Genomic DNA, 227796 nt, shown 5'->3' with positions numbered 1-227796 from the left:
TTCGAGGTCGACGTCATCGTCCAGATGGGCTTCCCCGGCTATTTCCTGATCGTCGGCGACTTCATCAAATGGGCGAAGGATCACGACATTCCCGTGGGGCCGGGGCGTGGTTCGGGCGCCGGTTCGGTGGTCGCCTGGGCGCTGACCATCACCGATCTCGATCCGATGAAGCTCGGTCTGCTGTTCGAACGCTTCCTCAACCCGGAACGCGTCTCGATGCCCGACTTCGACATCGATTTCTGCGAAACCCGGCGTGGCGAGGTCATCCGCTACGTGCAGGAGAAATACGGCCGCGATCAGGTCGCGCAGATCATCACCTTCGGTAAATTGAAGGCGCGCGCGGTGCTCAAGGACACCGGGCGCGTGCTCCAGATGAGCTATGGCCAGGTCGATCGCCTTGCCAAGCTGGTCCCCAACCATCCGACCGATCCGTGGGACCTCAAGCGCGCGCTCAACGGCGTGCCCGAGTTGGCGAAGGAATATGCCAACGACAATCAGGTCCGCCGCCTGCTCGACCTCGCCACCAAGCTTGAGGGGTTGCCGCGCCATTCCTCGACGCACGCCGCCGGCGTGGTGATCGGCGACCGGCCGCTCGCGCAGCTCGTGCCGCTCTACCGCGACCCGCGGTCGGACATGCCCGTCACCCAGTTCGACATGAAGTATGTCGAGGGCGCGGGGCTGGTGAAGTTCGACTTCCTCGGCCTCAAGACCTTGTCGGTGCTCAAGAAGGCGGTGCAGCTGCTCGCCAAGCGTGGTATCACCGTCGATCTCGACGCCTTGCTGTGGGACGACGATGCGGTCTACAAACTGCTCCAGAAGGGCGACACGGTCGGCGTGTTCCAGCTCGAATCGGAGGGCATGCGCCGCACGCTGAGCGCGGTGCGCCCGACCAATTTCGGCGACATCATCGCGCTCGTCTCGCTCTACCGCCCCGGCCCGATGGACAATATCCCGAGCTTCGGCCGCCGCAAGCAGGGCACCGAGCCGATCGTCTATCCGCACGACCTGCTCGAACCGATCCTGTCCGAGACCTACGGCATCTTCGTCTACCAGGAACAGGTGATGCAGGCGGCGCAGATCCTCGCCGGCTTCTCGCTCGGCGGCGCCGATCTGCTGCGCCGCGCGATGGGCAAGAAGATCAAGGCGGAGATGGACGCGCAGCGCGCGATCTTCGTCGAGGGCTGCGCCAAGGTGAACGGCATCCCCAAGGCCAAGGCGAACGAACTGTTCGACTTGATCGACAAGTTCGCCGGCTATGGCTTCAACAAGAGCCACGCCGCCGCCTATGCGCTGCTCGCCTATCAGACGGCGTGGCTGAAGGCGCATCACCCGGAGGAATTCTACGCCGCGTCGATGTGCTACGACATGGCGCAGACCGACAAGCTCTGCATCTTCGTCGACGACATGCGCCGGTTGGGCGTGACGATCTGCGGCCCCGACATCAACAAGAGCGACGCCGAATTCGACGTCGAGGTGACCGAGGACGGCGGCCTCGCCGTCCGCTACGCGCTCGCCGCGCTGAAGTCGGTGGGCGAGGGGGCGATGGAGAAGCTCGTCGTCGAGCGCAGCACCAACGGCCCGTTCAAGAGCATCGACGATCTCGCCACCCGCGTCGATCCGCGCCTCATCAACAAGCGGCAGCTCGAAACGCTGGCGGCGAGCGGCACGTTCGACAGTTTCGATCCCAATCGCGCTGGCATCCACGCCGTCGCCGAGACGATCCTCGCCGTCGCCGCGCGGACGCACGAGGGCAAGACCAGCGGCCAGCACGGCCTGTTCGGTGCCGAGGATGTCGCCGGCGACGCGATCAAGCTGCCCGTAGGCGTGCGCTGGTCGATGGCCGAGGCGATGGAGCAGGAGAAGGAGGCGTTCGGCTTCTATTTCTCGGCGCATCCCGTCGATCGCCACACGCACCTCGCCAAGATGCATGGCGCCCGCCAATATGTCGCGCTGACCGAACTCAACATCCCCGAGGACGGCACCCGCGCCGGCGCGACGATGGCGGTGCTGGTCGAGGATGCGCGCTGGCGCACCTCGGCGCGCGGCAAGCGCTATATGATGGCGACGCTGTCCGATGCGAGCGGCCAGTTCGTCGCCACCTGTTTCGACGATTCGGTCGCCGCCGAGCTGGAGGACGCCGCGCGCTGCGGCGGCTGCGGGCTGATCACCGTCGAGCTCGACCGCCGCCCCGGCGAGGAGACGCCGCGCGTCTCGGTCAAGCGCATCCAGCCGTTCGAGGGGCTCGCCTCGATCGCGCGTTTCACGATCGAGGCGAAGGTCGCGCACGCTACCGCGTTCGAGGCGCTGTCGACCTTGCTCGCCCACCATCGCGGCGCCCGCGGTGAGGTGCGCGCCCGTATCCCGGTGGAGGAGGGCGAGGCGACGGTGCTGCTGGGGCGCGACTTCCTGCTCGACATGGAGCTGGTCGAGACGATCCAGGCGATCCCCGGAATCAGCGATGTCGCGCTCGATCGCGTCGCCTCGCAACTGCGCTCGGTGGGCTGAGCCATGCCGATCGACACCAGCCTCACCTTCCGCCCGGTCCACATCGCGGTGCTGACCGTCTCCGACACGCGCGGGCTGGCCGAGGACCGCTCGGGCGACACGCTCGTCGCGCGGCTGACGGCGGCGGGCCATGTGCTCGCCGACCGCGTCATCCTGCGCGACGATATCGAGGCGATCGTCGCGCAGCTCCACCGCTGGATCGACGACGAGGGGGTCGATTGCGTCGTCACCACCGGCGGCACCGGCGTTACCGGGCGTGACGTCACCCCGGAGGCGGTCGAGCGCGTCGCCACCAAGATGATCCCCGGCTTCGGCGAGCTGTTCCGCTACCTCAGCTATGCCAAGATCGGGACCAGCACCGTCCAGTCACGCGCCTGCGCCTGTGTCGCGCGCGGCACCTATATCTTCGCGCTGCCCGGCTCGACCGGCGCGGTGAAGGACGGCTGGGACGGTATCCTGCAGGACCAGCTCGACAGCCGCCACCGGCCCTGCAATTTCGTTGAGCTGATGCCGCGGCTGATGGAGCGGTGATCGCTCCGCGACCGTAAGCGCAAGTCGGGGGGGTGCCGACGTCACTCCAAACTACCCGTCACCCCGGACGTGTTCCGGGGTCCACCGGTCCGCAAGCTCAACGCCTTTTGCTCCTGCGGACCGGTGGATACCGGAACGAGTCCGGCATGACGGACGCGTGGCTCAGCCGGTCCGTGAAAAACGGGCCTAACCCGCGTCGACCTGCATCACCGCCAGCTCATGGCCATCCGGATCGGCGAAGTGGAACCGCCGCCCGCCGGGAAAGGCGAACACCGGCATCGTCACCCGCCCGCCCGCGGCCTCGACCGCGGCGAGCGCCGCGTCGATATCCGCCACCTCGATCACCGGCAGCGCCGCCGCGGTCCGCTGCGCCGGATCGGACTGGAAGCCGATATCGGTATCGCCACTGGTCGTCGCCGCATAGCTCGGCCCGAAATCGCTGAACGCCCAGCCGAACGCCGACCCATAAAATGTCTTGGCCCGCTCCGTATCCGCCACCGGCAGTTCGAGATAGTTCAACCGCGCCATTGCCTCTCTCCCATCATGTTCTTGCTATGTTCTAATCCGCGGCCTACCATCGCGCAATGGCCAAGCCGCTCGTCAAACGCGCCGTCCGCGGCGCCACGGTCAATACCGAAAGCCGCCGCTTCAACCTGCCGCAGGTCGAGGCGGATGGCGACTGGCTCGACGCGCGCGACGATATCGACGGCAGCCCCGCACCGCTGCGCACCAGCGTCACGATCGAACAGCCGCGCACGATCATCAGCCGCAACAGCTCGCCCGACGTATTCTTCGATCGCTCGATCAACCCGTATCGCGGCTGCGAGCACGGCTGCATCTATTGTTTCGCACGGCCGACCCACGCCTATCACGACCTGTCGCCCGGTCTCGATTTCGAGTCGCGCCTGTTCGCCAAGCCGCAGGCCGCGGACCTGCTCCGCGCCGAATTGCGCAAGCCCGGCTATGTCGTCGCGCCGATCGCGCTCGGCACCAATACCGATCCCTATCAGCCGATCGAGCGCGACTGGCGGATCACCCGCGGCATCATCGAGGTGCTGGCGGAGACCCGCCACCCGCTGACCATCACCACCAAGTCCGACCGGGTGACACGCGATATCGATTTGCTCGGGGCGATGGCGGCGGAGGGGCTCGCCGGCGTCGCCATGTCGATCACCTCGCTCGATCCCAGGATCGCTGCAACGATTGAACCGCGTGCGCCGCATCCCGAACGCCGCCTGCGCGCGGTCCGCGCGCTCGCCGACGCGGGGGTGCCCGTCTATGTCTCGATCGCGCCGGTGATCCCCTCGATCACCGATCACGAACTCGAACATCTCGTCGAGCGCGCCGCCGAGGCGGGGGCGCGATCCTGCTTCTTCATCCCCGTCCGCCTGCCGCACGAGGTCGCGCCGTTGTTCCGGGCGTGGCTCGACGAGCATTTCCCCGACCGCGCCGGCAAGGTGATGAGCATCATCCAGTCGCTGCGCGGCGGGCGCGACAATGATCCCGACTTCTTCACCCGAATGCAGGGTGCCGGCCCCTGGGCCGAACTGATGCGCACCCGCTTCCGCATCGCCTGTCGAAAGCACGGCCTTGGCCATCGCGGTGCGCCGCTGCGCACCGATCTGTTCCGCCCGCCCGCCGGGCCGCAGGGCGAGCTGTTCTGATCGCGTTAGCGCGCCGCTAACCAACTTGCTGCCATGGCGGTGCTGCATGACGCAGCGCCTGACCTGGCTGATCCTGATCCTCGCGGCGGTGGCGCTGCGGCTGCCCGATGTCGGCAATCCGCTCCTCGATATCGACGAGCAGATGTACCTGCTGGTCGGCCAGCGGATGTGGGACGGGGCGATCCCCTATGTCGATATCTGGGACCGCAAGCCGATCGGCCTGTTCCTGATCGCGGCGGCCGTGCGCGGTCTGCCCGGCAACCCCCTCGTGGCCTATCATCTGCTCGCGCTGGCCGCCGCCGCGGCGACCGCCGGACTGATCGCGACCGCCGCGCGCCGCGTCGCGCGCCCTGGCGGCGCGCTCGCCGCCGGCCTGCTCTATCTCGTCTGGCTCGACCTGCTCGGTGGGCGAGGCGGACAGTCGCCGGTCTTCTACAATCTGGCGATCGTCGGCGCGGCGCTGCTCGCATGGGACACGCTCGCTGGCCGCCGTCGCGCCGCGATCCCCGCGATGCTGCTCGTCGGCATCGCGTTGCAGATCAAGCCAACCGCGGTCTTCGAAGGCGCCTTCCTCGGCATCGCGTTGCTCGTCGCGAGCTGGCAGCGCTCGCGCAGCCCCGCGCGGCTGGCGGGCGAGGCGATGCTGCTTGCGGTGGCCGCATCGCTGCCGACGATTTTTGCCGCCGCGGGCTATGCCGCGATCGGCCATGGCGACGCCTGGTGGTTCGCCAATGTCGAATCGATCTTCCTGCGCCGGATCAACCCCGGGGAGCCGATCGCCGCGCGGCTCGCCGGCCAGAGCGTCGTGCTGCTCGTCCCTATGGGGCTCGCGATCCGCGGCCTCGTCCGGCGCCCCGACGGATTCCTGATCGGCTGGCTGGCAGCCGCGGTGGCGGGCTGGGCGCTCGTGCCCCCCTATTTCAACCATTATACGCTGCCGCTGCTCGTGCCGATCGCGGTGGCGGCGGCGGTCGCGCTCGACCGCTGGCCGCCGCGGTGGCTCGCCGCCATCGCCGGCACCACGCTGTTGCTGATGAGCGGCTATCCGCACGGCGGCGAGACGACCGGCGCCCGCGCTCGGGTCGCCGCACTGGCGCAGCGGATCGATCATGCGCGGGGGCAGGGGTGCCTGTTCGTCTTTCAGGCCTCGCCGTTGCTCTACAATGCGACGCGCTCCTGCCTGCCGACGCGCTACCCATTTCCCGCCCATCTCGCCGAGGTGAGCGAGGCAGGTGCGATCGGCATCGACCCGGTCGCCGAGACCGCGCGCATCCTCGCCGCACGCCCGGCGGTCATCGCCGTCGGCGTCGATCCGCGCACGGTCGACCGGCCGGCGGCCGTCCTCGTCCGCCGCGCGCTCGCCCGCCAGTATCGCGCGGTCGCCCACGATCTCGGCATCACCGTCTACCGCCGGATCAACTAACTCAGATCAGGACGTTTTATCGCATCCCTGCGGCGTGCGGGCCGTTGAACGGCCAACCCCCGCAGGAGACATGATCATGGCCACCACCGCCCCCACCCAGGATATCGCGCAGGAACTGTTCGTCACCGGGCTCAAGAACGCGCATGGCGTCGAGCATCAGGCGCTCGCGCTGATCGACCGCCAGCTCGACCATCTGGAGAATTATCCCGAGGTCGCCGAGATGCTGCGCCTCCACCGCGGAGAAACGGAGCAGCAGATCAGCCGCATCGACGAGATCCTCGCCGGTTTCGACGCGCGGCCGTCGGCGATCAAGGACCTTGGTCTCAGCATCACCGGCAATATGGCGGCGATCGCGCACGTCTTCGCGCCGGACGAGATCCTCAAGAACAGCTTCGCCAATTACGCGTTCGAGAATTTCGAGATCGCCAGCTACACCGGCCTGCTGACGCTGGCCGAACTCGGCAATTTCACCAGCCAGCAAGGCTTGCTGCGCGAGTCGCTGTCGGAAGAGCAGCGGATGGCGACCTGGGTGCTGGAAAGCCTGCCTGGCATAACACGCAAATACGCTGGCCTGCGTGCCGCCGGCGAGACGGCGAGCCACTGAGGGAACGACCGGGGCCAGCCGTCGGTTGGCCCCGTACCCGTGTTGCAGAAGGACAGACGATGACCGATCCCAACCGCCCCGACGATCAGGCCGAGAACGACCACACGATCGACCCGCTTGCGCCGACCGAGAATGCCGATACCGAGGAATCGGGCGCCGGTTACGGCAACCACGGCGAAGGCCAGGGTAGCGTCAACGACAACGCGTGATCCTCGTCATCAGATGATCCATATCATCCCGGCGGACGCCGGGATGATGAACCTGTCATGCCGCGATGGTGCGCCCGCGCGCATCCGCCGCCAGCCGGTCGCGGCTCGACAGGAACGGCCCCTCCGGCTGTCGCGGCGGGGCGAAGGCGCCGAGGCCGATCGGCGTATCGATACCGACATAGATCGCCTCGACGCCGCCGCGTGCGCTATAGGCTTCGTGCCAGAAGCCGCAGCCGTGCCGGTCGGCGAGGAAATCGCGCCACCAGCCGCTATGCGGCGCCGAGTGGGTGAACCGGCCGAGGCTGTCGAGATCGCGCCAATATTGCCGCATGCCGACGTGGTTCCAGCCAAGCAGCATCTGTTCGTGCCGCAACAGCCCCTCGGGAGGGTGCCGCGCCACCTCGCCGAGCCCGCGCCCGATCCGGAGCAGCGCCGGTATGCCGCGCAGGCTGCCGACCCGAAAGCCGAGCAAGACCATCACCAGATCGGGATAGCCGGAGAGATCCACCGTCGCGCGTACGCTGTTCCCGTTGCCTGCCATTTGCATCGTCCGGCCTCCATGTTTACAGTGTAAGCTACCATGACGTGCTTACACTGTAAACAGCGATGACCGCACCGGTTGCGCTCCGCCGATCGCTTATCGATCATGCGATGCGGCTGCTCGACTCCGGCGATCACGATCCGTCGCTTCGCGCCGTTGCGCGCGCGGCCGGCGTGTCCGCGATGGCGCCCTATCGCCACTTTCCGGACAAGGCGGCGCTGCTCGGTGCGGTCGCTGCCGAGGGCTTCGCGCTGCTGCGGGAGGCGTTGGTCGCTGCCGACGCGAACGGCCTCGCCGGCGGGCCGGCGCAGGCGCTGGTCGAACAGGGGCTGGCGTATATCGCCTTCGCGCAGGCGCATCCCGGTCTGTTCCGGCTGATGTTCACCGATACGATCGCCGCTCGCGCCATGGTGAGCCCGGATGCTGCCGCCGACGGCGATGCTTATGCCGTGCTCGCCGCGCGGGTGGCGACGCTCTGTCCCGCCACCGCCGCGACCGCGACGATGGCCGCCTGGGCCTTGGTCCATGGCTTCGCGATGCTGGTACTCGACCGCCGCCTGCCACCCGAGGCCGAGGCGGCGCGCGCCGCGCTCGCGCTGTTCGTCGCCGGCCTTACGAAAAAGGGCCCGGACGCCTGAGCGTCCGAGCCCCCGATCGGCTCAGGCGAGGGGGATCAGCCCCAGTTCGCCATCTTCTGCTCGAGGTTGGCGCGGACCGCCTCGAAGAACTGCTCGGTGGTCATCCACGGCTGGTCCGGACCGATGAGGATCGCGAGATCCTTGGTCATCTGGCCGTTCTCGACGCACTCGATGCAGCACCGCTCCAGCGTTTCGGCGAACTTGGTCACCTCGGGCGTGTCGTCGAACTTGCCGCGATACTTGAGGCCGCCGGTCCAGGCGAAGATCGACGCGATCGGGTTGGTGCTGGTCGCCTTGCCCTGCTCGTGCTGGCGATAGTGGCGCGTGACGGTGCCGTGCGCCGCCTCCGCCTCGACCGTCTTGCCGTCCGGCGTCAGCAGCACCGAGGTCATCAGGCCGAGCGAGCCGAAGCCCTGCGCCACCTGGTCCGACTGGACGTCGCCGTCATAGTTCTTGCAGGCCCAGACGAACTCACCGTTCCACTTGAGCGCCGAGGCGACCATGTCGTCGATCAGGCGGTGCTCGTAGACGATGCCCGCTTCCTTGAACTTGTCCTTGAACTCGGCCTCGAACACCTCGGCGAACAGGTCCTTGAAGCGGCCGTCATAGGCCTTGAGGATCGTGTTCTTGGTCGACAGGTACACCGGCCACTTGAGGTTGAGGCCGTAGTGCATCGACGCGCGCGCGAAATCGCGGATCGAATCGTCGAGATTGTACATGCCCATCGCGACGCCGGACGAGGGGAATTGGAACACCTCCTCGTCGATCAGCGTGCCGTCCTCGCCCTCGAAGACGAGGCGCAGCTTGCCCGGACCCGGAACGCGGAAATCGGTCGCCTTATACTGGTCGCCGAAGGCGTGACGGCCGACGACGATCGGGTGCGTCCAGCCCGGGATCAGGCGGGGCACGTTCTTGATCACGATCGGCTCGCGGAAGACGACGCCGCCGAGGATGTTGCGGATCGTGCCGTTCGGCGACTTCCACATCTTCTTGAGGCCGAATTCCTCGACGCGCTGCTCGTCGGGGGTGATCGTCGCGCACTTGACCGCAACGCCGTGGCGCTGCGTCGCCTTGGCGGCGTCGACGGTGACCTTGTCCTCGGTCGCGTCGCGGTTTTCGATGCCGAGATCGTAATAGTCGAGTTCGATGTCGAGATAGGGCTTGATCAGGCGTTCGCGGATCCATTCCCAGATGATCCGCGTCATCTCGTCGCCGTCGATCTCGACGATCGGGTTCTTCACCTGAATCTTGGCCATATGCGCTTCCTGCCGGAGGGAGATTTGCCCCGCCGTCTAGGCACAAGCGGGCAGGGGATCAACCGTCTCGGGCGGATTGGCGGGACGCGCGAAGCCGCGAGCCGGATCATCGCGACGGCAAAACATTGTGTTGCATGAACGACACGGTTACACCCCGTGGTTATGCCATCGCTCGAAAAGCCCCCGACCAGCCCGCTGCCGACGACCACGGTGAAGTGGCGCTTTCCCTCGGTCCATCCCGAAGGCCATAAATACGCCGCCATCGCGCTCGGCATCACATTGCTCGCGACGATCGTCACCAAGGTGCTGTTCTGGCCATTGCTCGGCGTCGTCGTCTGGGTGCTGACCTTCTTCCGCGATCCGATCCGCACCACGCCGGTCGGCGACGGCCTCATCATCGCGCCGGCCGACGGGCTCGTCACGATGATCCAGAAGGTCGCGGTGCCGCGCGAGCTGGTCGGCGAACTCGGCGAGGCGCCGCTGACCCGCGTGTCGATCTTCATGTCGGTGTTCGACGTCCATATCAACCGCACCCCGATCGCCGGCACGATCCGCCAGGTCGTCTATATCAGCGGCAAGTTTCTCAACGCCGACCTCGACAAGGCGTCGGACGAGAATGAGCGGCAGCATATCGTCGTCGAGGGGCGGGACGGGCGCCGCATCGGCTTCACCCAGATCGCCGGGCTGGTCGCGCGCCGCATCGTCCCCTTCGTCAAGCCGGGCGACATGGTCGCGACCGGCCAGCGCATCGGCCTGATCCGCTTCGGCAGCCGGGTCGACGTCTTCCTGCCCGACGACATCATCCCGCAGGTGACGCTCGGCCAGCGCTCGATCGCCGGCGAGACGGTGATCGGCCGCGTCGGCGGCGTGCCTGTCACCGGCATCGCCCAGTAATGGAACCGCGCGACTCCACCCCCGATCCCGCCCGCCGCCTGCCGCGTCGTCTGCCCCGCCGCCCGCGTGGCCTGCCGCTGCGCGCGGTCGCCCCCAATGCCGTCACCGCGCTCGCGCTGTGCTCGGGCCTCAGCGGCGTGCGCTTCGCGATCGGCGGGGAATGGCAGAGCGCGGTGACGATGATCATGATCGCCGGCGTGCTCGACGGGCTCGACGGCCGCATCGCGCGCATGTTGCACGGCGAGAGCCGCTTCGGCGCCGAGCTCGATTCGCTGTCCGACGCGATCTCGTTCGGCGTCGCGCCCGCGCTCATCATGTACCTCTGGTCGCTTGCGGCGCTGCCGCGGCTCGGCTGGATCAGCGCGCTGATCCTCGCAGTGTTCTGCGCATTGCGCCTCGCGCGCTTCAATGCCGCGATCGACGCCGACGACCAGCCGCACAAATCGGCGGGCTTCCTCACCGGAGTCCCCGCGCCGGCCGGGGCGGGCCTTGCGATGCTGCCGCTCTATTTCTGGTTCTGGACCGATCAGCCGGCCTTCGCCAACCCGTATCTGGTGGCGATCTGGGTCGCGTTCATCGCGCTGCTGATGGTGTCGAGCGTCGCCACCTTCTCCTGGGGCTCGCTGCGCCTGCGCCGGACGATCCGGTTCGAGGCGATCGCCGGCGTCGTGCTGCTCGGCGCGGCGCTGGTGTCGGCGCCGTGGCATACGCTGAGCGCGATCTGTGTCGGTTACCTGATCACGATCCCGTTCAGCGTCGCCAGTTATGCAAAGGTCAGGCGGCAGCGCGCAGGCGGCGAACGCCAGCGGGAACCGGAGCCGACGCCCAGCGCCTGACGGCGATGCGGCGCTCGGCCGAGGCGAGCTGCGACAGCGGCGCGAAGGCGGGCTCGACATGGCCGGAGGCAAGGCGGACGATCCGCTGCCATTGCGGTGCGACCGTCGCGGCGATGACGCCGGCGGCGACCGCGAACGCACCGGCAAAAACGAGAACACTGACGACTGCAACCATCGAACCGACTCCCTCGCAGGTGCGCGAGCAACCTGTGGATAACTCGCTTAACCATTGTTTAATCAGTGAGTTCCGCGCTGTGTCCATATTCGCCGATTTCGCTTTGCCGCAGCGCCGCTAAACTGGGTTAGACTCACCGTGTCCACTGTCTGGACGCCTTATGTTCCACCTGTGTTCCACTTGTCAACCGTGGCGGAACATCTTGCGTTCCGCGCCGGCGCCGGCTAAGGGCGCAACCCTCAAAACCCCGCATGGGAAGCATCATAGCCCGGTGCGTGTGGCCGCAAGGTCCGCGTCATCCGCTTCCCAGAGGCATTAACCGGAAGGACTTATCCTATGGCGGCTCCCGTCGTCACCATGCAGCAGCTTATCGAGACCGGCGCGCACTTCGGCCACCAGACCCACCGCTGGAACCCGAAGATGAAGCCCTACATCTTCGGCGACCGTAACGGCGTCCATATCCTCGACCTGTCGCAGACCGTTCCCCTCTTCGCCCGCGCGCTCGAGTTCGTCTCGTCGTCGGTCGCCAGCGGCGGCAAGGTGCTGTTCGTCGGCACCAAGCGCCAGGCGCAGGACGCCGTCGCCGATGCGGCGCGCCGTTCGGGCCAGCATTTCGTCAACCACCGCTGGCTGGGCGGCATGCTCACCAACTGGAAGACGATCAGCAACTCGATCAAGCGCCTCAAGAGCCTCGAAGAGCAGCTCTCGGGCGACACGCACGGCCTGACCAAGAAGGAAGTGCTCCAGCTCACCCGTGAGAAGGACAAGCTCGAGCTCAGCCTCGGCGGCATCCGCGACATGGGCGGCGTGCCCGACGTCATGTTCGTGATCGACGCGAACAAGGAAGAGCTGGCGATCAAGGAAGCCAACACGCTCGGCATCCCCGTCGTCGCGATCCTCGATTCGAACGTCTCGCCCGACGGCATCGCCTTCCCGGTGCCGGCGAACGACGACGCCAGCCGCGCCATCCGCCTGTATTGCGAGGCGATCGCCATCGCGGCGACGCGCGGCAACCAGGAGCAGCAGTCGCGCCGCGGCGTCGACCTCGGCGCGCAGGACGTTGCCCCGGTCGAGGAAGCGCTGACCGTTCCGACCCCCGAGCCCGAGCAGCAGGCTGCCGGCACGGTCGAGGGTGCGGGCGCCGAGGCAGAGCGCCAGATCGACGCGTAACGCGCGTCGTCGAACCGTCATGCGGGCGGGGTAGGGCGCGGGACACCCGGCGCCCTGCCTCGCCCGTAACCACATTCAGAACAAGGATTATGCAACATGGCTGAAATCACCGCAGCGATGGTCAAGGACCTGCGCGAGAAGAGCGGCGCGGGCATGATGGATTGCAAGAAGGCGCTCAACGAGACGTCGGGCGACATGGACGGCGCGCTGGACTGGCTGCGCACCAAGGGCCTGGCCGCCGCGCAGAAGAAGTCGAGCCGCACCGCCGCCGAGGGCCTCGTCGGCGTCGCCACCGCCGGCACCAAGGGCGCCGCGGTCGAGGTGAACTCGGAAACCGACTTCGTCGCCAAGAACGACCAGTTCCAGCAGTTCGTCCGCGAAGTGACCCAGATCGCGCTCGCCACCAGCGACGATATCGAAGCGATCAAGGCCGAAGCGATGCCGTCGGGCACGACGGTCGCCGAGGTGCTGACCAACAACATCGCCACGATCGGCGAGAACCAGTCGCTGCGCCGCGCGCGCCGCCTCGAAGTGTCGAAGGGGGCGGTCGTCTCCTACGTCCACAACCAGGCGTCGCCGGGCCTCGGCAAGATCGGCGTGCTCGTCGCGCTCGAATCGGACGCGTCGGACGAGGTGCTCCAGGGTCTCGGCAAGCAGCTCGCGATGCACATCGCCGCCGCTTTCCCGAAGGCGCTGAACGAGGAAGACCTCGACGAGGCTGAGATCGAGCGCGAGCGCGCGATCGCGACCGAGAAGGCTGCGGAATCGGGCAAGCCGGCCGACATCATCGCCAAGATGGTCGAGGGCAGCATCGCCAAGTTCCGCAAGGAGCATGCGCTGGTCAGCCAGCTGTTCGTCATGGACGGCAAGACCAAGATCAGTGACGTCGTCGCCAAGGCGGCCAAGGACGCCGGTGCGTCGATCGTGCTGAAGGACTATGTCCGCTTCCAGCTCGGCGAGGGCATCGAGAAGGAAACGTCCGACTTCGCCGCCGAAGTCGCCGCCGCCTCGGGCGTCGCGCAGAAGGGCTGATCCGGCCCGCACGGATCGTGCGGTTCGATACGACGGGGCGTCGCGCTTTCGAGCGCGGCGCCCTTTTCGTTGGCGGGCTTTCAACGCGGGTCTGGCCGCCGCACCCGGGGCTGCGTCGCCATTCCGGATGGTCGAGCGCCCCCACTCGTACACCGCTGCGCCGTGTCGCCCGTTCAGCCGCTCACCCACGCGATCGTCAGCCGGATCCCGACGACCAACGCGTCGGGGATCGTGGGGTCGCCGGAGGGGTGCGCGACATATTGCACGTCGGGCTGCAACGACACGCCATGACGCAGCTCGTCGCTGTACGTCACTTCATAGATCGTCTCGACCTTGCCCAGCGGCATCGGTCCGTCGGGCTGGCCCTGCCGATAGCTCTGCGACAGCACGCCGCTGCCCGCGCCGATGGAGAGCGCGCTGGCGCGTCGCGACGCGACCGGGCGCAGCAACAGCAGCCCGCCCTGCCAGCCGCCGCGGAACGGCGTCGTCCGCCCCTCCGACAGGCCGAGCCGGAGAAAGCCGATCAGGTGGTGCGGACCGTCCGCGGTGCCGATCAGATCGTGCTCGCCGAGCAGATAGACGCCGCGCGATACATGCGTGTCCGGCGCGATGGTGATATCCGGCGACAGCACCGCCGGCTGCCGGCGGGTATAGCGCCACGCGCCGATCGCCACGCGGCCGCTGCCGGTCCAGCCTGCCTCGGCGATGAGCAACGCGCCGTCGCGCCCGGTCAGGTCGACGCCGCCGTCGTCGCCGAGCGTTCCGGCATGCGCGTTGACGACGGCGAATGCGCCATAGGCATGCGCGGTGGTTACCCGGAAGCGCAGGGCGAGCGCCGTCGAGGGGAAGATCGCCGGCCCGTTGACGCCGGTCGCCGCCAGTTCCGATCCGACGCCGAACATTGGTGAGATCAGCAGGCCGGCGGCCTCGTTCTGGTAGAACTCGCTGTTGACGTCGTAGAGGCCGGCGCGCAGCGTCGCGTCCGTGCCGATCCCCTGTTGCAGCCATGCCTCGTAGAGCTTGAGCCGGCGGTCGGCGACCTCGATATTGTTGATGCCCTGGATCGATCCGGCGAGCGCATCCGGCTTGCCGCCGAGATTGTTGAGTATCGAGGCGTGCGCCCGCGCGCGCTTCCAGCCGACCGCGGCGTCCAGATCGACGCTGCCGGTGACGTAGATGTCGTCGAGCCAGCGCAGGCCGCGATCCATGCCGCCATCGGCGACGCCGGCAACATCGGCCTTGTAGGTTGCCGCCAGCGTCCACGCGGGCGGCGCGGCGTCCTGCGCGCGCGCCTCCAGCGGCCCGATGACGGCGATTGCGATCACCGCTGCCGCCCCTCCCGCGACGGTGCGCGCCTTCCCCCACATGACCGTACCGATGCCCCCGATGCCCCAGTCGCGGCCTTGGACCAACTGCCCTTCCATCGCGTTGCCTTTGCTGGCTAACGGCGGCTTAACCGCAGATCTTAGCGCAATCGAAATTTCCGGCCGGGCGACGCGGGCAGGGAATTGTCAGATGATACAAACGCTTGGCTGAAAACGGCAGGCCAGCGGGCGCGGGATCGCACGCGCACAATTCTGCGGTAGCGGGCCGGCGGTGTCGCGAGCAGGCGTCCGCGGCCCGGTGCAGTGGCCGGCGGCCGACACGATCGGCTGCGGTGGCGGACGTGTCAAAGCGGTCCTGCATGCGATCAGCCGAAGGTTGCCCCCGCGCGCGCGCGGGCCTAAGGTCGGTTCCGCTTTCTCCCACCAGCGATAGGAACTTATGACGTTCGCGCCGCGCTTCAAACGCATCTTGTTGAAACTGTCCGGCGAAGTGCTGATGGGCGAGGGCAGTGGCCTGTCCATCGACCCCGCCGTGACCGCGCGCGTCGCCGAGGAGATCGCCGACGTGAAGGCGCAGGGCTATGAGCTGTGCATCGTCGTCGGCGGTGGCAACATCTTCCGCGGCATCTCCGGCGCCGCCCGCGGCATGGAGCGCGCGACCGGCGATTATATGGGCATGCTCGCCACCGTCATGAACGCGCTGGCGGTGCAGAATGCGCTCGAGCAGATCGGCGTCGAAACGCGCGTCCAGTCGGCGATCCCGATGGCGTCGGTATGCGAACCGTTCATCCGCCGTCGTGCCGAGCGTCACCTGGAGAAGGGCCGCGTGGTGATCTTCGCCGCCGGTGTCGGCAGCCCGTTCTTCACCACCGATTCCGGTGCCGCGCTGCGCGCCGCCGAGATGAAGTGCGACGCGCTGTTCAAGGGCACCTCCGTGGACGGCGTCTACGATGCCGATCCCAAGAAGGTGCCGACCGCGACGCGCTACCAGACGGTCAGCTATTCGAAGGTCTTGTCCGACGACCTCAAGGTCATGGACGCCAGCGCGATCGCGCTGTGCCGCGACAACAACATCCCGATCGTCGTCTTCAACATTCGTGAGCACGGCAATTTTGCCGCGGTCCTCAACGGTGATGGCGTCTCGACGGTCGTCCAGAACGAACAGGAGTAGACCATGGCAGCCTATGACAAGGCCGATCTCGAGCGCCGGATGGCCGGCGCCGTCGAAGCGCTCAAGCACGACCTCAACGGTCTGCGGACCGGCCGCGCGTCGACCGCGCTGCTCGATCCGGTGACGGTCGAGGTATACGGCAGCCATATGCCGCTGGTGCAGGTCGCCACCGTATCGGTGCCCGAGCCGCGCATGCTGTCGGTGCAGGTGTGGGACAAGTCGAACGTCAGTTCGGTCGAGAAGGCGATCCGGTCGGCCGGCCTCGGCCTCAACCCGATCAACGACGGCCAGACGCTGCGCCTGCCGATCCCCGACCTGACCGAGGAGCGCCGCAAGGAACTCGCCAAGCTCGCCGGCAAATATGCCGAGGGTGCGCGGATCGCGGTTCGCAACGTGCGTCGCGACGGCATGGACAATCTGAAGACCGACGAGAAGAAGGGCGTCATCAGCGAGGACGAGCGCAAGCGCCACGAGACCGAGGTGCAGAAGCTCACCGATGCGACGATCGCCGAGCTCGATGCGGCCGCGGCAGCGAAGGAAAAGGAAATCCTCGGAAAGTGAGTCCGACGGCGGCCTCGGTGGCGACGCTGGCGGCGGTTCCGGATACGGGGCCGGTGCCGCGCCATGTCGCGATCATCATGGATGGTAACGGCCGCTGGGCGAAGGCGCGCCATCTGCCCCGCGTCGCCGGTCACAAGGCCGGCGTCGAGGCGGTGCGCCGCGTCACCCGTGCCGCGCGGGCGATCGGCGTCGAGGCGCTGACCCTCTACGCCTTCTCCAGCGAGAACTGGCGCCGACCGGAGGACGAGGTCGGCGCGTTGATGGGGCTGCTGCGGCTGTTCATCCGCAGCGACCTTGCCGAACTCGTCGCCGAGAACGTGCGGCTGCGCATCATCGGCGACTATCGCCGCTTCGCGCCCGATCTCGTCGCGCTGGTCGACGATGCGATGGCCAAGACCGCAGCCAACACCGGGCCGATCCTGGTGATCGCGCTCAACTACGGATCGCAGGCTGAACTGGTCGCTGCCACCCGCCGGCTCGCCGCGCGCGCCGCGGCTGGCGAGATCGATCCGATGGCGATCACCGCCGACCATATCGAGGCGGAACTCGATACCGCCGACCTGCCGCCGCTCGACCTCGTCATCCGCTCGTCGGGCGAGCAGCGGCTGTCGAATTTCCTGCTGTGGCAGGCGGCCTATGCCGAGCTGCTGTTCGTCGACACGCTCTGGCCCGATTTCACCGGCGACACGCTCGCCGATGCGATCGCCGCCTTCGGCCAGCGCCAGCGGCGCTACGGCGGCCTGTGAGCGACGCGCCCACCGGCAAGCGCCCCTCGGAGCTTGCGACGCGCACGCTGACCGGCCTCGGGCTGGTGGCGCTTGCGCTGGTCGCGCTGGCACTGGGCGGCTTCGTCTTTTGGCTGCTCGTCGTCACGGTCGGCGTGTTCATGATGGCGGAGTGGAGCGACCTCCACGCCGCCGATTCCAAGACCAAACGGCTCGGCCAATATGTCCTGTCGGTGCCGCTGGCGATCATGTGCCCGCTCGCCGCGGGGCCCGATTTCTTCGCGCTCGGCCTGCTCGCCGGTGCCTTCTTTTTCCTGACGATCATCACCCGCCGGCCGCAGCTCGGCGCGGGCGTGCTCTATTGCGGCCTGCCGATCTACGCGCTGCTGCTGATCCGGCACGAGCCCGACGGCCTGCGTAACGCGCTCTGGGCGCTCAGCCTCGTCTGGGCGACCGATATCGGCGCCTATTTCGCCGGGCGCAGCATCGGCGGCCCCAAGCTGGCGCCGCGGATCAGCCCGAACAAGACCTGGGCCGGCCTGATCGGCGGCATCGTGCTCGCGACGATCGTCGCCGCGGTGATGAGCCGGGTGTATCTCCTCCCGTTGCGCTTCGTGATCGCGACGCCGCTGCTCGCGATCCTCGCGCAGGCCGGCGACCTCTACGAAAGCCACCTCAAGCGCCGTGCCGGCGTCAAGGATTCGGGCAGCGTGATCCCCGGCCATGGCGGCTTCCTCGACCGTCTCGACGGCGTCGTTCCGGTGATGCCGGTCGCGGCGCTGCTCGTCGTCGTGCCGCTCGCCTTCTGACATGAAAACCGTCTCCATCCTCGGTGCGACCGGCTCGGTCGGCACCTCCACGCTCGATCTCGTCGAACGCGAGCCCGACCGCTTCAAGGTGCGCGCGCTCACCGCCAACGGCGACGTCGGCAAGCTGGCCGCCGCCGCCCGCCGCACCAAAGCGGAGCTGGCGGTCGTCGCCGACGAATCCTGCCTGCCCGCGCTGCGCGATGCGCTCGCCGGTACGGGCACGCAGGTCGCCGGGGGCCGCCAGGCGATCTGCGACGCGGCCGCGGGCGCCGACTGGACGATGGGCGCCATCGTCGGCTGCGCGGGCCTCGAGCCGGTTATGGCCGCGATCCGCCACGGCGGCACGGTGGTGCTCGCCAACAAGGAACCGCTCGTCTCCGCCGGCGAGGTGATCCTCGCCGCTGCCGCCGCCTCGGGCGCGACGCTGCTGCCTGCGGACAGCGAGCATAACGCCATCTATCAGTGTTTCGATTTCTCCCGGCCGGAGGGCGTGCGTCGCATCATCCTCACGGCGAGCGGCGGTCCGTTCCGCGACTGGACGCTGGAGGAGATGGCAAGCGTCACCGTCGAACAGGCGGTCGCCCACCCCAATTGGTCGATGGGCGCCAAGATCAGCATCGACAGCGCGACGATGATGAACAAGGGCCTCGAACTGATCGAGGCGGCGCGCCTGTTCCCGGTGCCGCACGCGCGAATCGAGGTGGTGATGCACCGCCAGTCGGTGATCCATTCGATGGTGGACTATGTCGACGGATCGATGCTGGCGCAGCTCGGGCCGTCCGACATGCGCGTGCCGATCGCGCATACGCTCGCCTGGCCGGCGCGGATGGCGACGCCGATGGCGCCGCTCGACCTCGTCGCGATCGGCCGGCTCGATTTCGAGGCCTGCGATCCGGTCCGCTTCCCGGCGCTCACGCTCGCCCGCGACGCGCTCGAGGCGGGCGGCGCGCGTCCCGCGATCCTGAACGCCGCCAACGAGATCGCCGTGGCCGCCTTCCTCGATGGGCGCATCGGCTTCCTCGAAATTGCCGCAATCGTCGCCGATACGCTGGATCATTATGATCCGCCGGCGCCCGACACGCTGGAGGCGGTTCTCGCCATCGATGGTGAGGCGCGACAAAAGGCGGACGAACGTATACGGGAAGCGGCTAAGGGGCGTGTAAAGGTTCGCGCGTGAAGGATTGCCCAGCTTGATCCAGTCCCCCGGCGTTCTGATGGCCGTGCTCGCATTCCTGTGCGCGATCGGTCCGCTCGTCTTCATCCATGAAATGGGCCATTATCTCGCCGGCCGTCTGTTCGGCGTGAAGGCAGAGGCGTTCTCGATCGGCTTCGGCCGCGAGATTGCCGGCTTCACCGATTCGCGCGGCACGCGCTGGAAGTTCGGCTGGCTGCCGCTCGGCGGCTATGTCCGCTTCGCCGGCGACATGAATCCGGCCAGCCAGCCCGACGCCGACTGGCTGGCGCTGCCCGCGGCCGAGCGCGCCCAGACCTTCCAGGCCCAGCCCTTGTGGCAGCGCGCGATCATCGTCGCCGCCGGACCGGCGATCAACCTGATCCTCGCGGTGCTGATCCTCGCCGGCTTCGCGTACCATTATGGCGTCGACCGCACCCCCGCCGTGGTCGGGACGGTGCTCGCCGGCGCGCCCGCCGCCAAGGCCGGCCTGCAACCCGGCGACCGCATCCTGTCGATCGACGGTCGCCCGATCGAGACGTTCACCGACATCGCCCGCTATGCGCTGATCCGCCCCGGCGAGCAGGTCACGCTGCGCATCGCGCGCGGGGATGCGACGATCGCCACGCCGCTGGCGATCGGCGTCGTCCACCAGCGCGACCGCTTCGGCAACGAATATCGCATCGGCCGGATCGGCATCGGCGGCGGCACCCCGGTGCTCGCGCCGGTCAGCCTTGCCGAGGCACCGGCGGCCGGCGTGCGGATGACGGTCAGCATCATCTCCGGCACGCTGGAGACACTGGGGCAGATCATCAGCGGCCGCCGCTCGATCGACGAACTCGGCGGGCCGATCCGCATCGCCAAGATCTCGGGCGAGCAGATGGCGCTCGGTCTGCCCGCCTTCGTGTGGCTGGTGGCGATGCTGTCGATCAATCTGGGGTTCATCAATCTGCTGCCAGTACCGATGCTCGATGGCGGTCACCTCTTCTTCTATGCGATCGAGGCGATCCGCCGCCGGCCCCTCGAACCCAGGGTGCAGGAATGGGCATTCCGCGGCGGACTTGCTGCGGTTCTGGCGCTGATGCTGATCGTGACCTTCAACGATTTGAGTGCAGTCGGTCTGTGGCAGCGGCTGGCCGGCTTGATCGGCTGACCGGCTTGGGGCAGGGCAGGGTCCTGCGTCCCGGCGGATATTGGTATCCTGACGTATTTGGGGTGGGTTGAGTGACAGCGATGAAGAGTACCAAGTTCGCGCCGGTGAGCGCCGCGTTGCTGGCCGGCACGATGCTGTCGGGCATGCCGGCGATGGCGCAGACCGCGCCCGAGCCGGCTGCGCAGCAGCCCGCGGCCGACGCCCCCGCCGCGACTCCGACGCCGGCTCCTGCTCCGGCCGCCACGCGCGCGCCCGCGCGGGCTGCCCGTACCCCCGCGACGCCGGCTGCCCCCGCCGCGGCGCAGGCGGCGACGCCGGCACCGGTGCGCACGATCAAGACGCTGCGCGTCGAGGGGTCGCAGCGCATCGAGCCGGAGACGGTGCTGTCCTACACCAAGCTGCGCGTCGGCATCCCCTACACGGCCGAGACGCTCGATCAGGCGCTGAAAGACCTGCAGGCGTCGGACCTGTTCGTCGACTTCTCGATCTCCGGTGTCGAGACCGGCGACATCGTGCTGCGCATCCGCGAGAATCCGATCATCAACCGCGTGATCCTCGAGGGCAACAAGGCGCTCAAGAGCGACAAGATCACCAAGGAGATCAAGCTCGCGCCGCGGCAGATCTTCACCCGCACCGCGGTCCGCCAGGACGTGTCGCGGATCATCGAACTCTATCGCCGCCAGGGTCGCTTCGCCGCGGTGATCAGCCCGAAGATGGTCAGCCTCGACCAGAACCGCGTCGACGTGGTGTTCGAGATCACCGAGGGGCCGAAGTCCAAGGTCCGCCAGATCAACATCATCGGCAACGAGGTGTTCAACGACGGCAAGCTGCGCGGCGAGATGGTCACCAAGGAATCGCGCTGGTTCCGCTTGCTCTCGTCCAACACCTCCTACGATCAGGATCGCCTGAACTACGACCAGCAGAAGCTGCGCCAGTTCTACTTGACGCAGGGCTATGCCGATTTCCGCGTCACCTCCGCGGTCGCCGAGCTGACGCCGGACAAGCGCGACTTCATCATCACCTATGTCGTCGAAGAGGGTAAGCGCTACAAGTTCGGCGACGTCACCGTCGACAGCGAGATCCGCGACTTCGACAACAAGAAGCTCGCCGCGTCGCTGCCGATCAAGAAGGGCGACTGGTACAACGCGAAGCTCGTCGAAAATTCGGTCGATCAGCTGAGCGAGGCCGCCGGCCTGTTCGGCTATGCGTTCACCGACGTCGCGCCCGACTTCCAGCGCGATCCCGAGACGCTGACGATGGGGATGAACTTCCACATCGCGCAGGCGCAGCGCACCTATGTCGAGCGGATCGACATCAACGGCAATACGCAGACGCAGGACAAGGTCATCCGTCGCGAGATCCGTCTCGCCGAAGGCGACGCGTTCAACAGCTTCCAGGTCAAGCGTTCGCAGGATCGCATCAACTCGCTGGGCTTCTTCCAGGACAAGATGGAGATCAAGCAGAACCCCGGTTCGGCGCCCGATCGCATCATCCTCGAAACCAATCTCGAAGAGAAGAGCACCGGTGAGCTGCAGCTCTCGGTCGGCTATTCCAGCCTCGAACGCTTCATCATCCAGGCCAACATCACGCAGAACAATTTCCGCGGCAAGGGCCAGGTGCTGCGTGCCGGCGTCAATTACTCGACCTATTCCAAGTCGATCGAACTGGGCTTCACCGAGCCCTATCTGTTCGACAAGAACGTCGCGATCGGCGTCGACGTGTTCCGCCGCGATTACAACTCGTTCAACTATATCGGCACGCAGCGCCAGACCACCTATTCGCAGGTGTCGACCGGCTTCCAGGTGCGCATGGGCGTGCCGCTCACCGAATATTGGTCGCTCGCCGGCCGCTACGGCCTGTCGTACGACGAGGTCGGGCTCGATCAGGCAAGCTATTTCACCGACGGGGCCTGCGACCCGCTCAAGGCCGGCCGCTATCTCTGCGAGGCGATCGGCAATCGCTGGACCTCGTCGGTCGGCTATTCGCTGATCTACGACAGCCTCAACAGCCGTCTGCGCCCGACCGCGGGCCAGCGCCTCAGCTTCAGCCAGGATTTCGCGGGCCTCGGCGGCGACGTGAAATATATCCGTACCCGGCTCGAAGGCTCGAAGTTCGTCAACGTCGGCTCGGGCTTCATCGGCTCGCTGGTCGGCGAGGCCGGTTACATCAAGTCGCTGGAAGGCAGCCGCGGCCCCGGTGTCGACCGCATCCGTATCACCGACCGCTTCTACCTTGGCGAGCCGCAGTTCCGCGGCTTCGACATCCGCGGTGTCGGTCCGCGCGTGCAGCGTCAGCAATATACCGTCGACACCACCACGGGTAAGCAGATCCTCGTCACCGACCGCGACCAGCTCGTCGACGACGCGCTCGGCGGCCGGGCCTATTACCTTGCCCGCGCCGAGCTGGAGATCCCGTTGGGTGCCGGTGCGCGCGAACTCGGCCTGCGGCCGTCGATCTACGTCCAGGCGGGCAGCCTGTTCGGCCTGACCCGGCCGCTGCCGACCGCCAACTTCCCGACGATCACCGATGCGGCGGGCAACGTCACCGTGCTGCCGATCCAGCGCCTGCTGCTCGATTCGTCGGGTCGCCAGCTCTATCAGGTGCCGACCGGTGCAGCGACTGGCTCGGGAGGGTTCACCACCTGCGCGATCGGCTTTTCAGCGACGCTGGGCGGCCCGTGCGCGGGCAGCTCGACCAATGCGATCGCCTATCAGAGCCCGATTCCGGCGTTCAAGGAGACCTATTACGCCAGCAATGCGACGCCGCGGGTCAGCGTCGGCATCGGCGTCAACTGGACTTCGCCGTTCGGTCCACTACGGATCGACCTTGCCAAGGCGCTCGTCACGCAGAAGGGTGACGATCCCAAGCTTATTACCTTCAACGTGGGGACTCAGTTCTAATGAAGACGATCACCAAGACCTCGCTGGCGGCCCTCGCCGGTGCCTCGCTCGCGCTGGCGGCCGGTGCCGCGACCGCGCAGACCGCCGGGATCGCCACGGCGCAGGCCGATGCGGCGATCTTCAGCGCCAAGGCGTTCGACGCTGCCAACCAGCAGATCTCGACGACCTTCAAGACGCAGCTCGATCAGGCTGCCGCGGCGCAGACCGCGCTGAACACGCAGCTGCGCACGCTGCTCGACACCAACAAGGACGGCCAGGTCAGCCAGGCCGAGGCCGCCGCCGCCGAAGCGCCCAACAGCGCGATCGGCAACCAGGTGCGCGCCGCGCAGCAGAAGGCGCAGCCCGGCATCGAAGCGGCGCAGGGCCCCGCGATCAAGGCGCAGGCCTATGCGCTCGAACAGGTCATCGCAAAGTATGACCCGGCACTGCGCGCCGTCGTCGCCGCCAAGAAGATCAACGTCGTGCTCGCGCCGAACGCGATCCAGTACGCGCCGCCGTCGACCGACGTGACCCGCGACATCATCGCGGAGATCGATCGCACCACGCCGACCGTCTCGATCACCCCGCCGGCGAACTGGCAGCCGCAGCAGCAGACGGTCGAGCTGCTCCAGCAATACCGCCAGCTCGTCTATGCGAACGCCGCCCGTCGTCAGCAGGCCGGCGCACCCGCTTCCGCCGCCGGCACCCCGGCTCCGGCCGCCGGCACGCCCGCGCCTGCCGCCGGCGCCAAGCCGCGCGCCACGCCGCAGGGCCGCTAAGGCCGCACGGGTGAGCGACGACGCAACCCAGGAGCAGGGCAAGACCATGGGGCCGCTCGATATCGGGCGGGTCATGGCGGCCCTGCCGCATCGCTACCCGATGCTGCTGGTCGACCGGGTCGAGGAGATCATCCTCGACCGGTCGATCGCGGCGATCAAGGCGGTGACGATCAACGAAGGCTTCTTCCAGGGGCATTTCCCCGGCCGCCCGATCATGCCGGGCGTGCTGATCGTCGAGGCGCTGGCGCAGGCCGCCGGTATCCTCGCGGTCGAGAGCCTGGGCCTCGCCGGCTCGGGCAAGCTGGTCTATTTCATGGCGATCGACGGCGCGAAGTTCCGCAAGCCGGTCGAGCCCGGCGTGCTGCTCCGCCTGGAGGCGAGCTTCGTCCAGAAGCGCGCCAGCGTGTGCAAGTTCGCCGGCATCGCCCGCATCGACGGTCAGATGGTGGCGGAAGCCAATTTCACCGCGATGATCGCCGACCCTCCGAAGGCATGATATCCTCGCTCCGCACGCCGGAGCGGGGACGCCACCTTTTGACAATTCCGCGCCGCTCCTCTACGGGCGCCGCTTCCCTTTCAGGCTGGTCGGAACCAGCCGCATCCGGAGCATCGTGACGTGAAGAAAGACACCCACCCCGACTACCACATGATCAAGGTCCAGATGACCGACGGTACCGTGTTCGAGACCCGCTCCACCTGGGGCAAGGAAGGCGACACGATGCAGCTCGACATCGATCCGCTGGCGCACCCGGCGTGGACCGGTGGTCGCGGCACGATGCTCGACGCCGGCGGCCAGGTCGCCCGCTTCAACAAGCGCTTCGGCGGCGGGCTCACCCTCCGCAAGGGCTGATCGGCTCGTTTACGCGAACATAACCATGGTCTGGCTAGATCGTGGTCATGTTCGCGGCAGAGTTCGAACCTGCATTGACGTATGGCCGGCGCCGCGTTCCGCGTGCGCCGGCTTCGTTATTTGGGGCGATCGACAAGGCGCAGCGGACCTTGTGCAAGGTGGTCGACATCTCGATCCACGGTGCCCGTCTGCAAACCTATGACCCGCTGACCCGCCACAGCCTGATCTGGCTGACGCTGCCCGCGGCGGGCTCGATCGCCGCCGAGGTGCGCTGGGCGGAGGATTTCATCGCCGGCTGTCGCTTCCGGCAGGCGCTCGACCCCGACGTGTTCGAGATGCTCGTCACCCTCAACCGCGCAGGTCGTTGATCCAACTCACCCCTTGATCCCGCGCCCGGACGTCGCCATAGGCTTGCGCGGGAGTCGGGCGGACGTGGTCGTCGCCAACCCGGTCAGGTCCGGAAGGAAGCAGCCGCAACGATTTCGCCGCGGGTCGTCCCGGCTCCCACCTTAGCTTAGCGTCGTCAGGATGCCCGCTTGAGCCAGGAGCGCTCGCGGAACCATTTGGTGACGATATACTTGGTCCCATCCACCACCGCCGTCCCTTCGTGCAGCGTCGCCGTGTTGGGCGTGCCGTCCGGGTTCATGTTGTTCCAGGCGAGCAACAGCCCGCGTCGCGGTGCGATCTTGAAGCCGGCCTGCGGAAACCACGTCGCGCCGCCCTCGGCGACGTCGTTCAGGTAGATCATCGTCGTCCACGTCCGCTGGCCGCCCGACGCCTGCATCTGCGCCCAATAGCTCTCGGTCTCGTGGAAATAATCGTGATGCGCGCGAAAATGCTGCCCCGGTGCGTAACGCTGGCCCTGCAACGTCTCCCCATGATCGGCGGGCAGGCCGAGCAGCGCGGCGATCGCCTCGTCGATCGGCTGCACCTCGGGCGCATAGCGGTTCATGTCGCAGCTTTCGCTGGTGCGGAAGCCCGGGTCGGCGCGATCGGACAGCAGCGATGAGGGGCGGCGGTTGGCATCGATCATCGCGATCAGCGTCTCGCATTGCGCGGCGTCGAGGAAGTCGAGATGATAATAGATCTGGATCGCCGGAACCTCGGCGCGCGTCACCCCCGGATTGGCGTCGAGCCGTTGCGCGACGAGGGTGCCGGCCTGCTGGCGTAGCGGAGAGGGGGCGGGCGCTTTGCGACGGGCGAACATGGCCTGAGAAATGCCGTCGCCGCGCCGCAAAGACAACCGTCAAAGCGGGAAGGGGACGCCCCCTCCCGATCAGTAGAAGATGCCGTAGACCGTATCGATCACCAGCCCGCTGCGCAGATCGACGAGCAGCGCATCGTCGTAATAGCGGACCCAGCGATACGGGCCGTACGCCTCGGGCAGGCGATAGGTATAGGGATCGCGGATCCAATAGGTCCGGCTGAACAGCACCGGCGACAGCGGCACGCCCACCCCGAAGCGGCTATAGCCGCGCCCCCAGCCCGACGGCGCGTAATAATGCGGCAGGCGATAGGCGCCCCGGTTCATCGCGCGATAGCGGTTCCAGTCGTAGCGGTCGTCGTCGCGCCAGCCCCGGTCCCAGCCGCCGCGGGGCCCGCCGCGCCAGTCGCGCACTGCCGGTCCGCGGTCGTCGAACCGCCGTTCGTCCCAGCCGCGGCCGTCATCGGCGCGTCCGACATTCCCGCGGCCGACATTGCCCCAGCCGACGTCGGGGCGCCGGTCATCGGGGCGCCGGTCGTCAGGGCGGGGACCGTCGCGATCCGGGCGCGGCCCGCGGTCGGGTCCGGGGCGATCGTCGCGGAAGCGGGGCCCGTCGTCGGGACCGGGGCGCTCGCGCGGCGGCGGCGGCGGCCCGCGATCGGAACCGAAGTCGCCCGGCTGCGGCCGCTCCGCGCGATGCTGCACCTGCCAGCCGAGATCGCCAGACGGCGCCGGCCCGCGGTCCGGTCCCCGGTCGGGTCCAGGCCCGCGGTCTGGCCCGGGGCCCGGCTCGGGCCGTGGCCCCGATCCAGGACCGCGCTGGTTCCAGCCGCCCGGTCCGTCCTGCGCCTGAGCAGCGGCTGGCATCAGCATGGATGCCGCCAGCAACGCCTTGATCACGGTCTTCATCCCTGTTCGTCCTCAACCCGCCGGCGCACGAGCCGGCTCCGATGATGACTCCGTTCTAGACCGATCGGGATGTGGCCAAGCTGAATTGGATCGTCAGCGTTCCGACAGCTTGTCGCGCCCGGCGTCCGCCGCCGGCGGCACCAGCGCCGGCACGACCCGCGCCGCGTCGGCGGGATCGATGCCGGGCCGCGCGCCGGCGGGGATGGTCTCCTCGCCGCGGGTGGCGCGGCCGGCGCGCTGGATCGCCTCGACCAGCCGCGGATAGACGCCGCAGCGGCACAGGTTGCGGATCGCGCTGCGGATGTCCGCTTCGCTCGGGTCGGGGCTGTGCTTGAGCAGCACGGCGGCGGCCATGATGATGCCGGGGATGCAGAAGCCGCATTGCGGCACGTTGGCGGCGATGAAGGCGAGTTGCAGCGGGTGGTTGCGCTCGTGCGACAGCCCCTCGATCGTCGTGACGAAGCTGCCCTCGACCGATCCGATCGCGACCTGGCACGACAGCATCGCACGCCCGTCGATATCGACCGTACAGGCGCCGCAATGACCGGTGCCGCAGCCATATTTGGTGCCGGTCAGGTTCGACGCGTCGCGCAACGCCCACAGCAATGGCGTGGCAGGATCGAGCCGGTATTCGACCGGCTGGTTGTTGACCGTGAGGCGCGACATGGCGCCTCTTAGGCGAAACGCGCCGTTTCGATCCAGACGATTGCGGCGCACGCGGCGGATCGCGACCTTGCCGGCATGACGCTTCCGACGCTGTTCGTGCCGCATGGCGGCGGCCCGTGTTTCTTCATGGACCCGCATGGTGGGCCACCCGACCCGATGTGGCGGCCGATGCAGGCCTATCTCGCCGGGCTGATCGCCACGCTCCCCGAGCGGCCGCGCGCGATCCTGATGATCTCCGGCCATTGGGAGACGCCGGAGCTCACCGTCCATGTCGGCACCCGGCCGGCGCTGCTGTTCGACTATCACAACTTTCCCGAGCATACCTATCGCCTGCGCTGGGATGCGCCGGGTGCGCCCGATGTCGCGCGCCGCGCCGCCGCCTTGCTGCGTGCAGCGGGGCATCCGGTCGGCGAGGAGGCGGCGCGGGGCTGGGACCATGGCGTGTTCATTCCGATGATGGTCGCCGATCCCGCCGCGGCGATCCCGCTGGCGCAACTGTCGCTACGCGCCGATCTCGACCCGGCCGCGCATGTCGCGATCGGCCGGGCGTTGGCACCGTTGCGCGACGAAGGCGTATTGATCGTCGGATCGGGGATGAGCTTCCACAATCTGCGCGCCCGCGGGCCGCAGGTGACGCCGGTCGCCGCCGCCTGGGATGCGGCGCTCACCGCTGCGGTCACCGACCCCGATCCGGCCCGCCGTGCCGCGCGGGTGATCGACTGGCCGGCGCTGCCGCACGCCCGCTTCGCGCACCCCGCTGCCGAACATCTGCTGCCGTTGATGGTGGCGCTCGGCGCCGGCGGCGAGGATGTCGCGACCTGCGACTATCGCGACGTGGTGATCGGCTGGGCGGTGTCGGCCTATCGGTTCGGCTGAGCGGTCTCGGCATCGTCGCCCGATCCGAGTCGCGGCGCCGGGCGACCGGTGGCGAGGTCGGCATCGGAGAAGCGGATCGGCGTACGCAGTCCGCGGATCGGTGCGTGATCGAGCACCATGCCGCGCGCCAGCACCTGCGGATCGGTCAGCGCCTGTTCGACCGTGTTGATCGGCCCTGCCGGCACGCCTGCCGCATCGAGCCGCGCGAGCAGGTCGTCGCGGGCGAAGGCCCGCGTCGCGGCGGTGATCGTGGCGAACAGCGGCGCCTTGTGCTCGAGCCGCAGCGCGTTGCTCGCGTAGCGCGGATCGTCGCCATCCATCCCGACCACCGCGCAGAAGCGGCGGAACTGGCCGTCGTTGCCGACCGCGAGGATGAACCAGCCGTCCGCCGTCTCGAACACCGCATAGGGGCAGACGTTGAGATGTGCATTGCCGACCCGTGCCGGCGAGACGCCGCTGGCGAAATAATTCGCCGCCTGATTGGCGAGCACGCCGGTCATCGTGTCGAGCAGCGCCATGTCGATCCACTGGCCGCGGCCGGTCCGCTCGCGCATCGCCAGCGCCGCCTGGATCGCGATCACCGCATACAGGCCGGTGGTGATGTCCGCCATCGCCACGCCGATCTTCTGCGGCGCGCCATCGGGGTCGCCGGTCAGGTCCATCATCCCGCTCATGCCCTGGACGATGAAGTCATAGCCCGCCCGCGGCGCATAGGGTCCGTCCTGGCCGAAGCCGGTGATCGAACAATAGACGAGGCGCGGGTTGAGCGCGGAGAGGCTGGCGTAATCGAGCCCGTATTTGGCGAGGCCGCCGACCTTGAAATTCTCGATCAGCACGTCGGCCTCGGCGGCGAGGTCGCGGACGCGCTGCTGTCCCTCCGTGGTGGTGAAGTCGATGACGTGGCTGGTCTTGCCACGGTTGCAGGCGTGGAAATAGGCGGCGTCGCGCGTGCCGTCGCCATAATCGACGAACGGCGGGCCCCATGTTCGCGTGTCGTCGCCGGCGGGGCTCTCGACCTTGATCACCTCGGCGCCGAGGTCGGCGAGCACCTGTCCCGCCCACGGCCCGGCGAGGATGCGGGCGAGTTCGAGCACCTTGAGCCCGGCGAGGGGAGACGGCTTGAGCCCTTCCCCTGAGGGGGAGGGGTTTGCGCTGCTCAAAACGCCGCGATCCCCGTGATCGCCCGGCCGAGGATCAGCGCGTGGACGTCATGCGCACCCTCATAGGTGTTCACCGTCTCGAGGTTCATCATGTGGCGCATCACCTGATATTCGCCGGAGATGCCGTTGCCGCCGTGCATGTCGCGGCTCATCCGCGCGATCTCCAGCGCCTTGCCGACGTTGTTGCGCTTGACGAGGCTGACCATCTCAGGCGCGAACCGTCCCTCGTCCATCAGCCGGCCGACGCGCAGCGACGCCTGCAAACCGAGCGCGATCTCGGTTTCCATGTCCGCCAGCTTCTTCTGATAGAGCTGCCGCCCGGCGAGCGGGGTGCCGAACTGCTTGCGGTCGAGGCCATAGGCCCGCGCGGCGTGGAAGCAGAATTCGGCCGCGCCCAGCGCGCCCCAGCTGATGCCGTAGCGCGCGCGGTTGAGGCAGCCGAACGGCCCCTTGAGCCCCTCGACGTTCGGCAACAGCGCCTCCTCGCCGACCTCGACATCCTCCATCACGATCCCGCCGGTGATCGAGGCGCGCAGGCTGAGCTTGCCCTCGATCTTGGGCGCGGACAGGCCCTTCATGCCCTTGGTCAGCACGAAGCCGCGGATCGCGCCCTGGTGCGCGTCGGACCTCGCCCAGACGACGAAGACATCGGCGATCGGCGCGTTCGAGATCCAGGTCTTGGTGCCCGACAGGACGTACCCGCCGTCGACCTTGCGCGCGCGCGTCGTCATGCCGCCGGGGTCGGAGCCGGCATCGGGCTCGGTCAGGCCGAAGCAGCCGATATAGTCGCCGCTCGCGAGCTTGGGCAGGAACGCCTGCTTCTGCGCCTCCGACCCGTAGGCGAAGATCGGATACATCACGAGGCTCGACTGCACGCTCATCATCGAGCGATAGCCCGAATCGACCCGCTCGACTTCGCGTGCGACCAGCCCATAAGCGACGTATCCCGCACCGACGCCGCCATATTCCTCGGGCAGCGTCGGCCCGAGCAGGCCGAGTTCGCCCATTTCGCGGAAGATCGCGGGGTCGGTGTGCTCGTGCTGGAACGCCTCGACGATCCGCGGTGCAAGGCGATCCTGCGCATAGCCGCGCGCGGTGTCGCGGATCATCCGCTCGTCCTCGCTCAACTGATCGTCGAGCAGGAAGGGGTCGGCCCAGTCGAACTTGCCCATGCCCGCCATCATCTTCTCCTTTTGAAGATGCGGTACGGGGGATGCGGGAGGAGGGCAAGACCCGAGAAAATCCTCCCCCGCCAGCGGGAGGGGGACCGTTCGGCGTCAGCCGAATAGTGGAGGGGGAGGCAGGGGTGGGAGCTTCGTGACTAGGCTCGCACCCCTGCCTCCCCCTCCGTCAGCGCTTCGCGCTGCCACCTCCCCCTGGCGGGGGAGGAGTACAAAGGCCTTACAGCCCGAAGCGCAGCGTCACGCGGATGTCGCGCCCGGCGAGCGGTGCGAAATCCTTGAGGAAGCTCGAATGCCGACGGGCGAGCACGTCGAACAGATTGTTCGCCGAGAGCAGCAGGCTGGTCTTGCTGTCCTTGCCGAACGGGCTGATCGAGGCGGTGGCATTGACCATCGTATAGTCGTTGGTCGGCGTCTCGAACGCGGCGATGCGGTTCTGCTCGAAGACATGCTCGACCTCGACGCGACCGCCGAGCCGCTCGCCCTGCGCTTCGATGCCGCCGAGCACCCGCGCTGGCGGGATGCGCGGCGCCGGGCCGAAGTCGACGATGTTGGCATGGACGTAATCGCCGAGCAGATCGGCATTGATCGCATAGCCGCCGATCTGCGCCAGCCGCACCGAGGCATCCGCCTCGAACCCGTAATAGCGCGCCTTGCCCTGCTGATACTGATAGATCGGCAGGCCGTTGATATTATCGCCGGTCGCGTTCTCCGAAATATAGTTGGAGAACCAGTTGTAATAGGCCGAAGCGTCGAAGCTGTAGCCGTCGCCATGCGCGTGCAGCGTCGCTTCCAGGCCCCAGGACTTTTCGAGCCGGAAATCGGCATTGCCGATCTCATAGGCCTGCGTGCCGGCATGCGGCCCGTTGGCGAGCAGTTCCTCCGCCGACGGCGCGCGCTCGGTGCGCGAGCCGTTGAGGCCGATGCGGATGCCGTCGCTGAGCGCATAGGAGGCGCCGATCGAGCCGGACAGCGCCTCGAAATGGCGGTTGCCGCCGAAGAACTGCTTCTCGCCGAACGGCACCCGGCCGGCGACGTCGGTCAGTTCGTAGCGCACGCCACCCTCGGCGCGGAACGGCCCGGCGCTATATTGTTGCAGCGTGAAGAAGCCGGTCTGGTTCGTCTCGTTCTTCGGCAGGAAGGCCTCGTCGCCGACCACGTTGAAGATGCGGTTGAAGAACTGGACGCCGCTCGCGCCCTGCCAGCCGCCGCGGTTCGCCTGGACGACCTCGAGCCGCCCTTCGAGGCCCTTGTTGTAGAAGGCGGTGCCGACGCTGCCGTCCTCTTCCAGCTCGAAGTGGCGATAGCTCGCCTGGCCGGCGCGGATGCGGATGCGGTCGATGATGTCGCCGCCGGTCTGCACCTCGCCGCGCAGGTCGACGCGGTTCTGCACCACCGACAGCCGCGGCGCCTCCTGCTCCTGGCCCACCGCGGTCGCATAGCGGATCGGCACGCCGTAGAGGCTGTCGTAATGGCTGTACGATACGCCGAGAGTGCCGGTGTCGGTAATGATCGACGCGCCCGCGCCCGCGGTCCAGGTCTCCGCCGCCGAATTGGGCAGGCGGTTGCGCAGCCCCGCGGAGGCGGCGAAGTCGATCGGCTCCTCGGCGTCGGGCTGTGGCTGTCCGACCTGGCTCAGCGCCGCAGCGCGCGCGGTCGGCGACAGCAGATAGCCGCGGCCGGTGCGCAGGTCGTTCGCCTTCAGATACGAGCCGTCGGCATGCAGCACGAGATGCTCGCCGATCGCCACGTCACCCGCCGCGCCGCCGGAGCGTTCGTCGGCAGCCGAGCCGTAATTGGCGATGCCGTTCAGCCGATAGCCGTTCTCCGGCACCGTCCGCGGGATGCGCGTGTCGATGACGTTCACGACGCCGCCGACCGCCGACGAGCCGAACAGCAGCGCGGAGGGGCCGCGCAGCACCTCGATCCGCTCGGCAAGCAGCGGATCGATGATGACGGCATGGTCGACGCTGGTGTTCGACACGTCGATCGAGCCGATGCCGTCGGTCAGCACGCGGATGCGGTCGCCCTGGAAGCCGCGCAGGATCGGCCGCGACGCGCTCGGGCCGAACGAGGTCGCGGACACGCCGGGCTGGCGCGCCAGCGTCTCACCGATCGTCGGGCGCAGATTGCGGGTCAACTCCTCGCCGGCGAGGACCGACGTGCCCTGCAGCACGTCGCGCTCGCTCTGCGGCAGCGCCGCGGTCACGATGATGTCGCGGCCCTGCGGGGTCGCGGACGAGGCGGTCGTCGCCGGAACGCTGGCGTCGGTCTGGGCAAGGGCAGGGCTGGCGATCAGGGCGGCGCCGGCCAGCAGGGAAAACTTGAGCATCGATACTCCGCGGTGCACGAAAGAGGACCCGCGATTGTGCAGGTGCGAAGCATCTAAGCGTGATGTTACATTATATCCAAATCATTTCGCTTTCGTTTCGTCGCATGTCTGCCACGTTTCGCCGCCTCACAAGCTGGTGCGAACATCGAGCAATTCAGGAAAGAAGCGCTGTTCCACGACCTTGGCAAGATACGGCACGCCGGCGGTGCCGCCCGTCCCGGTCTTGAAGCCGATCACCCGCTCGACCGTCTTGAGATGGCCGAACCGCCACAATTGCACGTGATATTCCAGGTCGACGAGCTTTTCGGCGAGTTCGTACAGGTCCCAATAGCGGCTCGGCTCGCCATAGATGGTGGCCCAGCACGCCTCGACCGCGCGCGACGGCGGCGCGACCTGCGTGAAGTCGCGCGCGAGCCGCTCGGCCGGCACCGGCAGGCCGCGGCGGGCGAGCAGGCGCAACGCCTCGTCGTACAGGCTGGGCACGGCGAGTTCCGCAGCCAGCCGGTCGCGCACCGCCACCTCGTCGAACAGCGCGAGCATCGCCGGATTGCGATTGCCCATGATGAATTCCAGGCAGCGGTACTGGTCGGACTGGAATCCCGAACTCTGCCCCAGGCTGCCGCGCATCGCCGCATAGTCGGCGGGGGTCATCGTCGCCAGCACCTCCCACGACTGGATCAGCTGCGTCTGGATGCGGCTGACCCGCGCCATCATCTTGAGCGCCGGCGGCAGATCGTCCGCCGCGATCCGCCGCCGCGCCTCGCCGAGCTCGTGCAGGCACAGCTTCATCCACAATTCCGACGCCTGATGGATCGTCACGAACAACAGTTCGTCATGCACGTCGCTCAGCGGCGATTGCAGATCGAGCAATTCGGGCAGGCGCAGATAACTGCGATAGGTCATCGTCATGGCCGCAGCCTAACCGAACGGGCGTCAGCTCTCCAGCAGCAGCACGGCGAGCGTCGCGCGCGCCGCTGACGCGTGCGTCACCACCAGATCGGCGACCAGCCGGCCGGGCACGGGCAGATCCTCCTCGGGCAGCGCGGCCAGCCAGTCGGCCGGGTCGCCGCCGGCGATCGCCACGTCGAGCGTCAGCCGGCACCCGGTGAAGGTCGCGCTCGACCACGGCCGCTCGTGCGTCGTGAGCATGCGGACCGTCAGCCCGTGACAGGCGGCACTCGCGACGAGCGCACGATGCAGCCGGTGCTGCGGATCGGGCCGGTGGATCATGCCTCCCGCCCTTCCATGAAGCGGGTGATCCTCGCCTCGACCGCCGGGCCGATCACACGGCCGCGAATCATGTCGGTGATCAGCCGCGGATCGTTGACCGCCAGCCGGCCGAACTGCGTCCGCGACATCTTGGTACGCCGTAGATAGCGGTCGATCCTGATCAGCAATGACATCCTTCCCTCCCGAGTCCCTGGGTGATGTTCCTGATCTGTTCCGCTCGATCCAACTTGTCTAGGAAAATTTCCTGCGCTACGCCCGGCATCATGGAACAGGGCGAGGCGCGGCTGCGACTGAAGGACTTGGCGGCGGCGCGGGGCAACAGCCTCGCCGCGCTGTCGGCGATGCTCGGACGCAACGCGGCCTATCTCCAGCAGTTCGTCGCCCGCGGTTCGCCGCGTCGTCTGGCGCCGGAGGACCGCCGCCGGCTCGCCGACTATTTCGGGGTCGATGAGGTCGAACTGGGCGCCGACGCCGGGCGACAGCCGTTCACGCTGCCGCGGCTCGACATCGCCGCATCCGCCGGTCCGGGCGCGTTCGTCGATGCCGAGATCGCGCTCGGTGCCGCGGCGATCGATCCGGCGCTCGCGGCGAGACTAGGCCTGCGCGAGGGCATGGCGGCGATCGTCCGGGTGCGCGGCGATTCGATGGAGCCGGGGCTCGTCGACGGCGACCTGATCGTCGTCGACCAGGCGCGCCGCACGCCCGATTCGCAGGGGCGGGTGTTCGTGATCCGGATCGACGACGCGGTGATGGTCAAGCGCGTCGCCCGCCGCGGCGGCGCGCTGGCGATCGTCAGCGACAATCCCGCTGCGCCGCCGGTGCCGGACGGCATGGTGGAGGTGATCGGCCGGGTCGTGTGGCTAATGCGCGAACCGCGCTGATCAGCGGCGGCTGTCGCGCAGCCAGACCGCGACCGCGCCCGCCGCGCCGATCGCCAGCCCGGCGAGGAAGCCGATCGTCACCTGACCCTGGATCAGGCCGACCACCGCACCCCCGATCGAGCAGATCGCGACGAGGATGCCGCCGGCGGCGGAAGGAGGAGTGTCGGCCATGCCCGCGTTCCTGCCACGTCCCGCCGCCGGACGCCAGCATCGCCGCCCTTCGCGAACCCCCGAACGGCAGGAGGGGGGCGCTTCAAATCCCTGTATTCACTTGAAACCGGCGGTGCTGCGGTCCGGCGAACCGCGGCATCCGCGTCGCCTCACCCTTGCCCGCGTCCGGTTGCGGTCCAGTAGATGCCGCCGAGCAGATGCTGGAGATAACGCTCGTCGCGATACATCTCGACGTTATGGCCGAGCAGCGTGACGAACACGCGCCCTTTCTCATAGCCATGGTACCAGGCTTCGGGATGGTCCTTGCCCATCCGGTGGCCGACCTGCCCGGGCCAGATCCGCGTCGGATCGTAGCTCGTCTCGTCCGCATTCAGCACCGGGTGGATCGTCACCTTATAGGGGTTGGACGTGACGTAATATTCGTCGCTCCAGATCCAGCGGTCGGGCAGGCCGAAGGTCGCGGGGAAGCGCCTGTCGGTCACCGTCACCACGCCGGTCTGCAGCATCGGATGGTTGACGAAGGACCGGCCGACCAGCCGCTCGTACCACGGCCACGCCGCCGGCGGGATGATCGCCGCACGGTGCACGACCATCGCGTTGCCGCCGCCGCGCATATAGGCCTCGAACCGCCGCCGCCGCGGCTCGCTCAGCGTCTCGGCGGGCGTGTTGAGGAACATCACCGCGGCATATTGGCTGAGGTCGCCGTCGAACGCGGCACCATCGCTCGTCCACGTCACCGCAAAGGCGTGCAGCCGCGCCAGCCGCTCCAGGTTCTCGCGCGCAACCGGAATATATTCGTAGTGATAGGTGCTCGGCGCGGCGATCACGAGCAGCTTGAACTGGTCCTCGGCGGTCGCCGCATCCGGGGCGAGCGACAGCATCAGCGCGGCGAGCAGGGGGAGGGCCTTCATGCCGTTCCTTTTCATGAGCGAACACCCGCTCGCATGCCCACAGCCGGCGCCGGGACGCAACCGCAACCTTGGTCGGGGTCGTCCCGCGCGGCGTGGCGCGGTGCCCCCGCGTCCGATCGGGCGATATGCGCGGTCGATCGAGCGGAGACGGGTCGGATATGGGACTGTTGTACGCCAGCGACGCGCGCTAGGACGGCGCCATGCTGTTGCGTTTGGGGTGGTTCGGGCTTGGCGCGACTGCCGTGCTCCTTCTTCCCGGACCGGCCGCGGCGCAGACGATGCCCGCGGAGACGACGCCGCTCGACCCCAATGCCCCGCTCGCGCCCTTGCCCGATATTGGCGTCGCCTGGCCCGAACTCGGCAGCGATCCCGCCGGCGCCGCCGCGGCGGCGGCGACCGACGTCGCCGCCGAGCGGCGCTACGACTGGCGGATCGACGGTATCGACACCAGCGCGACGCCGCTGCTGCGCAAGCGCTTCGAGGAGCTGTCGACGCTCAACGCCAATGACGGCACCGTCGCCAATGCCGCGCAGCTCGACCGTCGCGCGCGCGAGGATGCCGACCTGCTCCAGACGCTGCTGCGCGGCGAGGGCTATTACGATGCGCGGGTGACGACGCGGGTCGAGCCCGGCCCCAAGCCGCTCGTCGTCCTCGCCGCCGAGCCGGGTACGCTCTACCGCCTCAAGGACGTGACGCTCGGCGGTATCGCCGCGGCGGGCGACAAGGCGCCGCCGCTGCGCGAGGCGTTCGGGGTGAAGCCGCAGGACCCGGTCAACGCCGACGCGATCGTCGCCGGCACCGCGCGGCTGACCGCGAAGATCGGCCAGTCGGGATTCCCCTTCGCCGACGTCGGCGAGCCGCAGGTCGTCGTCGACCACGCCACGAAGAGCGCGACGCTCGACCTCAAGGTGGCGCCTGGCGCGGAAAGCCGCTTCGGCAAGTTCGTCGCGCTGCCCGGCAACCGCGTCTTCGATGCGGAGCATGTGCAGGAGATTTCGCGGCTCGCCCCCGGCGATACATTCGATGCCACCACGCTCGACGATCTGCGCCGCGCGCTGGTGCAGACCGGGCTCGTCTCCGCGGTCGAGGTCAAGCCGATCCCCGGCGATGCGCCCAATACGGTCGACATCGGCGTGAAGCTCGCCGCCGCGCCGCCGCACACCATCGCCGGCGAGCTCGGCTACGGCACCGGCGAGGGCGCGCGCGCCGAACTCAGCTGGACGCACCGCAACCTGTTCCCGCCCGAAGGCGCGCTGACGCTGCGCAGCGTGCTCGGCACGCGCGAACAGCTCGGCAGCGTCGTCTTCCGCCGCAACAATTTCGGCGATCGCGATCGCGTGTTCACGGCGCAGATCTCCGCCAGCCACGTCCAGCGCGACGCCTATGAGGCCAAGACCTATACGGTCGCCACCAATCTCGAACGGCAGACGACGATCTTCTTCCAGAAGGCATGGACCTGGTCGATCGGCGGCGAGGTGCTCAGTTCCGACGAGCGCGACGTCATCGCCGCCACCGGCGAGCCGCGCCGCCGCACCTTCTATATCGCCGCGGCGCCGACCAGCCTCAATTACGACGGCTCCGACGACCTGCTCAACCCGAGCCGCGGCTTCCGCCTCGGCGGCCGGTTCAGCCCCGAATTCTCGCTGGAGAACGACGCCTTCGGCTATGCCCGGCTCCAGGTCGACGCGAGCGCCTATCAGCCGGTGCGGCGTGGCATCGTGCTCGCCGAGCGCATCCGGCTCGGCTCGATCCTGGGCGCATCGCGCGACAGTATCGCGCCGTCGCGGCGCTTCTATGCCGGCGGCGGCGCATCGGTGCGCGGCTATGGCTATCAGGCGATCGGCCCGCGCGACGTCAACAACGATCCCATCGGCGGGCGCAGCCTCGCCGAATTCTCGATCGAGGCGCGCGTCAAGACGTTCGGCAATTTCGGCATCGTCCCCTTCCTCGACGGCGGCACGATCTACACCAGCGCGGTCCCGAAGCTCGGCGACTTCCAATATGGCGCTGGCGTCGGCGTGCGCTATTACTCCAATTTCGGCCCGATCCGGTTCGACGTCGGCACACCGCTCAACCCGCAGCCGGGCGACAGTCGCATCGCCGTCTATGTCTCGCTGGGGCAGGCGTTTTGAAGCGCTGGCTGCGACGCCTTGCGACGGCGGTGATCGCGCTCGCCGGCATCGCCGCGTTGGCGCTGCTCGTCGTCGACACCGATGTCGGCCACCGCTGGGTCGCGCAGCGGATCGGCGCGATCCGTACCGCCAACGGCCTGCGCTTCACCGTCGGGCGGATCGACGGCTCGCTCTACGGCCGCGCACGGCTGAGGGACGTGCGCGTCTATGATCTCGACGGCCTGCTCGTCCAGGCGCCGGCGGTGTCGCTCGACTGGGCGCCGTGGCGCTGGCTGCGTCATCAGCTGATCATCCGGCAACTGGCCGTCCCGCAGGCGACGCTGTTCCACGCCCCCCACACCCGGCCCTCGGCCCGCTCCGGCCCGATCCTTCCCGATTTCGATATCCGGATCAGCGCGCTGAGCATCGACCGGCTGGTGATCGCCCGCCGCGTGCTCGGCAGCGAGCGGATCGGTCGCGTCGCCGGCCGCGCCGACATCCGCCACGGTCGCGCGCTGGTGCGGCTCGCCGCGCGCGTCCCCGGCTCCGACCGGCTCACGCTGCGCCTCGACGCCGAGCCCGACCGCGACCGGTTCGACCTCGACCTGAACGCCGCCGGCGCCGCGGACGGCGTGCTGGCGCGCAGCCTCGGGCTGCGCCGCGCCGTCTCGCTCGACATCGACGGCGACGGGCGCTGGTCGCGCTGGCGGGGCAGGGCGATCGGCCGCGTCGGCACCGCCCGCACGCTCGACCTCACGCTGGCGGCGAGCGACGGCCGCTATACGCTATCGGGGGATATCGTGCCGACCGGCGTGCTGAGCGGTGCGGCGCTGCGCCTCGCCAGCCCGCGCCTGCGCGTGCAGGGCGGCGCCACCTTCGCCGATCGCCGCCTCGACGGGCAGATCGGCATACGCAGCCCGTCGCTGGCGCTCGACGCCACCGGGCTGGTCGATCTGGGGGCCAATGCCTGGCGCAACCTGCGGCTGCGCGCGCGGCTGCTCCGGCCCGGCGCGATCATCCCGGCGATGACCGGCAGCGGCGTCGAATTGCGCGCGGTGCTCGACGGCGGCTTCCGCACCGCACGCTTCGACTATCGGCTGAAGGCGGACCGGCTGGCGATCGACCGCACCGGGCTGGACGTCGTCCGCCTCGCCGGCAGCGGCCGGCTGGGGCAGCGCAGGCTGACGCTGCCGACCCGCTTCACCGCGGCGCAGGTCACCGGCGTCGGCACCGTCGCGGGCGGCATCCTGCGCAACTTCAGCCTCGACGGGCCGCTCGTGCTCAACGGCGCGCTGCTCACCGGCGATGCGCTGCGGCTGCGCTCCGACAAGCTGGCCGGGCGGCTGATGGTCGCGCTCGACCTTGCCACCGGCCGCTACGAGGTCGGGCTCAACGGCACGCTCAACCGGCTGTTCATCAAGGGGTTGGGCATCGTCGACCTGCGGTCCGACCTGCGTGTCGTGCCGGGGCCGGGCGGCAGGGGCACGCGCATCGTCGGCCGCGGCACCGCGCAGGTCGTGCGGCTCGACAATGGGTTCCTGCGCGGCCTGACCGGCGGCTTGCCACGGATCGCGGCCAATCTCGAACGCAGCCCCGACGGACTGCTCCATTTCTCGAACATGGTGCTGACCTCGCCGCTGCTCAGCCTGCGCGGCAACGGATATCGCCGCCGCGACGACACCTTCCATATCGAGGCAACCGGCCGCCACGGCACCTATGGCCCGGTCGTGCTGCGCCTCGACGGCAAGATCGACCGCCCGACGCTCGACCTCCAGTTCGCCAGCCCCAATGCGGCGCTCGGCCTGTCGCAGGTACGCGCGCATCTCGACCCGACGCCCACCGGCTTCACCTATCGCGGTGAGGGCGGTTCGCGGCTCGGGCCGTTCAGCGCGGCGGGCTCGATCCTGCTGCTGCCGCCCGGCGTCGACGACATCCTCGTCGTCGATCGGCTCGCGGTCAGTGGCACGACCGCTACGGGTCGGCTGGCGATGGGTCACGGCGGCTTCACCGGCCGGCTCGCGGTCACCGGCGGCGGGCTGGCGGGCGAACTGCTGTTCCGCCCGGTCGGCACGGTGCAGCGGATCGAGACGCACCTCGATGCGACCAACGCCCGCCTCGGCGCGGCGACGCTGCGTCGCGGCCATGTCGATGCGGCACTGCTGCTCGATCCCGCCGGCACCGCGCTCGATCTCACCACGACCGGTGCCGGCGTCCGCCAGGGCCGGCTCAGCCTCGCGCGGTTCGCGGCGAATGCGAAGCTGCGCGGCGGCGTCGGCGAGGTGCGCGCCTCGATCGCCGGCTCGCGCGGCCGCGCCTTCGACATCCAGACGGTGACGCAGGTCGCGCCCGACCGCTTCTCGATCGCCGCGCAGGGCACACTCGACCGCCGTCCGCTGCGCCTGCTCTCCCCCGCCGAGATCACCCGCGACGGCGATGGCTGGCGGCTCGCGCCGACGCGGCTGAGCTTTGCCGGCGGCGAGGCGCAGGTCGGCGGCCGGTTCAGCGACGCCGCCATCGCCGTCGACGCCTCGCTCACCCGCATGCCACTCGCCATCCTCGACATCGGCTATCCGCGTCTCGGCCTCAGCGGCACCGCCTCGGGGACGGTCAGCTATGCCACGGGTGCCGACGCCGCCCCGACCGGCAAGGCCAACCTCACCGTCCGCGGACTCAGCCGTGCCGGGCTGGTGCTGTCGTCGCGGCCGATCGACCTCGGCCTCGCCGGCGTGCTGTCTGCCGACCGGCTCGGCGTGCGGGCGGTGATGGCGTCGGGCGGGCGCACGATCGGCCGGGCGCAGGCGCTCCTGCGCCCGCTCGGGTCGGGCGATCTCGCCAGCCGTATCGCCGCCGCCCCGCTGTTCGCGCAGGTCCGCTATCAGGGCCCGGCGGACACCGTCTGGCGCTTGACCGGGCTCGAGCTGTTCGACCTCTCCGGCCCGGTCGCGATCGGCGCCGACATCAGCGGGCGGATCGACGCGCCGGTGATCCGCGGCGTGCTCCAGGCCAATGGTGCGCGTATCGAGAGCGCCAACACCGGCACCGTGCTCACCAACGTCCAGGCGACCGGCCGCTTCGGCGGCTCGCGTCTGCAGATCGACCGGTTCGCCGCCGACGCGGGCAAGGGCGGGCGCGTCACCGGCAGCGGCGGCTTCGACTTCGCCGCGCCGCGCGGCATCGGCCTCGACCTCAAGCTCCAGGCCGATCACGCGGTGATGATCAACCGCGACGATATCGGCGCGACCGTCACCGGGCCGCTCACCTTCACCTCCGACGGGGCCGGCGGTACGATCGCCGGCGACGTCGTGCTCAACCGCAGCCGCTACCGGCTCGGCCAGGCCAGCGCCGCGAGCGCGCTGCCGCGGCTCAACGTCCGCGAGATCAACCTGCCGGAAGGCAGCGAGGAGGATGAGGCGCCGCCCACCCCCTGGACGCTGGCGATCAAGGCGCGCGCGCCCGACAAGGTGATCGTCAGCGGCCTCGGCCTGTCGAGCGAATGGTCCGCCGACCTCGCCATCGCCGGCCAGCCGGGCAATCCCGCGATCAGCGGCCAGGCGAACATGATCCGCGGCGATTATGAATTCGCCGGCCGCAAGTTCGAGCTGTCGCGCGGCGTCATCCGTTTCGCGGGCGAGGTGCCGGCCAATCCGGTGCTCGATATCGAGGCGAACGCCGACACCACCGGGCTCAACGCGACGATCCGCGTCACCGGCACCGCGCTGAAGCCCGAGATCGGCTTCACCAGCACGCCCGCGCTGCCCGAGGACGAATTGCTGTCGCGCCTGCTGTTCGGCACCTCGATCACCAAATTGTCCGCGCCCGAGGCGTTGCAGCTCGCCGCGGCGGTGGCGGCGTTGCAGAGCGGCGGCAACGGCCTCAATCCGATCAACGCTGTGCGCCGCGCCGCCGGGCTGGATCGGCTCCGCATCCTCCCCGCCGATCCGCAGACCGGGCAGGGCACCTCGATCGCCGCCGGCAAATATGTGACCCGCCGCCTCTATGCGGAGATCGTCACCGACGGGCAGGGCTATTCCGCGACGCAGGTCGAGTTCCAGGTGACGCGCTGGCTCTCACTGCTGTCGAGCATCTCGACATTGGGGCGGCAGAGCGCGAACGTTCGGGTATCGAAGGATTATTGAGCGGGACACAGCCGTACACGGCGGCACCCTCTGCAACCGACCACGACCGTTCGCCCTGCGCGTGTCGAAGGGCATGTGAGATCGACGGCGTGAGGGGGGAGAGGGGAGCAGGGCGCGAGTCAAAGAAAAAGGGGCCGGCTGTTCCCAGCCGACCCCCTGATCGATCCGATCGCCGGAACGACTTATTTCTTGCCGGCGCGCTGCTTGCGGGCGGCGTAGCGGGCGTCGCGCGCCGCCTTCATTTCGGCCTCGGTCGGCATCTTGGGCTTGGCCTTGGCGGCAGCCTCGGCCGCAGCGAGCGCGGCGGCTTCGGCGGCGGCCTTCTTCTCGGCGATCGCCTGTTCGCGGGCGGCCTGCTTCTCGGCGCGGGCCTGGGCAAGCGCGGCTTCCTTGGCTTCGGCGGCGGCGACGCGCGCGGCCACCACGGCCGGGTCGAGCGGCGGCTTGTTGCGCAGCTTCTCGAGTGCCGCCTGCTTGGCTTGGGCGGACAGCGCGGCGCGCTCCTGGAACGTCTGGGGCTTGTAGGCTGACATGTGGGGCGTGATGATCCTGTCGATTCGATTGGACGGCGCGCAGCAGGCACGGCGTCTCGGCGGTGGCCGTTAAAGCAAAACGCCCGATTCTGCAAAAACGGCCATCGCGGCGGCGTCCGTGTCGCTATAGAGGCGCGCTTTCGGCACAGCAGGAGCGAGCCGGCATGACGCCACGCGAATTGATCGACACCGCCGCAGTCCCCGGCGGCGAGCCGCTCCGTCTGTTCCGCCGCGGCGACGATTACATGATCGTGCTCGAGCGCAACGAGCTGATGAACAGCCGGATGAGCGGGTCGGAAGAGGCGCTGGCGACGATGACGATCGATCGGCTCGCCGGTCGCGCTGCGCCGCATCTGCTCGTCGGCGGCTATGGCATGGGCTTCACGCTGCGCGCCGCGCTCGCCAGGCTCGGGCCGCAGGCGCGCGTCACCGTCGCCGAGCTGGTGCCGCAGATCGTCGATTGGGCGCGCGGACCGATGGCGGCGCTGACCGCCGGCTGCCTCGATGATCCCCGCGTCACCGTCACCTTCGGCGATGTCGCCGAGGTGATCTCGGCCGGTCCGCGGTGGTACGATGCGATCCTGCTCGACGTGGACAACGGTCCCGACGGACTGGTCCGCGCCGCCAACGACCGGCTCTATGCGGCGCGTGGCCTCGCCGCGGCGCGCGCGGCACTGACCCCCGGCGGCGTGCTCGCCGTCTGGTCGGCGGCCAAGGACGCCGCCTTTGCCCGCCGCCTGCGCGAGGGCGGCTTCACCGTCGACGAGGTCACCGTCCGCGCGCGCAGCAACGGCAAGGGCGCGATGCACACCATCTGGTTCGCCGTCCCGCGCTGAGATGCAACCGCAACCCGGCCGGACGGTTCGGACCCGCAACCCAAGGAGGATGAGATGAGCGAACGCGTGGCACGCATCACCCGCACCGGCGGACCCGAGGTGATCGACTGGGTCGACGTCGATCTGCCGCCGCCCGGCCCCGGCGAGGTGCGGATGCGTCATCACGCCGTCGGTCTCAACTATATCGATACCTATCACCGCAGTGGCGTCTATCCGATCGACCTGCCCGGCGGCCTTGGCAGTGAGGCCGCCGGCGTGGTCGAGGCGGTCGGCGACGGCGTCGAAGGCTTCGCGGTCGGCGACCGGGTCGGCACCTTCGGCCCGGCGCGTGGCGCCTATGCCACCGCGCGCAACGTGGCCGCCCAGCAGCTCCTCCACCTGCCCGACGATGTCGATGACGCGACCGCGGCGGCGTTGCTGCTCAAGGGCTGCACCGCCGAGGCGCTGGTCGATCGCTGTGCGAAGGTGCAGGCCGGGCAGACCGTGCTGGTCTGGGCCGCGGCGGGCGGCGTCGGCCAGTTGCTGGTCGGCTGGCTGAAGGCGATCGGCGCGACGGTGATCGGCACCGCCGGCACCGCCGCCAAGGCCGACCATGCCCGCGCGGCGGGTGCCGATCGCGTCCTGCTCCACCGTGACGAGGATGTCGCTGCGCGGGTGCGCGAGATCACCGGCGGCGCCGGCGTCGCGGTCGTGTTCGACGGCGTCGGCAAGGCGACATGGGAGGCGACGCTCGCCGCAACCGCACGGCGCGGGCTGATCGTCAGTTACGGCAACGCCGGCGGTCCGGTCACCGATGTCGCGCTCGGTACGCTGGCTGCCAGGGGCTCGCTGTTCGTCACCCGCCCGACGCTCTTCGATTATTACGTCACGTCCGAGGAGCGGCGCGCGGGCGTCGACCGCGTGTTCGCGATGCTGCGCCGGGGCGCGATCCGCCCGCAGATTGGCCAGCGCTTCCCGCTCGAACAGGCCGCCGAGGCGCACCGCGCGCTCGAAGCCGGCGAGACCCATGGCAGCACGGTGATGGTCGTTAACGCACGATAGAAGATTTTGCCCGTATTGCCCCGAACCCGGCCGGCTGGAATAAGCTGGATGACGGCATCATGCCGGCCGGGGCAGGGGGATGACAGGTGGCTGAGCGAGACCAGGCCGTAACCCGATGCGGTTACGCTACTTTCGGGTTCCGGCGCGCGGCACGGCTTTTGCCGGCGCGATCGTGCCACCCCGGCCACCCGGATTCGGCCAGAACGAGCTTCGGGATCCTGCGCAGCCTCCCTGGCGTCTGCGGGCGCCTCCGGCATCCCCGCGCGTCCGGCGCGCCGGCAGGCCCCGCGTGCCCGCAGCGGCATGGTGCATGCCGGCCGCCCGCGCCGGATGACGGTTTTGTCACCGGCCTGACGGCCGCACGCCATCCGCCACGACGCACAGCAGTTCTCCCGGAGTCTTGATCGTCCATGTCTCAACATCCCGTGTTCTACGACGCCAGCGGGCGGCGCAAACGGCGCTTCACGCTCGGCGTCGTCGCGTTCGTCGCACTCGTCGTGCTGGCGGTCGCGGTGTTCGCGGTGTCGATCGGGGCGGTGCCGGTAGCGCCTTTGCTGCCCGTGGATGTCGAGCGCCCGGTGCTGCGCAGCCTCGCGCCGCCGCATGGCGTGATCCGCCGGGCCAAGCGCGGGATCAAATATTATGCCGGTGAGCTGATCGGCACCGGCCGCGGCAAGGACGCGGCGGCCAATCCCAATCTCGCCATCGCCTTCCATACGCCGTGGGACCCGGCGAGCGCCGCCAGCCTCGAACGGCACGTCGAACAGCTCGACTGGGTCATTCCCGGCTGGGTCTCCGTCACCGGTCCCGATCATCATCTCACCGTCTTCCGCGATACCGCCGGCCGCGCCATCCTCAACCGCGCGGCACGCCGCCCGGTGCTGATCCCGATGATCCAGAACGCGAGCAACGGCACTTGGGACGGGGCGGGCACCGCCGCGCTGCTCGCCGATCCACGCGCGCGCTCCGCCTTCCTCGACCGGCTGATCCCGTGGCTGGCGCGCAACGCCGCCGGCGGCGCCTTCTTCGATTTCGAGGATCTGCCGCTTGCCGCGCAGGCCGATTACCGCACGTTCCTGGGCGAGGCGCAGCGCCGCTTCGCGCCGCGCGGCTGGAGCGTGTCGATCGCCGCGCCGGTCGCCAATCCCGATTGGGACCTGCCCGCTTATGCCAAGGTCACCGACAAGATCTTCCTGATGGCCTATGACGAGCATGAGACGAGCGGCCCCGCCGGTCCGATCGCCTCGCAGCATTGGTTCGCCGAGACGGTCGCCAATGCCGCCCGCGGCATTCCCGCCGCCAAGCTCGTCGTCGCGGTCGGCTCCTACGCCTATGACTGGCACGACGGCGGCGGCGATCCGCTCGGCGTCGAGGAAGCGTGGCAGGCGGCGCGCGATTCGGGGGCGATGCCGGCCTTCGACCGTGCCAGCGGCAACAGCAGCTTCGCCTATAGCGAGGGGGACAGCCGCCACGTCGTCTGGCTGCTCGACGCGGCCTCTGCCTATAACCAGATCGCCATGCTGCATCGCGCCGGGGTCGGCAGCATCGCGCTGTGGCGGCTGGGGTCGGAGGATCCGGGCCTGTGGTCGCTGTTCGGCCGCGATCACCGCACGCTGCCGCCGGCCTCGGCGATCAACGCGATTCCCGCCGGCAACAACGTCGACATCCAGGGTGCGGGCGAGATCCTCAAGATCGCCGCCACGCCGGTGCCCGGTGCGCGCCGCGCGGTGGCAGGGGCGGGGGGCACGATCACCGACGTCCACTTCGACCGCCTGCCCAAGGCCTATGAGGTCGACCGCACCGGCTATCGCAAGAACCAGCTCGCGCTGACCTTCGACGATGGTCCCGACCGCACCTGGACGCCGCAGATCCTCGACGTGCTCAAGCAGAAGCATGCCGCGGCGACCTTCTTCATCGTCGGCGAGAATGCGCTGACCGAACGCGCGCTGCTCCAGCGCATGGTCGCCGAGGGGCATGAGATCGGCAGCCATACCTATACCCATCCCAATCTCGCCACCGTGTCGCCGGGGCAGGTGTGGTTCGAGCTCAACGCGACGCAGCGGCTGTTCCAGGCGTTCACCGGCCACTCGCTGCGCTTCTTCCGCGCGCCCTATTTCGGCGACGCGGAGCCCTCGACCGCCGACGAGATCGAGCCGGCGCTGCTCGCCCAGCAGCGCGGCTATGTCTCGGTCGGGCTGCACGTCGACCCCGGCGACTGGAAACGGCCCGGCGTCCAGCAGATCATCGACGCGACGATCGAGCGCGTGACCGGCGGGCCCGATCATTGCGACCAGGATTCGGATGCGGATTGCAGCCGCAACGTCATCCTGCTCCACGACGCCGGCGGCAACCGCGCCGAGACGGTCGCGGCGCTGCCGGTGATCATCGACCGGCTGCGGGCGATGGGCTATCAGTTCGTGCCGGTATCGACGCTCGCCGGCCTGTCGCGGCACGATTCGATGCCGCCGATCAGTGCCAGCGACCAGCTCGCGGCCAACGTCGATCTCGCGCTGTTCAGCGCATTGGGCGCGATGTCGGTCGGCTTGCGCTGGCTGTTCGCCATCGCCATCGCCATCGGCATCCTGCGCGCGCTGGCGCTGTCGGCGCTGGCGCTGATCCAGGCGCGGCGCGAGGGGCGCACCGTCTTCCCGCGCATCGACCCGAGCCGCTTCGTCACCGTGCTGATCCCCGCGTTCAACGAGGAACGGGTGATCGAGCGCGCGGTGCGCGGCGTGCTCGCCTCGACCGACGTCCGGATCGAGGTGATCGTGATCGACGACGGCTCGAAGGATGCGACCTCGGCGATCGTTGCCGCCGCCTTCGGCGACGATCCGCGCGTCCGGCTGTTGACGCTCGAGAACGGCGGCAAGGCGCGCGCGCTCAACACCGGCCTCGAACTGGCGAAGGGCGAGATCGTCATCGCGCTCGACGCCGATACCCAGTTCGAGCCGACGACGATCGCCCGCCTCGCCCGCTGGTTCGACGATCCCAGGCTCGGCGCCGTCGCCGGCAACGCCAAGGTCGGCAACCGCGTCAACCTCGTCACCAAATGGCAGGCGCTCGAATATATCACCGCGCAGAACCTCGAACGGCGCGCGTTCGCGCGGCTCGACGCGATCACCGTCGTCCCCGGCGCGGTCGGTGCGTGGCGGCTGGCGGCGATCCGCCAGGTCGGCGGCTATCCGCATGACACGCTCGCCGAGGACCAGGATCTCACCATCGCCATCCAGCGCGCCGGCTGGCGGGTGCAATATGATCAATATGCCATCGCCTGGACCGAGGCGCCCGAGACGTTCCGCGCGCTCGCCAAGCAGCGGTTCCGCTGGGCGTTCGGCACGCTGCAATGCCTGTGGAAGCACCGCTCGGCGATCGGCCGCAGTGCCCCGCGCGGGCTCGGCTGGGTCGGCCTGCCGCAGGCGATCGTCTTCCAGATCTTCCTCGCCGCGATCAGCCCGATCATCGATCTGGCGCTGCTGGTCAGCTTCTTCGTCACCTATCTGGACATCCAGGCGCACGGCTGGGCGCAGACCAGCCGCGACGTCTATACGATGCTCGGCTTCTGGGTGGTGTTCACCACGATCGACCTGCTCGCCGCGACGATCGCCTTCGCGCTGGAACGCCGCGAACGCTGGAGCCTGCTGTGGCTGCTGATTCCGCAGCGGATCGGCTATCGCCAGATCATGTATTACGTCGTGCTGAAGGCGATCGCCCAGGCGCTGCGCGGCCCGATGGTCGGCTGGGGCAAGCTGCAACGCACCGGCCGGGTCAATGCCACGTAGCGCCCCCTCGCGCCCGCGGGAGGGGAAGCCCCTCTAGGCCGGATCGACATTCACGCTGCGGAGAAAACGCCTCCCCTCTAGGGGGGAGGACTATCGCCTATGGCTCCGGTGATGAGGTTCGTGTCCGCGTCCTCCTTGCATCCGTCACCCCGGACTCGTTCCGGGGTCCACCGGGCCACAAGAGGACGGTGTCCGATCACGCCTTTCTCCTCGCCGCAGAGTGGACCCCGGAACACGTCCGGGGTGACGGGACGGGATGACAAGGCGGCGGACTCACGCGAACGTCCACACGATAGGCTTGCCCTCCCGGGGCCGGCGTTATCTCCAAAGCTTGCATGTCGATCCCGCCTAAAAACCACGGTCGCGCACCGCCGCGCCCTCGTCTACGACGGCGCTTTATTCGACCGAAGGTGCCGTCATGATCCGTTTCCTGCTGCTGGTGCTCGGCCTGTCGCTCACGGCGCCCGTCGCGGCGCAGCGCAAGCCGCCGCTGGTGCTCGCCGCCGCCAGCCTGCAGGAATCGATGAACGCCGCCGCCGACGCCTGGGCGAAACAGGGCCATGTGCGCCCCGTCGTGTCCTTCGCCGCCTCCTCCGCGCTCGCCCGACAGGTCGAGTCCGGCGGGGCGGCCGACCTGTTCGTCTCCGCCGATCAGGAGTGGATGGATGCGCTCGCCGCCAAGCGGCTGATCGTCGCCAGCAGCCGCGTCACCTTCCTCGGCAACCGCCTCGTCGTCGTCGCGGCCAGGGGCAATCCGGTGCGCATTCCGGTCCGCCCGGCCGCCGCGCTGGCGCGCGTGCTCACCGCCGGACCGCTGGCGATGGCCGACACGCCGGTCCCCGCCGGCCGCTATGGCGAGGCGGCGTTGCGCAGCCTCGGCGTGTGGCGCGCGGTCGCGCCCAAGGTCGTGCGCGGCGACAGCGTCCGCGCGGCGCTGACGCTGGTCGAGCGCGGCGCCGCGCCGCTCGGCATCGTCTATGCCACCGATGCAAAGGCGTCCGCGGCGGTGCGCATCGCCGGTGTCTTCCCGGCGCGCAGCCATCCGCCGATCACCTATCCGGTGGCGCGCCTCGCGGCGTCGAGGAACCCGGAAAGCGAGGGCTTCCGCCGCTTCCTCATCAGCCACGCCGGCAAGGCGATCTTCGCGCGCTACGGATTCACCCCGCGCTGATGCTGTCGCCCGAGGAATGGACGATCGTCGCGCTGTCGCTCAGGGTCGGGGGCGTGGCGATGGCGGCGGTGCTGCCGCTCGCCTTCGCGCTCGCCTGGCTGCTCGCGCGCGGGCGCTTTCCCGGCAAGCTGCTGCTCGACGCGCTCGTCCATCTGCCGCTGGTGGTGCCGCCGGTGGTGACCGGCTGGCTGCTGCTGCTCGCCTTCGGCCCCAATGGCCCGGTCGGTGGGCTGCTCGAACGCTGGTTCGGGATCAGCGTGCTGTTCCGCTGGACCGGCGCGGCGATCGCGGCGGCGGTCATGGCGCTGCCGCTGATGGTGCGCGCGATGCGCCTGTCGATCGAGGCGGTCGACCGCCGTCTCGAAAGCGCCGCGCGCACGCTCGGCGCAGGGCCGTGGCGGGTGTTCTGGACGCTGACGCTGCCGCTCAGCCTGCCCGGCATCCTCGCCGGCGCGGTGCTCGGCTTCGCGCGGTCGATCGGCGAGTTCGGCGCGACGATCACCTTCGTCTCCAACGTGCCGGGCGAGACGCAGACGCTGCCGCTCGCCATCTATTCCGCGCTCCAGCAGCCCGGTGCCGAGGCGACCGTGTGGCGCCTGTCGGCCATGTCGGTCGCGCTCAGCCTCGCCGCGCTGCTCGTCTCCGAACTGCTCACCCGTCGCGTCCGCCGGGGGCTGCATGTCCTTTGAGATCAATGTCGCCAAGCGGCTCGGCGAGGCATCGGTCGCGCTCGACCTGACCGCGGGCGAGGGGCTCACCGTGCTGTTCGGCCCGTCGGGGATCGGCAAAACCAGCGTCCTCAACATGGTCGCCGGCCTGCTCCGCCCCGATGCGGGGCGGATCGTCGTCGCCGGTCGCATCCTGTTCGATTCGGCCGCGGGGATCGACGTCGCGCCGCAGCACCGCCGCGCCGGCTATGTCTTCCAGGACCCGCGGCTGTTCCCGCATCGCCGCGTCCGCGCCAACCTCCTCTATGGCGCCGCGGACGATAGCGGCCTTGCCGCAACCGTCGCGATGCTCGGCATCGGCCATCTGCTCGATCGCTGGCCGCGAACGCTGTCCGGCGGCGAGGCGCGCCGCGTCGCGATCGGTCGCGCGCTGCTCAGCGACCCCGCCTTCCTGCTGCTCGACGAGCCGCTGTCCTCGCTCGACCGGGCGCGGCGCGGCGAGATCATGGATGCGCTGCTGCGGGTCCGCGACGGGGCGGGCCTACCGATCCTGATGGTCACCCACGACCCCGAAGAGGCCGAACGACTCGGCACCCGCATCGTCGCGGTATGATCCCCTCTTTGCCGCAAAACCGTAACATGCCATGCGTAGGCGATAAGCTGCGGGACGGGATGACTTCATGCGCTTGAAACTCGACGCGCGCACGCGGCGCCTTTTGCGCCGCCTGCCCGTCGTGAATGTGTATTCGCTGGCCGAGCTGATCCTGATCGCAGGGCTGGCGACGCAGAGCGCGCGGCTGGTCTGGACGCTGGTGACGCCGGTGTCGCCGCTCGGCGACTGGCGCCCGGCCGCGGTCACCGTGCCGGGCCGCCCCTATGACGTGCTCGCCGGCTTCGATCCCTTCTTCCGCCTCGGCGGGCCGCAGCAGGGGCCGGCGACGGTCACCTCGCTCCAGCTGACCTTGTTCGGCATCCGCGTCGACGAGGCGTCGGGCCGCGGCTCGGCGATCGTCGCCGGTCCCGACAACGTCCAGAAGAGCGTCGCGGTCGGTGAGGAGATCCAGCCCGGCGTGCGGCTGAAGGCGGTCGCCTTTGACCATATCACCATTGACCGGGGCGGCACCGCGGAGGATCTGTTCCTGGTCCAGTCCGACGCGCCGGCCGCGGCCCCGGGCGCCCCGGCTGCGCCCGGCGCGCCGCCCGCGCCGGGCGGCGTCCAGCCCGCCGCGATCCGCGCCAACCAGATCCGTGACGAGATCGGCTTCATCCCGCGCATCGATTCGGGCCGCATCTCGGGCCTCGTCGTCCGTCCGCAGGGGTCGGGCACGCTGTTCCGCACCGCCGGCCTGCGCGACGGCGACGTCGTCACCGCGATCGGCGGCCGGCCGGTCAGCGGCCCGCAGGATCTCGACCGCGTCACCGCCGACTTCGCCGGCGGCGGCAACATCCCCATCACCGTAGAACGTGGGTCGCAGACGCTTGCGCTCGCCATCACGATCGCGCCCAATTGATGAAGACGGCCCCCATGAAGACGCTCGCCTCCGCCCTGCTGCTCTCCACCGCCGCGCTCGCGCTGCCGACGCAGGCGCTGGCGCAGACCACGCTCAACGTCCGCGATGCCGACATCCGCGCCTTCATCGCCGATGCCGCGAAGGTGACGGGGCGCACCTTCATCATCGACGCGCGCGTCAACGGCAAGGTGACGGTGGTCACCGACCGCCCGCTCAGCCGCTCCGAATATTTCGAGACCTTCCTGTCGACGCTGCGCGCCAACGGCCTCGTCGCGGTGCCGACCGGCAATGGCGCGTTCCGCATCCAGCCGATCGACAATGCCGCCTCGCAGCCGAGCCGCATCGGCTCCGCCGGCGCCAACCGCAACAGCTTCGTCACCGAGATCGTCCGCCTCCGCTCGATCGACGCGACCCAGGCGATCGAGACGGTGCGCCCGCTGGTCAGCGCGCAGGGGTCGGTCAGCGCCAATCGCGGCTCGAACAGCCTCGTCGTCGTCGATTTCGGCGACAATATCCGCCGCATCCGCGAAGTGCTGCGCCGCGTCGACGCCGACAATGCCTCGACTCGCGTCGTCGCGCTCAAGAACGCCTCGGCCAAGGAGATCGCCGCCGCGTTGCAGGGCCTCGCCACCGGCGCGCCGGGCGGGCAGGGTGGCGCGCAGGGCGGCGTCGGCACCAGCGTCACCGCGGTCGACAGCAGCAATTCGGTCATCATCCGCGGCGACGCCAACAGCGTCGCGCGCCTCGTGCAGGTCGCGCAGGACCTCGACCAGAAGGCGAAGAACGGCACCGAGATCCGCGTCGTCTTCCTCGAAAACGCCGATGCCGCGCAGCTCCTGCCCGTCCTCCAGCAGCTCGTCGGCCAGACCCCCGATGCGGTGCAGGAGCCGCAGCTCTCGCGCACCCAGACCGGCTTCGGCAGCAGCACCGGCGGCGGCGCCCAGGGCAATCAGCCGCGCCAGTTCAACCAGACCCCGACGCAGCAGCCGAGCGGCGGCGGCGGCAGCGCCAGCGGACCCGGCCAGCCCGCGATCACCACCCAGGGCGGCCGCACCGCCGCGGTCGTCACCCGCTTCCAGGGCGCGAACGCGATCGTCATTGCCGCGCCCGCCGATATCCAGCGCCAGCTCTCCGACGTCGTCCGCCAGCTCGACACCCGCCGCGAACAGGTGCTGATCGAGGGCATCGTCGCCGAGGTGTCGGACGCGACGGTCAACCGGCTCGGTGCGCAGTTCGTCCTCGCCAACCCCTCGGGCGGCGCCTTCGCCGCCTCGACCTTCTCGAACAGCGCGCCCAACATCCTCCAGATCGCCGGCGCCATCGGCGCGCAGTCGCTGGGGTCGAGCCGCACCGTCACCACCGCCCCCGACGGCACCCGCACCGAAACGATCACCAACAATTCCGCGTCGGATTCGCTCACCCAGTCGGCGCTCAATTCGATCCTCAGCTCGACCGGCGGCTTCGGCGGCTTCGGCGGCAAAATCGGCGACGTGCTGTTCGGTGCGATCATCAACGCGGTGAAGAGCGACACCACATCCAACCTGCTCCAGGTCCCGCATCTGGTGACGGTCGACAATCAGGAAGCGCACAGCCTCGTCGGCCAGGAGATCCCGATCACCACCGGCCAGGCGCTGTCGAACAATTTCGACAACACCTTCCGCACCACGCAGCGCGAGAATGTCGGCATCGAGCTGACTGCGCGGCCGCAGGTCAATTCATCCGGCACGGTCAAGCTCAACCTGCGCCTCGAAGTCAGCTCGATCGCCGGCCCGGTGTCGAGCGACAACAGCGACCTCATCCTCAACAAGCGCGAGATCGAGACGACGCTGACCGTCGACGAGGGCCAGATCGCGGTGATGGGCGGCCTGCTCAGCGACGAGGAGCGCCGCACGATCGAGAAGATTCCGCTGCTCGGCGACATTCCGGTGCTCGGCAACCTGTTCAAGTCGAAGGCCAAGTCGCGCAACAAGACCAATTTGATGATCTTCATCCGCCCGACGATCCTGCGCAACGCCGCCGACAGCCGCAAGGTCGCCGAGCAGCGCTACGGCTACATCCGCCTGCAACAGGGCCTGCAATCGCCGGGCGAGGAGCCGTCGATCGACGAACTGGTCCGCGACTATATGGGCGCCGCCCCGCCGATCCCCTCGGCGCCGATCCCCGGCAATATCGAGGACCCGCGCATCGCCGTGCCGATCCAGCACAACACCACCAAGATCATCCGCCCGAGGGATCGATGAAGGGCGTGCTTGCCGACCGTGCCCCCTCGCGCGCGTCATCCCGGCGAAAGCCGGGACCGGCGGACGCGGTACGGCCGGCGTCGGCACGCACCATCGGCACCCCGCACCCATGGCTCCCGGCCTCCGCCGGGATGACGAAGGGGGAGGATACCTCTCTCATCCCCCACACCGTCATCCCCGCGCAGGCGGGGATCCATACCCGCGGACCGCGCGGCTCCATCGCGACCCTTGCGCGTATGGATCCCCGCCTGCGCGGGGATGACGAAAGGGGTGAGGGGGGCGTCACTACCATCGGCACCGCCGCAGGACCATTGGGGATTGGGCCGTCTGTCCGTCACTCCACCACGCCATCGTCATCCCGGCGAAAGCCGGGACCCACGGACACGGCGCAACCGGCGTCGGCGCGCGCCATCGGCGCCCCGCACCCATGGCTCCCGGCTTCCGCCGGGATGACGAAGGAGGGGGATTCCTCCCTCATCCCCCACCACACCGTCATCCCCGCGGAGGCGGGGATCCATACCCGCGGACCGCGCGGCTCCATCGCGACACCTGCGCCTATGGATCCCCGCCTCCGCGGGGATGACGAAGGGGGTGGGGGGCCCTTCACGACCATCGGCACTGCCACAGGGCCATCGGGCGTTGCGTCTGTCCGTCACTCCCCCCCTCCATCGTCATCCCGGCGAAAGCCGGGACCCACGGACACGGCGCAACCGGCGTCGGCACGCGCCATCGGCGTCCCGCACCCATGGCTCCCGGCTTCCGCCGGGATGACGAAGGGGGAGGGCGATTGCCCATCCCCCAAAAGGTCCTCCCCGCGCAGACGGGGATCCAGACGCGCGGATGTCGCGATGGAGCCGCGCGGTCCGCGGCTATGGATCCCCGCCTGCGCGGGGATGACGAACCTCGGGGGAACCAACCTATGATCATCCGCACCGGCGACGCGCTCGACGCCCCGCTCGACACCGCCCCCGAAACGCTCCTCGTGCCAGAGCCGCCCGCCCCGTCGGAGCCGCTGCCGATGCTCGTCATACCCTATGCCTTCGCGCGCAAGCATGGCGTCGTCGTCACCCACACCGACACCAACACGCATCTCACCGTCGCGTTGCGCGCCGGCGCCAACCCCAAGACGTTGCTCGAGATCCGCCGCTACCTCGCCCGTCCGTTCGACGTCACCATCGTCGAGGCGCCGCAGTTCGACCGCCTGCTCTCCGACAATTACGCGATGGACGGCCAGGCCAATGCGCTCGCCGCGGTCGGCATGGGCGACGAACTCGACAGCCTCGCCGAGGGCCTGCCGACCGCGGAAGACCTGCTCGACACCGCCGACGACGCCCCCGCGATCCGCCTCATCAACGGCATCATCGCCGACGCCGCGCGCAACGGCGTCTCCGACATCCATATCGAGCCGTATGAGACCGGCCTGATCGTCCGCATGCGCATCGACGGCGTGCTGCGCGAGACGCTCCGCATGCCGCCGCACGTCGCCCCCGTCGTGGTGAGCCGCATCAAGGTCATGGCCCGGCTCGACATCGCCGAGCGGCGCGTGCCGCAGGACGGCCGCATGGGCCTCACCCTCGGCGGCAAGTTGCTCGACGTCCGCGTCTCGACGCTGCCGAGTCGCGCCGGCGAGCGCGTCGTGCTGCGTATCCTCGACAAGGACAATGCCGGCATCGATCTCGACGCGCTCGGCATGGACGAGCGGATGTACGCGCTGCTGCGCGGCGCGCTCGCCGAGCCCAATGGCATCATCCTCGTCACCGGCCCGACGGGTTCGGGCAAGACCACCTCGCTCTACGGCGCGCTGCGCCTGCTCAACGACGGCAGCCGCAACATCCTCACCGTCGAGGATCCGGTCGAATATGCCGTCGAGGGCGTCGGCCAGACGCAGGTCAATCCCAAGGTCGGCCTGACCTTCGCCGCGGGGCTGCGCGCGATCCTGCGCCAGGACCCCGATGTCGTCATGGTCGGCGAAATCCGCGATCGCGAGACTGCCGAGATCGCGGTGCAAGCGTCGCTGACCGGCCATCTCGTGCTCTCGACCGTCCACACCAACGACGCGATTGGCGCGATTACCCGCATGCGCGACATGAAGGTCGAACCGTTCCTGCTCGCCTCGACGCTGCGCGCGGTGATCGCGCAGCGGCTGGTGCGCCGGCTCTGCCCGGTCTGCCGCCGCGCCGTGCCGGGGTCGAGCGGCGTCGCCGGCCTGCTCGGCATCGAGCCCGAGGCGATCGTCTACGAATCGGTCGGCTGCCCCGAGTGCAACCACACCGGCTTCAAGGGCCGGATCGGCGTGTTCGAGGCGGTGCGGGTCGACGACACGATCCGCCGCTTCATCAACGACGGCGCCGACGAGACCGCGATCGCCGCCCACGCCTTCGCCCGCACGCCCAATCTCGCGCAGGCCGCCGAGGCGCTGGTCCGCCGCGGCCTGACGACGCCGGAGGAGGCGGTGCGCGTGTCGCGCCGGGATGCGACCGATGTCGTGGTCGACGATGCGTAGCCAGGCGCGAATCCTCTCCGGCAGGGCTGGGGCGTCGGCTATGACGGCGCCCATGAGGCCCGATCGCCTCGCCCACAATATCCCGTCACCCCGGACGTGTTCCGGGGTCCACTCCGCGGCGAGGAGAAGGGCTGGAGAGGCAGGACGTACCGCTGCGGCCCGGTGGACCCCGGAACAAGTCCGGGGTGACGGTGTGGCTGGGGACATGTCCCGCGCGGACACCCACCTTAAGCCATCGCCCACCCCATACCGGCGCCCATCGCATGGCTGACTTCGACTATCTCGCCATCGACACGCGCGGGCAGGAGCAGCGCGGCCATGTCGCCGCGCCGTCGCTCGACGCCGCGCGGGCGCAGCTCGACCGCCGCAAGCTCTACGTCGTCCGCCTCGAACCGGGCGCGCCGCTGGCGGCGACCAGCCGCCCGCTGTTCGGCATCCGGCTCGGCGCGAAGAAGATGAGCGTCAAGCAACTCACCCTCTTCACCCGCCAGCTCGCGACGCTCAACCGCGTCTCGCCGCTCGAGGAATCGCTCCGCACCATCACCCGCCAGACCGAGCAGGACAGCGTCCGCACCATCGTCTCCCACGTCCACGCCGGCGTCGTCGAGGGCCGCCGCCTTGCCGATTCGATGGCGCGCGAGGGCAAGAGCTTCCCGCCGCTCTATCGCGCGATGGTCTCGGCCGGCGAAAGCTCGGGCAGCCTGCCGACGATCCTCGACCGGCTCGCCGCGCTGCTCGAACGCCAGGCGGAGATTCGCGGCAAGCTCATCACCGCGCTCGCCTATCCGACCATCCTCGCGGTCGTCGCGATGGGCGTCGTCACCGCGCTGATGATGTTCGTCGTTCCGCAAGTTGTCGAGCAATTCGATACGGTTGGACAGGAATTGCCGCTGCTCACCCGGATCGTCATCGGCCTGTCCGACGTCCTCGTCGGCTATTGGTGGCTGATCGCGCTATGCGTGGCGTTAGTGGCGTTAGCCACCTGGTACGCGCTGCGCGATCCGGCGCTGCGCCTCGCCTTCGACACCGCCTTGCTGCGCCTGCCGCTGCTCGGCCGGCTGTTCCGCGACCTCCACGCCGCGCGCATGTCGCGCACGCTCAGCACGATGATCGCCAGCCGCCTGCCGCTGCTCGAAGGGCTCGCGCTCACCGCCTCGACGATCCACAACCGCCGCCTGCGCGCCGCCTCGGACGAGATCGTCGACGCGATCCGCGGCGGCGGCAGCCTGTCCGCCGCGATGCGCCGCGCCAACGTCTTCCCGCCGCTGCTCACCTATCTCGCGGCGTCAGGCGAGGCGGCGGGGCGGCTTGACGAGATGCTGGAGCGCGCCGCCGACTATCTCGAGCGCGAGTTCGACCGCTTCACCGCCACCGCGCTGTCGCTGCTCGAACCCGCGATCATCGTCGTGATGGGCGGCGTCGTCGCGACGATCGTGCTATCCATCCTGCTGCCCATCCTCCAGCTCAACACGCTGGCCGGCCAATGAGGACCCACATGCGTACCGAACCCAAGAAGCGCCATCGCAACGACGAAGGCTTTACCCTCGTCGAGCTGATGGTGGTCATCGTCATCATCGGCCTGCTCGCCGCGATCGTGACGTTCAACGTCCTGCCTGCCGGCGACAAGGGCAAGATCACCAAGGCGAAGTCGGACATCAGCACGATCGAGGGCGCGCTGGAGATGTACCGGCTCCAGATGAACAGCTATCCGACCACGTCGCAGGGCCTGCAGGCGCTCGTCACCGCCCCCGCCGGCGTCAACGCCGCCGAATATCAGCGCGGCGGCTATATCAAGAAGCTGCCGCCCGATCCCTGGGGCCGCCCCTACCTCTACGCCTCGCCCGGCCAGCACGGCGAGGCCGACGTCTGGAGCCTCGGCGCCGACGGCAAGGAAGGCGGCGAGGGCGTCAACGCCGACATCACCAGCTGGCAGTAACCATGGCCCCGTGCCGCAACGGCTCTGGTCCGCGCTGGCGTGACGCCCAACAGGGCTTTACGCTTGTAGAGCTGATGGTGGTGGTGACCATCATCGGCCTAGCGGCGGCCGTGGCGGTGTGGAACATGCCCGATCCCCGCGGCCGGCTGGCGGACGAGGCGGCGCGGTTCGCCCTGCGCGCCCGCGCCGCGCACGATGCCGCGATCGTCGATGCCCGGCCGGTCAGCATCTGGGTCACCGCCGGCGGCTATGGCTTCGACCGGCGCGGCGCCGGCCAGTGGATTGCGATGGCGGAGAAGCCGCTGCGCGTCGAACGCTGGACCGAGGGCACCGTCGCCGCCACCGGCGAGGCGAGCGGCCGGTTGCGCATCGTCTTCGATCCCACCGGCCTCGCCGACCGCCCGGCGCAGATCACGCTGACCCGCAGCGGCGCGCGCGCGGTGATCGACATGGCCGCCGACGGATCGGTCCGGGTGGCGAGCTGATGCGGACGCGCCGCCATCCTGCTCCTGTGAAAGCGGGGGCCCGAAGTCTCACGCACCGTCTTGTGTCGCGCTGCCGGATTCCGCGCTCCTGCGTCCTAGGGAGCGGGGGGCAAGACCGCGGCTTCACGCTTATCGAGATCATGGTCGCGCTCGCGGTGTTCAGCCTCGCGGTGCTCGCGCTGCTGCGGCTCGAGACCGCGACCATCCGCGGCGCCCGCACGCTCGACGAGAGCCTCGTCGCCGGCCTCGTCGCGCGCAACGTCGCCAACGATGCGGTCACCGAAGCGCAGCCGCCCGTCGCCGGCCGCACCACTGGCAGCGAGGTCAACGGCGGCCGCACCTGGACCTGGGTGCGGCAGGTACGCGGCACCGGCAATGCCGCGATCGTCCGCATCGACGTCGCAGTGACCAACCGCGCCGGACAGATCGTCGGCCGCACCACCGCGATCCGCCCGCCGGACCAGCCATCGTGACGGCCACCCGCTCACCCCGCCCACACCGTCACCCCGGACTCGTTCCGGGGTCGACCGTGCCGCAAGCCCAGCGGCTTAACGGTGCGAGGCCCCGTGGACCCCGGAACGAGTCCGGGGTGACGGGAAAGGCGGGGCAGGCGTCACGACGGCTCGCGACCGAAACCGGCTTCACCCTCGTCGAGGTGATGATCGCGCTCATGATCTTCGGCATGCTCGCCGCGGCGGGCGTGGCGATCCTGACCTTCAGCGTCCGCGCGCAGACCGCCACCGGCAAGCGCTTCGACGACATCGCCGCACTCAACCGCACCGCCTCGCTGCTCGCCGGTGACCTCGGCCAGGCGATCGACCGGCCGGCGCGCGACGAGGGCGGCGTCATGCTCCCGGCCTTCACCGGCGAGAGCGATGGCCGCATGCGCTTCGTCCGCACCGGCTGGGCGAACGTCGATGCCGCGCCCCGCGCCAGCGCGCAGAAGGTCGCCTATCAGATCGACGGCAACACGCTGCTGCGCGTCGCCTATCCGATGATCGACGGCGCCGCGCCGCTCCCGGCGGTGACGCTGCTCGACAAGGTCGCCGGCGTCGGCGCGCGGTATCGCTACAAGGGCGCATGGAGCGACCGCTGGGACGGCAGGCAGGGCGCGCCGCTGCCGCAGGCAGCCGAGATCGTCGTGCGCCGCACCAACGGCACTGCCTTCCGCCTGATGCTGCTGGTCGGGTCGGGCAGCAGCGCCGCAGCGGTGCCCAATCCGCAATCCTCGCCCACCCCCGGCGCCACCGGCACGCCCCCCGGACAACGCAATGCCCGCTGACCGCGAGCGCGGCGCCGCGCTGCTCACCGTGCTGCTGCTCGTCGCGATGATCGCGGTGCTTGCCGGCACCGCGCTCGAACGGCTGCGGCTGACGACGCGGCTCGCCGGCAACGTGCTCGCCGGCGAACAGGCGCGCGGCTACGCCCGTGCCGCAGAGGCGCTTGCCACCACCAAGGTCACCGACATGCTCGGCACCAGCCGTGACCGCGTCACGCTCGCCGGCGGCTGGAGCAACCGCCCGTTCGGCCTGCCGCTGCCCGGCGGCGGTCTGGCGGTGGCGCGGGTGCGCGACGGTGGCAATTGCTTCAATCTGAACGGTCTCGTCACCGCTGCGGCGCCCGGTGTCTACATCTCGACACAGGCGATCCCGCAGCGCCTCCAGTTCGTCCGGCTGATGCGCCTGCTCAACGTGCCCGCCCAGTCCGCCGAGCGGATCGCCGCCGCCACCGCCGACTGGATCGACACCGATCAGGACCAGCAGGGCAATGGCGCCGAGGACCCCGTCTATCTCGCCCGCGCGACGCCGTACCGCACCGGCGGCACGCTGATGGCCGATCCCAGCGAATTGCGCGCCGTCGACGGCGTCACGCCCGAAATCTACGCACAGCTCCGCCCATGGATCTGTACATTGCCCGACCCCAAACCCACGGCGATCAACATCAACACGCTCACTCCCGAGCAGGCGCCGCTGGTCGCGATGCTCTTCCCCGGCACTCTGTCGGCCGATGCGATCCGTGGCATGCTCCTGCGCCGCCCGCCGCAGGGCTTCAAGGACGCCAGCACCTTCCTCAACCTTGCCGGCAACGGCGCGTCGCCCGATAACGGACCGGGCAGCCTTGCCGTCACCTCGACCTGGTTCGCGCTCGCCATCGACGTCAGCACCGGCGGCGTGCAATTGCAGGAAAGGGCGCTGATCGACGCAAGCCGGCTTCCCGCGCGGCTCGTTGCGCGGCAATGGGGCGACGAATCATGACGACGCTCCTGTTCCTTCCTTCCGGTGACCGCGGCTATCGCTGGCTCCGCCTCGCCGACGGCATCATCCGCGAAGGCGAGGGCGTCCCCGATGCTGCCGATGCGCCCGTCATCGCTATCGCGCCGGCGGAGGCGATCGCGCTGCACTGGGCCGAGCTGCCCAGCCGATCGCCCGCGCAGGCGGTTGCCGCCGCGCGCCTGCTCGTCGCCGAGGCGAGCGCCACCCCGCTCGCCGAACTTCATGTCGCGGTTGGCGACGAGGGCGAGGGCGAGCGCCCGATCGCGGTCGTCGCAATGGCGCAGATGGCGCAATGGCTCACCGACCTCACCGCGCACGGCATCGACCCGCTCGCGATCGTGCCCGCGCCGCTGCTGCTGCCGCGCCCCGAGGAAGGCTATGTCCGCGCGACGATCGCCGGCGCGGCGCTGGTGCGCAGCCGCACCACCGGCTTCGCCGACGAGGCGCCGCTCACCGACCTCGTCATCGGCGACACGCCGCAGCAGACGCTCGACCGCGTCGCGATCGACGCCGCGCTCGCCGCGACGGTGGAGGCGCCGGTGCTCGATCTGCGTCAGGGGCCGTTCGCCCGGCGGCGCCGCATCGGCATCGACTGGGGCTTGGTCCGCCGGCTTGCGCTGCTCGGCGCCGCCATCCTGCTCGTGACGCTCGGCATCGATTTGGTCCGGATCGCAAAATACAGTTTCGGCGCCGACGCGCTGGAGAGCCGCGCCGAGGCGCTCGGCCGCACCGGCCTCGCCCGTGGCGAGACGGTGACCGATGTCGACCGCCAGCTCGCCGAACGGCTGGCGGCGGTGCGTGGTCCCGGCCTCGGCTTCACCACGACGGTCGCGGCGATCTACGACGCCATCCGCGCGACGCCGGGTACCGAGCTGACCTCGCTCGATTTCCAGTCGAACGGCAGCGTCCGCATCGGCGTCGGCGCGGCGCGCGAATCGCTGCCGACTGATCTCAAGCGGACGCTGGAGAGGGCGGGCTTCACCGTCGAGGCCGGCACGTTCCAATCCGCCAACGGAAGGGTGACGGGCGAGATGACGGTGAGCCGGCGATGAGTTCCTTGCGCACCTGGTTCGCCGGACGATCGCTGCGTGAGCGGCGAATGATCCTCGTCATGCTCGCGCTGCTCGCGGTGACGATCGTGTGGGGCGGGATCATCCTGCCCGTCCGCGATGGCCTGTCGAGTGCGCGTGAGCGCTATGCCGATGCGGTCGTCCGCTTCGCCGCGACGCAGGACGAGGTCGACCTGCTCCGCTCCGCCGGCCGGCGCGTGCCGCTCAACGGCTCGCTCGCCGACACGCTACGGCTGCGCGCCGACGCGGCCGGACTCGCGCTCGCCACCGTCGACGAATCGGGCAGCGGCCGGGTCCATGCGACGATCCAGGCGGCCAAGCCCGCCGCGCTCGGCCGCTGGCTTGGCGGGCTTGAGGCGAGCGGCATCTTGGTCGAATCAGCGACGTGGCGCGACAATCAGGACGGCAGCGTCGCCGCCGACCTCGTCGTGCGGGCGCGCGCGGCATGAGGCGCATCCGCCTCCGCACCGGCCCGGTTGCGCTGTTCGGCGGCCTGATGCTGCTCGCGCTCATCGCCTTCCTGCCGCTGCGGCTGGTGCTCGGCGTGGTCGGCCTCGGCGAACAGGGCTTTTCGGCGCGTACCGTTACCGGCACCGTCTGGGACGGTCGCCTCAACGAGGCGCGCTTCGGCGACCTTGCGCTCGGCTCGCTCGACGCCAGCCTGTCGCCGTTCGCGCTGCTGCTCGGCCGCGCCCGCGTCGCCGTCGATGGCGATCCCGGCCTCGTCCATGGCGCGATCACGCTGAGCCGCCACGGCCAGGGCATCGACGACATGACCGCGACGCTGCCGACCGGTGGCGCCTTTGCGCCGCTGCCGGTCAACCAATTGTCGCTGGAGGGTGTCACCGTCCATTTCACCGACACCGTTTGCGACAAGGCGGAGGGGCGCGTCCGCGCGCGGCTGATCGGCGAGGCGGCCGGCGTACCGCTGCCCGCCGAACTGTCCGGCGCCGTCCGCTGTGACGGCGGCGCCTTGCTGCTGCCGCTGGTCAGCCAGGCCGGGACCGAGGGAATCGAGCTGCGCATCACCGGCAACGGCCGCTACACCGCGGCGCTGCGTATCGCGCCCGGCGATCCCGCCGCTGCGCAGCGTCTTGCCGCCGCCGGATTCGTCGGCGGGCAGGGCGGTTATCGACTTTCCGTCGAAGGACGCTTCTGATGGCCTTGACGACAGGCGCCTGCCCCCGCTAGGGGCGCAGCCTTCGCGGCGACCGTAGTTCAATTGGTTAGAGCGCCGGCTTGTGATGCCGGAAGTTGCGGGTTCAAGTCCCGTCGGTCGCCCCATTCTCCGCCTTCCCGCCGCCTCGACCCAAATCCGGGCTAGCCAAAGGTGTTGAGAAATAATATTACGACGGTTCGTAATTTTCTGGCAGCGGAGTGGGCTATGACGTCGGTGTGGGATCTTCCCGATTTCGATTCGCATGAGGGTGTTCACACCTTCACGGATCGCGCCTCCGGTCTCCGCGCCATCATCGCGGTTCATTCGACTCACCTCGGGCCGGCCGCAGGCGGCGCGCGCTTCTGGCATTATGCCTCGGGCGACCAGGCGGTGACCGACGCGCTGCGCCTGTCGCGCGGCATGAGCTTCAAGAACGCCATGGCCGGCCTCGCGCTTGGCGGCGGCAAGGGCGTCATCCTCGCCGATGCGCCCGGTGCGGTGATCAGCGAGGAGCGCCTCAAGGCGTTCGGCCGTGCGGTCGAATCGCTCGGCGGCACCTATGTCACCGCGGAAGACGTCGGCATGTCCGAGTCGCGGATGAAGGTCATCGCCGGCGAGACCAAGTTCGTCAGCGGCCTGCCGGTGGCGAGCGGCGCGGCGGGCGGCGACCCCGGCCCGTACACCGCGCATGGCGTCTATCTCGGCGTCAAGGCGGCGGCCAAGCGCGGCCTCGGCACCGACGACATGCAGGGCGTGCATGTCGCGATCCAGGGCGTAGGATCGGTCGGCGGCGGGCTCGCCAAGTTGCTTGCCAAGGACGGTGCGCGCCTGACGCTCGCCGACGTCCACGCTGAGCGCGCCAAAGCGCTTGCGGCCGAGCTCGGCGCCGAGACGGTGGCGGCGGGGGCGATCCTCGGCGTCGAGGCGGACATTTTCAGCCCGAACGCGCTCGGCGCGATCCTCACCGAAGCGACGATCCCGACCTTGGTCGCCAAGGTCGTCGCCGGCGGCGCCAACAACCAGCTCGCGACGCGCGAGGATTACGACCGCCTTCACGACCGCGGCATCCTCTACGCGCCCGATTACGTCATCAATGCCGGTGGCATCATCAACGTCGGCCTCGAATATCTCGGCCAGGGCGACGAGGCCGAGGTGATGGCCCGCATCGCCAAGATCCCCGCCCGCCTCAACGAGGTCTGGGACGAGAGCGAGCGCACCGGCCGCCCCGCCGCGGAAGTGGCCGACACGATCGCGCAGCGGCTGATCGGGCGGGGGTAAGCGGCCCATACGGCGGCGGGGGGCTGCGGTGGAGCGTGGCGGGATGCGTCTCCGCAATCGCCGGGCTTGTTGTGTATTCCCCCCGTCACTGCCCCGCAGCAACCTCCCGAGCGTTGTAGGGCTATCGCTATGACTAAGGTGGTGAGGCTCGATCCACTCCTCACCAGATTCGTCACCCCGGACTCGTTCCGGGGTCCACGGGGCCGCGAGGGCACGGTGTCGGATCGAGCCTTTCTCCTCGCCGCAGAGTGGACCCCGGAACAAGTCCGGGGTGACGGCGTGGGCTTGGGACACGGCGGACTTATAAAGACGCTCCCATTGCCCAGCCTCCGCTGGGAGGAACTGGACAAACCAGCCAAATACCCGACCCTCATTCCTCCCTCGCGCAGCGGGGGAGGGGGACCGCCCGGCGCAGCCGGGTGGTGGAGGGGGCGTCTCCGCAGGCGCCGACCTCACCGGATAGGCATGTCCGTCGCGCTTTCAATTCGAAGCAGGGGCGATGACGCCGCCTCCACACCACCGCAACGCACCGAAGCAAGCACCCTCCCCGTCCGACACCCCTCGTTCCGCTAGCCCCGCCCAAGCTCCTTCTCATCGCGCCAATCATCACAATTTCCGAAACGATACGGCTCGATCGTTTCCGTTAAGGTGTCCTTATCGTCCAAGTCGTCCAACACGCGACGGTAACGGGTGACGGCGCCCGCAAAGCTTTCTATGGCTGGTGTAGCCGTGCCGACCCTCCATGCCCTTGCCAATCCTGCGCGTTTCCTCGCTCTTGCGCGTCCGGCGACGCCGGTGCTGCTGTGGGCGGGACTCGTGCTGCTGGCGGTCGGCTGCTGGGCGGGACTGACGCAGACGCCGCCCGACTATCTGCAAGGCGACAGCGTCCGCATCCTCTACATCCACGTGCCCGCCGCCTGGCTCGGCATGGGCGGCTGGAGCGGGCTGGCGATCAGCAGCATCGCCTTCCTCGTCTGGCGGCATCCGCTCGCCGATGTCGCGGCGCGCGCGATCGCGCTGCCCGGCGCGGTGTTCGCCGCGGTCTGCCTCGTCACCGGATCGATCTGGGGGCGGCCGACCTGGGGGACGTGGTGGCAGTGGGACGGGCGGCTGACCTCGATGCTGCTGCTGTTCTTCGTCTATTGCGGCTATATGGCGCTCGCCCGCGCCGATGCCGAGCGCGGCGGCGACGGCCGCATCCCCGCGCTCTACGGCATCGCCGGGACCGTCTTGCTGCCGATCATCCGCTATTCGGTGGTGTGGTGGAACACGCTCCACCAGGGGCCGTCGATCGGCCTGACCCGGTCGAGCATCGCCGGCAGCATCCTCTGGCCGCTCGGCTTCACCATGGCGGGCTTCACCTTGCTGTTCGCGGGGATCGTGCTGATGCGGATGCGCGCCACGCTCGCGCGGCTGAAGGCGGAAGCGCGGATGCGGCGGATGGCGCGGCCATGAACGCCTGGCCGTTCGTCATCGCGGCCTATGCGATCGCGCTCGGTGCTGCCGTGGCGCTGCTGCTGGCGAGCTGGCTGGCGATGAAGCGCGCCGAGAAATGAAGGCCAAGCATCAACGCCTGACGCTGGTGCTGCTGGCGCTGGCGGCGGTGGTCGCCGCGGCGCTGCTCGCCATGTCGGCGCTCAAGGATCAGGCGTCCTTCTTCTACGCCCCCTCCGACGTGGCGCGGCAGGGCCTGCCGCTCGGTCGCGCGGTGCGCCTCGGCGGCATGGTGCAAGCGGGGTCGATCAAGCGCGCGCCTGACGGCGTCACCGTCCATTTTGTCGTCGGCGACGGCATCGCCACCACGCCCGTCACCTTCGCCGGTATCACCCCGGACCTGTTCCGCGAGCGTTCCGGCGTCGTCGCCGAGGGGCATTTCAACCCCGACGGCAGCTTCACCGCCACCAACCTGCTGGCCAAGCACGACGAAAAATACATGCCGCCCGAACTCGCCGGCAAGATGCACGAAACCCGGACGCTCGAGCCATGATGGCGGAGGCGGGGCTCGCCGCGCTCTGGCTGGCGGCGGCGCTGGCGGCATTGCAACTGGCGATGGCGACGCTTGGGCTGACGCGCGCGCAGCCGGCGCCGGTCGCGGCGGTGCGGCCGATCGCGATCGTTCAGGGGGCGCTTGCGGCACTGGCGATGGTGGCGCTGGTCGCCGTTTTCCTCGCCTCCGACATGTCGGTGAAGCTGGTCGTCGAGAACAGCCATTCCGCCAAGCCGTGGATTTACAAATTCGCCGGCGCCTGGGGCAATCACGAAGGGTCGATGCTGTTGTGGGTGACGATCCTCGGCCTCGCCGGCGGCGCGGTGGCGTTTCTCGAGCGGCGACTGCCCGAGCGTACGCTGATCGCGACGCTGGGCGCGCAGGCGGCGATCGCGCTCGGCTTCTACGCCTTCCTGCTCTTCGCCTCCAACCCCTTCGCACGGATCAGCCCGGCGGCGAGCGACGGCCTCGGCCTCAACCCGCTGTTGCAGGACCCCGGTCTGGCCTTCCACCCGCCGACGCTCTACATCGGCTATGTCGGCATATCCGTCGCCTTCTCCTTCGCGGTCGGGGCGCTCGTCACGCGCGATGTCGGCCCGGTGTTCGCCAAGGCGATGCGGCCCTGGGTGCTCGGCGCCTGGATCTTCCTGACGCTCGGCATCACCGCGGGCAGCTATTGGGCCTATTACGAACTCGGCTGGGGCGGCTGGTGGTTCTGGGACCCGGTCGAGAATGCGTCGCTGATGCCGTGGCTCGCGGCGACCGCCTTGCTCCATTCGGTGACCGTGCTCGCCACCCGCGACGGCCTGCGCGCCTGGACGGTGATGCTCGCCGTCGTCGCCTTTTCGATGTCGATGATCGGCACCTTCCTTGTCCGCTCGGGCATCCTGACCAGCGTCCACGCCTTTGCCGTCGATCCCGAGCGCGGCGCGTTCATCCTCGTGCTGCTCGCGCTCTATATCGGCGGTGCGCTGGCGCTGTTCGCGGCGCGGATCGGGACGGTGCGCGCCGGCACCACGTTCGAATTCGTCAGCCGCGAGGGCGGGCTGGTGATCAACAACCTGCTGCTGTCGGTAATTCTCGGCGTCGTGCTGATCGGCACGCTCTACCCGCTCGTCGCGGCGGGCTTCGGCGTCCAGCTCTCGGTCGGCCCGCCGTTCTTCAACGCCGCGGCGGGGCCGATCGCGCTCGCGCTGGTCGTGGTGATGGCGGTCGGGCCGCTGCTGCGCTGGCGTCGCGACGAGGCAAGCGCGCTGCTCGACCGGCTGATCTGGCCGATCGCCGCGGCGGGGTTCACCGGCGCCGGGCTGGTCGCGCTGGCGCCGCCGGGCGTCATGCCGCTGCTCGGCCTGTCGCTCGCCGCCGGGCTGGCGGTGGCGAGCGTGCTGCCGCTGATCGGCCGCAATCCGTGGCGGACGCCGCTGTTCACCTGGGGCATGGTCGTCGCGCATCTCGGCATCGCCGTCAGCCTCGCCGGCATGGCGTGCGACAGCGCCTATACTGCCGAGACGCTGGTCGCCGCGCGGGTCGGCCAGCCGGTGCGCGTCGGCCCCTATGTCGTGCGGCTCGACGGCATCAAGCCGGTGGTGGGCGTCAATTGGTCGGCGCTCGAGGCGCGGCTCAGCGCCACGCGCGACGGTGAGCGGCTTGTGCTCCGACCGCAGTCGCGTTTCTTCTCCGACCCGGTCACCACGACCAGCGAAAGCGCAATCGCCACCGAATGGGATGGCCAGCTCTACACCGTGCTGGGTCAGCCCGACGGGCAGGGACGCTGGCAGCTGCGCCTGTGGTGGAAGCCGTTCGTGACGCTGATCTGGTTCGGCGGCGCGCTGATCGCGCTCGGCGGGCTGCTGTCGCTGGTCGGACGCTGGCGGCGCGAGCGACGCGCCGCGGCACGGGAGGCGTTCGCATGAGGCGCGTGCTGCTCTGGACGCCGCTGGTCGCCTTCGCCGTGCTGCTCGTGGTGGTGGCGAGCGGCTTGTTCCGCCCCGCCGACCGTACGGTGCACTCGGCGCTGATCGGCAAGCCGCTCCCCGACTTCACGCTGCCGCCGATCGCGCCGGGCAAGCCCGGCCTGTCCAGCACCGCGTTCCGGCAGGGCCGGCCGCGCTTGCTCAACATCTTCGCGAGCTGGTGCATTCCCTGCGCCGCCGAATCACCGCAGCTGCTGCGTCTGAAGGCGATGGGCGTGCCGATCGACGCAATCGCGATCCGCGACACCGCGCCCGCGCTGCGCGACTTCCTGAGCCGCTATGGCGATCCCTACGACCGGGTCGGCGGCGATGCGCAGAGCGCGGTGCAACTCGCGCTCGGCTCGTCGGGCGTGCCGGAGAGCTTCGTGATCGACGGCACGGGTCGCATCGTGCTCCAGCATATCGGCGATATCCGCGCCGATGAGGTCGACGCCATCGCCGCCGCCGTGCGGAACGCGCGATGAGACACTGGCTGCTGCTCGCCGCGCTGATCGCCGCCCCGGCGTCGGCCGACCCGTCGACGCCGCCCGCCGCGCTCGCCAATACGCAGCTGCGCGACCCGGCGCAGGAAGCGCAGGCGCGCGCGCTGATGGCGACGCTGCGCTGCCTCGTCTGCCAGGGCCAGTCGATCGCGGACAGCGACGCGAGCATGGCGGGCGACATGCGCGCCCTGGTGCGCAGCCGCATCGCGGCCGGCGAAAAGCCCGATGCGATCCGGACGTGGCTGATCGAGCGTTACGGCGATTACGTCAGCTACGATCCGCCGCTCGGTGCGGCGACCTGGCCGCTGTGGCTGGCGCCGATCGCGCTGCTTGCCTTGGGCGTGGCGATCGCCCGCTCCAGTTTCAGGCGGCGTCGGCGCTGATGGGCTGGCTGGCGCTCATCCTGATCGCGGCGGCGGCGATGGCGGCGCTGATCCTGCTGCGCGTCGACCGGCTGCTCTGGTCGATGATCGGTGCGGCGCTGATGCTCGGTGCGGCGGGCTATGCATGGCAGGGCTCGCCGACGCTGCCGGCCAGTCCGGCGCGGCCGGAGGCGCTGCGAGTCGCCGACGATCCCTCGCTGGTCGATCTGCGCGAGCGGATGCTCGGCCGCTTCACCGCCGATGCGGCCTATCTGATCGCATCGGATGCGATGGCGCGCTCGGGTGACCGGCGGTCGGCGGTGCGGGCGATCCTCGGCGGTCTCAACCGCTATCCGCAGAGCCTGATGCTATGGACGGGGCTCGGCACCGCGCTGGCGACGCATGACGGCAACGTCGTGTCGCCACCCGCCTTGTTCGCCTTCCGCCAAGCGATCCGGATCGCACCGGAGCATCCCGCACCGCTGTTCTTCCTTGGCCTCGCCTATATCCGTGCCAATGATTATCCGGCGGCGCGGCAGGCGTGGGCAAAGGCGCTGGCGCTCTGCCCGGAGCGGGCGTCCTATCGGCGCGATATCGCGGTGCGGCTGGCCTTGCTGGACCGGTTGCTGGCGAGCCAGCCGCAGCGGCAGCCCCAGCGTTAGTCGTCCAGCGGCGGCGCCGCGCGATGAACAATATGGACACCTAACCGAAACGATCTTCTCTTGTAGTTTCGGATTTTGCACTGATCCATCGTGGGAAGAGCGCCCGTAAACCGGCTTCGGCCGAGCTCCCGCCCCGCGGTTGACCGGCTCACGAAAAACGGGACCCGAAGTCAGGCGGAACGAATGTCCGTGCCTGACTTCGAAGTCCCGTCTTCAGCGACTCATATCAGGGGTGCTTATTGCCCCCGACCGGTCTTGCCCTGCAGTTCGTCGATCCGCTTCGACGCTTCCGCCTTGGTCAGCGTGTCGTCGAACGTCTCGCTGGCTTCTTCCGACAGCGTCTTGAGATAGCTCGCCTGCGCGCCGGTCATCGTCTCATCGCCCGTGGTCCAGTCGTCCGGATCCTTTTCGGCGTTCGACGTCGGGTGGGTCTTGGGGTTTTCGGTCTCGGACATGGTTGAAGCCTCTCTTGGTATCGGAGGCTTCAACCACCCTGTTCCGCGTTCGTTCCGCCTCAGCCGTTCCATGCCTCGAACGGCAGGTCGAGCGCCTCGGCGACCGCCTGATGGCGAATCTTGCCGCCGGAGACGTTGAGACCATTGGCGAGATGAGGATCGGCCGCCATCGCCGCCTCGGCGCCGAGATTGGCGAGCTTGAGCGCGAACGGCAGCGTCGCATTGTTGAGCGCGAACGCCGAGGTGCGCGCGACCGCGCCCGGCATGTTGGCGACGCAATAATGGGTGACGCCGTCGACCTCGAACACCGGGTCCTCGTGCGTCGTCGCATGGCTGGTCTCGAAACAGCCGCCTTGGTCGATCGCGATATCGACCATCACCGCGCCGCGTTTCATCGTCTTGACCATCTCGCGCGTCACCAGCTTGGGCGCGGCCGCGCCCGGCACCAGCACCGCGCCGATGACGAGATGCGCGCTCTTCACCGCCGCGGCGATCGCCGCCTTGCTGGCATAAGCGGTCTTGATCTGGCTGGAGAAGAACATGTCGAGCTCGGCGAGGCGATCGTTCGAGATGTCGTAGATCGTCACGTCGGCGCGCATGCCGACCGCCATCTGCGCCGCGTTGACGCCGGAGACGCCGCCGCCGAGGATCGCGACCTTGGCCGGCACCACGCCTGGCACGCCGCCGAGCAGCACGCCGCGGCCGCCCTGTTCCTTTTCGAGATAATGCGCGCCGACCTGCACCGACATGCGGCCTGCGACCTCGCTCATCGGCTTGAGCAGCGGCAGGCCGCCGCGCGCCGCGGTCACCGTCTCATAGGCGATGCAGGTCGCGCCCGACTTGATCAGCCCCTCGGCCTGCGGCTTGTCGGCGGCGAGGTGGAGATAGGTGAACAGCAGGTGGCGCGGTTCGAGCAGCGCGATCTCGCTCGCCTGCGGCTCCTTGACCTTCACGATCATGTCGGCGGCGGCGAACACCGCGGCGGGATCGGCCAGGATCGTCGCGCCGGCGTCGATATAATCCTGATCCTCGAAGTCGATGCCGGCGCCTGCCCTGGTCTCGACGACGACCTCATGGCCGGCGGCAACCAGCTCGGCGACCGACGGAGGGGTCAGGCCGACGCGATATTCGTGGTTCTTGATTTCCTTGGGGACGCCGATGCGCATCTGTGTTCTCCTCTTCTGCTCCACCCATAGCCGCGACCGTGCGGGAGAAGGTCGCATTGTTTTGCGACCTGCCCGTGACGCACGGGATGTCATTGCGCGACACGCGGGTATAGCGGGAGGATCATGCTCGATGCCCTCGACCGTAAAATCCTGTCCCAGCTGGTCGCCAACTCGGACCTGACCAGCGCTGAACTCGGCGAGGCCGTCGGCCTGTCGCCGAGCGCGGCGCATCGCCGGGTCGGCTCGCTACGGGAGCGCGGCTATATCGCCGGATTCCGCGCGGTGTTGAGCAAGGCGGCGCGCGGTAACCCCAGCGTCGTGCTGGTCAACGTCACGTTGCGCGACCAGCGCGAGGAGACTATGGCGGCGTTCGAACGCGAGATCGGCGAAGTGCCCGAAATCCGAGACTGTTTCCTGATGAGCGGCGAGGCGGATTATATGCTGCACGTCGAGGTGCGCCGCGACGACACGTTCGAACGTATCCACCGCGAGACACTGGCGCGATTGCCGGGCGTCACCCGGCTCGCCTCGCATTTCGTGATCCGGGAGGTGTTTAGGCGTCCCTGATCGGCACCGGGCGAAAGCGACGGCGTTGCCCGCATCGTTCAGCCCATGCTAAGGCGCCATGTTATGGAACAGGTTGGGAACAGCGCCGGTCTCCGCAGCGCGTCGGATCGGTCGTACCGCTCGTGAGTGGGCCCGTACCGGCCGCCGTCCCCAGTGCGCGGGACGATTCGAACGATCATGGTCATCACGACGGCCTGCTCAAGCTGGCGGTCGGGGCGATCGGCATCGTGTTCGGCGATATCGGCACCAGCCCGCTCTACGCCTTTCGCGAGACCTTCGCTGGCCATCACCAGCTGACGCTCGATCCGCTGCACATCATGGGCGTGCTCAGCCTGATGTTCTGGTCGATGATGATCGTGGTGACGATCAAATATGTCGCGATCATCATGCGCGCCGACAACAAGGGGGAGGGCGGCAGCCTCGCGCTGCTCGCGCTCGTCTCGGGGCGGACCAAGAGCCGGCGCTGGTCGGCGGGGATCATCCTGCTCGGCGTCTTCGCGACGTCGCTGTTTTACGGCGATTCGATGATCACCCCGGCGGTGACCGTGCTCGGCGCGGTCGAGGGGCTCGCCATCGCCGCGCCCGCATTCGGTGGACTGGTGCTGCCGATCGTCATCGCGATCCTGATCGCGCTGTTCTGGGTGCAGAAGAGCGGCACCGCGCGGATCGGCCTCGTCTTCGGGCCGATCATGCTGGTCTATTTCGCGGTGATCGCGGTGCTCGGCCTGATCAGCGTCGCGCAGACGCCGGAGGTGCTCTGGGCCTTCTCGCCGCACCATGCGGTGCATTTCTTCCTCGCCGATCCGGTGCGCGCCTTCCTGGCGCTGGGCTCGGTGGTGCTCGCGGTGACCGGCGCCGAGGCGCTCTATGCCGACATGGGGCATTTCGGCCGCAAGCCGATCGGCCTGTCGTGGCTGGTGTTCGTGTTGCCCGCGCTAATGTGCAATTATCTGGGCCAGGGCGCCTTGCTGTTCCGCGACGGGCAGGAGGCGCTGAAGAGCCCGTTCTACATGCTCGCCCCCGACAGCCTGCAGCTGCCGCTGGTGATCCTGGCGACGATGGCGGCGATCATCGCCAGCCAGGCGGTGATCTCCGGCGCCTTCTCGGTGACGCAGCAGGCGATCCAGCTGGGCTTCATGCCGCGGCTGCGCATCGAACATACCAGCGCCTCCACCGCGGGGCAGATCTACATCCCGATCGTCAACTGGATGCTGATGGTCATGGTGATCCTGCTGGTGCTGTTCTTCCGCACCTCGTCCAACCTCACCTCGGCCTATGGCATCGCGGTGACGGGGGCGATGTTCATCGATTCGTGCCTGCTCGGCGTTGCGCTGACCCGGCTGTGGAACTGGCCGATCTATGCCGCCGCGCCGCTGCTCGGCCTCTTCTTCCTCGTCGATGGGGCGTATTTCTCGGCGAACCTCACCAAGGTGCCCGATGGCGGCTGGTTCCCGCTGATGGTCGGCTTCATCGTCTTCACCTTCCTGACCACCTGGTCGAAGGGACGGCAGCTGATGATGGACCGCCTCCGCGAGGCGGCGATGCCGATCAAGGTGTTCATCACCTCCGCCGCCAGCTCGGCGAGCCGGGTGCCCGGGACGGCGGTGTTCATGACCTCGTCGTCTGACGGCGTGCCGCACGCGCTGCTCCACAACCTCAAGCACAACAAGGTGCTGCACGAGCGCGTGATCCTGCTGACCGTCAAGATCGTCCAGCAGCCCTATTGGCCCGAGGCCGAGCGCGCGATCAACGAGGAGATGGGGGAGGGCTTCTACCGGCTGATCCTGCGTTATGGCTTTATGGAGGAGGTCGACGTGCCGGCAGCGCTCAAGCGCGTGCATAGCTGCGGCGCCGACTTCAAGATGATGGACACCAGCTTCTTCCTGTCGCGCCAGACCCTGCTGCCCTCCGAGCGGCCGGGGATGATGCTGTGGCGCGAGAAGCTGTTCGCCTGGATGCTGCGCAACGCGGAGAGCGCGATGGAATTCTTCCGCCTGCCGACCAACCGCGTCGTCGAGCTCGGCAGCCAGGTGGAGATTTGAGCGCGCCGTCATCCGCCCCGGTCGCCGGCCCCGCACCGATCATCGTGACCGCCCTGTTCGGGCGGCAGGATCAGGGCTGGTTCGACGCGCAACGCGACGCGCATTTCCCGCCCGAACGCAACCAGCTCTCGGCGCATCTGACTATGTTCCACCATCTGCCGCCATCGGCGGAGGCTGAGCTGAAGCATCGGCTCGCCGGGATGACGCGGGGCGTGGCGGCACCCGTGGCGCGGGTCGGCGGGCTGATCTCGCTCGGGCGCGGCGTGGCCTATCGGATCGAATCGCCCGAACTGGTCGCGATCCGGCACGACCTGGCCGATGCCTTCTCCGGGCTGCTGACGCCGCAGGACGCCGGCGGCTGGCGGCCGCACGTCACGATCCAGAACAAGGTGCAGCCCAATATCGCCAAGCTGCTGCTGACCGCGCTCAGCCGCGATTTCCGTCCGCGCGAGGTCGAGATCGCGGGGCTGGCGACCTGGTGGTATCGCGGCGGACCATGGGAAGCACTTTCCCGTCATATGTTCGCTTGACGGCTGCGCCATCACGCACTTATAGGCGCCACCTCACACGGCGGGGCGGAGTAGCTCAGCTGGTTAGAGCACGGGAATCATAATCCTGGGGTCGGGGGTTCAAGTCCCTCCTCCGCTACCATTTCGGTAGCGCCCGCCGGTGTGAGTCAGTCTGACAGTATTGTATCTACGCCGTCTGCGAGGTTCCTCGCAGCGTGTCGTCACGCGAACAGCGACCACGGATCGTTGAGCACCAGCATCGCGTCGGCGCGTGCCAGTGCGACCAGCGTGAGGCCGTGGGCGCGGGCGTGATCAATGCCGAGGCTGGTCGGGGCGGAGATGCCGGCGAGCAGCGGCGTGCCTGCGACCAGCGCCTTGTCGACCATCTCGAAGCTGATCCGTGAGGTGACGAGCGTGAACGCCGCATCGGCCGTCTGGCGGCCGATCAGCTTGTCGAGCGCATTGTGGCGGCCGACGTCCTCGCACAGCGCCAGGATGGCGCCGTCTGGGCCGCAGGCGGCGGCGGCGTGGACCGCGCCGGTGTCGCGGTTGAGATGCTGGTGGTCGCGGACCCGGTCGAGCGCGGCGAACAGCGCGGCGGGCGCCAGCGCCGGCCGATCCGGGCGGCGGGCGACGGGGCGGGCGAGCTGTTCGAGGCTGGCGATGCCGCAGAGGCCGCAGCTGGTGTCGCTGGTACGGTGGCGAATGCGGTCGTGGATTCTGCCGCGGCAACGGTCGGCGAGCGCGATGCGCACGATCCAGCCGGCGGGCGCGTGGAAGGCGTCGATGTCGAGGATGTCGGCCGGCGTGTCGGCGAGCCGTTCGGTCAGCATGAAGCCGGTGGCGAACGCCTCCAGATCGTGCGGCGTCATCATCATCACCGCATAGCCGAGGCCGTCGACCTCGATCGCGACCGGCGTCTCGACCGCGATCGCGCGGCTGCCCGGGGTGACGCTGCCGTCGCGGCGGAGGATGAGCGTCGGCTCGGGCCGCGACGGGCTCATAGCGCGAGCAGGTCGGCGGGCGTGTTGATGTTGGCGAGCGGTTCGGGGCTGGCGACGGGGATGGCGCCGATCGCACGCGCCCAGCCCTGCACCGAGCGGCGGTCCGAGGCGGCGATATGGGCAAGCAGGTCGGCGGCGAGCGCGGCGGGCCAGTGGCCGATGACGGGCGCGTCGCTGCAATAGCTCGGCGCGCGGCGGAGCAAGGCGTCGAGCAGCGCGCCGGGCAGGCGGGGCATGTCGCAGGGCAGCGTCAGTACCGAATCGAAGCCGTGCGCGGCGGCGTGGCCGAGCGCGCCGGCGATGCCGCCGAGCGGGCCGAAGTCGGGGCCGGGCAGGTCCGGCACGCCCCCGGCGCGCCCGACGACGACAACCGCGTCGGCCCGAACCTCACAAAGGTCACGCATATGCGCGAGCAGCGGCCGCCCCTCGAACAGGACAGTAGCCTTGTCCTGTCCAAACCGGCTCGACCGGCCGCCGGCGAGGATGGCGGCGAGGATCAGGCTGCGCGCTCCACCCGCACCGGCACGGATTTCCCTGCCGGAACATGGCTTTGTTCGGCCTTGTGGGTGACCGGCATGAGGATGTTGCACTCCGGATAATAGGCGCCGAGGCAGCCCTGCGGAATGTCATAGGGCACGACGAGCAGCTTGTTGACGCGCCGGTCGCCATTGCCGCCGGCATCGCCGACCAGATCGACCAGATCGTGCTCGGCCAGCCCCATCGTCGCCATGTCGGCGCGGTTCATGAAGACGATGTCGCGCGTGCCTTTGATGCCGCGGAAGCGGTCGTGATAGCCATAGACGGTGGTGTTGAACTGGTCGTTCGAGCGCAAAGTCATCAGCCGGAAGCGGCCGGGCGCCTCGTCGAAGCCGGTGGCATTGAGCGTCGTCGGCACGTTGAACTCGGCGCGGCCGCTTTCCGTCAGCCATTGGCGGTGTGACGCCTCGACACCCTTCCAGAAGCCGCCCGGCACCCACATCCGTTCGTTGAACCGGGTAAATTTGTCGGGATAGGTCGCCTCGATCGCGTCGCGGACGAGGCTGTAGTCGCCGACCCATGCGTCCCAGTCGAGCCGGGGATTGGGATCGAGCGTCGCCTTGGCGATGCCGGCGACGATCGCCGGTTCCGACAGCAACGTCTCCGCGGCGGGGGTCGCCTTGCCGCGCGAGCCGTAGATGCGGCTGAAACTGTCCTCCATCGTCACCGCCTGCGGTCCGCTCGCCTGTTCGTCGGTCTCGATGCGGCCGAGGCAGGGCAGCAGGTAGCAGGTGCGGCCGGGCAGCAGATGCGTGCGGTTGAGCTTGGTAGCGATGCTGACGGTAAGGTCGAGGCCCTGCCACGCCGGCTCGATCTCCGCGGTCGCGGGCACCGCGCGGGCGAGGTTGCCGCCGAGCCCGACGAACGCCTGCGCGGTGCCGGCGATGATCTGCTCGCACGCCTCGACCGTGTCCCAGCCCTTCTCGCGCGGCGGCTCGAAGTCGTAGAGCTCCTTGAGCCGGTCGAGCGGCGCCAGTTCCGGCTTTTCGGTGATCCCGACGGTGCGCTGGCCCTGGACGTTGCTGTGGCCGCGGACCGGGCCGAAGCCGGCGCCGGGCTTGCCGACGTTGCCGCGCAACAGCATCAGATTGACCAGGGTGTGCAGGTTATCGATGCCGTGGACGTGCTGGGTCAGGCCCATGCCGTAGACGCAGATCACCCGCTTCGACCGGGCGTAGATCGCGCCGACGCTTTCGAGTTCGGCGCGGGCGAGGCCGCTTTCATGCTCGATCCGCTCCCAGCTCGTCGCGCGGACCATCTCGGCGAAGGCTTCGAAGCCCTTGGTGTGTTCGGCGATGAACGCATGGTCGAGGATCGCGGGCGCCTTGATGCGCTGGCATTGGTCGTCGGCCTCGATGACATATTTGCAGATGCCGAGCATCGCGGCGATGTCGCCGCCGGTCTTCACCTGATGATATTGGCTGGCGATTGGCGTCGACTTGCCGGTCACCATCTCGACCGGGTTCTGCGGATCGGTGAAGCGTTCGAGGCCGCGTTCCTTCAGCGGGTTGAAGACGATGATCTCGACGCCGCGCTTGGCGCAGGCGCGCAGCGGGTGCAGCGAGCGCGGGCTGTTCACGCCTGGGTTCTGGCCGAAATACAGGATCATGTCGCAGCTGTCGTAATCCGACAGATGGATCGTCCCGACCGGCGAGCCGATCGCCGACTTGAGGCCGACCGAGGTCGTCTCGTGGCACATGTTGGACGAATCGGGCAGGTTCTGGCTGCCGTACATGCGCGCCATCAGCTGCCACATATAGCTCGTCTCGAGGCTGGCGCGGCCGGAGGCGTAGAAGACGACCTTGGCGGGATCGTAGGTCTTGAGGTGCGCGCCGATGTCCTGGAACGCCTCGTCCCAGCTTACCGCGACATAGCGGTCGCTGGCGGCGTCATATTTCATCGGGTGGGTGAGGCGCCCGGCCTGTTCGAGGTCGAAGTCCTTCCAGCCGCGCAGTTCGCTGACGGTATGTTTCGTGAAGAATTCCGGCGTGGTGCGATAGCTGGTCAGCTCCCATGCGGTCGCCTTCGCCCCGTTTTCGCAGAATTCGGCGATATGCGGATGCGCGGGTTTGCCCCAGGCGCACGACACGCACATGAAGCCCTCCGGCTTGTTCTGGCGGGCGAGTTCGCGGACGGTCTCCGGATTGACCTTCTCGCGCAGGTTGATCTTGGCGACCGATTTCATCGACCCCCAGCCGCCGGACGGACCGGTATAAGGTTCGGTGCTGATGCTGTCGTCGGCCACGTTGTTCATCCCTTACGCTACGCGGACGGGAACGCGCGGGCGACGGGTTGGATGCAGGCCATATGTCATCGCGACGGGGAAGGTGCGGCGGGCCGGCACCGGGCCACCTGTCCGATATTGGTATCGCAGGAGGGTCGCGCAGGTGGACCGGCGGTGCCCGCGGCTTCCAGCGGGGACGCGGTGCGAACGCAAGCGGTTAGCCGGCCTGTCAGCGCTGCTGTCCTACCCTCGAGTGCGTCCGCGCCGAGGGGCAGCCTGCTAAGTATTTGAAAACCTGTTAAAGCAAAATTACCGCAGAGATTGGTATTGAACTAATTGTATTTGCATGAGACCAGTCCATTGCGGACATGGGAGAGGCGTGGCGGGGCAGCAACGGCGGGCAAGGACCCCTCGTGCGCAGCGTCCAGACATACAGCCCTCCCATCATTCTGCAGGGAGCGGTGACGACGGCGATCCGTAGCGTGCGGACGACGGCGGCACCCGGTAGAACTGGGGGTTTATCAATGCTGTACAAAGGGATGCTTGCGGCTGGCTGTTCGATCGCGGCCTTGATGGCGATGCCGGCCACCGCCGGCGCGCAGACCACGCCGGAGGCGCCGGCCGCCACGGCGGCGGGGGAGGGGCAGGATCAGGACCCCGTCACCACCAGCGGCGATCCGGTCGCCGCGGCGAAGATCGACGCGGAGCGGGGCCGCCCGGGCAGCGCGGAGAGCGGCAACGATATCGTCGTGACCGGCACGCGCATCGCACGGCCGAACAATGCCTCGGCAGCGCCGATCACCACGACAACCGCGGCCGAGATCGCGCAGCAGGGCGCGACCACGATCGAGGAGGTGCTCAACCGGCTGCCGCAGGTGCAGGCCAATGCCGAGCAGAATTACGCCGAATCGAACGGGCAGCAGCGCATCAAGCTGCGCAGCCTCGGCTTCGAGCGGACGCTGACGCTGGTCGACGGCCTGCGGCTGGGCATCCAGAACGGCATGGACGTCAGCATCATCCCCAATGCCTTGGTCGATCGCGTCGACGTGCTGAGCGGCGGCGCCTCGTCGGTGTACGGGTCGGACGCGGTCGCCGGCGTGGTCAACTTCATCCTCAAGAAAAATTACGAGGGGGTGACGCTCACCGGCAATTACAGCTTCTTCAACCACGACAATCGCGACAATGCGGTCACCGACGCGGCGCGCAGCGCGTTCTTCCCGGCCCGGTCGGGCATGGTCAACGACGGCGGCCGTGCCGCTTTGTCGTTTACCGCGGGCAAGACGCTGTTCGACGGCGCGGTCAACATAACCGGCTTCGCCGCCTATCGGTCGTCGAGCCAGGTCTCGCTCGGCGATCGGGCGACCTCGGCCTGCGAGGTGACGCAGACGATCGCGACCGGCGCGCTGAGCTGCACGCGCAGCACCTATACCGCGGCGGGGACGATCCTGCCCTGGGCCGGCGACAATGCGCGGCGGACGCTGGTCAACACTCCGGACGGATCGGGCGGGTTCGCACCCTATAATTCCGGGCCGGGAACCGCGGTCAATCCGTTCGACGACATCCCGTTCCAGCGCAACTTCAGCCGGATCAACACCGGCGCCTTCCTTCGGGCGCGGCTGTCGAGCGATATCGAACTCTATTCGACCGCCCTGTTCTATCGCGATCGCTCGTACAACACGCTGCCCAACCGGCTCTATTCGTTCACCGCGTTCGGCACCGATCCCTATCAGGTCAATTGCGACAATCCGTTCCTGTCGGGCAGCCAGCGCACGACGCTGTGCGGCGCGCAGGCGACCGGGCTGGTGCCGCTCGACATCCGCTATCGCTTCGACGGGCTGCCGCTGGTGCAGAACCGCTTCGAGAACAAGGGGCTGCGGATCACCGCCGGGCTGCGTGGCCGGGTGCTCGACGATGCGTGGAGCTATGATGTCGCGGGCGTCTATTCGCGCGGCAAGAGCACGACGATCTATCCCGCCGCGCCGACCTTCGACCGGGTGAACAGGGCGCTCAACGTCGTCTCCGTCGACGGCCGGCCGACCTGCGTCGCGGCGATCACCGGCGCCGACCGCGATTGCGTGCCGTTCAACGCGTTCAAGCCGTTCAACAACGATGCGGCGGCCGTCAATTACATGTTCCTCAGCGCCGACGGCACCCAGTCGATCGTGCCGCGGATGTGGCAGGGGCTGGCGGTGCTGAGCGGTGACCTCGGCAAATATGGCATCACCTCGCCGTTCGCCAACCAGGGCGTGGCGCTGGCGTTCGGCTCGGAATTCCGCGCCGAATCCTTCACCAGCACCGCGGACGCGCAATTCCGCCTGACCAACGGCGGCGAGGACGTGACCTATACGCAGAACGTGTGGGAGGTGAACGCCGAGGCGCAGGCGCCGCTGATCGAGAAGCGCGCCTTCACCGAGCTGTTGCAGGTCAACGGCGGCTATCGCATGTCGAAGTACAACCGGCTGCAGGGGCAGTTCAGCACCTGGAAGGTCGAGGGGCTGTGGGCGCCGGTGAGCGACATCACCTTCCGCGCGTCGTTCAACAAGGCGCAGCGCGCGCCGACGGTGATCCAGGCGGATCAGGCAAGCTCGATCTATTATGCGACCAACGGATCGCGCAACGATCCCTGCGCGTCGAGCCCGGACCCCAATTCGTCGGACCCCAAGGTGCGGCTGGCGCCGACCGCGACGCTGGAGCAATGCCGGCGCACCGGCCTGCCCGACACGCTGTACGGCAGCGCCGACATCAGTTGCCCCGACCAGCTCTGCACGATCCGCAACGGCGGCTTCGGGCTGAAGCCGGAGACGGCCTATACCAAGACGCTGGGCGTCGTGCTGCGGCCGCGGATGCTGAAGGGGCTGACGGTGTCGGCCGACCGGTTCGTCATCGACCTCAAGGATTCGATCAATTATTTCGCCGCCGCCGACTTCCTCAACGGCTGTCTGCTGACGGGCCTCGATTATTATTGCCGCGGCGTGGTGCGCAATCCGGGCAGCTATACGCTGACCAGCGCGGCGGCGGACAATTCGCCGACCGGCTGGATCGCGCAAGGGACGAGCAACGGCTACAAGCAGCAGTCGCACGGCTGGGATTTCCAGGGCCAGTACAATCTGGGTCTGGGCGTTGCCGGGTCGCTCGAACTGTCGTTCAACGGGACGCTGATGACCTATGTCGGCGGGCAGGATTCGCCCGACGTGCCGCCGCGCAACTGCGTCGGCTATTACGGCGTCGGTTGCGGCGAGAGCCTGCCCAAGTGGAAGCACGGGCTGCGCGCGACCTGGGGATCGGCGGATCAGGTGATCCACACCTCGGTCAACTGGCGCCACATCGCGCCGATGACGATCACCTACAATGCCGATGCGAGCACCGGCATCCCGCTCGATCCCGACCAGCTGCGCCGCTTCTACACCGGCGTGCCGGCCTATGATTAAATCGACCTGTCGTTGAGCTTCGACATCGCCAAGCGCTACACGCTGCGCGCCTCGGTCAACAACCTGTTCGACCGCGACCCGCCGCTGGTGCCGGATTCGCGCAGCACGCTGGGGCTGCTGCGCGCGAACACGATGTTCAACTACGACCTGCTCGGGCGGCAGATCGTCATGGGGGTCACCACGACCTTCTGAGCCGGACGCCGGGAGTGGTTCAAATTCGCCTGCCGATCTCCTAGATCAGCAGGCGAATCTTCCACTCCCGACAGGCTTTGTTCCCATGACCACCCATAACACGCGCATGCTCATCCTCGGGTCGGGGCCGGCAGGACTGTCGGCGGCGATCTATGGCGCGCGCGCCGGGATGGCGCCGATCGTGGTGCAGGGGATCCAGCCCGGCGGACAGCTGACCACGACGACCGACGTCGAGAACTACCCCGGCTTCGCCGACGTCATCCAGGGCCCGTGGCTGATGGAGCAGATGCAGAAGCAGGCCGAGCATGTCGGCACGCGGCTGATGTGGGACACGATCGTCGAGGTCGACCTGTCGCAGCGGCCGTTCCGGCTGATCGGCGACGGCGGCGACGTCTATGAGGGCGAGGTGCTGGTGATCGCCACCGGCGCGCAGGCCAAGTGGCTCGGGCTCGAATCGGAAGAGGCGATGAAGGGCAAGGGCGTGTCGGCCTGCGCGACCTGCGACGGCTTCTTCTATCGCGGCAAGAAGGTGGCGGTGATCGGCGGCGGCAATACCGCGGTCGAGGAGGCGCTGTACCTGACCAACCACAGCGACGACGTGACGCTGATCCATCGCCGCGACACCCTGCGCGCCGAGCGTATCCTGCAGGAGCGGCTGCACGCGCATCCCAACGTCACGGTATTGTGGAACAAGGAAGTGCGCGAATTTGTCGATGGCGGCGGCAATGCCGGGCTGGTCGCGCTGACGCTGGAGGATACGGTGACCGGCGAGCATTCGCGGCTGGAGGTCGAGGGCGGCTTCGTCGCGATCGGCCATCACCCGGCGACCGAGCTGTTCCGCGGCCACCTCGCGCTGGATGACGACGGCTATATCGCGGTCGAGACCGGCTCGACCCGGACCAGCGTGCCGGGCGTGTTCGCGTGCGGCGACGTGGCGGACAAGGTGTACCGCCAGGCGGTGACCGCGGCGGGGACCGGGTGCATGGCAGCGCTCGACGCGGAGCGGTTCCTCGCGGCGGCAGAGTTCGAGGAGCTGGCCGAGGCGGCGGAATAGCCGCGCGAAGGCGCGAAGGCGCGAAGGCGCGAAGGTGTTCCGAGCGGGGTGGGTCGCGGCGCGTCGTGAGCGGCGCGGGGTATCTGCGGATGCAATGCTTCTGCGTCGTTGCGTTAAGCGGCCGGATCGACAGTCAGTAAACTCCTCCCCCGCCAGGGGGAGGTGGCGCGGCGCAGCCGTGACGGAGGGGGAGGTTAGCGCCGTCTTCGGTTGCGTGTCCTCCCCCTCCGTCATGCCTTCGGCATGCCACCTCCCCCTGGCGGGGGAGGAATTTTCTTGAAGTTCGAATGTCGATCCGCGCTAGATTTCGGCATCCGCCAGCGCGGCCAGCACGATGTCGTGGAGCTGGCGCTGGTCCGCCTCGCGGGCGAAGCTGTGCGAGGTGGTGTCGATCGCCTTTGCGGGCAGGTGGCGGGCGGCAGCGCGATAGGCCTGGGCGGTGGCGTCGCCGGTGGCGAGGAGGACCGTCGCGGCATTGCCCCAGCCTTCGATCGCGGTCACGACCTGCGCCGCCAAAGCGTGGGGCGGTTTGCTGGACGCTTTGCGCAAGCCGCGGATCGCCTTCAGCACGTCGATGCGGCCGGTGAGCAGCCGCGCCCATGCCTGCGGGCTGGTCAGGCGCTGGCGATAGGTGGCGCGGATCGCGGCGGCGGGGGGCAGGTCATCCGCCTCCTCGATCGTCCAGGGGTTGGCGAGCAGGAGGCGGTCGAGGCCGGCGGCGCGACCGAACAGCGCGAGCGTGCTCGCGGCGTCGCAATTGCCATAAGCGAGGATCGTCGTGAGCCGGGGCGCCTGCGCGCGGAAGGCGGTGGCGGCGGCGGCGAGGTCGTCGCTAGCCGACAGGTAGCCATGGTTCTCGCCGGTCGAATCGCCGATGCCGCGGCGGTCGTAGCGGAAGGCGGGATAGCCGCGCGCCGCGACCTCTGCGGCGAGCAGCGCCATCCCGCGGTGGGCGCCGCAGCGAATCTCGTTGCCGCCGGCGACGATCAGCAGGCCGACGCGACCCGGCGCGGCGTCGAGCGTGCCGATCAGCGTCTCGCCGGCGCAGGGAAAGGCGATCAGGCTTCGCATCGCGCCAGCCATTCGGCGATGTCGTCGGCCAGCGTGTCGGCAAGCGCGGGATCGTTGCCCGGTTCGCTGCGCCGCCATAGCGGGGCAGCATCGATGTGGCGGTCGGCTTCGGCGCGGTCGCTGGCGAGGCGGACGATGCGGCGGGGAATGCCGGGCTGATCGAACGGCACCGCGGTCGCCAGCGATACCAACAGGTCGGTCGGCAGCAGATTGCCGGCGATCTCCGCCCGAGCCGCGCCGGCGATCATCGTCGTGGCGTCGCCGACGTGCCCGGCGGCCCGCCACATGCGGTGCAGATCGCGGAGCAGCTCGTCGCCGGTCTGCGGCGCGAGATACCAGCGGCCGCTGTGCAGGGCGCAGACGTCGAGCAGCGCGCCGCTGCGGATGCCGAGGGCATATGTCCGACGGCCTTGCTCAAGGCAGCGATCGGTCACCGCTTCGAGGGCGCTGGCCATCCGCAGGATCGTGAGGTCCGTCAGCGACGCCATGCTCTCGCCCTGACCCGGTACGTCGGGCAGCACGCTGGCAATGCCGCGGGCGGCGAGCGCGCGCAGCAGCGTGACGGTGAAGGTGCGGGTGCGGTTGGCTTCCTCGAACAGCGGTAGCGCGGCGACGAGCAGCGGTCCCGCATCGAGGCCGAAGCGCAGCATCGCCTCGCGCCCGTCCGCCCAGTCGTAATGATCGATGCGCGGCGCCATGCCGCGCGACGCTAGACGAGCGCCTTGTTCGCCGCAAATTCGACGAGCGCGCCGAACGTCTCCAGCATCTCGCCGTCGACCTCGTCATCCTCGATCAGGATGCCGAGCCGGTCCTCGATCTCGGTGAGCACGCCGGCTACCGCCATCGAATCGAGTTCGGGCAGCGCGCCGAACAGCGGTGTCGTCGCGGTGAATCCCGCGACGCGGTCCGCGGAGAGGCCGAGCACGTCGCGCAGCACGGCGCGGACGGTGGTTTCGACGGTGTCATAGCCTTCGGGAAGCAAAGCGGCGGCCCTGGTCGGTTGCGGATCGTCGCCCGTTAGAGGCTGGGGCTGCATTCGGCAACGGGGTGGCGCTATGAGGGGCCATGCTGTCGCCCGATCCCACGCCGTTTCCGCTCGACCATCTGCTGCGCGGGGCGCCGCACGCGCCGGCGCTGATCGAGCGCGGGCGGACATGGTCGTTCGCCGAGGTAGAGGCGGCGGTGGCGAGTGCGGCCGGGTGGCTCGGCGGGCTCGGACTGGCGGCGGGCGAGCGGGTGGCGAGCTGGCTGCCCAAGACGGCGCTCGCCTGCGTGATGCCGCTGGCGGCGGCGCGGGCGGGACTAATTCACGTGCCGGTCAATCCGGCGCTGCGGCGCGCGCAGGTGGCGCATATCCTTGCCGACAGCGGCGCGGCGCTGCTGGTGACGCAGGCGGTGCGGGCGGCGACACTGGAGGCGGGCGACGTGCCGGCGGGCTGTCGGATCGTCGAAGAGGATGCGGTGCCGCTCGCCGGCGAGGGGCCGGGGCGGTCGAAGGGCGATCCGCAGGCGCTGGCGGCGATCCTCTACACCTCCGGCTCGACCGGGCGGCCGAAGGGGGTGATGCTCAGCCATGCCAATCTGTGGCTGGGCGCGGTGTCGGTGGCGCATTATCTGCGCATCGCCGCGGAGGACCGGGTGCTCGGCGTGCTGCCGCTGTCGTTCGATTATGGTCAGAACCAGTTGCTGTCGAGCTGGTACGCCGGGGCGGCGGTGGCGCCGCTCGATTATCTCAGCGCGCGCGACGTGGTGAAGGCGGTGGAGCGGGTCGGTGCGACGACGCTGGCCGGGGTGCCGCCCCTGTGGGTGCAGCTGCTGGATGTCGATTGGCCGGCGGCGACTGCGGCGCGGCTGCGGCGGCTGACCAACTCGGGCGGGGCGCTGACCGAGCGGCTGGTGCGGGGCCTTCGCTCGCGCTTTCCGGCCGCGGACCTGGTCGCGATGTACGGGCTGACCGAGGCGTTCCGGTCGACCTGGCTCGACCCGGCGCTGATCGACGCGCATCCGGATGCGATGGGGCGGGGGATCCCCTTCGCCGAGGTGATGGCGGTGCGCGCCGACGGGGTGCGGGCGGTGGGCGAGCCGGGCGAGCTGGTCCATGCCGGGCCACTGGTGGCGCAGGGCTATTGGCGCGACCCGGAGCGGACGGCGCAGCGCTTCCGGCCGGCGCCCGACTGGGCGGCGAGCGGCGGGCTGGCGGTCTGGTCGGGGGATACTGTGATCGAGGGGGCGGACGGGCTGTTCCGCTTCGTCGGGCGCGACGACGAGATGATCAAGAGTGCCGGCAACCGGATCAGCCCGCTCGAGATCGAGGAGGCGGTGCTCGCCGGCGGCGAGGCGCGCGAGGCGGTGGCGGTCGGCGTGCCCGATGCGCGGCTGGGGCAGGGGATCGTCGTGGTGCTGGCCGGTGATCCGGCGCAGGAGGAGGCGCTGCGCGCGCGGTTGCGCACGCTGCTGCCGAGCTTCATGCAGCCCGCGCATTACCTGTGGCACGACGATTTGCCGCGCAACGCCAATGGCAAACTGGATCGCGCCGCGATCCGCAACGAGGTGACGGCATGAAGCCGATGGGGCCCCTGCCGGCGGAGTTCGCCGGCCAGTCCGGCATGCTGACGATCGCGGGCACCGCGGCGGCGGACTGGGCCGCGGAGACGCCGGTGTTCGTCTATGATGCGGGCATCGTCGCCGCGCGGGTGAACCGGTTCCGTGCGGCGTTCCCGGGCATCGATCTCCATTATGCGATCAAGGCCAATCCCTTGCCGGCGCTGCTCACGCGGATCGCGCCGCTGGTCGACGGATTGGACGTCGCCTCGGGCGGCGAGCTGGAAACGGCGCTGGCGGTCAAGCCCGCGGCGGCGATCAGCTTTGCCGGCCCGGGCAAGCGCGATGCCGAGCTGATCGGCGCGATCCGCAGCGGCGCGACGCTCAACCTCGAATCGGAAGGCGAGGCGGAGCGGGCGTTGCGGCTCGGCGAGGACCTCGGCGTGGCGCCGCGGCTGGCGGTGCGGGTCAATCCCGATGTCGAGCTGCGCGGATCGGGCATGAAGATGGGCGGGCGGCCGTCGCCCTTCGGGGTCGATGCGCTGCGCGCGGCGGCGCTGGTGCGGCGGATCGTCGCCGCTGGCGCGGACTGGCGCGGCTTCCACATCTATGCGGGCAGCCAGGCGCTGGATGCCGGCGCGATCATCGAGACGCAGGCGGCGACGCTGGCGCTGGCGACGCGGCTGAGCGAGGAGGCGGGGGCGATGCCGCCGCTGGTCAACCTCGGCGGCGGGTTCGGCGTCCCCTATTTCGCGGGCGACGTGCCGCTCGACGTCGAGCGGGTCGGCGCGGCGCTGGCCGAGGCGCTGGCGGCGCGGACCGACGTGTTGCGGGCGGCGCGGTTCGCGATCGAATTGGGGCGGTGGCTGGTCGCCGAGGCGGGCGTCTACCTGACCCGCGTCGTCGATCGGAAGGAGAGCCAGGGCGAGACGTTCCTCGTCACCGACGGCGGGCTGAACCACCAGCTGGCGGCGAGCGGCAATTTCGGCACGGTGGTGCGGCGCAACTATCCGCTCGCGCTGGCGCGCGCCGTCGATGGGGCGGAGGCGGAGGCGGTGTCGGTGGTCGGGCCGCTGTGTACGCCGCTCGACCGGCTCGGCGACCGGATCGGCCTGCCGCGGGCGGAGCCGGGCGACGTGATCGCGGTGTTCCTCGCCGGCGCCTATGGCGCGTCGGCGAGCCCGGCGGGGTTCCTCGGCCATCCCGCGGCGGTGGAGATCGTCGCAGGCTAGGCGGCTGCGTCGCGCGGCAGCGGGGGCCATGCCGGCGCGGGCAGGAGTGTAGCCGGTTCCGGTGCTTAGCCGAAACAGCGGCAGAAAACCGTGCTTTTCTTCCGCGCGAGCCGGCGAAACCGGCCGCTCCGGCTATAATAGATCAATGCAGCAGCAGCGATCGTTTCCGGACGTGCCGACATGGCGGCGTCCATCTCCAGCCGGCGCGGTGACCGCCGGGCTGCATCCTCCGTGCGCGACGCGCCTCGCGGCGGAGCCCTGATCCTGCGCTGACGCCGTCCGCCGCGCCCCGTCCGGGGGCGGCGGTCGCCTGCGCCTGTCCTTTCGAGATTCGCGGCCATCCATTCGTACCGTGGCGCAGACTTCCGCGACTGCGTCCCAATCCCTAGGGGGGACCATGTACCGTTCTACCGTCCGGCTCACGTCGGCCGTTCTTGCGTTGGCTGCCGTTGCAGTCGCCTCGCCCGCGCTTGCGCGTGGCACGCCTGCCAAGGCTTCGGTCGGCATCACCGCCGGCACGCTGGGCGTCGGCCCGGAGGCGAGCGTCGCGCTCGGCAACCAGTTCGCGGTCCGCGGCAACGCGACCTTCCTCAACCTGTCGCGCGAGGTCGAGGCCGACGGGATCACCTACAGCGGCGAGGGCCGGTTCCGCTCGGTCGGGCTGATGGTCGACTATCACGTCGGTGGCAGCGGGTTCTTTGTGTCGGCGGGGGCGCGGCTCAACAAGAACCACGCGCATGCCTATGCGACGCCGACGACGTTCACCGAGATCGGCGACGACATCTATGCGCCGTTCGAGGTCGGCACGCTGCACGCGCAGGCCGATTTCAAGCCGATCGCACCGACGCTGTCGCTGGGATATGCCGGGCACCTGACCAAGGGGCTCAAGCTGGGCATCGAGGCCGGTGCGATGTTCCAGGGCGGGCTGCGGGCGAAATCGCTGACCGCGAGCAACGGCGGTGTCGATCCCGAGGATCTCGAGATCGAGCGGCGGAACCTGGAGGAGGATGCCGAGTCGTATAAGGTCTATCCGATCCTGCAGCTGACCGCGGGCTATCACTTCTGATCCGGGTCGCCCCTTCTCCGCGCCGCGGGGGAGGGGCGATGGTCGCACCCCCAGCGGCCGCGTCGTCGGTGCCGGCCGAGGCAGGTGCGCGCGCGGTCAGCGCAGGACGATCTCCGCCGACAATGTACGCGCCGGCAGCGTCGCGGACGTGTCCTGCACCGTCAGCGTCGTGCCGGACGGCAGCGGGCCGAGATGATAGGTCGTCTCGATGCCGGTGGCGCTGTCGCCGGGGTGGCAGGCGCCGGCCGTGACCGCGGTGCCGCAGAGCAGGCGCTGGCTCGACTCCGCAGCGGTGACGACGCCGTCGACCCGGAGCAGGCGGGCGCGGCCGATACCCTTTTCCAGAACCACCAGGGTGACCGGTCCGCTGTGGCGGCGCAGGGTCTGCTGCTGGTCCGGTGCGATCCGTTCGGACTGGGTCATCGAACTGACCGCGGCGATGCGCAGCTCGGTCAGCGGTGGCGCCGACTGTGCCGAAACGGGATTGGCGACGGTGAACATGGCGGTCACCAAAAGCAGCGCACGGATCATCGCTTCATGATAACGCAGGCCGGCGGCCTTGGGGAGGGCGCTCGGATGTTCGCGAAATCGTTGAATTAGCGTTCCTAACGCTATCTTCACGTCTCCCGCCCCATGGCGTGCCGCACGCGCCCGCCTTGCGATGCGACCGTGCGTCTGGGGGTCAGGAGAAGATTATGCGTTCCGGTGTTCCCGTCCGTGTCCTGCTCGCCGTCGGTGCCGCGGCGTCGGTGCTTGGCGGCTGCGCGAGCAGCGCCAGCGGACCGGCGCTGCCGCCCGCGACCTATGTCGCGAGCAAGGAGCAGCCCGGCGAGGAATATGTCATCGGGCCGCTCGACCAGCTCAACGTCTTCGTGTGGCGCAATCCGGAACTGTCGGCGAAGGTGCAGGTGCGCCCCGACGGCCGCATCACCACGCCGCTGATCAACGACATGCCCGCGGTCGGCAAGACCCCATCGGTGCTTGCCGCCGACATGAAGCAGGCGCTGGGCCAATATGTGAAGGACCCGATCGTCTCGGTGATCGTCGAGAATTTCTCGGGTACGTACAGCCAGCAGGTGCGGATCATCGGCGCGACCGAAAAGCCCGCCTCGATCCCCTATCGCGCCAACATGACGCTGCTCGACGCGATGATCGCGGTCGGCGGGCTCAACCAATTTGCCGCGGGCAACAAGGCCAAGCTGGTCCGGCACGACCGCAAGGCCGGGGCGCAGCAGGAGTATAAGCTGGCGATCGCCGATCTGCTGAAGAAGGGCGATTCGCGCGCCAACGTCAGTCTGCAACCGGGCGATGTGATCATCATCCCCGAGTCGATGTTCTGAGCATGGCCGGGTCTGTCCTGCTTGCCTTCGGCCGCAGACCGGCGGAGGCCGCGCGGCTCGCCGTGCTGCGCCGCGGACGGTGCGGCGTGGCGGCGTTCGCGTTCGACCGGGCCATCGCGCGATGAACGGCCTGTACGACGAGGCGCGGCTGGCGCTGCATGCGATCTGGACGCGGCGCTGGCTGGCGCTGGCGGTGGCGTGGGGCGTGTGCGTCGCCGGCTGGTTCGTCGTGAGCCAGATGCCGAGCCGCTACGAATCGCGCGCGCGCGTCTTCGTGCAGATGCAGTCGATCCTGCCCGCCTCGATGGATGCGCCGGCGCAGACGCAGCAGAAGGACGTCGACACGATCCGCCAGACGCTGATCAGCGCGGTCAATCTGGAGAAGGTGGTGCGCGGCACCGATCTGGCGCAGACGGTGTCGAGCGATCGCGACGTCGCCGATCGCGTCGCCGGCCTCGCCAATGCGATCAAGGTCGACAGCCAGCAGGACAATCTGTTCCAGATCACGACGACCGCCGCGAGCCCGAAGCTGGCGCGGGCGATCACCCAGAAGCTGATCGACATCTTCGTCGAGCAGAATCTGGGCCGCGACCGCAACCAGACGACGCAGAGCCTGGACTTCCTCAACAAGCAGCTCGACCAGTTGCAGAAGCAGCTTGCCGATGCCGACGCCAAGCGCGCGGACTTCCAGACGCGCTACCTCGGCGCGCTGCCCGGCACCGGATCGGTGAGCGACCGGATCGGCGCATCGCGCAGCCAGATGGCGCAGGTCGACAGCGACCTCGCCGCGGCGCAGTCGAGCCTCGCCGCGGTACAGGGCCAGATGGCGGGCACGCCGGCGACGATCCCCGGCGCGAACGGCGCATCGGCGGGGCCGGCGCGTGCCGCGCTCAACGCGATCCAGGGCCAGCTCGCCGATGCGCGCGCGCGTGGCTACACCGATCAGCATCCCGACGTGGTGGCGCTCAAGCGGCAGCTTGCGGCGGCGCAGGCGACCGCGCGCGGCGAGCCGATGGGCGGCGGCAGCGCCGGCACGCCCAATCCGCTGTACCTCTCGCTCCAGTCGATGGTGGCGGACAAGCAGTCGGCGGTGGCGGCGCTCCGGATGCGCAAGGCGCAGTTGCAGGGCGATCTCGAACAGCTCAACGCCAAATTGTCGGGCGATCCCGAAGTAGCGGCGGAGCAGGGCCAGATCGATCGCGACTATCAGGTGCTCAAGGACCAATATGACCAGCTGCTGACCCAGCGGCAGCAGATCGCGCTGCGCGGCCAGGCGCAGACGCAGACCGACACCGTCAAATTCTCGGTCATCGACCCGCCGACGATGCCGCGCGCGCCGACCGCGCCCAACCGGATGCTGCTGCTCACCGGCGTGCTGATCGCCGGGCTGGCGGCGGGCATCGGCGCCGCCTTCGCGCTCGGCCAGCTGCGCGCGACCTTCGCGACCGGGCCGCGGCTGGAGAAGGCGACGGGCATGCCGGTGATCGGGTCGATCGGTGAGGTGGTGACCCGCGTCCAGTCTGAACACCGCGCCAAACGGCTCAAGCTGTTCCTGGGCGGCACCGCCGGGCTGGTCGCGGCCTATGTGCTGCTGCTCGGCGTCGAAGTGCTGCAACGGGGGATGGCGGCATGAGCGGGCTGCGACAGGACGACGGGATGACGCAGGCACCGGATCAGGGCGAATCGCTGCTGGAGCGCGCCGCGCGCGTCTATGATTTCGGCTCGCACCTGCGCCGGCGGACGCCGCTGCCGGACCTGGCGGCGCCCGAGGCGGTGGCACCGCCGCCGCCGCCGGTCGATACGTGGGACGCGGCCGATCCGGCCGCCGATCCGACCTTCCTCGCCATCCCCGCGGAATTGCGTGCACCGGTCGGGCAGGAGCTGCCCGCAGCCTTCTACGACACGCCCGAGCTGACCGATATCGCCGGGATCGACCGCGGCATGCTCGCCGAGGCGGGGATGATCGTGCCGGGCGCGCCGGTCGGGCCACTCGCCGAGGAATTCCGGCTGATCAAGCGGCAATTGCTGATCACTCGCGAACGCATCGCACGCGCCGGACGCGGCGCCGCGGAGGCGCGCGACAAGGCGCGCACCGCGCTGATCTGTTCGGCGCGGCCGGGCGACGGCAAGACCTTCTGCGCGGTCAACCTGGCGCTGTCGATGGCGGCGGAGCGGGATACCGAGGTGCTGCTGGTCGATGCCGATTTCGCCAAGCCAGACGTGCTCGCGCAGCTCGGCCTTGCCGAACAGCCGGGGCTGCTCGACGCGCTTGCCGACAGCCGGATCGATGTCGAGAGCCTGGTGATCCGTACCGACGTCGGCGGCCTGTCGATCCTGCCCGCCGGGACCAAGACCGCGACCGATACCGAATTGCTCGCCTCGGCGCGGACGCGCGACGTGCTGGCGCGGCTGCTGGAAGCCAATCCACGCCGCATCATCCTGTTCGATTCGCCGCCCGCGCTGGCGGCGTCGCCCGCGGCGGTGCTGGCGATGCTGGTCGGGCAGGTGGTGCTGGTGGTGCGGGCCGATCGCACGCCCGAAAGCGAACTGCGCGAGGCGGTGCAGCGGCTCGACGGCTGCGACGAGATCGCGCTGGTGCTCAACGCGGTGTCGTTCGTGCCCGGCGGGCACCGCTACGGCACTTATTACGGGCAGGAGCCCGGCAAGTGATACGGACGCTGTCGGTCGGACTGGCGGCGGGTGCGCTGGTCGCGGCCGGCGGCGCGGCGGCGCAGAGCCGGCAGTTGAGAGCGGTGCCCTATATCGAGCTGGGGCAGGTGCTCGATGCCGACCTCAATTCCGGCGACGTGCTGACCTATTCGACGATCGCGGCGGGGATCGACGTGGCGGCGAGCAGCGCGCGCCTCACCGGGCAATTGTCCTATCGCTACGAGCGGCGCATCGCCTGGGACGACCGGGTCGGCGACGACGCCATTCACACCGGCCTCGCCCGCGTCTCGGCGCAGGTCGCGCGCGGGCTGACGCTGGAGGGGGGCGGCATCGCGACGCGCAGCCGGTCCGACATCCGCGGCGCGGCGCCCGGCGTGCTGGTCGGCAACGTCGACAATATCAGCCAGGTCTATGCGGTGTACGGCGGCCCCCGCTATGCGACGCAGGCCGGGCCGGTGGCGATCGCGGCGAGCTATCAGGCGGGCTATACCAAGGTCGAGACGCCGAGCTTCACCGGCCTGGCGGCCGGGCAGCCGCGGCTGGATTATTACGACGATTCGTTCGGTCAGGCGGTGGGCGCCAGTGCCAGCGTCCGGCCGGGGCAGGTGCTGCCGGTCGGCCTGACCGCGAGTGGCGGCTGGGAACGTGAGGATGCCGGGCAGCTCGACGGCCGCTACCAGAGCTGGCGGGTGCGCGGCGACGTGCTGGCGCCGGTCTCGCCCTATGTCGCCCTGACTGCGGGGATCGGCTACGAGCGGGTCGAGACGAGCAGCCGCGCCGCGCTCCGCGACGCCGCGGGCGGCCCGCTGGTCGACCGCGACGGGCGGTTCGTCACCGATCCGGCGGCGCCGCGCCAGATCGCCTATCGCACCGATGGCGTCTATTACGACGCCGGCGTGGTGTGGCGCCCGAACCGGCGGCTGTCGGCGGAGGCGCGGGTCGGCGAGCGTTACGGTTCGCTGAGCTATACCGGATTGCTCACCTATCAGGCGTCGGAGCAGGTCGGCTTTGCCGCCGACGTCTATGACAGCGTCACCACCTTCGGCCGGCAGTTGCGTACCGGGCTTGCCAACCTGCCGACCAGCTTTCTGTCGGCGCGCGACGCCTTCACCCAGCAATATAACGGCTGCATCTTCTCGACGAGCGGATCGACGCCGGGCGGCTGCCTCAACGACGTGTTCCAGTCGATCTCGACCGCGAGCTATCGCGCGCGCGGGCTCGATGCGGTGCTGTCGATCACGCGCGGGCGGTCCACCTTCGGCGGCGGGGTCGGCTATGCCAGTCGCAAGCTGTTCGACCGGGAGGCGGTGCCGGGCGTGACGCTGTACGGGGTCGAGGACCAGAGCGCCTATGGCCAGCTGTTCTTCAACCGGACGCTGACCGCGCTGTCGACGTTCAATGCCAATCTGTTCGTCAATTACTATGAATCGGGCATCGCGCGGACCGCGGGCCTCTGGTCCTATGGCGGTACGGCGAGCTATGGTCGCAGTTTCGGACGGATCACCACCACGGCGAGCGCGGGCGTTTACGCCTTCGATACCGGCGACGTGGATACCGCTTGGTCGGCGCAGGCACTGCTTGCCGCGCGCTACTCGTTCTAAGGGCATCGGCATATGTACGACGCGCATTTCGGATTATCGGGGCGGCCGTTCCAGCTGACGCCCGACGCGCGCTTCTGGTATGAGACGGCGACGCATCGCAAGGCAATGGCCTATCTCGGCTATGGCCTGGCGCAGGGCGAGGGTTTCGTCGTCGTCACCGGCGATATCGGCGCGGGCAAGACGACGCTGGTTGGCCACCTGACCGCGCAGGTCGATCCCGCGGCGCTCAACGTCATCACCATCGTCTCGACCGCGATCCCCGCCGACGACCTGCTGCGCATTGTCGCGACCGGGCTGGGCGTCGATCCGCAGGGGCTGGCCAAGGCGCAGCTGCTGACCGCGATCGAACGCGGCCTGCACGCGGTGGCGCGGTCGGGGCGGCGGACGCTGCTGATCGTCGACGAGGCGCAGGCGCTGCCGATCGACTCGCTCGAAGAATTGCGCATGCTGTCCAACTTCCAGGCCGGCGGCCATGCGCTGTTGCAGATCCTGCTGCTCGGCCAGCCCGAATTCCGCGAGCGGCTGCACGGCTCGGACCGGCTGGAGCAATTGCGCCAGCGGGTGATCGCCATCCATCACCTCGACCCGATGGAGGCGCATGAGGTCGCCGACTATATCGCGCACCGGCTGTCGGTGGTCGGCTGGCAGGGGCGGCCCGACTTCGCCGCGGATGCCTTTGCGGCGCTGTACGAAGGATCGGGCGGCGTGCCGCGGCGGCTCAACCAGCTGGCCGGGCGGGTGATGCTGCACGCCGCGGTCGAGGGGCTGGGGATCATCGACGGTCCCGTCGTGCGCCAGGTGCTCGGCGACCTCAACGGCGATCTGCCGATGCAGGCCAACGAACCGGCGGCGATCGCGCCGGAGCCGGTCGCGGTCGAGGCGGATAGCTCGGTGCGACGCTTCGTGCCGCGCGCCGCTCCCACGGCCCCCGCCGCGCCGGAACCCGATGCGGAGCACAGGGCGCAACCCCTGCCGGCTGCGGTCGAGGCGCGCATCGCCGCGCTGGAGGCACGGGTCAATCAGCAGGAGGGCGCGCTGCGGCGGGTGCTGACGCTGCTGGTCGACTGGGTCGAGGCGGATCGTCAGGAGGCGGCGGTCGCCTCGGCGGCGATGGCGGCGGGCGCGGCCGAAATCCGCGAGGATCATGTGCCGATCCGTCCTCCGGCGGCGTGGGACCATGCCGCGTAGCGCGGTGCGCAACGGCCTGTCGGTCGACGTCGAGGAATGGTTTCAGGTCGGCGCGTTCGAACGCGTCATCGCCAAGGACGACTGGGACACGATCGCAAGCCGCGTCGAGGCGAATACCGGCGCGGTGCTCGACCTGTTCGCGGAAAGCGGTGTCCACGCGACCTTCTTCACGCTCGGCTGGGTCGCGGCGCGCCATCCGCGGCTGATCCGGCGGATCGTGGATGCGGGCCATGAGATCGCCAGCCACGGCTGGGACCATCAGCGCGTGTTCACCATGGATGCGGCGGCGTTCCGCGCCGATCTGGCGCGGGCGCGGATCGCGCTGGAGGATGCCGGCGGCCAGCGGGTGACCGGCTATCGCGCGCCGAGCTTTTCGATCGACACGCGCAACCTGTGGGCGTTCAACGAGCTGGCGGAGGCAGGCTATGCCTATTCGTCGAGCGTCGCGCCGGTGGCGCACGACCATTATGGCTGGCGCGATGCGCCGCGCTATGCGTTCCGGCCGCTGACCGACGCGCCGCTGGTCGAACTGCCGGTGACGGTGGCGAAGGTCGGCGGCCGGCATCTGGCGACGGGCGGTGGTTTCTTCCGGCTGCTGCCGGCGGCGCTGACCGACCTTGCGGTGCGGCAGGTCAACGCCGACGGACATGCCGGCATCTTCTATTTCCACCCGTGGGAGGTCGACCCGGCACAGCCGCGGGTGCGGCAGGCGCCGCTGCGATCCAAGGTGCGGCATTATGCGCGGCTTGGGGCGATGGCGGGCAAGCTGCGCGGGCTGATCGCGCGGCACGACTGGGGGCGGGTGGATACGGTGGTGGCGCGCGAGGCGGCGCTGCTGTCGTGACGCCGCTGGCGGTGCGCGAGGTCGACCTGTGCGATAGGCGCGAGAGCGCGGCGATCGACGACGTCGTGCGCCGGACCGCGGGCGCGACGCCCTTTCACCTCACCGCGTGGAGCCGGGCGGTCGAGCGCGGCTGCGGACAGCGCGCGCGCTATCTGGTCGCCGAGCGTGGCGGCGCGATCGTCGGCATGCTGCCGCTGACCGCGATGCGTTCGCCGCTGTTCGGCAAGGCGCTGGTGTCGACCGGCTTCGGCGTCGATGGCGGCGTGCTCGGCGAGGGCGTCGAGGCGCTCGGTGCGGCGGCCTGGGCGCTGGCGCAGCGGATCGGCTGTCCCGGCGTCGAGCTGCGCGGCGGCCCGGCACCGGCGGGATGGGAGACGGACGACACCGCCTATCTGGGCTTCGCGCGCGATCTGGCGGCCGACGACGATGCCGAACTGCTCGCGGTGCCGCGCAAGCAGCGTGCCGAGGTGCGGCGGGCGCTCGGCTTCGACCTGACCGTGGAGACGGGCGGGGCGGCGCTGCTGCGCGATCATTACCGCGTCTATGCCGAATCGGTGCGCAACCTCGGCACGCCGGTGTTTCCGGCGCGGCTGTTCCGCTGCGTGGCGGAGACGATGGATGCCGACGTGCTGACCGTGCGGCATGAGGGGCGGGCGGTGGCGAGCGTGCTGAGCCTGTATTTCCAGGGCACCGTCTTTCCCTATTGGGGCGGCGGGACGGCGGCGGCGCGCGGGCTGCGCGCCAACGACCGGATGTATTTCGCGCTGATGGGCCATGCCCGCGCGCGGGGCTGTACCCGGTTCGACTTCGGTCGGTCGAAGACGGGGACGGGGGCGGCGGCGTTCAAGAAGAATTGGGGCTTTGCCGGCGTGCCGCGGCTCTACGCCACGCGCAGCGAGGGGCCGAGCCGCGCGGTCAATCCGCTCAACCCCAAATATGCGCTGATGGTGCGGACGTGGCAGCGGCTGCCGCTGCCGGTCGCCAATGCGCTGGGGCCATGGATTTCGCGCGGTCTGGGGTGATGGAGCTGCTGTTCCTCGCTCATCGCGCGCCCTTTCCGCCCGATCGCGGCGACAAGATCCGCAGCTATCACGTGCTACGCCGCCTGATGACGCGGGCGCGGGTGCATCTGGTGGCGTTCGGGGAGGGCGAGGCGGACTGCGATGTGCCGCCCGAGCTGGCCGAGGGGCTGGCGAGCGTGTCGATCGTGCGGCGGCGCAAGCCGCAGGCGCTGGCGGCGGCCGAGGCGCTGGCGCGTGGCCTGCCGGTGTCGCTGACCGCCTTCGCGTCGGCCGGGATGCGGCGGGCGGTGGCGGCGGTGAAGGCCGATGCGGTCTACTGTTTCTCGGGGCAGATGGCGCAATATCTGCCGGCGGACGTGCCGGCGGTGATGGATTTCGTCGATGTGGATTCGGCCAAGTTCGCCGGCTTCGCCGAGGCGGGATCGGTGCCGATGCGGTGGATGATGCGCCGCGAGGCGCGGCTGCTCGGCGCGTTCGAGCGGCGGGTGGCGGCGCGCGTCTCGGCGAGCCTGTTCGTCAGCGCGGCGGAGGCGGCGCTGTTCCGTGGGGGCGGAGCGACCGGGCGGATCGTCGCGGTGGACAACGGCATCGATGCCGCGGCGTTCGATCCGGCTGCGGTGGCCTACAGCGTCACGCCGGACTCGTTCCGGGGTCCACCCGTCCACGGGGGAACGGCCGCAGATCATGGGCCGCTCTCCTCGCCGCGCAGTGGACCCCGGAACGAGTCCGGGGTGACGGGAGGATTGGGGGGCGGGGCCGGGCCTTACCGGCCGCTGATCGTTTTTACCGGGCAGATGGATTACCGCCCCAACATCGAGGCCGTCAGCTGGTTCGCCCGCGACATCCTGCCGGCCTTGCGCGCGCGCTATCCCGGCCTGCGGTTCGCGATCGTCGGGCGCGCTCCGACGGCGGCGGTGCAGGCGCTGGTCTCCGACGCCGTGATCGTCACCGGCGCGGTCGACGACGTGCGGCCGTGGCTCGCGGCGGCAGACGTGTGCGTCGCGCCGCTGCGGCTGGCGCGCGGCATCCAGAACAAGGTGCTCGAGGCGATGGCGATGGCGCGGCCGGTGGTCGCCTCGGTCGCGGCGGCGGAGGGGATCGATCATGGCGGCACGCTGCGTGTCGCCGACGATGCCGCGGCGCACGTCGCGGCGATTGCGGCGCTGCTCGACGATCCCCGCGCGGCGGCGGCGCTCGGTGCTGCGGCGCGGGCGCGGGTGATCGCGCGCTACGATTGGGCGGCGCGGCTGGCGCCGCTCGACGCGCTGCTGGGGCTGGCATGACCGCCGCACAGTGGCGACGGCACGCCATCGGGCTGGCGATTGCGGCGGCGGCGATCCTGCTGCTGTTCCGCGACGATGTCGTGCGGCTGGTCTCGATCTGGTGGACGAGCACGACCTTCGGCCATTGCCTCTTCATTCCGCCGGTGATCGGCTGGCTGGTCTGGCAGCGGCGGCGCGAACTGGCGGTGCTGATGCCGGTGGCGTGGTGGCCGGGGCTGGCGCTGGTCGCGCTCGGCGGCATCGGCTGGCTGATGGGCGACGCGGGGTCGGTCAGCTTCGCGCGGCAATTGGGGCTGATCGTCATGCTGCAGGGCGCGGTGGTGACGTTGCTCGGGCCGCAGGTGGCGCGCGGGCTCGCCTTTCCGCTGGGCTATGCGCTGTTCCTCGTCCCGTTCGGCGAGGAACTGGAGCCGGCGTTGCAGGCAGTGACGGTGCGGATGGTGATGCCGCTGCTGCATCTGTTCGGCGTGCCGGCAAGTTCGAACGGCGTGCTGATCCATGCCGGCCGATACTGGTTCGAGGTGGCGGAGGCGTGTTCGGGCGCCAAGTTCGTCATCGCCATGCTGGCCTTCGGCGTGCTGGTCGCCAACGTCTGTTTCGTGTCGTGGCGGCGGCGTGCGTGGTTCCTGCTGGCGGCGCTGGTCGTGCCGGTGCTCGCCAACGGCGTGCGGGCGTTCGGCACGATCTATGCCGCGCATCTCACCAGCGTCGAGGCGGCGACGGGCGTCGACCATATCGTCTACGGCTGGCTGTTCTTCGGACTGGTGATGGCGGCGGTGCTCGCGATCGGCTGGCGTTGGTTCGATCGACCGCCCGATGCGCCGGCGTTCGATCCCGTCGCGCTGCCGCCGGTGCGCGGCGGGCGCGTCGGCCTGCCGCTCGCGGTGCTGCTGACCGTGGCGATGGCCGGCGTGTGGCCGGCGTGGAGCGCAGCGATCGCGCATCGCGCGACGCCGCTGCCGGGCCATATCGACCTGCCGCAGGTGGCGGGCTGGACGCGCGCGCCGCTCAGCCCGCGGGCACCGTGGCAGCCTTATTATCCCGGCGCGGACCACAGCCTGTTCGGGCGCTATGCGGCGGGCGGGGCGGAGGTCGACCTCGCCATCGCGGTCTTCGGCGCGCAGGGCGAGGGGCACAAGATCGGTGCGTTCGGCACCGGCGCGCTGCGCGAGGAGGACCGCTGGCTGCGCGTCGCCGACGACGCGCCGATCGCCGGCGGCAAGGCGATGCGGATCACCGCCGCCGGGCCGGTGGAGCGTGTCGTCGCGACATGGTACGTCGTCGGCGACACGGTAACATCGGACGAACGCGTGGTGAAGATCGAGACGATGAAGGCGAAGCTGCTCGGCGGCCCGCAGCGCGCGGTGGCGATCCATCTGTCGGCGGAGGTCGTGCCCGGCCGCGATGCGCGCGCCGACATCGCCGCCTTCGCGGCGGCGCTGGGGTCGATCGAGCGGCTCGGCAACGCTGCGGCCGGCCTGCGCTGATGTGCGGCATCGCGGGGATTTTCCATCCGGGCACGCCCAAGCCGGTCGACCCGTCGCGGATCGCGGCGATGATCGCGGCGCAGGCGCATCGCGGTCCCGACGGCGAGGGGATCTGGACCGCACCCGGCGTGGGGCTTGGCCATCGCCGGCTGTCAATCATCGATCTGGAGGGATCGCCCCAGCCGATGCAGGCGGGCGCGCTGACCGTCACCTATAACGGCGAGATCTACAATTTCGCCGCGCTGCGCGACGAGCTGGAGCGCAAGGGCGCGCGCTTCGTCACCGGCGGCGATACCGAGGTGCTGCTGCACGGCTGGCGGGCGTGGGGGCCGGCGCTCCTCGACCGGCTCAACGGCATGTTCGCCTTCGCGCTGCACGATGCCGATACCGGCAGTCTGTTCCTGGCGCGCGATCGCATGGGGGTGAAGCCGCTCCATTACGTCGAACTGTCCGACGGCAGCCTCGCCTTCGCGTCCGAGCTGAAGGGGCTGCTGGCGCATCCGCTGCTGCGCCGGGCGCCGGACGTGACCGCGGTCGAGGACTTCCTGGCGTTCGGCTATGTCCCCGACGATGCCTGCCTCGTCGCCGGGGTGCGCAAGCTGCCCGCCGGCCATTTCCTGCTCGTGCAGCGCTGGCAGGGGGTACCGCGGCCGCGGCGCTGGTGGAGCCTCAGCTTCGCCGATCGCGCGAGCGGCTCGGCCAAGGCGCTGGGCGAGGAGCTGCTGGCGAAGATGCGCGACGGGGTGCGCAGCCGGATGGTCGCCGACGTACCGCTCGGCGCCTTCCTGTCGGGCGGGGTCGACAGTTCGGCGGTGGTCGCGCTGATGGCCGAGGCGAGCAAGGCGGCGGTCAAGACCTGCACGATCGGCTTCGACGAGGCGGGGCATGACGAGCGCGCGCATGCCGCGGCGGTGGCGCGGCGGTTCGCCACCGACCATCACGTACAGGTGGTGCGACCCGACGACGTCACGCTGATCGATACGCTGGTCCATCATTTCGACGAGCCGTTCGCCGATGCCAGCGCGCTGGCCACCTATCAGGTCGCCGCGCTGGCACGCAAAAGCGTGACGGTGGCGCTGTCGGGCGACGGCGCCGACGAGATGCTGGCGGGCTATCGCCGCTACAGGTTCCAGGCGGCGGAGGAGCGGGTGCGCGCGCTGTTGCCCGACCGCTGGCGCCGCGCCGCGTTCGGTACGCTCGGCCGCTATTATCCCAAGGCCGACTGGGCGCCGCGGCCGCTGCGCGCCAAGGCGACGCTGCTGGCGCTCGGCGCGGATGGCGACGAGGCCTATGCCCGCGCCGTCGGAGTGACCGCGCCGGAGTTGCGCGCGCGGTTGCTGAGCAGCGAGGCGCGGCGGGTGCTCGGCGGCCACCGTGCCGAGGACCGGTACGTGGCGGCGATGCGCGCGGCGCCGGCGCGCGATGCGATCGATCGCGCGCAATATGCCGACATGATGATCTGGCTGCCGGGCGACATCCTGACCAAGGTCGACCGGACCAGCATGGCGGTCGGGCTGGAGGCACGCGAGCCGCTGCTCGACCATCGGCTGGTTGAGTTCAGCGCGACGCTGCCGCTCGGCATGCGGCTGCATCGCGGCGAGGGCAAATGGCTGATGAAGCGCAGCCTCGAACGCTATCTGCCGCGCGATATCCTCTACCGGCCCAAGATGGGCTTCGTGACGCCGGTCAGCGCGTGGTTCCGCGGCGCGCTGGCGGCCGAGGCGGAGGGGCTGGCCCGGTCGCGGACGCTGGTCGAGAGCGGCTGGCTCGACATGGCGCAGGTCGCCAAGCTCGCCGACGCGCATCGCAGCGGCCGCGCCGACCATGGCCGGACCTTGTGGCAGTTGCTGATGCTGGAGCGGAGCGCCAAGCGCCTGTTCGGCTAGGCCCGGCGCTGGCGGGTCGGGGCGGGCCGGGGGCGGCTAGCGCAATTTGGCGATCGACAGATTGTCCGCCTTGGCGCGCTCCTTGGTCGATTCTTCGCTGCGCTTGAGCGCCTTGGCGATCGCCTTGAGCGCCATGCCCTTCTTGGCGAGCAGGTGGAGTTTCTGGATCTCGTCCTGCGTCCACGGCTGGCGGTGGCGCTCGAATAGCTCTCCCTTCGCCATCAGAGCACCGCCAGAGCGGCGTGGAGCGTGAGCGCGGCAAGCGCGATGCTGGAAGCGATGAAGAGCATGAAGCGGGGCCCTACCTTGTTCGTGGTCGCCTGTACCAGCGAATGTATCACGCGCAGAGCGACATAGGTCCAGGCGATCACGACATTGGGCCCGTCGCCGGTGCCGGTCAGCGCGATGACGGCGCAGATCGCGTAGAACAGCGTCGGCTGTTCCATCAGATGATTGTAATTGTGCGCTTTCCACTGAACGTGCGGGGGCAGGCCGCGATCGGCGTCGGACGCCTTGGTGCCGACGAGCGTGCGAAGGTCGATACCGGCCGCCTTCATCGCCGGGAGGCGGGTGACAATCATCCACACCTGCATGACCAGCGTCCAGGCGACGAGCGCCACCATCGGACGGAGGATGTCGCTGTGCATGAGGTCAGTTGCTCGTCGTGATTTGGTGAACGAAGCGAAGCGGCGTGGCGGTCGTTCCCGCGGCAAGCTTGTCGACATCGGTGACCTGTTGATCGATCACCATCAGCAGTTCGCCGCCGCCCGCCGGGAGTGGGCGATGCTGGACCTGGGCGTGCATGTGAATGCCGCCGCGATCCGCGTCCTTTGCAGGCTGGCTCACGAAGCCGCGATGGGAGGCGACGAACGTCTCGACTACGGCATCATAGGGTGCAAGGTCGAGTTTGCCGGAGTTCGGGCGCGACGCACGGACCGAGCAGGCGTGGTACGGCGGTAGTTCGAGCAGGACGGTGAATGTCTGGTCGCCATCCGAGATGGTCCAGCCACGACCGGGATCGGCGCCGAGCGAAATCCTCAACTCGTCTGCCGCGAGCGGCGTGGCACCCTTGCGCGCCATGAGGGCATCCAATTCGGTATCGATCGGAAAGGTTTTCAGGCAGGCCTCTTCATAGAGTGCCGCCATATGTGCGACGTCAGTCGCGGCCAGAGCGGATCCGTCATGCGCCGGCAAGAGCAGCGCCGCCAGTAGCATCAGCATAGTTGACCCCCTTCTTTAAGGGAGTGTGGCGCGCGATATGCCGGGCGTACAGCGGATAATGTACGACGCCCTCTACAAAAGGGGCGGAGTTTCCTCCGCCCCTCGTCGCTTACTTGTCGAAGATCGCGCCCCAGCGGTGGACGGGGCGGTCCTTCCACAGGCCGCGGTGGTAGGCGTCCGAGGCGAGCAGCGGCATCACCGAACCCGCTTCGGCGAAGACCATCTGCTCGATGCCGGTGTTGACCTTGCCCCAGCTCGCCGCTTCCTGCAGCGTCGAGGACGAGCAGGCGCCGTCACGCACGTCGGCAACGGTGATCTGCACGGCATACTTGTGGACCTGGACATCGTCGTGGCCGAGGATTTCGGCGCAGACGACGGTGTCCTGGATGAAGTTCTTCGGCACGCCGCCACCAATCATCAGCAGGCCGGTGGTGCCCGCCTGGATCTTGATCTCGGTCAGCTCGCGGAAGTCCGCCACCGCGTCGATCATCAGATACGGACGGCCTTCCTTCGCCGCATCGACCTGATGCTTGACGAGGCCGAAGCCCGCCGACGAATCGACGAACGCCGGGCAGAAGATCGGCACGTCATGCTCATAGGCGAGCTTGACGAGGCTGTTGTCCTTCTTGCCGTGCTCGACGAGATACTTGCCCATCTCGCGGATGAAGGCGCGGCTCGAATAGGCGCGGGGTTCTAGCGACTCGGCGATCTCGAAGATCGTGTGGTCGACGTTCTGGAGCGCTTCCTCGTCGATATAGGTGTCGTAGATGCGGTCGATGTAGAGCGAGCGCAGCGTGTCGTCGTCGGGGATCTCGAGCGCCTGATAGTGCTTGTGGCCGAGGCCCTCGAAGAAATCCATGTCGACGATGGTCGCGCCGGTCGCGACGATGCCGTCGACCATGTTGTTGCGCACCAGCTCGGCATACAGGTCCATGCAGCCGCCGGCCGAGGTCGACCCGGCGATGACGAGGAAGATCGAGCAATCCTTGTCGGCCAGCATCTGGTTGTAGATGTTGGTCGCGCGGCCGAGGTCGCGGCTGGTGAAGCTCATGTCGGCCATCGCGTCGACGATCGGGCGCGCGTCGAAGCTCTTGATGTCGATGTGCTTGACCTGCTTCGACAGCAGCTCGGCCTTGCGGTTGTCGTTGATCGGCGCGTTGGCGCCTGCGGTCTTGTTCAGCGTGTCGGTCATGGTTCGCCTTTGGCTATCCAGCCGTCGTCGTTCAACATTGGGGACGCGGAAACCCAGGGCCGCCCCTCCCGCCGAGGCGGGAGGAGGGAAGACAAGCAGGTAAAACGCTGAGGTTACAGCTTTACGACGTTGGTCGTGCGGACCTCTGCAATATCGTCATCGAGATAGACCGAGAGCATCGGTTCGTCGGTCGCCTGCACCGTGTTGCCCGTGCCGAAGCCGTTGAACGCGGTGCGCATCGCCTGGCCATAGGCCCCGAGCATGCCGATCTCGAAATAATCGCCGGCGACCGTGTCCGCGGGCAGCGGGAACGGACCCTGCATATAGTCCATGTCGTCGCAGGTCGGACCCCAGAAGGCGAAGTCCATGTCGCGCGCGTCCGAATCGGACTCGCGCAGCAGCTGCACCGGATATTTCCAGCCGATATGCGCCGCATCGAACAACGTGCCATAGGCGCCGTCGTTGATGTACAGCTCGGTCCCGCGGCGACGCTCGACGCGCACTACGACCGAGGCATATTCGGCGCTCAGCGCACGACCCGGCTCGGCCCACAATTCGGCCGAATAGCTGATCGGCAGGCTCTCGAACGCACGATGGATCGTCTCGAAGAAACGCTCCAGCGGCGGCGGGGTCATGCCCGGATAGGCCGAGGGGAAGCCACCACCGACGTCGATGACGTCCACGGTCACCGCCGCCTCGACGATCGCGGCGCGGGCGCGCTCCATCGCGTTGGTATAGGCGTCCGGCGACATCGTCTGGCTGCCGACGTGGAAGCAGATGCCCAACGCGTCCGCGACCTGACGGGTGGCGATCAGCAGGTCCTTGCTCTCGCCGGGACCGACGCCGAACTTCGAACCGAGGCTGAGCTTGGCATATTCGGACGAGACACGCAGCCGTACGCAGAGCGTAAGGTCGGTGGCGCCGTCGGTGGCGCGGACGATCTTCGCCAGCTCTTCCATGCTGTCGAGCGAGAACGTCTTCACGTCGTGGACGAAATACGCCTCGGCGATCGCCTCTTCCGACTTGACCGGGTGCATGAAGCAGCAGGTCGCGTCCGGAAGCGTCGCCTTGACCAGGCGCACTTCGGCGATCGAAGCCGTGTCGTAATGCGTGATGCCATTGTCCCAGAGAACCTTGAGCAGGTCCGGGCTGGGGTTCGCCTTCACGGCAAACATCGAGCGGCCCGGGAACTTCTCCACGAAGAAGCGGGCGGCGCGCGCAGCGGCGTGCGGACGAACGAGCGTGACCGGATCGACCGGTCGGCTCTTGGCGATGTCGATACCCGTGCGGCTGTTGGCGGAACGGGCGGTAGAGAGGGGCGCTAACCCCAGCGCGCTATGGTGCTTGGCCAATTCAAGGGACCTCCAATTGCCTTTCGGCATACGGTGACAAAAAGCTGCCTTGCGGTTGGAAGTCCCATGGGGCAGCGGAAGCGCGATCTATGGTCGTCCGACCCCCATGTAAAGTGGGTTAGCGCGTGAAAGGACGAAAAGTGACGTTTTTGCGACAACCGACGCGGGCCGGCGTCCGCGACGCGGCCGACAAGATCGCCAGAATCCTCCCGCCGACGCCGCTTTACCTGCGCGAAATCAACGGGGTGAAGGTCGCGTTCAAGGCGGAGTCGCTGCAACCCATCGGTGCATTCAAAATTCGCGGTGCCTGGCATCGGCTCACCGCATTGGATGACGATGCGCGTCGCCGTGGCGTCGTTGCCTTCTCTTCGGGGAATCACGCACAGGGCGTCGCCTGGGCCGCGCGGCGGCTGGGAATCGCCGCAACGATCGTGATGCCGGCGGATGCGCCGCCCGCCAAGCTCGCGGGAACGCTGGCGCTGGGCGCCGAGGTGGTCCGCTACGACCGCGCCAGCGAGAGCCGCGAGATCATCGCGGCCCGACTCGCGGAGGCGCGCGGCGCGACATTGGTGCCGAGCTTCGACGATCCGTGGATCATCGAAGGGCAGGGCAGCGCGGGACTCGAGGCGGCGGCGCAGATGGCGGCGCTGGGACTCGGCGTGCCCTCGCGAGTCGCGGTGCCCTGCGGTGGTGGCGGCCTGTCCGCGGGGATCGCGCTGGCGCTGAGGGATACGGCGGTGACGGTCGTCGAGCCGGAAGGCTGGGACGACATGCGTCGGTCGCTGGAAGAGTCGGCGATCGAGCCCGTCGGTGACAATCCGCCGCCGACCGCCTGCGACTCGTTGCAGACGCAGCGGGTGTCGCCGCTGACATTCGGCGTCTTGTCACAGCGCGGCGCCACCGGCGTCGCGGTCAGCGAGGCGGAGACGGCAGCGGCGCAGCGCTGGGCGGCGGAACAGCTGCGGCTGGTGATCGAGCCCGGCGGTGCAGTGGCGCTGGCGGCGGTGCTGGCGGGCAAGGTGGCGGCGGCGCGCGGGCTGCTGGTGATCCTGTCGGGCGGCAATGTCGATATCGACGCCTATGCGCGGGCGATCGGGTAAAGGTTGCTGCGTCTGCGGGTCGACGGGCGCGTAGGCTCGCGGCCGGCTCGACTTGTCGATCGCCGTACGTCAGGATCGTCGGATGAACGGTTTTCTCGGATCGATCGCCAGTGCCGCCCCGGCCATCGCCATGCTTGGCTGTTTCGCCTGCCTGATCGGCGGCGGGGCGCTGCTCGCCCGCGGCGGGGATCGCACGAAAGCGGTGCTGCTCCTGGTGATGGCGGCGGTGTTGCTGGGCAACGTCGTGATCTGGCAATTGTAAAAAGAGAAGCGAGCCTGTCCCGAAAGACCATGGCCGATGAACAACTGCGGCGCTTTTTGGAAACCGGTCCAAAGCCACGCTATATATCGTCTTGGTAACCCTCAGCGGTACGCATCCTGATCACACGGATGTCATCGAACAGTGAGGCGATATGGAACCGCAGCGCATGGAAGGCGGGCGCTTGTACGTCCCCGAACAGTTGAGCGAAATCCAAAATTTCCTGATTTGCACGATGGCGGCGGCACCACATTTCAACGAGGTGACGTTCTACGGCTATCATCGATCGATCGACAACCAGTCTGCAAGTATTCGACTCGGGCTAGCCGCCGTCGCGGATAAGGTCGGCGAAGAGCGCTACCGGACGGTTCTCGCTTATGCGGATGAAGCCAAATCACTGTTTTTAGCCGATCCCGACGACACGAATGGCAAGACGGCCGAGGGATGCGACAAGCTCATGGCGATCTATGACATCCTCGAAGAGGTGCGGGGCGAACGATATCACGCCGGCATCCTCGATTTCGAGGGTCTGCTGACCGGCGACTGATCGAGCCCAGTGACCGCCAGCGTGGCCGGGACCGCATCAGCGTGCGGTCCCGGCGGCGACGTCACCGGATCGGCGAGTTCGGGTCGAGGCGCATGTCGAGGTATTTGTCGACCGAGCGCATCAGTTCCGGCGTCTCGTTCTCGAAGAAATGGTTCGCCTTCGGGATCGTGTCGTGATGGATCGTGATGTGCTTTTGCGTGCGCAGCTTGTCGACGAGCTTCTGCGTCGCGCCGGGGGTGGCGACCTCGTCGGCTTCGCCCTGGATGATGATGCCCGACGACGGGCAGGGCGCGAGGAACGAGAAGTCGAACATGTTCGCCGGCGGTGCGATCGAGATGAAGCCGCGGATCTCCGGGCGGCGCATCAGCAGCTGCATGCCGATCCACGCGCCGAAGCTGACCCCGGCGATCCAGGTGGTCGATGCCTCCGGGTGGAAGCTCTGCACCCAGTCGAGCGCGCTCGCCGCGTCGGACAGTTCGCCGATGCCATTGTCGAACGTCCCCTGGCTCTTGCCGACGCCGCGGAAGTTGAAGCGCAGCGTGGCGAACCCGCGGCGCTGGAAGGTCTTATACAGCTCCTGGACGATGCGGCTGTTCATCGTGCCGCCGGCGGCGGGGTGCGAATGGAGGATCATCGCGACCGGAGCGCGCGGACGCGGGGCAGGAGCGAAACGGCCTTCGAGACGGCCCTCGGGGCCGGGAAAAATGACTTCGGGCATGGGTCTCGCCACGTAAGAAGGGGCGCGCTGTGCAGCGCAGATCGTTGCGCGCTATATAGGCGTCGGGCTCCGACACGCAATTGGAACGAATCCTGTCCCGTATCTATCTGGATCACGCCGCCACCACGCCGATGACCGCCGCCGCGCGCGAGGCGGTCGTGCACGGGCTGACGCATTGGGCGAACCCGTCGTCGCCGCATGGCGAAGGGCGGGCGGCGCGCGCCGCGCTCGAGGCGGCGCGGCGCGGCATCGCCGCCGCTTATGGCTGGCGCGGCGAAACGCTGCTGACCAGCGGCGCGAGCGAGTCGCTGGGCATCGCGCTCGGCCGCACGACGCTGCCGCGGCGGATCATCACCGCGGTCGAACATGATGCGGTGATGCGCGCTGGCGGCGACGCGGCGGTGGCACCGGTCGGCCCCGACGGGATCGTCGATCGCGATGCGCTTGCCGCCCTGCTGGCCGAGGGGCCCGCGCTGGTCTGCGTGCAGTGGGCGAACAGCGAGACGGGTGTGCGCCAGCCGCTCGACACGATCGCGGCGCTGGTGCGCGGCGCGGGCGGGCGGCTGCTGGTCGATGCGGCGCAGATGCCGGCGTCGACCGCGCTCGCCGAGGTCGCCGACCTCATCGCGCTGTCCGCGCACAAGCGGGGCGGGCCGCCGGGCATTGGAGCGCTGCTTGTGCGCGACCTCGGCCTGTTGCATCCGAGCGGCGGGCAGGAGCGTGGCTATCGACCGGGCACGGAGAATGTGCCGGGTGCGCTGGGCTATGCCTCCGCGCTCGCCGAGGCGGAGCCGGATCATGAGGCGCTCCGCGCGCGGCTCGACGATGCGATCATCCGGTCCGGTGGCGAGATCGTCGCCGCCGACAGCCCGCGCCATGCGGCGATCGGCGCGTACCGGCTGCGCGGCGTGGCGGCGGCGGCGCAGCTGATCCTGCTCGACAGCGCCGGCTTCGCGGTGTCGGCGGGTAGCGCCTGTTCGAGCGGCAGCATGAAGCCGAGCCACGTGCTCGGCGCGATGGGCTGGGACGCGGCCGCCGGGCGCGAGGTGATCCGGGTGAGTTTCGGCCGCACGACGACCGAGGCGGATGTGGACGCCTTCGTCGCGGCGTGGCGGCAGATGGCGCGCACGACGCGGCGCGCGGCATGATCTACCTCGATTATCAGGCGACGACGCCGCTCGCGCCCGAGGCGCTGGCGGCGATGCTGCCCTGGCTCGAAGCGCAACATGCCAATCCGCATTCGCCGCACCGCCCCGGCCGCGCGGCGAAGGCGGCGGTCGAGGTGGCGCGCGAACAGGTCGCGGCGCTCGGCCCTGCCGGCGGCACGTTGAGCTTCACCAGCGGCGCGACCGAGGCGCTCAACTGGGCGATCAAGGGCACGACCGGCGGCATCGTCACGCTGGCGAGCGAACATGCCGCGGTGCTCGATACGGTGGCGGCGGAGGCGGCGCGCGGCCGGGCGGTGACGGTGCTGCCGGTCGGGGCGGACGGGCTGGTCGATCGCGATCAGGCGGCGGCGGCGATCCGGCCGGGGGTCGGGCTGGTCGCGGCGATGCTGGTCAACAACGAGATCGGCGTGATCCAGCCGGTCGCGGAGCTTGCGGCACTGGCGCATGCGGCGGGCGCGCTGATGCTGTGCGATGCGGTGCAGGGCTTTGGCCGCGTGCCGGTGCCGGCGGCCTGCGATCTGATCGCGGTATCGGCGCACAAGCTGCACGGTCCCAAGGGGATCGGTGGTCTGTGGATCCGCGACGGCGTGACGCTGGCCCCGCTGATCCACGGCGGCGGGCAGGAGGCGGCGGGCCGCTCGGGCACGCTGTCGCCGGCGCTGTGCGCGGGCTTCGGTGCGGCGGCGCGGCTGATGGCGGAGCGACAGGAGGCGGATGCGGCGCATGTCGAGCGGCTGTGGGGCATCGCTACCGCGGCGCTCGCCGGCTGGGTGGTGAACGGCGCGGCCGACAACCGCTATCATGGCAACCTCAACGTCCGGGCGGACGGGCTCGACGTGGCGCGGTTGATGAGTGACTGCCGCGACATCGCCTTCTCCGCCGGTTCGGCCTGCGCGAGCGGATCGGGACGATCGAGCCATGTGCTGCGCGCGATCGGGCTGAGCGAGGCACAGGCGCGGTCGAGTATCCGGCTCGGCTTCGGTCGCTACAGCGGCGAGGATGAGATGCGGGCAGGGCTGGACGCGATCGTCGCGGCGGCGAACCGACAGGGGGTGAGGCTATGATTCGGGTGGTGTTCGTCGATCCGAACGGCCGTACGCGCGAGGCGGCAGGCGACGAGGGCGCACGGCTGCTCGATCTCGCGCAGGCGGACGGGCATCCGCTCGAAGGAACCTGCAACGGCGACATGGCCTGTGCGACCTGTCACGTCGTCATCGCGGCGGAGGATTTCGCCCGCCTGCCCGCGGCGCAGGAGGAAGAGGAGGATCTGCTCGACCTCGTGCCGGCGGCGTCGCGGACCAGCCGGCTCGCATGTCAGGTGCGACTGACCGCGGCGCTGGACGGATTGACGGTGCGGCTGCCCTGATCGGCTTTATCCGAGGATGCGGGGTGGCGGGGCAGCGATCCTGACATTTTGACAACCGCGGGTTCAGATCGCGTGCATGGCGAATCGACCATGCCATCCTCATGCCCGATGTCGGGTGTGTGAGGAGTAACCCTATGAAGCTAATTGCTTTGTTCAGCGCCGCGGCACTCGCTGCCGGCACCCTGGTCGCCGCCGCTCCGGCCGAGGCGCAGCGCTACGGCTACGATCGCGGCTATGACCGCGGCTACGATCATCGCGGCTATGACCGGCGCGACGATCGCCGCTGGCGCGATGGTCCGCGCTTCCACGGGCGCGGCTATGATCGCGGTCGCGGCTATGGCTATGGTCGCGGCTATGGTTATGGGCGCGGCGGCTATGGCCGCAGCCGCGTCGTCTGCCGTATCCATCGCGGCTATTACGGGCCGGAACGGCGCTGCTTCAACGTCTATCGCTGATCCGGCAGGCCGGCCGGCGGATCGTTCCGCCGGCCGTGCAACGTCGATGGCGCGAAAGCGTTCTTGCTGCGACGCAACACGAACGTTTATGGTGCCACGGATGACCCAGACCGAAGCCGCGACCGCCGCACCGACGGGGCCGGTGCCGACGATGTTCGAAGCGATCGTCCGCCAGCTGACCGTGACCGCCACCTACAACAAGGGGACGGTGACGATCGCCCCGCATATTCTCTACACCCGCCACGGCGAGATCTATGTCGACGCCGTCACCATCGAGCGCGACGGCAAGCCGCCGCGCGAGGAGAAGGTCGGCACCTTCAAGATGGACGGGCTGGGCGAGCCTGCGCTCACCGGCAACACCTTCGTGCCCAGCAGCCTGTTCGAGCCGGCCGCCGAGAAATATGAGGGCGTGACGCTGATGGCGGTCGAGCGGGCCTGACGCCCGCCCGCCTGCCTGACCGACCGCTGGCCATCGGTCAGCGGCAGCGCACCTGTGCCTGGTTCTGATCGACCGCCTTGCCGGCGAGCGCGCCCACCGCGCCGCCGAGCAGCGTGCCGACGATGCGGCTGTGGCCGCCGTCGATGACGTTGCCGAGGATGCCGCCCGCCGCGCCGCCGAGGACGAGGCCGGTGGTGCCGTCGCTGCGCTTGCAATAATAGCGGCCGTCATTGCCGGCATAGACGCGATCGTTGGGGCTCAGCACGCGCTCCTGCGCGCCGGGGCGATAGTAACGGGCGGGATCATAGCCATTTTCGTAGCGGTCGTCGTCGCGATCGTCATAGCGCTGATCGTCATAGCCGCCGGGAACGGGCGCCTGGCGGTAGCCGCCGGGACCGGGGGTGCCGCGCAGCGCGCGATAGCGGTCGAATTCGGAACGGTAGCGGGCCAGCTCGGCATCGAACCGCTGCTGCGCGGCGGTAAAGCGCGCGTCGTCGGCAGCGGATTGAGCGACCGCAGGCGCGGTCGCGGCGAGCGTCGCGCAGACCGCGGCGGACAGCAGAAGGGACCTGAACATCGGGATGATCCTCTATGCGACCCGTGGAGTCGGGTCCGCAACGGTCATACGCCGATCCGACCTTGGCGGTTCCTGAACGAAACCGCCGCGACGTCGCTCAGCCGATCGTGACGAAGCTGTCCATCACGCGTTTGCGGCCGGCCGCCTCGAAATCGATCTCGAGCTTGTTGCCCTCGATCTCGGCGATCGCGCCATAGCCGAACTTCTGGTGGAAGACGCGCAGGCCGACCGACAGGTCGCTGCGCCCCTTGTTGCCGATGCTGACCGCGCTCGACCGGCTCTCGACGACGCGCGTCGGCGCGGTCGAGAAGCCCGATCCGCTTCCCGCCGCCCGCTGCCAGCCGGGCCCGCGCCCGGTGCCGCGACCGACATCGGCGAAGGGATCGGCGCGCTCGCTCCAGTTCGCGCGCCACAGGCTCTCGCCGCCCGACATCGTCGTCTCGGCATCGGTATGTTCGGGCGGCAGCTCGCCGACGAAGCGGCTGGGGATGCTCGACGTCCACTGGCCGTAGATGCGGCGGTTGGCGGCGTGGAGGATCGTCGCGCGGCGGCGCGCGCGGGTGATCGCGACATAGGCGAGGCGGCGTTCCTCCTCGAGGCTCTTGGTGCCGCCCTCGTCGAGCGAGCGCTGCGACGGGAACAGCCCTTCCTCCCAGCCGACGAGGAAGACGGTGTCATATTCGAGGCCCTTGGCGGCGTGGATCGTCATGATCGTCACCTGCGGGTCCTGGACGCCGCCTTCCTTGTCCATGACGAGGCTGACGTGTTCGAGGAACGCGCCGAGCGATTCATATTCCTCCATCGCGCGGACGAGTTCGGACAGGTTCTCGAGCCGGCCCGCCGCCTCGACCGACTTCTCGGCCTGCCACATCGCGGTATAGCCGCTCTCGTCGAGCAGCTGGCGGGCGAGTTCGGCGTGCGGCAGGTCGCGCGCCATGTCGCGCCAGCGGGCGATGTCGCCGACCAGATTGCCGAGCGCGCGGCGCGCCTGCGGAGTAAGCTCATCGGTGTCGAGGATGCGCGCCGACGCGATGGTCAGCGGCACGCCCTCGCTCCGCGCAAGCTGGTGGATCTTGGCGAGCGCCTTGTCGCCCAGGCCGCGCTTGGGGACGTTGACGATGCGTTCGAAGGCGAGGTCGTCCGAGGGCTGGTTGACGATGCGCAGATAGGCGAGCGCGTCGCGGATCTCGGCGCGTTCGTAGAAGCGGAAGCCGCCGATGATGCGATAGGGCATGCCGATCGCGATGAACCGGTCCTCGAACTCGCGCGTCTGGTGCTGCGCGCGGACGAGGATGGCGATCTCGTCGAGGCTCTTGCCGCTACGCTGCGCCGCCTCGATCTCCTCGCCGACGCGGCGCGCCTCCTCGGGGCCATCCCAGACGCCGAGCACGCGCACCTTCTCGCCCGCGTCGAGCTCGGTCCATAGCGTCTTGCCGAGCCGGCCGCCGTTGTTGGCGATGACGCCCGAGGCGGCGCCGAGGATATGCGGCGTCGAGCGGTAATTCTGTTCGAGCCGGATCACCTTCGCGCCCGGGAAGTCCTTCTCGAACTTCAGGATATTCTCGACCTGCGCGCCGCGCCACGAATAGATCGACTGGTCGTCGTCGCCGACGCAGGCGATATTCTTGCGTGCCTGCGCGAGCAGACGCAGCCAGAGGTACTGGACGACGTTGGTGTCCTGATATTCGTCCACCATGATGTACTTGAACCGCTCCTGGTACATTTTCAGCACCTCGGGATAGGTCTTGAGCACGGTCAGCATGTGGAGCAGCAGGTCGCCGAAATCGCAGGCGTTAAGGGCCTTCAACCGCTCCTGATATTGCGCGTAGAGTTCGCCGCCGCGGCCATTGGCATAGCGTTCGCTCTCGCCGGCATCGATATCGGCGGGGACCAGCCCCTTGTTCTTCCAGTCGTCGATCAACCCGGCGAGGCTGCGCGCCGGAAAGCGCTTCTCGTCGAGGTCGGCGGCGACGATCAGCTGCTTGAGCAGCCGCAGCTGGTCGTCGGTGTCCAGGATCGTGAAATTGCTCTGCAACCCGACGAGTTCGGCGTGGCGCCGCAGCATCTTGGCGCCAATTGCGTGGAAGGTGCCGAGCCACGGCATGCCCTCGACTGCGTCGCCGACGAGCCGGCCGACGCGTTCGCGCATTTCGCGCGCTGCCTTGTTGGTGAAGGTGACGCTGAGGATTTCCGACGGCCAGGCCTTGCGCGTCCACAACAGGTGCGCGAGCCGCGCGGTGAGCGCCGCGGTCTTGCCGGTGCCGGCGCCGGCAAGCATCAGCACCGGGCCTTCGGTGGTCAGCACCGCATCGCGCTGCGGCGGGTTGAGGCCCTTGAGATAGGGCGGGTCCTGCAAGGCGTTGGTCGGGGCGCTGAGATCGGTCACCGGCGAACAGGTAGGGAACGGCGCCCGCGCGGGCAAGCCCGATCCGCCGCCCCGCCGCGTCACGCCGATGACATGCACATGTAACGCACGCGCAACGACCCGCTGCTAGGGCGACCGCGCCGGCGGATCGCCCGGCTTCGTCCCAGCCGCGCCCGCCAGAGGCGCGCGGATCGAGCCGGACCGCCATGGCAAGCCCAATGCAGGAGTGTCATCATGAAGACTTCGAATCACGCCGCCTTCGCGGCGGTCGCTTTGTCGTGCCTGTTTGCCGCTGCTGTTCCGACCGCCGCGTCCGCTGCCGAGCGGGAGCCGGTACAGGTCCGGATCTCGACCAAGGGTCTCGACCTGCACACCGACGCCGGTCGCCGGGCGCTGGAGAACCGCATCGTACGCGCCGCGCAGGCGGTGTGCGCGCCACACGGGGCGACGCTCGACATGCGACTCGACGCGATGCGCTGCGTCAAGGAAATGCGCACCGACGGGGCGAACAAGCTCGCGGCGCTGGCGGGGACGCAGGACGTACGGCTCGCCAGCCTGCCCGGGACGAATGCTGCCAATTGATGCGTCAGCGGGGCGGCTTGCCGAACGGCGGGTCGCCTCGTTCATCGGCCAAGCTCATGAAAAATCGGGGCAGCCGCAACGCGACCGCCCCGTAGTTCAGGGAGGGTCGGCCGACAGGGGAGGCGACCGACACGTCGCTACCCACAGGGGGAGAGGAGCAGCGACCACCCCTCTCTAGCCCCGGATTGTTGCGAACGGATTTCACAGTTGTTGCTCGCGACGTTTTTTTCGCGATTAGAGTGGCGGCATGACCACGCCGTCCGCTCCGCCGCCGCCGCGCGCCTCCGCCCGCCGCATCCTCACCGCCAGCCTGGTCGGCACCGCGGTCGAATTCTACGACTTCTATATCTATGCGACCGCCGCCGCGCTGGTGTTCGGCGAATTGTTCTTCCCGGCGGAGAGCAAGACCGCGCAGCAGATGCTGAGCTTCGCCAGCTTCGGGCTCGCCTTCATCGCGCGGCCGGTGGGCGCGATCGTCTTCGGTCATTTCGGTGACCGGGTCGGCCGCAAGTCGACCCTGGTCGCCAGCCTGATGCTGATGGGCGGTTCGACCGTCGCGATCGCCTTCCTGCCGACCTATCAGCAGGTCGGCTGGCTTGCGCCGCTGCTGCTCTGTCTGTTGCGGCTCGGCCAGGGGTTCGGCCTCGGCGGCGAATGGGGCGGGGCGGCATTGCTCGCGGTCGAGAACGCGCCGCCGCACCGCCGCAACACCTGGGGCATGTTCCCGCCGCTCGGCGCGCCCGTCGGCTTCCTCATGGCGAACGGGCTGTTCCTGATCCTCGGGCTGGCGCTCGACGAGGCGCAGTTCCGGGCCTGGGGCTGGCGGCTGCCGTTCCTGGTCAGCGCGGTGCTCGTCGTGCTCGGCCTGTGGGTGCGGCTCAAGCTGACCGAGACGCCGGCGTTCGTCGAGGCCGAGCAGGCGGAGGCGCTGCCCAAGGTGCCGATCGCGACGCTGATGCTGGACCATGGCCGCGCAGTGCTGGCGGGGACGGGCGGGGTGATCGCCTGTTTCGCGCTCTTCTATCTCGCGACCGCCTTCACGCTCGGCTACGGCACCAAGAGCCTCGGCTATGGGCGCGAGGCGATGCTGGCGGTCGAGCTGGTCGCGATCCTGTTCCTCGCCGCCGGGGTGATCGTCGCGAGCGTGACCGCCGATCGCACCGGGGCGCGGCGGATGCTGGTGATCGGCTTCATCGGCTGCATGGTCGCGGGACTGGCGATGGGGCCGATGCTCGGTGCGGGCTCGCTGTTCGTCGTCTTCCTGTGGCTCGCCTTCGCGCTGTTCGTGATGGGCTTCGCTTATGGGCCGCTCGGCGGCTGGCTGCCGAGCCTGTTCCCGGCGGGGGTGCGCTATACCGGCGTGTCGATGACCTTCAACCTCGGCGGCATCCTCGGCGGTGCGGTCGCGCCGATCGCAGCGGAGGCGCTGGCGCATCGCGGGCTGGGCTGGATCGGCCTGTACCTGGTCGGCGCGGGGCTGCTGAGCCTCGGCGGTCTGGCGTTGCTGCGCGGTCGGGCGGAGGCGTAACCGGCGTCATACTCACCCTTCGCCGCCTTCGCCGCCTCTTCCCTCTCCCGAGGGGAGAGGGAAGCCGCGGGAGGGTGCAGCCTTTATTCCTGCCTTAGCAAGGTCAGCCGCGCCTTGCCGTGGACGCGGGTCGCGTCGACGGTGAAGCCGGGCGGGGCGATCTCCTCCGCCTTGGCGGTCTCGATGCTGATCCAGGTCGCGGGCGACACCCAGCCGAGCCGCGCCAGCTTGTCGAGCGCGACGAGGCCCGCGCCCGTGCCATAGGGCGGGTCCATCATGATGAGGTCGAGCGGCGCCAGCGCCGGCCCGAGCCCCATGACCGAACCGGCGCGCACGTCGCCCCGCGTGCCGAGCTTGGCGAGATTGCCCTTGAGCGCATCCAACGCCGCGCCATCCTGTTCGACGAACAGGCACGATGCCGCGCCCCGCGACAGCGCCTCGATCCCCAGCGCGCCCGAGCCGGCAAAGAGGTCGGCGACGGCGAGCCCTTCGAAGCTGCCGAGCCGGCTGGTCAGCATCGAGAACAGCGCCTCGCGCGTCCGATCGGCGGTGGGGCGGGTGGCGTCACCCTTGGGTGCGGCGAGCGGGCGCCCACGCCATTGCCCGGCGATGACCCTCATCGACGGCCTCCCTTCGGTGCGCCGCGGGGCGCGCCACCGGGCGTCTTCGGTCGGGGTGAGCCACGCCCGCCGGCGGGACCGCCGCTGCGCGGGGCGTCGTTGCCGCGCGCGGGGCGGGCGCCGGAACGGGCAGGGCGGCCATCGGACCGGGGATGTCCCGCGCGCTGGCCGTCACCGGACCGGGCGCGACCGGCCTTGCGGTCGTCGCCCTGCTCCCACGGCTTGATCGCGGAGCCGCCGGTCGGGACCTTGGCGGGCCGGTCGTCGTCGCGGTCGCGCGGCGGGCGGGTGCTCGATCGTGGCGGCCGCGTGCCGGCGGGTCTGCCGTCGGCGGCGCGTGCGGCCCGGCCTGCGTCGCCGAAGCGGCCGCGGCCGCCCTCGCGCGCGTCGCTGCCGCCGCGATCGGCGCGGGGAGTGAAGCGGCGGCCCTCGTCGCGACCACTGCCGGACTCGTTGCTGCGTTCGCCGCGGGGGGCGAAGCGGCGGCCCTCGTCCCGGCCGCTGCCGGACTCGTTGCCGCGTTCGGCGCGCGGCACAAAGCGGCGACCCTGTTCCCGGCCGGTGCCGCGCTCGTCATTGCGATCCGTGCGCGGCGCGGCGCGGCGCGTATCGCCCGCCGCCGGTATGGCGCCCGGGCGGGCAGGGCGCGCCGCGACCCCGGCCGGTGCGGCGTCGCTGCGGCGCGGGGCGCGACGGCCCTCGCCGCTCGCCGGTGCGCGGGTGCGGGCCGGGCGCTCCTGCGCCTCGCGCGGGGCGGGGGTCTCGACCGGACGCGGGCGGGCGCGGGCCGGGCGGTTGGCGGTCGGCGCGGTGCGGAAGCCGTCACGCGGCGCCTCGACCATCGGCTCGTCGGGCGCCCCGCCCCTGAGCGTGCGGCGGAAGGCGACGATGTCGTGCTGCTTCACCTCGCCGACGCCGCCGACGGGCAGGTCGCCGAGGATGAACGGGCCGTAGCGAGTGCGGATCAGCCGGCTGACCTGCAGTTCGAGATGTTCGAGCACGCGCCGCACCTCGCGGTTCTTGCCCTCGGTGATCGTCACCTCGATCCAGACGTTGGCGCCGGTGCGCCGCTCGATATTCGCGTCGATCGGGCCATAGCGGACGCCGTCGATCTCGATGCCGTCGGCGAGGTCCTCGAGCTGCTGTTGCGTGACATTGCCATAGGCACGCGCGCGATAGCTGCGCTCGACGCCGGTCGCCGGCAGTTCGAGCTGGCGCTTGAAGCCGCCGTCGGTGGTGAGCAGCAACAGCCCCTCGGTATTGAGGTCGAGCCGGCCGACCGGCACCAGCCGCGGCAGGTCGTCGGGCAATTTGTCGTAGATCGTCGGTCGGCCCGCCGGATCGTGCTCGGTGACGAGCAGGCCGGTCGGCTTGTGATAGAGGAAGAGGCGGGTCGGCTCGGGCGGCGCGACGGGCTCGCCATCGACGGTGACGCCGGTGAGCGAGCGCAAGACGGTGGCGGGCGTATCGAGCACCTTGCCGTCGAGCGCGACGCGCCCCTCGGCGATCATGCGTTCGATTTCGCGACGGCTCGCGACGCCGGCGCGGGCGAGCAGTTTCGCGATCCGGTCGCCGGTGCGGGGTTCGGGGGTTTGGGCCATGCTGCGCCCATAACGTGCATTTGTCCAAGGCGCGAAAAGATTTGCGTCCGAAGTCGCGGGCGTGCGTTATGTCGCGGAGGCGTAACAATTAACTGGCGCCGGGCGGAGCGTGTCGATGCTGTTCGGGAGGAAGAAGCGCCAGATCGTGCGCCTGCTGGTGGTCGAGGACGAGCCGTTGATCGCCTTCGATGTCGAGCACCTCCTGACCGACGCGAGCTATGAGATCGTCGCCACCGTCGATCGCGTCGCCGAGGCGGTGCGGGTGCTGCGATCGGAGGCGGAGGTTGATCTGGTGCTGGTCGACGTGCATCTGGCGGACGGATCGGGGATCGACGTCGCCCGCGCCGCCGGCGAGCAGGGCGTGCCGGTGCTGTTCGTGACCGGCAATTTCCCGCCCGAGGCGATGTCGCTCGCCGCCGGCTGCCTCGCCAAGCCTTATCAGCAGCGCGACCTGATCGGCGCGATCGAGGCGATCGAGGCGAAGCTCGCCGGCCGCAAGACCAAGCGGCTGCCGACCGGGTTCCAGCTGTTCGAGGCGCCGGCGGGATAAGCCGCGGTCGCCCGGTTGCGCCGGAAAGCCGCTGGCCGCGCGCGAAATTGCCGTTAGTGTCGCGCCGATGTTGACCGGCAATAACCTGTACTTCCTCATCGTCGCGGCCGTCGTGCTGGTGCTGATCGTGATGATGCGGCGCTCGGCGGCGCTCCGGACACGGCTGGCACCGCTCGCGCCCTATGCCGAGCGCGGGCCGATCGCGGTGTTCTTCATGGGCATATCGTCGGGCCTGGCCTTCACGATGATCGGCGCGACGTTGACCACGCGGCTGAAGCAGGACGGGCTCGACAAGAGCACGATCACCGCCTTCACGCTCGGCTTCCTCGTCTACAACCTGAAGCCGTTATGGGCGTGGATGGTCGATGGCGTCAGGCTGCCAGTGCTCGGCCGGCTCGGCCAGCGCGTGTCGTGGGTGCTGCTGTCGGGCGTGCTGGTGATCCTGGCGGTCGCCAATCTCGCGCTGGTCGACCCCGCCGCCAGCCTGCAGGCGACGATCATCGCGACGGTGCTGGTCGGTTTTGCGGGTGCGACCTACGACATCGTCATCGACGCCTATCGGATCGAGACGCTGGAGCCCGAAGAGATGGGCATCGGGTCGGGCATGACGCAATATGGCTGGCGGATCGGCTCGGTCCTGGCCGGGGCGCTCGCGCTGGTGATCGCGGCGCGATCCAACTGGCACGTCGCCTATCTGGCCTGCGTGCTGTTCGCCTTCCCGGCGATGATCGTCGCGCTGGTGCGCGGCGAACCGCACCGCCGGCGCGAGCCGATCAAGCGCCACGGCGCGCGCGAGATCGCGGCATCGATCGTCAGCCCGTTCCTCGAATTCTTCCGCCGCCACGGCGCCTTCATCATCCTGGCCTTCATCCTGCTCCACAAGATCGGCGACACGCTGGGACAGCAGGCGCTGCGGCTGCTGCTCGACGATCTGCATTTCAGCAACGACGAGATCGCGCTCTACGACGTGCTGATCGGCTTTTGGGCGTTCTGGATCGGCATCGCGATCGGCGGCGTGCTCTACGCGCGGATGGGGCTGAAGCGGTCGGTCATGCTCAGCCTCGTGCTGATGATGATCTCCAACGCCGCCTTCGCGCTGCTCGCCGGCGCCGGGCACAGCAACCTCGGCCTCGCCGGTGCGATGGCGTTCGAGAATCTGGCGAGCGGCATCGGCGGCGTGACCGTCGTCGCCTATTTCTCGGCGCTCTGCGACCTGCGCTTCACCGCCGCGCAATATGCGATGATCTCGGCGGCGGCGAGCATCGTCGGGCGGGTGCTGACCGCGACGACGACCGGCCGGCTGGTGGAAAGCTTCGGCTATGTCGCCTTCTACTGGGGGACCACGTTGGCCGCGCTGCCCGGTGTGCTGTTGTTCTGGTGGATGTGCCGGTCGGGCCTGATCGATCGATCGATCGGCAGCGCCGGTGTTGCCGGCGAGGGCGACGTGCGCGACGCCCCCGACGCCTAAACGCAGATCGGCCGGCCGTCGTCGGCGAAGGCGGTCGCCACCGCCGCGACGCTCGCCAGCACCGAATCGACGCGGCGTACGCCGAGCAGATCGCCGAGCAGCAGCCGCGCGGTCTCGGGCGCGGTCTCGACGCGGGCGAGCACGGTCAGCATCGTCTTCTCGGCCGCCGTCATTCGCGCGCAGCAGCACGGCGCGATCGCGATCGTCCCCGCCGCCGTGCCGGCGAGGTCCGCCATCAGCGCGCGCATCAGCACCAGCGGCCGGCGGAAGTCCTGGCCGAACGCCGTGAACAGCGCATGGCTGGCCCGCGCGTCATGCAGCCCCTGCGCCCCCATCCGCCGCAGCGCGAACAACACGATTCTCGCGTTGGGACAGGCCGGTAGCGCATAGGGCAGGGCTGCGATGGTGGTGGTGAGATCGGACATCGGGGGCAACTCCTGTGGTCGTCCCGAACACTCCCCAATCCGCTATTGCAAGTCAATCGCAATCAACCGCTCAGGTCGGACACTCGTCGTTGTGGCGGAGCGCTTCACCGGCGAGGTAGAGCGAACCCGCGATCAGCACGACCGGGGTGTCGCCGTCCGCGGCGGCATCCAATGCGTGCGGCAGGTCGTCGGCGACCGCGGCGGGCCGGCCAAACTGTTGCGCCAGCGCGGCGAGGGCGGCGGGCGCATGATGCGCATGGCCCGGAACGGGCACGGCGATGACGCGCGACACGTCGGGCGCGAGCAGGCGCAGCACGCCCGCCGCATCCTTGTTGGCGAGCATGCCGAGCACCAGCACCACCGGTTGCGTGCCGGCGATGCCGCGCAGCGCGCGCGCGACCGGCTGCGCGGCGGAGGGGTTGTGCGCGCCGTCGAGCCACAATTGGCTGCCGGCGGGCAGGCGATCGTGCAGCGGCCCGGCGCCGAGCCGCTGCATGCGCGCCGGCCATTGCGCCCAGTCGGCGGCGGCCCGCATCGCCGCTTCCGGCACCGTCACCGCGCCCTGATGCCGCAGCATCGCGATCGCGAGCGCAAGGTTGCGCGACTGGTGCGGGCCGACCAGCCGCGGGCGGTTGGTGACGACCGCGAAGCCGGCGTCGCGGTAGCGCATCGTCGTGTGCGCGGTCTCGCTCCACCAATCGGCGTTGCGCGCGATCACCGGCGCGCCCGCGGCAGCGGCGACCTCCGCGATCCGCGTGCGGCAGGAGGCGGGATAGTTCATCGTGACCAGCGGCACGCCGCGCTTGGCGATGCCGGCCTTTTCCGTCGCGATGTCGACGACGCGGCTGCCGAGGAATGCCTCATGGTCCATGCCGAGCGCGGCGATGCCGGTGACCGCGGGCCGCGCGATGACGTTGGTCGCATCGAGCCGGCCGCCGAGCCCGACCTCGACGATCGTCGCCGCGGCAGGGGTGCGGGCGAAGGCGAGGAAGGCCGCGGCGGTGGTCACCTCGAAGAAGCTGGCACCGATGTCGCCGGCGTGATCGAGCACCTCGGACAACAGCGCGGCGAGCGCGGCGTCGTCGATCAGCCGCCCCGCGATGCGGATCCGCTCGTTGAAGCGGACGAGGTGCGGGCTGGAGAAGACATGGACGTCCTGTCCCGCCGCCTCGATCGCGGCGCGCAGGAAGGCGCAGGTCGAACCCTTGCCGTTGGTGCCGGCGACATGGAACACCGGCGGCAGCGCCAGATGCGGGTCGCCGAGGCGCGCCAGCAGCCGGGTAATCCGCTCGAGGCCGAGCACGTCGGCGCCGGGCGAGAGCGACCACAAGCGGTCGAGCTGATGCTGGACCGCGGGATCGGTGGAGGTGGCGTGGTCTGGCATCTGTTGGAATCCGGGTGTCCGCTTGCCAAAATCCCTTCGTCACCCCGGCCGTGTTCGGGGGACCACCGTTCCACAGGAGCGAAGCCGTTGCTCCTGTGGAACGGTGGTCCCGGGTCGCGTCCGGGGTGACGGCGTGGGCGGGGAGGGTGTCGCCCGCCCCTCGATTACGCCGCCTGCGCCACTGCGAGATAGCCGATCACCGTCGCCAGCCGCTCGCGCAGCTCCTTGCGGTGCACGACCATGTCGAGCATGCCGTGGTCGAGCAGATATTCGGCGCGCTGGAAGCCTTCGGGCAGCTTCTCGCGGATCGTGCTCTCGATCACCCGCTGGCCGGCGAAGCCGATCAGCGCATTGGGTTCGGAGATCTGCACGTCGCCGAGCATCGCATAGCTGGCGGTAACGCCGCCGGTGGTCGGATCGGTCAGCACGACGACATAGGGCAGGCCGGCGTCGTGGAGCATCTGGATGGCGACGGTGCTGCGCGGCATCTGCATCAGGCTGAGGATGCCCTCCTGCATGCGCGCGCCGCCGGCCGCGGTGAAGATCACATAGGGCGCCTTGTCGTGGATCGCCGCCTCGACGCCGCGCACGAACGCCTCGCCGACCGCGAGCCCCATCGAGCCGCCCATGAAGCCGAAATCCTGCACGCCCATCACGACGCGATGGCCGAGGATCGTGCCGCGCGCGTTGATCAGCGCATCCTGTTCCTGCGCCGAGGTGCGCGCCGCCTTGAGCCGGTCGGTATAGCGCTTCGAGTCGCGGAACTTGAGTGGGTCCTCGGGCACCTTCGGCACCGGCAGTTCGGCGCAGCTGCCCTCGTCGAGGATCTGCGCGAACCGCTCCTTGGGGCCGATCCGCTCGTGATGGTCGCACTTCGGGCAGACGTAGAGGTTCTCCTCCAGCTCCTTGGTGAAGACCATCTGCCCGCAGCCCTTGCACTTGTGCCACAGGTTCTCGTCGGACGATTCACGCTTGGCGACGAAGGGCAAAGCGTTGCGGACGTTGGTGATCCAGCTCATGGGAGGACCTTTCGCGACGAGGCCACCGCCTCGCTGAGGGATTGGACATAGGCACGCACCGCATCGGGGGCGGCGGCGCCGTGCGCGCCGACCAGCTCGACGATCGCCGAACCGACGACGACGCCGTCGGCGACCGCGCCGATCGCGGCGGCCTGTTCGGGGGTGCGGACGCCGAAGCCGACCGCGACCGGCAGGTCGGTGGTCGCCTTGAGCCGCGCGACCGCCTGGTCGATCGACCCCTGCGCCGCCTGTTGCAGCCCGGTGATGCCGGCGACCGAGACGTAATAGAGGAAGCCCGATGCACCATCGAGCACCTGCGGCAGGCGCGCGGCGTCGGTGGTCGGGGTGGCGAGGCGGATCGGGTCGATGCCATGCGCGCGCAGCGCCGGCCCGAGCGCATCGTCCTCCTCTGGCGGGATATCGACGCAGATCACGCCATCGACCCCGGCGGCGGCGGCCGCCTCGGCGAACCAGTCGGGACCGCGGCGCAGCATCGGATTGGCATAGCCCATCAGCACCAGCGGCACGTCCGGATGCCGCGTGCGGAACGCGGTGGCGATCGCCAGGATGTCGGCGGTGCGTGTGCCGGCGGCGAGGCTGCGCAGATTCGCCGCCTGGATCGCCGGACCGTCCGCCATCGGATCGGTGAAGGGCATGCCGAGTTCGATCACGTCGGCGCCACCGGCGACGAGCGCGTCGAGGATCGCGCCGGTCGCGCCGGGGGCGGGATCACCGGCGGTGACGAAGGTCACCAGCGCCGGGCGGTCCTTCGCAAAGGCGTTGGCAAGGCGCTGGCTCATATCGCCACCCCCAGCGCCTCGGCGACGGTGAAGATGTCCTTGTCGCCGCGCCCGCACAGGTTGGCGAGGATGATCTGGTCGCTGCGCATAGTGCGCGCGCGCGTGGTGACCGCGGCGATGGCATGCGCCGGTTCGAGCGCCGGGATGATGCCCTCGGTCCGGCAGAGCAGCTGGAAGGCGTCGAGCGCGTCCTTGTCGGTCGCGTTGGTATATTCGACGCGGCCGATGTCGCGCAGCCAGGCATGTTCGGGGCCGATGCCGGGATAATCGAGGCCCGCCGAGATCGAATGACCCTCGGCGATCTGGCCGTCCTCGTCCTGCAACAGATAGGTCTTGTTGCCATGGAGCACGCCGGGGAAGCCGCCCGCCAGGCTGGCGGCATGTTCGCTGCCCTCCAGGCCGTGGCCCGCCGCCTCGACGCCGAGCATGCCGACCTCGAGATCGTCGAGGAACGGGTGGAACAGGCCGATCGCGTTCGATCCGCCGCCGATCGCCGCGCAGAGCAGGTCGGGCAGGCGGCCGGTGCGGGCGAGCATCTGCGCCCGCGCCTCGCGACCGATGATGCTCTGGAAGTCGCGGACCAGCTCGGGATAGGGATGCGGGCCGGCGGCGGTGCCGATGATGTAGAAGGTGTCGTGGACGTTGGCGACCCAGTCGCGCAGCCCCTCGTTCATCGCGTCCGACAGCGTCTGCGCGCCGCTGGTCACCGGGCGGACCTCGGCGCCGAGCAGCTTCATGCGGAAGACGTTGGGCTGCTGCCGCGCGACGTCCTTGGCGCCCATGTAGATGACGCAGGGCAGGCCGAAGCGCGCGCAGACCGCGGCGGTGGCGACGCCGTGCTGGCCGGCGCCGGTCTCGGCGATGATCCGCGTCTTGCCCATGCGGATCGCGAGCAGGATCTGGCCGATGCAATTGTTGATCTTGTGTGCGCCGGTGTGGTTCAGCTCGTCGCGCTTGAACCAGACCTGCGCGCCCATGCCGGGCTCGGCCCCCTCGCGCACCGCCTCGCTCAGCCGCTCGGCGTGGTAGAGCGGGCTGGGGCGGCCGACGTAATGTTCCATCAGGTCGTCGAACTGCGCGGCAAAGGCCGGGTCCGCCTTGGCCGCGCGATATTCGCGCTCCAGGTCGAGGATCAGCGGCATCAGCGTCTCGGCGACATAGCGGCCGCCGAACTGGCCGAAGTGGCCGCGCTCGTCGGGCTGCGCGCGATAGGTGTTGGGGGCGTTCATGACTGCGTCGCTTTAAGGAAGGCGCCGATCTTGTCCATATCCTTGACCCCCGGCGCGGACTCGACGCCCGAGGAGACATCGACCAGCGTCGCGCCGGTCCGCGCGATCGCCTCGCCGACATTGGCCGCGTCGAGCCCGCCGGACAGCGCCCAAGGCAGCGGGTGGCGGAAGCCGTCGAGCAGCGTCCAGTCGAAGCGCAGGCCCATGCCGCCGGGCAGCGTGGCGCCGTCCGGCGTCTTGGCGTCGTAGAGGATACGGTCGGCCGCACCGATGAAGCCTCGTGCCGCGTCGAGATCGGCGCGGGTCTTCACCGCGACCGCCGCCCAGCTTTCCAGCCCGGTGCGGGCGCGGATCGCGGCGACGCGCGGCGCGGCGGTCTTGTGGAGCTGGAGCGCGTCGATCGCGCCGCCGGCAACCGCCTGTTCGATCAGCGCGTCATCGGGATCGACGAACACCCCGACGCGGCGGACGTGCGCGGGGACGCGCGCGGCGAGCTGCGCGGCGCGCGCGAAGTCGAGGTGCCGCGGCGAGGGCGGGAAGAAGACGAAGCCGACATGGCTCGCGCCATGGCGCAACGCGGCGTCGAGCGTCTCGGGCGTCGAGAGACCGCAGATCTTGGTGTGGACGGGCATAAGGCGCGTGTCGGCGTGATCGCGGCGCGAGACAAGCGCCTTTATGGCCGCATGCCGACGGGCATGACGCGGAAGCCGTGGAACGCTACATAGTTGCCGCTGCAGGCCGGCGGCAGATCGGGAGTCACCTGCGCGTTGATCCATGTCCGGTCGCGGCGAACAGGGTCGGTCCTAGCCGCGTCGAAATCCCGCCCGTCCCCGGACGGCGGCACGTCGCTTCCGATTCCGCCACCGCCGCCGATCACGCGATCGCCGGGACGGATGACCGAACCGGTCTTGTCGTCGCGCACATAGATGCCGCGCGAGTCCCGGCCGATGTGCGCCTCCGGTTGCCAGATCAGGAAGGTCGGGACATCGTCATCCGCCCCTTGCCGGCGAAGCACATCGAGCGCGAGGCAGCCGTGTCTCACCACCAACCTGCCAAAGAGCTGCGAGGTCATCCTGATCCCGCTGTCGCGGTCATAGCGGGGGAAGACCGGCAGATCGCTACGGGCCGGCTTCGGCGACGAGGAACATGCCGAAATCGAAAGTATGAGCAGCAAGGCGAGCGCGACCGGTCGCATGCCCGCCGCTCCCCTACAGCGTCGCGCCGATCGCGCGGGCGGCGGCGTCGGGGTCTTCGGCCTGGGTGATCGGGCGGCCGATCACCAGGATCGAGGCACCGGCGTCGAGCGCCGCGCGCGGCGTGACGACGCGCTTCTGGTCGCCGGCCGGGCCGTCCGCCGGGCGGACGCCGGGGACGACGAAGAAGCCCTTCGGCCACGCCTTCCTGGCGGCAGCGACTTCCGCGCCCGAGCAGACGATGCCGTCGATCCCCGCCTCGTGCGCGAGATCGGTGAGGCGCAGGACCTGATCGTGCGCGCTGCCGCCGATGCCGGTCGCGGCGAGGTCGCTGGCATCGAGGCTGGTCAGCATCGTCACCGCGACGACTTTGGTATGCACCGGTGCCGCCGCCTTGGCATCCTCGAGCATCGCGCGGCCGCCGCTGGCGTGGACCGTCAGGATCGCCGGTTCGATCGGGCTGAGCGCCTGCACCGCCTTGGCGACGGTATTGGGGATGTCGTGCAGCTTGAGGTCGAGGAAGATCGGCAGGCCAAGCTCCGCCATCTCGCGGACGCCGGCCTGGCCGTGCGCGCAGAAGAATTCGAGGCCGAGCTTGAGGCCGCCGATATGCGCGCGGGTGCGGGTGGCGATCGCCTTGGCGCGGGCGAGGTCGGGCGTGTCGATCGCGACGTAGATGGGGCTCATGCCGGGCGGCTTTCGGTGGCGGATTCGGCGGGAAGGATCGGATCGGCGACGATCGGCGCGGCGGCGCTCGCCGCCTGCGCGCGATGGTCGGCGAGCAGCTGCTCGCACGCCGCCAGCCGCTGGCGCAGCCGCCAGCGCACCGTGCCGAGGTAGAGATAGGTCGGCAGGAAGCCGAGCGTGAAGGTGACGAGCAGCAGCAGCGGCAGGTTCACGTCGGCGATCAGGCCGCTCCACAGGCTGATCTGGATGCTGGTCCAATTGCCATAGGTGAACAGCGCCGCGACGAACGCGAGCAGGAACCAGAACAGGATCTTGAGGAACTGCATGCAACACTCCTGAGGAGCGGCGAGGGTAGCGGGGGCGGGCACGGATGGCCAGAGGGGGACACGTCCCCCGCCCTCAGCGCATTGCGCCGCCACCGCGGCCCGCCGGAGGAGGGATCCGGCTTATCCCACCTCGGCGCGCAGCTCGGCGATCAGCGCGGGGATCGCGGTGAGTCTCGGCTCTTCCTCGTCCAGTATCGCGCGGAAGGCCGCGCGCTTGATCGCGGCGACGCGGCCCGGCTTCATCCGCACCGGCGCCGGCAGGGTGGACACGCAGATGTCGATCATCCGCTCGGCGCCGTGCAGCCGGCCCCACAGATAGTCGTTCTCGCGATAGGCGCGGCTGAAGAAGGCGCCGAAGCTGTTGAACTGGATGCCCTTCAACGTCGCCTCGGCACCGCCGGAGCGGATCGCGGTGGCATCGTCGGGGGCGATGCGATCGACCTTGATGGGATCGAACTCATCGAGCCCTTCGCCTTGCAGCAGCGGCAGCGTCGCGGTGTCGAAATAGGGGAAGCCGAGGTAGGCGAGCAGCAGCGCGCGCCGCGTCGGACGGTCGAGCGTCGCGAAGGCGTCGGCGAGCCGCCGGTCGGTGTCGGCGTCGAGCGTGGCGAGATCGAGCGCGGCGCCGAGCGCGTCGAGCACCGGCGCGGCATCGCCGCCCCGCAGCCGCCGCACCTGGTGGCGCAGCTCGGGATGCTGGTCGGCGCGCTGGCGGTCGAGATAGGCGGCGAGGGAGGCGTAGATCGCCTCGCGCATCAGCCCGGCGTCGCTGCCGTCATGCTGACCCTCGATCTCCTCCAGCCGGCGCGCCATCAGCCGCAGCCGGCGGATGCGGAAGCCGAGGTCGAAGGTGCGCAGGAAGTCGATCGTCGCCGCGCTTTCCTTGCCTGAGAAGGACGGCGCGACACCGCCGAAGCCGCGCTCGGCGATCGCCGCCTCGATGCTCGCCCGGATGCGACGCCAGCGCTGCTGCCCCGGTTCGCCGCCGACCTGATAGAGCAGGCCGGTGATCGTCTCGACCACGCCGCTCAGCTTGAGGTGGCCGTAGGCGGCATAGCTGTAGCCGGCGCGGGTGGCGGCGGCGGTCTGCGCGCGCCGCCGCCAAGCGACCAGCCGCGCCGGCGTCGGCCGGTCGAGGAACAGCGTATGGCCGAACAGCTGCTCGATCTCCTCCTCGACCGCGGGGCGCAATGCGGTGACGATGCCGCGCATCCGGTCGATCCGGCCCGAACGTTCGGCGAGCGCGTCGAGATTGTCGCGGATCGGCTGCTGGCGCGGCAGGTCGCTGAGCGCACCGAGGATCGTCTGGAAGAAGCCGGGCTTCTCCCCGCCCGAGCCGAGCCGGATCTTGATGCCGGGCGACGGGTCGATGTAGACGAAGCGGCGGTCGACCTCGCGCCGCGCCGGGCGTTCCTTGAGCGCGTCGATCGCGGGTCGGAACGGCGCGTTGGCGAGTACCGATCCGTCGATCAGCACCGCCTTGTCCGCCTGGTTGGCGGCGAACTGGCGCGGCAGCGCGCGCTTGAGGAAGTCGGCGCGGCCGGGCCAGGCGATGCCGCGCGCCGCCAGTACGCCGTCGAGTTCGCCGACCATGAACGGCGGGAAGGCGCCGGGGAAGCTCGATGTCGCCCGCGCGGCGAAGGCGAGGTCGGGGATCGCGCCGATCGTGCCGCCGGTCGCATGATCGGAGAAGCCGAGCACGACGCGATGTTCGGTCTCCATCACCTCCGGTGGGGAGTTCAGGCGCAGGCGTTCGGGGTGGCCGGTGAAGTCGGTGCAGGTGACGAACAGGTCGAGGGGCTGGCCGTCGGGCAGCAATCGCGCTCCCGCCGGCGCGTCGGCCATCGCCGCGAAGGCGTCGAGCAGCAGGCCGGTGAAGGTGGCGCCGCCGAACGGCGGTTCGAACCAGCGCGAGCGGACGAAGTGCGAGAGCTTGGTGCGCACCTCGTCCTGCGTCGCGTCGTCGAGCGCCTCGACCTTGTCCTTGCTGCGGCCCGCCGCGACCCAGGCGAGGGGCAGCGCCCAGAGTTTCGAGAAGCGGCTGGCGGGGGCGGCGTCGGGATCGATCAGCGCCTCGACATCGGCCGAGGTCAGCCACAGATCGGTGAGCGGTTCGAGGCTCTGGCCGGTGGTGATCGCCTGCGCGAGGAAGATGCCGTTGATCCCGCCCGCCGAGGCGCCGGCGATGATGTCGGCGAGCACGCGCAGCCGGATGCCGGCAAGCGCCTCGATCTCCGCGATCAGCGCGGCATAGACCGCCTCGCTGCCGCCCTGCGGCGCGTCGCCGGCATGATAGGCGCGGCTGGCGCGCACCAGATGCCACACCTCCTTGGTGATGCCGTGCATATAGACCGCGAGGCTGATCCCGCCGTAGCAGACCAGGGCGAGGCGAAGCTCCTTCTCGCGCATCAGGCCGGCGCCAGCGTCGCCCAGATCGGCAGGTGATCCGAGGTCTTGCGCGCTGCGGCGCTGGCGTGCACGCCGCAGTCGGCGACGACCAGATCCTGCGACACCATGATCCGGTCGAGCCGCCCGACCGGCCGGCGCGCGTGGAAGCTCGGCCCGGTCGCCGCCATGCGATAGTCGCGGCAGAAATCGCGCAGGCAGCCCGCCGCTGCGGTCCATTCGTTGAGATCGCCCATCAGCACGGTCGGATGGCGCAGCGTCGCGGTATCGACATGCGCCATGATCGCCGCCGCCTGCCGCCGCCGCCACAGGCCGGAGAGATCGAGGTGCATGCCGACGACGCGGATCATCCCGGCGTGCGTGTCGATATCCGCCATTACCGCACCGCGCGGTTCGAGCGAGGGCAAATGGATCGGCGCGCGTTCGACCACCTGCGCCGATTTGCGGACGAGGATGACGTTGCCGTGCCAGCCCATCGACAGCGCGCGCATGCCGAACTCGACCGGCTTCCAGTCGCTGTGCTCGTCGAGCAGGTGCGTCGGCAGCACCGATTCGCGCGTGCCGAAGCGGCGGTCCGCCTCCTGCAAGGCGATGATGTCGGCATCGATCTCGCGCAGCACCTCCAGCACCCGCTTCGGGTTGCGGCGGCGGTCGAGGCCGACGCCCTTGTGGATGTTGTAGCTGGCGACTTTCAGGGGACGAGGAACCATTGCGCTAGCGAAACGCCCCTGCACGGGATTGGTGCCCGCGCCGCCGCGACGATCGAAGGCGGCGGGGTCGACAGGATAGGTCAACGCTGAACCCCTATCATCAGCATTATGTACTTGATAAATCAAGATTGGGTAAAATCTCTCGTAATAACGCGGCCCGCGTGCAGAATACAGGCAGTCGCCGTGCTATGATAGCGGTACGACGAGTCGGGCGGGGGCCTGGCTGCCGGGGGGCGCTATGGTGCGACGTGTTCGAGTTCTTCTTGCCGGCTGCTTGATGGCCAGCGTTTTCGCGTTGCCGGTACAGGCGCAGGAGAAGTCCGGGATCAGGCCGGGCTTCGCGCTGAAGCCGGGAACGGCGCATATCGTGCTGTTCCGGCCGTCGGTTCGGGTCGGCGCCCAGTCGACCGCCGGGCTGTTCGAGCCCAACGCCGACTGGACCGCGCAGGCGCGGGAGAATCTCGGCAAGGCGCTCGGCGAGGCGGAGCGGCATCTCGGCAACGAGGTGAGCGACTGTCCCGAACCGGTCGGCGCCGATGCGGCGACGCTCGCCGAATATCAGGCGCTGTTCGATACGGTCGCGGCATCGGTGATCGAATATCAATTCTTCCGCGGCAACCGCCTGCCGACCAAGAAGCGCAAGGACCAGTTCGACTGGAGCCTGGGGCCGGACATCGCCAAGCTGCCCGGCGTCGCCGGCGCCGATTATGCGCTGTTCGTATCGACCGAGGATCATTTCGGCTCGACCGGGCGCAAGGTGTTGCAGGTGTTCGCGGCGCTGGCGCGGGTGCCCATCGCGGTCGGTGTCCACAAGGGTTTTGCCGGCCTGGTCGATCTGCACACCGGTGATCTGGTCTGGCTGAACGCCGATATGCAGATGGGCGGCGATGTCCGCGATGCCGATGGCGCGCAGAAGCGGGTGGGGCAGTTGCTGGCGGGCTTCCCCGGCAGGCCCGCCGAACCCGCACCCGCCGCGACGGCGCATTGAGATGCGTCGGCTGATCGCCGCGGGGCTCGCCGTCTGGTCGGGCGTCGCCGCCCCCGTGCTCGCCGCCACCGATCCGGTGCCGCCGCTGCCGCCCTATGTCGCGGCCTACCAGCCGGCCAACGTCGATGAGCGCGGCGCCTGGATGCTCGCCGACGAGGAAGAGCGGCGATTGCGCGATTCATCGGACGTGATCCGCGATCCCGCGCTCAACGCCTTCGTGCGCGGTGTCCTGTGCCGGACGGTCGGCGCGGATCGCTGCGGCGCGATCCGGCTCTACATCCTGCGCGTCCCGGCGTTCAACGCGTCGACCTACCCCAACGGCATGATGACCGTCTGGTCGGGTGCGCTGCTGCGGCTGCGCAGCGAGGCGGAGCTGGGCGCGGTGCTGGGCCATGAGTTCGGCCATTTCGAGCTGCGGCATGGCGTTGCGAGCTTCCGTCACCGGCGTGGCGGCACCGACGTGCTCGCCTGGGCCTCGGTGCTGGGCGGCGGCGGGATCGCCTTGCAGATGATGATGCTCGGCGGGATCTTCAGCTTCGACCGGGCGCAGGAGAAGGCGGCGGATCTGCTCGGGCTGCGCTATCTCGCAACGTCGCCGTATCCGGCGTCGGCGGCGGCGGACATCTGGGTGCGGATGATGGCGGAGGCGGATGCCACCGCGGTCGGCCGGCACCGCAAGCCCGACCAGCGCTATACCGCGGGCTTCTTCGCGACGCATCCGACCGAGCTGACCCGAGCCACCTATCTGCGCGCCGAGGCGGAGGCGGTGGGCGAGCACGGCGCCGCCGAGGCGGAACGCTATCGGGCGGCGCTGGCGCCGTGGCTGCCGAGCTTCCTCGCCGACCAGATCAAGCTGAACGATTTCGGCGGCAGCGAATATCTGCTTGCGCAACTGGCGGCGGACGGCTGGACGACGCCGCTGCTGTTCGCGCGCGGCGAACTGTACCGCGAGCGTGGCAATCCGCGCGATCTCGTCAGCGCGGCGGGCTTCTACCGCGAGGCGATCGCCCGTGGCGACGCGCCGCCGGAGGCCTATCGCGGCCTCGGCCTCGCGCTGCTGCGCAGCAACGACGCCGAGCCCGGCAAGGCGGCGCTGCGCGATTATCTCAGCCGCAAGCCGGATGCCGGCGATGCGCCGCTGATCTCCACCCTGATTGCCTCATGAGGTCGCCGATGACGTTGCGCCGCTTCACCCGTCACGCTCTCGCCGTCGCCGCGCTGCTGGTCGCGGTGCCGGTCAGCGCGGGCAACACGTTGATCGCCGCCGGCCAGCGGGTCGCGGTCGCCAAATCGGCGCTGACCGTGCAGCCCGACGCCGAATGGAACAAGCTCGCCGCCAAGCCGGGGCGCAACGCGGAGAGCTGGACGCTGGATGGCGACCAGCTCAACGAACTGACCTTCTATGGCGGCATCGCCGACGGCAGGACGCTGTTCCGCGAGGTCGACCGCAAGACGCGGCCGCTGCCGCGCGTCAGCGCGACGATGCTGATCACCGATATCCCGACGCTGCTCGAGAACAGCTATCGCGTCGCGCTCGGCACCGCGGCGATGACGATCGAGCGGGTCGAGCCGGCGACCTTCGCGGGCAACAAGGGCGTGCACTTCACCTACGGCTATACCCGGCAGAACGAATCGCTGCACCGCCGCGGCGAGGCGTTCGGCGCGATCATCGGCGGGCGGCTGTATCTGATCACCTATGAGGCGCCGGCGGTCTATTATTTCGAACGGAGCGCGCCGGCGGCGCGGGTCGTCGCGGACAGCGCGCGGCTTTGATGTCGGTGGACGGCGCGGCTGCGGTGGGCTGACCCACCCGCCAAATACTGGGCAGGCGGGTCAGTCCGGTAATCCCCTTCGCGGTCTCTCGACCGAATTGCGGTCTAGGATCAGAAGGTTAACGCGAGGTATCGGATTTCCGGGGCGTCCCGTCGTTTTTCCGGCATGAGATCTGCGATAATGTAGATCAGCCTCCGTAAAGGAATGGGTGAAATCCCGGTGGCGATCGGCAAGCTTTGATTGATGGATGACAAAATCGTTAGGATCGGATAGGCCAGCATCCGTGCCCGAGTTTCGTCGACCCTGACGATGACCATAGTGCGCCGGGAGACCGCATCATGTCACAAAAGCGCTGGAAGCGAACCAAGCTGCGTGCCCTGATCCTGCGGGTGCAGGGCTCCGTCTTCATTTCGGACGGCATGCGGCGGCGCCTGCTCAACTTCGCCGGCGCGCGGATCCACCCGACCGCGACGATCCGCCATTCCTGCTGGCTCGACAGCGCCGATATCGTGATGGGACGCGACGCGATGCTCAACTGCTTCGCGCGCTACGACGGCGCCGCGCCGCTGGTGTTCGAGGATGGCGCGCGCGTCTCGTCGGGCGTCACTTTCACCACCAGCACGCATTATCACACCGGCAACCCCGCGCGCCGCTCGTCGCGCGAGACGATCGACGAACCGATCACGATCAAGGCGGGCAGCTGGGTGATGACCGACGTGACGATCAATCCCGGCGTCACCATCGCCGAAGGCTGTGAGATCGGCGCCAAGGCGCTGGTCGTCGAGGATACCGAGCCCAACGGCCTCTACGTCAACACTGCGGGGCCGTCCGGCACGGTGCGCGCGCGGCGGATCAAGGATTTGCCGGTCCCCGGCGTGCGCGGCGAACCGGTGACGCTGGCGCGTGGCGATGGCGGGAACGCCAGGGGCGCCGAGCCGCTGGCCGCGCCGATCCGGGCGGTCGCACGCGCGACCTGACCGCGCCGGAGCGAAGCGGCCCCGCGTGAGTTGACCTGTTTCGGAACGGGATTCGCGGTGTCGCCGAACAGGCGATAGCGGTTGCCCACGGGCGTCCCGACCGGCATGTCTGTACCACGCTCTGCCGGCGGGCTCGTCACCTCCCGCGTCGGCAGGGCGCCCGATGGGGCGCTTGAGAATGTATTGGGAACATCTTTCCGCAAGCGACGCCCTGATCCTGGCGGTGATCGCCGCGCTGCTCGTCGCGCTCTGCTGGGCGTTCCGGCACGATCGGCGGGCGCAGCATCGGCGTGCCTCCGAATGGCATGAGGCCTATTACAAGCGCGGCGGCCTCGTCCGCACGCTGATGAGCCGCTGGCATCGCGGCCCGGCGCGGCTGACCGACCAGCGCGACGACCGCTGAACCGGCCGCCCGGCCGCGACCTACCCCGGACGCAACAAAGGGGGCCGGAGCCCCCTTTGCGAGCGCCCGTGGCGCTGCCGTAACCGTCGGCCGCCCCGAAGGCGACGGCCGCGGGAAGCGGATCTTAGTTGCTGTCGGCCTTGCCGTCGTCCGACGCGACGGCGACGATGCCGGCTGCGACGGCAGCGACCGCCAGAACGGCGATGATCACGCCACCACCAGCGAGTTCGTTCTTCTTGGCCGAGGTCGAGCCGGTCCGCACCGACTTGGCGACCGACAGGCTCGCAGCGGGGTTGGCCGGTGCCGCAGCGACCGGTGCAGCAACGAGGGCCGTAGCGGCAACGGCGGTGAGGTACTTACGAATCACGCTAATCTCCTATTGTGGGTTACCCCTCGGCCATCCCTGGCACGAGGAGGCTACCATTGAGTTAATGCGGCCGATTTTGCAATGTCGCTGGCCGGAATGCGGGGTGACACGGGACTGCCGGTCACCTCGCCAAACACGGGGTGGACGACGCGGAATGCACCTGCGCGGGCGGGTGAATAGTGGAAGCCCAACGACTTGCCCGGCATTTGGTAAAGCGCGCCATGGCAGCAGGCCAACGGCCGCCGCACGTCTGGCGCCACAGGCGATAAGGCAGATGGATGCCGCCCGGCGACCACCGACGGCTCTCTACCGCCCTGGCGTGACCGGAAGTGTCGCCGCGCCCGTCCTCGGAGCGCATGTGACGTAATCATGTTGATCGTATAATATATTTGACCGACGGGGTCGGCCGTGATGGGATGCGGTACTGCGGTCGATCCGGTGTCGCCGTGACGTATTGATCGCATGGAGGAACGCCCCTTGAGCCATCCGCATCGCCGCGCCCTTCTCAAGACCGGCGGTGCCTCCGCCATGGTCGCCTTGCTGCCGGGGGGGCAGGGGCAGGCGGCCCTGCCGGCGTCTAAAATCAGTCCACGCATCGTCGAGCCGCTCGACACCGACTGGCGCTTCCACCTCGGACACGCCAGCGACCCCGCCAAGGACTTCGGCTTCGGCCGCAGCCACGACACCTATGCCAAGTCGGGCGATGCGGGTACGCCCGCCGCAGAAGCCAAGTTCGACGCGAAGGACTGGGCGGTCGTGTCGCTGCCGCATGACTGGGCGGTCGACCTGCCGTTCGAGCGCTTCGGCGCGCCCGGCAGCGACGAGGACAAGACCGGCGCGTATCAAGGCTTCAAGCCGCTCGGCCGGATGTGGCCCGCGACCAGCGTCGGCTGGTACCGCCGCATCCTGCGCCTGACTCCGGAGGATGCCGGCCGCCGCCTGCTGCTCCAGTTCGACGGCGTGTCGCGCGACTGCCTCGTCATCCTCAACGGCTTCATCGTCGGATCGAACGAGAGCGGCTATGCCCCGTTCGAGATCGACGTCACCGATTTCGCCAAACCCGGCGAGGACAATGTCCTGCTGATCCGCTGCGACGTCAGCCTCGGCGAGGCCTGGTCCTATGAGGGCGCCGGCCTCTATCGCCACGCACGGCTGGTCAAGACCGCACCCGTCCACGTCCGCCAGTGGGGCGCGACGGTGCGTACGACCGTCGGCAGCGGCGGCGCGCAGGTGGCGATCGCGACCGAGATCGTCAACGACGGACCCGCAGCGACGGTGCGGCTGCGCTCGACGATCGCGGCACCGGACGGGCGCGTGCTGGCGCGGCTGACCTCCGATCCCCTCGCGCTGCCCGCCTGGGGCGAGACGACCGCCGAGCAGCAGACCACGCTGCCCGATCCTGCGCTCTGGTCGCTGGAGACGCCGCAGCTCCACACGCTGACCAGCGAGGTCCTGATCGACGCAATTGCGGTCGATTGCGACGAAACGCACTTCGGCATCCGCACCATCCGCTTCGACCCCAATCGCGGCTTCTTCCTCAACGACCGACCGGTGAAGATCAAGGGCACCTGCAACCATCAGGATCATGCCGGCATCGGCTTCGCGGTGCCCGACAGCCTCCACGTCTGGCGGCTCGAACAGCTGAAGGCGATGGGCGCCAATGCCTATCGCTCGACGCACCATTCGCCGGCTCCCGCGGTGCTCGACGCATGCGACCGGCTCGGCATCCTGATGATGAACGAGACGCGGCAGATGTCGAGCAACGCCGAGGGGCTGTCGCAGCTCGACCGCGTCGTGCGGCAGGGGCGCAACCATCCCAGCATCGTCATCTGGAGCATCGGCAACGAGGAGATCCATCGCGGCACCGAAAATGGCGCGCGCATCGCCGAGACGATGAAGCGCCGCATCTATGCGCTCGACGGCACCCGCCCGATCACCGAGGCGTTCAACGGCAAGCTGGGGCAGGGCGCATCGCGGGTGCTCGATGTGATGGGCTGCAACTATTACCTCGACGAGATCGACGGCTATCACGCCAAGCATCCGACCGTGCCGATGATCGGCACCGAGACCGGCAGCACGGTGATGACGCGCGGCGAATATGCGCGCAACGACAAGGAGGGGCTGGTCCCCGCTTACGACCAGGAGTTCCCCCGCTGGGCGACGACCGCCGAGACATGGTGGTCCTTCTACGACGCGCGGCCGTTCCTCGCTGGCGGCTTCGTCTGGACCGGCTTCGATTATCGCGGCGAACCCACGCCGTTCGAGCGCTGGCCGGAGAATGTTTCGCATTTTGGGCAGATGGACTTGTGCGGATTTCCCAAGGACAATTTTCATTATTACCGCGCCTGGTGGGGAGCGGAACCGGTTCTGCACCTCTTCCCGCACTGGAACTGGCCGGGGCGGGAGGGGCAGACGGTCGCCGTCTGGGTGCACAGCAATTGCGAGGCGGTCGAGCTGTTCGTCAACGGCCGCAGCCTCGGGCTTAAGGCGGTCGTACGCAACAGGCACCTCGCCTGGGACGTGCCCTATGCGCCCGGCCGGATCACCGCGCACGGCTATCGCGGCGGCCGGCGCATCCTGACCGCGGAGCGGCAGACGACCGGCGCGCCGGCGCGGATCGGCCTGTCGAGCGACCGGCGGCAGCTTGCGCCCGGCGAGGTCGCGGTGGTGCGCGCGGCGGTGCTGGACAGCGCGCGGCGCGAGGTGCCGACCGCGGCCGACCGCCTGTCGTTCGTACTCAGCGGTGACGCCGTGCTGCTCGGCGTCGGCAACGGCGACCCGCGCAGTCTCGAACCCGACCACGCCACCACGCGATCGGCATTCAACGGGCTGGCGATGGCGCTGGTCCAGGCCGGGCCGAAGGGCGGCGCCATCCGCCTCGAAGCCCGCGGCGACGGCCTTGCCCCGGCGATGCTGCCGCTGATCGGGACCGGCGGCGGCTGAGCGGCGATGGCTCGACGCGCCGGTGCCTCCGCCGGTCCCGTCCGATTCGATCCGACGCGGAACGGGACGCGCCGGCGTGCACTGTGCGAAGCGATAGCATGAGCTTCGCCGCGGAGATGGACCCATGACATCGACCAAGACCCAGATCGTGATCGTCGGCGGCGGCGCGGCGGGGCTGGAACTCGCCACCCGGCTCGGGGCGCGCTACGGGCGCAAGGCGCACGACATCATCGTCGTCGACCGCAACCGCACGCACATCTGGAAGCCGCTGCTGCACGAGGTCGCCACCGGCTCGCTCGACGCCAACATGGACGAGGTCGGCTATCGCAGCCACTGCCATCGCTGGGGCTATCGCTTCTTCTACGGCACGCTCGACTCGATCGACCGGACGGCGCGGCAGGTGCGGCTTGCCCCGGTGTACGACGATCAGGGCCGCGAGGTGATCGCCGCGCATGCGATCCGCTACGATTATCTCGTGCTCGCTTATGGTTCGGTAACCAACGACTTCGGTACGCCGGGCGTGGCGGAGAATTGCACCTTCCTCGACAGCCGCGCCCAGGCGGACCGGTTCCGCGACCGGCTGCTCGACCATTGCCTGCGCGTGTCGCGGACGATGACCGCCGACCCTGCGAGCGACGCGCATGTGCGGATCGCCATCGTCGGCGGCGGCGCGACCGGGGTGGAGCTGGCGGCCGAATTGTTCAACGCCGCCGCCGCGCTGGGCCATTACGGGCTGGAGGTGTTCGACGAGAGCCGCCTTGCCGTAACCCTGATCGAGGCGGGGCCGCGCATCCTCCCGGCGCTGCCCGAGCGGCTCGCCGATGCCGCGCGCGGCGAGCTGGAGGCGCTGGGGGTGCGGGTGCTGACCGACACGCCCGTCACCGCCGCCGATCGCGACGGCATGACCACCGCCACGGGCGAGCGGATCGACGCCGATCTGATGGTGTGGGCGGCGGGGGTGAAGGCGGTGCCGATCGCCGGCGGCCTCGACGGGCTGGAGGTCACGCGCGGCGGACAGGTGGTGGTGACGCCGACGCTGCAGAGCGTCAGCGACGACCGCATCTTCGCGATCGGCGATTGCGCGGCCTGCCGGCTTCCCGGCAGCGAGCGGCCGGTGCCGCCGCGCGCGCAGGCGGCGCACCAGATGGCCGCGGCGGTCTTCGTCAACCTCAAGCACCGCATGGCGGGCAAGCCGTTGCGGCCCTTCGTCTACCGGGATCATGGCTCGCTGGTATCGCTGAGCCGGTTCTCGACCGTCGGCACGCTGATGGGCAATCTCGTCGGCGGCAAGCTGGCGATCGAGGGGCGGCTGGCGCGCTTCGTCTATCTGTCGCTGTATCGCATGCACCTGATCGCCATCCACGGCTGGCTCAAGGGCTGCGCGCTGATCGTGATCGGCCACGTCAATCGCATCGTCCGGCCGCGGCTCAAGCTGCACTGACGCCGGCCGGCGCTGAAATCCAGGCTTGGGCCGGCGCAAAGCAAGCTGCTTTGCCAAGCCCCTGCGCCTCCGCCGAGATGGCGGGCCGCAGCAAGGATCGAGATCATGGTTGAGCCCATCGCCGACGGTCACCCGTCGATCGCCTTTCCGCAGGAGATCGACGTCGTCGTCGACCAGTTGAAGCACGCGCGGATCGCGTGGCGGACCGCGCATCCGCACAACGACGAACGCGGCAGCCACTTTCCGTCACGCCAGGCGCTCAAGCGGATCACCGGCGAACTCGGCACCGCGCTGTTTCCGCTGCGACTGGGGCCATCGGAGCTGACCGTCGCCAACGAGAATGCCTTCATCGCCGCTTCGCTCGAATCGACGCTGGCGCAGCTCGCGGCGCAGATCGATCTGGAACTGAGCTACAGCAGCGGGGAGGCCGATACGCAGGCGACCGCGGTGCGTACCGAACGGCTGATCGGCGCCTTTGCCGCCGGCCTGCCCGCGATCCGCACGATCCTCGATAGCGATGTCGAGGCGGCCTATGCCGCCGATCCGGCGGCGCGTAGCGTCGATGAGGTGCTGGTCGCCTATCCCTCGTTCACCGCGATCATCCATCATCGTATCGCGCATCTGCTGTACCGGCTGGGTGCGCCGCTGGTCGCGCGGCTGATCGCCGAGATCGCGCATGCGGGCACCGGGATCGACATCCACCCGGCCGCGACGATCGGCCGGCGCTTCTTCATCGATCACGGCACCGGCGTGGTGATCGGCGAGACGGCGATCCTGGGCGACCGTGTCCGCCTGTACCAGGGCGTGACGCTGGGCGGCGACCCCGACCTGTTCGGCGACAAGTCGGGCGCGCCGCGCCATCCGATCGTCGAGGACGATGTCGTGATCCACGCCAATGCGACGGTGGTCGGGCGGGTGACGATCGGCGCGCGCTCGCGGATCGGTGGCGGCGTCTGGTTGCGGCAGGACGTGCCCGCCGACACGCTGGTGGAGGCGCCGCCGCCGGTGTTCCGCGCGCTGCCGACGCCGCCGGCCGACCGGGCGTGATTGGCGCGGGCCGGCTTCGCTTGTGCGAATCGTCCGCGGGTGCATAGGCTTGCGTCATGACCGAAGATGCAGCGACCCACCGGCTGGGCGAAGCCCTCAACCACCTTCACGCCTTCGTCGCGGGCTTCGACGCCGGCGCGTATGTCGATGAGGCGAGCGCGCTGACCGCCGAAGACCTGCGCCTCATCCTCAACACGCTGGAGCAGGTGCACGGCATCGTGAAGGCGGCGCCGGGGCAGTGAAGCGTCGCTCCGCGTCCGTCGACCTCGGCGCGATGGTCGCGACCGTCCTGTTCCTGGCGGGCTTCGGCGGCATGATATGGGCGCTGGGGGCGAAGATCGGGCTGTTCTGACCCCGCGAGTGCCGGTCAGCGCGACGAGAGCGTCGTGCGTTCGGCGAGCGCGCGCATGACGATCCGGCTGTACAGGCGATGCGTCGCGTTCATCGCATGGTCGCCCGCCGCCGCCGGCGCGATGCCGAGCGACGCTGCCGGGGTGAAGGTCAGCTCGCCGAAATAGACGCCGTCCAGCCCGTCGTAGAGATCGACGCGGACGAAATCGAACGGCGCCGACAGCGCCCGCGCGGCGGCGATCATCGCCGCGATCCGGTCGGGCGCCGGCAGCACATGGCTCGCGGGCGGCGAGAGCCCGTCGTCGCGGTCCATCGGCGCGAAGCTCGGGACGTGATAGAGCCGGCTCCACGGCGCGCCGAAGCGGCTGTGATCGACCTGGCACACCAGCGGTTCGCCGCGGACGCAGTGGAATTTGTAATCGTCGGGCGAGGTCCCGTCGGCGCTCGGCACCAGCGTCTCGACGATGATCTTCCGCGGTAGCCGCCAATATTGCATCTCGCGCAGGATCGCGGCGTAGTCCGCGCGGGCGAGCTGATACAGGTGGCCGAGGTCGGTGGGCGCGGCGACATCGCGCAGGAACACGGTGCCGCCGCTCGCATGCGTCGGCTTGGCGATCGTCGCCGTCCCCAGGAAGGGGCGGAGCCGTTCGAACATCGCGGTGGCCGACGCGACCTGCTCCATCGCGATGACCGCCAGCGTCTGCGGCATCCGCAGCGTCGGCAGCAGGCGCCGCGCCTCGACCTTGGCCGTCTCCTTGTCGACGAAGGCGCGTTCGAGCGGTGTCCAGCGCGGGTCGATCATCCGGCCGAAGATCAGGTCGTTGATCATCGCGCGCGGATCGGCCGGCGGCAGCGGCCAGCGGCCGAAGCGGCGCCGGAAATGCGGGCCCGCGACGACATGGTTGAACGCCCGCGTCATCGGCGCTGCCGCCATGGCGCCGTCCTGCGGAGCGCGGCACGGACGGGGCGGGGCGATGGTCGACATAAGGCGGCGGTAGCGGGCGCTACGAGGTCAGGCAATCGCGCCGCGCGACGCGAAGCCGTTAACATTCCGACACAAAGCAGACATTGATATTGCTAGTGACTCGCAACAACGTGTTCGCTAGGTGGCGGGCAACAAAGGGGACGTTGCGTGATCAATCTGGGTATTCTGCTGGCGAGCGTGGCTGTGGTGGGGGGTGCGCCCGAATCGATGCCGGTGCCGCGCGAACCCGCCGATGCGAGCGCGACCGAAGGGCAGCGCGACGATGAGATCCTCGTCGTCGGCAAGAGCTATGGCCGCGGCGTCGGCAAGACGGTGACGCCGCTCAAGGACACGCCCAACACGATCAGCGTCATCGATCACGAGCAGATCGAGGCGCAGAACCTGTTCACGCTGGAGGACGCGCTGACCGCGACCAACGGCATCACGGTCAACGGCGTCGGCAGCGAGGACCCGTCGTTCCTGTCGCGGGGCTTCGCGATCAACAATTATCTGATCGACGGCGTGCCGACGCTGTCGGTCAACTTCCCGTCGGCGGTGCCCGACCTGTTCGCCTACGACCGGCTGGAGGTGCTGCGCGGCCCCGCCGGCCTGTTCAGCGGATCGGGCAATCCGGCGGGCAGCATCAACCTGGTCCGCAAGCGGCCGCTCGACACCGCGCGGATACAGGCGAGCGCGGGCTATGGCAGCTACAGCAATCTGCGCCTCGAACTCGATGCGTCGACGCCGGTCGGCGCGGTCGGCAAGGTGCGTGCCGGCGTCATGGCGCAGGATCAGGACCAGTTCTTCGACACCGCGCATCGCAACCGGCTGGCGGCGTTCGCGGTCGGGTCGCTCGCGATCGGTTCGCGCACCACGCTGACCGCGGGGGTCAATTACGATCGCTTCCGTCCGGCGATCCAGTCGGGTCTGCCCGGCTATGCCGGCGGCGCGGACGGCAGCGACGGGCGCCTGCTCGACGTGCGGCGCTCGACCTATCTCGGTGCCGACTGGAACCGCTTCAATGCCCGGACCTGGTCGGGCTTCGTCGAGCTGGCGCATCGCGTCTCCGATCGCTGGACGCTGCGCGCGACCGGGCTCTACACCGATGTCGATCGCGTCGACGTCTACAGCTATATCGGCGCGCAGCCGGTGACCCCGGCCAATCGCGGCGTGACCAGCCAGATCGCCTATCGCGGCGACAGCCGGCAGCGGACGCGCTCGTTCGACGTCAACGGCATCGGCAGCTTCCCGCTGTTCGGCCGCGACCAGACGCTGATCCTCGGTGCCGATTATCAGGCGAGCAGCGGCACCTCCTATTTCACGCGGCTGTCGAACTATGCGCGGATCGACGTCTTCAACCCGATTTCGCCGGCCGAGCCGCCGCTCGACCCCTATGGCCCGCTGCCGCCCTATCCGGTGCAGGGCACCGCGGGCATATGCACGCCGGTGCAGACGCCGCCGCAATGCGTCACCCAGGTCTATGGCGGCACGGCCACGCATCTCGAACAATATGGCCTGTACGGTCAGATGCGGCTGAGCCCGCTCGCCGGGCTGACGCTGATCGGCGGCGGGCGCCTGACCTGGTTCGACACCGACACGCGCACGCTGCTGCCGGTGCCGGGCGGGCGCACCGGCTATACGATCGACAACCGCTTCACGCCCTATGCCGGGATCGTGTGGGACGTGACCGGGCACCTCAACCTCTACGCCAGCTATGCCGACAGCTTCACGCCGCAGGCCCAGCCGGTCGGGCGCCAGCGCGGCGACGGCGGCCGGATCGAACCGATGGTCGGCGCGCAATATGAGGCGGGCAGCAAGCTGTCGCTGATGCACGATCGGCTGCTGCTCTCCGCCGCCGCCTATCAGATCACGCAGCGCAACCGGCTGGTCAACGATCCCGTCGACACCACGCTCTATTATCAGCTCGGCAAGGTGCGCGCCCGCGGCGTCGAGGTGGAGGCGACCGGCGAGATCCTGCCGGGCTGGCGCGTCAACGGCGGCTACAGCTACACGCGCACCAAGCTGTTGGAGGACATCAACCCGGCGCTCGAAGGCAGCCTGTTCGTGCCGGTCATCCCGCGCCACATGGGCAAGGTGTTCACCAATTATGCGCCGACGGACGGGCTGCTCGCCGGCGCGAGCTTCGGCGGCGGACTGACGGTCTTCGGCGCGACCTCCGGCGGCACCCCATCGTCGGTCGCCGCCAACGGCACGCGCACGATCTCCACCGTCGTCCGCCAGGGGAGCTATGCGGTGCTCGACCTGCGCGCCGGCTATCGGCTGACCGAGCAGCTCGGCGTGTCGGTGAACGTCAACAACGTGCTCGATCGCACCTATTACGCGCGCATCTTCTCGACCGCGCGGGGCAATTATTACGGCAGCCCCCGCACCGTCTTCGCGACGCTGCGCTACACCTTCGGCTAGGCCGGATCGACATCCCATTCCTCCCCTTGGCGGGGAGGAATGGGATGTCGATCCGGCCCAGTGCGGCGCGGGGAAGGCCGCGGCGGTTATGATTTGCGGGGCGGCTGGCTGGCCTCGTTCGCCTGTTTGAACAGGTTGCGGATCTTGTCGAACACGTTGGTGCCCGCGCCCTTGTTCTTGGTGCTGTCCTCGATGTCGTCGACGGTCTTGAGCAGGTCCTTCATCTGGTCCTTGGTGGCATAGCCCAGCGCCTGGCCGAGGCGCAGCTGTTCGCGCGCCGTGGCCAGCAGCCGCTGGATGCGCGCGTCGTCGGCGGCGCTGCGGTTCGCCTTGGCGGCGAGCGTGCGCGCCTCTTCGATCGCCACGCTGGCGCGGGTCAGCGGCAGCGGATGAATCACGTCCTCGACCACGATCGTGCCGAGCGCGGTCTCCAGCACCGTCTTCGCCGCATCGAGGCGGTTCTGCGCGACCAGCGCGGCGGCCGATTTGATCGCCGCCGGATAGGTCGCCAGCGGGATGTTGCTCACCCGCACGACGCTTTCGCTGGCGAGCCCGTCGATCAGGTGGCGCGCCTCCTGGATGCGGCCGTCGTCGAGCGCCGCCTTGGCCGATTTGCGCAGCGTCTCGACCGCATCGACCGAGGCGAGGACGTCGTGCGTGATGACGGTCACGTCGACCGGCGCGAGGGCGAGATGCGGGTTGCGGGCCAGCACGATCTCGAGCTTGCCGGTGGCGGCTTCGAGGGCGGCGGTCGCCGCCTTGCCGTCCTTCCGGTCGAGCGCGGCGAGCGCATTCTCGGTCTGTTGCAGCGCTGCGACGGCATCCTGGATCAGCGTGCGACGGTCGGTGCTCGGCGTCACCGGCGTTGCCGCGGCGGCGGGCGGGGTGGTCGCGTTCTCGGCGACGGTGTTGCTGGGCGCCTCCTTCGAGCAGGCGGCCAGAAGCAGGAGGCTGGACGCGGTGGTGGCAAGCAGGGTGCGTTTCATGATGCTTCTCCTTTCCTGAAGATCGAGGGGTGGGTGGGCGAACCGGTCCGGCGTACTCACGCCGTCGCGGGCGACGCGTCCGGGCGGGCCGGTGCCGGTCGCCGCGCGCGGCGGGATGATCCGCCGGGATCTGACATGCGTTCGATGGTCGTTCTCATCTCCAAATCCTCCACAGGAAGCGATCTGGACGGGAGATGCGCCGCGACAGTCGGCGCCCTCGATGTCCGTTCCGGACCCGGTGCGGCGTCCGGCGCGCCGTAGCTGGTTATGCGATCGGTCGGATCAAGACCTATCGACGTTAAAATTTTCGGGTCACGCAGGCGTCCGCGGCGCGGCGCGGCGCGGCGGCGGCGGCAGAGGCGGGGGCGGGGGCGGTAGTGTCGCGGCATCGCGCGGCGGCCGTGACAACATCCACGCGCTTCCTACATTCGTCCGCCCCAACGCCCCATGCTCATCGTGCGAGGAGTGTGACACCGTATGGCTGATCCGCTTGTTCAGACCTTCCTTTGATCGGCGCCGCCTTTGCGGCGGTCGTCGTGCTGACCCGGCTGCGCCTGTCGCCGATCGTCGGCTATCTCGGCGTCGGGCTGGTGCTGGGGCCCCATGGCCTCGGCGCGGTGCCCGAGGCGCAGGGGACGCATTTCTTCGGCGAACTCGGCGTCGCGCTGCTGATGTTCGTGATCGGGCTGGAATTCTCGCTGCCGCGGCTGCTCGCGGCCGGAGGCTCGGTGTTCGGGCTCGGGCTGGCGACGGTCGGCGCGGTCACCACGATCGCGGCATTGCTCTGCCACCAGCTTGCCGGCCTGCTGATCCTGCCGTCGATCATCATCGGCGCGGCCATCGCCATGTCGTCGACCGCGATCGTCCACAAGCATCTGATCGACACCGATGAGGTGTCGAGCCGCTATGGCGTGGCGGCGACCGCGATCGTCCTGTTCGAAGATCTGGTCGCGCTCACCGTGCTCGCGATCGTCGCGGCGCTGCACACCACCAGCGGCGATGCGGCGCTCGACGCCGTCCTGCTGCGGCTGGCGATCAGCATCCTCGCCTTCGTCAGCGCGGCGATCCTGGCGCGGCGGACGCTCGGCCGGCTGCTCGAATCGGTCGCCCGTTCGCGCTCCAACGAGGCGTTCCTGCTCGCCGTGCTGACGCTCATCACCGGCGCCGCGCTGGCGGCGCAGTCGATCGGCCTGTCGCTGCCGATCGGCGCCTTCGTCGTCGGCATGATCGTCGGCGAAAGCGACTTCCGCCACCAGCTCGAGGACGAGATCCGGCCGTTCCGCGACGTGCTGGTCGGCATCTTCTTCATCACGGTCGGCATGTCGGTCGACTGGGCCGCGCTGCTCGCCAAGCCGGGGATGACGGCGGGCCTCCTCGCGGCGATCATGGCGGTCAAATGCCTGGTCGTGTTCGGCGTCACGCGTCTGGCCGGGCTGGACACGCACAGCGCCGCGCGCACCGGCCTGGTGCTGGCGCATGCCGGCGAACTCGGCCTGCTCATCGTCGGCCATGCGCTCGACACCGCGCTGCTGCCTACCCCCATCGGGCAGCCGATCCTCGGCGCCATCGCGCTCAGCATGCTGCTCGCGCCGCTGGTCGCCCAGCTCAGCGACCGGCTCGCCGCGCTCGCTGCGCGCGCGCCGCGCCCGGCGCTGGCGGATCAGCAGGAAGCCTCGATCCGCGCGACCAGCGCGGGCCTGAGCGGCCATGTCGTGCTCGCCGGCTGCGGGCCGGTGGGGCGGCTGGTGGCGATCACGCTGGAGGCGCGCCGGGTGCCCTATGTCGCGATCGAGCGCGACGTCGAACGGCTGCGCCGCGCGCAGAACGATGGCCATCGCGCCGTCTTCGGCGATGCGACGCGCGCGGGCATCCTCAAGGCGGCGGGGATCGAGCGCGCCGCGGCGATCGTCATCCTCGTCAACAATTGGCACCGGTCGGTGCGGATCATCCGCGAGGCGCGGCATCTCAATCCGCAGATCCAGGTGATCGCCAGCCTGCGCGACGATGCGCATCTCGGTGCGCTGGTGCAGGCCGGGGCGTCGCACATCTTCCCGGAGAATTATGCGGCCGGGCTCGGCCTGGCGGCGCAGGCGCTGATGTCGCTCGGGGTCGAGCCGGGCGAGGCGATGGCGACGATCCAGGCGATCCGCGCCGAACTCAGCCCGGAGCTGCAATTGCTCCCGGCCTGAGCCCGGCGCGACATTGCCGCACCACCCGCCATCGAATTCGGCTACAGCAAGGCCATGCACCGCCGCAGCGCTCCGTCGACCCCGTATCCGCTGCTGCCCTATGCGGCGCTGATCCTGTCGATCCTCAGCTTCTGCGGCGGCACGAGCTTCGCCAAACGGCTGTTCCCGCTGGTCGGCGCGGAGGGGACGACCGCCTATCGCGTCGGCTTTTCGGCGATCATCCTGCTCGCGGTGGTGCGGCCGTGGCGGTTCGGGCTGGCGCGGCCCGATGCGTGGCGGATCGTCCGTTACGGGCTGGCGCTCGGATCGATGAACCTGTGCTTCTATATGGCGCTGCGCACGCTGCCGCTCGGGCCGACGATCGCCATCGAATTCCTCGGGCCGCTGTCGGTGTCGCTGGTCCATGCGCGTCGCCTGGTGAATGTCGCGATGGCCGGGCTGGCGGTGGCGGGCCTGTTGCTGCTGCTGCCGCTGCGCGTCGGCGAGCAGGCGCTCGATCCGGTCGGCATCCTGTTCGCGCTGGGCGCGGCGGCGGGCTGGGCCTGCTATATCATCTTCGGCAAGCGGACCGGCCATCTGCCGGCGGGGCAGGCGGTCGCGTTCGGCATGGCGACGGCGGCGTTGCTGGTCGTGCCGGTCGGCATGGCCGCGGCGGGGGCGGCGCTGCTCACCCCGGCGTGGCTCGGGCTCGGGCTGGTGGCGGCGCTGCTGTCGAGCGCGATCCCCTATTCGCTCGAGATGATCGCGCTCAAACATATTCCGGCGCAGAGCCTTGGCGTGCTGCTGAGCCTCGAACCGGCGGTCGGTGCGGTGGCGGGGGTGGTGCTGCTCGGCGAGGCGCTGACGGTGGCGCAATGGGGTGCGATCGCGATGGTGGTGGCCGCGTCGATCGGGATGATCATGACTACGGCCAGGGACGCGCGGTAGAACGGATATGCGGACACGGGTGAAGATCTGCTGCATCGCCTCGCTGGAGGAGGCGCGGATCGCGATGGCGGCGGGCGCCGACGCTTTGGGGCTGGTCGCGCGGATGCCGTCCGGGCCGGGGCCGATCGCGGACGAGGCGATCGCCGCGATTGCCGCGGCGGTGCCGCCGCCGGTCGCGACCTTCCTGCTCACCGCCGAGACCAGCGCGGCCGCGATCGCGGCGCATGTCCGCGCGACGCAGCCGTCGGCGGTGCAAATCGTCTCGCATATCGATCCGGCCGAGGCGGCGGCGCTTGCCGCGCGCGCACCGCAGGTGCGGCGGGTGCAGGTCATCCATGTCGAGGGGCCGGAGGCGCTGGCGATGATCCCGCTCTATGCGCCGCATGTGCATGCGTTCCTGCTCGATTCGGGGCGGCCCAATGCGCCGGTGGCGGAACTGGGCGGCACCGGGCGGGCGCATGATTGGGCGATCAGCGCCGCCTTCGTGCGGGCGAGCGAGCGGCCGGTGTTCCTCGCCGGCGGTTTGACGCCGGACAATGTCGGCGAGGCGATCCGGCGGGTGCGGCCGTTCGGGCTCGACCTGTGTTCGGGCGTGCGGCGTGACGGCCGGCTCGACGCAGCGAAAGTGGCAGCGTTCATGGCTGCGGTGCGCCGCGCCGATGCCGACTGCGGGTAACTTTCGTTAATATCTTAGGGTTAGGACGGCCGCCCTGGGTGATGGTGGGTGGTCGATGTTCAAGAGCCTGTGGCGCGAGCGGCGCCGCTCGATGGCCGTGCAGGGGCTTGCGCGGCTGGAGACGCCGGGGGAGCCGGCGCTTGACCGCTTCGTCGGCGCGGCGGCCTCGGCCTTCCAGGCGCCGATCGCGGCATTGTCGCTGATCCACGAGGACATGCAATCGGTGCAGGTCGGACGCGGGATCGTGCCGACCTGTTTCCCGCGCCGCGACGGCCTGTGCGGCTTCACCCTCGATCGCGAGGGCGTGCTGGAATGCTGCGCGCCGCTCGACGACCCGCGCTTCGCGACGCTGCCCGGCGTCGTCGGTGAGCCGCATATCCGGTATTATATCGGCGCGCCGCTGCGGCTGCTGAGCGGCGTCGACATCGGCGCCCTGTGCGTCGTCGACACGGTCGTGCGCGCGCCCGCGTCGGTCGACCAGAAGGCCTATCTGCTCGGGCTCGCCCGGCAGGCGTCGATGGCGCTGGAGGCGCGGCTCGACCTGTTGGGCGACGCGGCATGATGCGCGTCCTCGCCTGTATCGGGCACGATCACGACCTGCGGCTCGTCGCGCTGGCGCTGGTCGTCGCGCTGCTCGGCTCCGCCGCGACGCTGCAGACCTTCCGCCGGATCGCGCTGGCGCCGGGGCATAGCCGCACCGGCTGGATCGGCCTGACATCGGTCGGCGTCGGGACGATGGTGTGGGCGACGCATTTCGTCGCGATGATGGCCTATCGCGCCAGCGCGCCGGTGGTGCTCGATCCGATCCTGACGCTCGCGTCGTTGCTCGCGGTGATCGTGCTCGCGGCGCCGGGGCTGGCGATCGCCGCGCGGCGGCCGCTGGCGGCGCGGTTCGGCGGCGGCGCGATCGTCGGCGTCGCGATGACGATCATGCATTATGTCGGCATGACCGCCTATCGCGTCGACGGCATCGTCCGCTGGGACGGCCGCTATGTCGCCGCCTCGCTGCTCGGCGCGATGATCTGTTCGGGTGTGGCGTTCGTCTTGTTCGAGCGGCGGCGCGGCTGGCGCAATGCCGGCGCGGCGGCGCTGCTCGCGCTCGGGGTGGCGGTGCTGCACTTCACCGGCATGGCGGCGCTGTCGGTCACGGTGCTGACCCGCGGCGCGGGGCTGTCCGACGTGACGATGACGACGCTGGCGGTGACGACCGCGGTCGCGGCGATGATCGTCATCGGCGGCGCCGCGGTCAGCGCGCTGATCGACGGCCATACCCAGGGCGAGGCCTATCGCCGGCTGCGGCGGATGGCGCTGCACGATGCGCTCACCGATCTGCCCAACCGCATCTTTTTCAACGAGGAGCTGGATCGGCGCTTCCGCGTCGGCGGCGGCTATCGCCATATGGCGGTGGTGATGCTCGACCTGTCGCGGTTCAAGGTGGTCAACGACACCTATGGCCATCAGGCCGGCGACCAGCTGCTGATCGCGCTCGCGGCGCGGCTGTCCGATCGGTTGCGGCCGGGCGAGTGCGTCGCGCGGCTCGGCGGTGACGAATTCGCCGCGGTCGTCTCCTACGACCATCCGGCCGAGCTGGACGCCTTCCTGCTGCGGCTGCGCGCCGCCTTCGATGCGCCGTTCGTCTTCGAGCGGTTCACCGCGACGGTCGACGCCAATATCGGCGTCGCGCTCGCCATTCACGACGGGTTCGATCCCGATGCGTTGCTCGCCAAGGCCGATCTGGCGATGGATCGCGCCAAGGCGGCGCACGCGCCCGAGCCGTGCTTCTACGACGCGCAGATGGACGACGCCGTGCGCGCGCGGCGCGAGCTGGTCGCCGACCTGCGCGCCGCGATCGAGGGGGAGGCGTTCGAGCTCCATTACCAGGTCCAGGCCGCGGTCGAGACGGGTGAGATCACCGGCTATGAGGCGCTGGTCCGCTGGAACCACCCGACGAAGGGTCGGATCGCGCCGCTGGTGTTCATCCCGCTTGCCGAGGAGAGCGGCGAGATCGTCCCCTTAAGCATCTGGATCCTGCGCCAAGCGTGTTTCGAGGCGGCGTTATGGCCCAACCGGCAGGTCGTCTCGGTCAACCTGTCGCCCAAGCACCTCGCCGACCCGCGGCTGGTCGAGACGGTGGCGGCGGCGCTCGCCGACAGCGGTCTGCCCGCCGAGCGGCTGACGTTGGAACTGACCGAAAGCGCGATCATCCACGATCGCCGCTTCGCGCTCGACCAGTTGCAGGCGCTGAAGGCGATGGGCATCGCCATCGCGCTCGACGATTTCGGTGTCGGCTATTCGTCGCTCGACGTGCTGCGCTCCTTTCCGTTCGACCGGATCAAGCTCGATGCCTCGTTCGTGTCGGCGATCGAACATGACGGGCAGGCGGTGTCGATCCTGCGTTCCGTCGCCGCCCTCGGGCGCACGCTCGGCATGGCGGTGCTCGCCGAGGGGATCGAGCAGCCGGCGCAGCTGTCGATCGTGACGCGCGAGGGCTGCGCGGCGATCCAGGGCTATCTGATCGGCAAGCCGTCGCGCACGCTCTGCGACCCAGCGCTGGTGCGGCAGGCGATGCTGCTCAAGCCGCGCTCGCTCGACGCCGGGGTCGCCGCGGCGCGCTGAGCCGCCGGGCTGGGTCGATATTCCGTTTAATTCCTCGCCCTTGCGGGTGAGGTGGCGTGGTGCCGCCGTAACGGGAGGGAGGGAAGCCACGTCTTGCGTGTCGTTTCCTCCCCCTCCGTCATGCCTTCGGCATGCCACCTCCCCCTGGCGGGGGAGGATTTCAGTGGACTGTCGATCTCGCCTAGCGGGCCTTGCGGCAGGCGTCGGAGCAATAGATCACCGACTCCCAGTCGCGCGCCCATTTCTTGCGCCACGTGAACGGGCGGTTGCAGGCCGGGCAGGTCTTGGTCGGCAGGTTCTGCTTGGCGACGCCGTTGGGCATCAGCGCGGCTGCGCGTCGAGGAAGGCCTCGACGTCGGCGAGGCTGACCGTCCTGTCGAGATAGGTCTGGCCGATGCCGCGCGCGAGCAGGAAGGGCAGGGTACCGGCCGCCATCTTCTTGTCGTGACGCATATGCTCCACCAGCGTCGCGCCGCTCGCAGTGATGCCGGCGGCGGCGAGGCCGTCGGGCAGGCCGACGCTGCGGAAATGCGCGGCGACCCGGTCGGCGTCCTGCTGCGGGCAGATGCCCTGCGCGGCCGAGAAGGCGAAGGCGAGCGCACAGCCCGCGGCGACCCCCTCGCCATGGATCAGCGCCTGCGAAAAGCCGGTGTCCGCCTCCAGGGCATGGCCGAACGTGTGGCCAAGGTTGAGCAGGGCGCGGGTGCCGTTGGTCTCATGTTCGTCGGCGGCGACGATCCGCGCCTTGGCGGCGACGGCATGCGCGATGGCATAGGCGCGGGCCGCAGGGTCGCCGGCGAGCAGCGCGGTTCCATGCGCCTCGCACCAGGCGAAGAAGTCGGGATCGTCGATCAGGCCGTATTTGACCACCTCGGCATAGCCGGCGCGGACCTCGCGCAGCGGCAGCGTGTCGAGCAGCGACGGGTCGATCAGCACCAGCGACGGCTGGTGGAAGGCGCCGATCAGGTTCTTGCCGGCGCGAGTGTTGATCGCGGTCTTGCCGCCGACCGAGCTGTCGACCTGCGCGAGCAACGTGGTGGGGATCTGCACGAAATGGCAGCCACGCTTGAGGATCGCGCAGGCGAAGCCGACGAGGTCGCCGATCACGCCGCCGCCCAGCGCCACGACATGGTCGCCGCGCTCGATGCCGAGGTCGAGCAGCCGGTCGCACAGGCTGGCGAGATGCTGCCAGCTCTTGGTCGCCTCGCCGGGCGGCAGCACGATCGCCTCGCTCTTCACCCCGGCGGCGGCGAGCACCGCCTGCAACGCGTCGGCATGCGGGCGGACGTTCTCGTCGGTGACGATCGCCATCGTCCGGCCGCGCGCGAGCGGGGCGAGATGATCGGCGGCGCGGGCGAGCAGCCCGGCCTCGATATGGATTGGATAGCGGCGGTCGCCGAGCTCGACGGTGACGGTCCTCATGCCGCGTGGCGCCCATGGCCGATCGCCTTCAGGATCGCATTGACCGTGGTCTCGTGCGGCGCGGTGTTGCTGGTGATATGGATATGCGCCTCGGCGTAGATCGGGTTGCGGATGGCGGCGAGCTCGGCGAGGACCTTGCGCGGGTCCTTGCCGCGCAGCAGCGGGCGGGTGTCGCGACGGCCGACGCGCTCGGCGAGCACGTCGGGATGCGCGCGCAGCCAGATCGCCGTCGCCTCGGACAGGATCAGCGCGCGCGTCTCGTCGTTGATGAAGGCGCCGCCGCCGGTGGCGATCACCTTGGGGGTGCCGTCCATCAGCCGCTGGATGACGCGGCGCTCGCCGTCGCGGAAATAGGCTTCGCCGAACCGTTCGAAGATCTCGGCGACGGTCATCCCCGCCGCCTCCTCGATCGCGGTGTCGGCATCGACGAAGGGCAGGCGCATGCGGCTCGCCAGCCGCCGGCCGACGGTCGACTTGCCGACGCCCATCAGCCCGACCAGCACGATCGGCCGGGTGGGATCGCGACGGTCTGGGCCGATCGGCTGGGGATGAGCGCTTTGCAACATGGAACGGAGCGCTATACAGCGGGTCAGGACGGGGCAAAAGCTCCGCATCCGCCTTTTACGTGTCTTAAGGTACCGTATGTCTCGCTTGGTCCTCTCCGTCGTCGTGCTCCTCGTCGTGGTGGTCGGCGGCCTGTTCCTGCTCGCTGGCCGCGCCTCCGAGCGGCCGCAGACGCACGTCGAAAAGGCCGTGACGCTTGCCAACCTCAGCTAAGGCGCAGGCCTTGCGGGTATCGAGGGCGTTGGGGTCGCGATGAGCGAGCCGGCTGCTCCAGCCACGCCGGCACCCCGGACCCGGTCCGGGGTCGACGGTGCCGCGGGAGCAACTGGCCGGTCATTGGCGGAACGGTGGATGCCGGAACGGGTCCGGCGTGACGGGGGATGTGTGGCAGCAGGTTCGGGACACAATCGGCTTGTGAGCATGCGTCATCTGACGCGTGGCGTCGCCGCCGTGGCGATCGCCGCCGCGGCGGTCGCGGCCTATGCGCAGGAGCGGCCCGAATCGATCCTGCCGCCGGGCTTCGGCGAGCCGGCGGCCGCGCCCACCCCGGCGCCGCGCGCGACGACGGCCGCGCCGCGTCCCGCAGCGACCGGCGCTTCCGCCGCGCCGCAGCCTGCACCGAGCGGGCTCGTCCAGCCGCTGCCGCTCGACCTGCCGGCGCCGGTGGCCAGCGCCACCCCGAGCCCGACGCCGACGGTCGATCCGGCGGTGCTCGCGCAATATGAGATGCCGCTGTCGGCCCGCCGCTCGCTCGACCGGGTCGGGCCGGCGGGGGAGCGCGAGGGCGCGCTCGCCGCGGACGCGTTCGGCGAGGCGGACGGTCGCTATGTCGAGGCGCTGATGCGCCGCGTCGCCGCGCCGCTGCCGTCGCGCTGGCTGTCGATCGCGCTCCGGCGCGCGCTGGTCGCGCAGCTCGATACGCCGAGCCACGTCGGCGGTGCCGATTTTGCCGCCGAGCGCGCCTGGCTGCTGCTGCGGATGGGCGAGGCGGTCGGCGCGCGTGCCGTCGTGCAGAGCGTCGACAATGCGGATTACACGCCCAAACTCTATCAGGTCGCGATGAACACGGCGCTGGCGACCGGCGATCCCGCCGAAATGTGCCCGATCGCCGATGCCGCCTTCGCCGCGACGCGCGAGCGTGGCTGGACGCTGGCGCAGGCGATGTGCGCGGGGTTGGCCAGCGATCCGGCGCAGGCCAAGGCGCTGATCACCGCGGCGCGCAAGCGCAACGTGGCGACCGGCATCGACCTGCAACTGGCGCAGAAGGTCGTCGGTGCCGGCCCCAATGGCGGGCAGGCGGTGACGATCGAATGGGCGGGCGTCGATGCGCTGACCGCCTGGCGGTTCGGGCTCGCCGCGGCGACGGGGGTGACCATCCCCGACACGCTGTTCGCGACCGCGGGGGCGCAGACCCGCTATTGGTACGCACTGTCGCCGAGCATTCCGATGGCCGAGCGGCTGCCGTCCGCCGAGGCGGCGGCGGGGCAGGGCGTGCTGTCCGCCGCGGCGTTGATCGATCTCTACGGTGCGCTCGACACCGCCAACGACACGCCGGCGCCGATCGCTGCGTCGATCAACGACCTGCGCACCGCCTATGTGGGCGGCGACATGGACGCGCGGCTCACCGCGCTGCGCGCGCTGTGGGGCACGACGCCCGCCTACCCGCGGCTGGTGCTGACCGCGCGTGCCGCGGCGCGGCTGCCGGTGCGCACGGGGATCGCCGATGCGCCGCAGCTCGTCGCCTCGATGCTGACCGCCGGGCTGGATCGCAGCGCGGCGCGGTGGCGCGCCGCGGTCGATGAAGGCGGCGACGCCTGGGCGATGATCGCGCTCGCCGATCCCGACCAGGGCGGGCGGCTGAGCTATCGCCAATTGTCCTCCTATGCCGGGCGCGGCGATGCGGCGCTCAAGCAGCGGCTGTTCTTCGCCGGGCTCGCCGGCCTCGGCCGCCTCTCGCCGGACGATATCGAGCGGGCGGCGGCCGCGCTCAACGTGACGATCGGCGCCGAGAACAGCTGGACGCGGGCGATCGACCGCGCCGCCGCCGACGGCCAGAAGGGCACGGTGATCCTGCTCGCCGCGATCGGCATGCAGACCCCGCAATGGCGCGGCGTACCGCCGGCGATGCTCTATCGCATCGTCAGCGCGCTGCGCGCGGTCGGACTGGAGGGCGAGGCACGGATGATCGCGGCCGAGGCGCTCGCACGCGTGTGAGCAGCGGCGACCGCGCGCTGATCGAGCGGTTCCTCGAGATGCTCGCTGCCGAGGCGGGCGCGGCGGCGAACACGATCGCGGCCTATCGCAGCGACCTGATGCTTGCCGCGGCGGCGGTGCCGGGCGGGCTGGTCGCGGCAGGTGCCGCCGATCTGGAGGCGCTGGCGGAGGAGTGGCGCGCGCTGGCGCGCAGCACGGTCGCGCGCAAGTCGGCGGCGCTGCGGCGCTTCTATGCCTTCCTGGTCGACGAGAACCATCGCGCGGACGATCCGGGCAAGGCGCTGCCGCGACCGGGCGCGGCGCGGTCGCTGCCCAAGGTGCTGGGCCATGGCGATGTCGAGCGGCTGTTCGCGGCGATCGGCGCGCGTACGGGGGTGGAACGGCCGTTGCCCAACGACCTGCGGCTCGCGGCGCTGGTCGAGCTGCTGTACGGATCGGGATTGCGCGCGACCGAGCTCGTCAGCCTGCCGCGCAACGCCATCCATCCCGACCGGCCCTTCCTGATCCTGAAGGGCAAGGGCGGGCGCGAGCGGCTCGTGCCGCTGTCCGATCGCGCCCGCGCCGCGGTGGCGGCATGGCGCACGCATGTCGCCGCCGATGCGCCGTGGCTGTTCCCGTCCGGCAAGGGGCATCTGTCGCGCATCCGTTTATACCAGCTCATCAAGGCCTTGGCGGCGGAGGCGGGCATTCCGCCCGACCGGGTCAGCCCGCACGTGCTGCGCCACGCCTTCGCGACGCATCTGCTTGCCGGCGGGGCCGATCTGCGCGCGCTGCAATCGATGCTCGGCCATGCCGATATCGCGACGACCGAGATCTATACGCACGTCGATGCCAGCCGGTTGGTCGAGCTGGTCAACGCGCGCCATCCACTCGGTGATCCGGGGCGCGTTGACGGACGCGCGCGTCGCCCGTAACCCGCGCGTCATGGCGAGCTTCCTCGAATTTGAAAAACCGATTGCCGAACTGCAAGGGCGGATCGACGAACTGCGGGCGACCGCGGCGGACGGCACGATCGACATCGCGGCCGATCTGGCGCGGCTGCAGGCCAAGTCGGACAAGCTGTTGCGCGATACCTTCGCGAAACTGACCCCGTGGCAGAAGACGCAGGTCGCGCGGCATCCCGAACGGCCGCATTTCAAGGACTATGTCGCCGGGCTGTTCGACGAGTTCGTGCCGCTCGCCGGCGACCGCGCCTTTTCCGACGATCAGGCGATCATGGGCGGCTTCGCGACCTTCCGCGGCCGCAAGGTCATGGTGATCGGCCATGAGAAGGGCTCCGATACGGCGAGCCGGCTGCGCCACAATTTCGGCATGGGCAAGCCCGAGGGCTATCGCAAGGCGATCCGGCTGGTCGAGATGGCGAGCCGATTCGGCCTGCCGGTGGTGACGCTGGTCGACACGATGGGCGCCTTCCCGGGGATCGAGGCGGAGGAGCGCGGCCAGGCCGAGGCGATCGCCCGCTCGACCGAAGCGTGCCTGGCGGCGGGCGTGCCGGTCATCGCGGCGATCGTCGGCGAGGGCGGCTCGGGCGGCGCGGTGGCGCTGGCGGCGGGCAACCGCGTGCTGATGTTCGAACACGCCATCTATTCGGTGATCAGCCCCGAAGGCTGCGCGTCGATCCTGTGGCGCACCGCGGACAAGGCGGCCGACGCCGCGGAGGCGATGCGGGTGACCGCGCAGGATCTCAAGGCCTTCGGGGTGATCGATACGATCGTGCCGGAGCCGCTGGGTGGCGCGCATCGCGATCCGGTCGAGGCGATCCGTAACCTGGGCGACGCGCTGGAGGAGGCGCTCGGCTCGCTCGACCATCGCGACGCGGCGGCGCTGCGCCAGGAGCGGCGCGAAAAGTTCCTCAGCATGGGGCGGCTGTAACCGGCACGCAAAAAGGGCGGCGGAACCGCAGGTCCGCCGCCCTTCGCATGATCTGACCCGGAGGTTAGATCACTTCATGTTCGACGACACGTTGCTGAACGTGCTGGTCAGCTGCGTGCCGAGGCCGCGCATTGCGGCGATTGCGGCGACGGCGATCAGCGCGGCGATCAGGCCGTACTCGATCGCGGTGGCGCCCTTGCTATTCTTGATGAACTTGCGAATTGCCAGCATTCCGGTCTCCATACTCGATACTTCAGTCACCCGGCTGAACCGGCGACACCGGAGCAGCAAGCGCGCAATAGCCCCGTCGAGGTTGCTAAATATTTAAGGTAGTTTAGTTTTTTGAAAGGCGAGCCGGGGCGGCGGGTCAGCGCGCGTTGGTGACCTGGGTGTTGACGTCCTGCCACATGGCGGTGGTGACGTTGGCGACCTGTCGGAGCGCGACGATCATCGCGATCACGATCAGGGCGACGATCAGGCCGTATTCCACCGCGCTGGCACCCCGCGAATCACGCCAGAGGCTCTTGATCGAGCGGTGCCGGCGGCAGAGGGGCGGATGGCCTGTCATCGTGCGGCAACTAGTTGGAAAGTTTTAACGAATGGCTGACGACACGCCTCATTCGATGCCCGCGCCGGTGCGGCTGATGCCGGTGGTGGCGGCGGCGCTGATCGACGGGGAAGGGCGCGTGCTGCTCCAGCGGCGGCCGCCCGGCAAGCAGATGGCGGACCTGTGGGAGTTCCCCGGCGGCAAGGTCGAGCCCGGCGAGACGCCCGAGGCGGCGCTCGCGCGCGAACTGGCGGAGGAACTGGCGATCACGGTCGATCCCGCTGCGATGGTGCCGCTGACCTTCGCCAGCGCCGCTCTGGGCGAACGCCACCTGCTGTTGCTGCTCTACGCCGTGCGCGACTGGCAGGGTGCGCCGCAGGCGCTGGAGGCGACGGCGCTCGCCTGGGTGGCACCGGCGGCGATGCACGGGCTCGCGATGCCGCCCGCCGACGTGCCGCTGGTGACGATGCTGGAGCATTTCCTGCAAATCGGCAGTTGACGGTCCGGGCAAAACCGACCATCAGCCGCCCTCCCGCGTCGAGGCCCGATGGCGGAGTGGTGACGCAGAGGACTGCAAATCCTTGCACCCGGGTTCGATTCCCGGTCGGGCCTCCAACTTCCCTATGTCTGCTCCGACATCCTGACCCGCGCCGCGTCGCGCGGCAGCAGCATCGGCCGCAGGCGGATCGCCAGGCAGATCACCGTCGGCCAGAACAGCGTGTTGGCGATGTCCAGCATCGTGTCGTCCCAGCGCCACGAGCCGAAGGTCAGCCGGTCCATCACCTCGTTGAACGCCTCCGCCAGCACCACGAACGACCAGGGCACGAAGCTGCCCAACGACCGGCGGGTGAGGAGCCGCGCGATCATCAGCACCGCCATGCCGGCGTGGATGTGGAGGATGGTGTCGGGAAGGCCGGTGCCGTCGCCAATCCAGTCGATGAACTTGTGGTAGGTCGCGGGGATCATGGCGCGGCTCATACGGAGTGCACCCGGTGCTGGCCATACGTTCTGCCGCCCGGCAATAACGGTGCGTCCGCTTGGCGCGACGCATCGCGCGCGATACAAGCCGGACAGTTACGAAGTGTATTGCGCGGCTAATACGGCTGTGCGAGAGGGGTCAGCATGAATATCAGCGTCGACACGAAGCAGCACGATTCCGCCGATCTGTCGGTGATGCGGCAGGCGATGGTCGCCAGCCAGCTGCGCACCAACGCGGTCAGCGACCAGCGTGTGCTGGTGGCGATGAACACCGTGCCGCGCGAGAATTTCGTGCCGGCCGAATCGCGCACGCTCGCCTATCGCGACACCGCGCTGCCGGTCGGCGGCGGGCGCGCGATCAACCTGCCGATGGTGATCGGCCGCCTGTTGACCGAGGCGTATCTGGAAAAGGGCGATCGCGTGCTGCTGATCGGCGCCGCCGGCGGCTATACGGCGGCGCTGCTCGCGCAGATCGTCGCCGAGGTGGTCGCGGTCGAGCAGGACCCCGCGCTCGCGACGCTGGCGCGCGAGGCGCTCGCCGGTACGCCGAACGTCACCTTCGTCGAGGGGGCGCTCACCGCCGGCCACGCCGAGCGCGCGCCCTATGACGTGCTGATCGTCGACGGTGCGGTCGAGCATCTGCCCGACGCGCTGATCGACCAGATCAAGACCGGGGGCCGAGTCGTCACCGGCGTGATCGAACATGGCGTGATCCGCCTCGCCAGTGGCCGCAAGACCGAGGGCGGGTTCGGCCTGTCGCCGTTCCTCGACTGCGACTGCGTCGTGCTGCCGGGCTTCGCGACGCCACAGGGCTTCAAATTCTAGACAATGATAAACGGGGGGATGATGCGGGGATTGTTGTTGGGAGGCGCGGCGCTGGTGGGGTTAGCCGCGCCGGCGGGGGCGGAGACGCTGCGTGAGGCGCTGGCCAAGGCCTATGCATCCAACCCGACGTTGACCGGCCAGCGCGCCGCCCAGCGCGCCACCGACGAGAATGTGCCGATCGCACGGTCGAACGGCATTCCCGGCGTCAATGCGACCGGCTCGGTCGTCGACAATTTCCTGCAGGCGAACAACAATTTCGCCAATCCCGAGCGGACCGCGTCGGGCGCGCTCAATTTCTCGGTGCCGATCTATCAGGGTGGCGCGGTCAAGAATGCGGTGCGCGCCGCCGAGACCCGCGTCGACGCCGGCCGTGCGACGCTGCGCGGCACCGAGGCGAGCACCTTCACCAATGTCGTCGCGGCCTATATGAACGTGATCCGCGACGAGGCGATTACCTCGCTCAATCAGCAGAACGTGCGCGTGCTCGAAGTGAACCTGCGCGCGAGCCGCGACCGCTTCCAGGTCGGCGACCTGACCCGTACCGACGTCGCGCAATCGGAAGCGCGGCTGGCGCTCGCCCGCGCGCAATTGCAGCAGGCCGAGGCGCAGCTCATTTCCAGTCGCGAGACCTATATCCAGATCGTCGGCACACCGCCGGTCGCCCTGGAAGAGCCGCCGGCGCTGCCCAATCTGCCCAATTCCCCCAATGGCGCGGTGAGCATCGCGCTCAACAACAATCCGAACCTGATCGCGGCGCGGCGGCAGGCGGATGCGACGCGCTATGACGTCAACGTCGCCCGGGCGAATCGCCTGCCGCGGGTGTCGATCGTCGCCGGGCCGAATTACTTCAATTACCTCCAGACGCTGCCGGCCGGGTCGCCGCTGCCCAATTCGGGCACCGCCGCGTCGGCGGGGGTGCAGCTCAACCTGCCGCTGTTCCAGGGCGGACGCCCCGCGGCGCAGGTGCGCCAGGCCGAGGCGTTGCGCGGCCAGTCGCTGGAGAACGTCACCGCCGCCGAGCGTGCGGTGATCGCGCAGGCGCGTTCGGCCTATGCGGTGTGGCAATCGTCGCAGCAGGTGATCGCCTCGTCCGAGACGGCGGTGAACGCCAACAAACTGAGCCTCGAAGGCGTCCGGGCCGAGAACAGCGTCGGCACGCGGACGATCCTCGACATCCTCAATGCCGAGCAGGAATTGCTCAACAGCCAGGTGACCTTGGTGAGCGCGCGGCGCGACGCCTATGTTGCGGGGTTCGCGCTGCTCGCGGCGATGGGCAATGCGGAGGCGCGCGATCTGGGCCTCGATGGCGGCGCGTTGTACGATCCGACCGTCAACTACAAGCGGGTGCGCAACCGGATCAGCGATTACGGCGGCGACGGCGAACCCGCCCCGGTGGCGGCATCGACCGCGCAAACGCCCGCACAAAATGCCGCCGTGGCCAAGCCGAGTGACCCTTTGCTCGATACGCCAGTTGACAGAAGCCCCGCGTTGACGACAGGTGCTGCATCGCCAAGCCGCCAATAATGGCGTCGAAAAAGGTAGGGACGTCAGGATCATGGGGGATATGAGCGCGGAGCCGTCGATGGAAGAGATCCTGTCGTCCATCAAGCGGATCATCGCCGAAGAGGGGGAGGGCACGCAGGCGCGATCGCGCCGGCCGCGCACGCAGCCGCAACCGATCGAATCGGACGCGGTTGAAGTGCTCGAGCTGAGCGATCCGATGCCGTCGTTGCACGCCGCGATCCCCGAACCGCAGCCGCAGCGTCAGCCCCATGTCGAACCGGAGGCGGACGTCGAGTCGGCCCCCGCGCCGCGTCTGCACACCCAGCCGCAATCCGCCCCCACGCCGCAGCCCGCCGCGCAACCGACCCGCGCCGCAGCCGTTCAGCCGTCGATGTCCGAGGAACCGATCCTGTCCCACCAAGCCGCCGCCGCCAGCCTGGGCTCGCTGGAAACGCTGAGCAAGCTGCTCGTCAAGCCAGAGCCCGAGAGCGAAGGCACGCTGGAGGGTCTGGTGCGCGAGATGCTGCGCCCGATGCTGCGCGAATGGCTCGACACGCATCTTCCCGAGATGGTCGAGACGATGGTCGCGCGCGAGATTGCCAAGATCACCTCGCAGATGCGCTGATCCGGCCGCATCATCCCTGCGAGGCGGGGATGATGCGCCTCTCCCGCTTGCGGGGGCAAGGGCTGTGCCCTTCAACCGGCGTGCGTGGTCTAACAAACCCTCGCCCTCGCCTTACGGGAGCGAGAGGGGCATTGGTCACGTCGGGCGGCAGGCGGGTAACCACACACGCCACGTTGCCCCGCGGCGCGCTTCTGCCTAACCTCCGCGCCATGAAAACCCTGTTCGCCGCGAGCCTGCTCGCCACCGTTGCGGCCATGGCCGCTCCCGCCGCTGCCCGTCAGCTTACCATCGACGACGTCACGACGCTCAGCCGCATCGGCGCGCCGACCGTCTCGGCGGACGGCAAGTGGATGGTCTGGGCGCAGCGCGAAACCGACCTCGCCGCCAATCGCGGGCGATACGACCTCTGGCGGCTCGACCTGTCGCGCAAGGGCGCCAAGCCCGAACCCCTGGTCGCCGAACCCGACGTCAACGAGAATGATCCGCAGATCGTCGGCGGCACCGTCTATTTCAGCTCCAACAAGGGCGGCGACGACGCGATCTGGTCGGTGCCCGTCGGCGGTGGCGCACCGCGCAAGCTGACCGGCTTCCAGGGCGGGTTCGGCGGCTTCAAGGTCGCACCGACCGCTGACCGCATCCTCGTCTGGGCCGATCGCAAGCCCAACGCGCCCAGCCTTGCACCCGCGATCGAGAAGAAGGACCCGAATGCCGGCGAAAGCCGCGTCTACGACAAGCTGTTCGTGCGGCACTGGGACACATGGGTCGACGGCAGCCATTCGCAGCTCTTCGTCCTGCCACTGACCGCCGCTGGCGCGCCGGGTGACGGCGTGGCGATCGAACATGGTCTCGACGGCGACACGCCGTCGCGCCCCTTCGGCGGCGGCGAGGAGGTGTCGTGGAGCGCCGATGGCAAGACGGTCTATTTCGCCTTGCGGATCGCCGGCACCACCGAGCCGCTGTCGACCAATCTCGATATCTGGTCGGCGCCGGCGGACGGCTCGGCCGCGCCGGTCAACCTGACCGCGGCGAATCGCGCCACTGATACGCTGCCGACGGTATCGCCTGACGGGCGCAGCCTCGCCTGGGTGGCGATGAAGCGGCCCGGCTTCGAGGCGGACCGTCAGGTGCTGATGCTGCGCGATCTCGCCAGCGGACAGGTGCGCGCGCTGACCGAGAGCTGGGACCGGTCGGCGTCGTCGGTGACCTGGTCGCCCGATTCGAAGCGCATCTACGTCACCGCGCAGGACACGCAGGAGAATCCGCTGTTCGCGGTCGATCCGGCGACCGGCAAGGTGACGCGGCTGACGCAGCAGGGCCATGTCTCGGCGGTGGCGGCGACGGCGAAGGGCGCGGTGATCGCGCTCAACAGCCTGACCGCGCCCGATGATTTCTATGCCGTCGCGGGCAAGGGCAAGCCGGCCCGGCTGACCCAGGTCAACGCCGCCAAACTCGCCGGCATCGACATGCCCAGCGTCACCCGGTTCAGCTTCACCGGCGCCAACAACGACACCGTCTGGGGCTATGCGGTGAAGCCGGCGGGCAGCACCGGCAAGGTGCCGGTCGCCTTCATGGTCCACGGCGGCCCGCAGGGATCGAGCGACAACAGCTGGTCGTATCGGTGGAATCCGGCGGTGTTCGCCGGCGGCGGCTATGGGCTGGTCGCGGTCGATTTCCACGGCAGCACCGGCTACGGCCAGGCATTCACCGACGCGATCAGCAACAATTGGGGTGGCTGGCCGCTCGACGATCTCAAGGCCGGGCTCAAGGCTGCGACCGACAAATTCGGCTGGCTCGACGGCGACCGCGCCTGCGCGCTCGGCGCCTCCTATGGCGGCTATATGATGAACTGGATCGAGGGCCAGTGGCCCGACCGGTTCAAGTGCATCGTCCAGCACGACGGCGTCTTCGACGCGCGCGCCATGGCGTACGAGACCGAGGAACTGTGGTTCGACGAATGGGAACATGGCGGCAAGGCCTATTACGAGGACCCAGCCGCGTTCGAGAAATGGAACCCGGTCAATCACGTCCAGAATTGGAAGACGCCGCAACTCGTCATCACCGGCGAGAAGGACTTCCGCATCCCCTATACGCAGGGGATCGCCGCCTTCACCGCGCTCCAGCGCCGCGGCATTCCGTCGCGGCTGCTGGTCAACCCGAACGAGAACCATTGGGTGCTCAAGCCGAACAACTCCCGGCAATGGTACCGCGAGGTGCTCGGCTGGATGGACCGGTGGACGGGTAAGTAACGGCCGCGCAGGCGCGCCTGCAGACGGGCCTGCAGACGGGCCTGCAGACGGGGAGGTGACGAACCGCCTCCTCCCCGTCTAAAGCGCGGGCATGACCGAGCTTCCCAAGACCTTCGACCCCGCCGCCATCGAGACCCGCTGGTATCAGCATTGGGAGGCGAACGGCCTGTTCCGCCCCGACCGGCCGCATGCCGAGCCGTGGACGATCGTCAATCCGCCGCCCAACGTCACCGGCTCGCTCCACATCGGCCATGCGCTCGACAATACGTTGCAGGACATCCTGACGCGGCATGCGCGGCTCAAGGGCAAGGACGCGCTATGGGTGGTCGGCACCGATCATGCCGGCATCGCCACGCAGATGGTGGTCGAACGGCAGATGGCCGCCAGGGGCGAGAAGCGCACCGACCTCAGCCGCGAGGATTTCGTCGCCAAGGTCTGGGACTGGAAACGGACCAGCGGCGGTGAGATCACCCGCCAGCTGCGCCGGCTCGGCTGTTCGATGGACTGGGCCAACGAGCGGTTCACGATGGACGAGGGCTTCTCGAAAGCCGTGCTCAAGGTGTTCGTCGAACTGCACAGACAGGGGCTGCTCTACCGCGACAAGCGGCTGGTCAACTGGGATCCCGGCCTCGGCACCGCGATCAGCGACCTCGAGGTCGAGACCAAGGAGGTCGCGGGCAAGTTCTGGCATCTGCGCTACCCGCTCGCCGACGGCTCGGGCTTCATCGAGGTGGCGACGACGCGACCCGAGACGATGCTTGCTGACATGGCGGTGGCGGTGAACCCCGAGGATGCGCGCTACACCGCGCTCATTGGGAAGCAGGTCCGGCTGCCGATCACCGGCCGGCTGATCCCGATCGTCGCCGACGAGCATGCCGATCCGCAACTGGGCTCGGGCGCGGTCAAGATCACGCCGGGGCATGACTTCAACGACTTCGAAGTCGGCCGCCGCGCCGGGATCGAGGCGCGCGACATGCTCAACATGCTCGATGCCAAGGCACAGGTCTGCCAGACCGCCGACGGGCTGATCCCCGCCGAGCTGATCGGGCTCGACCGGTTCGCCGCGCGCGCGGCGATCGTCGAGCGGCTGAAGACCGAGGGCGTGCTGATCCCGCACGTCGACAAGGAGGGCGTCGAGCATGACGCCGAACCGCGCACGATCCAGACGCCGTACGGCGACCGGTCCGGCGTGGTGATCGAGCCGTGGCTGACCGACCAATGGTATGTCGACGCCAAGACGCTGGCGCAGCGCCCGATCGAGGCGGTGAAGTCCGGCGCGATCACGATGGTGCCGAAGAGCTGGGAGAAGACCTTCTTCAACTGGATGGACAATATCCAGCCGTGGTGCGTCTCGCGCCAGCTCTGGTGGGGGCATCAGATCCCGGCATGGTTCGACGCCGACGGCAACGCCTATGTTGCCGAGACCGAGGAGGCGGCACAGGCGCAGGCCGGGGCGGGCGTAACGCTGACCCGCGATCCCGACGTGCTCGACACCTGGTTCTCCTCCGCCTTGTGGCCGTTCGCGACGCTCGGCTGGCCGGAGAACGACGACCCGACGCTCGGCGGGCGTTATCCCAATGATGTGCTGATCTCCGGCTTCGACATCCTGTTCTTCTGGGATGCGCGGATGATGATGCAGGGCATGCACTTCATGCAGCAAGTGCCGTTCAAGACCTTGTACCTGCACGGACTCGTCCGCGCCGCCGATGGCGCCAAGATGTCGAAGTCGAAGGGCAACACCGTCGATCCGCTCGGGCTGATCGACACATACGGCGCCGACGCATTGCGCTTCTTCATGGCGGCGATGGAAAGCCAGGGCCGCGACATCAAGATGGATGAGAAGCGCGTCGAGGGCTATCGCAACTTCGCGACCAAGCTGTGGAACGCGGCACGCTTCGCGCAGGCGAACGGCATCGGCGGCGCGACGACGCTGGAGGCGCCCGCGGCGACGCTGGCGGTCAACAAGTGGATCATCGCCGAGACGGTGCGGACGGTCCAGGCGGTCGATCTCGCGCTCGCTGACCATCGCTTCGACGGCGCGGCGAACGCAATCTACCAGTTCGTGTGGAGCCGCTTCTGCGATTGGTACCTCGAGCTGATCAAGGGCGCGATCGACGCGGAGACCAAGGCCGTTGCGGGCTGGGTGTTCGACCAGATCCTGGTGCTGCTCCATCCGTTCATGCCGTTCATCACCGAGGAGCTGTGGCATGCGATGGCGCCGCGGACGCACGACATCATCGTCGCGCACTGGCCGATGGCGGACGCGCGCAGCCTCGATCCCGCCGCCGAGCAGGAGGTCGACTGGCTGATCCGGCTGGTCGGCGAGATCCGCGCAGCGCGGACCGAGCTCAACGTGCCGCCAAGCGTGCGGCTGCCGCTGCACGTGCGCGATGCGGGTGAGGCCACCGAGGCGCGGCTGGCGCGGCAGGCGGCGGTGCTGGCGCGGCTCGCCCGCGTCGAGCGGACGGACGGCGACGTTGCCGGCGGTGCGGCGCAGGTGGTGGTCGACGAGGCGACCTTCGTGTTGCCGCTGGAGGGCGTCATCGACCTCGACGCCGAGCGCGGACGCCTCGCCAAGGCGATCGCGGCGGCCACCAAGGAGCGCGACGCGCTGGCAGGACGGCTCGGCAATCCGAGCTTCGTCGAGCGTGCCAAGCCGGAAGCGGTCGAAAAGGCCAAGGCCGACCACGCCGACAAGGCGGCCGAGGCCGAACGGCTGTCCGCGGCACTGGCGCGTCTGGGTTAGGGGCAGATTCGCGAGGCGATGCAGGCGATGGTGCCGCGCCTCGCGAGAGCCTGAGCAACCAATCGGCGGCGTAGGCGCGGTCGGCGAGCACCACCGCGGCTCACCGGCCCCTTGCCACTGCGGCGTAGGGCAGGCCGTCCTCAACCCCGGACATCAAGAGCCTGCCCGACCGTCAAATTCGGTCCGCCGCTGGCGGGCCGAAATAGCTCGTGTCCGGCTTGCCGTTGGAGATGGCGATGGTCTGCAGCACGATCGTCGGGTCGATCATCGCGATCTTCAACACGTGCCGGCCCGGCCGATCGACGCGCAGCGTGAAGCGCATCGTCCGGGCGTTGTTCGCGGTGTTGACGGCATGTTGCGCGCCGAGGAAGTCCTGCGCCGCGGCATTCTCCGGCGTGAAGACGGTCTGGATCTTGGGCGCCTGATCATCGAGCCCGACGGCGACGCTCAGCTTGCGGCCGGGAATCACCTCCAGCGTCGGCCCGGTCACGAGGTCGAGGCGGTACTCGCCCGATGTGGCGAAATAGACGGGATATTCGAGCTGCGGCGAGCGGGTCGGATCGGCGAAGGATGGTGCGTCGACCGGAAAGACCGACATCGCCGCCGCAACCCGCCCGAAATCGGGGATCGGCTCCCAGCGTACGCCGTTGACCGCGGTCGACTGGGTGAAGGCGGTGACCGGGATCGAGAAGGCGCCCGCCAGCCCGCCGAAGGCGCCACGCGCCTCGCGCTCCTGCTGTGGCGTCGCGCGCAGCGCGGTCAGGCGGACGGTGACGCTCTTGCCTTCGCCCTGGCCCTGGCTCTGGCCTTGCCCCTTGATCGTGATCGTTGCCGCTGTGCGGCCGACTGGCGCCCGTGCCCAGTCGACGTCCACCCAGAAGCGCCGGTCGCGCGGCGAGATGCTGAACGCCTTGTCCTCGCGGAGCGTGATCCATGGCTGATCCGCGGTAATGGTGGTGGGGGCCGGTGCGCTGCCGCGCGGATACACTTCGATCCACGTCGGCCGCCGTGTCACGCTGTCGAGCGTCGGCAGCGTCGGCGGCAGGTAATAGCCTGGCCACGAGCGTCGATCGCCGTCGATGGCGACGCCGAAGCCCGTCTCGCCGCTCAGGTCCAGTTCGGTGACCGGCGGCATGATGTCCTGCTCGGGGGGGTACCAGTCGAAATAGCCGATATGCGTCTGGTCCATCATGTGGTTCCATTTGCCGCCAGCCATGACGTGATTGTAGGTGTCGCGCAGCGCGTGGTCGTAGAGGAAGCGCCGCCGCACTTCCTCCGCCTCGGCCTTGGTGCTGGCGCGCGCCTGCTCGCCGAAGCGCGCGTTCCGGGCCGCGGCGATATACATCAGCGCGGTGTTGGCGCAGGCGCGCACCGGATACAGGACCAGTTGGTAGAAGGCGTCGCGCTGCTCCGGGCGCAGCGCGGCGTTGACCGCATCGGCGCGCCGGATGAGGTCGCTCCACGCATCGCTGACCCGTTCGGCCTCGCGGTAATGTTCGAGGCTGTAGGTGTCGGGGCGTAATTGCTCTGGCTTGGGCTGCGCATTGTATTTGGCGTAGCGCGCGGCGAGATCGGCGATCTCGGCGGCATGCTCCTTGCCGAACTGGCGCTCGGCCCAAGCCCGGGTCCAGTCGGCGATCTTGTCCTTGGCGACGTCCTGCGGGTTCCACGCCATCGCCAGGAAGAATTCGACCGGCAGCTCGAGCGGCTTGAGATCGCCGACATTGGCGATCCACATCTCGTTGGCGCCATATTGATTGGCAAGGTTCATCTGCTCCCAGATCTTGGGCAGCGGATTGGAGTTGATCCATTGGTAGGCGAACGGCCCGCCATGCATATCCATATGGAAATAGATGCCGAAACCGCCGCGACGGCCGCGTTCCGAGGGCAATGGCAGGCGACGCAGATTGCCGACATTGTCGTCGGCGAACATCAGCGTCACGTCGTCGGGCAGCTTCAGCCCGGCGTCGTAATATTTATAGACTTCGGTGAACAGCACCCACACCTGCGGCACCTGCTCGGCCGGGCGGCCCATGCCCTCGGCGATGATCCGGCGCTGGTCGGTGATCACCGTCTCCAGCAGGCGCACGTCGGATTGCAGGTCGCCGGTACTCTCGAGCGCGACGTCGCCGTCGCCGCGCATGCCGATGGTGACGACCACCTCCTTGCCGCGGCTGCGCTCCATCCCCTCGCGGAAGAAGCGCGCCACGCCCTCGCGATTGGTGGCGTAGTTCCACTGGCCATTGCCATAGTCGCGGCGATGGTCGGTCCATTCCTTGTGCGCGCGCATCATCGGCTCGTGATGCGAGGTCCCCATGACGATGCCATATTCGTCCGCCAGCGGCGCATTGGCGGGGTCGTCGACCGCAAAGGCGTTGTTCCACATCGCCGGCCACAGGTAATTGGCGCGCAGCCGCAGCAGCAATTCGAACAGCCGCCCGTAGAAGGCGGCGTTCATGCCGCCGAACTTCTCGGTGGTCCAACCGGACAGGCACGGCGCTTCGTCATTGAGGAAGATGCCGCGGTATTTCACCGCGGGCGAGGCCTGGACGTAGCGGCCGCGGGCGACGCTGAGATGGCTCTGCTGGGTGACAGGAACGTCGGCCCACCAATACCAGGGCGATACGCCGATCATCCGCGACAGATCGTAGATGCCGTAGATCGCGCCGCGCTTGTCGCTGCCGGCGATGACCAGCGCTTCGGCGACGCCGGGCATGGGATTGGCGATCGTCTGCACGACGAAGGATTCCCATTGGCCCCGGATCGTGGCGACATCCAGCTTGCCGGCGGCGACGAGGCCGTCGATCAACGGGCTGTGGCCGATCGTCCCGACGATGATCGCCCGGCCAGACGTGCCGGAGCCGCCATTCAGCACCGTCGCGGCGACGCCGGTGACGCGGCCGATATCCGCGGCGAGATCCGCCGCCGCACGCCGGACGCCGGGCAGATCCTGCGCATCGACGCAGACCGGGACCACCGCGCCGTCGGGCAAGGTGATGTCGAAGCCCTTGCGACGCCGGTCGGCGTGAACCGCGGCGGCGAGCGGCGAGGTCATCAGGCCCGCGGCGATCACGCCGCTCATCATCGTGCGTCTGTTCATCATCGTTCAATACTCCGACAGCGCTGGGACCCCGGCGCTTCGCATCGTGGATTCCGGTGCCGCCGAGCGACTGCCCGATACGGCCGTCGCTTTTTGGCCGCCTGAAAGGCCCGGCGCGGTGCGAGTTGCGAACCGTCCGTCTGGCTTTGCCTGCGTACGTCAGCATTTGCGATGTTAAAATAGGGACTTAAAGTGATTGTCTGAAAAGTGGGACGGCGCCGATCATCGCGGATTGGATCAGCGACCACGCTCCACGCCCTTCGTTTCATTCAAAATTTCGCACGAAACGTGCGACATCGCCTCTGCCGCGCGTCGCTGCCGACCGCGCGGAGGCTGATTGCGAGCCTCAGGAAAGCCGATATAGTCGGACAAAAGGGGGAAGACGATGCGGGTGGGACGATGGATTCTGGGGCTGCCGGCGATGCTGCTGGCATCGGTATCGGCACAGGCGCAGCTGCCCGACACGATCCTCTACGGCGTTGCTTATTATGACGAATATACGCCGGTCGACCGGGTGGACGAAGACGCGAGGCTGATGAAGGCGGCGGGAATCACCGTCGTGCGGATCGCCGAATCGACCTGGGGAACGCTGGAACGCCAGCCGGGCGTGTTCGACTTCAGCCATGTCGACCGGATGCTCGCGGCGATGCACCGGCAGGGCATCAAGGTGATCGTCGGCACGCCGACCTATGCGGTGCCGACCTGGCTGGCGAAACAGCACCCCAATGTGCTGGTCGTCACGCCGCAGGGGCGCGCCGAATATGGCAGGCGGCAGAATATGGACATCACCGATCCCGATTACCGCGCCGCCGCCGAGCGCGTGATCGTCGCGCTGGTCGATCATGTGAGGGACCACCCCGCGGTCATCGGCTATCAACTCGACAGCGAGACCAAGGCCTATGACACCAGCGGTCCCAACGTGCAGGCCGCCTTCGTCGAGACGATGAAGGCCAAATGGCCCAGCCTCGATGCGATGAACAAGGCCTATGGCCTCGATTACTGGAGCAACCGGATCAACCGCTGGGAGGATTTCCCCTCGGTCAACGGCTCGATCAACGCGAGCCTGTCCAACGCCTTCGCCGCCTTCCAGCGCAGCCTGGTGACCGATTTCTTGACATGGCAGGCGAAGCTGGTCCGCGCCCATGCCCGTCCCGGCCAGTTCATGACGCAGAATTTCGATCTCGGCTGGAAGGGGCATAGCTACGGCATCCAGCCCGAGGTCGATCACTGGAAGGCGGCGCGTCCGCTCGATATCGCCGGGATCGACATCTATCATCCCAGCCAGGACAAGCTCACCGGCGCCGAGATCGCCTTTGGCGGCGACGTCACGCGCTCGATGCGCAACGGCCAGAATTATCTCGTGCTCGAAACCGAGGCGCAGGGCTTTCCCAATTGGACGCCTTACCCGGGGCAATTGCGGCTGCAGGCGTTCAGCCACCTCGCTTCGGGCGCGCAGATGGTCGAATATTGGCATTGGGCGACCACCGCCAACGCGATCGAGACCTATTGGCGCGGCCTGCTGTCGCAGGATTATCAGCCCAATGCCGTCTATGCCGAGGCGAAAACGGTCGGCGCCGATCTCAAGCGGATCGGGCCGAAACTGGCGGGCATGACCAAGCGCAACCAGGTCGCGGTCTATGTCAGCAACACCGCGCTGAGTGCCTTCGATTCGTTCAAGCCGAGCGGCGTCGATTACAATCAGGTGCTGCGGCCCTTCTACGATGCGCTGTACCGGATGAACGTCGAGGCCGATATCCTGTCGCCGGATTCGACCGCGAGGCTCGACGATTACAAGCTGATCGTCGTGCCCGCGCTCTACGCGGCGAGCGATGCTGAGATCGCGAGGCTCAACGATTACGCCAAGCGCGGCGGCCACCTGCTCTACACGTTCAAGAGCGGCTTTTCGGACGAGAATACCAAGGTCCGCTACGCCGCCCAGCCCGGCGCGATCGCCGAGGCGGCCGGCGTCACCTACCAGCAATTCACCATTCCGGAGGGCGTATCGCTCGACGGCGATCCGTTCGGCGTCGGCGAGCGCGACAATCAGGCGCGCTGGTGGATGGAGATGCTGACGCCGACCACCGCCAAGGTCGTCGCGCGCTACAAACATCCGTCCTGGCCGGCGAGCGCGGCGATGACGCGCAACACCTGGGGCAGGGGCGAAGTGAGCTATATCGGCTTCATGCCGAGCGACGCGCTGGTCGAGAAGATCGTCGCCGCCGAGGTCGAGCGGGCAGGGGTGACGCCGAGCGTCGCAGGCGTGCGCTTTCCGATCATCGTGCGCGGCGGCCGGCTGAAGAATGGCCATCCGGTGCGCTATGTCTTCAACTATTCCGCGGCGCCGCAACAGCTGGCTGCGCCCGCCGACGGCACCGAACTGCTCCACGACCGCAAGATCACGCGCGGCGCGCCGATCGACCTGGCGCCGTGGGATGTCGCGATCGTCGAGGAGACCGGTGGCCGCTGAGGCTGGGGACGGCGTGTCATCGCATGGGCGGGGGCGAGATGATCGCCCTCGCGCTGGTTCTACAGGCGGCTGAAGCTGGACGTGGTCGGGGAGACAGGATTCGAACCTGCGACATCCTGCTCCCAAAGCAGGCGCGCTACCGGACTGCGCCACTCCCCGACGCCCGAACGCCCTTAGGCGACGCGACGTTCGTAACGCAAGCGATCATGTCGTTCGCGGCATGATCTGATAGATCCAGCGGCGGAACCTAGCGGCGGGTCTCTCGGAATAGTCCGTACGAGATCCTGGCGGCTATCGGTATTTCGATCAAGGTAGCGCCGGCCGGATCGCTTCCCGCGGCCGCGCGGTGCGGTGAAGGCGCGCAGTGATTCCGGGCCCGGGGATCATTCCGTCATGACAAGGGGCGACGACAGGACGCCAGCACGACGACGACTGCGTAATGCGGGTTGCGCGCGTGGTGGCGCTCACAACCATCGGTGGTCACGACAGGCGCGGAGACTGTTAAGGGCCGCGTCCGACAGGGATCATGCCCTACAGTGGCAAGAATATCGCAGTCTTCGGCAAAGCGTTGCACATTGCGACTGGATGGTAACGCAACCATTGCCGGCGCCGGACCGCTCTGCTCTGATCGCCTGCACGGACGGACGCTCTGAAAGCGCTGCCGTATGGGGAGGATCACGATGCGCCATCTTGCGCCGTCGAACGGTATTGCACGTTCTATTGTCTGCCTGTTGCGGGGCGCGTCCGCGACCGCTTTGTGTGTCGCGGCGTTCGCCGGCGCTGCGCAGGCGCAAACCACGCCCGATCAGGAGCCGGCGCAGTCGCCGACCGGTGCGCGGGTCGGCCCCGGCACCGCCGGCACCGCAACGCCGGCCAGCGCCAATACCGGCACCGCCGCAGCGCAATTGCCGGTCAGCGCGACGCCGAGCGCCGATGCGCAGACCGATGCCGGCGCAGAGGCAGGTGACGCCGATATCGTCGTCACCGGCATCCGCCAGAGCCTTGCCAATGCACAGAACATCAAGCGCAACGCCGATACCGTCGTCGACGCGATCACGGCGACGGACATCGGCGCGCTTCCCGATCGCTCGGTCACCGAGGCACTGCAGCGCGTGCCCGGGGTGTCGATCAGCCGCTTCGCCGGTGCCAACGATCCCGACCATTTCTCGGTCGAAGGCGCGGGGGTCAGCGTGCGCGGCCTCAACTTCGTGCGCTCGGAATTCAACGGCCGCGATACCTTTTCCGCCGGGATCGGCGGCCAGGCGATCAACTTCGGCGATGTGCCGGCCGAGTTGCTCGGCTCGGTCGAGGTCTACAAGAATGCCACCGCCGAGCTGATCGAGGGCGGACTGGCGGGCACGGTCAACCTCAACACCCGCAAGCCGTTCGACAGCAGCGGCTTCCATATGGGCGTCGACGCCGAGGCCAATTACGGCGATTTCGAGAAGAAATGGTCGCCCACGGGATCGATCCTGATCAGCAATACGTGGCAGACTCCGCTCGGCAAGTTCGGCCTGCTCGGCGATGTCTCCTATTCGCGCATCCGCAGCCGCGCCGACGGCGTTCAGGTCACCAACTTCCAGACACGCGACAATCAGCTCGCGCTCGCCGCCAATTCCACGACGACGACGGTCTGCCGCAATCCGCTGCCGGGGACGGGTGATACCACGACGCTGCCGGCTTCGGGCGGGTCGGCGACGAGCAATGCCGCCTGTGGCGCCGCCGGCACGCCAGGTGCGGATGGCTTCCTCGGCCCCGCCAGCCTGCGCTATGCGCCGATCGGCGGCCAGTTCCGCACCCAGGATTTCGACCGCGTCCGCCAGGGTCAGGCCTTTTCGGCGCAATGGCAGAGTAATGACGAGAAGACGCTGCTGACCGCGCAATTCCTGCGCACGCACACGACCAGCCGAAGCGATGAACGCACGTTCGAGACGGCACCCGATCTTGCCGAATACAGCACCTATCCGCTCGGTTGCGTGCAGAACGGCAATGGCCCGGCATCGAACGGCAATGCTACGACCCGCGCGGAATGCCCGACCGGCACGACGACCAACTACAATTACGATTCCACCGGCCTGTTCCAGTCGGGCTACATCACGCAGCCCGGCTCCGGCTATCGCGGCGCGTGCAGCGGCTCGGTGGATTGTTTCGTGCCAACTGGCGGGACCCAGCAATCATTGGCGCGCGGCCAGAGTTATGACGAGAATACCGTCAAGGATATCGGCCTCAACCTGAAAACCCAGCTCAGCGACCATCTGTCGGTCAATCTGGACGGCGATTATACGCGCGCCGAGCACAACAACATCGACTTCCGCGTCTTCGGGTCGACGTTCGCGGATTCGGAGCTTGATTTGTCAGGCGATCTGCCGCGTGTCGTGCCGCACAAGCCGACGACGCTCGCGGGCGTGGGCAGCGCGGTCAACCCGGCGCTCGCCGGCGCGTCGGATGCCGACTATTTCCGCGACCCGCGTGTCCAGTTCTGGCGTGCGGCGATGGATCATTTCGAGCAAAGCAGCGGCCGCGAATATGCCTTCAAGGCCGACTTCGACTACAAATTCGATGAAGGCAGCTTCCTCACGCATCTGAAGTTCGGCGCGCGCTATGCGGACCGGGCGCAGGAGGTGCGCTACAGCACCTACAATTGGGGCGCGCTCAGCGAAGTCTGGTCGGGCACGAATCCGGTGTCGTTCGCACAATCCCCGGCGAACACGTCGTTCTACGACTTCCCGAACTTCTTCCGCGGCGCCACGCCGGGGCCGGTCGGCGCCTATTATTACAACGGCAACATGACCGACGGCTATGACGCCACCGTCGGTCGGTTCAAGCAGGTCTCGGCCGCCTGGGCGGCGAACGGCTCCACCGCGACGCCCTGGGCGCCGGCGGGCGAGCGCGCCGGCGTGGTGGCGGGCACCCGCTTCCTGCCGTCCGAGATCCAGCAGGTCTCGCAGCAGGACAAGAACCTCTACGCGCAGCTCAATTTCGCCTCGCCCGGCCCGGTGATCGGGAATGTCCGCATCGCCGGCAACGTCGGCCTGCGCTATGTCGTGTCGGACATCAGCTCGGCCGGCTCGATCGGTGCGCCGACCCGGACGCAGACCGGTACCGACGATCCCTATGGCGTGCGTTGCGTGGCCGTCACGACGACCCAGCCCGATGGCACGGTGACGACGAATACGCCAGGCGGTGCCTGCCGCCTCGGCGAAGCGGGCTACAACACGCTGCGTGACTTTTCGACCGGCATCACCAATGCCGAAGTGGCGCGCAACAATTATGCCTATTGGCTGCCGAGCGCGAACCTCAAGCTCGGCCTGAGCCGGGACGTCGTGCTGCGGTTCGCCGCGTCCAAGGTGATGACCCGGCCGGACCTTTCGAACATCCGCGACTTCCTGACCGTCGGCTTCGACGCCAATGGCGGCCAGCTTACCGCGACGGCGGGCAACCCGTATCTCAAGCCGGCCACCGCTTGGCAGTTCGATGCCACGGTCGAATGGTATTTCGGCCGGGTCGGGCAGCTGTCGATCGACGGTTTCTACAAGTCGATCCGCAACTTCTTCTATCAGTCGCTGACCAACCGCACGATCAACAGCAACGGTATTACACAGACGGTGCAGGTCCGCGGTCCCGCCAATTACGAGGGCACGGGCAAGGTGAAGGGCGTCGAGGTCTCCTATCAGCAGACGTTCGACTTCCTGCCGTGGATATTCAACGGCCTGGGCGCGAACCTCAACTATTCCTATATCGAAAGCGCCGGCCTGCCCAATTCGTTCCTGAACGGCGGGGCGCCGTCGGGCACGTCGAACATCACGCCCGGCAGCCTGCCGCTGGAAGGTTTGTCGAAGCACAACGCCAATGCCACGGTCTTCTATGAAAAGGGTCCGGTGTCGCTGCGCGCCGCCTACAATTGGCGTTCCAAATATCTGCTGACGGCGGCAGACGTGATCTTCCCCTATACGTCGATCTATCAGTCGGCGGGCGGGCAGCTCGACGCATCGGCGTTCATCAACGTCAACAAATACGTCAAGATCGGCGTGCAGGGGGTGAATCTCGCCAATCAGGTCGTCAAGACCGAGCAGGCGTATATCAGCGGCTCCAACGCCACGGCGCCACGTTCCTACTTCGTCAACGACCGCCGCTTCTCGTTCATCGTGCGCGGAAACTTCTGACCATGGGTCTGGCGGCCGGTCTCGGCCGGCCGTCGGAACGCTCTTGGCGATGCCGGGGAATGGTGCCGGTTGCAGGAATCGAACCCGCGACCTTCGGTTTACAAAACCGCTGCTCTACCAGCTGAGCTAAACCGGCAATCGGCGCACTCCATGGATCAAGAGCCGCGGCTAGTCCAGAGGGCTTTGCCGCTGCCGGCGCAGCGCATCCCAATGCGCCAGCCGCTCCTGCAACCGCGCCTCGAAACCGCGGCCGCTCGGCTCGTAATAGGTCTGCGGGGTTAGTTCGTCGGGCCAGTAATTGGCGCCCGAAAAGGCATCGTCGGCGTCATGGTCATAGGCATAGTCCGCGCCATAGCCGATCTGCTTCATCAGCTTGGTCGGCGCGTTGAGGATGTTGGCGGGCGGCATCAGCGAGCCCGTCTCCTTGGCGCTGCGCCACGCCTTCTTCTGCGCCATATAGGCTGCGTTGGATTTGGGGGCGGTCGCGAGATAGAGGCAGGCCTGCGCGATCGCCAGTTCGCCCTCGGGCGAGCCGAGGAAGTCGTAGGTGTCCTTGGCCGCGATACACTGGACCAGCGCCTGCGGGTCGGCGAGGCCGATATCCTCGACCGCGGCGCGGGTCAGGCGGCGCAGCAGGTAGAGCGGCTCCTCGCCCGCGGTGAGCATGCGCGCGAGATAGTAGAGCGCGGCCTGCGGGTCCGAGCCGCGGATGCTTTTGTGGAGCGCGCTGATGAGGTTGTAATGGCCCTCGCGATCCTTGTCGTAGACCGCGACGCGGCGCTGGAGGAAGTTCGACAGGCCGGCAGGGTCGAGTGGCGCATCGAGGTTGACCGAGAAGAGCGTCTCCGCCTGGTTGAGCAGGAAGCGGCCATCCCCATCGGCGCTGGCGAGCAGCGCGTCGCGTGCCGGCGGGGTGAGGGGGAGCGGGCGGCCTTCCGCGGCCTCGGCGCGATCGAGCAATTTGCCGAGTGCGGTGGCGCCGAGCCGGTGGAGGATCAGCACCTGCGCGCGGCTGAGCACGGCGGCGTTGAGCTCGAACGACGGATTCTCCGTCGTCGCGCCGACGAGGATCACGGTACCGTCCTCGACGAAGGGGAGGAAGCCGTCCTGCTGCGCGCGATTGAAGCGATGGATCTCGTCGACGAACAGGAGCGTGCGCTTGCCGATACGGGCATGGTCGCGCGCCTCGGCAAAGGCCTTCTTGAGTTCGGCGACGCCCGAGAAGACCGCCGATATGGCGACGAAGCGCAGGTCGACCGCGGCGGCGAGCAGCCGCGCGATCGTCGTCTTGCCGGTGCCGGGCGGGCCCCACAGGATCATCGAGGAGAGACGGCCAGCGGCGACCATGCGGCCGATCGCGCCGTCGGGACCGGTGAGATGCTCCTGACCGACGACGTCCGCCAGCTGGCGCGGGCGCAGCCGGTCGGCGAGGGGGGCGTCGGCGCTCGGCGCGTCGGGGGTCGGCTCCGGTTCCAGGCCGGTGAGCAGGTCTGCCATGGCGTCGAGATAGGCGGGCGGGGCGGGGGCGTCACCCCCTGCCGCGTTACACCGCTGCTACACCGGATTGAGGAACAGCATCAAAATATATCTTGAAAGGATCTTGCGTCTCCCCTCTGAAGATATATCTTCGCTGCATCGTGATAGCAGAAGGAATGACGATGTTTGGACATATGCATGGCCACGGTGGACGGGGCTGCGGGCCGCGGGGCGGTCACGATCGCTGGGACCGGTTCGCGACGGATTTCGCGGCCAAATGGAACGAGGCGCAGCGCGGCGGCGGCCGGCGGCGGATGTTCGACGGCGCCGAACTGCGGCTGGTGCTGCTCAAGATGATCGCCGACGAGCCGCGCCACGGCTACGAGCTGATCAAGGCGATCGAGGATCTGACCGGCGGCGCCTATGCGCCGTCGCCCGGGATGGTCTATCCGGCGCTGACGATGCTCGCCGAGATGGAGCTGATCGCCGAGCAGCCGTCGGAAACGGCGCGCAAGCGCTTCGTCGTGACCGCGGCGGGCGAGGCGCATCTCGCCGAACATGCCGACGAGGTCGCGATGCTGATGGCCCGGCTGGCCGAGGTGGGCGCACACCGCGCCCGGCACGATCGCGCGCCGATCCGACGGGCGATGCGCAACCTGCGCGACGTGGTGATGCACCGGGTCGAGACGGGCGATCTGTCCGACGATGCGGTGCATGAGGTCGCGGCGCTGATCGACGAGGTGGCGCAGAAAATCGAGCGGCTGAAGTGAGCGTCTCGGTCGCACGCGTGCCGACGGGGTCGGCGAGCCGCTACCTCCAGCAACTGGCGAAACATTGGAGCCACAAGATGGAGGTGCACTTCACCGCGGAAGCCGGAACGATCGCCTTCCCCAACGGATCGCGGCTGGAGATGAAGGCGGACAGCGAGACGCTCGATCTGGTGCTGAGCGTGCCGGAGGGGGAGGACATGGCGCGGATGCGCGAGGTGGTGGCAAGCCATCTCGACCGGTTCGCGTTCCGCGAGGCGCCGCTGACGTTCGACTGGCGCGCGGGGTAGGCTGGCGAGGCCGCTTACGTCGTGATGTTTCGTCGCGGGGCGTGGCTTGCGCGGGGGGCAGATCAGGGGGGTGCCATCGCCCCTCTTCGTCCTCCGCGCCAAGGCGGCGATGCCTAAGCAGCGACGGTCCTGCGTCCTGCGGGGCCGTGCTGGTGTGGATTGCCGCCTCGCGAGGGGTGACAATCTCGGGCCTAGGCCGGATCGACATACAAGCTTTGAAGAAAACTCCTCCCCCTGGCGGGGAGGAATCGATGAACGTCGATCCCGCCTACGGGCGGCGCACGAGTTCGAGATAGGTATCCAATACCGTCTGGTTTGCGGTGTCCCAGCGATATCGCGCGACACTGGCAACGCCGGCGGCGCCCATCCGCGTCTTGAGGCCGGGCTCGGTGACGATGCGCTCGATCGCATCGGCGTAACCGCGGATGTCGGTGGGCTCGACGAGGAAGCCGGTGACGCCATCGTCGACCAGATCGACCGCGCCGGTGGCCCGCGCCGCGACCACCGGCACGCCGGCGGCCATCGCCTCGGTCGTGACGTTGCCGAAGGTTTCGGTGATCGAGGGGTTGAAGAACACGTCCAGCGAGGCGACCGCACGGCCGAGATCGTCGCCCGACTGGAAGCCTGCGAAAATCGCGCCCGGCGCCTGTTCGGCGAACCAGTCCTGCGCGGGCCCCTTGCCGATCACCAACACCTTGTGCGGGACGCCGCGGCGGGTGAGGTCCTTGACCACCTCGGCAAAGACGTCGAGCCCCTTTTCCTTCACCAGCCGGCCGAGGAAGCCAACGACCATCTCGTCGTCGGCGATGCCGAGCCCGCGGCGCCAGGCGAGGCTGCGCCGCTCCGGAACGAAGCGTGCATGATCGATGCCACGCGACCAGATGGTGATCGGTGTGGTCACGCCCCACTCGCGCAACAGCGCGCCCATACTCGGGCTCGGCGGCATGACGCGGTCGACGCGATTGTAGAAGCGCGTCATCAGCGCCTTGATCCACGGTTCGACGAAGCCGATCCGATAATAGCGGAAATAGGTCTCGAAGCGGGTGTGGAAGGACGAGACGCTGGGGATGCGGTTGCGGCGCGCCCAGGTGACCGCGCCATGATTGAGCAGGTCGGGGGCGGAGACGTGGACGAGGTTGGGGGCGAACGCCTCCAGGTCGGCGCGCGTCTTGCGCGGCAGATAGCGGCCGAGCAGATATTCCGCCCGCCCCCCCGGCATCGGGATCGCCGGCACCGAGACGAGGTCGCCGACCGGCGGGAAGGCGGGCGGATCGATCGTCGGCGAATAGATGCGCACGGTCGCGCCGCGCTCAAGAAGGTAGCCGACGAGCAGGTTCAGCGCCTGGTTGGCACCATCGCGCGTGTAATTGTAGTTGCCGCTGAACAGCGCGACACGAAGATCAGACGGTTGCATGCTGCCGCCGGCCATAGCGGCGTGATTGCGGCGTGACTATGTCGCTGGATGACGTTGGCCATGACGTTGGCCGGCGTCGTGCTTGGCGCGGGCCGCGTTCGTGGCGGTTGCGGCGTGCCACTTTCGAGGGCGGGCAGGACGGCTGGCAGCCGCCTTTGCCGGAAATCTGTTCCCTTCCCGTTCTCGTGCCGCTACATCAGGTGACATGGCGAAACCGCAGAAACGATATGTGTGCCAGGCGTGCGGATCGGTGTCGCATCGCTGGGCGGGGCAATGTGGCGATTGCGCCGAATGGAACACGCTGGTCGAGGAGGCGGCGGCGGCCGTCACCCCGTTCCAGGCGAAGCATGACCTGCGCACCGGCGGGCGATCGTTCCAGCTCGTCGGGCTGGATGCCGATATCGTGCTGCCGGAACGGATGGCGACGGGCATTGCCGAGCTCGACCGGGCGCTCGGCGGCGGCTTCGTCGAGGGGTCGGCGACGCTGATCGGCGGCGATCCCGGCATCGGCAAGTCGACCTTGCTGTTGCAGGCCGCCGCCAAGCTGGCGCTGGCCGGCAGGAGCGTCGCCTATGTCTCGGGCGAGGAGGCGACCGATCAGGTGCGGCTGCGCGCCCGGCGGCTGGGGATCGGCCATGCCCCGGTGCAACTGGCGGCGGCGACCTCGACGCGCGACATCCTGACGACGCTGTCGATGGGGCCGCCGCCGGCGCTGCTCGTGATCGATTCGATCCAGACGATGCATTCCGACCTGATCGAGGGCGCGCCCGGCACGGTCAGCCAGGTCCGCGCGTCGAGCCAGGAGCTGATCCGCTTCGCCAAGGAGCGCGGCACCGCGCTGGTGCTGGTCGGGCACGTCACCAAGGACGGATCGATCGCTGGCCCGCGCGTGCTCGAACATATGGTCGACACGGTGCTGGCGTTCGAGGGCGAGCGCAGCCATCAATATCGCATCCTGCGCGCGATCAAGAACCGCTTCGGCGGCACCGACGAGATCGGCGTCTTCGCGATGCAGAGCGAGGGGCTCGCGGAGGTGTCGAACCCGTCGGCGCTGTTCCTGACCCAGCGCGACGAGAGCGTGACGGGGACGACGGTGTTCCCGGCGCTGGAGGGGACGCGGCCGGTGCTGGTCGAGATCCAGGCGCTCGTCGTGCGCCTGGCGAGCGGGGCGACGCCGCGACGGGCGGTGGTCGGCTGGGACAGCGGACGGCTGGCGATGATCCTCGCGGTGCTCGAGGCGCGCTGCGGGCTGAGCTTCTCCAACGCCGAAGTCTATCTCAACATCGCCGGCGGGTATCGGGTGCAGGACCCGGCGGCGGACATGGCGGTGGCGGCAGCGCTGGTCTCGGCGCTGTCGGAACGGCCGGTGCCGATCGACGCGGTGGCGTTCGGCGAGGTCGCGCTGTCGGGCGAGATCCGGCCGGTCGCGCATGGCGCGCTACGGCTGAAGGAGGCCGGCAAGCTCGGCTTCGAACGCGCGCTGGTGCCCGCCGCCGTGGCGAAGGAGGACAGCGCGCTCCGGATGACCGGCTTCCGGACGCTCGGCGAGTTCGTGGATCATATGCTGGGGCGGTGACGGGGGCTCGTCGCCCGGTCGCTTCGTCCTGATCTTTTCTTGTCGTCATCCCGACGAAATCCGGGATGACGCGGTTGGGGGTGGACTGACGGCAGGGGGGGAAGGGCAGTCCTCGGCCACCAGGGACTAGCGTCACCGCCTGTGCGCCCCTATTCCCTCTGACATGGCGCTGACCGCTCTCGACATCATCGTACTCATCACCGTGCTGGGCGCGGCGCTGCTCGGCCTCAAGCGCGGCTTCGTCACCGAGGTGCTGTCGCTGTTCGCCTGGGTGGCGATCGTCGCGATGCTCAAGCTGTTCCACGTCACGCTCGCCGCGAAGCTCGCCGGCACGATCGGCACCGCATCGGGCGCGGCGGTGGCGGCCTTCGTGGTGATCGCCGGCGGCACCTATATCGGCGGCAAGCTCGTCGCCAACGCGATCGGCAAGCGGACGCGCCAGTCGATCCTGGGGCCGATCGATCGTGCACTCGGCTTCGGCTTCGGCGCGCTCAAGGGGCTGATCATCGCCAGCCTCGGCTTTCTCGTCGCGGCGCTGCTGGTCGATACCGCGCGCGGCGGCCCGGCGCAGCGGCCCGAATGGATGACGCATTCGCGCTGCTACAACCTGCTCAACGCGACCAGCGCAGGGATCGCGGATTTCGTCGATCGCCGGCGCCGCGGCCTACCGGTGTTCGGCTCGCGCCAGAGTCTCCGACCCGAGACCGCCTCCGATAATGCGAGCAGCCCACGATGAATGCGCCTCTCTACAATGCCGACATCCTGCGGCTGGCCGCGTCGATCCCGCATCATGCACGGCTCGATCATGCTCAGGCGACGGCGGAGAAACGCTCGCCGATCTGCGGCAGCCGGGTGACGGTGGACGTCGGCATCGGTGACGACGGACGGGTCAGCGAGGTCGGCATGCTGGTGCGCGCCTGCGCACTGGGGCAGGCGTCGTCGTCGCTGCTCGCACGCGAGATCCTGGGCAAGACGCCCGAAGACCTGGCGGCGGCGCGCGACGCGCTGACCGCATGGCTCGCACGCACGGGCGACATGCCCGACTGGCCGGGGCTGGAGGTGTTCACGCCGGCGCTCGATTATACCGCGCGGCATCCGTCCATCCGGCTGGCGTTCGAGGCGGCCGCCGAGGCGGCATTCGCGGCGCGCGAGGCGCATGCCCATGCATGAGGCGGCGGGCGGCGCGTCGATGCTGCGCGACGGAGTCATCCTGCTCGGCTTCGCCCTCGGCTTCGTGCTGCTGTTCCGGCGGCTCGGCCTGGGTGCGACGCTGGGCTTCCTGATCGCCGGCGCGGTGGTCGGGCCGCATCTGCTCGGCCTGGTCGGCGACGCCGAGTCGAAGATCGGGGTCGCCGAACTCGGCATCACCCTGCTGCTGTTCATCGTCGGGCTGGAGCTGAACCCGACGCGCTTGTGGCGGATGAAGCACGAGATTTTCGGGCTCGGCCTGATTCAGGTGGTGGCGTGCGGATTGGCGATCACCGCGGTCGTATGGGGCTTTGCGCATTTCTCGCCGACTGCCGCGCTCGCGCTCGGGTTGCCGCTGGCGCTGTCGTCGACCGCGCAGGTGCTGCCCCTGCTGCAATCGTCGGGGCGCCTGCGCACGCCGTTCGGCGAACGCGCCTTTTCGATCCTGCTGTTCCAGGATCTCTCGATCGTGCCGCTGATCACGATCGTCGCGGCGATGAGCCGCAACCCCGCCGATGCCGGTGGGCCGCCCGGCTGGCTGCTCGCGCTCTACACGGTCGGCGCGGTGGTCGGGCTGGTGCTGGCCGGGCGTTTCCTGCTGCGGCCGCTGTTCCGGCTGATCGGCAATCTCGGCGAGCGCGAGATGTTCGTGTTCGCCGCGCTGTTCACCGTCATCGCCAGCGCCGCGGTGATGGAATCGCTCGGCCTGTCGACCGCGCTCGGCGCGTTCATCGCCGGCGTGATGCTGGCGGACAGCCCGTATCGGCACGAGCTGGAGGCGGATGTCGAGCCGTTCCGCTCGATCCTGCTCGGCCTGTTCTTCCTCGCGGTCGGCATGATGCTCGACCTGCATGCGATCGCCGAGCGGCCGCTGTTCGTCGCCAGCATGGCGCTGGCGCTGATCGCGACCAAGACCGCGGTGATCATGGGCATCGGCCTTGCCTTCAAGATGACGTGGCGCAGCGCACTGGCGCTCGGCGTGCTGCTCAGCCAGGGCGGCGAGTTCGGCTTCGTGCTGTTCGCGCAGGCGCAGCAGGGGCTGCTCGTCGCGCCGGAGGCGGCGAGCCTGTTCGGCGCGATCATCACCGTATCGATGGCGACGACGCCGTTTCTGATGGGCGCGACCCGCCGCTTCCGCGAGGAGCCGGTGGCGAAGGATCAGTCGCGCGACGGGCCCAAGGCGGATGGCGCCAATGCGATCATCGTCGGCTATGGGCGCTTCGGGCAGACCGTCGGGCAGATGCTGCTCGCGCAGAAGATCCCGGTGACGCTGATCGACCACGACATCGAGATGATCGATATCGCCGGCGAGTTCGGCGCCAAGGTCTACTACGGCGACGGCACGCGGCTCGACCTGCTGCGGCAGGCGGGCGCGGCGGAGGCGGAGCTGATCCTGTTCTGCATCGACGGCGATCAGATCCAGCCGGATACGCTGGAGGGCGTGCACGAGGCCTTTCCCAACGCAGCCATCTACGTGCGCGCGTTCGACCGGCGGGCGCTGGTCAAGCTCAAGAAGGCCTCGGGCGTGTTCGTCGTGCGCGAGGTGCTCGAATCGGCGGTGAAGATGGCGCGAGTCGCGATGCGCGACCTCGGTATCGCCGGTGCCGAGATCGACCGCGCCGAGGAGACCTATCGCGCGCGCGACAAGGAACGGCTGCGCATCCAGATCGAGGCGGGCGATATCCGCGCGGCGCGATCGCTCGTCGCCGAGCAGCAGCCCTGGGGGAATGATCCGCGATGATGGTAGCGATACTGGCGGCGCTGTCGGGGGCGATCGCGGTGGCGGCGGGGGCGTTCGGCGCGCACGGCGCGAGCGGGCCCGCGGTCGACTGGCTCAAGACCGGCGGCCATTACCAGCTGGTCCATGCGGTGGCGGCGCTGGTCGCGCTGCGCGTGGAGGCGCGCGGGCCGGCGTGGCTGTTCGTCGCTGGCGGCGCGGTGTTCGCAGGGACCCTGTACCTGATGGCGCTCGGCGCACCGCGCTGGCTCGGCGCGGTCACGCCGATCGGCGGCGCGCTGCTGATCGGCGGATGGCTGTGGCTGGCCTGGTCGCTGCGCGGGGGGTGAGGGCCGGGGGCTTGCAGTTGATCCGCAACCGTTAATGCGGCGGTGGACGGCGTACGATCCAAGCTTGCTCAGCGGCCCTGAGCCGCTGGCGCCACCTCAGCGTCGTTGGTTTCGCGGATGCGTTCGGAGAGCAGCGTTGCAAAACCCAGCCAGCCGATCAGCGGAAGGGCGGTAGTGGCGGCGGGGCGATCGATGCGGCGTGCCGTTACCGCGAAGCCGGTGGCGCTCGCCAGCATCGCGCCGGCGGCGACCGTGCTGCCGGTCAGCGCGTGGCGGCGGAAGAACAATTCCGTCCAGCCGCCGATCATCGCGCTGGTCCCGAGCCATAGGGCGAGCGCCGCGGTGCGATCGGCACTCGCCGGCTGGCGCAGGACGCGATAGCCGCCCAGCGCCATGCCGGTTTCCAGCACCGGCCAGACCGCGCCGAACACCGCATCGGGCGGCGTGTAGGACGGCTTGTCGAGGCGGCGGTACCAGCGTCGGATGCGGGGATGGTCGGGCGCCGGGGCGTTGCGCCGGCCGAGCAACGCGCTGGTGCCGAGCACCGCGGCGACGATGCCGGCGGCGGCGAGGCGGGAGAGGGCCGGGGACGGGCGCGGAGCCTGATGATCTAGGGTCATCCCCGCATAGCGCCGGTGGGCAGCGCATGTTCCGCTGCCTCGGCTGCACGGTGTGGGCTTGCCGCGTCGCCGCGGCTCGTTAGGACGCCGGCATGGACCTCGACGATCAGATGCGCCGCTATTTCGGCACCGACCAACTGGCGAGCGTGCCGGCGGAAACGATCGCGGCGGGCATCGAGCATATGACCGTCGACCTCGGGCTGGAGCGCGATCGCGCGCGCCGGTTCGCACTCTGGACCTTGCTCTACATGCTGGACGCCGCGCCGGCGCTCGATGCGGTCTTCACCGATGCCGAGGATCGCGATGCGGCGCGCAACCTGATGGACCTGTCCGCGCGGATGATGCCGGACGCGGACTGAGCGCCGTCAGCTGCGGTACAGCGCGATGCCGAGCGCGAGCATTCCCGCCATCGACACGGCGAGGAAGGCGATCATCACGACGATCACCCGCCGCACCAGCGGCGCATTGCCGGTGGTGGCGGGCTGCCGTTGCTCCGGTCGCGCGTCGCGGGTGTCGGGTCGGGTCATTGTTCGAGCGGATCCTTGACGAAGCCCTTGAGGTCGTCGGCCTCGAGATCGTCTTGCGCCTTGTCGTCGTCATTGTCATCCGCGCCGCTGCTGCCGGACTCCGCGATGTCGCGCTGGGTCTTGCCGGCGGCGTTGGTATCCTCGGGGCCGGCGGGGCGATCGACGGCGGAATCGGCTTGGTCGGTCATGATGCTATCCTCTCGATGGTCTGCGCTCAACGAGCGGCCGGCGGCATCGGGGCCAGCAATTCGGCGAGCGTCACCGGCGCGAAACCGCGCGCGTCGACGCCGACGTCGAACTGGCGGGGCAGCGGCTTGAGTCGGCCGTGGCTGTGCCCATGCAGGTTGATCGCCTTGCGGTGCTGGCCGTTCCAGCTGCGGAAGGGATAATGGCACAGGACGAGCGCGTGGCCGTCGAGCATTATCTCCGCATAGTCGCCGACGCTCGCCCAGCCCGCCGCTGTACGCGTGCCGTCAGGATCGTTGTTGCCGGCCAGCAGCCGCTTGATACCGTGCAGCCGGCCGAGCAACGGCGCGACATCGGCAGCCCGCCGCGCGACATCGCCGAGATGCCAGACCTCGTCGTCGGGCGCGACCCGATCGTTCCAGCGCGCGATCAGCGTCGCGTCCATTGCCGCGGTGTCGGCGAACGGCCGGCGCTGGATGTTGATCGTGCGGTGGTCGCCGAAATGCGTGTCGGCGGTGAAGAAGACGGCCATCGTGCCCCAACGCACCGGACCGGCGCGCCGATGCACGCCGGGCGATCAATGGCTGGCGGCGACGCGCGTGTCGTAGCGGCGCTGCGCCTCGATCACCTCTGGCATGCGCGTCTCTGCCCAGTCGATCATCAGCCTGAGCGCCGCCAGCAGGTCCCGGCCGAGCGGGGTGACACGATAGCTGACGCTGACCGGCACGGTCGCGACGGCGTGGCGCGTCACCAGCCCGTCGCGTTCCAGCGCGCGCAACGTCTGGCTCAGCATCTTCTGCGAAATGCCGCCGATCCGCTGCTTGAGCTGTCCGAAGCGCCACTTGCCGTCGCCGAGCAGCAGCAGGATCAGCACGCTCCATTTGTCGCCGATCCGGTCGAGCAGCTGTCGGGTCGGGCAGTCGCGCGCATAGGCATCGCCGCGGGCGGAGGCGGTTTCCACGCGGTGACCAAGGGAGTCGAAGGTGCCGTCTTGCATCGGCGGTCACCTTTACCGACCTTGGTCACCGTTGGAAACCATGGAGGTGCGACATGAAGGTAGCAGTGCTGGGCGCGAGCGGTCATGCCGGGTCGGAGATCACCAGGGAACTTGCCGCGCGCGGTCATCAGGTTCGGGCGATCGCGCGCCGGCCGGAGGCGATTCCCCAGGCGGAAGGCGTCGAGCCGGTGGCCGGCGATGCAGCCGACCCGGTTGCGCTCGCCGAGCGGATCCGCGGCAGCGATGCGGTGATCAGCCCGCTGCATTTCGACATTTCGGCGGAGACGTTGCTGTCCGCGGTCAAGCGCGCCGGCGTGCCGCGGCTGCTGGTGACGGGCGGCGCAGCGAGCCTGGAGGTCGCGCCGGGCCAGCGATTGTTCGACTCGCCCGACTTTCCGGCGGAGTGGAAGCCGTTTGCGGCGGGCGGGATCGCCTTCCTCGATGCGCTGCGCGACGAGCAGGAGGTCGACTGGACCTTCTTCTCGCCCGCCGCGCTGATCTTCGAAGGGCCGCGAACCGGCCATTACCGCACCGGCGGCGACCGACTGGTCGTCGACGACGCCGGCGAGAGCAGGATCAGCTTCGCGGATTATGCGATCGCGATGGTCGACGAACTCGAACGGCCGCAGCACAGCCGGAGCCGCTTCACCGCGGCTTATTGATCCGGCTGGCGCAGCGCGGCGAGCCGGGACCGGATCATCCGGTCGAAGGCGGCAAGGTCGCAGATGCCGTCCGCGTTGCAGCCGGGGATCGGCAGCGGCGTGACCGTCACGACCGGCGACAGCGTGCGCAGCGCCTCGGGCGACTGGCTGTGGTAGGAGGCACGAACGAAGCGGCGTCCGCTCGCCGGATCGTACAGCCGTTCCAGCCAGATCGCGCCGCCGGGGGCGACATCGCCCTCGGCATAGCCCGGCGCGCGCAGCGGGACATGCAGGACGGCGGCGAGCGCGGTGACGTTGGTATCGTGGCCGACCAGCACGTCGATCGGCGCGGCGCGGGGGGCGGTCAGCGCGGCGAGCATATGGCGCCCGAAGGCGGCGGCCTGATGCGCGGCCATATAGGGCGGGCGGCTGAACACGTCGAACAATGCGGCATGCAGCGTGCCGACCTCGCGCAGCGTCGCGGCATCGACGTGCTGCCAGCCTGGCGCCTCCAGCCCCTCGGCATATTGCAGCAGCAACACCTGTGCGGTGCCCGAGGTGGTGCGGATCGGCCCGCTCAGATCGATGCCGCGCCCGTCGGCGGAGGGCAGGACGCGTGACGGGGTGAGGGGGCTGCACCCCTGCGGCACCCCGCAGCCGAGCAACATGTCGAGCTTGGCGATCGCCGCAGCGTGCCGCCGGGCGAGCGCATCGACACCGCCGGTGTAGCGCTGGATATCGGCGATGGCGGCGCGTGGGTCGAACCGGGTCGCGCCCGCGCGCAGCGGCTCGAACAGCGGATCGACCTCGCCGGCCGCGCGATGATCGACCGTTATCGTGCAGCCCGGCGCGAGGCCGGCGGCCAAGGCCGCGCCGCTGGCGATGGTGCGCTCGGCGGTATTGGTCTGGATCTCTACCGTCTGCGTCGCCGGGCAGTCGTTCGGCGGCAACAGCCCGGCGGCAATCAGGATACGGCGATCCTCCGCACCAAGGATCGTCATCGCCTGCGCGCCGTGGCCGGTGAGGTGCTCCGCCGGCACCGGCCAGCGCGGCCAGGGCGCCGCCGTCCGCGTGCCCTGCGGCACCTCGCCGTCGATCGGCGCGCGGACGCCGTGCCGGACCAGCATTACCACCCGCTCGACGGTGAGTACCGGCGCCGCCGCGGACGGCGCGGACGAGGCGCCGGCGGCCAGGACCAGAGTGACGACGGACAGCAGGCGAACGATCTTCATCCGCCGCGCGCTAGCCGCGGATTGGGTCAGTGCGGTGACGGTGACCCCGTCGCCCGTTCAGAACAGCCCGTCGTCGTCGTCATCGTCGTTGGCGGCATGGACGGTCGGCGCCATGCCCGGCAGCAGGAAGCGGGCGTGGACATCGCGTTCGCCGGCCATCGTGTAGAGTTTGGCGATCGCCGGCAGCACCGCGTGCAACTCGCCTTCCTCGTCGCCGGTGACGGCGGGTACGTCGCTGGCGCGGCTCGACAGCATGACCGCGGCGACCTCCATCGTCCCGGTCAGCGCCAGTTCCTGCCCCAGATCGACCGTCGTCGCCTCGACCAGCTCGACCAGTCGTTGCGCGTCGTCGCCGCCCTGCAACACCACCTGTTCGGTGCGGCGGCAGGCCTCGCGGATCACCGCCAGTGCGCGTGCCAGCATCGTCGCGATGTCGGGCTCGTCGTCGCTCAGCGCCAGCGACACCTCGGCGTCACCGAGCCGGCCGATGGTATGGCCGACCTCGACCGTCGTCGCGCCGAGATCGCGCGCATAGGCATCGACCTCCTGCGCGACCACCGCGACGGCGCGGCCGACCGCGCCGTGGCGGCGGCAGAGCAGGCGGGTGTTGGTCGCGATGTCCTGCACGTCGGTGCGGATCGCGCTCAGCCGGCCGACGCGCTGCGTCAGGTCGGTGACCGTCGCGTCGATCAGTCCGGTCATCCCCTCCGCCTGCTGGTGCGCGGACTGGAGCTGGACGATGATCCGGTCCATGCCGGTCACGCTTTCCTCCAGCCGGGTGAGGAAGCCGCGATTGTCCTCGCCCGCCTGTTCGGCGATCAGGTCGAGCAGCGCCCGCCCGTCGGGGATGAGTGCTTCGAGCGAGGCGACCAGCGCGCCGGTCTCGCGCCCGAAATCCTGCACGACGGCATCGAGCTGCGCGGCGAGCATGCGGTCGACATGCGCCGCCGCCGCCGGGCCGCAGCCATGCGATTCGACCAGTTGCAGCGCGGCGACGACATGTTCGAGCCGCTGGCGCGTGCTGTCGCCGACCTGCAAGGCGCCGAGCAGCACGCCGACCTTGGTCTGGATGCTGCGCGCGATCTCCGCGACGCGCCGGGCGAGCTGCGCCGCGCCTTGCAGGTGGACGCCGAGCGCCGCCGCATCCGCCGCCAGCCGCTGCGGCACCGCCGGCACCGCCTTGGCGCATTCGGTGGTGAGCAGGCGGTCGACCTGCTGCACGCTGGCAAGGCCGGTCTCCAGATCCTTCAGCTTGGCGATCACCTCGGTCAGCAAGGTTTCGCCGGCGGCGAGCTTGCCGTTCATGCCGTTGACGAAGCCGACGAACTGCGGCTCGCCCGAGGCGGCGATCTTGATGTTCATGCCATAGATGCCGAGCACGCGCAGCGAGCGGTGCATGTCGAGCACGTGCTGGCGCAGCAGCGCGGCGATGCCGGCGATCGTCTTCACCCGCTCGGTCCGCGCGGCGAGCGTCGCGGGCAAGGTGGTGACCCGTTCGGCGACATGGGCGAGGTCGGCGGCGGCGGCGCCGGCATGGCTCGCGTCAAGTGCATCGACGATCGTGTCGAGGCCGCCGACGATCCGGTCGATCATCCCGATCGCCTCGGCAAGCGTCGTGCCGGCGCGCAGGAAGCGCGTGTCGAGATTGGCGGCGAGCTGCGCCAGCTCACGGCGGATCGGGCATTCCGCGGAGGTTTCCGCTACCACGAGGTTACTCTCCTGGAACATGGTTTGTCCTTGTTATCGTGTAGCGGCGAGCAGCAGTTCACGGGCGATCGCGTTGAGCGGCACGACGCGATCGGCGGCGCCGCGCGCGATCGCTTCCTTGGGCATGCCGAAGACGATCGACGTCGCCTCGTCCTGCGCCAGCGTGCGTGCGCCGGCCTGTTTCATCTCGAGCAGGCCGCGCGCACCGTCGTCGCCCATGCCGGTCATGATGATGCCGACCGCGTTCGATCCGGCATTGCGCGCGGCGGAGCGGAACAGCACGTCGACCGACGGGCGATGCCGCGACACCAGCGGTCCTTCGCGCACCGCCGCGACGTAGCGTGCGCCCTGGCGTTCGAGCATCATGTGGCGCAACCCGCCCGGCGCGATCAGCACCCGGCCGCGCATCACCGTGTCGCCATCCTCGGCTTCCTTGACGTCGACCTCGCACATCCCGTCGAGCCGCTTGGCGAAGGCGCGGGTGAAGCTTTCGGGCATATGCTGGACGACGACGATGCCGGGCGAATTGGCGGGCAGGGCGGTGAGCACCTCGCGCAGCGCCTCGGTGCCGCCGGTCGAGGCGCCGATGCAGACCACCATCTCGGTCGTGCGGCTCATCGCGCGGCCGCTGGGCGGCGGCAGGACCGCATCGGCGGTCAGCCGCTGCTGCGGCGCGGTCGGGGCGGGCTGGCGGCGGCCGAGCTTGGCCTTGGCGGCGCCCTTCACCACTTCGCAGATGTGGAGATGCGCCTCGACCAGATGATCGGCGACGCCGACCCGCGGCTTGAGGATGACGTCCACCGCGCCCGCCTCCAGCGCCTGGAGCAGCGTCTCCGACCCCTCCTCGACCAACGACGAACACATCACGACCGGCGTCGGGCATTGCGCCATCATCCGGCGCAGGAAGGTGATGCCGTCCATCCGCGGCATCTCGACGTCGAGGGTGATGACGTCGGGCACCTCGGCCTGGATATAGCGCGCCGCGGCGAAGGGATCGGCGGCGGCGGCGATCACCTCGATCTCGGGATCGGCGGAGAGGATCTGGGTCATCGCCTGGCGCACGCTGGCGCTGTCGTCGATGATCAGGACACGGACTTTCTTGGCCGGCATGTCAGTGACGCCTGAAGATGGTGTTGCCCACCAGGGTGAGAGGAAGGTCGAGGTCGGCGATCGATTCCGAATGGCCGAGGAACAGGTGGCCGCCCGGCTTCAGGTTGGCGATCAGGCGCCGGACGACCTGTTCCTGCGTCGGGCGATCGAAGTAGATCAGCACGTTGCGGCAGAAGATCATGTCCATCGGCGCGCCGACGGGATAATGATCGTCCATCAGGTTGAGCGGTGCGAAGCCGATCGCCGACCGCAGTGCCGGCGCGATCCGCACCTCGTCGCGGCCCGGGGTGATCGGGCGCAGCACGTACCGCTGTTGCAGCATCGCCGGCACCGGCTCGATCGCCGCGCGCGGGAAGACGCCGCGCCGGGCGACCGCCAGCACGTCGGTGTCGAGATCGGTGGCGAGGATGCCGAAATCCGGCCCGCCGCGATCCTGCGCGTAGGCATCGAGCAGCATCGCGAGCGTATACGGCTCCGCACCGGTCGAACAGCCCGCGCTCCACACGCGCAGGCGGTTGCGGCCTTCCGCTTTCAGCGCCGGCAGCAGCGTGCCGGTGAGATAGTCGAAATGGCCGGGCTCGCGGAAGAAGTCGGTCTTGTTGGTGGTGACCGCGTTGATCAGATGCTCGGCCTCGGCATCGAGACCGCCCGCCTCGAACAGCCAGGCGCAATATTCGGAGAGCGTCTCGAAACCGACCGCGCGCACCCGGCGGCGCAGGCGGCCGCTGAGCATCGACGATTTGTTGGAGGGCATTTTAATGCCCGACACCTCGGTGATGTAGGCCGAGATGCGGGCAAAGTCCCTCGCCGACAGCAGATCCTCGGTGATCAGGTCATAGCTGAAGTCGCTCACGACACCGCCGCGGCGCGGGGCGCCGTAGGCTGCTCGGTCAGGACCTGCTCCATGCCCTGGAGGATGCCGCCGAGTTCGAGCAGGCCGACGAAGCCGCCGTCGCGGCGCAGGACGCTGACGACATGGCGCGAATGCCAGGCGGTGCCGGTGTCGGGCAGCGGCTCGACCGCCTCGCGCGGCCAGGTGCTGACGTCGAGCACCCGGTCGACGACGAGGCCGATGACGAGCGGACGGGCGCCGCCGGTGTCCGATTCGACCACCAGCACGCGCGTCGCCGGCGTGACCTCGACCGTCGGCAGGCCGAGGCAGATGCGGAAGTCCACCATCGGCACCGACAGGCCGCGCACGTCGCACAGGCCGATCAGCCAGTCCGGCGCGTTTGGCACGCGGAACGCCGGGCCATGATCCAGGATTTCCCGAACCACGCCGATCGGCAGGGCGAACAGCTCGTCTCCGATGCCGAAGACGATCGTCTGCAGCGCGCTATCCCCGCCGCTCATGCCGCGCGTCCGAAATCGGCGTCTTCCGCATCCGGACCGCCATTGGCGAGGTCGAGCGCGAAACCGCGGACCCGCGCCTGCTGATCGATGATCGTCCCAGGCTTGGGCCTTGCCAGCTTCGCCATCTTGGTTCCCTTGGTGGTAGCGCCCCGCGCCGGCGCGGCGCCCGCCGGCCGACGGGTGGTCGGTGTGGATGTCGCGCGATCCTCCGCAAGGCGGAAGAAGGCGATGCTCTGCTGCAATTCTTCGGCCTGGTCGGCGAGCGACTCGGAGGTCGACGAGATCTGCTCGGAGGCCGAGGCGTTCTGCTGGGTGACCTGATCGAGCTGCTGGATCGCCTGGTTGATCTGCGAGGCGCCGATATCCTGCTCGCGGCAGGCGGCGCTGATCTCGGCGACCAGTTCCGCGGTGCGGCGGATGTCGGGGACGAGGCGGATCAGCATATCGCCCGCTTCGGTGGCAGTGCCGACGGTATCGGCCGACATCGTGCTGATCTCGGTCGCGGCGGCCTGACTGCGCTCGGCGAGCTTGCGCACCTCGGCCGCCACCACGGCGAAGCCCTTGCCGTGATCGCCGGCCCGCGCCGCTTCGACCGCGGCGTTGAGCGCGAGCAGGTCGGTCTGGCGCGCGATCTCCTGGACGAAGCCGATCTTGTCGGCGATCGTGCGCATCGCGCCGACCGCGCGCTGGACGGCGGCACCGCTGCGCTCGGCCTCGCTCGACGACTGGCGCGCGATCTTCTCGGTCTGCGCGGCATTGTCGGCATTCTGTTTGATGTTGGCGGCCATCTGCTCCATCGAGGCCGAGGCTTCCTCGGCGGCGGCGGCCTGTTCGGTCGCGCCCTGGCTGACCTGCTCGGACGCCGACGACAGCTGCTGGCTGCCCGCCGCGACGCTGGCCGAGGCCTGCGTCGCATCGCCGACCACCATCCGCAGCTTCTCGATCATCGTCACCAAGGCGTGGCCAAGCGTATCCTTGTCGGACAGCGGCTTGTGATCGATGGTGAGGTCCCCGCCCGCGACCGACTGGGCGAGCTGCGCGCTCTGCCGCAGATTGGCGGTCATCCGGTTGACGGTGTCGACCAGATCCTTGATCTCATCGTTGTTGGTCACGACGGCGTCATGGTCGAGATCGCCGATCGCCACCGCGTCTACGGCGGCCCCGATCCGCTTCAGTCCGCGCGACACCAGCATCGAAATCCAGACAGCGCATCCGATTGCGAGCAGCGTCGCGGCAATGCCGACCCCGATCAGCAGATTGCGCGTGTTGGCATAAAGCACGTTCGTCTCTTCGTCCGCCTCATGCATATGCGTGCTCTGCCGATCGACGATGCTGCCGATGTCGCGGGTGATCGCTTCGACCATCGTCTTCTGCTCGGTTTCAGTGAGATTGCCTGCCTTCTCGTTCTCGTTGGCGGTGCCGAGCGCGCTGATCCGCTCGTAGACGGGCTTCAGCGTGCCCCAGTCCTGTCGCACCTGCCGCCAAAGCGGCTTGTCTTCCGCAGCGGAGCGCGCTTCGCCGTCGTTGAGCAGGCTTTCGAACAGACGAACGCGGCGCGCCGTGTCGTTGTTATAACCGGCCATGATCTGCTGGTCGGTGTTGAGCGCGAGCGCCTTCTGGTTCGACAGCATATAGCCGAGCTGGGCCTCGACCTGCTGCGCAGTCTGCAACTGTTTGGCCGGGCCGGCGATGATGTCGGTGATCGCGTCATTGAGTGTGTTCGACTTGGCGATGCCAAGGCCGATCACCATCAGCAGCATCGCCGTCAGGATCGCAAATGCGATGCCGAGCTTCATCTTGATCGTTGCGCGCATAGCGTAAATCCTAAAACGAAAACGCTTGGTGGAGCGTGGTGATTATGCAGACCGGACTGGTCTGCCGGCCCGGATGGCGATCGGGTCGCCATCCGGAGGGATCGTTCAGGCGGCGCGACCGAAATCCGCGTCTTCGGCATCCGGACCGCCATTGGTCAGGTCGAGTGCGAAGCCGCGGACACGGGTCTGCTGGTCGGCAACCGAGCCCGGCTTCACTTTGGACAGGCTGGCGTTCTTGGTGCCCTTGATCGACGGACGGCGGCGAGCCGGAGCGGCCGGCACCGGCTTGCGCACGGCGGATGGCGTGGGGGCAGGCCGTTCGTCGTCGCCGAGGCGGAAGAAGGCGATGCTGTGCTGCAATTCCTCCGCCTGATCGGCGAGCGAGTCCGAGGTCGAGGAGATCTGCTCGGATGCCGAGGCGTTCTGCTGGGTGACCTGATCGAGCTGCTGGATCGCCTGGTTGATCTGCGAGGCGCCGATATCCTGCTCGCGGCAGGCGGCGCTGATCTCGGCGACCAGTTCCGCGGTGCGGCGGATGTCGGGGACGAGGCGGATCAGCATGTCGCCCGCTTCGGTGGCGGCACCGACGGTGTCCGACGACATCGTGCTGATCTCGGTCGCGGCGGCCTGGCTGCGCTCGGCGAGCTTGCGCACTTCGGCTGCGACGACGGCAAAGCCCTTGCCGTGGTCGCCGGCCCGTGCCGCCTCGACCGCGGCGTTGAGCGCGAGCAGATCGGTCTGGCGCGCGATCTCCTGGACGAAGCCGATCTTCTCGGCGATCGTGCGCATCGCACCCACCGCGCGCTGGACGGCGGCACCGCTGCGCTCGGCCTCGCTCGACGACTGGCGCGCGATCTTCTCGGTCTGCGCGGCATTGTCGGCGTTCTGTTTGATGTTGGCGGCCATCTGCTCCATCGAGGCCGAGGCTTCCTCGGCGGCGGCGGCCTGTTCGGTCGCGCCCTGGCTGACCTGCTCGGACGCCGACGACAGCTGCTGGCTGCCCGCGCTGACGCTCTGCGCCGCGGCGATGGCGTCGGCGACGACGGTGGTGAGACGCGCGATCATCGTCTCCAGCGCGCGGCCCAGCGTGTCCTTGTCCGACAGCGGCGTGTGCTCGACGGCGAGATCACCGCCGGCGATCCGGTCGGCCAGCGTCGCCATCGTGTTGAGGTTGACGGTCATCGTGGTCAGCAACCGGCCGACCTCGCTGCTCAGGCCGCCATAGTCGCGATCGAGCCGCTGCGAGAGGTCGCCGATCGACACAGCCGCAACGACGTTGGAAATGTCGCGGAATGCAGCCTCGACCGCCTGTGCGCTGCCGAGCATCCGCCCGACCTCGTCGCGCCGGTCGCTGACCAGCGGCGTGGCGAGCTTGCCGAGCAGTTCGGCGACGCGGCCGACCGGCCGTGCGATCGTCACCGTCATGCCGAAGCCGATCGCGATCAACAGCACCAGCGTCAGCGCCGTGCCGATGAAGATCGAGCGCTCGATCATGTCGAAGGCGACGGTCTGTGCCGTCTGGCGCTCGGCCATCAGGCGGTTTTCCTCGTCGGTCACCGCACCGATCTCGGCACGCAGGCTGTCGAACACCTGCTTGCCCGCACCGCTGATCTCGATCTGGCGCGCTGCGGCGACGGTCTGCGGATTGCCCATCAGGTGGATGGCGCGTTCGGAGACGCGGTCGTGCCAGTCGTCGACCAGCGACTTGATCCGCTGCAACCGCTCCTGCTGGCGCGGGTTGTCCGTGGTTAGCTTGCGCGCCTCTTCCCAGGCAGCGGCGAGGCCGCTCGCGCCCTTGCGATAGGGTTCGAGGAACTTGGGGTCACCCGACAGCAGATAGCCGCGATAGCCGGTTTCCTGATTGACCGCATTCTCCTGAATCCGGTTGGCGGCGCCGATCACCGCGAACGTATGCTGGTTCATCGCGGTCGCCGCCTTCAGGTCGTTCGACTTGTTGTAGATGACCGCGTTGGCGCCGATCGCGAAGAGCAGCAGGATCGTGAAGCAGACGATCAGCTTCTTCGGTATCGAGAGGTTGGTGAAGGCATTCATGACAGGTTTCTCCCCCTTGTTCTTATGGATGGAGCGGCCGGCAGCCGCGGCTGGGATCAGTGTAGGACGGTCGCGAAGATCGCATCGAGGTCGGGCATGACGACGATCTCGCCGCCGTGCTGGATCAGCCCGCGGACATGATCGCGGCGCCAGCGCATGCCGATCGTCGGCGTCGCCTCGCAATCGGCCGCGGACAGCGTCGCGACCTCGTTGACCCGGTCGGCGCGCAGCCCGATCAGCTCGACCGTCTCGCCGATCGGCCGCTCGATGACGACGATGCGGCTGTCGCGCGTCGCCTCCGCCGGCTCCATGTCGAAGGCACGGCGCAGGTCGGCGAGGGGGATGACGCGGCCGCGGAAGTTGATGACATGGCCGACCAGCGGGTCGGCACCGGGCACCGCGGTTTCCGGCATCAGGTCGAGGATTTCCTGCACCAGCACGGCCTCGATCGCGAAGGTCTCGCCGCCGACGTTGAAGGACAGCACCTCGAGCGCGCCATCGGCGGTCCAGGGCAGGGATGCGTGATCGGTCATGGCTTATCCCGCGGCCTGCAGCCGCTCCTCCCGGGGCTGGGCGAGATCGACGAGGTGGCCGATGTCGAGGATGAGGGCGACGTTGCCGTCGCCGAGGATGGTGGCGCCCGAGAAGGAGCCGATGTCGCGGTGCAGCGCCGACATCGACTTGATCACGGTCTGGTGGTTGCCGATGATCTGGTCGACGACCAGCCCGACACGCTCGGCGCCGATCGAGACGACGACGATCTTCTGATAGGGATCGGGGGCGGTGCCGGTGGCGAACAGGTCGCGCAGCCGGACGAACGGCACCAGCCGGTCGCGCAGGGTGATCAGGCTCCGCCCGCGCGAGCGCAGATCCTCTTCCGGGCTCAGTTCGAGGCATTCCTCGACCGCGGCGAGCGGCAGCACGTAGCGCCCCTCGCCGACGCGGACGAGCAGGCCGTCGATGATCGCCAGCGTCAGCGGGATGCGCAGCGTGATCGTCGAGCCCTCGCCGTCGACCGAGGCGACGTCGATCGTCCCGCGCAGCATCTCGATCGTGCGCTTGACGACGTCCATGCCGACGCCGCGGCCGGACAGGCTCGTGACCTGCGCCGCGGTGGAGAAGCCGGGCGCGAAGATCATGCCGAGCAGCTCGCCATCGGTCAGCACCTCGCCGGGCTGGATGAGGCCGCTCGCCTCCGCCTTGGCACGGACGCGGGTGCGATCGATGCCGCGGCCGTCGTCGCGGATGGTGATCACGACCTCGCCACCCGCCTGATGCGCCGACATCCGCACCGTCCCCGTCTCGGGTTTGCCTGCCGCGAGGCGCACGTCCGCCGCCTCCAGGCCATGGTCGCAGCTGTTGCGGACGATATGGACGAGCGGGTCGAACAGGCGCTCGACCACCGTCTTGTCGATCTCGGTCGCCTCGCCGTCGGTGACCAGTTCGATCGCCTTGCCGGTGTCGCGGGCGAGATCGTGGACGAGGCGACGGAAGCGGCCGAACAGCGTGCCGACCGGCACCATGCGCAGCCCCATCATCGTGTCGCGCAATTCGCCCGACAGCCGCTCGATCTCCTCGGACACCGAGCGCAGCGCGACGCCGCCGTCCTGATGCGCGAGCTGCGACAGCCGGCTCTGCGCGATCACCAGCTCGCCGACGCGATCCATCAGCACGTCGAGCCGCTCGGCGGGCACGCGGACGCTTTCCGCCGCGGGCTTGACCGGCAGCTTGCCGGCGGGCTGTCCGTCGTCTTCCGCGGCAGGTGGCACGATCACGGCGGCCGGCGCTTCCTCGGCGATCACGGGCGGGGCGTCCGCCTCCACCGCGATCGGCTCGATCTCGAGCGTCATGTCGTCCATCACGAAGATGAAGACATCTTCGATCGCCTCGCGGCTGACGTCGCCGACCAGCGTGACATCCCAGCCGAGATGGCAGTCGGTGGGGACCAGTGCCGGCAGCGGCGGCACCGTATCGGTCCGCACCGCGATCGTGCACTCGCCCAGCTCGCGCAATTCGTCGAGCAGCGTCAGCGGGTTGGTTCCGTTGCGCATCGCGTCGACGGGCAGGCGGAAGAACAGCTTCCAGCCGCGCGGCACCGCCGCCGGTGCGGCCGCAGCCGCGGCGCCCCCGGTCTGTGCCGCGGCCACCGCCTCGGCGAGCTGCGCCAGGATGGCATCACCCTCGGCGGGAATCGCCTCGCCATCGACGAGCGCGCGCATATGGTCGCCCGCCGACAGGATGACGGCGACCAGTTCCTCCGTTGCCGGTACCTCGCCCTTGCGGACCTTGTCGAATGCGCTTTCGCAATGGTGGGTGAAGGCGGCGAGCGCATCGAACCCGAACATCGCGCCCGAGCCCTTCAGCGTGTGCAGCCCGCGGAACACGGCGTTGACCAGCGTCATGTCGCCGAGCTGGTGGCCGAGATCGAGCAGCCCCTGTTCGACCTGGTCGAGCAGTTCGGCGGCCTCGACCCGGAAGGCGGCGGCGGGATCCTCGCTCATCTTCCGAGCACCTTGCGTGCGGTCTTGACGAGTTGTTCGGGGACGAACGGCTTGACCAGCCAGCCCGTCGCGCCCGCCGCCTTGGCCTGCGCCTTGATGTCGCCGTCCGACTCGGTGGTCAGGAACAGGATCGGCACGCCGGCCTGCTCGGGCTGCTTGCGCAGCTCGCGGATCATCGTCAGCCCGTCCATGTTGGGCATGTTGAGATCGGTGACGATCAGGTCGAAGCGCGTCTCCGCCGCCTTGGCAAGACCCTCCACGCCGTCACCGGCCTCGGTGACGCTATAGCCCGCTCCCGTCAGCGCGATGCGGATCGCCATGCGGAGACTGGCGCTGTCGTCGACGGTGAGGATGGAAGCGGTCATTGCGGCAATTCTCCGTGAAACCAGAATGTTATGTCGGCCGGCGAGGCCGCGGCGAGGAAACCGGCACGGTCGAGCAGCGCCGTCAGCGCCAGCGACGCGGGCTGCGCCAGGGTCAGCCTGGCGCCGCTGTCCGCGGCATGTCGACGTGCAGACTCGATCACTTGCAAGACGCTGAGATCGATATTGTCCGCCGCGGCAAGATCGAGGCAAATATCACCATGCTCTGCGGCAGCATCGATCATCCGCTCGGCAATGATGCCGACCGTCTTCAGACACGCCTGTTCATCGAGCACCAATGTCATGGTGGTCATCAGTCGATCGCCTCACTATATTATAGCGCAAGAATGCCGTTCGCCGGCATGCCGATGCTAAAGCGGGGCGAGACAGCTAACGACGGCCTTTTGGTCAGTAATGGATTTAAAAGCCGTTAATGGCGCGCGGGTGCAGGGCGCAAAAGCGCCGGGCGTGACATATTTTGCTGCCGCCGTCGGACGCGGCGGAGCACCCCTCTGTAATATAGAGGCTGCAACTAGATTGGTGCGCATGATCCGCATGTGCGCCGCGCGGGCCCGACCGGCGACGCAGGAGCGCCGCCGGGGACGTTCAGCGTGCAGTGGGCAGCTTCGTGCCGAGCAGGACGAGCCGCGGCCCGGTAATGCCGAACCAGTGCGGGACGCCCGCCGGTACCAGGAAGATGTCGCCGGGCTTCAGCGTGCGTGTCGTGCCGCCCTCGATGCGGCTGCCCTCGGTCAGGTCGGGGCGGGTGGCCTTGCCGTCGATCAGCGTGCCGCCCGAGATCATCGTGCCGGCGCCGTCGACGACCATGACATATTCCGCCTCGCCGGGATGGACCGCGGGGCGGCCGGGCGATTTCCAGATCTCCAGCGCCGCGACATGGCCGTCGGCCTCCACGAGCGGCTGATAGGCGAAGCCCTGGCCGGGCTTCATCGCCTTGGCCATGGTCGCGATCTGCGCGCGGACGTCGGCGGCGGTGGCGAAGCGGGCGGGCGCGTGGGTCTGCGCTGCGGTCGGCGCGGCGAGCAGCAGGGTGAGCGTCAGGGCGAGGCGGCGGCGCACGACGGTCATGCGCGTCCGTCCAGCCGGATCGTCCGCCCCTCGCGGGCCGAGCGATAGATCGCCTCGACGATCCGCATGTCGCGCAATCCCTCTTCGCCGGAGACGATCGGCTCGCGCCCGCTCCGCACGCATTGCGCGAGGTGATCGAGCTGGCCGGCGAACTGCGTCTTGGCCGGGCCGGGCGGCGGCGTCACCTCACGCTCGCGACCATCGCGGCCGAGCCACATATGATTGCCGTCATAGCGCGTCGCCGGCTCCAGCTCGATACGGCCCTTGTCGCCCATCAGCAGGATATGGTTCTGGTTGGCGCTGTACATCGACTGGCAGCCGGCGATCGCGCCGGACGGGAATTCCAGCGTCCATTCGATCATGTCCTCGACCTCGGTGAAGCGCGGATCGCGCCGGTCGGTGGATTCGCGCGCGGTGACCGCGATGGGCTCCTCGCCGGTCATGTAGCGCGCCGCCTGCAGGCTGTAGACGCCCATGTCCATCAGCGAGCCGCCGCCCGCCAAGGCACGTTTGAGCCGCCACGCCGACGGGCTGCCCTGGGTGAACCCATGCTCGGTGCGGACGTAGCGGATCTTGCCCGCCGCACCGGTCCGCGCGAGGCGCATCGCCTCCAGGTTGAACGGCTCGAAATGGCAGCGATAGCCGATCATCAGCTTGCGATTGGCCTTCTTGCAGGCGGCGATCATCGCCTCGCATTCGGCGACCGACACCGCCATCGGCTTCTCGCACATCACATGCTTGCCGGCCTGTGCGGCGCGGATGGTATATTCGGCATGCATCGAATTGGGCAGGCAGACATAGACGATGTCGACATCGGGATTGTCGCGGATCGTGTCGAAATTGGCGTAGGAATAGACCGATCGTGCCGGCAGACCGTGCTCCGCCGCGACGCGCTGCGCCTTGGCGGCATCGCCGCTGACCACCGCGGCGAGGCGGCTGTGCGTGCAATTGGCGAATTGCGGGATGATGACGCCCAGGCCGTAGCTGCCGAGACCGACGATCGCATAGCCGAGCGGCCGGTCAGGCGCCGCCCGCCCGATCGCGCTGGAGCCGACGGTCAGCGCCGCCGCAGACAGCAGAAGGTCACGACGTCCGATATCCATGTCAGGCTCCGATGGGCAGGAGGGCCGGCACGCGGAACGGCGCGGCCGGGGCGATCGACGACGGTCGACGCATCGACGGCGGGATGCAATTAGCAAGCGTTCCGATCATCGCCTCATCCTCCCCGTCCTGCGCCGCCGCGACGGGCGATCTGTCGGTGCCGCGAATCACGGCAGCCATGGTGGTAGGCGAAGCGGTCGGACAGACTCAAGCGGGATTGTCGTGATATTTGCGAAACTTGCTGCCGCTAACGTGCGGCCCACGATGATCTGTCGGACAGATCGGCACCGCCATCGCATCAGCCGCGTGGGCCAAGCGTGCGCCGCACCGCATCGTGCCAGCCGGCGGCGAGCGGCGCGCGCTCCTCGGCGGTCATGGTGGGCTCGAAGCAGCGATCCCGCGACCACAAGCGCGAGAGGTGGTCGAGCCCCGACCAGACGCCCGTCGCCAGCCCGGCATGAAAGGCCGCGCCGCGTGCCGTCGTCTCCAGATCGGCGGGGCGCTCGACCGGCGTATCGATCATGTCGGCGAGGAAGCCGCACAGCCAGTCGTTCGCCGCCATGCCGCCATCGACGCGCAGGATCGCCGGATGGCCGCCGCCGTCTGCCGCCATCGCCTCGGCAAGGTCCATCGTCTGGAACGCCACCGCCTCCAAGGCGGCGCGGGCGAGATGCGCCGCCCCGGCGCCGAGCGTCAGGCCATAGATCGCGCCACGCGCCTCCGGGTCCCAATGCGGTGCGCCGAGGCCGGTGAAGGCGGGGACCATATAGACGCCGTGGTTGTCGGGAACGCGGGTGGCGAGGTCGTCGGTCTGGCTGGCGTGGGTGATGACCCCGATGCCGTCGCGCAGCCATTTCACCGCCGCGCCGGCGACGAAGATCGAGCCTTCCAGCGCATAGACGGTGCGGCCGTCGAGCCGATAGGCGGGGGTGGTGAGCAGGCGATGCTGCGACGCGACCGCCTCCGTGCCGGTGTTCAGCAGCATGAAACAGCCGGTGCCATAGGTCGACTTGGCCATGCCGGGCGCGAAACACGCCTGTCCGAACAGCGCCGCCTGCTGGTCGCCGGCGATCCCCGCGACGGGCACCGCCGCGCCGAGCAGATCGGGCACGGTGGCGCCGTAGAGATGCGCATTATCGTGGACCTGCGGCAGCATCGCCTCCGGCACGCGCAGTAACCGGCATAGCTCGGCATCCCAGCATTGGCGGTGGATGTCGTAGAGCATCGTGCGCGACGCATTGGTGATGTCGGTCGCATGCACGGCACCGCCGGTGAGCCGCCAGAGCAGGAAGGAGTCGATCGTGCCGAAGGCGAGTTCACCGCGCTCGGCCCGGTCGCGCGCGCCCGCGACGTGATCGAGCAGCCAGGCGATCTTGGTCGCGGAGAAATAGGGGTCGATCAGCAGCCCGGTGCGGGCGCGGACCAGATCCTCGGCGCCATCGTCCTTGAGGTGCTGGCAGCGCGCCGCGCCGCGGCGGTCCTGCCAGACGATCGCGCGGTGGATCGGCACGCCGGTGGCGCGGTCCCAGACGACGGCGGTCTCGCGCTGGTTGGTGATGCCGATCGCGGCGAGGTCCGCAGCGGCAAGGCCGCTGTTCGCCAGCGCCGCGCGGGCGGTGGCGCGTGCATCGCGCCAGATGTCTTCGGGATCGTGCTCGACCCAGCCGGGTTCGGGATAATGTTGGGCGAACTCGGCCTGGGCGATGCCGACGCGGCGCGCCTCGCCGTCGAAGACGATGCTGCGCGTCGAGGTCGTGCCCTGATCGATGACCAGAATATGCGTCTTGGCCAAGCGATCCCTCCGGTTACTGTCACGCTGCGGCCGGAGCGCGAACGTTTCGATCTGGCGGCGAACAGGCTATGCGCGATCGCAGCAAAAGCGAAGGATTTTGAGGATGGAGCGGGGGGCAGGCGAGAGTGTCGACGTGCTGGTCGTCGGCGGCGGCATCAACGGCACCGGCATCGCGCGCGATGCCGCGGGACGGGGCCTGTCGGTGTTGCTGGTCGAGCAGGACGATCTCGCCGGCCATACCTCCTCCGCCTCGACCAAGCTGATCCACGGCGGGCTGCGCTACCTTGAATATGGCGAGATCCGGCTGGTGCGCGAGGCGCTGATCGAGCGTGAGCGATTGTGGCGCATGGCACCGCACATCATCTGGCCGTTGCGCTTCGTCTTGCCGCAGACCCATTCGCCGCGACCGGCCTGGATGGTGCGGATGGGGCTGTTCCTCTACGACCATCTCGGCGGCCGCAAGACCCTGCCGGGGACGGAGACCGTCGCGCTGGCCCGCTCGCCGCTGGGGCAGGGGCTGGCGCCGCGGACGGGCAAGGCGTTCGTCTATTCGGATTGCTGGGTCGAGGACAGCCGGCTCGTCGTGCTCAACGCGCGCGACGCGGCGGAGCGCGGCGCGACGATCGCCACCCGGACGAAGCTGGTCGGCGCCGAGCGCGGCACCGGCCACTGGATCGCCGAGATCGCCGACAAGGACGGCCATGTCCGCATGGTGACTGCCCGCGCGCTGGTCAATGCGGCGGGGCCGTGGGTCGCCGACGTGCTCGGGCGTACCGCCGGCGGGCGCAACGACCGCGGCGTGCGGCTGGTCAAGGGCAGCCATATCGTCGTGCCGCAGCTCTACGAGGGCGACCATGCCTTCATGTTGCAGAATGCGGATCGCCGCATCGTCTTCGCCATTCCCTACGAGGGGCGGTTCACCCTGGTCGGGACGACGGACGAGCCCTGGACCGATCCGCCGGCCCGCGCGGCGATCGGGCCGGCGGAGACGCGCTACCTGCTCGACACGATCAACCGCTATTTCGAGCATCGGGTTGGGGAGGCCGATATCGTGTGGAGCTACGCCGGCATCCGGCCGCTCTACGACGACCGGGCGGCGAACGCCTCGGCGGTGACGCGCGACTACGTCCTCGACCTCGACGCGGGCGAGGGGCGCGCGCCGATGCTCAGCGTCTATGGCGGCAAGATCACCACCTACCGCAAGCTCGCCGAACATGCGCTGCGCGATCTCGCGCCGCTGCTGGGGATCAGCGCCCCGGCATGGACCGCGGGCGCGGCGCTGCCCGGCGGCGACATGCCGCACGGCGACTTCGCGCGCTTTCTGGCGGACCTGCAGCAGCGCTATCCCGAAATGTCGCGCGATCTGCTGCGCCGGCTGGCGCACGCCTACGGCACGCGCGCGACTGTGATCCTCGACCGCGATCTCGGCCAGGATCTCGGCGGCGGTCTGTACACCGGCGAGGTCGACTATCTCGTCGCGCAGGAATGGGCGCGCACCGCCGAGGACGTGCTGTGGCGGCGCAGCAAGCTCGGCCTGCACGTACCGCCCGGCACGGCGGACCGGCTTGCGGCCTATCTTGCCTAGAGTGGAGCCTCAATCAGCGCTGGAAGGCGAGCACGATTACAATGGCTACGGCTGGTAGGAAGTTGGTCGCGAGTTTGTCGTAGCGAGTGGCCACGTGGTGAAGATTCTTGAAGCGACAGAAGGCGTTCTCGACCAGGTGGCGGCCGCGATTTCAGCCGTTGCCGTATCGAGGGAACAGACAGGCCATAACCGGTATTTGCGAGCACGCAGCAGAAGCGCACCCCGGCAGTGACAACACGATCGATCTCCTCGATCGCGTCTGGCCCCGTGCGGTATTCCCGCACGGGGGCTGGCACGCTGGCCTTGTCCCTGCGCGCAGCATCGCTCATCCAGCTTTCGGCAGGAACAAGCCGCAAGCTTAGCATGTGCAGACCTTCGTCCGAGGCCAGCGTCACCAATACCAGCTTCTGACAGTTCGCGATCTTGTCCAGCGCCGTGGCATATTGGGGCACGACGCAGACGGACGCCTTGACTTCTTCGGCAAGGTGTCCGTCGATGATCGGCCAGGCCTCGTTGCCGCCGACAAGTGCCTGTGTGGCTTCACAAGGTACCTTTTAGCGGGTTGCTGTCCTACCGGCCGGGCACGCTGAGATGATGGAGCTGGTCATAAGCGATCGCGTTGGGCTGAATGCTTTTTCGATCGTCCGGCCCGATCAGGCCGGCGACGTGCGTCGGACACATTCGATTTCGCGCCATGTTACCCACCCGCTGCAGATACGGGGCAAGCCAACGCGTACGATCCGCCTGCCACTCATTACCCATCGCAAGCCCGGGCTAAAGCTGGCTCCCCATTAACCATACAATCAGCCCCAGCGGAATCTCGAAAATCACTTGTCCGCCCAAGTAATGCCAAGGCACTTGGACGTTTAGATCGGCCGCTGCCCGGATACGAGAAACGGGCGGCGCGCTAGACGCGGAGAGGGAGAGGTTTTGCGCTGTTTTTTTTCCCGCCAAATGCTGCCGGTGACAGGAACACGCTGTGCTGCATAATATACCTCTGCGTTTCCGCGCGTCGGCGCGAGCCAAAATCTCCTAGTGCTGTCATTCGCTTTCACAGGAGGTGACTGCCGAGCCGGCCCAGCCGGCATCGACTTTGGTCGGGCTAGCCAACCGACAGACGTTCAGGTGTTAACCAAAGAGGGCGCCGACGTGCTATAAAGGGTAGGGGCGACGGAACACGCCCAGAGAGCGGGGCATGGTATCGGGGCACTTACGTCTGGCGCTGCTGTCAAGAAAGAGGGTTCGGGCCCATTTTCACTGCTCCGATGATGTCGTGATCTTGGCGCAGAGCCTGCAAACCAAAGGCGTTGGACATCCTACAGACACCGCTGCTCTTCTTCGATACCGCGGCGATCCAATCCGGCGAGCCAACGAGCGGCATCAATCGCAGCGCTGTCGGCACGACCTGCCGTCTATCTAGTCACATCCTCCCGTTGGGCGACTTCACCGCACCCGACCTGTTAAACTGGAGCTGATACAATGCCGAGATCGTCCTATCCCGACGCTGACGCGCGCGCGCACTGCCCGGGTGACACCGGGATGATGCGCCCGGATCGTCGCATCGTTCTAGCCGGTGGGCTTGCCCTGCTCGCCACCGGAGCTCGCGCACAGACGCCGCAGGCACCGCGCCTGCGCCGCCTCGCGCCAGCGCTTGACCGCATGATCGTGCCGGGTACGCAGCCCGAGGTGATCGCGACCGGCATCACTTGGGCCGAAGGACCCGTGTGGGTACCGGCAGGGGATTATCTTCTCTTCTCCGACCCGAAAGAGAATCTTATCTGGCGCTGGCAGCGCGGCCGCGGTTTGACGCGATTTCTAAGCCCATCGGGGGCGGTCGGGACGGATCCCAAGCTGGTCCGCGAAGCCGGATCGAACGGCTTGGCGCTCGACCGAAACGGGCATCTACTGATCGCCAATAGCGGCGGACGCAGCATTGACCGGCTTGATCTCACCACCAAGAAGCGCACGGTCCTCGCCGACCACTATGACGGCAAACGCTTCAACAGTTGCAATGACATGCATGTCGCCCGCGACGGCAGCATCTGGTTCACCGATCCGCCCTATGGCCTCATCGGTTACGATAAATCGCCGCTCAAGGAGCAATCGGTCAACGGCGTCTATCGATTACACCCGGACGGAAAGGTCACGCTGATCGAAGGCGGCCTGACCGGTCCCAACGGCATCGCGCTGTCCCCCGACGAGCGGCGGCTCTACGTCTCCGTCTCCGACGAGGCCGCGCCGCGGATCATGGCCTACGATCTCGATCCTGACGGCCGTCCGGGAGCGGGGCGCATGCTGTTTGATGCCAAGACGATGAAGGAAGCCGGCGGGGCTGGCCTGCCCGACGGCATGAAGGTGGCGCGCGACGGAACGCTGGTTTGTTCGGTGCCTGGCGGGATGATGTTCATGACGCCCGAGGCGGAGCCGCTCGGCATCGTCGAAAGCGGCGCTCCGATCGCCAATTGCGCGTTCGGCGAGAGTGGTCGCGCGCTCTACATGACCGCGAATGACCGTATCCTGCGCCTGGCGCTCCGGCCCGGCTGGCAGGGGTAAGGCCTGGCGTGCTTAGCCGCAGTTGGGTCGGTCTCTTCGCTCCTGCCTCGGCAGGAGCCTGCTGGGTCAGTGGCCACGCGGAGACGTGTTGCTAGAGACCGTGTAACGCTGTGTCCCACGCCTTAAAGATGTGAGCTGCGGGCGGCGTGGAGGTCATACCTCCGCGCCCACCCCGTTGCGCCGCTCGCCGCGCCTGTCTACGCCTCGGGGTCGCTCGGCGACAGGCGCCAGGTGCCGCGGCCGGCGCGCTTGGCGTCGTAGAGCGCGAGGTCGGCCAGCTTGTACACCGCTTCGGTCGACAGCCCCTCCGCGCGCGCGACGACCGCGCCGATGCTGAGTTCGACATGCAGGCGGTGGAGGCCGACGGTCACCGGCGTCGCAAAGGCGGCGTAGAGCCGGCGGCAGGTCTCGTCGATCGCGCCCCTGCCGTCGAGCCCGGCGATGATCACCGCGAACTCGTCGCCGCCGAGGCGGAAGATGCTGTCGTGCTGGCGGATCGTCGCGCTCAGCCGGTCGGCGACCTCGACCAGCAGCGCGTCGCCGACATCGTGGCCGAGCGCATCGTTGACCTGCTTGAACCGGTCGAGATCGATCAGCAGCAGCCCGAACGGCGCATGCCGCGCCTCGCCCAGGTGGCGGCTCAGCATCTCGCCATACAGCCGCCGGTTGCCGAGCCCGGTCAGCGTGTCGGTATAGGCGAGCTTCTCCAGCTCGGACTGGCTGACGAGCAGTTCGGCGGTGCGCCGCTCGACGAGCCGTTCGAGCTGCTTCTCGCGCTGGCGCGCCGCGCGCAGCCGCAGGTTGAGCAGCGCGAGCAGGATCGCGACGATCGTCGCGGCGCCGACGATGCGGAACACGGTGGTTTCGAACCACCGCGTCTGCACGTCGATATCCAGCGTCAGCGGAGTGCCGAGAAGGCGCGTGCCGCCGCGATCGACCGGGCCGAGCGCGCGGACCACCAGCGTCGACCGGCCCGGCGGCAGGTTGGTGTAGCGCGCGATCCGGTGCAGCGCGTCGACCCGCGTCCAGTTCGTCTCGCGCGGGAACAGCCGGTAGACATAGACCTGGTCACGCGCCGCGGCGAAGTCGAGCCGCGCGAACTCGGCGGTCAGGCTGCGCTCGCCCGATCCGATGGTCAGCATCCGGCCGGGCACCGGGATGAACGCCTTGCCGTTGCCGCGCACCGACGTGAAGCGCAGCGGCACGTCCGCCGCCGCGCGCGACGGCGCCGCCGGATCGACCATCGTCAACCCGCCGAAGCCCGCGAACACCAGCCGTCCGTCGGGGAGCGTGCCGCCCGCGCCGGTCCAATAGGCAGTGAAGGGGACGCCGTCGGCGGCATGCAGCGGCGCGACGGCCAGGCTGGCGGCATCGATCCGCGCGATGCCGCTATCGGTGCTCGCCCAGATCGCGCCGTCGCTGCCGAGCAGCAGCTTGTCCACGGTGTCGTGCGGCAATCCCTCGCGCCGGCCGAGATGCGCGATGGCGTGCCAGCCGCCGTTGCGGCGCGCGAAGATGGTGATGCCGCCGCCGATCGTTCCCGCCCACAGCCGGCCTTCGCGATCGGCGAGCAGGGTGCCGACGAAATTCGCCTTCAGCCCGGCCTCGCCGCCGTCGCCCGGGCGGATGCCGACGACGCGGCCGCTGGCCAGGTCGACGCGGTTGAGCCCGCGCGCCGTGCCGACCCACAGCAGCCCGTCGGGGGTGAAGGCGAGCGAGCGGACGCGCAAATCAGTGAGCGATTTCGACCAGGGCAGGCGCTGCGGCACGCCCGGACGGCGCGTGTCGAGCAATGCGACGCCGAGGCCGTTCCCGGCATAAAGCTGCGGCCCGTGCATCAGCACCCGCGACCAGGACTCCGCCGACAGCCGCTGCGCGCGTCGGCCATCGAGCGACAGGCGGAACAGCCCGCTTTCGCCCGCGGTATAGGCGGCATCGGCGGCGAAGGTGAAGGACTGGACGTTGCGAAGCGCGCCCGGCAGCCGCTGCGGCGGTGTCAGCCCGGTCGCCCCGGCAGGGGCGATGCGCGAGGCGGGGATATCGGGCGAGCCGTACCAGAGCGCACCGTCGGGCGCGATGCCGAGCGACCAGACCACGTCGGGCTGCTGGCGCGGGCTGGGGCGCAACGCGCTGACGAGGCCGAGCACGCGGCGCGGCGCCGGATCGACATAGCTCAGCGTCGCATCGCCGACGATCCACACCAGCCCGGAGCGGTCGCGCATCAGGTGGTTGAGGCCGTTCTCCGCCGGGCTGGCGGGCAGCTGCGGGTCATGGGCCAGGCGGCGGATGCGCAGCGTCGCCGGATCGATGATCAGGATGCCGGCGCGCGATGCGGCCCACAGCATGCCGTGCCCCGCATCGATGATCGTGCTGATCGGCGGCGCATGGCCGTCGACGATGATCGGCAGGTGGCGGATGCTGCCGTCGGGTGCGATGACATGGAAGCCCGATCCGCTGGTGGTGATCCACAGCCGGCCATAGCCGTCGGTGATGAGCGCGGTGATCGTCCCGACCACGCCCGGCACCGGCACCGCGGTGAGGCGGCCGGCGGCGTCGCGGCGGAACAGCTGCCCTTCATCGGCGATCCACAGCCGGCCGGCGGCATCGCGGTGGACCGCGCCGACCCGCCCCGGTGGCAGGCCGGTGATCAGCGTCGCACGATGATCCGATCCGCGGACATGGCTCAGCCCGGCCTCGCTGCCGACCCACAGGCCGCCGCCGCCGTCGTCGGTGATCGCGGTGACATGGGCGCGATCGAGCGGGGTGCGGTTGGGCGGGCGATGGAAGGTGTCGGTGAGCGGATCGCGCCACAGCAGCCCCTCGGCGCTCATCCCCAGCCACAGCCGGCCGGCGCGATCCGTGAACAGCGTGTTGACCATCAGTTCGGGCAGCGCGCCGGCACCGTCGCTCGGCTCGGTCGAATAGGTCTTGAAGCCGGTGCCGTCCCAGCGCGCCAGGCCGCCGTCGGTGCCGAGCCAGATGAAGCCGTCGCGGTCCTGCGCCACCGCACGCGGCAGGCCGGCATCGGGGATGCCGTCGTCGCGCGCGGCGACCTTGAAGAACAGGTCCGCGGCCGCTGCCCACGGATCATCGGCAGCGCGCGTCGGTGCGGCGACGGCAGGCGCAGACGAGGGCCGCGCTGCCGAGCCCGTCAACCCGCACGCCGCACCCGCCAGAACCACAGCAAAGGAGCACCACCGCCACCGCATGCCGCTCCATGGCCCCGATCACATTGAGGACTGCTTAAAATACGTTAGTCGCAAGATTTCTTACAGTGATCGGTCGCGCCGATCAGAACCAGCTGCGCACCCCCAGGACGATCGCGCCGCCGCTGTCGTCGTCGCGGCGGCGATGCTGCCACGTCGCGCCGACATAGGGGGCGAACTCACGGCGGATCTCGTAGCGCAGGCGGACGCCGACTTCCGTCTCCGACAGGCCGGCGGCGATGCGGCTCGCCGGCACGTCCTGCGCGGCGAGATTGAGTTCGACGCGCGGTTGCAGGATCAGCCGCTGAGTGATGCGCTGGTCGTAATAGCCCTGGACGCGGGCGAGCACATCGCCCTTGTCGGACACGAACAGCGCACCCTCGAACTGGAACCAATAGGGCGCGAGGCCCTCGACGCCGATCGTCGCATAGGTCCGCCGCGCCCCGGCGCCGAGGTCCTGGCGCAGACCGCCCTGCAGATCGGTATAGGGACCGATCGCGCGCGAATAGAGCGCCTGCACCTCGGCACGGTCGATCCGGTCGCGGCTGCCGTCGCCTTCGGTCTTGACGACGAGCCGGTCGCGGTCGCCGCCATACCAGCCTTCGCCGTCCCAGCGCAGCCCGTCGCGGCCGCTGCGAACCTGCACCTCGGCAAGGTCGAACAGGATCTGCCCGAAGGTCATGCCGCCATGTTCGGCGCGCATCCGCCGGTCCGCCGCCGCCATCGCCATTGGATCGTAGAAACGCGCCGCCGCACGATCGGTCGGCGGGGCGGGTGGCGGCGCATTGCCGGCGGGCTGGTCGGTGCCCGTGGGGCCGGCTACCGGAAGGGCCTCGGCGGACGGGGCGGGCATCGTCATGCCGGGCATGTCGTGCATGTCGTGCATCGCAGCGCCGGGGGCCGCCGGGGTGCAATGCCCCATCGCTTGATGCTTCGGTGCGCAGGCGGGCGCGGCAGACGCAGCAGCAGGTTTCGCCGCGCGCGCCGGCCGCGGCTTCGCCTTCGCTTTGGGCTTTGGCGCCGGCTTGGCACGCGGCGGCATCGCCATGCCGGGCATGTGCATGCCGCCCATGCCATGCATATCGTGCATCTGCGGCGACGCCCCGGCGGCGAGCGCCAGCATCAGCAGCGCGCTCATGCCCCCGCTCCGCTGCCGGTCCCGGTGTCGGGACGGACGCTGACCACCTGCATCATCCCGGCGTGCATATGGTAGAGCATGTGGCAGTGGAACGCCCAGTCGCCCGGCGCGTCGGCGGTAAGGTCGAACGTCGCGGTGCCGCCCGGCGCGACGTTGATCGTATGCTTGCGCGGCGCATGGTCGCCGTGGCCGGTGACCAGTTCGAAGAAATGGCCGTGCAGATGGATGGGATGCGCCATCATCGTGTCGTTGACCAAAGTGACGCGGACGCGCTCGCCCTCGCGGAACGGGATCGGCGCGGTGACCGCGTTGAGCTTCACCCCGTCGAACGCCCACATATAGCGTTCCATATTGCCGGTCAGATGGATGCGCAGCTGCCGTGATGGCGCACGGGTATCCGGATTGGCGGCGAGCGCGACCAGATCGCGATAGACCAGCACGCGATGGCCGGCATCGGCAAGGCCCTGCGGCGGCTCGCCGGTGCGGTCCGTCGGCATCGGCGCGATCGTCTGCACCACCGGGGTCTTCGGCAGTTCGGGCGCGGCGGCGAAGTCGCGCATCCGGTGCTGCATCTCGCCCGGCATCGTGTGCGGCATCGCGTGCTGCATGCCCGCCATCTCGCCGCCCGGCTGGCAATGGCCCATCGCGGCATGTTCGGGCGGGCAGGGGGCAGGAGCCATCTTGTCCTCGCCCATCGCGCCCATCGCGCCCATGCCCATGTCGCGCATCGTCGCGAGCGGCCGCTTGCGCAGCGGCGGCACCGGCGCGGTCAGCCCGACCCGCGGCGTCAGCGTCGCCCGCGCCATGCCCGACCGGTCCCACGCCTCGGCGACCAGGCTATAGGCGCGATCCGCCGGCGCGACGATCAGGTCATAGGTCTCGGCCACCGCGACCTGAAGCTCATCGACCGTCACCGGCCGCACATTCTGTCCGTCCGCCTGCACCACGGTCAGCGCGAGGCCGGGGATGCGCAAATTGAAATTGGTCATGGCGGAGGCGTTGACGACGCGCAGCCGCACCCGCTCGCACGGCGCGAACAGCGCGGTCCAATCGTCCGCCGGGCCATGGCCGTTGACCAGATAGGTATAGGTGGCGCCGGTCACGTCGGAGACGTCGGTCGGGTCCATCCGCATCCCGCCCCAGGCGAGCCGATCCTTCGCCGCCTGGTCGCGCCCGGCGAGCAGCCCGGCAAGGGTCTGCTTCTGATAATTGAAATAGCCGCCCTGCTGCTTCAGCTTGGTGAAGATCGCATGCGGGTGGAGCGGGCTGTGGTCGGACAGGACGATGACATGCTCGCGATCCGCCGCGACCGGATCGGGACCGGCGGGATCGATGACGATCGGGCCGTAATGCCCCATCTGCTCCTGCAACCCGGAATGGCTGTGGTACCAGTAGGTCCCCGCCTGCACGACCGGAAATTCGTAGGTGAAGGTGGTGCCCGGCGTGATGCCGGGAAAGCTGATCCCCGGCACCCCGTCCATCTGGAACGGGACGAGCAGCCCGTGCCAGTGGATCGAGGTCTCCTCGGCAAGCCGGTTGGTGACCGACAGCCGCACCGTCTGCCCCTCGCGCAGCCGCAGCAGCGGGGCGGGCAGCGTGCCGTTGACGCCGATCGCATGCGTGCGCCTGCCATCGATCGTCGCCATCAGGTGATCGACGGTCAGCGCGATATCGGGGCCGGTCAGCGTCGGCAGCGCCGGCGCGAGGCCGGCGGACACCGGCTGCGCCCAGGCCGGCAGCCACGGCACGGTCAGCGCGCCGAGACCCAAACCGGCGTCGCGCAGGAAGCCGCGGCGGGAAGGAGAGCTCATCGCCCAGCATCTGCGCATTCGCCGCCGCGCTGACAAGGCCCCTCAGGCGGCGCGCGACCCCGCGCAGCGCTGGCGCCGATCGCCGGCGAAGCGGGCAAGCGCGGCGTCGAGCGACTGGGGCAGCGCGATCCGCGTGCTCGCCAGCCCCGCCGCGGCCGGCCGCGGCGCGCGCCAGCCCAGCGTTGCCCCCGCCACCGGACGCACCAGCCGCGGGTCGAGGCCACAGGCCACAGCCACCCGCTCGGCAAAGGCGGCCCAGCTCAACGCCTCGCCGCCCGACACGTGGCAGATGCCGTCCATGCCGTCGATCAACAGGTCGAGTGCGGTGTCGACCAGCGCGGGCACGAAGCTGGGCGTGACGATCTGGTCGTCCGCTGCCGGAAAGGTCTGGCCGCGCGCCAGCGTATCGGCGGCGGCAATTGCGAAATTGTGATCGTCCAGCGCGGAGAAGAAGGCCGCGGTGCGGATCACCAGCGAGCCCGGCAAGGCGGCGCAGCCCGCCTCCATCGCCGCCTTGCTGCGCCCGTAGGCGCCGAGCGGCCGCGGCGGGTCGGACTCGACATAGGACCGCCCCGCGTCGCCGTCGAAGACGAGGTCGCTCGACACGCTGAGGCAGCCGATGCCGCGCGCGGCACATGCCTCGGCCAGAGCGATCGCCGCGGTGGCGTTGATCGCGTGGCAGGTCGCTTCCTCACCCTCGGCGTCGTCGACCCGCACCCAGCCGGTGGCATTCACCACCGCCCAGGGCCGGAGTCGGTCGAGCGCCGCACCGATCCGGCCGGTGTCGAGCAGATCGAGTGTCGCGCGCCCGATGAGCTGGTGGCGGATGCCGCGCTGGGTACAGGCGCGGGCAAAGGCTTGGCCGAGCGTCCCGGTCGCGCCGCATATCAGCAGCATCGGCGCCGGGTCGGCATCGGCGGCAGCGCGCGGTCCGGCCGGGCGGGGCAGGGGCGGATAGATCAGCCGTTCGGGCCGCCGCCACCAGCCCTCGTCCGCGGTCACCGGATGACGGGCGTCGCCCCGCGGCAGCCCGCGCCACAGCGCCGCCAGCGCCGTCGGCCGCGGCGTACCGGTCGCGACGTCGAACACGCCGGGTTCATAGGCATCGGGGCCGGTCGGCGGGCGGGTCAACAGGCTGTTCCAGCCATGGCTGCCGAGCAGCGACCAGGCGGTGACCGCCTGCACCGCCACGCCCTCGCCGCGCAGCGTCACCGCGGTATCCCACGCCTCCGCCGCCCAGCGCAGCTGTTCCTCGCGGGTGCAGCCATTGTGGATCTCGGTCATCGCCAGTGGCACGCCGTACCGCTGCCACGCCTCGCGCATCACACCGGCGAGCCCCGCCGGCGCCGGATCGAGCACCCGTACCGACTCGGTATCGGCATAAGCGAGCCGGTCGTTGCCGCCATGCGTCTCGACGGCATAGCGTTGCAGCCGGTGGTCGAGGAAGCGGTCGCTGGTCAGATAATGGTTCACCCCGATCACGTCGGGCGGGCAGGGATCGTCGGCGATCGCACGCAACCGGTCGCCCAGACCGTAGCGCGCGATCCGTGCCCAGAGCGGGTGATGCGGCACGATCCGGCCGAACAGCAGGTCCCACCCGGCCCAGCGGCGCAAATTGTCGAACGCCGCCTGCTCGCCGAGCCGCGTCGTCGCATAGGTGCGGCCGAGATCGTCGGTCTGGATCAGCTGTGCCGCGGGATTGACCCGGCGGATCGCGCGCATCGCCGCCCGCGTGCCGTCCACCTGATTGAGCAGCGCCCGCCAGAACGAACCTTCGTCGGCGGCATGGGGATACCAATGGCCGTAGAGCGCGGCGAAGCGCGCGGTGGTCAGCGGTTCGTTGACCGGCGTCCACGCCTCGACCCAGGGATAGCGTTCGGCGACCTGCCGCGCGTGTTCGCCGAGGCCCGGCGCAAAGCCGTCGTCGAGCAGATGGGTATGACGCGGCCCGCTGCCGTGATGGACCAGCCCGACGATCGGTCGCATGCCGAGCTCGCGCAGGCGCCCCAGCCGTGCGTCGGACCAGCGCCAGTCCGGCGCCGCCGCCGGATCGGGCGACACCCGTTCCCACAGCACGGGATATCGGATCGCCGCGAGGCCGAGGCCGGCAAACAGGTCGAGATCGCCGTCACGGACATGATGGCCGCTCAGCCGCAGCTGGTCGAGATAGCCCGCATCGGTTCGGTTGACGGTGCACTCGACACCGCCCCAAAGCTCCAGATCATGCATGTGCGTCTCCCGTCGCGCCCAACGGCTGCGCCCGGACAACGTTCCTAAAATCGTGTTGATTTACATTGTGAATCAGGGATTTACAGGAACCTTCAAGTCCCGCGTCATGTTTCCCGATGGTGAATAACCACAGTTAAGGGGATCAACGTGGCCGTATTGGTTTCGTCCGCCGACATCGTTTCCACTATAAATGCACGGGCGGGCGAGCGACCGACGCTGATCTGTTTTAGTCATTTGCGCTGGGCCTTTGTCTTCCAGCGTCCCCAGCATCTCATGACGCGCTTCGCGCAGACGCACCGCGTCCTGTTCTGGGAAGAGCCGGAATATGCGGCGGGGCTCGGTGCCTCGCAGGTCCGTGACCATGTCTGCCCCGACAGTGGCGTCACCGTGCTGACGCCGCTGCTCGACGAGACGCTGCGCGGCCGCGACGAGCCGGAGCTTGCCCGTCTGCTCGACGCGGCGCTTGCCGGCACCACCGGCCGCGTCCTGCGCTGGTATTATACGCCGATGATGCTGCCCTTCTCCGACCATGTCGCGGCGGATTGCATCGTCTACGATTGCATGGACGAATTGTCGGCCTTCAAGGGCGCACCGCCGGAACTGCTCGAGCGCGAACAGCGGCTGATCGAGCGCGCCGACATCGTCTTTACTGGCGGCACCAGCCTGTACGAGGCGAAGCGCGGCCGCCATTCCAACGTCCATGCCTTTCCGTCGAGCATCGACGCGGCGCATTTCTCCCGCGCGCGCGGCCCGGTCGCCGCGCCCGCCGATCAGGCCGGCATCGCCACGCCGCGGCTCGGCTTCTCCGGGGTGGTGGACGAGCGGATGGACCTCGACCTGCTCGCCGCAGTGGCGGATGCTCGCCCCGAATGGTCGCTGGTCGTCGTCGGTCCGGTGGTCAAGATCGATGCGAACGATCTGCCGCGCCGCGCCAACATCCATTATCTCGGCGGCAAATCCTATGCCGAGTTGCCGGATTATATGGCCGGCTGGGATGTCGCGCTGATGCCGTTCGCGATCAACGAGGCGACGCGCTTCATCAGCCCGACGAAGACGCCCGAATATCTTGCCGCCGGCTGTCCGGTGGTGTCGACGCCGATCGTCGACGTCGTGCGCCATTATGGCGAGCTGGAGGCGGTGGCGATCGCCGACACGCCCGCCGCCTTCGTCGCCGCATGCGACGCCGCGCTGGCGATGCGCGGCGCCGGCTCCGGCTGGCGCGACGCGGCCGACGCGCAGATCGCGCGTGGTTCGTGGACCCGCACCGCCAGCGACATGGCGGCGCTGATCGAGGCCGAGATCGCCGGCCGCAACCGGCATGAGCCGGTGGTGTCGCCGATCGCCTGGCCGGCGGCGCGCGAACGCTATGACGTGATGGTCGTCGGTGCCGGCTTTGCCGGCGCGGTGATGGCCGAGCGGCTGGCCGCGGACGGCAACAAGCGCGTGCTGGTCGTCGATCGTCGCCCGCATATCGCCGGCAACGCCTTCGACCATCTCGATGCGGCGGGGATCCTGATCCATCAATATGGCCCACACATCTTCCACACCAACTCATCCGAGATCGTCGACTATCTCTCGCGCTTCACCGCCTGGCGGCCGTACGAGCATCGCGTGCTCGCCGACGTCGAGGGACAGTTGCTGCCGATGCCGATCAACCGCACGACGCTCAACATGCTCTATGGCCTCGACCTGTCGACCGAGGCGGAGGTCGACGCCTTCCTCGCCAGCCGCGCCGAGCCGGTCGATCCGATCCGCACGTCCGCCGATGTCGTGGTGTCGAAGGTCGGCCGCGAACTCTACGAGACCTTCTTCCAGGGCTATACCCGCAAGCAATGGGGCATGGACCCCTCGGAGCTCGACAAGTCGGTGACGGCGCGCGTGCCGACGCGCAGCGACACCGACGACCGCTATTTCACCGACAAGTTCCAGGCGATGCCGCGCGACGGCTATACCAAGATGTTCGCGGCGATGCTCGATCATCCCAACATCGATCTGCTGCTCGGCGTCGACTATAAGGATGTGCGCGACGCCTATCCGCACGACCATCTCGTCTTCACCGGGCCGGTCGACGAATATTTCGACCACCGATACGGGAAGCTCCCATATCGCTCGCTCCGCTTCGAACATCGCACGATGGACACGCAATGGCACCAGCCGGTCGCCGTCGTGAACTATCCCAATGAGTCCGTGCCTCACACCCGCATCACCGAATACAAGCATCTCACCGGCCAGAGCGCCGAGCGGACCAGCCTGACCTACGAATTCCCGAGCGAGACGGGCGATCCTTATTATCCGATCCCGCGCGACGAGAATCAGGCGCTCTACAAGCGCTATGAGGCGCTTGCGGTGGCGGAGCCCAACGTCAGCTTCGTCGGGCGTCTGGCGACCTACCGCTACTATAATATGGACCAGGTGGTCGGACAGGCGCTGGCGACCTATCGCCGACTCGCGCCGCTGCTGGCAGCGCCGCGGCCGGTGCTGCGTACCGCGATGACCGGGACGACCGCCGCCTGATCATGCCGCCGATGCCGCCGCGCTGTGTAGACACGGCGCGTCGGCACGGAACATCATCGTGCGCCTTGCGCTATCCGATCTGACCCGCCAATCGCTGGATGGTTTTACGAAAGAGGTACCCCGTGGCCGCAGACAAGCTCGATATCGACACCGCTTCCATCCTCGACAACCCCAACGAGCGGCAGGTGGAGTTCTCCGGCGAGGTCGATGCAGAAGAATTGCAGTTCGCCGTGCAATATGACGTGCTTGAGGCGCTGAGCGGCGATGCGCCCGAGGAAGATGATGCGGTCGAGATGTTCAACCGCTTCTCGGACGAGATTGCCGAGGCGGGGCTAGCGGCATTGGCACGCAATCCGGACCAGACGCTGATCGTGATCAGCGAAAACGATCTGGAATAGTTCGAAGATTGGAAGATCAGCAGGCGGCCTCGGTGGAGGCCGCCTGCCGTTCGACGGAGGATTATTCCTCGGTGCCGAGCGTATCCTTGGCCGCCTGCAGCGCGGCCTTGCCGCCCTTGCGCGGTGCCTTGGCGGCGCCACCGTTGCCATTGCCGTTGCCGGCACCCTGATCGACCTTCTGGCCGGCCTTGCGACCGAGGCCGATCGTCTTGGCCATCGCGCTGCGGCTCTCGCTGTAGGACGGCGCGACCATCGGATAATCGGGCTTCAGGCCATAGCGCTGACGATATTCGTCGGGGGTCAGGCCGTGCGTCGTCAGGTGGCGGCGCAGCGTGCGATACGGCTTGCCGTCGATCATCGAGATGATGTGGTCACGCGACGCGAGCGACTTGCGCACCGAGACGGCAGGCGTGAACTCCTGCGCCGCCTGCTCGGGCTCGGCGGCGTCGGGGCTGGCCAGACGGCCGACCGCGGCATGCATCGACTGCAGGAAGGCCGGCACGTCATCGGCATTGGTGCGCGTGTTGGGATTGCTCAGCCACGCAATCGTCAGCTCGGTGGCCAGTTCGACCGTATTGGTTTCCGTCGTCATCGGGGGGTACTCGCTTAGTCGGACAATATGTGCCGGACGCCTGGGGGAAGGCTCGGCTTTAACCTACATGCGGTTTTGCACGCGAAAGTCAAAGAAACATTTTCCGATTAGTGTGCCAGATTGATTTTATCACTTCTGCGGCGGTGCCCGAACCGCGCGGCGTGCGTTGTGCAGCTAGCCGGCGTTGCGAACACCAGTTAACAACTCGAAGCGTCAGTCGATTTGACCCATGGTTCGAGACTTCGTGCCGGTCGGACGGATCGGGAACACGGCAGAGTGTTATCCGTCTCAATCCCAAGGCTTAGTGAACAGGAAATCCATGGCTCTCAACCCACGCCTGTCCGGACGCGTCGCGGCGCGGGCGCACCACTCGCCGGCGGCCGCTATCCTTCAGAAAATCGAGCCGTTTTTTGCGATCGGCCAGGTTTCGGGTGGGCCGCTGCTGATCGCGACGATCCTGGCGCTGATCATCGTCAATTCTCCCATCGGCGCCGATTATGTACGCTTGTGGGACCGGCCGATCCGTTTCAGCTATGGCGCATGGACGTTCGGCCGCCCCGCCGCCGAATGGGTCAATGATGCGCTGATGCCATTGTTCTTCCTGATCATCGGGACGGAAGTGAAGCGCGAGTTCGTCAAGGGGTCGCTGGCCTCGTTGCAGACCGCGATCTTCCCGGTCGCCGGCGCGATCGGCGGGCTGGTGGTGCCCGTCGCACTCTACCTCGCCTTCAACTACGGCACGCCGACGCAGCACGGCTGGGGCGTCGTCGCGGCGATGGACACCGCGTTCAGCCTCGCGATCGTCGCGATGTTCACCACCCGGCTGCCGCCGGCGGTGCGCGCGGTGCTGCTCGCCTTCGCCGCGATCGATGACGTGTTCGGCCTGCTCGTCATCGCGGTCGCGTACACCGCCTCGATCGACTGGTGGTTCCTGGCGGTGGCGGCGGTCGGCTATCTCGGCATCGTCGGGCTGCTGCGGCTGCGTTGGGTCGCCGCCATCCCCTATGTCCTGCTCGGCGTCGTCGTATGGATCGGCGTGTTCGGGTCGGGCGTCCATCCGACGATCGCGGGCGTCGCCGTCGGCCTGCTGCTGCCGACCAGCTCACGCCTGTCCGAGGGGCTGTTCGCCGAACGCGTCCAGGCGCCCGTCGACCGATTCAAGGAAGCGCATGCCGCCGCCGAGGAAACCGACGATCCCGCCATCGAGGAGGAGGAGCGCGACAACGCCCAACGCCGCCTCGGCTATATCCACGAAATGGCCGCCGCGACCGACGAGGCCGCCGAACGCCTCGTCCGGGTGCTGACCCCTTGGGTCTCCTATATCGTCCTGCCGCTGTTCGCGATCTCGAACGTCCGCATCCACTTCTCGGCCGATCTGGTCGGAGAGGCGCTGCGCTCGCCGCTCAGCGCGGGCGTCGTCGTCGGGCTGGTCCTCGGCAAGCCGCTCGGCTTCCTCGGCGCGACGTGGCTCGCGACGCGGCTGGGACGCGCGACGCTGCCCGAGGGCGTGACCTGGCCGATGGTGCTCGGCATCGGGGGCGTCGCCGGCATCGGCTTCACCATCTCGCTGTTCATCGCCGAACTCGCCTTCGCCGATGTCGCGCAGACCGAACAGGCTTCGCTCGGCATCCTCGTCGCGTCGGTCCTGTCTGGCCTGTTCGGCTATGTCATCTTCTGGCGCACCGCTTCGGCCAAAAGCGACTGACCGTCAGCGCCAGCCGAGCGCCGGGGCGACGTGCCGCAGCACCGACTCGATCACATGCGCGTTGTACGCGACGCCGAGCTGGTTCGGCACCGTCAGCAGCAGCGTATCCGCCTCGGCGATCGCCTCGTCCGCGCGGAGCTGCTCGATCAGCGTCTCCGGCTCCGCGGCATAGGAGCGGCCGAACACCGCGCGCATATTGTCGATGACGCCGATCTGGTCGCTGCTGTCGCCGCGGCCGAAATACTGGCGGTCGCGATCGTCCATCATTGCGAAGATCGAGCGCGAGACCGATACGCGCGGGGTGCGGGCATGGCCTGCCTCTGCCCAGGCGGCGCGATAGGCGCGGATCTGCTTGGCCTGCTGGACGTGGAACGGTTCGCCGCTTTCGTCCGCCTTGAGCGTCGAGCTTTGCAGGTTCATGCCCTTGCGCGCCGCCCAGACCGCGGTGGCGTCGTTGCCCGAGCCCCACCAGATGCGCTCGCGCAATCCTTCCGCATGCGGTTCGAGGCGCAGCAGGCCCGGCGGGTTCGCGAACATCGGGCGCGGATTGGGCTTGGCGAAGCCCTTGCCGGCGAGCAGTTCGAAGAACAATTCGCCGTGGCGGCGGCCCATGTCCGCATCGCTCTCGCCCTCTGCCGGCGCATAGCCGAAATGGCGCCAGCCCTCGATCACCTGTTCGGGCGAGCCGCGACTGATCCCGAGTTGCAGCCGCCCGCCACTGATGAGATCAGCCGCGCCGGCATCCTCGACCATGTAGAAGGGGTTTTCGTAGCGCATGTCGATCACGCCGGTGCCGATCTCGATCCGCTTGGTGCGCGCGCCGACCGCGGCGAGCAGCGGGAAGGGCGAGGCGAGTTGCTGCGCGAAGTGATGCACGCGGAAATAGGCGCCGTCCGCACCCAGTTCCTCTGCCGCGACCGCAAGGTCGATCGATTGGAGCAGCACGTCCTGCGCCGAGCGCGTCGCCGATCCGGGGGCGTCCGACCAATGGCCGAAGGAGAGAAAGCCGATGTTCTTCATGCCCGCTAGCTGGCCATGATCGGCGGATGCCGCAAGGCTGCCGGCGGAATGGCAGCGTTTCCGAATCGCGCACGGATGCTCCCTCGGATCGGCCGCGTCGCACATGGCCTCTCTCAAGCGGTTTGTTCACCCGGGTATCGGCCGGACGCGCGGCGTTCCGGTTACGGGTCGAGCGGATCGCGCGGATCGACCCGCAGCGACCGGGCAGAGGGACGGAACTCCAGTTCGGTGGGCGATAGGCGGCGACCCACGGTGCCCGGCTCGTAGCCGAGCTCGCTGCGGTTCCGCTGGGCGAAGGCAGGGCTGGCGATCGTCTCGCTCTGGCCGGGATTGCAGACGATAAGCGTGTCGCGGTCGAGCGGCGCGCCGACCGCGGCGAGCACGCGCGTCGCGTTGCGCAAATTGGTGGTGGTGTGGCGCGCATAGGGTTCGATCAGGATCGCCTCGGCGGGCACGCCATAGCGGTCGATCAGCGCGCTGCGCATCTGTTCGGCCTCGGTGAAGCGCGTCGCGCGCGGATGCGCGCGGCCGCCGGTGAGCAGGATGAAGGCGATGTCGCCGCGCGCGAACCGGTCGGCGGCGAGGCGGACATGATATTTGCCATAGGGGCTCAGCGCCGTGTCCGGCGTCTCCGGGCCGACACCCGTCAGGATCAGCGCGCTATACCGCCAGCGCGACCAGTCGAGGCCGCGCGCGCGCCGGGCGGCGGCGGCGTTGAGCCCGCCGGTGATCGGCTCGAAACCGATCGCGTCGGTGCGGTCGCTGACATCGAGCAGCGCCAGTGCGAATTCGGCGCTGGGGTCCAGCGGCTGGATCGACCGCGTGCGAGGCGTGCGTGCCAGCCAGTCCGCCGCCTGCACCCGCGCGCGCCATTCGAGCGGGTCGAGCGCGCCGGGGCCGTCGATCTGCGGATAGCGTGGCACCTGGTTGAGCGCATAGGTGCGCAGGATCGTGTTGATGCCGTCGATCTCACGCGCCGCCTGCGCACCCGCCCCGTCGTCGGCCCGGGTGGCACCGGCCGGCATCGCCGCGACGAGCGTCGCGCTTTCGGCCGGGGTCCAGACCATCGCCTGCGCGGCGCAAGCGAGGTCCTCCGCGCAGGCGGTGCGCCGTGCGGCACGGGCGGCGAGCATCGCCGCGACCCCCGGCTGCGTCTTCACCCGTTCGATCGCCCCCGGATCGGCGCCGATCGTGTCGAGCAAGGGAAACAGCCGGTGCGACAGAGCCGCGGCGACCCGGTCGCCGGCCGGCACGTCGCCAGCCGGTGTGGCGGCGGCCGGCACGCTCGCCAGCATCAGCGCCGCCGCCGCCAGCCGCATCCTCACCACGACTTGCCGACGACGAGGCGGACGTTGCGGCCGAAGATCGGGCGGCCGTAGATCGCCTCGGGGTTGCCCTGGCCATCCACCTGGTCGGTACGGGTATTGCCTTCGGTCAGGCCATGCGCGTTGAACAGATTGTCGCCGACCACCTGCAACTGCCACGTCCCGTGCTGCACCGTCACGCCCGCGCCGGTGGTGCCATATGCAGGAAGCGCCGTGTAATTGTAAAAATCGACATAGCGTTTCCCCATATACGTATAGCGACCGTAGACGGAGATAGCGTTGTCACCCAGATCGAAGTCGAAGCTCGGGCGGATATTGCCGTAGATCTTCGGCTGACGGACGATCTGCTTGCCTTCGGCCCTTGCCGGATCGGCCCCGTTCGAATTCTGGAAATTCTTGTACTTGGGATCGCTGATGGTGAGCGCGCCGTTGAGAGTGAACCACGGCGTCACGGCGAGTGCACCGTCGAACTCTATGCCCTTGACCTGTGCCTCGCCGATGAAGGGGACGTTGACGTCGCTACGCCCGGTCGTCGGGTCCCGCGCCAGGAAAGAGGCGTTTAGCGGGTCGAAATTGGTGTAGAAACCTGTAACGTACAGGTAGGATCGGCCGGCGGCGAGCTTCAGTCCCGCTTCATATTGGTCGGCGACGGTCGTGATGATCGTCGGCGTGATGTTCATGACGGTCTGCACGCTCGGCGGTGTTTCGAGGTGCGCGGCGCGGCCATAGACGCCGATATGCGTGTTGAAATCGTAATTCGCACCGACCGTCCAGTTGGTCGCGTGGGGCTTGAGCCGCTGGTTGATGATGCCGCCGGTGAACGAACGGGTGAGATCGTCGGCGATCGTCGTCGGATCGCCAAGGTTCGCGAGAGCGGTCGGCAGCGCATAGCCCTTGTAGTCGTAGCGCTCGTGACGGATGCCGGCGTCGATGCGCAGGCCGGGGACGATCTCCCACGTGTCGTTGGCGAACACCGCGATCATCTTCGCGTCGGAATTCCCCTGGGAGAGCGTTCCGGCATAGTTGAGTGCGCCATTGTCGGTGATGCGACCGATCGCCTCCCGCGCGGCATTGTAGACGACGAGGTCGAGCGTGCGCGGCCGGCTCGCGACTTCGAACAGATAGTCCTGATAGATGGTCCGGCTGCTTTCGCCATACAGGCTGCCGTACACGCCCAACTTGAGGTCGTGACTGCCGAA

Annotated in this window: 212 protein-coding genes, 5 tRNA genes and 1 other RNA gene (2 of these 218 running past the window's edge); 128 read left to right on the top strand and 90 right to left on the bottom strand. The window is 69.0% G+C overall.

Annotation, left to right across the window (positions count from 1 at the left end):
• A protein-coding gene (gene dnaE, locus HD841_RS10050; protein ID WP_179508701.1) for a DNA polymerase III subunit alpha crosses the window boundary here: on the top strand, positions 1-2505 show its 3' portion. The gene continues 996 nt to the left of window position 1, outside the view; only the last 2505 of its 3501 coding nucleotides appear in the window; its start codon lies off the left edge, out of view; the stop codon is at positions 2503-2505.
• Between the two features lie 3 nt (positions 2506-2508).
• Entirely contained in the window at positions 2509-3036 is a 528-nt protein-coding gene (moaB, locus tag HD841_RS10045) for a molybdenum cofactor biosynthesis protein B (protein WP_179508700.1), read from the top strand.
• 186 nt (positions 3037-3222) lie between these two features.
• Here the strand turns inward: moaB and HD841_RS10040 are convergent, their stop codons facing one another.
• Positions 3223-3564: a VOC family protein gene (locus HD841_RS10040; RefSeq protein WP_179508699.1), complete on the bottom strand. Its 342-nt coding sequence runs from the start codon at positions 3562-3564 to the stop codon at positions 3223-3225.
• A gap of 56 nt (positions 3565-3620) precedes the next feature.
• Between HD841_RS10040 and HD841_RS10035 the strand changes: the two genes are divergently transcribed.
• The 4 genes from HD841_RS10035 (at position 3621) to HD841_RS10020 (ending at position 6936) form a co-directional block, all read left to right on the top strand.
• The gene (locus tag HD841_RS10035) at positions 3621-4700 is read left to right on the top strand and encodes a PA0069 family radical SAM protein (protein WP_179508698.1); all 1080 of its coding nucleotides are present in this window, start codon (positions 3621-3623) and stop codon (positions 4698-4700) included.
• Positions 4701-4746: 46 nt separating this feature from the next.
• Positions 4747-6123 carry a hypothetical protein gene (locus HD841_RS10030; protein ID WP_179508697.1) on the top strand — a complete coding sequence of 459 codons (1377 nt, stop codon included), beginning with the start codon at positions 4747-4749 and terminating at the stop codon, positions 6121-6123.
• A gap of 76 nt (positions 6124-6199) precedes the next feature.
• Entirely contained in the window at positions 6200-6727 is a 528-nt protein-coding gene (locus HD841_RS10025; RefSeq protein ID WP_179508696.1) for a ferritin-like domain-containing protein, read from the top strand.
• Positions 6728-6786: 59 nt separating this feature from the next.
• Positions 6787-6936, top strand: a complete 150-nt coding sequence (locus tag HD841_RS10020) for a hypothetical protein (protein ID WP_179508695.1) — start codon at positions 6787-6789, stop codon at positions 6934-6936.
• A 55-nt stretch (positions 6937-6991) separates the two neighbouring features.
• Here HD841_RS10020 and HD841_RS10015 read toward each other — a convergent pair whose 3' ends face one another.
• Complete coding sequence (locus tag HD841_RS10015; RefSeq protein ID WP_257015396.1) at positions 6992-7477, bottom strand: DUF4188 domain-containing protein; 486 nt, start codon at positions 7475-7477, stop codon at positions 6992-6994.
• 65 nt (positions 7478-7542) lie between these two features.
• On the opposite strand from HD841_RS10015, the gene HD841_RS10010 reads away from it, so the two are divergent.
• Positions 7543-8115, top strand: a complete 573-nt coding sequence (locus HD841_RS10010) for a TetR/AcrR family transcriptional regulator (RefSeq protein ID WP_179508693.1) — start codon at positions 7543-7545, stop codon at positions 8113-8115.
• Between the two features lie 35 nt (positions 8116-8150).
• Here HD841_RS10010 and HD841_RS10005 read toward each other — a convergent pair whose 3' ends face one another.
• Positions 8151-9371 carry an NADP-dependent isocitrate dehydrogenase gene (locus HD841_RS10005; RefSeq protein WP_179508692.1) on the bottom strand — a complete coding sequence of 407 codons (1221 nt, stop codon included), beginning with the start codon at positions 9369-9371 and terminating at the stop codon, positions 8151-8153.
• A 162-nt stretch (positions 9372-9533) separates the two neighbouring features.
• Here HD841_RS10005 and HD841_RS10000 point away from each other — a divergent pair, with 162 nt between their 5' ends.
• A complete protein-coding gene (locus HD841_RS10000; RefSeq protein WP_179508869.1) occupies positions 9534-10265 on the top strand; it encodes a phosphatidylserine decarboxylase in 732 nt (243 codons plus the stop codon).
• On the top strand, positions 10265-11101 hold the full coding sequence (locus HD841_RS09995) for a CDP-alcohol phosphatidyltransferase family protein (RefSeq protein ID WP_179508691.1): 837 nt from the start codon (positions 10265-10267) through the stop codon (positions 11099-11101). Before HD841_RS10000 ends, HD841_RS09995 begins: the two co-directional genes overlap by 1 nt.
• On the opposite strand, the gene HD841_RS09990 is transcribed toward HD841_RS09995, so the two are convergent.
• Positions 11040-11276, bottom strand: a complete 237-nt coding sequence (locus tag HD841_RS09990; RefSeq protein WP_179508690.1) for a hypothetical protein — start codon at positions 11274-11276, stop codon at positions 11040-11042. The two genes, HD841_RS09995 and HD841_RS09990, sit on opposite strands and share 62 nt — an antisense overlap.
• 336 nt (positions 11277-11612) lie before the next feature.
• On the opposite strand from HD841_RS09990, the gene rpsB reads away from it, so the two are divergent.
• Both rpsB and tsf read left to right on the top strand, forming a co-directional pair.
• Positions 11613-12446, top strand: coding sequence for a 30S ribosomal protein S2 (rpsB, locus tag HD841_RS09985; RefSeq protein ID WP_179508689.1), 834 nt, complete (start codon positions 11613-11615; stop codon positions 12444-12446).
• A gap of 96 nt (positions 12447-12542) precedes the next feature.
• A complete protein-coding gene (tsf, locus tag HD841_RS09980) occupies positions 12543-13478 on the top strand; it encodes a translation elongation factor Ts (protein WP_179508688.1) in 936 nt (311 codons plus the stop codon).
• A gap of 173 nt (positions 13479-13651) precedes the next feature.
• Here tsf and HD841_RS09975 read toward each other — a convergent pair whose 3' ends face one another.
• Positions 13652-14902, bottom strand: a complete 1251-nt coding sequence (locus tag HD841_RS09975) for a carbohydrate porin (protein WP_257015395.1) — start codon at positions 14900-14902, stop codon at positions 13652-13654.
• Positions 14903-15242: 340 nt separating this feature from the next.
• Here HD841_RS09975 and pyrH point away from each other — a divergent pair, with 340 nt between their 5' ends.
• From pyrH to ffs, 12 genes are all read left to right on the top strand, one after another.
• The gene (gene pyrH / locus HD841_RS09970; protein WP_179508687.1) at positions 15243-15974 is read left to right on the top strand and encodes a UMP kinase; all 732 of its coding nucleotides are present in this window, start codon (positions 15243-15245) and stop codon (positions 15972-15974) included.
• A 3-nt stretch (positions 15975-15977) separates the two neighbouring features.
• Positions 15978-16535, top strand: coding sequence for a ribosome recycling factor (frr, locus tag HD841_RS09965; RefSeq protein ID WP_179508686.1), 558 nt, complete (start codon positions 15978-15980; stop codon positions 16533-16535).
• Complete coding sequence (locus tag HD841_RS09960) at positions 16532-17281, top strand: isoprenyl transferase (protein ID WP_373562984.1); 750 nt, start codon at positions 16532-16534, stop codon at positions 17279-17281. The genes frr and HD841_RS09960 overlap by 4 nt, the downstream gene beginning before the upstream one ends.
• Complete coding sequence (locus HD841_RS09955; RefSeq protein WP_179508685.1) at positions 17278-18069, top strand: phosphatidate cytidylyltransferase; 792 nt, start codon at positions 17278-17280, stop codon at positions 18067-18069. Before HD841_RS09960 ends, HD841_RS09955 begins: the two co-directional genes overlap by 4 nt.
• A gap of 1 nt (position 18070) precedes the next feature.
• Entirely contained in the window at positions 18071-19246 is a 1176-nt protein-coding gene (locus tag HD841_RS09950; RefSeq protein ID WP_179508684.1) for a 1-deoxy-D-xylulose-5-phosphate reductoisomerase, read from the top strand.
• Positions 19247-19259: 13 nt separating this feature from the next.
• Positions 19260-20393 (top strand): RIP metalloprotease RseP, encoded by a 1134-nt coding sequence (rseP, locus tag HD841_RS09945; protein WP_179508683.1) that lies wholly within the window; start codon positions 19260-19262, stop codon positions 20391-20393.
• 80 nt (positions 20394-20473) lie between these two features.
• Positions 20474-23293 carry an outer membrane protein assembly factor BamA gene (gene bamA / locus HD841_RS09940; RefSeq protein ID WP_179508682.1) on the top strand — a complete coding sequence of 940 codons (2820 nt, stop codon included), beginning with the start codon at positions 20474-20476 and terminating at the stop codon, positions 23291-23293.
• On the top strand, positions 23293-24051 hold the full coding sequence (locus HD841_RS09935) for an OmpH family outer membrane protein (RefSeq protein WP_179508681.1): 759 nt from the start codon (positions 23293-23295) through the stop codon (positions 24049-24051). Before bamA ends, HD841_RS09935 begins: the two co-directional genes overlap by 1 nt.
• Positions 24052-24097: 46 nt before the next feature.
• Positions 24098-24547: a 3-hydroxyacyl-ACP dehydratase FabZ gene (fabZ, locus tag HD841_RS09930; RefSeq protein ID WP_179508866.1), complete on the top strand. Its 450-nt coding sequence runs from the start codon at positions 24098-24100 to the stop codon at positions 24545-24547.
• Between the two features lie 120 nt (positions 24548-24667).
• Entirely contained in the window at positions 24668-24901 is a 234-nt protein-coding gene (rpmE, locus tag HD841_RS09925; RefSeq protein WP_179508680.1) for a 50S ribosomal protein L31, read from the top strand.
• A 47-nt stretch (positions 24902-24948) separates the two neighbouring features.
• The gene (locus HD841_RS09920) at positions 24949-25269 is read left to right on the top strand and encodes a PilZ domain-containing protein (protein WP_179508679.1); all 321 of its coding nucleotides are present in this window, start codon (positions 24949-24951) and stop codon (positions 25267-25269) included.
• A gap of 46 nt (positions 25270-25315) precedes the next feature.
• Positions 25316-25413, top strand: an RNA gene (gene ffs / locus HD841_RS09915) — signal recognition particle sRNA small type.
• Between the two features lie 11 nt (positions 25414-25424).
• Here ffs and HD841_RS09910 read toward each other — a convergent pair.
• From HD841_RS09910 to HD841_RS09900, 3 genes are all read right to left on the bottom strand, one after another.
• On the bottom strand, positions 25425-26108 hold the full coding sequence (locus HD841_RS09910) for a 2OG-Fe(II) oxygenase (RefSeq protein ID WP_179508678.1): 684 nt from the start codon (positions 26106-26108) through the stop codon (positions 25425-25427).
• A 69-nt stretch (positions 26109-26177) separates the two neighbouring features.
• Positions 26178-27014, bottom strand: coding sequence for an RcnB family protein (locus tag HD841_RS09905; RefSeq protein WP_179508677.1), 837 nt, complete (start codon positions 27012-27014; stop codon positions 26178-26180).
• 93 nt (positions 27015-27107) lie between these two features.
• Complete coding sequence (locus tag HD841_RS09900; protein WP_179508676.1) at positions 27108-27680, bottom strand: (2Fe-2S)-binding protein; 573 nt, start codon at positions 27678-27680, stop codon at positions 27108-27110.
• Between the two features lie 75 nt (positions 27681-27755).
• Here HD841_RS09900 and HD841_RS09895 point away from each other — a divergent pair, with 75 nt between their 5' ends.
• A complete protein-coding gene (locus HD841_RS09895; RefSeq protein WP_179508675.1) occupies positions 27756-28556 on the top strand; it encodes a DODA-type extradiol aromatic ring-opening family dioxygenase in 801 nt (266 codons plus the stop codon).
• Here HD841_RS09895 and HD841_RS09890 read toward each other — a convergent pair.
• From HD841_RS09890 to HD841_RS09865, 6 genes are all read right to left on the bottom strand, one after another.
• On the bottom strand, positions 28541-29716 hold the full coding sequence (locus tag HD841_RS09890) for a CaiB/BaiF CoA transferase family protein (protein WP_179508674.1): 1176 nt from the start codon (positions 29714-29716) through the stop codon (positions 28541-28543). The genes HD841_RS09895 and HD841_RS09890 overlap by 16 nt on opposite strands.
• Complete coding sequence (locus HD841_RS09885; RefSeq protein WP_179508865.1) at positions 29713-30897, bottom strand: acyl-CoA dehydrogenase; 1185 nt, start codon at positions 30895-30897, stop codon at positions 29713-29715. The genes HD841_RS09890 and HD841_RS09885 overlap by 4 nt, the downstream gene beginning before the upstream one ends.
• 220 nt (positions 30898-31117) lie before the next feature.
• Complete coding sequence (locus HD841_RS09880) at positions 31118-33229, bottom strand: TonB-dependent receptor (RefSeq protein WP_179508673.1); 2112 nt, start codon at positions 33227-33229, stop codon at positions 31118-31120.
• A gap of 126 nt (positions 33230-33355) precedes the next feature.
• On the bottom strand, positions 33356-34138 hold the full coding sequence (locus HD841_RS09875) for a tryptophan 2,3-dioxygenase (protein ID WP_179508672.1): 783 nt from the start codon (positions 34136-34138) through the stop codon (positions 33356-33358).
• A 24-nt stretch (positions 34139-34162) separates the two neighbouring features.
• Positions 34163-34459: a hypothetical protein gene (locus HD841_RS09870; RefSeq protein ID WP_179508671.1), complete on the bottom strand. Its 297-nt coding sequence runs from the start codon at positions 34457-34459 to the stop codon at positions 34163-34165.
• The gene (locus tag HD841_RS09865) at positions 34456-34632 is read right to left on the bottom strand and encodes a hypothetical protein (protein WP_179508670.1); all 177 of its coding nucleotides are present in this window, start codon (positions 34630-34632) and stop codon (positions 34456-34458) included. The genes HD841_RS09870 and HD841_RS09865 overlap by 4 nt, the downstream gene beginning before the upstream one ends.
• 90 nt (positions 34633-34722) lie before the next feature.
• On the opposite strand from HD841_RS09865, the gene HD841_RS09860 reads away from it, so the two are divergent.
• Positions 34723-35340, top strand: coding sequence for a LexA family transcriptional regulator (locus HD841_RS09860; RefSeq protein ID WP_179508669.1), 618 nt, complete (start codon positions 34723-34725; stop codon positions 35338-35340).
• Here HD841_RS09860 and HD841_RS09855 read toward each other — a convergent pair whose 3' ends face one another.
• Positions 35341-35511, bottom strand: a complete 171-nt coding sequence (locus tag HD841_RS09855; RefSeq protein ID WP_179508668.1) for a hypothetical protein — start codon at positions 35509-35511, stop codon at positions 35341-35343.
• Between the two features lie 149 nt (positions 35512-35660).
• The gene (locus tag HD841_RS09850) at positions 35661-36422 is read right to left on the bottom strand and encodes a ThuA domain-containing protein (RefSeq protein WP_179508667.1); all 762 of its coding nucleotides are present in this window, start codon (positions 36420-36422) and stop codon (positions 35661-35663) included.
• A gap of 200 nt (positions 36423-36622) precedes the next feature.
• Here HD841_RS09850 and HD841_RS09845 point away from each other — a divergent pair, with 200 nt between their 5' ends.
• Positions 36623-38554, top strand: a complete 1932-nt coding sequence (locus HD841_RS09845) for an autotransporter assembly complex protein TamA (protein WP_179508666.1) — start codon at positions 36623-36625, stop codon at positions 38552-38554.
• Positions 38551-42669, top strand: a complete 4119-nt coding sequence (locus HD841_RS09840) for a translocation/assembly module TamB domain-containing protein (protein ID WP_179508665.1) — start codon at positions 38551-38553, stop codon at positions 42667-42669. The genes HD841_RS09845 and HD841_RS09840 overlap by 4 nt, the downstream gene beginning before the upstream one ends.
• A gap of 182 nt (positions 42670-42851) precedes the next feature.
• Here the strand turns inward: HD841_RS09840 and HD841_RS09835 are convergent, their stop codons facing one another.
• Positions 42852-43202, bottom strand: coding sequence for a DUF6481 family protein (locus HD841_RS09835; protein WP_179508664.1), 351 nt, complete (start codon positions 43200-43202; stop codon positions 42852-42854).
• 164 nt (positions 43203-43366) lie between these two features.
• Here HD841_RS09835 and HD841_RS09830 point away from each other — a divergent pair, with 164 nt between their 5' ends.
• The 26 genes from HD841_RS09830 (at position 43367) to HD841_RS09705 (ending at position 70618) form a co-directional block, all read left to right on the top strand.
• Entirely contained in the window at positions 43367-44038 is a 672-nt protein-coding gene (locus HD841_RS09830; protein ID WP_179508663.1) for an MnmC family methyltransferase, read from the top strand.
• Between the two features lie 54 nt (positions 44039-44092).
• Positions 44093-45079, top strand: a complete 987-nt coding sequence (locus HD841_RS09825; protein ID WP_179508662.1) for a quinone oxidoreductase family protein — start codon at positions 44093-44095, stop codon at positions 45077-45079.
• A gap of 410 nt (positions 45080-45489) precedes the next feature.
• Positions 45490-48858, top strand: coding sequence for a glycosyltransferase (locus tag HD841_RS09820; RefSeq protein WP_179508661.1), 3369 nt, complete (start codon positions 45490-45492; stop codon positions 48856-48858).
• A 418-nt stretch (positions 48859-49276) separates the two neighbouring features.
• Entirely contained in the window at positions 49277-50029 is a 753-nt protein-coding gene (modA, locus tag HD841_RS09815) for a molybdate ABC transporter substrate-binding protein (RefSeq protein ID WP_179508660.1), read from the top strand.
• Entirely contained in the window at positions 50029-50718 is a 690-nt protein-coding gene (gene modB / locus HD841_RS09810) for a molybdate ABC transporter permease subunit (protein ID WP_179508659.1), read from the top strand. Before modA ends, modB begins: the two co-directional genes overlap by 1 nt.
• Positions 50708-51310: an ATP-binding cassette domain-containing protein gene (locus HD841_RS09805; protein ID WP_179508658.1), complete on the top strand. Its 603-nt coding sequence runs from the start codon at positions 50708-50710 to the stop codon at positions 51308-51310. The genes modB and HD841_RS09805 overlap by 11 nt, the downstream gene beginning before the upstream one ends.
• A gap of 67 nt (positions 51311-51377) precedes the next feature.
• Positions 51378-52208: a type II secretion system protein N gene (locus tag HD841_RS09800; RefSeq protein WP_179508657.1), complete on the top strand. Its 831-nt coding sequence runs from the start codon at positions 51378-51380 to the stop codon at positions 52206-52208.
• Positions 52209-52222: 14 nt separating this feature from the next.
• Complete coding sequence (gene gspD, locus HD841_RS09795; RefSeq protein WP_179508656.1) at positions 52223-54448, top strand: type II secretion system secretin GspD; 2226 nt, start codon at positions 52223-52225, stop codon at positions 54446-54448.
• Positions 54449-55367: 919 nt separating this feature from the next.
• A complete protein-coding gene (locus tag HD841_RS09790) occupies positions 55368-56951 on the top strand; it encodes a GspE/PulE family protein (protein WP_179508655.1) in 1584 nt (527 codons plus the stop codon).
• A gap of 263 nt (positions 56952-57214) precedes the next feature.
• A complete protein-coding gene (gene gspF / locus HD841_RS09785; RefSeq protein WP_179508654.1) occupies positions 57215-58438 on the top strand; it encodes a type II secretion system inner membrane protein GspF in 1224 nt (407 codons plus the stop codon).
• An 8-nt stretch (positions 58439-58446) separates the two neighbouring features.
• Positions 58447-58887 (top strand): type II secretion system major pseudopilin GspG, encoded by a 441-nt coding sequence (gene gspG, locus HD841_RS09780; protein WP_179508653.1) that lies wholly within the window; start codon positions 58447-58449, stop codon positions 58885-58887.
• Between the two features lie 2 nt (positions 58888-58889).
• A complete protein-coding gene (locus HD841_RS09775) occupies positions 58890-59372 on the top strand; it encodes a GspH/FimT family pseudopilin (RefSeq protein ID WP_179508652.1) in 483 nt (160 codons plus the stop codon).
• Between the two features lie 62 nt (positions 59373-59434).
• On the top strand, positions 59435-59845 hold the full coding sequence (gene gspI, locus HD841_RS09770) for a type II secretion system minor pseudopilin GspI (RefSeq protein WP_373562983.1): 411 nt from the start codon (positions 59435-59437) through the stop codon (positions 59843-59845).
• Between the two features lie 116 nt (positions 59846-59961).
• Positions 59962-60654 (top strand): type II secretion system minor pseudopilin GspJ, encoded by a 693-nt coding sequence (gspJ, locus tag HD841_RS09765; RefSeq protein ID WP_373562982.1) that lies wholly within the window; start codon positions 59962-59964, stop codon positions 60652-60654.
• Positions 60644-61627 (top strand): type II secretion system minor pseudopilin GspK, encoded by a 984-nt coding sequence (gspK, locus tag HD841_RS09760; RefSeq protein WP_179508650.1) that lies wholly within the window; start codon positions 60644-60646, stop codon positions 61625-61627. The genes gspJ and gspK overlap by 11 nt, the downstream gene beginning before the upstream one ends.
• Complete coding sequence (gene gspL / locus HD841_RS09755; protein WP_179508649.1) at positions 61624-62697, top strand: type II secretion system protein GspL; 1074 nt, start codon at positions 61624-61626, stop codon at positions 62695-62697. The genes gspK and gspL overlap by 4 nt, the downstream gene beginning before the upstream one ends.
• Positions 62694-63164 (top strand): type II secretion system protein GspM, encoded by a 471-nt coding sequence (gene gspM / locus HD841_RS09750; protein WP_179508648.1) that lies wholly within the window; start codon positions 62694-62696, stop codon positions 63162-63164. Before gspL ends, gspM begins: the two co-directional genes overlap by 4 nt.
• Positions 63161-63874, top strand: a complete 714-nt coding sequence (gspN, locus tag HD841_RS09745) for a type II secretion system protein N (protein ID WP_179508647.1) — start codon at positions 63161-63163, stop codon at positions 63872-63874. The genes gspM and gspN overlap by 4 nt, the downstream gene beginning before the upstream one ends.
• A gap of 48 nt (positions 63875-63922) precedes the next feature.
• Positions 63923-63999: transfer RNA gene (locus HD841_RS09740), tRNA-His, on the top strand.
• 100 nt (positions 64000-64099) lie between these two features.
• Entirely contained in the window at positions 64100-65152 is a 1053-nt protein-coding gene (locus HD841_RS09735) for a Glu/Leu/Phe/Val dehydrogenase family protein (RefSeq protein WP_179508646.1), read from the top strand.
• A gap of 714 nt (positions 65153-65866) precedes the next feature.
• Entirely contained in the window at positions 65867-66607 is a 741-nt protein-coding gene (ccmC, locus tag HD841_RS09730; protein WP_218845475.1) for a heme ABC transporter permease CcmC, read from the top strand.
• A 97-nt stretch (positions 66608-66704) separates the two neighbouring features.
• Positions 66705-67139: a cytochrome c maturation protein CcmE gene (gene ccmE / locus HD841_RS09725; RefSeq protein WP_179508645.1), complete on the top strand. Its 435-nt coding sequence runs from the start codon at positions 66705-66707 to the stop codon at positions 67137-67139.
• On the top strand, positions 67136-69052 hold the full coding sequence (locus tag HD841_RS09720) for a heme lyase CcmF/NrfE family subunit (RefSeq protein WP_179508644.1): 1917 nt from the start codon (positions 67136-67138) through the stop codon (positions 69050-69052). The genes ccmE and HD841_RS09720 overlap by 4 nt, the downstream gene beginning before the upstream one ends.
• Positions 69049-69576 carry a redoxin family protein gene (locus HD841_RS09715; RefSeq protein WP_179508643.1) on the top strand — a complete coding sequence of 176 codons (528 nt, stop codon included), beginning with the start codon at positions 69049-69051 and terminating at the stop codon, positions 69574-69576. Before HD841_RS09720 ends, HD841_RS09715 begins: the two co-directional genes overlap by 4 nt.
• Positions 69573-69977: a cytochrome c-type biogenesis protein gene (locus HD841_RS09710; RefSeq protein WP_179508642.1), complete on the top strand. Its 405-nt coding sequence runs from the start codon at positions 69573-69575 to the stop codon at positions 69975-69977. The genes HD841_RS09715 and HD841_RS09710 overlap by 4 nt, the downstream gene beginning before the upstream one ends.
• On the top strand, positions 69977-70618 hold the full coding sequence (locus tag HD841_RS09705) for a tetratricopeptide repeat protein (protein WP_179508641.1): 642 nt from the start codon (positions 69977-69979) through the stop codon (positions 70616-70618). The genes HD841_RS09710 and HD841_RS09705 overlap by 1 nt, the downstream gene beginning before the upstream one ends.
• A 236-nt stretch (positions 70619-70854) precedes the next feature.
• Here HD841_RS09705 and HD841_RS09700 read toward each other — a convergent pair whose 3' ends face one another.
• The gene (locus HD841_RS09700; RefSeq protein ID WP_179508640.1) at positions 70855-71073 is read right to left on the bottom strand and encodes a DUF3072 domain-containing protein; all 219 of its coding nucleotides are present in this window, start codon (positions 71071-71073) and stop codon (positions 70855-70857) included.
• A 59-nt stretch (positions 71074-71132) separates the two neighbouring features.
• A complete protein-coding gene (gene ald / locus HD841_RS09695; RefSeq protein WP_179508639.1) occupies positions 71133-72239 on the bottom strand; it encodes an alanine dehydrogenase in 1107 nt (368 codons plus the stop codon).
• 123 nt (positions 72240-72362) lie between these two features.
• On the opposite strand from ald, the gene HD841_RS09690 reads away from it, so the two are divergent.
• From HD841_RS09690 to HD841_RS09675, 4 genes are all read left to right on the top strand, one after another.
• Complete coding sequence (locus tag HD841_RS09690) at positions 72363-72806, top strand: Lrp/AsnC family transcriptional regulator (protein ID WP_179508638.1); 444 nt, start codon at positions 72363-72365, stop codon at positions 72804-72806.
• Positions 72807-72928: 122 nt separating this feature from the next.
• Positions 72929-74848: a potassium transporter Kup gene (locus tag HD841_RS09685; RefSeq protein WP_179508637.1), complete on the top strand. Its 1920-nt coding sequence runs from the start codon at positions 72929-72931 to the stop codon at positions 74846-74848.
• The gene (locus HD841_RS09680) at positions 74845-75378 is read left to right on the top strand and encodes a 2'-5' RNA ligase family protein (RefSeq protein WP_179508636.1); all 534 of its coding nucleotides are present in this window, start codon (positions 74845-74847) and stop codon (positions 75376-75378) included. The genes HD841_RS09685 and HD841_RS09680 overlap by 4 nt, the downstream gene beginning before the upstream one ends.
• 44 nt (positions 75379-75422) lie before the next feature.
• A tRNA-Met gene (locus tag HD841_RS09675) sits at positions 75423-75499 on the top strand.
• A 79-nt stretch (positions 75500-75578) separates the two neighbouring features.
• Here HD841_RS09675 and fdhD read toward each other — a convergent pair.
• The 3 genes from fdhD to HD841_RS09660 are packed head-to-tail and all read right to left on the bottom strand — an operon-like array spanning position 75579 to position 79152.
• Positions 75579-76361, bottom strand: a complete 783-nt coding sequence (fdhD, locus tag HD841_RS09670; RefSeq protein ID WP_179508635.1) for a formate dehydrogenase accessory sulfurtransferase FdhD — start codon at positions 76359-76361, stop codon at positions 75579-75581.
• The gene (locus tag HD841_RS09665; RefSeq protein WP_373562993.1) at positions 76358-76846 is read right to left on the bottom strand and encodes an NTP transferase domain-containing protein; all 489 of its coding nucleotides are present in this window, start codon (positions 76844-76846) and stop codon (positions 76358-76360) included. The genes fdhD and HD841_RS09665 overlap by 4 nt, the downstream gene beginning before the upstream one ends.
• An 11-nt stretch (positions 76847-76857) precedes the next feature.
• Positions 76858-79152 (bottom strand): FdhF/YdeP family oxidoreductase, encoded by a 2295-nt coding sequence (locus HD841_RS09660; protein ID WP_179508634.1) that lies wholly within the window; start codon positions 79150-79152, stop codon positions 76858-76860.
• A 494-nt stretch (positions 79153-79646) separates the two neighbouring features.
• Here HD841_RS09660 and HD841_RS09655 point away from each other — a divergent pair, with 494 nt between their 5' ends.
• From HD841_RS09655 to trxB, 3 genes are all read left to right on the top strand, one after another.
• Entirely contained in the window at positions 79647-82550 is a 2904-nt protein-coding gene (locus HD841_RS09655) for a TonB-dependent receptor plug domain-containing protein (RefSeq protein ID WP_257015394.1), read from the top strand.
• Positions 82551-82562: 12 nt separating this feature from the next.
• Positions 82563-82742 (top strand): TonB-dependent receptor, encoded by a 180-nt coding sequence (locus HD841_RS20745; RefSeq protein ID WP_257015393.1) that lies wholly within the window; start codon positions 82563-82565, stop codon positions 82740-82742.
• 85 nt (positions 82743-82827) lie between these two features.
• On the top strand, positions 82828-83796 hold the full coding sequence (gene trxB / locus HD841_RS09650; RefSeq protein ID WP_179508633.1) for a thioredoxin-disulfide reductase: 969 nt from the start codon (positions 82828-82830) through the stop codon (positions 83794-83796).
• Positions 83797-84096: 300 nt separating this feature from the next.
• Here trxB and HD841_RS09645 read toward each other — a convergent pair whose 3' ends face one another.
• From HD841_RS09645 to HD841_RS09635, 3 genes are read right to left on the bottom strand one after another with little or no spacing between them, the layout of a single operon-like run.
• The gene (locus HD841_RS09645) at positions 84097-84867 is read right to left on the bottom strand and encodes a hydrolase 1, exosortase A system-associated (protein ID WP_179508632.1); all 771 of its coding nucleotides are present in this window, start codon (positions 84865-84867) and stop codon (positions 84097-84099) included.
• Positions 84855-85565, bottom strand: coding sequence for a hypothetical protein (locus HD841_RS09640; protein ID WP_179508631.1), 711 nt, complete (start codon positions 85563-85565; stop codon positions 84855-84857). Before HD841_RS09640 ends, HD841_RS09645 begins: the two co-directional genes overlap by 13 nt.
• An 11-nt stretch (positions 85566-85576) precedes the next feature.
• The gene (locus HD841_RS09635) at positions 85577-85849 is read right to left on the bottom strand and encodes an acyl carrier protein (RefSeq protein ID WP_179508861.1); all 273 of its coding nucleotides are present in this window, start codon (positions 85847-85849) and stop codon (positions 85577-85579) included.
• Between the two features lie 83 nt (positions 85850-85932).
• Between HD841_RS09635 and HD841_RS09630 the strand changes: the two genes are divergently transcribed.
• From HD841_RS09630 to HD841_RS09620, 3 genes are all read left to right on the top strand, one after another.
• Positions 85933-87429, top strand: a complete 1497-nt coding sequence (locus HD841_RS09630; RefSeq protein WP_179508630.1) for an AMP-binding protein — start codon at positions 85933-85935, stop codon at positions 87427-87429.
• The gene (locus HD841_RS09625; RefSeq protein WP_179508629.1) at positions 87426-88640 is read left to right on the top strand and encodes a pyridoxal-dependent decarboxylase, exosortase A system-associated; all 1215 of its coding nucleotides are present in this window, start codon (positions 87426-87428) and stop codon (positions 88638-88640) included. Before HD841_RS09630 ends, HD841_RS09625 begins: the two co-directional genes overlap by 4 nt.
• Positions 88641-89037: 397 nt before the next feature.
• Complete coding sequence (locus HD841_RS09620) at positions 89038-89706, top strand: hypothetical protein (protein ID WP_179508628.1); 669 nt, start codon at positions 89038-89040, stop codon at positions 89704-89706.
• A gap of 96 nt (positions 89707-89802) precedes the next feature.
• Here HD841_RS09620 and HD841_RS09615 read toward each other — a convergent pair whose 3' ends face one another.
• On the bottom strand, positions 89803-90237 hold the full coding sequence (locus HD841_RS09615) for a YolA family protein (RefSeq protein ID WP_257015392.1): 435 nt from the start codon (positions 90235-90237) through the stop codon (positions 89803-89805).
• A gap of 164 nt (positions 90238-90401) precedes the next feature.
• Between HD841_RS09615 and HD841_RS09610 the strand changes: the two genes are divergently transcribed.
• The 11 genes from HD841_RS09610 to HD841_RS09565 are packed head-to-tail and all read left to right on the top strand — an operon-like array spanning position 90402 to position 103027.
• A complete protein-coding gene (locus HD841_RS09610; protein ID WP_179508627.1) occupies positions 90402-91046 on the top strand; it encodes an XrtA/PEP-CTERM system exopolysaccharide export protein in 645 nt (214 codons plus the stop codon).
• Positions 91047-91048: 2 nt separating this feature from the next.
• Positions 91049-91171, top strand: coding sequence for a hypothetical protein (locus HD841_RS20740; RefSeq protein ID WP_257015391.1), 123 nt, complete (start codon positions 91049-91051; stop codon positions 91169-91171).
• Positions 91168-92679 carry an XrtA system polysaccharide chain length determinant gene (locus HD841_RS09605; protein ID WP_179508626.1) on the top strand — a complete coding sequence of 504 codons (1512 nt, stop codon included), beginning with the start codon at positions 91168-91170 and terminating at the stop codon, positions 92677-92679. Before HD841_RS20740 ends, HD841_RS09605 begins: the two co-directional genes overlap by 4 nt.
• On the top strand, positions 92676-93716 hold the full coding sequence (locus tag HD841_RS09600) for an AAA family ATPase (protein WP_373562981.1): 1041 nt from the start codon (positions 92676-92678) through the stop codon (positions 93714-93716). Before HD841_RS09605 ends, HD841_RS09600 begins: the two co-directional genes overlap by 4 nt.
• Positions 93713-95317: a hypothetical protein gene (locus HD841_RS09595; RefSeq protein WP_373562980.1), complete on the top strand. Its 1605-nt coding sequence runs from the start codon at positions 93713-93715 to the stop codon at positions 95315-95317. Before HD841_RS09600 ends, HD841_RS09595 begins: the two co-directional genes overlap by 4 nt.
• Positions 95318-95329: 12 nt before the next feature.
• Entirely contained in the window at positions 95330-96505 is a 1176-nt protein-coding gene (locus tag HD841_RS09590; protein ID WP_179508625.1) for an ExeA family protein, read from the top strand.
• Positions 96495-97349: an XrtA system polysaccharide deacetylase gene (locus HD841_RS09585; RefSeq protein WP_179508624.1), complete on the top strand. Its 855-nt coding sequence runs from the start codon at positions 96495-96497 to the stop codon at positions 97347-97349. Before HD841_RS09590 ends, HD841_RS09585 begins: the two co-directional genes overlap by 11 nt.
• Positions 97346-98371 carry a FemAB family XrtA/PEP-CTERM system-associated protein gene (locus HD841_RS09580; RefSeq protein ID WP_373562979.1) on the top strand — a complete coding sequence of 342 codons (1026 nt, stop codon included), beginning with the start codon at positions 97346-97348 and terminating at the stop codon, positions 98369-98371. The genes HD841_RS09585 and HD841_RS09580 overlap by 4 nt, the downstream gene beginning before the upstream one ends.
• Positions 98371-99654 (top strand): glycosyltransferase, encoded by a 1284-nt coding sequence (locus HD841_RS20735; RefSeq protein WP_257015438.1) that lies wholly within the window; start codon positions 98371-98373, stop codon positions 99652-99654. Before HD841_RS09580 ends, HD841_RS20735 begins: the two co-directional genes overlap by 1 nt.
• Positions 99651-101141, top strand: coding sequence for an exosortase A (gene xrtA, locus HD841_RS09570; RefSeq protein WP_179508622.1), 1491 nt, complete (start codon positions 99651-99653; stop codon positions 101139-101141). The genes HD841_RS20735 and xrtA overlap by 4 nt, the downstream gene beginning before the upstream one ends.
• Positions 101141-103027 (top strand): XrtA/PEP-CTERM system amidotransferase, encoded by a 1887-nt coding sequence (locus HD841_RS09565; protein ID WP_179508621.1) that lies wholly within the window; start codon positions 101141-101143, stop codon positions 103025-103027. Before xrtA ends, HD841_RS09565 begins: the two co-directional genes overlap by 1 nt.
• A gap of 36 nt (positions 103028-103063) precedes the next feature.
• Here the strand turns inward: HD841_RS09565 and HD841_RS09560 are convergent, their stop codons facing one another.
• From HD841_RS09560 to HD841_RS09540, 5 genes are all read right to left on the bottom strand, one after another.
• Positions 103064-103249 carry a hypothetical protein gene (locus HD841_RS09560; protein WP_179508620.1) on the bottom strand — a complete coding sequence of 62 codons (186 nt, stop codon included), beginning with the start codon at positions 103247-103249 and terminating at the stop codon, positions 103064-103066.
• Positions 103249-103674, bottom strand: coding sequence for an MAPEG family protein (locus HD841_RS09555; protein ID WP_179508619.1), 426 nt, complete (start codon positions 103672-103674; stop codon positions 103249-103251). The genes HD841_RS09560 and HD841_RS09555 overlap by 1 nt, the downstream gene beginning before the upstream one ends.
• Before the next feature lie 4 nt (positions 103675-103678).
• Positions 103679-104248, bottom strand: a complete 570-nt coding sequence (locus tag HD841_RS09550) for an NMCC_0638 family (lipo)protein (protein WP_179508618.1) — start codon at positions 104246-104248, stop codon at positions 103679-103681.
• 109 nt (positions 104249-104357) lie between these two features.
• Positions 104358-105440, bottom strand: coding sequence for a 1,9-bis(guanidino)-5-aza-nonane synthase (locus HD841_RS09545; protein WP_179508617.1), 1083 nt, complete (start codon positions 105438-105440; stop codon positions 104358-104360).
• Between the two features lie 113 nt (positions 105441-105553).
• A complete protein-coding gene (locus HD841_RS09540) occupies positions 105554-106792 on the bottom strand; it encodes a type III PLP-dependent enzyme (RefSeq protein ID WP_179508616.1) in 1239 nt (412 codons plus the stop codon).
• Positions 106793-106932: 140 nt separating this feature from the next.
• On the opposite strand from HD841_RS09540, the gene HD841_RS09535 reads away from it, so the two are divergent.
• The 3 genes from HD841_RS09535 to HD841_RS09525 all read left to right on the top strand — a co-directional run bounded on the left by HD841_RS09535 (position 106933) and on the right by HD841_RS09525 (position 108698).
• Positions 106933-107892, top strand: coding sequence for a threonine ammonia-lyase (locus tag HD841_RS09535; protein WP_179508615.1), 960 nt, complete (start codon positions 106933-106935; stop codon positions 107890-107892).
• 82 nt (positions 107893-107974) lie between these two features.
• Entirely contained in the window at positions 107975-108154 is a 180-nt protein-coding gene (locus HD841_RS09530; protein ID WP_179508614.1) for a hypothetical protein, read from the top strand.
• A gap of 151 nt (positions 108155-108305) precedes the next feature.
• Positions 108306-108698, top strand: a complete 393-nt coding sequence (locus HD841_RS09525) for a hypothetical protein (RefSeq protein ID WP_179508613.1) — start codon at positions 108306-108308, stop codon at positions 108696-108698.
• Between the two features lie 61 nt (positions 108699-108759).
• Here HD841_RS09525 and HD841_RS09520 read toward each other — a convergent pair whose 3' ends face one another.
• The gene (locus HD841_RS09520) at positions 108760-109416 is read right to left on the bottom strand and encodes an alpha/beta hydrolase (RefSeq protein ID WP_037536697.1); all 657 of its coding nucleotides are present in this window, start codon (positions 109414-109416) and stop codon (positions 108760-108762) included.
• An 89-nt stretch (positions 109417-109505) separates the two neighbouring features.
• Here HD841_RS09520 and HD841_RS09515 point away from each other — a divergent pair, with 89 nt between their 5' ends.
• The 5 genes from HD841_RS09515 (at position 109506) to HD841_RS09495 (ending at position 112845) form a co-directional block, all read left to right on the top strand.
• Entirely contained in the window at positions 109506-110564 is a 1059-nt protein-coding gene (locus HD841_RS09515) for a cysteine desulfurase family protein (protein WP_179508856.1), read from the top strand.
• Positions 110561-111649, top strand: coding sequence for a cysteine desulfurase family protein (locus HD841_RS09510; RefSeq protein WP_179508855.1), 1089 nt, complete (start codon positions 110561-110563; stop codon positions 111647-111649). Before HD841_RS09515 ends, HD841_RS09510 begins: the two co-directional genes overlap by 4 nt.
• On the top strand, positions 111646-111951 hold the full coding sequence (locus HD841_RS09505; protein ID WP_179508612.1) for a 2Fe-2S iron-sulfur cluster-binding protein: 306 nt from the start codon (positions 111646-111648) through the stop codon (positions 111949-111951). The genes HD841_RS09510 and HD841_RS09505 overlap by 4 nt, the downstream gene beginning before the upstream one ends.
• A gap of 134 nt (positions 111952-112085) precedes the next feature.
• Complete coding sequence (locus HD841_RS20590) at positions 112086-112406, top strand: hypothetical protein (RefSeq protein ID WP_218845473.1); 321 nt, start codon at positions 112086-112088, stop codon at positions 112404-112406.
• Positions 112407-112506: 100 nt separating this feature from the next.
• Positions 112507-112845 carry a hypothetical protein gene (locus HD841_RS09495; protein ID WP_179508611.1) on the top strand — a complete coding sequence of 113 codons (339 nt, stop codon included), beginning with the start codon at positions 112507-112509 and terminating at the stop codon, positions 112843-112845.
• A gap of 37 nt (positions 112846-112882) precedes the next feature.
• Here the strand turns inward: HD841_RS09495 and HD841_RS09490 are convergent, their stop codons facing one another.
• The gene (locus tag HD841_RS09490) at positions 112883-113422 is read right to left on the bottom strand and encodes a glycine zipper 2TM domain-containing protein (RefSeq protein WP_179508610.1); all 540 of its coding nucleotides are present in this window, start codon (positions 113420-113422) and stop codon (positions 112883-112885) included.
• Positions 113423-113519: 97 nt separating this feature from the next.
• Positions 113520-115808 (bottom strand): ATP-dependent helicase, encoded by a 2289-nt coding sequence (locus HD841_RS09485; RefSeq protein WP_179508609.1) that lies wholly within the window; start codon positions 115806-115808, stop codon positions 113520-113522.
• Positions 115809-116021: 213 nt separating this feature from the next.
• Here HD841_RS09485 and HD841_RS09480 point away from each other — a divergent pair, with 213 nt between their 5' ends.
• Entirely contained in the window at positions 116022-116369 is a 348-nt protein-coding gene (locus HD841_RS09480) for a UrcA family protein (RefSeq protein WP_179508608.1), read from the top strand.
• 247 nt (positions 116370-116616) lie between these two features.
• Positions 116617-117897 carry an MFS transporter gene (locus HD841_RS09475; RefSeq protein WP_179508607.1) on the top strand — a complete coding sequence of 427 codons (1281 nt, stop codon included), beginning with the start codon at positions 116617-116619 and terminating at the stop codon, positions 117895-117897.
• A gap of 83 nt (positions 117898-117980) precedes the next feature.
• Here the strand turns inward: HD841_RS09475 and rsmD are convergent, their stop codons facing one another.
• Positions 117981-118517, bottom strand: coding sequence for a 16S rRNA (guanine(966)-N(2))-methyltransferase RsmD (gene rsmD / locus HD841_RS09470; protein WP_179508606.1), 537 nt, complete (start codon positions 118515-118517; stop codon positions 117981-117983).
• Positions 118514-120118, bottom strand: coding sequence for a pseudouridine synthase (locus HD841_RS20730; RefSeq protein ID WP_257015389.1), 1605 nt, complete (start codon positions 120116-120118; stop codon positions 118514-118516). Before HD841_RS20730 ends, rsmD begins: the two co-directional genes overlap by 4 nt.
• A 115-nt stretch (positions 120119-120233) precedes the next feature.
• Between HD841_RS20730 and HD841_RS09460 the strand changes: the two genes are divergently transcribed.
• Together HD841_RS09460 and HD841_RS09455 are read left to right on the top strand one after the other, a co-directional pair.
• Positions 120234-120668 carry a response regulator gene (locus HD841_RS09460; protein ID WP_179508605.1) on the top strand — a complete coding sequence of 145 codons (435 nt, stop codon included), beginning with the start codon at positions 120234-120236 and terminating at the stop codon, positions 120666-120668.
• A 130-nt stretch (positions 120669-120798) separates the two neighbouring features.
• On the top strand, positions 120799-122136 hold the full coding sequence (locus HD841_RS09455) for an AmpG family muropeptide MFS transporter (RefSeq protein WP_373562992.1): 1338 nt from the start codon (positions 120799-120801) through the stop codon (positions 122134-122136).
• On the opposite strand, the gene HD841_RS09450 is transcribed toward HD841_RS09455, so the two are convergent.
• The 11 genes from HD841_RS09450 to HD841_RS09400 all read right to left on the bottom strand — a co-directional run bounded on the left by HD841_RS09450 (position 122133) and on the right by HD841_RS09400 (position 132315).
• Positions 122133-122561: a DUF6628 family protein gene (locus HD841_RS09450; protein ID WP_179508603.1), complete on the bottom strand. Its 429-nt coding sequence runs from the start codon at positions 122559-122561 to the stop codon at positions 122133-122135. The genes HD841_RS09455 and HD841_RS09450 overlap by 4 nt on opposite strands.
• 70 nt (positions 122562-122631) lie before the next feature.
• The gene (locus HD841_RS09445) at positions 122632-123945 is read right to left on the bottom strand and encodes a bifunctional folylpolyglutamate synthase/dihydrofolate synthase (protein WP_179508602.1); all 1314 of its coding nucleotides are present in this window, start codon (positions 123943-123945) and stop codon (positions 122632-122634) included.
• Positions 123946-124109: 164 nt separating this feature from the next.
• A complete protein-coding gene (gene accD / locus HD841_RS09440; RefSeq protein WP_179508601.1) occupies positions 124110-124964 on the bottom strand; it encodes an acetyl-CoA carboxylase, carboxyltransferase subunit beta in 855 nt (284 codons plus the stop codon).
• Positions 124961-125764 (bottom strand): tryptophan synthase subunit alpha, encoded by an 804-nt coding sequence (trpA, locus tag HD841_RS09435; protein ID WP_179508600.1) that lies wholly within the window; start codon positions 125762-125764, stop codon positions 124961-124963. Before trpA ends, accD begins: the two co-directional genes overlap by 4 nt.
• Positions 125761-126993, bottom strand: a complete 1233-nt coding sequence (trpB, locus tag HD841_RS09430; RefSeq protein ID WP_179508599.1) for a tryptophan synthase subunit beta — start codon at positions 126991-126993, stop codon at positions 125761-125763. The genes trpA and trpB overlap by 4 nt, the downstream gene beginning before the upstream one ends.
• On the bottom strand, positions 126990-127625 hold the full coding sequence (locus HD841_RS09425; RefSeq protein ID WP_179508598.1) for a phosphoribosylanthranilate isomerase: 636 nt from the start codon (positions 127623-127625) through the stop codon (positions 126990-126992). The genes trpB and HD841_RS09425 overlap by 4 nt, the downstream gene beginning before the upstream one ends.
• Before the next feature lie 41 nt (positions 127626-127666).
• Positions 127667-128188 (bottom strand): hypothetical protein, encoded by a 522-nt coding sequence (locus HD841_RS09420; protein WP_179508597.1) that lies wholly within the window; start codon positions 128186-128188, stop codon positions 127667-127669.
• A gap of 13 nt (positions 128189-128201) precedes the next feature.
• Positions 128202-128873, bottom strand: a complete 672-nt coding sequence (gene pyrF, locus HD841_RS09415; RefSeq protein WP_179508596.1) for an orotidine-5'-phosphate decarboxylase — start codon at positions 128871-128873, stop codon at positions 128202-128204.
• Entirely contained in the window at positions 128870-129199 is a 330-nt protein-coding gene (locus tag HD841_RS09410; RefSeq protein WP_257015387.1) for a hypothetical protein, read from the bottom strand. The genes pyrF and HD841_RS09410 overlap by 4 nt, the downstream gene beginning before the upstream one ends.
• A 120-nt stretch (positions 129200-129319) precedes the next feature.
• Positions 129320-131608 carry a patatin-like protein gene (locus HD841_RS09405; protein ID WP_179508595.1) on the bottom strand — a complete coding sequence of 763 codons (2289 nt, stop codon included), beginning with the start codon at positions 131606-131608 and terminating at the stop codon, positions 129320-129322.
• On the bottom strand, positions 131608-132315 hold the full coding sequence (locus HD841_RS09400) for an endonuclease/exonuclease/phosphatase family protein (protein WP_179508854.1): 708 nt from the start codon (positions 132313-132315) through the stop codon (positions 131608-131610). Before HD841_RS09400 ends, HD841_RS09405 begins: the two co-directional genes overlap by 1 nt.
• Before the next feature lie 277 nt (positions 132316-132592).
• On the opposite strand from HD841_RS09400, the gene HD841_RS09395 reads away from it, so the two are divergent.
• The 5 genes from HD841_RS09395 to HD841_RS09375 all read left to right on the top strand — a co-directional run bounded on the left by HD841_RS09395 (position 132593) and on the right by HD841_RS09375 (position 136456).
• Entirely contained in the window at positions 132593-133303 is a 711-nt protein-coding gene (locus HD841_RS09395; protein ID WP_179508594.1) for a hypothetical protein, read from the top strand.
• A gap of 1 nt (position 133304) precedes the next feature.
• Entirely contained in the window at positions 133305-134468 is a 1164-nt protein-coding gene (locus HD841_RS09390; RefSeq protein ID WP_179508593.1) for a M48 family metallopeptidase, read from the top strand.
• 8 nt (positions 134469-134476) lie between these two features.
• The gene (locus HD841_RS09385; RefSeq protein ID WP_179508592.1) at positions 134477-135076 is read left to right on the top strand and encodes a hypothetical protein; all 600 of its coding nucleotides are present in this window, start codon (positions 134477-134479) and stop codon (positions 135074-135076) included.
• 338 nt (positions 135077-135414) lie between these two features.
• Positions 135415-136053, top strand: a complete 639-nt coding sequence (locus tag HD841_RS09380; protein ID WP_179508591.1) for an acyltransferase — start codon at positions 135415-135417, stop codon at positions 136051-136053.
• Between the two features lie 163 nt (positions 136054-136216).
• Positions 136217-136456, top strand: a complete 240-nt coding sequence (locus HD841_RS09375) for a hypothetical protein (RefSeq protein ID WP_179508590.1) — start codon at positions 136217-136219, stop codon at positions 136454-136456.
• 124 nt (positions 136457-136580) lie between these two features.
• On the opposite strand, the gene HD841_RS09370 is transcribed toward HD841_RS09375, so the two are convergent.
• Positions 136581-136823 (bottom strand): hypothetical protein, encoded by a 243-nt coding sequence (locus HD841_RS09370; protein WP_179508589.1) that lies wholly within the window; start codon positions 136821-136823, stop codon positions 136581-136583.
• Between the two features lie 477 nt (positions 136824-137300).
• On the opposite strand from HD841_RS09370, the gene galA reads away from it, so the two are divergent.
• The 4 genes from galA (at position 137301) to HD841_RS09350 (ending at position 142496) form a co-directional block, all read left to right on the top strand.
• Entirely contained in the window at positions 137301-139766 is a 2466-nt protein-coding gene (gene galA, locus HD841_RS09365) for a beta-galactosidase GalA (protein ID WP_179508588.1), read from the top strand.
• Between the two features lie 124 nt (positions 139767-139890).
• Positions 139891-141207 (top strand): NAD(P)/FAD-dependent oxidoreductase, encoded by a 1317-nt coding sequence (locus HD841_RS09360; RefSeq protein ID WP_179508587.1) that lies wholly within the window; start codon positions 139891-139893, stop codon positions 141205-141207.
• Between the two features lie 105 nt (positions 141208-141312).
• Positions 141313-142254, top strand: a complete 942-nt coding sequence (gene epsC / locus HD841_RS09355; protein ID WP_179508586.1) for a serine O-acetyltransferase EpsC — start codon at positions 141313-141315, stop codon at positions 142252-142254.
• Between the two features lie 56 nt (positions 142255-142310).
• Positions 142311-142496 carry a hypothetical protein gene (locus HD841_RS09350; protein ID WP_179508585.1) on the top strand — a complete coding sequence of 62 codons (186 nt, stop codon included), beginning with the start codon at positions 142311-142313 and terminating at the stop codon, positions 142494-142496.
• A 125-nt stretch (positions 142497-142621) separates the two neighbouring features.
• Here the strand turns inward: HD841_RS09350 and HD841_RS09345 are convergent, their stop codons facing one another.
• The gene (locus HD841_RS09345; protein ID WP_179508584.1) at positions 142622-143539 is read right to left on the bottom strand and encodes an ATP-grasp fold amidoligase family protein; all 918 of its coding nucleotides are present in this window, start codon (positions 143537-143539) and stop codon (positions 142622-142624) included.
• 198 nt (positions 143540-143737) lie between these two features.
• Between HD841_RS09345 and HD841_RS09340 the strand changes: the two genes are divergently transcribed.
• Positions 143738-145993 carry a TonB-dependent siderophore receptor gene (locus HD841_RS09340; RefSeq protein WP_373562978.1) on the top strand — a complete coding sequence of 752 codons (2256 nt, stop codon included), beginning with the start codon at positions 143738-143740 and terminating at the stop codon, positions 145991-145993.
• A gap of 86 nt (positions 145994-146079) precedes the next feature.
• Here the strand turns inward: HD841_RS09340 and HD841_RS09335 are convergent, their stop codons facing one another.
• A complete protein-coding gene (locus HD841_RS09335; RefSeq protein ID WP_179508583.1) occupies positions 146080-146979 on the bottom strand; it encodes a YfdX family protein in 900 nt (299 codons plus the stop codon).
• 506 nt (positions 146980-147485) lie between these two features.
• On the opposite strand from HD841_RS09335, the gene HD841_RS09330 reads away from it, so the two are divergent.
• The 5 genes from HD841_RS09330 to HD841_RS09310 are packed head-to-tail and all read left to right on the top strand — an operon-like array spanning position 147486 to position 153387.
• Positions 147486-149168: a cation:proton antiporter domain-containing protein gene (locus HD841_RS09330; protein ID WP_179508582.1), complete on the top strand. Its 1683-nt coding sequence runs from the start codon at positions 147486-147488 to the stop codon at positions 149166-149168.
• Between the two features lie 54 nt (positions 149169-149222).
• The gene (locus HD841_RS09325; RefSeq protein ID WP_179508581.1) at positions 149223-150095 is read left to right on the top strand and encodes an EamA family transporter; all 873 of its coding nucleotides are present in this window, start codon (positions 149223-149225) and stop codon (positions 150093-150095) included.
• Between the two features lie 7 nt (positions 150096-150102).
• Positions 150103-150771 (top strand): phosphoribosylanthranilate isomerase, encoded by a 669-nt coding sequence (locus HD841_RS09320; protein WP_179508580.1) that lies wholly within the window; start codon positions 150103-150105, stop codon positions 150769-150771.
• Between the two features lie 55 nt (positions 150772-150826).
• The gene (locus tag HD841_RS09315; RefSeq protein ID WP_179508579.1) at positions 150827-151333 is read left to right on the top strand and encodes a GAF domain-containing protein; all 507 of its coding nucleotides are present in this window, start codon (positions 150827-150829) and stop codon (positions 151331-151333) included.
• Positions 151330-153387 carry a putative bifunctional diguanylate cyclase/phosphodiesterase gene (locus HD841_RS09310; RefSeq protein ID WP_179508578.1) on the top strand — a complete coding sequence of 686 codons (2058 nt, stop codon included), beginning with the start codon at positions 151330-151332 and terminating at the stop codon, positions 153385-153387. Before HD841_RS09315 ends, HD841_RS09310 begins: the two co-directional genes overlap by 4 nt.
• A 181-nt stretch (positions 153388-153568) precedes the next feature.
• Here HD841_RS09310 and HD841_RS09305 read toward each other — a convergent pair whose 3' ends face one another.
• Genes HD841_RS09305 through HD841_RS09295 form a run of 3 tightly spaced genes read right to left on the bottom strand, consistent with a single transcriptional unit; the run spans position 153569 to position 155375 of the window.
• Positions 153569-153709, bottom strand: a complete 141-nt coding sequence (locus tag HD841_RS09305) for a DUF2256 domain-containing protein (protein WP_179508577.1) — start codon at positions 153707-153709, stop codon at positions 153569-153571.
• On the bottom strand, positions 153709-154809 hold the full coding sequence (gene aroB / locus HD841_RS09300) for a 3-dehydroquinate synthase (protein ID WP_179508576.1): 1101 nt from the start codon (positions 154807-154809) through the stop codon (positions 153709-153711). The genes HD841_RS09305 and aroB overlap by 1 nt, the downstream gene beginning before the upstream one ends.
• Positions 154806-155375 carry a shikimate kinase gene (locus HD841_RS09295; RefSeq protein WP_179508575.1) on the bottom strand — a complete coding sequence of 190 codons (570 nt, stop codon included), beginning with the start codon at positions 155373-155375 and terminating at the stop codon, positions 154806-154808. The genes aroB and HD841_RS09295 overlap by 4 nt, the downstream gene beginning before the upstream one ends.
• 76 nt (positions 155376-155451) lie before the next feature.
• On the opposite strand from HD841_RS09295, the gene HD841_RS20725 reads away from it, so the two are divergent.
• The 4 genes from HD841_RS20725 to HD841_RS09280 all read left to right on the top strand — a co-directional run bounded on the left by HD841_RS20725 (position 155452) and on the right by HD841_RS09280 (position 159459).
• Positions 155452-155586, top strand: coding sequence for a hypothetical protein (locus HD841_RS20725; protein WP_257015386.1), 135 nt, complete (start codon positions 155452-155454; stop codon positions 155584-155586).
• Between the two features lie 207 nt (positions 155587-155793).
• Positions 155794-157587: a hypothetical protein gene (locus tag HD841_RS09290; RefSeq protein WP_179508574.1), complete on the top strand. Its 1794-nt coding sequence runs from the start codon at positions 155794-155796 to the stop codon at positions 157585-157587.
• Positions 157584-158501 (top strand): tyrosine-type recombinase/integrase, encoded by a 918-nt coding sequence (locus HD841_RS09285; RefSeq protein ID WP_373562977.1) that lies wholly within the window; start codon positions 157584-157586, stop codon positions 158499-158501. Before HD841_RS09290 ends, HD841_RS09285 begins: the two co-directional genes overlap by 4 nt.
• Before the next feature lie 10 nt (positions 158502-158511).
• On the top strand, positions 158512-159459 hold the full coding sequence (locus tag HD841_RS09280; protein WP_179508852.1) for an acetyl-CoA carboxylase carboxyltransferase subunit alpha: 948 nt from the start codon (positions 158512-158514) through the stop codon (positions 159457-159459).
• A 69-nt stretch (positions 159460-159528) separates the two neighbouring features.
• On the opposite strand, the gene HD841_RS09275 is transcribed toward HD841_RS09280, so the two are convergent.
• On the bottom strand, positions 159529-159690 hold the full coding sequence (locus tag HD841_RS09275; protein WP_179508572.1) for a Flp family type IVb pilin: 162 nt from the start codon (positions 159688-159690) through the stop codon (positions 159529-159531).
• A gap of 136 nt (positions 159691-159826) precedes the next feature.
• A complete protein-coding gene (locus tag HD841_RS09270; protein ID WP_179508571.1) occupies positions 159827-160027 on the bottom strand; it encodes a Flp family type IVb pilin in 201 nt (66 codons plus the stop codon).
• Positions 160028-160058: 31 nt separating this feature from the next.
• Between HD841_RS09270 and HD841_RS09265 the strand changes: the two genes are divergently transcribed.
• The gene (locus HD841_RS09265; RefSeq protein WP_257015385.1) at positions 160059-160505 is read left to right on the top strand and encodes a (deoxy)nucleoside triphosphate pyrophosphohydrolase; all 447 of its coding nucleotides are present in this window, start codon (positions 160059-160061) and stop codon (positions 160503-160505) included.
• A gap of 42 nt (positions 160506-160547) precedes the next feature.
• Positions 160548-160621 (top strand) — tRNA-Cys (locus tag HD841_RS09260).
• 6 nt (positions 160622-160627) lie between these two features.
• On the opposite strand, the gene HD841_RS09255 is transcribed toward HD841_RS09260, so the two are convergent.
• A complete protein-coding gene (locus tag HD841_RS09255; RefSeq protein WP_179508570.1) occupies positions 160628-160972 on the bottom strand; it encodes a hypothetical protein in 345 nt (114 codons plus the stop codon).
• 156 nt (positions 160973-161128) lie between these two features.
• Here HD841_RS09255 and HD841_RS09250 point away from each other — a divergent pair, with 156 nt between their 5' ends.
• The 5 genes from HD841_RS09250 (at position 161129) to HD841_RS09230 (ending at position 168929) form a co-directional block, all read left to right on the top strand.
• Complete coding sequence (locus HD841_RS09250; protein WP_179508569.1) at positions 161129-161809, top strand: protein-L-isoaspartate O-methyltransferase family protein; 681 nt, start codon at positions 161129-161131, stop codon at positions 161807-161809.
• An 18-nt stretch (positions 161810-161827) separates the two neighbouring features.
• On the top strand, positions 161828-163333 hold the full coding sequence (locus HD841_RS09245; protein ID WP_179508568.1) for a TolC family outer membrane protein: 1506 nt from the start codon (positions 161828-161830) through the stop codon (positions 163331-163333).
• Positions 163334-163391: 58 nt separating this feature from the next.
• A complete protein-coding gene (locus tag HD841_RS09240) occupies positions 163392-163937 on the top strand; it encodes a DUF2497 domain-containing protein (protein WP_257015384.1) in 546 nt (181 codons plus the stop codon).
• Between the two features lie 209 nt (positions 163938-164146).
• Positions 164147-166183 carry a S9 family peptidase gene (locus tag HD841_RS09235; RefSeq protein ID WP_179508566.1) on the top strand — a complete coding sequence of 679 codons (2037 nt, stop codon included), beginning with the start codon at positions 164147-164149 and terminating at the stop codon, positions 166181-166183.
• A 91-nt stretch (positions 166184-166274) separates the two neighbouring features.
• A complete protein-coding gene (locus HD841_RS09230) occupies positions 166275-168929 on the top strand; it encodes a valine--tRNA ligase (protein ID WP_179508565.1) in 2655 nt (884 codons plus the stop codon).
• A 172-nt stretch (positions 168930-169101) separates the two neighbouring features.
• Here HD841_RS09230 and HD841_RS09225 read toward each other — a convergent pair whose 3' ends face one another.
• Positions 169102-172032, bottom strand: coding sequence for a glycosyl hydrolase 115 family protein (locus HD841_RS09225; protein ID WP_257015383.1), 2931 nt, complete (start codon positions 172030-172032; stop codon positions 169102-169104).
• A gap of 382 nt (positions 172033-172414) precedes the next feature.
• Here HD841_RS09225 and HD841_RS09220 point away from each other — a divergent pair, with 382 nt between their 5' ends.
• On the top strand, positions 172415-174496 hold the full coding sequence (locus tag HD841_RS09220) for a beta-galactosidase (RefSeq protein ID WP_179508564.1): 2082 nt from the start codon (positions 172415-172417) through the stop codon (positions 174494-174496).
• Between the two features lie 82 nt (positions 174497-174578).
• On the opposite strand, the gene HD841_RS09215 is transcribed toward HD841_RS09220, so the two are convergent.
• A tRNA-Pro gene (locus tag HD841_RS09215) sits at positions 174579-174655 on the bottom strand.
• Positions 174656-175176: 521 nt separating this feature from the next.
• Between HD841_RS09215 and HD841_RS09210 the strand changes: the two genes are divergently transcribed.
• Positions 175177-178659, top strand: a complete 3483-nt coding sequence (locus tag HD841_RS09210; RefSeq protein ID WP_179508563.1) for a TonB-dependent receptor — start codon at positions 175177-175179, stop codon at positions 178657-178659.
• Between the two features lie 60 nt (positions 178660-178719).
• Here the strand turns inward: HD841_RS09210 and HD841_RS09205 are convergent.
• A tRNA-Thr gene (locus HD841_RS09205) sits at positions 178720-178795 on the bottom strand.
• A 32-nt stretch (positions 178796-178827) separates the two neighbouring features.
• On the bottom strand, positions 178828-180156 hold the full coding sequence (locus HD841_RS09200) for a replication-associated recombination protein A (RefSeq protein ID WP_179508562.1): 1329 nt from the start codon (positions 180154-180156) through the stop codon (positions 178828-178830).
• Positions 180157-180317: 161 nt separating this feature from the next.
• On the opposite strand from HD841_RS09200, the gene HD841_RS09195 reads away from it, so the two are divergent.
• Entirely contained in the window at positions 180318-180905 is a 588-nt protein-coding gene (locus tag HD841_RS09195) for a PadR family transcriptional regulator (RefSeq protein ID WP_373562991.1), read from the top strand.
• Positions 180902-181192, top strand: a complete 291-nt coding sequence (locus tag HD841_RS09190; RefSeq protein WP_179508561.1) for a DUF2218 domain-containing protein — start codon at positions 180902-180904, stop codon at positions 181190-181192. The genes HD841_RS09195 and HD841_RS09190 overlap by 4 nt, the downstream gene beginning before the upstream one ends.
• Positions 181193-181460: 268 nt before the next feature.
• Here HD841_RS09190 and HD841_RS09185 read toward each other — a convergent pair whose 3' ends face one another.
• Positions 181461-182606 carry a glycosyltransferase family 4 protein gene (locus tag HD841_RS09185; protein ID WP_179508560.1) on the bottom strand — a complete coding sequence of 382 codons (1146 nt, stop codon included), beginning with the start codon at positions 182604-182606 and terminating at the stop codon, positions 181461-181463.
• A 205-nt stretch (positions 182607-182811) separates the two neighbouring features.
• On the opposite strand from HD841_RS09185, the gene radA reads away from it, so the two are divergent.
• The 5 genes from radA (at position 182812) to HD841_RS09160 (ending at position 187437) form a co-directional block, all read left to right on the top strand.
• Positions 182812-184182 carry a DNA repair protein RadA gene (gene radA, locus HD841_RS09180; RefSeq protein ID WP_179508559.1) on the top strand — a complete coding sequence of 457 codons (1371 nt, stop codon included), beginning with the start codon at positions 182812-182814 and terminating at the stop codon, positions 184180-184182.
• Between the two features lie 163 nt (positions 184183-184345).
• A complete protein-coding gene (locus HD841_RS09175) occupies positions 184346-184918 on the top strand; it encodes a CvpA family protein (RefSeq protein ID WP_179508558.1) in 573 nt (190 codons plus the stop codon).
• Positions 184915-185352, top strand: a complete 438-nt coding sequence (locus HD841_RS09170) for an iron-sulfur cluster assembly scaffold protein (protein WP_179508557.1) — start codon at positions 184915-184917, stop codon at positions 185350-185352. The genes HD841_RS09175 and HD841_RS09170 overlap by 4 nt, the downstream gene beginning before the upstream one ends.
• A complete protein-coding gene (locus tag HD841_RS09165; RefSeq protein WP_179508848.1) occupies positions 185345-187111 on the top strand; it encodes a cation:proton antiporter domain-containing protein in 1767 nt (588 codons plus the stop codon). The genes HD841_RS09170 and HD841_RS09165 overlap by 8 nt, the downstream gene beginning before the upstream one ends.
• Entirely contained in the window at positions 187108-187437 is a 330-nt protein-coding gene (locus HD841_RS09160; protein ID WP_179508556.1) for a DUF423 domain-containing protein, read from the top strand. Before HD841_RS09165 ends, HD841_RS09160 begins: the two co-directional genes overlap by 4 nt.
• 68 nt (positions 187438-187505) lie before the next feature.
• Here the strand turns inward: HD841_RS09160 and HD841_RS09155 are convergent, their stop codons facing one another.
• Positions 187506-188057, bottom strand: a complete 552-nt coding sequence (locus HD841_RS09155; RefSeq protein WP_179508555.1) for a TspO/MBR family protein — start codon at positions 188055-188057, stop codon at positions 187506-187508.
• A gap of 92 nt (positions 188058-188149) precedes the next feature.
• On the opposite strand from HD841_RS09155, the gene HD841_RS09150 reads away from it, so the two are divergent.
• Positions 188150-188416, top strand: coding sequence for a hypothetical protein (locus tag HD841_RS09150; RefSeq protein WP_179508554.1), 267 nt, complete (start codon positions 188150-188152; stop codon positions 188414-188416).
• A 6-nt stretch (positions 188417-188422) separates the two neighbouring features.
• On the opposite strand, the gene HD841_RS09145 is transcribed toward HD841_RS09150, so the two are convergent.
• The 4 genes from HD841_RS09145 to HD841_RS09130 are packed head-to-tail and all read right to left on the bottom strand — an operon-like array spanning position 188423 to position 189767.
• Positions 188423-188584 (bottom strand): hypothetical protein, encoded by a 162-nt coding sequence (locus HD841_RS09145; RefSeq protein ID WP_179508553.1) that lies wholly within the window; start codon positions 188582-188584, stop codon positions 188423-188425.
• A complete protein-coding gene (locus HD841_RS09140) occupies positions 188581-188772 on the bottom strand; it encodes a hypothetical protein (RefSeq protein ID WP_179508552.1) in 192 nt (63 codons plus the stop codon). The genes HD841_RS09145 and HD841_RS09140 overlap by 4 nt, the downstream gene beginning before the upstream one ends.
• A 26-nt stretch (positions 188773-188798) precedes the next feature.
• Positions 188799-189302, bottom strand: coding sequence for a metallophosphoesterase (locus HD841_RS09135; RefSeq protein WP_179508551.1), 504 nt, complete (start codon positions 189300-189302; stop codon positions 188799-188801).
• 45 nt (positions 189303-189347) lie between these two features.
• Entirely contained in the window at positions 189348-189767 is a 420-nt protein-coding gene (locus HD841_RS09130; protein WP_179508550.1) for a winged helix-turn-helix transcriptional regulator, read from the bottom strand.
• Positions 189768-189820: 53 nt separating this feature from the next.
• Here HD841_RS09130 and HD841_RS09125 point away from each other — a divergent pair, with 53 nt between their 5' ends.
• Positions 189821-190429, top strand: a complete 609-nt coding sequence (locus tag HD841_RS09125; protein WP_179508549.1) for an NAD(P)-dependent oxidoreductase — start codon at positions 189821-189823, stop codon at positions 190427-190429.
• Here the strand turns inward: HD841_RS09125 and HD841_RS09120 are convergent.
• From HD841_RS09120 to glpK, 15 genes are all read right to left on the bottom strand, one after another.
• Positions 190423-191640 (bottom strand): histidine-type phosphatase, encoded by a 1218-nt coding sequence (locus HD841_RS09120; RefSeq protein ID WP_179508548.1) that lies wholly within the window; start codon positions 191638-191640, stop codon positions 190423-190425. The two genes, HD841_RS09125 and HD841_RS09120, sit on opposite strands and share 7 nt — an antisense overlap.
• A 57-nt stretch (positions 191641-191697) precedes the next feature.
• Positions 191698-193368, bottom strand: a complete 1671-nt coding sequence (locus HD841_RS09115) for a hypothetical protein (protein ID WP_179508547.1) — start codon at positions 193366-193368, stop codon at positions 191698-191700.
• 12 nt (positions 193369-193380) lie between these two features.
• Positions 193381-194457, bottom strand: a complete 1077-nt coding sequence (locus HD841_RS09110) for a protein-glutamate methylesterase/protein-glutamine glutaminase (protein ID WP_179508546.1) — start codon at positions 194455-194457, stop codon at positions 193381-193383.
• Between the two features lies 1 nt (position 194458).
• Complete coding sequence (locus tag HD841_RS09105; protein ID WP_373562976.1) at positions 194459-195310, bottom strand: CheR family methyltransferase; 852 nt, start codon at positions 195308-195310, stop codon at positions 194459-194461.
• A complete protein-coding gene (locus tag HD841_RS09100; protein ID WP_179508545.1) occupies positions 195307-195810 on the bottom strand; it encodes a chemotaxis protein CheW in 504 nt (167 codons plus the stop codon). The genes HD841_RS09105 and HD841_RS09100 overlap by 4 nt, the downstream gene beginning before the upstream one ends.
• A complete protein-coding gene (locus HD841_RS09095; RefSeq protein WP_179508544.1) occupies positions 195807-197624 on the bottom strand; it encodes a methyl-accepting chemotaxis protein in 1818 nt (605 codons plus the stop codon). Before HD841_RS09095 ends, HD841_RS09100 begins: the two co-directional genes overlap by 4 nt.
• Before the next feature lie 105 nt (positions 197625-197729).
• Entirely contained in the window at positions 197730-199676 is a 1947-nt protein-coding gene (locus tag HD841_RS09090; RefSeq protein WP_179508543.1) for a methyl-accepting chemotaxis protein, read from the bottom strand.
• A 56-nt stretch (positions 199677-199732) separates the two neighbouring features.
• Positions 199733-200209, bottom strand: a complete 477-nt coding sequence (locus HD841_RS09085; RefSeq protein ID WP_179508542.1) for a chemotaxis protein CheW — start codon at positions 200207-200209, stop codon at positions 199733-199735.
• A 3-nt stretch (positions 200210-200212) separates the two neighbouring features.
• On the bottom strand, positions 200213-202177 hold the full coding sequence (locus HD841_RS09080) for a chemotaxis protein CheA (RefSeq protein ID WP_179508541.1): 1965 nt from the start codon (positions 202175-202177) through the stop codon (positions 200213-200215).
• Complete coding sequence (locus HD841_RS09075; RefSeq protein ID WP_179508540.1) at positions 202174-202542, bottom strand: response regulator; 369 nt, start codon at positions 202540-202542, stop codon at positions 202174-202176. The genes HD841_RS09080 and HD841_RS09075 overlap by 4 nt, the downstream gene beginning before the upstream one ends.
• Positions 202539-202853, bottom strand: coding sequence for an STAS domain-containing protein (locus HD841_RS09070; RefSeq protein ID WP_179508539.1), 315 nt, complete (start codon positions 202851-202853; stop codon positions 202539-202541). Before HD841_RS09070 ends, HD841_RS09075 begins: the two co-directional genes overlap by 4 nt.
• A gap of 292 nt (positions 202854-203145) precedes the next feature.
• A complete protein-coding gene (locus HD841_RS09065; RefSeq protein ID WP_179508538.1) occupies positions 203146-203628 on the bottom strand; it encodes a cupin domain-containing protein in 483 nt (160 codons plus the stop codon).
• Positions 203625-204731 carry a Gfo/Idh/MocA family protein gene (locus HD841_RS09060; protein WP_179508537.1) on the bottom strand — a complete coding sequence of 369 codons (1107 nt, stop codon included), beginning with the start codon at positions 204729-204731 and terminating at the stop codon, positions 203625-203627. The genes HD841_RS09065 and HD841_RS09060 overlap by 4 nt, the downstream gene beginning before the upstream one ends.
• Before the next feature lies 1 nt (position 204732).
• Positions 204733-204909: a hypothetical protein gene (locus HD841_RS09055; protein WP_179508536.1), complete on the bottom strand. Its 177-nt coding sequence runs from the start codon at positions 204907-204909 to the stop codon at positions 204733-204735.
• Positions 204910-205027: 118 nt separating this feature from the next.
• Positions 205028-206521: a glycerol kinase GlpK gene (gene glpK, locus HD841_RS09050; protein WP_179508535.1), complete on the bottom strand. Its 1494-nt coding sequence runs from the start codon at positions 206519-206521 to the stop codon at positions 205028-205030.
• A gap of 103 nt (positions 206522-206624) precedes the next feature.
• On the opposite strand from glpK, the gene glpD reads away from it, so the two are divergent.
• Positions 206625-208106 (top strand): glycerol-3-phosphate dehydrogenase, encoded by a 1482-nt coding sequence (gene glpD / locus HD841_RS09045; protein WP_179508534.1) that lies wholly within the window; start codon positions 206625-206627, stop codon positions 208104-208106.
• On the opposite strand, the gene HD841_RS21000 is transcribed toward glpD, so the two are convergent.
• A complete protein-coding gene (locus HD841_RS21000; RefSeq protein WP_179508533.1) occupies positions 208103-208558 on the bottom strand; it encodes a transposase in 456 nt (151 codons plus the stop codon). The two genes, glpD and HD841_RS21000, sit on opposite strands and share 4 nt — an antisense overlap.
• 1087 nt (positions 208559-209645) lie before the next feature.
• Here HD841_RS21000 and HD841_RS09035 point away from each other — a divergent pair.
• Positions 209646-210659, top strand: coding sequence for an SMP-30/gluconolactonase/LRE family protein (locus tag HD841_RS09035; protein ID WP_179508532.1), 1014 nt, complete (start codon positions 209646-209648; stop codon positions 210657-210659).
• Positions 210660-210856: 197 nt separating this feature from the next.
• Here HD841_RS09035 and HD841_RS09030 read toward each other — a convergent pair whose 3' ends face one another.
• The 4 genes from HD841_RS09030 to HD841_RS09015 form a co-directional block, all read right to left on the bottom strand.
• Positions 210857-213814 (bottom strand): ligand-binding sensor domain-containing diguanylate cyclase, encoded by a 2958-nt coding sequence (locus HD841_RS09030; protein ID WP_179508531.1) that lies wholly within the window; start codon positions 213812-213814, stop codon positions 210857-210859.
• 136 nt (positions 213815-213950) lie between these two features.
• A complete protein-coding gene (locus HD841_RS09025) occupies positions 213951-215003 on the bottom strand; it encodes a copper resistance protein B (RefSeq protein ID WP_179508530.1) in 1053 nt (350 codons plus the stop codon).
• Complete coding sequence (locus HD841_RS09020; RefSeq protein ID WP_179508529.1) at positions 215000-216814, bottom strand: copper resistance system multicopper oxidase; 1815 nt, start codon at positions 216812-216814, stop codon at positions 215000-215002. The genes HD841_RS09025 and HD841_RS09020 overlap by 4 nt, the downstream gene beginning before the upstream one ends.
• A gap of 42 nt (positions 216815-216856) precedes the next feature.
• Positions 216857-219043: a sugar nucleotide-binding protein gene (locus tag HD841_RS09015; protein ID WP_179508528.1), complete on the bottom strand. Its 2187-nt coding sequence runs from the start codon at positions 219041-219043 to the stop codon at positions 216857-216859.
• Positions 219044-219316: 273 nt separating this feature from the next.
• Here HD841_RS09015 and glf point away from each other — a divergent pair, with 273 nt between their 5' ends.
• Positions 219317-221557, top strand: a complete 2241-nt coding sequence (glf, locus tag HD841_RS09010) for a UDP-galactopyranose mutase (RefSeq protein WP_179508527.1) — start codon at positions 219317-219319, stop codon at positions 221555-221557.
• Positions 221558-221679: 122 nt separating this feature from the next.
• A complete protein-coding gene (locus tag HD841_RS09005; RefSeq protein ID WP_179508526.1) occupies positions 221680-221955 on the top strand; it encodes a DUF1488 family protein in 276 nt (91 codons plus the stop codon).
• Between the two features lie 61 nt (positions 221956-222016).
• Here HD841_RS09005 and HD841_RS09000 read toward each other — a convergent pair whose 3' ends face one another.
• A complete protein-coding gene (locus HD841_RS09000) occupies positions 222017-222547 on the bottom strand; it encodes a MucR family transcriptional regulator (protein WP_179508525.1) in 531 nt (176 codons plus the stop codon).
• Between the two features lie 319 nt (positions 222548-222866).
• Here HD841_RS09000 and nhaA point away from each other — a divergent pair, with 319 nt between their 5' ends.
• Positions 222867-224252 carry a Na+/H+ antiporter NhaA gene (gene nhaA / locus HD841_RS08995; protein WP_179508524.1) on the top strand — a complete coding sequence of 462 codons (1386 nt, stop codon included), beginning with the start codon at positions 222867-222869 and terminating at the stop codon, positions 224250-224252.
• Positions 224253-224255: 3 nt separating this feature from the next.
• Here the strand turns inward: nhaA and HD841_RS08990 are convergent, their stop codons facing one another.
• The 3 genes from HD841_RS08990 to HD841_RS08980 all read right to left on the bottom strand — a co-directional run.
• On the bottom strand, positions 224256-225272 hold the full coding sequence (locus tag HD841_RS08990; RefSeq protein ID WP_179508523.1) for an LLM class flavin-dependent oxidoreductase: 1017 nt from the start codon (positions 225270-225272) through the stop codon (positions 224256-224258).
• Between the two features lie 161 nt (positions 225273-225433).
• On the bottom strand, positions 225434-226591 hold the full coding sequence (locus HD841_RS08985) for a YdcF family protein (protein ID WP_179508846.1): 1158 nt from the start codon (positions 226589-226591) through the stop codon (positions 225434-225436).
• Between the two features lie 2 nt (positions 226592-226593).
• Positions 226594-227796: the end of a TonB-dependent receptor gene (locus HD841_RS08980; protein ID WP_179508522.1), read on the bottom strand. It continues 1374 nt past the right edge of the window; only the last 1203 of its 2577 coding nucleotides appear in the window; the start codon falls outside the window, past its right edge; it ends in the stop codon at positions 226594-226596.

It is taken from the genome of Sphingomonas melonis (genome assembly GCF_013409985.1).
GTDB classification, from domain to species: Bacteria; Pseudomonadota; Alphaproteobacteria; order Sphingomonadales; family Sphingomonadaceae; genus Sphingomonas; species Sphingomonas melonis_A.
This window is presented reverse-complemented; position numbering and strand designations above follow the sequence as displayed.

Coding starts and splice junctions, on each gene's coding strand:
- HD841_RS09850 (WP_179508667.1), bottom strand. CDS start 36,422: ATGAAGGCCCTCCCCCTGCTCGCCGCGCTGATGCTGTCGCTCGCCCCG.
- HD841_RS09055 (WP_179508536.1), bottom strand. CDS start 204,909: ATGGCTGCCGTGATTCGCGGCACCGACAGATCGCCCGTCGCGGCGGCG.
- HD841_RS09345 (WP_179508584.1), bottom strand. CDS start 143,539: ATGGCGGCAGCGCCGATGACGCGGGCGTTCAACCATGTCGTCGCGGGC.
- HD841_RS10015 (WP_257015396.1), bottom strand. CDS start 7,477: ATGGCAGGCAACGGGAACAGCGTACGCGCGACGGTGGATCTCTCCGGC.
- HD841_RS09585 (WP_179508624.1), top strand. CDS start 96,495: ATGCCGCGTAGCGCGGTGCGCAACGGCCTGTCGGTCGACGTCGAGGAA.
- HD841_RS09270 (WP_179508571.1), bottom strand. CDS start 160,027: ATGACAGGCCATCCGCCCCTCTGCCGCCGGCACCGCTCGATCAAGAGC.
- HD841_RS20735 (WP_257015438.1), top strand. CDS start 98,371: ATGGAGCTGCTGTTCCTCGCTCATCGCGCGCCCTTTCCGCCCGATCGC.
- HD841_RS09495 (WP_179508611.1), top strand. CDS start 112,507: ATGACCCAGACCGAAGCCGCGACCGCCGCACCGACGGGGCCGGTGCCG.
- HD841_RS09095 (WP_179508544.1), bottom strand. CDS start 197,624: ATGCGCGCAACGATCAAGATGAAGCTCGGCATCGCATTTGCGATCCTG.
- HD841_RS09610 (WP_179508627.1), top strand. CDS start 90,402: ATGCGTTCCGGTGTTCCCGTCCGTGTCCTGCTCGCCGTCGGTGCCGCG.
- HD841_RS09625 (WP_179508629.1), top strand. CDS start 87,426: ATGAAGCCGATGGGGCCCCTGCCGGCGGAGTTCGCCGGCCAGTCCGGC.
- HD841_RS09175 (WP_179508558.1), top strand. CDS start 184,346: ATGGCGCTGACCGCTCTCGACATCATCGTACTCATCACCGTGCTGGGC.
- HD841_RS09325 (WP_179508581.1), top strand. CDS start 149,223: ATGCACCGCCGCAGCGCTCCGTCGACCCCGTATCCGCTGCTGCCCTAT.
- HD841_RS09905 (WP_179508677.1), bottom strand. CDS start 27,014: ATGAAGACCGTGATCAAGGCGTTGCTGGCGGCATCCATGCTGATGCCA.
- HD841_RS10000 (WP_179508869.1), top strand. CDS start 9,534: ATGCCATCGCTCGAAAAGCCCCCGACCAGCCCGCTGCCGACGACCACG.
- HD841_RS09380 (WP_179508591.1), top strand. CDS start 135,415: ATGTCACAAAAGCGCTGGAAGCGAACCAAGCTGCGTGCCCTGATCCTG.
- HD841_RS09000 (WP_179508525.1), bottom strand. CDS start 222,547: ATGACGACGGAAACCAATACGGTCGAACTGGCCACCGAGCTGACGATT.
- HD841_RS09280 (WP_179508852.1), top strand. CDS start 158,512: ATGGCGAGCTTCCTCGAATTTGAAAAACCGATTGCCGAACTGCAAGGG.
- HD841_RS09590 (WP_179508625.1), top strand. CDS start 95,330: ATGTACGACGCGCATTTCGGATTATCGGGGCGGCCGTTCCAGCTGACG.
- HD841_RS09885 (WP_179508865.1), bottom strand. CDS start 30,897: ATGGCGGGCATGGGCAAGTTCGACTGGGCCGACCCCTTCCTGCTCGAC.
- HD841_RS09245 (WP_179508568.1), top strand. CDS start 161,828: ATGATGCGGGGATTGTTGTTGGGAGGCGCGGCGCTGGTGGGGTTAGCC.
- HD841_RS09165 (WP_179508848.1), top strand. CDS start 185,345: ATGCATGAGGCGGCGGGCGGCGCGTCGATGCTGCGCGACGGAGTCATC.
- HD841_RS09820 (WP_179508661.1), top strand. CDS start 45,490: ATGTCTCAACATCCCGTGTTCTACGACGCCAGCGGGCGGCGCAAACGG.
- HD841_RS09150 (WP_179508554.1), top strand. CDS start 188,150: ATGGACCTCGACGATCAGATGCGCCGCTATTTCGGCACCGACCAACTG.
- HD841_RS09990 (WP_179508690.1), bottom strand. CDS start 11,276: ATGGTTGCAGTCGTCAGTGTTCTCGTTTTTGCCGGTGCGTTCGCGGTC.
- HD841_RS09235 (WP_179508566.1), top strand. CDS start 164,147: ATGAAAACCCTGTTCGCCGCGAGCCTGCTCGCCACCGTTGCGGCCATG.
- HD841_RS09480 (WP_179508608.1), top strand. CDS start 116,022: ATGAAGACTTCGAATCACGCCGCCTTCGCGGCGGTCGCTTTGTCGTGC.
- HD841_RS09065 (WP_179508538.1), bottom strand. CDS start 203,628: ATGACCGTCGTGCGCCGCCGCCTCGCCCTGACGCTCACCCTGCTGCTC.
- HD841_RS09035 (WP_179508532.1), top strand. CDS start 209,646: ATGATGCGCCCGGATCGTCGCATCGTTCTAGCCGGTGGGCTTGCCCTG.
- HD841_RS10040 (WP_179508699.1), bottom strand. CDS start 3,564: ATGGCGCGGTTGAACTATCTCGAACTGCCGGTGGCGGATACGGAGCGG.
- xrtA (WP_179508622.1), top strand. CDS start 99,651: ATGACCGCCGCACAGTGGCGACGGCACGCCATCGGGCTGGCGATTGCG.
- frr (WP_179508686.1), top strand. CDS start 15,978: ATGGCAGCCTATGACAAGGCCGATCTCGAGCGCCGGATGGCCGGCGCC.
- HD841_RS09350 (WP_179508585.1), top strand. CDS start 142,311: ATGACCGAAGATGCAGCGACCCACCGGCTGGGCGAAGCCCTCAACCAC.
- HD841_RS09210 (WP_179508563.1), top strand. CDS start 175,177: ATGCGCCATCTTGCGCCGTCGAACGGTATTGCACGTTCTATTGTCTGC.
- HD841_RS08990 (WP_179508523.1), bottom strand. CDS start 225,272: ATGAAGAACATCGGCTTTCTCTCCTTCGGCCATTGGTCGGACGCCCCC.
- HD841_RS09195 (WP_373562991.1), top strand. CDS start 180,318: ATGTTTGGACATATGCATGGCCACGGTGGACGGGGCTGCGGGCCGCGG.
- HD841_RS09700 (WP_179508640.1), bottom strand. CDS start 71,073: ATGTCCGAGACCGAAAACCCCAAGACCCACCCGACGTCGAACGCCGAA.
- HD841_RS09655 (WP_257015394.1), top strand. CDS start 79,647: ATGCTGTACAAAGGGATGCTTGCGGCTGGCTGTTCGATCGCGGCCTTG.
- HD841_RS09620 (WP_179508628.1), top strand. CDS start 89,038: ATGTACCGTTCTACCGTCCGGCTCACGTCGGCCGTTCTTGCGTTGGCT.
- HD841_RS09255 (WP_179508570.1), bottom strand. CDS start 160,972: ATGATCCCCGCGACCTACCACAAGTTCATCGACTGGATTGGCGACGGC.
- HD841_RS09875 (WP_179508672.1), bottom strand. CDS start 34,138: ATGACGATGACCTATCGCAGTTATCTGCGCCTGCCCGAATTGCTCGAT.
- HD841_RS09225 (WP_257015383.1), bottom strand. CDS start 172,032: ATGATGAACAGACGCACGATGATGAGCGGCGTGATCGCCGCGGGCCTG.
- gspG (WP_179508653.1), top strand. CDS start 58,447: ATGCGTACCGAACCCAAGAAGCGCCATCGCAACGACGAAGGCTTTACC.
- HD841_RS09525 (WP_179508613.1), top strand. CDS start 108,306: ATGGAACCGCAGCGCATGGAAGGCGGGCGCTTGTACGTCCCCGAACAG.
- HD841_RS09025 (WP_179508530.1), bottom strand. CDS start 215,003: ATGAGCGCGCTGCTGATGCTGGCGCTCGCCGCCGGGGCGTCGCCGCAG.
- HD841_RS09390 (WP_179508593.1), top strand. CDS start 133,305: ATGCGTCGGCTGATCGCCGCGGGGCTCGCCGTCTGGTCGGGCGTCGCC.
- HD841_RS09265 (WP_257015385.1), top strand. CDS start 160,059: ATGGCTGACGACACGCCTCATTCGATGCCCGCGCCGGTGCGGCTGATG.
- HD841_RS09790 (WP_179508655.1), top strand. CDS start 55,368: ATGATCATCCGCACCGGCGACGCGCTCGACGCCCCGCTCGACACCGCC.
- HD841_RS09565 (WP_179508621.1), top strand. CDS start 101,141: ATGTGCGGCATCGCGGGGATTTTCCATCCGGGCACGCCCAAGCCGGTC.
- HD841_RS09510 (WP_179508855.1), top strand. CDS start 110,561: ATGATCTACCTCGATTATCAGGCGACGACGCCGCTCGCGCCCGAGGCG.
- pyrH (WP_179508687.1), top strand. CDS start 15,243: ATGACGTTCGCGCCGCGCTTCAAACGCATCTTGTTGAAACTGTCCGGC.
- HD841_RS09385 (WP_179508592.1), top strand. CDS start 134,477: ATGACGTTGCGCCGCTTCACCCGTCACGCTCTCGCCGTCGCCGCGCTG.
- HD841_RS09100 (WP_179508545.1), bottom strand. CDS start 195,810: ATGAGCGGCGGGGATAGCGCGCTGCAGACGATCGTCTTCGGCATCGGA.
- HD841_RS09170 (WP_179508557.1), top strand. CDS start 184,915: ATGAATGCGCCTCTCTACAATGCCGACATCCTGCGGCTGGCCGCGTCG.
- HD841_RS09075 (WP_179508540.1), bottom strand. CDS start 202,542: ATGACCGCTTCCATCCTCACCGTCGACGACAGCGCCAGTCTCCGCATG.
- HD841_RS09185 (WP_179508560.1), bottom strand. CDS start 182,606: ATGCAACCGTCTGATCTTCGTGTCGCGCTGTTCAGCGGCAACTACAAT.
- HD841_RS09775 (WP_179508652.1), top strand. CDS start 58,890: ATGGCCCCGTGCCGCAACGGCTCTGGTCCGCGCTGGCGTGACGCCCAA.
- HD841_RS09705 (WP_179508641.1), top strand. CDS start 69,977: ATGGGCTGGCTGGCGCTCATCCTGATCGCGGCGGCGGCGATGGCGGCG.
- glf (WP_179508527.1), top strand. CDS start 219,317: ATGACGCGCTTCGCGCAGACGCACCGCGTCCTGTTCTGGGAAGAGCCG.
- gspL (WP_179508649.1), top strand. CDS start 61,624: ATGACGACGCTCCTGTTCCTTCCTTCCGGTGACCGCGGCTATCGCTGG.
- HD841_RS09710 (WP_179508642.1), top strand. CDS start 69,573: ATGAGACACTGGCTGCTGCTCGCCGCGCTGATCGCCGCCCCGGCGTCG.
- HD841_RS09275 (WP_179508572.1), bottom strand. CDS start 159,690: ATGCTGGCAATTCGCAAGTTCATCAAGAATAGCAAGGGCGCCACCGCG.
- moaB (WP_179508700.1), top strand. CDS start 2,509: ATGCCGATCGACACCAGCCTCACCTTCCGCCCGGTCCACATCGCGGTG.
- HD841_RS09230 (WP_179508565.1), top strand. CDS start 166,275: ATGACCGAGCTTCCCAAGACCTTCGACCCCGCCGCCATCGAGACCCGC.
- HD841_RS09855 (WP_179508668.1), bottom strand. CDS start 35,511: ATGGCCGACACTCCTCCTTCCGCCGCCGGCGGCATCCTCGTCGCGATC.
- HD841_RS09690 (WP_179508638.1), top strand. CDS start 72,363: ATGCTCGATGCCCTCGACCGTAAAATCCTGTCCCAGCTGGTCGCCAAC.
- HD841_RS09735 (WP_179508646.1), top strand. CDS start 64,100: ATGACGTCGGTGTGGGATCTTCCCGATTTCGATTCGCATGAGGGTGTT.
- HD841_RS09420 (WP_179508597.1), bottom strand. CDS start 128,188: ATGCGACCGGTCGCGCTCGCCTTGCTGCTCATACTTTCGATTTCGGCA.
- HD841_RS10030 (WP_179508697.1), top strand. CDS start 4,747: ATGACGCAGCGCCTGACCTGGCTGATCCTGATCCTCGCGGCGGTGGCG.
- pyrF (WP_179508596.1), bottom strand. CDS start 128,873: ATGAGCCCCATCTACGTCGCGATCGACACGCCCGACCTCGCCCGCGCC.
- HD841_RS09250 (WP_179508569.1), top strand. CDS start 161,129: ATGAATATCAGCGTCGACACGAAGCAGCACGATTCCGCCGATCTGTCG.
- HD841_RS09015 (WP_179508528.1), bottom strand. CDS start 219,043: ATGCATGATCTGGAGCTTTGGGGCGGTGTCGAGTGCACCGTCAACCGA.
- HD841_RS09715 (WP_179508643.1), top strand. CDS start 69,049: ATGAGGCGCGTGCTGCTCTGGACGCCGCTGGTCGCCTTCGCCGTGCTG.
- HD841_RS09335 (WP_179508583.1), bottom strand. CDS start 146,979: ATGAAACGCACCCTGCTTGCCACCACCGCGTCCAGCCTCCTGCTTCTG.
- HD841_RS09425 (WP_179508598.1), bottom strand. CDS start 127,625: ATGCCCGTCCACACCAAGATCTGCGGTCTCTCGACGCCCGAGACGCTC.
- HD841_RS09490 (WP_179508610.1), bottom strand. CDS start 113,422: ATGTTCAGGTCCCTTCTGCTGTCCGCCGCGGTCTGCGCGACGCTCGCC.
- trpA (WP_179508600.1), bottom strand. CDS start 125,764: ATGAGCCAGCGCCTTGCCAACGCCTTTGCGAAGGACCGCCCGGCGCTG.
- HD841_RS09520 (WP_037536697.1), bottom strand. CDS start 109,416: ATGCCCGAAGTCATTTTTCCCGGCCCCGAGGGCCGTCTCGAAGGCCGT.
- HD841_RS09835 (WP_179508664.1), bottom strand. CDS start 43,202: ATGTCAGCCTACAAGCCCCAGACGTTCCAGGAGCGCGCCGCGCTGTCC.
- HD841_RS09600 (WP_373562981.1), top strand. CDS start 92,676: ATGAGCGGGCTGCGACAGGACGACGGGATGACGCAGGCACCGGATCAG.
- HD841_RS09290 (WP_179508574.1), top strand. CDS start 155,794: ATGCGTCATCTGACGCGTGGCGTCGCCGCCGTGGCGATCGCCGCCGCG.
- HD841_RS09445 (WP_179508602.1), bottom strand. CDS start 123,945: ATGCCAGACCACGCCACCTCCACCGATCCCGCGGTCCAGCATCAGCTC.
- HD841_RS09220 (WP_179508564.1), top strand. CDS start 172,415: ATGCGGGTGGGACGATGGATTCTGGGGCTGCCGGCGATGCTGCTGGCA.
- HD841_RS09160 (WP_179508556.1), top strand. CDS start 187,108: ATGATGGTAGCGATACTGGCGGCGCTGTCGGGGGCGATCGCGGTGGCG.
- HD841_RS09310 (WP_179508578.1), top strand. CDS start 151,330: ATGATGCGCGTCCTCGCCTGTATCGGGCACGATCACGACCTGCGGCTC.
- HD841_RS09120 (WP_179508548.1), bottom strand. CDS start 191,640: ATGAAGATCGTTCGCCTGCTGTCCGTCGTCACTCTGGTCCTGGCCGCC.
- HD841_RS09830 (WP_179508663.1), top strand. CDS start 43,367: ATGACGCCACGCGAATTGATCGACACCGCCGCAGTCCCCGGCGGCGAG.
- HD841_RS20725 (WP_257015386.1), top strand. CDS start 155,452: ATGTCTCGCTTGGTCCTCTCCGTCGTCGTGCTCCTCGTCGTGGTGGTC.
- HD841_RS09545 (WP_179508617.1), bottom strand. CDS start 105,440: ATGACCGACACGCTGAACAAGACCGCAGGCGCCAACGCGCCGATCAAC.
- fabZ (WP_179508866.1), top strand. CDS start 24,098: ATGGGGCCGCTCGATATCGGGCGGGTCATGGCGGCCCTGCCGCATCGC.
- aroB (WP_179508576.1), bottom strand. CDS start 154,809: ATGAGGACCGTCACCGTCGAGCTCGGCGACCGCCGCTATCCAATCCAT.
- HD841_RS10005 (WP_179508692.1), bottom strand. CDS start 9,371: ATGGCCAAGATTCAGGTGAAGAACCCGATCGTCGAGATCGACGGCGAC.
- HD841_RS09880 (WP_179508673.1), bottom strand. CDS start 33,229: ATGCTCAAGTTTTCCCTGCTGGCCGGCGCCGCCCTGATCGCCAGCCCT.
- HD841_RS09900 (WP_179508676.1), bottom strand. CDS start 27,680: ATGTCGCGCCTCACGGTCAACAACCAGCCGGTCGAATACCGGCTCGAT.
- HD841_RS09935 (WP_179508681.1), top strand. CDS start 23,293: ATGAAGACGATCACCAAGACCTCGCTGGCGGCCCTCGCCGGTGCCTCG.
- HD841_RS09660 (WP_179508634.1), bottom strand. CDS start 79,152: ATGAACAACGTGGCCGACGACAGCATCAGCACCGAACCTTATACCGGT.
- HD841_RS08985 (WP_179508846.1), bottom strand. CDS start 226,591: ATGCGGCTGGCGGCGGCGGCGCTGATGCTGGCGAGCGTGCCGGCCGCC.
- HD841_RS09400 (WP_179508854.1), bottom strand. CDS start 132,315: ATGGTTCCTCGTCCCCTGAAAGTCGCCAGCTACAACATCCACAAGGGC.
- HD841_RS09155 (WP_179508555.1), bottom strand. CDS start 188,057: ATGACCCTAGATCATCAGGCTCCGCGCCCGTCCCCGGCCCTCTCCCGC.
- gspN (WP_179508647.1), top strand. CDS start 63,161: ATGAGGCGCATCCGCCTCCGCACCGGCCCGGTTGCGCTGTTCGGCGGC.
- HD841_RS09550 (WP_179508618.1), bottom strand. CDS start 104,248: ATGCTGATGCTACTGGCGGCGCTGCTCTTGCCGGCGCATGACGGATCC.
- HD841_RS10025 (WP_179508696.1), top strand. CDS start 6,200: ATGGCCACCACCGCCCCCACCCAGGATATCGCGCAGGAACTGTTCGTC.
- rpsB (WP_179508689.1), top strand. CDS start 11,613: ATGGCGGCTCCCGTCGTCACCATGCAGCAGCTTATCGAGACCGGCGCG.
- HD841_RS09060 (WP_179508537.1), bottom strand. CDS start 204,731: ATGGATATCGGACGTCGTGACCTTCTGCTGTCTGCGGCGGCGCTGACC.
- HD841_RS10010 (WP_179508693.1), top strand. CDS start 7,543: ATGACCGCACCGGTTGCGCTCCGCCGATCGCTTATCGATCATGCGATG.
- bamA (WP_179508682.1), top strand. CDS start 20,474: ATGAAGAGTACCAAGTTCGCGCCGGTGAGCGCCGCGTTGCTGGCCGGC.
- HD841_RS09560 (WP_179508620.1), bottom strand. CDS start 103,249: ATGGCGAAGGGAGAGCTATTCGAGCGCCACCGCCAGCCGTGGACGCAG.
- HD841_RS09360 (WP_179508587.1), top strand. CDS start 139,891: ATGACATCGACCAAGACCCAGATCGTGATCGTCGGCGGCGGCGCGGCG.
- HD841_RS09145 (WP_179508553.1), bottom strand. CDS start 188,584: ATGACCCGACCCGACACCCGCGACGCGCGACCGGAGCAACGGCAGCCC.
- modB (WP_179508659.1), top strand. CDS start 50,029: ATGCTGTCGCCCGAGGAATGGACGATCGTCGCGCTGTCGCTCAGGGTC.
- HD841_RS09860 (WP_179508669.1), top strand. CDS start 34,723: ATGGAACAGGGCGAGGCGCGGCTGCGACTGAAGGACTTGGCGGCGGCG.
- HD841_RS09910 (WP_179508678.1), bottom strand. CDS start 26,108: ATGTTCGCCCGTCGCAAAGCGCCCGCCCCCTCTCCGCTACGCCAGCAG.
- HD841_RS09630 (WP_179508630.1), top strand. CDS start 85,933: ATGCTGTCGCCCGATCCCACGCCGTTTCCGCTCGACCATCTGCTGCGC.
- HD841_RS09825 (WP_179508662.1), top strand. CDS start 44,093: ATGAGCGAACGCGTGGCACGCATCACCCGCACCGGCGGACCCGAGGTG.
- HD841_RS09135 (WP_179508551.1), bottom strand. CDS start 189,302: ATGGCCGTCTTCTTCACCGCCGACACGCATTTCGGCGACCACCGCACG.
- gspM (WP_179508648.1), top strand. CDS start 62,694: ATGAGTTCCTTGCGCACCTGGTTCGCCGGACGATCGCTGCGTGAGCGG.
- HD841_RS10020 (WP_179508695.1), top strand. CDS start 6,787: ATGACCGATCCCAACCGCCCCGACGATCAGGCCGAGAACGACCACACG.
- gspD (WP_179508656.1), top strand. CDS start 52,223: ATGAAGACGCTCGCCTCCGCCCTGCTGCTCTCCACCGCCGCGCTCGCG.
- accD (WP_179508601.1), bottom strand. CDS start 124,964: ATGAGCTGGATCACCAACGTCCGCAACGCTTTGCCCTTCGTCGCCAAG.
- HD841_RS09130 (WP_179508550.1), bottom strand. CDS start 189,767: ATGCAAGACGGCACCTTCGACTCCCTTGGTCACCGCGTGGAAACCGCC.
- HD841_RS09555 (WP_179508619.1), bottom strand. CDS start 103,674: ATGCACAGCGACATCCTCCGTCCGATGGTGGCGCTCGTCGCCTGGACG.
- HD841_RS09615 (WP_257015392.1), bottom strand. CDS start 90,237: ATGATCCGTGCGCTGCTTTTGGTGACCGCCATGTTCACCGTCGCCAAT.
- fdhD (WP_179508635.1), bottom strand. CDS start 76,361: ATGAGCCCGTCGCGGCCCGAGCCGACGCTCATCCTCCGCCGCGACGGC.
- ald (WP_179508639.1), bottom strand. CDS start 72,239: ATGCGCATCGGCGTCCCCAAGGAAATCAAGAACCACGAATATCGCGTC.
- HD841_RS09110 (WP_179508546.1), bottom strand. CDS start 194,457: ATGCCGGCCAAGAAAGTCCGTGTCCTGATCATCGACGACAGCGCCAGC.
- HD841_RS09605 (WP_179508626.1), top strand. CDS start 91,168: ATGAACGGCCTGTACGACGAGGCGCGGCTGGCGCTGCATGCGATCTGG.
- tsf (WP_179508688.1), top strand. CDS start 12,543: ATGGCTGAAATCACCGCAGCGATGGTCAAGGACCTGCGCGAGAAGAGC.
- HD841_RS09995 (WP_179508691.1), top strand. CDS start 10,265: ATGGAACCGCGCGACTCCACCCCCGATCCCGCCCGCCGCCTGCCGCGT.
- HD841_RS09090 (WP_179508543.1), bottom strand. CDS start 199,676: ATGAATGCCTTCACCAACCTCTCGATACCGAAGAAGCTGATCGTCTGC.
- HD841_RS09405 (WP_179508595.1), bottom strand. CDS start 131,608: ATGCGCGAGAAGGAGCTTCGCCTCGCCCTGGTCTGCTACGGCGGGATC.
- HD841_RS09125 (WP_179508549.1), top strand. CDS start 189,821: ATGAAGGTAGCAGTGCTGGGCGCGAGCGGTCATGCCGGGTCGGAGATC.
- HD841_RS20590 (WP_218845473.1), top strand. CDS start 112,086: ATGAAGCTAATTGCTTTGTTCAGCGCCGCGGCACTCGCTGCCGGCACC.
- HD841_RS09460 (WP_179508605.1), top strand. CDS start 120,234: ATGCTGTTCGGGAGGAAGAAGCGCCAGATCGTGCGCCTGCTGGTGGTC.
- HD841_RS09085 (WP_179508542.1), bottom strand. CDS start 200,209: ATGACCGATCACGCATCCCTGCCCTGGACCGCCGATGGCGCGCTCGAG.
- ccmC (WP_218845475.1), top strand. CDS start 65,867: ATGGCTGGTGTAGCCGTGCCGACCCTCCATGCCCTTGCCAATCCTGCG.
- HD841_RS09020 (WP_179508529.1), bottom strand. CDS start 216,814: ATGAGCTCTCCTTCCCGCCGCGGCTTCCTGCGCGACGCCGGTTTGGGT.
- HD841_RS09295 (WP_179508575.1), bottom strand. CDS start 155,375: ATGTTGCAAAGCGCTCATCCCCAGCCGATCGGCCCAGACCGTCGCGAT.
- glpD (WP_179508534.1), top strand. CDS start 206,625: ATGGAGCGGGGGGCAGGCGAGAGTGTCGACGTGCTGGTCGTCGGCGGC.
- HD841_RS09375 (WP_179508590.1), top strand. CDS start 136,217: ATGGGGCGCTTGAGAATGTATTGGGAACATCTTTCCGCAAGCGACGCC.
- HD841_RS09450 (WP_179508603.1), bottom strand. CDS start 122,561: ATGTCCGATCTCACCACCACCATCGCAGCCCTGCCCTATGCGCTACCG.
- HD841_RS09720 (WP_179508644.1), top strand. CDS start 67,136: ATGATGGCGGAGGCGGGGCTCGCCGCGCTCTGGCTGGCGGCGGCGCTG.
- HD841_RS20740 (WP_257015391.1), top strand. CDS start 91,049: ATGGCCGGGTCTGTCCTGCTTGCCTTCGGCCGCAGACCGGCGGAGGCC.
- HD841_RS09455 (WP_373562992.1), top strand. CDS start 120,799: ATGATGCGGCGCTCGGCGGCGCTCCGGACACGGCTGGCACCGCTCGCG.
- HD841_RS09950 (WP_179508684.1), top strand. CDS start 18,071: ATGAAAACCGTCTCCATCCTCGGTGCGACCGGCTCGGTCGGCACCTCC.
- HD841_RS09410 (WP_257015387.1), bottom strand. CDS start 129,199: ATGCAGTTCCTCAAGATCCTGTTCTGGTTCCTGCTCGCGTTCGTCGCG.
- HD841_RS09320 (WP_179508580.1), top strand. CDS start 150,103: ATGCGGACACGGGTGAAGATCTGCTGCATCGCCTCGCTGGAGGAGGCG.
- nhaA (WP_179508524.1), top strand. CDS start 222,867: ATGGCTCTCAACCCACGCCTGTCCGGACGCGTCGCGGCGCGGGCGCAC.
- HD841_RS09305 (WP_179508577.1), bottom strand. CDS start 153,709: ATGCCCAACGGCGTCGCCAAGCAGAACCTGCCGACCAAGACCTGCCCG.
- HD841_RS09395 (WP_179508594.1), top strand. CDS start 132,593: ATGGCCAGCGTTTTCGCGTTGCCGGTACAGGCGCAGGAGAAGTCCGGG.
- HD841_RS09800 (WP_179508657.1), top strand. CDS start 51,378: ATGCGCTTGAAACTCGACGCGCGCACGCGGCGCCTTTTGCGCCGCCTG.
- HD841_RS09315 (WP_179508579.1), top strand. CDS start 150,827: ATGTTCAAGAGCCTGTGGCGCGAGCGGCGCCGCTCGATGGCCGTGCAG.
- trpB (WP_179508599.1), bottom strand. CDS start 126,993: ATGAACGCCCCCAACACCTATCGCGCGCAGCCCGACGAGCGCGGCCAC.
- HD841_RS09080 (WP_179508541.1), bottom strand. CDS start 202,177: ATGAGCGAGGATCCCGCCGCCGCCTTCCGGGTCGAGGCCGCCGAACTG.
- HD841_RS09870 (WP_179508671.1), bottom strand. CDS start 34,459: ATGATCCACCGGCCCGATCCGCAGCACCGGCTGCATCGTGCGCTCGTC.
- epsC (WP_179508586.1), top strand. CDS start 141,313: ATGGTTGAGCCCATCGCCGACGGTCACCCGTCGATCGCCTTTCCGCAG.
- rsmD (WP_179508606.1), bottom strand. CDS start 118,517: ATGAGGGTCATCGCCGGGCAATGGCGTGGGCGCCCGCTCGCCGCACCC.
- trxB (WP_179508633.1), top strand. CDS start 82,828: ATGACCACCCATAACACGCGCATGCTCATCCTCGGGTCGGGGCCGGCA.
- HD841_RS09115 (WP_179508547.1), bottom strand. CDS start 193,368: ATGTTCCAGGAGAGTAACCTCGTGGTAGCGGAAACCTCCGCGGAATGC.
- HD841_RS09200 (WP_179508562.1), bottom strand. CDS start 180,156: ATGGCAGACCTGCTCACCGGCCTGGAACCGGAGCCGACCCCCGACGCG.
- HD841_RS09640 (WP_179508631.1), bottom strand. CDS start 85,565: ATGGCGCCGCGCATCGATCATTACGACTGGGCGGACGGGCGCGAGGCG.
- ccmE (WP_179508645.1), top strand. CDS start 66,705: ATGAAGGCCAAGCATCAACGCCTGACGCTGGTGCTGCTGGCGCTGGCG.
- modA (WP_179508660.1), top strand. CDS start 49,277: ATGATCCGTTTCCTGCTGCTGGTGCTCGGCCTGTCGCTCACGGCGCCC.
- HD841_RS09645 (WP_179508632.1), bottom strand. CDS start 84,867: ATGCGAAGCCTGATCGCCTTTCCCTGCGCCGGCGAGACGCTGATCGGC.
- HD841_RS09475 (WP_179508607.1), top strand. CDS start 116,617: ATGACCACGCCGTCCGCTCCGCCGCCGCCGCGCGCCTCCGCCCGCCGC.
- HD841_RS09530 (WP_179508614.1), top strand. CDS start 107,975: ATGAACGGTTTTCTCGGATCGATCGCCAGTGCCGCCCCGGCCATCGCC.
- HD841_RS09240 (WP_257015384.1), top strand. CDS start 163,392: ATGGAAGAGATCCTGTCGTCCATCAAGCGGATCATCGCCGAAGAGGGG.
- HD841_RS09975 (WP_257015395.1), bottom strand. CDS start 14,902: ATGGAAGGGCAGTTGGTCCAAGGCCGCGACTGGGGCATCGGGGGCATC.
- HD841_RS20730 (WP_257015389.1), bottom strand. CDS start 120,118: ATGGCCCAAACCCCCGAACCCCGCACCGGCGACCGGATCGCGAAACTG.
- gspF (WP_179508654.1), top strand. CDS start 57,215: ATGGCTGACTTCGACTATCTCGCCATCGACACGCGCGGGCAGGAGCAG.
- HD841_RS09865 (WP_179508670.1), bottom strand. CDS start 34,632: ATGTCATTGCTGATCAGGATCGACCGCTATCTACGGCGTACCAAGATG.
- HD841_RS09505 (WP_179508612.1), top strand. CDS start 111,646: ATGATTCGGGTGGTGTTCGTCGATCCGAACGGCCGTACGCGCGAGGCG.
- HD841_RS10035 (WP_179508698.1), top strand. CDS start 3,621: ATGGCCAAGCCGCTCGTCAAACGCGCCGTCCGCGGCGCCACGGTCAAT.
- gspK (WP_179508650.1), top strand. CDS start 60,644: ATGCCCGCTGACCGCGAGCGCGGCGCCGCGCTGCTCACCGTGCTGCTG.
- HD841_RS09070 (WP_179508539.1), bottom strand. CDS start 202,853: ATGACCACCATGACATTGGTGCTCGATGAACAGGCGTGTCTGAAGACG.
- HD841_RS09845 (WP_179508666.1), top strand. CDS start 36,623: ATGCTGTTGCGTTTGGGGTGGTTCGGGCTTGGCGCGACTGCCGTGCTC.
- HD841_RS09805 (WP_179508658.1), top strand. CDS start 50,708: ATGTCCTTTGAGATCAATGTCGCCAAGCGGCTCGGCGAGGCATCGGTC.
- HD841_RS09920 (WP_179508679.1), top strand. CDS start 24,949: ATGTTCGCGGCAGAGTTCGAACCTGCATTGACGTATGGCCGGCGCCGC.
- HD841_RS09140 (WP_179508552.1), bottom strand. CDS start 188,772: ATGACCGACCAAGCCGATTCCGCCGTCGATCGCCCCGCCGGCCCCGAG.
- radA (WP_179508559.1), top strand. CDS start 182,812: ATGGCGAAACCGCAGAAACGATATGTGTGCCAGGCGTGCGGATCGGTG.
- HD841_RS09895 (WP_179508675.1), top strand. CDS start 27,756: ATGACGCTTCCGACGCTGTTCGTGCCGCATGGCGGCGGCCCGTGTTTC.